Source organism: Paenibacillus terrisolis (genome assembly GCF_056171975.1).
On record NZ_JBKFGG010000006.1, the window covers coordinates 1 to 230,686 of the forward strand.

Annotated in this window: 219 protein-coding genes, 3 pseudogenes and 4 riboswitches (1 of these 226 cut by a window edge); of the genes and pseudogenes, 187 read left to right on the forward strand and 35 right to left on the reverse strand. The window is 51.4% G+C overall.

Features of this window, described 5'->3' with window-relative positions:
- The 72 genes and pseudogenes from ACI48K_RS07620 to dut form a co-directional block, all read left to right on the forward strand.
- Positions 1–736 (forward strand): annotated as a pseudogene (locus ACI48K_RS07620) (flagellar hook-length control protein FliK); the annotation flags it as partial.
- A complete protein-coding gene (locus ACI48K_RS07625; protein ID WP_475026982.1) occupies positions 733–1,038 on the forward strand; it encodes an EscU/YscU/HrcU family type III secretion system export apparatus switch protein in 306 nt (101 codons plus the stop codon). The pseudogene ACI48K_RS07620 and the gene ACI48K_RS07625, both read left to right, overlap by 4 nt.
- On the forward strand, positions 1,031–1,423 hold the full coding sequence (locus ACI48K_RS07630; RefSeq protein ID WP_475026983.1) for a YraN family protein: 393 nt from the start codon (positions 1,031–1,033) through the stop codon (positions 1,421–1,423). The genes ACI48K_RS07625 and ACI48K_RS07630 overlap by 8 nt, the downstream gene beginning before the upstream one ends.
- A 173-nt stretch (positions 1,424–1,596) precedes the next feature.
- Positions 1,597–3,186: a YifB family Mg chelatase-like AAA ATPase gene (locus ACI48K_RS07635; protein WP_475026984.1), complete on the forward strand. Its 1,590-nt coding sequence runs from the start codon at positions 1,597–1,599 to the stop codon at positions 3,184–3,186.
- A 445-nt stretch (positions 3,187–3,631) separates the two neighbouring features.
- On the forward strand, positions 3,632–4,792 hold the full coding sequence (sucC, locus tag ACI48K_RS07640) for an ADP-forming succinate--CoA ligase subunit beta (protein ID WP_475026985.1): 1,161 nt from the start codon (positions 3,632–3,634) through the stop codon (positions 4,790–4,792).
- Between the two features lie 38 nt (positions 4,793–4,830).
- On the forward strand, positions 4,831–5,760 hold the full coding sequence (gene sucD / locus ACI48K_RS07645) for a succinate--CoA ligase subunit alpha (RefSeq protein ID WP_475026987.1): 930 nt from the start codon (positions 4,831–4,833) through the stop codon (positions 5,758–5,760).
- Positions 5,761–5,869: 109 nt separating this feature from the next.
- Complete coding sequence (gene dprA, locus ACI48K_RS07650) at positions 5,870–6,958, forward strand: DNA-processing protein DprA (protein WP_475026988.1); 1,089 nt, start codon at positions 5,870–5,872, stop codon at positions 6,956–6,958.
- Positions 6,959–7,040: 82 nt separating this feature from the next.
- The gene (gene topA / locus ACI48K_RS07655) at positions 7,041–9,152 is read left to right on the forward strand and encodes a type I DNA topoisomerase (RefSeq protein WP_475026989.1); all 2,112 of its coding nucleotides are present in this window, start codon (positions 7,041–7,043) and stop codon (positions 9,150–9,152) included.
- Positions 9,153–9,173: 21 nt separating this feature from the next.
- The gene (gene trmFO / locus ACI48K_RS07660) at positions 9,174–10,520 is read left to right on the forward strand and encodes a methylenetetrahydrofolate--tRNA-(uracil(54)-C(5))-methyltransferase (FADH(2)-oxidizing) TrmFO (protein WP_475027299.1); all 1,347 of its coding nucleotides are present in this window, start codon (positions 9,174–9,176) and stop codon (positions 10,518–10,520) included.
- Positions 10,521–11,213: 693 nt separating this feature from the next.
- Positions 11,214–11,756 (forward strand): ATP-dependent protease subunit HslV, encoded by a 543-nt coding sequence (gene hslV, locus ACI48K_RS07665; protein ID WP_475026991.1) that lies wholly within the window; start codon positions 11,214–11,216, stop codon positions 11,754–11,756.
- Positions 11,757–11,814: 58 nt separating this feature from the next.
- A complete protein-coding gene (gene hslU, locus ACI48K_RS07670; RefSeq protein ID WP_475026992.1) occupies positions 11,815–13,221 on the forward strand; it encodes an ATP-dependent protease ATPase subunit HslU in 1,407 nt (468 codons plus the stop codon).
- Positions 13,222–13,603: 382 nt separating this feature from the next.
- Positions 13,604–14,011 (forward strand): flagellar basal body rod protein FlgB, encoded by a 408-nt coding sequence (gene flgB / locus ACI48K_RS07675; protein ID WP_475026993.1) that lies wholly within the window; start codon positions 13,604–13,606, stop codon positions 14,009–14,011.
- A 6-nt stretch (positions 14,012–14,017) separates the two neighbouring features.
- Positions 14,018–14,467: a flagellar basal body rod protein FlgC gene (gene flgC / locus ACI48K_RS07680; protein WP_475026994.1), complete on the forward strand. Its 450-nt coding sequence runs from the start codon at positions 14,018–14,020 to the stop codon at positions 14,465–14,467.
- A gap of 70 nt (positions 14,468–14,537) precedes the next feature.
- The gene (fliE, locus tag ACI48K_RS07685; RefSeq protein WP_475027300.1) at positions 14,538–14,810 is read left to right on the forward strand and encodes a flagellar hook-basal body complex protein FliE; all 273 of its coding nucleotides are present in this window, start codon (positions 14,538–14,540) and stop codon (positions 14,808–14,810) included.
- 31 nt (positions 14,811–14,841) lie between these two features.
- Positions 14,842–16,431, forward strand: coding sequence for a flagellar basal-body MS-ring/collar protein FliF (gene fliF / locus ACI48K_RS07690; RefSeq protein WP_475026995.1), 1,590 nt, complete (start codon positions 14,842–14,844; stop codon positions 16,429–16,431).
- Between the two features lie 11 nt (positions 16,432–16,442).
- Complete coding sequence (fliG, locus tag ACI48K_RS07695; protein ID WP_475026996.1) at positions 16,443–17,459, forward strand: flagellar motor switch protein FliG; 1,017 nt, start codon at positions 16,443–16,445, stop codon at positions 17,457–17,459.
- Positions 17,452–18,309 (forward strand): FliH/SctL family protein, encoded by an 858-nt coding sequence (locus ACI48K_RS07700; RefSeq protein ID WP_475026997.1) that lies wholly within the window; start codon positions 17,452–17,454, stop codon positions 18,307–18,309. The genes fliG and ACI48K_RS07700 overlap by 8 nt, the downstream gene beginning before the upstream one ends.
- Positions 18,293–19,609 (forward strand): flagellar protein export ATPase FliI, encoded by a 1,317-nt coding sequence (gene fliI / locus ACI48K_RS07705; protein WP_475026998.1) that lies wholly within the window; start codon positions 18,293–18,295, stop codon positions 19,607–19,609. Before ACI48K_RS07700 ends, fliI begins: the two co-directional genes overlap by 17 nt.
- A 10-nt stretch (positions 19,610–19,619) precedes the next feature.
- Complete coding sequence (gene fliJ / locus ACI48K_RS07710) at positions 19,620–20,063, forward strand: flagellar export protein FliJ (RefSeq protein ID WP_475026999.1); 444 nt, start codon at positions 19,620–19,622, stop codon at positions 20,061–20,063.
- 45 nt (positions 20,064–20,108) lie between these two features.
- Positions 20,109–21,041, forward strand: coding sequence for a MotE family protein (locus tag ACI48K_RS07715; protein WP_475027000.1), 933 nt, complete (start codon positions 20,109–20,111; stop codon positions 21,039–21,041).
- Positions 21,042–21,074: 33 nt separating this feature from the next.
- Complete coding sequence (locus ACI48K_RS07720) at positions 21,075–22,475, forward strand: flagellar hook-length control protein FliK (protein WP_475027001.1); 1,401 nt, start codon at positions 21,075–21,077, stop codon at positions 22,473–22,475.
- A gap of 20 nt (positions 22,476–22,495) precedes the next feature.
- Positions 22,496–23,017, forward strand: coding sequence for a flagellar hook assembly protein FlgD (locus ACI48K_RS07725; RefSeq protein ID WP_475027003.1), 522 nt, complete (start codon positions 22,496–22,498; stop codon positions 23,015–23,017).
- Positions 23,014–23,397, forward strand: coding sequence for a TIGR02530 family flagellar biosynthesis protein (locus ACI48K_RS07730; RefSeq protein WP_475027005.1), 384 nt, complete (start codon positions 23,014–23,016; stop codon positions 23,395–23,397). The genes ACI48K_RS07725 and ACI48K_RS07730 overlap by 4 nt, the downstream gene beginning before the upstream one ends.
- A gap of 90 nt (positions 23,398–23,487) precedes the next feature.
- Entirely contained in the window at positions 23,488–24,306 is an 819-nt protein-coding gene (gene flgG / locus ACI48K_RS07735; RefSeq protein ID WP_475027006.1) for a flagellar basal body rod protein FlgG, read from the forward strand.
- Positions 24,307–24,377: 71 nt separating this feature from the next.
- Entirely contained in the window at positions 24,378–24,596 is a 219-nt protein-coding gene (locus ACI48K_RS07740; RefSeq protein WP_475027008.1) for a flagellar FlbD family protein, read from the forward strand.
- A gap of 2 nt (positions 24,597–24,598) precedes the next feature.
- Positions 24,599–25,072, forward strand: a complete 474-nt coding sequence (locus tag ACI48K_RS07745; protein WP_475027009.1) for a flagellar basal body-associated FliL family protein — start codon at positions 24,599–24,601, stop codon at positions 25,070–25,072.
- 40 nt (positions 25,073–25,112) lie between these two features.
- Positions 25,113–26,111 carry a flagellar motor switch protein FliM gene (fliM, locus tag ACI48K_RS07750; RefSeq protein ID WP_475027010.1) on the forward strand — a complete coding sequence of 333 codons (999 nt, stop codon included), beginning with the start codon at positions 25,113–25,115 and terminating at the stop codon, positions 26,109–26,111.
- On the forward strand, positions 26,101–27,312 hold the full coding sequence (fliY, locus tag ACI48K_RS07755; protein WP_475027011.1) for a flagellar motor switch phosphatase FliY: 1,212 nt from the start codon (positions 26,101–26,103) through the stop codon (positions 27,310–27,312). The genes fliM and fliY overlap by 11 nt, the downstream gene beginning before the upstream one ends.
- Before the next feature lie 27 nt (positions 27,313–27,339).
- Positions 27,340–27,705, forward strand: coding sequence for a response regulator (locus tag ACI48K_RS07760; RefSeq protein ID WP_475027012.1), 366 nt, complete (start codon positions 27,340–27,342; stop codon positions 27,703–27,705).
- Positions 27,706–27,714: 9 nt separating this feature from the next.
- A complete protein-coding gene (locus tag ACI48K_RS07765; RefSeq protein ID WP_475027013.1) occupies positions 27,715–28,251 on the forward strand; it encodes a flagellar biosynthetic protein FliO in 537 nt (178 codons plus the stop codon).
- Positions 28,248–29,018, forward strand: coding sequence for a flagellar type III secretion system pore protein FliP (gene fliP / locus ACI48K_RS07770; protein WP_475027014.1), 771 nt, complete (start codon positions 28,248–28,250; stop codon positions 29,016–29,018). Before ACI48K_RS07765 ends, fliP begins: the two co-directional genes overlap by 4 nt.
- 17 nt (positions 29,019–29,035) lie before the next feature.
- Positions 29,036–29,305, forward strand: coding sequence for a flagellar biosynthesis protein FliQ (fliQ, locus tag ACI48K_RS07775; protein ID WP_475027015.1), 270 nt, complete (start codon positions 29,036–29,038; stop codon positions 29,303–29,305).
- A gap of 12 nt (positions 29,306–29,317) precedes the next feature.
- A complete protein-coding gene (fliR, locus tag ACI48K_RS07780) occupies positions 29,318–30,106 on the forward strand; it encodes a flagellar biosynthetic protein FliR (RefSeq protein ID WP_475027016.1) in 789 nt (262 codons plus the stop codon).
- A gap of 18 nt (positions 30,107–30,124) precedes the next feature.
- On the forward strand, positions 30,125–31,213 hold the full coding sequence (gene flhB / locus ACI48K_RS07785) for a flagellar biosynthesis protein FlhB (RefSeq protein ID WP_475027017.1): 1,089 nt from the start codon (positions 30,125–30,127) through the stop codon (positions 31,211–31,213).
- 24 nt (positions 31,214–31,237) lie between these two features.
- Positions 31,238–33,274 carry a flagellar biosynthesis protein FlhA gene (gene flhA / locus ACI48K_RS07790; RefSeq protein ID WP_475027019.1) on the forward strand — a complete coding sequence of 679 codons (2,037 nt, stop codon included), beginning with the start codon at positions 31,238–31,240 and terminating at the stop codon, positions 33,272–33,274.
- Positions 33,271–34,656, forward strand: coding sequence for a flagellar biosynthesis protein FlhF (gene flhF / locus ACI48K_RS07795; RefSeq protein WP_475027020.1), 1,386 nt, complete (start codon positions 33,271–33,273; stop codon positions 34,654–34,656). The genes flhA and flhF overlap by 4 nt, the downstream gene beginning before the upstream one ends.
- On the forward strand, positions 34,653–35,540 hold the full coding sequence (locus tag ACI48K_RS07800; RefSeq protein WP_475027021.1) for a MinD/ParA family protein: 888 nt from the start codon (positions 34,653–34,655) through the stop codon (positions 35,538–35,540). Before flhF ends, ACI48K_RS07800 begins: the two co-directional genes overlap by 4 nt.
- Positions 35,541–35,572: 32 nt before the next feature.
- Positions 35,573–37,000, forward strand: a complete 1,428-nt coding sequence (locus tag ACI48K_RS07805) for a protein-glutamate methylesterase/protein-glutamine glutaminase (protein WP_475027022.1) — start codon at positions 35,573–35,575, stop codon at positions 36,998–37,000.
- Between the two features lie 28 nt (positions 37,001–37,028).
- Positions 37,029–39,119, forward strand: coding sequence for a chemotaxis protein CheA (locus ACI48K_RS07810; RefSeq protein WP_475027023.1), 2,091 nt, complete (start codon positions 37,029–37,031; stop codon positions 39,117–39,119).
- Positions 39,120–39,178: 59 nt separating this feature from the next.
- A complete protein-coding gene (locus ACI48K_RS07815) occupies positions 39,179–39,640 on the forward strand; it encodes a chemotaxis protein CheW (RefSeq protein ID WP_475027024.1) in 462 nt (153 codons plus the stop codon).
- 36 nt (positions 39,641–39,676) lie between these two features.
- The gene (locus ACI48K_RS07820; RefSeq protein ID WP_475027301.1) at positions 39,677–40,270 is read left to right on the forward strand and encodes a chemotaxis protein CheC; all 594 of its coding nucleotides are present in this window, start codon (positions 39,677–39,679) and stop codon (positions 40,268–40,270) included.
- Positions 40,263–40,760, forward strand: coding sequence for a chemotaxis protein CheD (locus ACI48K_RS07825; RefSeq protein WP_475027025.1), 498 nt, complete (start codon positions 40,263–40,265; stop codon positions 40,758–40,760). The genes ACI48K_RS07820 and ACI48K_RS07825 overlap by 8 nt, the downstream gene beginning before the upstream one ends.
- Positions 40,761–40,762: 2 nt before the next feature.
- The gene (locus ACI48K_RS07830) at positions 40,763–41,185 is read left to right on the forward strand and encodes a hypothetical protein (protein WP_475027026.1); all 423 of its coding nucleotides are present in this window, start codon (positions 40,763–40,765) and stop codon (positions 41,183–41,185) included.
- A gap of 15 nt (positions 41,186–41,200) precedes the next feature.
- On the forward strand, positions 41,201–41,989 hold the full coding sequence (locus ACI48K_RS07835; protein WP_475027027.1) for a FliA/WhiG family RNA polymerase sigma factor: 789 nt from the start codon (positions 41,201–41,203) through the stop codon (positions 41,987–41,989).
- 57 nt (positions 41,990–42,046) lie between these two features.
- The gene (locus ACI48K_RS07840; RefSeq protein ID WP_475027028.1) at positions 42,047–43,456 is read left to right on the forward strand and encodes a DUF342 domain-containing protein; all 1,410 of its coding nucleotides are present in this window, start codon (positions 42,047–42,049) and stop codon (positions 43,454–43,456) included.
- Positions 43,457–43,521: 65 nt separating this feature from the next.
- Positions 43,522–43,848, forward strand: a complete 327-nt coding sequence (locus ACI48K_RS07845) for a hypothetical protein (protein ID WP_475027029.1) — start codon at positions 43,522–43,524, stop codon at positions 43,846–43,848.
- A 50-nt stretch (positions 43,849–43,898) separates the two neighbouring features.
- Positions 43,899–44,510 (forward strand): hypothetical protein, encoded by a 612-nt coding sequence (locus tag ACI48K_RS07850; RefSeq protein WP_475027030.1) that lies wholly within the window; start codon positions 43,899–43,901, stop codon positions 44,508–44,510.
- Complete coding sequence (locus ACI48K_RS07855; RefSeq protein WP_475027031.1) at positions 44,507–45,124, forward strand: hypothetical protein; 618 nt, start codon at positions 44,507–44,509, stop codon at positions 45,122–45,124. Before ACI48K_RS07850 ends, ACI48K_RS07855 begins: the two co-directional genes overlap by 4 nt.
- Positions 45,125–45,358: 234 nt before the next feature.
- A complete protein-coding gene (rpsB, locus tag ACI48K_RS07860) occupies positions 45,359–46,057 on the forward strand; it encodes a 30S ribosomal protein S2 (RefSeq protein WP_475027032.1) in 699 nt (232 codons plus the stop codon).
- A gap of 139 nt (positions 46,058–46,196) precedes the next feature.
- Positions 46,197–46,847, forward strand: a complete 651-nt coding sequence (gene tsf / locus ACI48K_RS07865) for a translation elongation factor Ts (protein ID WP_475027033.1) — start codon at positions 46,197–46,199, stop codon at positions 46,845–46,847.
- Positions 46,848–46,947: 100 nt separating this feature from the next.
- Positions 46,948–47,676, forward strand: a complete 729-nt coding sequence (gene pyrH, locus ACI48K_RS07870; RefSeq protein WP_475027034.1) for a UMP kinase — start codon at positions 46,948–46,950, stop codon at positions 47,674–47,676.
- Positions 47,677–48,231, forward strand: coding sequence for a ribosome recycling factor (gene frr / locus ACI48K_RS07875; RefSeq protein WP_475027035.1), 555 nt, complete (start codon positions 47,677–47,679; stop codon positions 48,229–48,231).
- A 71-nt stretch (positions 48,232–48,302) separates the two neighbouring features.
- On the forward strand, positions 48,303–49,070 hold the full coding sequence (locus ACI48K_RS07880) for an isoprenyl transferase (protein WP_475027036.1): 768 nt from the start codon (positions 48,303–48,305) through the stop codon (positions 49,068–49,070).
- Positions 49,071–49,091: 21 nt separating this feature from the next.
- On the forward strand, positions 49,092–49,892 hold the full coding sequence (locus ACI48K_RS07885; protein WP_475027037.1) for a phosphatidate cytidylyltransferase: 801 nt from the start codon (positions 49,092–49,094) through the stop codon (positions 49,890–49,892).
- Positions 49,893–49,991: 99 nt separating this feature from the next.
- Positions 49,992–51,131 (forward strand): 1-deoxy-D-xylulose-5-phosphate reductoisomerase, encoded by a 1,140-nt coding sequence (locus ACI48K_RS07890; RefSeq protein WP_475027038.1) that lies wholly within the window; start codon positions 49,992–49,994, stop codon positions 51,129–51,131.
- Positions 51,132–51,248: 117 nt separating this feature from the next.
- The gene (rseP, locus tag ACI48K_RS07895; protein ID WP_475027039.1) at positions 51,249–52,523 is read left to right on the forward strand and encodes an RIP metalloprotease RseP; all 1,275 of its coding nucleotides are present in this window, start codon (positions 51,249–51,251) and stop codon (positions 52,521–52,523) included.
- Between the two features lie 74 nt (positions 52,524–52,597).
- Positions 52,598–54,049: a proline--tRNA ligase gene (gene proS / locus ACI48K_RS07900; protein WP_475027040.1), complete on the forward strand. Its 1,452-nt coding sequence runs from the start codon at positions 52,598–52,600 to the stop codon at positions 54,047–54,049.
- 224 nt (positions 54,050–54,273) lie between these two features.
- The gene (locus ACI48K_RS07905; protein WP_475027041.1) at positions 54,274–58,590 is read left to right on the forward strand and encodes a PolC-type DNA polymerase III; all 4,317 of its coding nucleotides are present in this window, start codon (positions 54,274–54,276) and stop codon (positions 58,588–58,590) included.
- Positions 58,591–58,756: 166 nt separating this feature from the next.
- Positions 58,757–59,218 carry a ribosome maturation factor RimP gene (gene rimP, locus ACI48K_RS07910; protein ID WP_475027042.1) on the forward strand — a complete coding sequence of 154 codons (462 nt, stop codon included), beginning with the start codon at positions 58,757–58,759 and terminating at the stop codon, positions 59,216–59,218.
- Between the two features lie 56 nt (positions 59,219–59,274).
- Positions 59,275–60,372 carry a transcription termination factor NusA gene (gene nusA, locus ACI48K_RS07915; protein WP_475027043.1) on the forward strand — a complete coding sequence of 366 codons (1,098 nt, stop codon included), beginning with the start codon at positions 59,275–59,277 and terminating at the stop codon, positions 60,370–60,372.
- A gap of 18 nt (positions 60,373–60,390) precedes the next feature.
- Positions 60,391–60,714: an RNase P modulator RnpM gene (rnpM, locus tag ACI48K_RS07920; protein WP_475027044.1), complete on the forward strand. Its 324-nt coding sequence runs from the start codon at positions 60,391–60,393 to the stop codon at positions 60,712–60,714.
- Positions 60,707–61,030: a L7Ae/L30e/S12e/Gadd45 family ribosomal protein gene (locus ACI48K_RS07925; protein ID WP_475027045.1), complete on the forward strand. Its 324-nt coding sequence runs from the start codon at positions 60,707–60,709 to the stop codon at positions 61,028–61,030. The genes rnpM and ACI48K_RS07925 overlap by 8 nt, the downstream gene beginning before the upstream one ends.
- Positions 61,023–63,719, forward strand: a complete 2,697-nt coding sequence (gene infB / locus ACI48K_RS07930) for a translation initiation factor IF-2 (RefSeq protein WP_475027046.1) — start codon at positions 61,023–61,025, stop codon at positions 63,717–63,719. The genes ACI48K_RS07925 and infB overlap by 8 nt, the downstream gene beginning before the upstream one ends.
- A 15-nt stretch (positions 63,720–63,734) precedes the next feature.
- Positions 63,735–64,088: a 30S ribosome-binding factor RbfA gene (gene rbfA / locus ACI48K_RS07935; RefSeq protein ID WP_475027047.1), complete on the forward strand. Its 354-nt coding sequence runs from the start codon at positions 63,735–63,737 to the stop codon at positions 64,086–64,088.
- Between the two features lie 18 nt (positions 64,089–64,106).
- Positions 64,107–65,084 (forward strand): DHH family phosphoesterase, encoded by a 978-nt coding sequence (locus tag ACI48K_RS07940; RefSeq protein ID WP_475027048.1) that lies wholly within the window; start codon positions 64,107–64,109, stop codon positions 65,082–65,084.
- Complete coding sequence (gene truB, locus ACI48K_RS07945; protein WP_475027049.1) at positions 65,081–66,001, forward strand: tRNA pseudouridine(55) synthase TruB; 921 nt, start codon at positions 65,081–65,083, stop codon at positions 65,999–66,001. The genes ACI48K_RS07940 and truB overlap by 4 nt, the downstream gene beginning before the upstream one ends.
- Positions 66,002–66,050: 49 nt before the next feature.
- A complete protein-coding gene (locus ACI48K_RS07950) occupies positions 66,051–66,998 on the forward strand; it encodes a bifunctional riboflavin kinase/FAD synthetase (RefSeq protein ID WP_475027050.1) in 948 nt (315 codons plus the stop codon).
- A 170-nt stretch (positions 66,999–67,168) separates the two neighbouring features.
- Positions 67,169–67,438: a 30S ribosomal protein S15 gene (rpsO, locus tag ACI48K_RS07955; RefSeq protein WP_475027051.1), complete on the forward strand. Its 270-nt coding sequence runs from the start codon at positions 67,169–67,171 to the stop codon at positions 67,436–67,438.
- A gap of 285 nt (positions 67,439–67,723) precedes the next feature.
- Positions 67,724–69,829 (forward strand): polyribonucleotide nucleotidyltransferase, encoded by a 2,106-nt coding sequence (gene pnp / locus ACI48K_RS07960; protein WP_475027052.1) that lies wholly within the window; start codon positions 67,724–67,726, stop codon positions 69,827–69,829.
- Between the two features lie 162 nt (positions 69,830–69,991).
- Positions 69,992–70,975 (forward strand): polysaccharide deacetylase family protein, encoded by a 984-nt coding sequence (locus ACI48K_RS07965; RefSeq protein WP_475027053.1) that lies wholly within the window; start codon positions 69,992–69,994, stop codon positions 70,973–70,975.
- 121 nt (positions 70,976–71,096) lie between these two features.
- Complete coding sequence (locus ACI48K_RS07970) at positions 71,097–72,350, forward strand: M16 family metallopeptidase (protein WP_475027054.1); 1,254 nt, start codon at positions 71,097–71,099, stop codon at positions 72,348–72,350.
- The gene (dut, locus tag ACI48K_RS07975) at positions 72,334–72,789 is read left to right on the forward strand and encodes a dUTP diphosphatase (protein WP_475027055.1); all 456 of its coding nucleotides are present in this window, start codon (positions 72,334–72,336) and stop codon (positions 72,787–72,789) included. The genes ACI48K_RS07970 and dut overlap by 17 nt, the downstream gene beginning before the upstream one ends.
- Before the next feature lie 66 nt (positions 72,790–72,855).
- Here the strand turns inward: dut and ACI48K_RS07980 are convergent, their stop codons facing one another.
- Positions 72,856–74,295, reverse strand: a complete 1,440-nt coding sequence (locus tag ACI48K_RS07980) for a S41 family peptidase (RefSeq protein WP_475027056.1) — start codon at positions 74,293–74,295, stop codon at positions 72,856–72,858.
- A gap of 160 nt (positions 74,296–74,455) precedes the next feature.
- On the opposite strand from ACI48K_RS07980, the gene dpsA reads away from it, so the two are divergent.
- From dpsA to pduL, 29 genes are all read left to right on the forward strand, one after another.
- Positions 74,456–75,355, forward strand: coding sequence for a dipicolinate synthase subunit DpsA (gene dpsA, locus ACI48K_RS07985; protein WP_475027057.1), 900 nt, complete (start codon positions 74,456–74,458; stop codon positions 75,353–75,355).
- The gene (locus tag ACI48K_RS07990) at positions 75,352–75,942 is read left to right on the forward strand and encodes a dipicolinate synthase subunit B (RefSeq protein ID WP_475027058.1); all 591 of its coding nucleotides are present in this window, start codon (positions 75,352–75,354) and stop codon (positions 75,940–75,942) included. Before dpsA ends, ACI48K_RS07990 begins: the two co-directional genes overlap by 4 nt.
- A 71-nt stretch (positions 75,943–76,013) precedes the next feature.
- Positions 76,014–77,048, forward strand: a complete 1,035-nt coding sequence (locus ACI48K_RS07995; RefSeq protein ID WP_475027059.1) for an aspartate-semialdehyde dehydrogenase — start codon at positions 76,014–76,016, stop codon at positions 77,046–77,048.
- Between the two features lie 84 nt (positions 77,049–77,132).
- Positions 77,133–78,353, forward strand: coding sequence for an aspartate kinase (gene dapG / locus ACI48K_RS08000; RefSeq protein WP_475027060.1), 1,221 nt, complete (start codon positions 77,133–77,135; stop codon positions 78,351–78,353).
- A 90-nt stretch (positions 78,354–78,443) separates the two neighbouring features.
- Positions 78,444–79,307, forward strand: a complete 864-nt coding sequence (gene dapA, locus ACI48K_RS08005; protein WP_475027061.1) for a 4-hydroxy-tetrahydrodipicolinate synthase — start codon at positions 78,444–78,446, stop codon at positions 79,305–79,307.
- A gap of 383 nt (positions 79,308–79,690) precedes the next feature.
- Entirely contained in the window at positions 79,691–81,370 is a 1,680-nt protein-coding gene (locus ACI48K_RS08010) for a ribonuclease J (RefSeq protein WP_475027062.1), read from the forward strand.
- Positions 81,371–81,624: 254 nt separating this feature from the next.
- Positions 81,625–82,350: a ClpP family protease gene (locus tag ACI48K_RS08015; protein ID WP_475027302.1), complete on the forward strand. Its 726-nt coding sequence runs from the start codon at positions 81,625–81,627 to the stop codon at positions 82,348–82,350.
- On the forward strand, positions 82,347–82,577 hold the full coding sequence (locus ACI48K_RS08020; RefSeq protein WP_475027063.1) for a YlzJ-like family protein: 231 nt from the start codon (positions 82,347–82,349) through the stop codon (positions 82,575–82,577). Before ACI48K_RS08015 ends, ACI48K_RS08020 begins: the two co-directional genes overlap by 4 nt.
- 75 nt (positions 82,578–82,652) lie before the next feature.
- Positions 82,653–85,307, forward strand: coding sequence for an FtsK/SpoIIIE family DNA translocase (locus tag ACI48K_RS08025; RefSeq protein WP_475027064.1), 2,655 nt, complete (start codon positions 82,653–82,655; stop codon positions 85,305–85,307).
- Between the two features lie 253 nt (positions 85,308–85,560).
- Positions 85,561–86,385, forward strand: a complete 825-nt coding sequence (sleB, locus tag ACI48K_RS08030; RefSeq protein ID WP_475027065.1) for a spore cortex-lytic enzyme — start codon at positions 85,561–85,563, stop codon at positions 86,383–86,385.
- Between the two features lie 141 nt (positions 86,386–86,526).
- Positions 86,527–87,807, forward strand: coding sequence for an EF-P 5-aminopentanol modification-associated protein YfmF (yfmF, locus tag ACI48K_RS08035; protein WP_475027066.1), 1,281 nt, complete (start codon positions 86,527–86,529; stop codon positions 87,805–87,807).
- 3 nt (positions 87,808–87,810) lie between these two features.
- Entirely contained in the window at positions 87,811–89,091 is a 1,281-nt protein-coding gene (gene yfmH, locus ACI48K_RS08040; RefSeq protein ID WP_475027067.1) for an EF-P 5-aminopentanol modification-associated protein YfmH, read from the forward strand.
- Positions 89,092–89,859 carry an elongation factor P 5-aminopentanone reductase gene (ymfI, locus tag ACI48K_RS08045; protein WP_475027068.1) on the forward strand — a complete coding sequence of 256 codons (768 nt, stop codon included), beginning with the start codon at positions 89,092–89,094 and terminating at the stop codon, positions 89,857–89,859.
- A gap of 124 nt (positions 89,860–89,983) precedes the next feature.
- Positions 89,984–90,238: a DUF3243 domain-containing protein gene (locus tag ACI48K_RS08050; RefSeq protein ID WP_475027069.1), complete on the forward strand. Its 255-nt coding sequence runs from the start codon at positions 89,984–89,986 to the stop codon at positions 90,236–90,238.
- A gap of 209 nt (positions 90,239–90,447) precedes the next feature.
- Positions 90,448–91,215 carry a DUF3388 domain-containing protein gene (locus ACI48K_RS08055; protein WP_475027070.1) on the forward strand — a complete coding sequence of 256 codons (768 nt, stop codon included), beginning with the start codon at positions 90,448–90,450 and terminating at the stop codon, positions 91,213–91,215.
- 112 nt (positions 91,216–91,327) lie between these two features.
- Positions 91,328–92,362, forward strand: a complete 1,035-nt coding sequence (locus tag ACI48K_RS08060) for a RodZ domain-containing protein (RefSeq protein WP_475027303.1) — start codon at positions 91,328–91,330, stop codon at positions 92,360–92,362.
- 159 nt (positions 92,363–92,521) lie between these two features.
- On the forward strand, positions 92,522–93,013 hold the full coding sequence (locus ACI48K_RS08065; RefSeq protein ID WP_475027071.1) for a YajQ family cyclic di-GMP-binding protein: 492 nt from the start codon (positions 92,522–92,524) through the stop codon (positions 93,011–93,013).
- Positions 93,014–93,154: 141 nt separating this feature from the next.
- Positions 93,155–94,483, forward strand: a complete 1,329-nt coding sequence (rimO, locus tag ACI48K_RS08070; protein WP_475027072.1) for a 30S ribosomal protein S12 methylthiotransferase RimO — start codon at positions 93,155–93,157, stop codon at positions 94,481–94,483.
- Entirely contained in the window at positions 94,480–95,067 is a 588-nt protein-coding gene (pgsA, locus tag ACI48K_RS08075; RefSeq protein WP_475027073.1) for a CDP-diacylglycerol--glycerol-3-phosphate 3-phosphatidyltransferase, read from the forward strand. Before rimO ends, pgsA begins: the two co-directional genes overlap by 4 nt.
- A 50-nt stretch (positions 95,068–95,117) precedes the next feature.
- Positions 95,118–96,380, forward strand: coding sequence for a competence/damage-inducible protein A (locus ACI48K_RS08080; RefSeq protein ID WP_475027074.1), 1,263 nt, complete (start codon positions 95,118–95,120; stop codon positions 96,378–96,380).
- Between the two features lie 2,657 nt (positions 96,381–99,037).
- A complete protein-coding gene (gene recA, locus ACI48K_RS08085) occupies positions 99,038–100,099 on the forward strand; it encodes a recombinase RecA (protein ID WP_475027075.1) in 1,062 nt (353 codons plus the stop codon).
- A gap of 103 nt (positions 100,100–100,202) precedes the next feature.
- A complete protein-coding gene (locus ACI48K_RS08090; RefSeq protein WP_475027076.1) occupies positions 100,203–101,045 on the forward strand; it encodes a regulatory protein RecX in 843 nt (280 codons plus the stop codon).
- Positions 101,046–101,353: 308 nt separating this feature from the next.
- Positions 101,354–102,895 carry a ribonuclease Y gene (rny, locus tag ACI48K_RS08095; protein ID WP_475027077.1) on the forward strand — a complete coding sequence of 514 codons (1,542 nt, stop codon included), beginning with the start codon at positions 101,354–101,356 and terminating at the stop codon, positions 102,893–102,895.
- 92 nt (positions 102,896–102,987) lie between these two features.
- Positions 102,988–103,782, forward strand: a complete 795-nt coding sequence (locus tag ACI48K_RS08100) for a TIGR00282 family metallophosphoesterase (protein WP_475027304.1) — start codon at positions 102,988–102,990, stop codon at positions 103,780–103,782.
- A gap of 215 nt (positions 103,783–103,997) precedes the next feature.
- Positions 103,998–104,258, forward strand: coding sequence for a stage V sporulation protein S (locus ACI48K_RS08105; RefSeq protein ID WP_006286829.1), 261 nt, complete (start codon positions 103,998–104,000; stop codon positions 104,256–104,258).
- 87 nt (positions 104,259–104,345) lie between these two features.
- A complete protein-coding gene (locus ACI48K_RS08110; RefSeq protein WP_475027078.1) occupies positions 104,346–105,302 on the forward strand; it encodes a dipeptidase in 957 nt (318 codons plus the stop codon).
- Between the two features lie 225 nt (positions 105,303–105,527).
- Complete coding sequence (locus ACI48K_RS08115; protein WP_475027079.1) at positions 105,528–107,303, forward strand: 2-oxoacid:acceptor oxidoreductase subunit alpha; 1,776 nt, start codon at positions 105,528–105,530, stop codon at positions 107,301–107,303.
- Positions 107,290–108,156 (forward strand): 2-oxoacid:ferredoxin oxidoreductase subunit beta, encoded by an 867-nt coding sequence (locus ACI48K_RS08120; protein WP_475027080.1) that lies wholly within the window; start codon positions 107,290–107,292, stop codon positions 108,154–108,156. Before ACI48K_RS08115 ends, ACI48K_RS08120 begins: the two co-directional genes overlap by 14 nt.
- Positions 108,157–108,276: 120 nt before the next feature.
- A complete protein-coding gene (pduL, locus tag ACI48K_RS08125) occupies positions 108,277–108,849 on the forward strand; it encodes a phosphate propanoyltransferase (protein WP_475027081.1) in 573 nt (190 codons plus the stop codon).
- 89 nt (positions 108,850–108,938) lie between these two features.
- Here the strand turns inward: pduL and spoVAD are convergent, their stop codons facing one another.
- The 3 genes from spoVAD to ACI48K_RS08140 form a co-directional block, all read right to left on the reverse strand.
- Entirely contained in the window at positions 108,939–109,943 is a 1,005-nt protein-coding gene (spoVAD, locus tag ACI48K_RS08130; protein WP_475027082.1) for a stage V sporulation protein AD, read from the reverse strand.
- A gap of 1 nt (position 109,944) precedes the next feature.
- Positions 109,945–110,430, reverse strand: a complete 486-nt coding sequence (gene spoVAC, locus ACI48K_RS08135; protein ID WP_475027083.1) for a stage V sporulation protein AC — start codon at positions 110,428–110,430, stop codon at positions 109,945–109,947.
- Positions 110,431–110,507: 77 nt separating this feature from the next.
- Entirely contained in the window at positions 110,508–111,368 is an 861-nt protein-coding gene (locus ACI48K_RS08140) for a DUF421 domain-containing protein (RefSeq protein ID WP_475027084.1), read from the reverse strand.
- Between the two features lie 186 nt (positions 111,369–111,554).
- Here ACI48K_RS08140 and ACI48K_RS08145 point away from each other — a divergent pair, with 186 nt between their 5' ends.
- The 7 genes from ACI48K_RS08145 to ACI48K_RS08175 all read left to right on the forward strand — a co-directional run bounded on the left by ACI48K_RS08145 (position 111,555) and on the right by ACI48K_RS08175 (position 117,462).
- Positions 111,555–111,761 (forward strand): DUF1657 domain-containing protein, encoded by a 207-nt coding sequence (locus ACI48K_RS08145; RefSeq protein WP_475027085.1) that lies wholly within the window; start codon positions 111,555–111,557, stop codon positions 111,759–111,761.
- A 185-nt stretch (positions 111,762–111,946) separates the two neighbouring features.
- Entirely contained in the window at positions 111,947–113,503 is a 1,557-nt protein-coding gene (gene miaB, locus ACI48K_RS08150; protein WP_475027086.1) for a tRNA (N6-isopentenyl adenosine(37)-C2)-methylthiotransferase MiaB, read from the forward strand.
- A gap of 47 nt (positions 113,504–113,550) precedes the next feature.
- On the forward strand, positions 113,551–114,000 hold the full coding sequence (locus ACI48K_RS08155; RefSeq protein ID WP_475027087.1) for a YlbF/YmcA family competence regulator: 450 nt from the start codon (positions 113,551–113,553) through the stop codon (positions 113,998–114,000).
- A 113-nt stretch (positions 114,001–114,113) separates the two neighbouring features.
- Positions 114,114–114,509: a PaaI family thioesterase gene (locus ACI48K_RS08160; RefSeq protein WP_475027088.1), complete on the forward strand. Its 396-nt coding sequence runs from the start codon at positions 114,114–114,116 to the stop codon at positions 114,507–114,509.
- Between the two features lie 90 nt (positions 114,510–114,599).
- A complete protein-coding gene (locus ACI48K_RS08165; RefSeq protein WP_475027089.1) occupies positions 114,600–115,379 on the forward strand; it encodes an NUDIX domain-containing protein in 780 nt (259 codons plus the stop codon).
- Positions 115,380–115,452: 73 nt separating this feature from the next.
- Positions 115,453–116,001, forward strand: coding sequence for a cysteine hydrolase family protein (locus tag ACI48K_RS08170; protein WP_475027090.1), 549 nt, complete (start codon positions 115,453–115,455; stop codon positions 115,999–116,001).
- 6 nt (positions 116,002–116,007) lie between these two features.
- Entirely contained in the window at positions 116,008–117,462 is a 1,455-nt protein-coding gene (locus tag ACI48K_RS08175) for a nicotinate phosphoribosyltransferase (protein WP_475027091.1), read from the forward strand.
- Between the two features lie 195 nt (positions 117,463–117,657).
- Here ACI48K_RS08175 and ACI48K_RS08180 read toward each other — a convergent pair whose 3' ends face one another.
- Positions 117,658–118,263: a TetR/AcrR family transcriptional regulator gene (locus tag ACI48K_RS08180; RefSeq protein WP_475027092.1), complete on the reverse strand. Its 606-nt coding sequence runs from the start codon at positions 118,261–118,263 to the stop codon at positions 117,658–117,660.
- Between the two features lie 315 nt (positions 118,264–118,578).
- On the opposite strand from ACI48K_RS08180, the gene ACI48K_RS08185 reads away from it, so the two are divergent.
- From ACI48K_RS08185 to ACI48K_RS08195, 3 genes are all read left to right on the forward strand, one after another.
- Positions 118,579–120,075, forward strand: coding sequence for an MDR family MFS transporter (locus ACI48K_RS08185; protein ID WP_475027093.1), 1,497 nt, complete (start codon positions 118,579–118,581; stop codon positions 120,073–120,075).
- Positions 120,076–120,320: 245 nt separating this feature from the next.
- The gene (locus tag ACI48K_RS08190) at positions 120,321–120,689 is read left to right on the forward strand and encodes a hypothetical protein (protein ID WP_475027094.1); all 369 of its coding nucleotides are present in this window, start codon (positions 120,321–120,323) and stop codon (positions 120,687–120,689) included.
- A gap of 158 nt (positions 120,690–120,847) precedes the next feature.
- Positions 120,848–121,921 carry a Gfo/Idh/MocA family protein gene (locus ACI48K_RS08195; protein WP_475027095.1) on the forward strand — a complete coding sequence of 358 codons (1,074 nt, stop codon included), beginning with the start codon at positions 120,848–120,850 and terminating at the stop codon, positions 121,919–121,921.
- Positions 121,922–121,990: 69 nt separating this feature from the next.
- Here the strand turns inward: ACI48K_RS08195 and ACI48K_RS08200 are convergent, their stop codons facing one another.
- On the reverse strand, positions 121,991–123,169 hold the full coding sequence (locus tag ACI48K_RS08200; protein ID WP_475027096.1) for an iron-containing alcohol dehydrogenase: 1,179 nt from the start codon (positions 123,167–123,169) through the stop codon (positions 121,991–121,993).
- Between the two features lie 141 nt (positions 123,170–123,310).
- On the opposite strand from ACI48K_RS08200, the gene ACI48K_RS08205 reads away from it, so the two are divergent.
- Positions 123,311–123,718, forward strand: coding sequence for a winged helix-turn-helix transcriptional regulator (locus tag ACI48K_RS08205; RefSeq protein WP_475027097.1), 408 nt, complete (start codon positions 123,311–123,313; stop codon positions 123,716–123,718).
- 22 nt (positions 123,719–123,740) lie between these two features.
- Here ACI48K_RS08205 and ACI48K_RS08210 read toward each other — a convergent pair whose 3' ends face one another.
- Positions 123,741–124,640 (reverse strand): SDR family oxidoreductase, encoded by a 900-nt coding sequence (locus ACI48K_RS08210; protein ID WP_475027098.1) that lies wholly within the window; start codon positions 124,638–124,640, stop codon positions 123,741–123,743.
- Between the two features lie 321 nt (positions 124,641–124,961).
- On the opposite strand from ACI48K_RS08210, the gene ACI48K_RS08215 reads away from it, so the two are divergent.
- The 4 genes from ACI48K_RS08215 to ACI48K_RS08230 all read left to right on the forward strand — a co-directional run bounded on the left by ACI48K_RS08215 (position 124,962) and on the right by ACI48K_RS08230 (position 129,937).
- Positions 124,962–125,969, forward strand: coding sequence for a 2-oxoacid:acceptor oxidoreductase family protein (locus ACI48K_RS08215; protein WP_475027099.1), 1,008 nt, complete (start codon positions 124,962–124,964; stop codon positions 125,967–125,969).
- A 23-nt stretch (positions 125,970–125,992) separates the two neighbouring features.
- The gene (locus ACI48K_RS08220; protein ID WP_475027100.1) at positions 125,993–128,299 is read left to right on the forward strand and encodes a thiamine pyrophosphate-dependent enzyme; all 2,307 of its coding nucleotides are present in this window, start codon (positions 125,993–125,995) and stop codon (positions 128,297–128,299) included.
- A 26-nt stretch (positions 128,300–128,325) separates the two neighbouring features.
- Complete coding sequence (locus ACI48K_RS08225) at positions 128,326–129,324, forward strand: acrylyl-CoA reductase family protein (protein ID WP_475027101.1); 999 nt, start codon at positions 128,326–128,328, stop codon at positions 129,322–129,324.
- 88 nt (positions 129,325–129,412) lie between these two features.
- On the forward strand, positions 129,413–129,937 hold the full coding sequence (locus tag ACI48K_RS08230; RefSeq protein ID WP_475027102.1) for a hypothetical protein: 525 nt from the start codon (positions 129,413–129,415) through the stop codon (positions 129,935–129,937).
- A 96-nt stretch (positions 129,938–130,033) separates the two neighbouring features.
- On the opposite strand, the gene ACI48K_RS08235 is transcribed toward ACI48K_RS08230, so the two are convergent.
- Positions 130,034–130,546 carry a MogA/MoaB family molybdenum cofactor biosynthesis protein gene (locus tag ACI48K_RS08235; RefSeq protein WP_475027103.1) on the reverse strand — a complete coding sequence of 171 codons (513 nt, stop codon included), beginning with the start codon at positions 130,544–130,546 and terminating at the stop codon, positions 130,034–130,036.
- 155 nt (positions 130,547–130,701) lie between these two features.
- On the opposite strand from ACI48K_RS08235, the gene ACI48K_RS08240 reads away from it, so the two are divergent.
- From ACI48K_RS08240 to ACI48K_RS08250, 3 genes are all read left to right on the forward strand, one after another.
- Positions 130,702–132,009 (forward strand): CobW family GTP-binding protein, encoded by a 1,308-nt coding sequence (locus tag ACI48K_RS08240; protein WP_475027104.1) that lies wholly within the window; start codon positions 130,702–130,704, stop codon positions 132,007–132,009.
- Between the two features lie 715 nt (positions 132,010–132,724).
- A complete protein-coding gene (locus ACI48K_RS08245) occupies positions 132,725–134,632 on the forward strand; it encodes an OPT family oligopeptide transporter (protein ID WP_475027105.1) in 1,908 nt (635 codons plus the stop codon).
- Between the two features lie 3 nt (positions 134,633–134,635).
- The gene (locus ACI48K_RS08250) at positions 134,636–135,070 is read left to right on the forward strand and encodes a PqqD family protein (protein WP_475027106.1); all 435 of its coding nucleotides are present in this window, start codon (positions 134,636–134,638) and stop codon (positions 135,068–135,070) included.
- A 55-nt stretch (positions 135,071–135,125) separates the two neighbouring features.
- On the opposite strand, the gene ACI48K_RS08255 is transcribed toward ACI48K_RS08250, so the two are convergent.
- Together ACI48K_RS08255 and ACI48K_RS08260 are read right to left on the reverse strand one after the other, a co-directional pair.
- Positions 135,126–137,198, reverse strand: coding sequence for an ABC transporter ATP-binding protein (locus ACI48K_RS08255; RefSeq protein WP_475027107.1), 2,073 nt, complete (start codon positions 137,196–137,198; stop codon positions 135,126–135,128).
- Between the two features lie 3 nt (positions 137,199–137,201).
- Positions 137,202–138,959 carry an ABC transporter ATP-binding protein gene (locus tag ACI48K_RS08260; protein WP_475027108.1) on the reverse strand — a complete coding sequence of 586 codons (1,758 nt, stop codon included), beginning with the start codon at positions 138,957–138,959 and terminating at the stop codon, positions 137,202–137,204.
- Positions 138,960–139,495: 536 nt separating this feature from the next.
- On the opposite strand from ACI48K_RS08260, the gene ACI48K_RS08265 reads away from it, so the two are divergent.
- On the forward strand, positions 139,496–139,795 hold the full coding sequence (locus ACI48K_RS08265; RefSeq protein ID WP_475027109.1) for a HesB/YadR/YfhF family protein: 300 nt from the start codon (positions 139,496–139,498) through the stop codon (positions 139,793–139,795).
- 102 nt (positions 139,796–139,897) lie between these two features.
- Here ACI48K_RS08265 and ACI48K_RS08270 read toward each other — a convergent pair whose 3' ends face one another.
- Positions 139,898–140,401, reverse strand: a complete 504-nt coding sequence (locus tag ACI48K_RS08270) for an ADP-heptose synthase (protein ID WP_475027110.1) — start codon at positions 140,399–140,401, stop codon at positions 139,898–139,900.
- A 142-nt stretch (positions 140,402–140,543) separates the two neighbouring features.
- Here ACI48K_RS08270 and ACI48K_RS08275 point away from each other — a divergent pair, with 142 nt between their 5' ends.
- Positions 140,544–140,732 carry a hypothetical protein gene (locus ACI48K_RS08275; RefSeq protein WP_475027111.1) on the forward strand — a complete coding sequence of 63 codons (189 nt, stop codon included), beginning with the start codon at positions 140,544–140,546 and terminating at the stop codon, positions 140,730–140,732.
- Between the two features lie 322 nt (positions 140,733–141,054).
- Here ACI48K_RS08275 and ACI48K_RS08280 read toward each other — a convergent pair whose 3' ends face one another.
- Both ACI48K_RS08280 and ACI48K_RS08285 read right to left on the reverse strand, forming a co-directional pair.
- Positions 141,055–141,507, reverse strand: coding sequence for a DUF441 domain-containing protein (locus ACI48K_RS08280; protein WP_475027112.1), 453 nt, complete (start codon positions 141,505–141,507; stop codon positions 141,055–141,057).
- A gap of 34 nt (positions 141,508–141,541) precedes the next feature.
- Positions 141,542–142,531: a YpdA family putative bacillithiol disulfide reductase gene (locus tag ACI48K_RS08285; RefSeq protein ID WP_475027113.1), complete on the reverse strand. Its 990-nt coding sequence runs from the start codon at positions 142,529–142,531 to the stop codon at positions 141,542–141,544.
- Positions 142,532–142,768: 237 nt separating this feature from the next.
- Between ACI48K_RS08285 and ACI48K_RS08290 the strand changes: the two genes are divergently transcribed.
- Positions 142,769–143,254: a DUF3939 domain-containing protein gene (locus tag ACI48K_RS08290; RefSeq protein WP_475027114.1), complete on the forward strand. Its 486-nt coding sequence runs from the start codon at positions 142,769–142,771 to the stop codon at positions 143,252–143,254.
- Between the two features lie 132 nt (positions 143,255–143,386).
- On the opposite strand, the gene ACI48K_RS08295 is transcribed toward ACI48K_RS08290, so the two are convergent.
- Entirely contained in the window at positions 143,387–143,731 is a 345-nt protein-coding gene (locus tag ACI48K_RS08295; protein ID WP_475027115.1) for a hypothetical protein, read from the reverse strand.
- 204 nt (positions 143,732–143,935) lie between these two features.
- Here ACI48K_RS08295 and ACI48K_RS08300 point away from each other — a divergent pair, with 204 nt between their 5' ends.
- Both ACI48K_RS08300 and rsgA read left to right on the forward strand, forming a co-directional pair.
- On the forward strand, positions 143,936–144,637 hold the full coding sequence (locus ACI48K_RS08300; RefSeq protein ID WP_475027116.1) for an HAD family hydrolase: 702 nt from the start codon (positions 143,936–143,938) through the stop codon (positions 144,635–144,637).
- A 366-nt stretch (positions 144,638–145,003) separates the two neighbouring features.
- Complete coding sequence (gene rsgA / locus ACI48K_RS08305) at positions 145,004–146,113, forward strand: ribosome small subunit-dependent GTPase A (protein WP_475027117.1); 1,110 nt, start codon at positions 145,004–145,006, stop codon at positions 146,111–146,113.
- Positions 146,114–146,119: 6 nt separating this feature from the next.
- On the opposite strand, the gene ACI48K_RS08310 is transcribed toward rsgA, so the two are convergent.
- Positions 146,120–146,908, reverse strand: coding sequence for an alpha/beta hydrolase (locus ACI48K_RS08310; protein ID WP_475027118.1), 789 nt, complete (start codon positions 146,906–146,908; stop codon positions 146,120–146,122).
- Between the two features lie 195 nt (positions 146,909–147,103).
- Here ACI48K_RS08310 and ACI48K_RS08315 point away from each other — a divergent pair, with 195 nt between their 5' ends.
- Positions 147,104–148,324, forward strand: coding sequence for an MFS transporter (locus ACI48K_RS08315; RefSeq protein ID WP_475027119.1), 1,221 nt, complete (start codon positions 147,104–147,106; stop codon positions 148,322–148,324).
- An 81-nt stretch (positions 148,325–148,405) separates the two neighbouring features.
- On the opposite strand, the gene ACI48K_RS08320 is transcribed toward ACI48K_RS08315, so the two are convergent.
- Positions 148,406–148,645: a hypothetical protein gene (locus ACI48K_RS08320; protein WP_475027305.1), complete on the reverse strand. Its 240-nt coding sequence runs from the start codon at positions 148,643–148,645 to the stop codon at positions 148,406–148,408.
- Between the two features lie 328 nt (positions 148,646–148,973).
- On the opposite strand from ACI48K_RS08320, the gene ACI48K_RS08325 reads away from it, so the two are divergent.
- The 6 genes from ACI48K_RS08325 (at position 148,974) to ACI48K_RS08350 (ending at position 153,148) form a co-directional block, all read left to right on the forward strand.
- Entirely contained in the window at positions 148,974–149,729 is a 756-nt protein-coding gene (locus ACI48K_RS08325; RefSeq protein ID WP_475027120.1) for a hypothetical protein, read from the forward strand.
- Positions 149,730–149,869: 140 nt separating this feature from the next.
- Complete coding sequence (locus tag ACI48K_RS08330; RefSeq protein ID WP_475027121.1) at positions 149,870–150,256, forward strand: GntR family transcriptional regulator; 387 nt, start codon at positions 149,870–149,872, stop codon at positions 150,254–150,256.
- The gene (locus tag ACI48K_RS08335; RefSeq protein ID WP_475027122.1) at positions 150,253–151,119 is read left to right on the forward strand and encodes an ABC transporter ATP-binding protein; all 867 of its coding nucleotides are present in this window, start codon (positions 150,253–150,255) and stop codon (positions 151,117–151,119) included. The genes ACI48K_RS08330 and ACI48K_RS08335 overlap by 4 nt, the downstream gene beginning before the upstream one ends.
- Positions 151,112–151,750, forward strand: a complete 639-nt coding sequence (locus tag ACI48K_RS08340; RefSeq protein WP_475027123.1) for an ABC-2 transporter permease — start codon at positions 151,112–151,114, stop codon at positions 151,748–151,750. Before ACI48K_RS08335 ends, ACI48K_RS08340 begins: the two co-directional genes overlap by 8 nt.
- Positions 151,751–151,854: 104 nt before the next feature.
- Complete coding sequence (locus tag ACI48K_RS08345; RefSeq protein WP_475027124.1) at positions 151,855–152,658, forward strand: SDR family oxidoreductase; 804 nt, start codon at positions 151,855–151,857, stop codon at positions 152,656–152,658.
- A 124-nt stretch (positions 152,659–152,782) separates the two neighbouring features.
- Positions 152,783–153,148, forward strand: a complete 366-nt coding sequence (locus ACI48K_RS08350) for a DnaJ family domain-containing protein (RefSeq protein WP_475027125.1) — start codon at positions 152,783–152,785, stop codon at positions 153,146–153,148.
- A gap of 39 nt (positions 153,149–153,187) precedes the next feature.
- On the opposite strand, the gene gluQRS is transcribed toward ACI48K_RS08350, so the two are convergent.
- Positions 153,188–154,153 carry a tRNA glutamyl-Q(34) synthetase GluQRS gene (gluQRS, locus tag ACI48K_RS08355; protein WP_475027126.1) on the reverse strand — a complete coding sequence of 322 codons (966 nt, stop codon included), beginning with the start codon at positions 154,151–154,153 and terminating at the stop codon, positions 153,188–153,190.
- 83 nt (positions 154,154–154,236) lie between these two features.
- Entirely contained in the window at positions 154,237–155,571 is a 1,335-nt protein-coding gene (locus ACI48K_RS08360; protein WP_475027127.1) for a hemolysin family protein, read from the reverse strand.
- A 98-nt stretch (positions 155,572–155,669) separates the two neighbouring features.
- Between ACI48K_RS08360 and hrpB the strand changes: the two genes are divergently transcribed.
- From hrpB to ACI48K_RS08450, 18 genes are all read left to right on the forward strand, one after another.
- Positions 155,670–158,183 carry an ATP-dependent helicase HrpB gene (gene hrpB / locus ACI48K_RS08365; protein WP_475027128.1) on the forward strand — a complete coding sequence of 838 codons (2,514 nt, stop codon included), beginning with the start codon at positions 155,670–155,672 and terminating at the stop codon, positions 158,181–158,183.
- 376 nt (positions 158,184–158,559) lie between these two features.
- On the forward strand, positions 158,560–160,653 hold the full coding sequence (locus tag ACI48K_RS08370; protein ID WP_475027306.1) for a glycosyl hydrolase family 18 protein: 2,094 nt from the start codon (positions 158,560–158,562) through the stop codon (positions 160,651–160,653).
- Between the two features lie 390 nt (positions 160,654–161,043).
- Positions 161,044–161,544 (forward strand): PTS sugar transporter subunit IIA, encoded by a 501-nt coding sequence (locus ACI48K_RS08375; RefSeq protein ID WP_475027129.1) that lies wholly within the window; start codon positions 161,044–161,046, stop codon positions 161,542–161,544.
- Between the two features lie 32 nt (positions 161,545–161,576).
- Complete coding sequence (nagE, locus tag ACI48K_RS08380; RefSeq protein WP_475027307.1) at positions 161,577–163,040, forward strand: N-acetylglucosamine-specific PTS transporter subunit IIBC; 1,464 nt, start codon at positions 161,577–161,579, stop codon at positions 163,038–163,040.
- Positions 163,041–163,222: 182 nt separating this feature from the next.
- Positions 163,223–163,420: riboswitch (cobalamin riboswitch) on the forward strand.
- Positions 163,421–163,557: 137 nt separating this feature from the next.
- Positions 163,558–165,861 (forward strand): 5-methyltetrahydropteroyltriglutamate--homocysteine S-methyltransferase, encoded by a 2,304-nt coding sequence (metE, locus tag ACI48K_RS08385; protein ID WP_475027130.1) that lies wholly within the window; start codon positions 163,558–163,560, stop codon positions 165,859–165,861.
- Positions 165,862–165,966: 105 nt separating this feature from the next.
- Positions 165,967–166,593 (forward strand): FMN-dependent NADH-azoreductase, encoded by a 627-nt coding sequence (locus tag ACI48K_RS08390; protein ID WP_475027131.1) that lies wholly within the window; start codon positions 165,967–165,969, stop codon positions 166,591–166,593.
- A gap of 587 nt (positions 166,594–167,180) precedes the next feature.
- Positions 167,181–167,891: an MgtC/SapB family protein gene (locus ACI48K_RS08395; RefSeq protein ID WP_475027132.1), complete on the forward strand. Its 711-nt coding sequence runs from the start codon at positions 167,181–167,183 to the stop codon at positions 167,889–167,891.
- Positions 167,892–167,996: 105 nt separating this feature from the next.
- Positions 167,997–169,817, forward strand: a complete 1,821-nt coding sequence (locus ACI48K_RS08400; RefSeq protein WP_475027133.1) for an ABC transporter ATP-binding protein — start codon at positions 167,997–167,999, stop codon at positions 169,815–169,817.
- The gene (locus ACI48K_RS08405; protein WP_475027134.1) at positions 169,810–170,490 is read left to right on the forward strand and encodes a response regulator transcription factor; all 681 of its coding nucleotides are present in this window, start codon (positions 169,810–169,812) and stop codon (positions 170,488–170,490) included. Before ACI48K_RS08400 ends, ACI48K_RS08405 begins: the two co-directional genes overlap by 8 nt.
- Positions 170,487–171,548: a sensor histidine kinase gene (locus tag ACI48K_RS08410; RefSeq protein WP_475027135.1), complete on the forward strand. Its 1,062-nt coding sequence runs from the start codon at positions 170,487–170,489 to the stop codon at positions 171,546–171,548. The genes ACI48K_RS08405 and ACI48K_RS08410 overlap by 4 nt, the downstream gene beginning before the upstream one ends.
- A 127-nt stretch (positions 171,549–171,675) precedes the next feature.
- On the forward strand, positions 171,676–172,374 hold the full coding sequence (locus ACI48K_RS08415; RefSeq protein WP_475027136.1) for a response regulator transcription factor: 699 nt from the start codon (positions 171,676–171,678) through the stop codon (positions 172,372–172,374).
- Positions 172,364–173,455 (forward strand): sensor histidine kinase, encoded by a 1,092-nt coding sequence (locus tag ACI48K_RS08420; protein ID WP_475027137.1) that lies wholly within the window; start codon positions 172,364–172,366, stop codon positions 173,453–173,455. The genes ACI48K_RS08415 and ACI48K_RS08420 overlap by 11 nt, the downstream gene beginning before the upstream one ends.
- Positions 173,456–173,688: 233 nt before the next feature.
- Complete coding sequence (locus tag ACI48K_RS08425; RefSeq protein ID WP_475027138.1) at positions 173,689–174,186, forward strand: RNA polymerase sigma factor; 498 nt, start codon at positions 173,689–173,691, stop codon at positions 174,184–174,186.
- Positions 174,187–174,358: 172 nt separating this feature from the next.
- Positions 174,359–175,579: an MFS transporter gene (locus ACI48K_RS08430; protein ID WP_475027139.1), complete on the forward strand. Its 1,221-nt coding sequence runs from the start codon at positions 174,359–174,361 to the stop codon at positions 175,577–175,579.
- Between the two features lie 212 nt (positions 175,580–175,791).
- Positions 175,792–176,592, forward strand: coding sequence for a DUF817 domain-containing protein (locus ACI48K_RS08435; RefSeq protein WP_475027140.1), 801 nt, complete (start codon positions 175,792–175,794; stop codon positions 176,590–176,592).
- An 18-nt stretch (positions 176,593–176,610) separates the two neighbouring features.
- Positions 176,611–177,012, forward strand: a complete 402-nt coding sequence (locus ACI48K_RS08440; protein ID WP_475027141.1) for a hypothetical protein — start codon at positions 176,611–176,613, stop codon at positions 177,010–177,012.
- Between the two features lie 33 nt (positions 177,013–177,045).
- Positions 177,046–177,930, forward strand: a complete 885-nt coding sequence (locus tag ACI48K_RS08445) for a Rossmann-fold NAD(P)-binding domain-containing protein (RefSeq protein ID WP_475027142.1) — start codon at positions 177,046–177,048, stop codon at positions 177,928–177,930.
- A 16-nt stretch (positions 177,931–177,946) separates the two neighbouring features.
- Positions 177,947–178,696 carry an SDR family NAD(P)-dependent oxidoreductase gene (locus ACI48K_RS08450; RefSeq protein ID WP_475027143.1) on the forward strand — a complete coding sequence of 250 codons (750 nt, stop codon included), beginning with the start codon at positions 177,947–177,949 and terminating at the stop codon, positions 178,694–178,696.
- Between the two features lie 258 nt (positions 178,697–178,954).
- Here ACI48K_RS08450 and ACI48K_RS08455 read toward each other — a convergent pair whose 3' ends face one another.
- Together ACI48K_RS08455 and chrA are read right to left on the reverse strand one after the other, a co-directional pair.
- Entirely contained in the window at positions 178,955–179,320 is a 366-nt protein-coding gene (locus tag ACI48K_RS08455) for a hypothetical protein (RefSeq protein ID WP_475027144.1), read from the reverse strand.
- A 62-nt stretch (positions 179,321–179,382) separates the two neighbouring features.
- On the reverse strand, positions 179,383–180,555 hold the full coding sequence (gene chrA, locus ACI48K_RS08460; protein ID WP_475027308.1) for a chromate efflux transporter: 1,173 nt from the start codon (positions 180,553–180,555) through the stop codon (positions 179,383–179,385).
- Positions 180,556–180,825: 270 nt separating this feature from the next.
- On the opposite strand from chrA, the gene ACI48K_RS08465 reads away from it, so the two are divergent.
- The 5 genes from ACI48K_RS08465 to ACI48K_RS08485 all read left to right on the forward strand — a co-directional run bounded on the left by ACI48K_RS08465 (position 180,826) and on the right by ACI48K_RS08485 (position 184,951).
- Complete coding sequence (locus ACI48K_RS08465; protein ID WP_475027145.1) at positions 180,826–181,461, forward strand: TetR/AcrR family transcriptional regulator; 636 nt, start codon at positions 180,826–180,828, stop codon at positions 181,459–181,461.
- Positions 181,462–181,495: 34 nt separating this feature from the next.
- Entirely contained in the window at positions 181,496–182,377 is an 882-nt protein-coding gene (locus ACI48K_RS08470) for an ABC transporter ATP-binding protein (protein ID WP_475027146.1), read from the forward strand.
- Between the two features lie 6 nt (positions 182,378–182,383).
- Positions 182,384–183,187 carry an ABC transporter permease subunit gene (locus ACI48K_RS08475; RefSeq protein ID WP_475027147.1) on the forward strand — a complete coding sequence of 268 codons (804 nt, stop codon included), beginning with the start codon at positions 182,384–182,386 and terminating at the stop codon, positions 183,185–183,187.
- A gap of 38 nt (positions 183,188–183,225) precedes the next feature.
- Positions 183,226–184,020 carry an ABC transporter permease subunit gene (locus ACI48K_RS08480; protein ID WP_475027148.1) on the forward strand — a complete coding sequence of 265 codons (795 nt, stop codon included), beginning with the start codon at positions 183,226–183,228 and terminating at the stop codon, positions 184,018–184,020.
- 130 nt (positions 184,021–184,150) lie between these two features.
- Entirely contained in the window at positions 184,151–184,951 is an 801-nt protein-coding gene (locus ACI48K_RS08485; protein WP_475027149.1) for a TIM barrel protein, read from the forward strand.
- Here ACI48K_RS08485 and ACI48K_RS08490 read toward each other — a convergent pair.
- A complete protein-coding gene (locus tag ACI48K_RS08490) occupies positions 184,943–185,683 on the reverse strand; it encodes a M50 family metallopeptidase (RefSeq protein ID WP_475027150.1) in 741 nt (246 codons plus the stop codon). The genes ACI48K_RS08485 and ACI48K_RS08490 overlap by 9 nt on opposite strands.
- A 187-nt stretch (positions 185,684–185,870) precedes the next feature.
- Between ACI48K_RS08490 and ACI48K_RS08495 the strand changes: the two genes are divergently transcribed.
- Together ACI48K_RS08495 and ACI48K_RS08500 are read left to right on the forward strand one after the other, a co-directional pair.
- Positions 185,871–186,800, forward strand: coding sequence for a Gfo/Idh/MocA family protein (locus ACI48K_RS08495; protein WP_475027151.1), 930 nt, complete (start codon positions 185,871–185,873; stop codon positions 186,798–186,800).
- Between the two features lie 50 nt (positions 186,801–186,850).
- Positions 186,851–187,780 carry a hypothetical protein gene (locus ACI48K_RS08500; protein WP_475027152.1) on the forward strand — a complete coding sequence of 310 codons (930 nt, stop codon included), beginning with the start codon at positions 186,851–186,853 and terminating at the stop codon, positions 187,778–187,780.
- Between the two features lie 132 nt (positions 187,781–187,912).
- Here ACI48K_RS08500 and ACI48K_RS08505 read toward each other — a convergent pair whose 3' ends face one another.
- A complete protein-coding gene (locus tag ACI48K_RS08505; protein ID WP_475027153.1) occupies positions 187,913–189,151 on the reverse strand; it encodes a multidrug effflux MFS transporter in 1,239 nt (412 codons plus the stop codon).
- Positions 189,152–189,353: 202 nt separating this feature from the next.
- Here ACI48K_RS08505 and ACI48K_RS08510 point away from each other — a divergent pair, with 202 nt between their 5' ends.
- From ACI48K_RS08510 to ACI48K_RS08545, 8 genes are all read left to right on the forward strand, one after another.
- The gene (locus ACI48K_RS08510) at positions 189,354–191,057 is read left to right on the forward strand and encodes a glycoside hydrolase family 13 protein (protein ID WP_475027154.1); all 1,704 of its coding nucleotides are present in this window, start codon (positions 189,354–189,356) and stop codon (positions 191,055–191,057) included.
- Between the two features lie 79 nt (positions 191,058–191,136).
- Entirely contained in the window at positions 191,137–192,066 is a 930-nt protein-coding gene (locus tag ACI48K_RS08515) for a DUF7916 family protein (RefSeq protein WP_475027155.1), read from the forward strand.
- Between the two features lie 5 nt (positions 192,067–192,071).
- Positions 192,072–192,578, forward strand: coding sequence for a metallophosphoesterase family protein (locus ACI48K_RS08520; protein ID WP_475027156.1), 507 nt, complete (start codon positions 192,072–192,074; stop codon positions 192,576–192,578).
- Between the two features lie 243 nt (positions 192,579–192,821).
- On the forward strand, positions 192,822–193,166 hold the full coding sequence (locus ACI48K_RS08525; protein WP_475027157.1) for an antibiotic biosynthesis monooxygenase family protein: 345 nt from the start codon (positions 192,822–192,824) through the stop codon (positions 193,164–193,166).
- Positions 193,144–193,617 (forward strand): DinB family protein, encoded by a 474-nt coding sequence (locus ACI48K_RS08530; protein WP_475027158.1) that lies wholly within the window; start codon positions 193,144–193,146, stop codon positions 193,615–193,617. Before ACI48K_RS08525 ends, ACI48K_RS08530 begins: the two co-directional genes overlap by 23 nt.
- A gap of 12 nt (positions 193,618–193,629) precedes the next feature.
- Positions 193,630–194,133, forward strand: coding sequence for an N-acetyltransferase family protein (locus tag ACI48K_RS08535; RefSeq protein ID WP_475027160.1), 504 nt, complete (start codon positions 193,630–193,632; stop codon positions 194,131–194,133).
- Positions 194,134–194,165: 32 nt separating this feature from the next.
- Positions 194,166–194,774, forward strand: coding sequence for a TVP38/TMEM64 family protein (locus ACI48K_RS08540; RefSeq protein WP_475027161.1), 609 nt, complete (start codon positions 194,166–194,168; stop codon positions 194,772–194,774).
- A gap of 80 nt (positions 194,775–194,854) precedes the next feature.
- Positions 194,855–196,084, forward strand: coding sequence for an MFS transporter (locus ACI48K_RS08545; protein ID WP_475027162.1), 1,230 nt, complete (start codon positions 194,855–194,857; stop codon positions 196,082–196,084).
- A 444-nt stretch (positions 196,085–196,528) separates the two neighbouring features.
- Here ACI48K_RS08545 and ACI48K_RS08550 read toward each other — a convergent pair whose 3' ends face one another.
- Complete coding sequence (locus ACI48K_RS08550) at positions 196,529–197,230, reverse strand: metal-dependent hydrolase (protein WP_475027163.1); 702 nt, start codon at positions 197,228–197,230, stop codon at positions 196,529–196,531.
- Between the two features lie 181 nt (positions 197,231–197,411).
- Between ACI48K_RS08550 and ACI48K_RS08555 the strand changes: the two genes are divergently transcribed.
- The 4 genes from ACI48K_RS08555 (at position 197,412) to rpoD (ending at position 199,912) form a co-directional block, all read left to right on the forward strand.
- Positions 197,412–197,837, forward strand: a complete 426-nt coding sequence (locus tag ACI48K_RS08555; RefSeq protein ID WP_475027164.1) for a VOC family protein — start codon at positions 197,412–197,414, stop codon at positions 197,835–197,837.
- Between the two features lie 117 nt (positions 197,838–197,954).
- Positions 197,955–198,110, forward strand: a complete 156-nt coding sequence (locus tag ACI48K_RS08560) for a hypothetical protein (protein ID WP_475027165.1) — start codon at positions 197,955–197,957, stop codon at positions 198,108–198,110.
- Between the two features lie 20 nt (positions 198,111–198,130).
- Positions 198,131–198,769 carry a DsbA family oxidoreductase gene (locus ACI48K_RS08565; RefSeq protein WP_475027166.1) on the forward strand — a complete coding sequence of 213 codons (639 nt, stop codon included), beginning with the start codon at positions 198,131–198,133 and terminating at the stop codon, positions 198,767–198,769.
- Positions 198,770–199,018: 249 nt separating this feature from the next.
- On the forward strand, positions 199,019–199,912 hold the full coding sequence (gene rpoD, locus ACI48K_RS08570; RefSeq protein ID WP_475027167.1) for an RNA polymerase sigma factor RpoD: 894 nt from the start codon (positions 199,019–199,021) through the stop codon (positions 199,910–199,912).
- Positions 199,913–199,964: 52 nt separating this feature from the next.
- Here rpoD and ACI48K_RS08575 read toward each other — a convergent pair whose 3' ends face one another.
- From ACI48K_RS08575 to ACI48K_RS08590, 4 genes are all read right to left on the reverse strand, one after another.
- Entirely contained in the window at positions 199,965–201,065 is a 1,101-nt protein-coding gene (locus ACI48K_RS08575) for a hypothetical protein (protein WP_475027168.1), read from the reverse strand.
- Positions 201,066–201,155: 90 nt separating this feature from the next.
- Positions 201,156–201,521 carry a fluoride efflux transporter CrcB gene (gene crcB, locus ACI48K_RS08580; protein WP_475027169.1) on the reverse strand — a complete coding sequence of 122 codons (366 nt, stop codon included), beginning with the start codon at positions 201,519–201,521 and terminating at the stop codon, positions 201,156–201,158.
- Positions 201,518–201,904, reverse strand: coding sequence for a fluoride efflux transporter FluC (locus ACI48K_RS08585; RefSeq protein WP_475027170.1), 387 nt, complete (start codon positions 201,902–201,904; stop codon positions 201,518–201,520). The genes crcB and ACI48K_RS08585 overlap by 4 nt, the downstream gene beginning before the upstream one ends.
- A gap of 42 nt (positions 201,905–201,946) precedes the next feature.
- Positions 201,947–202,006, reverse strand: a riboswitch (Fluoride riboswitch).
- A gap of 99 nt (positions 202,007–202,105) precedes the next feature.
- Positions 202,106–202,519, reverse strand: a complete 414-nt coding sequence (locus tag ACI48K_RS08590; protein ID WP_475027171.1) for a DUF4183 domain-containing protein — start codon at positions 202,517–202,519, stop codon at positions 202,106–202,108.
- A gap of 496 nt (positions 202,520–203,015) precedes the next feature.
- On the opposite strand from ACI48K_RS08590, the gene ACI48K_RS08595 reads away from it, so the two are divergent.
- Together ACI48K_RS08595 and ACI48K_RS08600 are read left to right on the forward strand one after the other, a co-directional pair.
- Positions 203,016–204,095 (forward strand): DUF4183 domain-containing protein, encoded by a 1,080-nt coding sequence (locus tag ACI48K_RS08595; RefSeq protein ID WP_475027172.1) that lies wholly within the window; start codon positions 203,016–203,018, stop codon positions 204,093–204,095.
- Between the two features lie 147 nt (positions 204,096–204,242).
- Positions 204,243–205,127 (forward strand): radical SAM/SPASM domain-containing protein, encoded by an 885-nt coding sequence (locus tag ACI48K_RS08600; RefSeq protein ID WP_475027173.1) that lies wholly within the window; start codon positions 204,243–204,245, stop codon positions 205,125–205,127.
- A gap of 167 nt (positions 205,128–205,294) precedes the next feature.
- Here ACI48K_RS08600 and ACI48K_RS08605 read toward each other — a convergent pair whose 3' ends face one another.
- The 3 genes from ACI48K_RS08605 to namA form a co-directional block, all read right to left on the reverse strand.
- On the reverse strand, positions 205,295–206,134 hold the full coding sequence (locus ACI48K_RS08605) for a 1,4-dihydroxy-6-naphthoate synthase (RefSeq protein WP_475027174.1): 840 nt from the start codon (positions 206,132–206,134) through the stop codon (positions 205,295–205,297).
- Positions 206,131–206,838 (reverse strand): futalosine hydrolase, encoded by a 708-nt coding sequence (locus ACI48K_RS08610; protein WP_475027175.1) that lies wholly within the window; start codon positions 206,836–206,838, stop codon positions 206,131–206,133. Before ACI48K_RS08610 ends, ACI48K_RS08605 begins: the two co-directional genes overlap by 4 nt.
- Before the next feature lie 126 nt (positions 206,839–206,964).
- Complete coding sequence (gene namA / locus ACI48K_RS08615) at positions 206,965–207,972, reverse strand: NADPH dehydrogenase NamA (RefSeq protein ID WP_475027176.1); 1,008 nt, start codon at positions 207,970–207,972, stop codon at positions 206,965–206,967.
- Between the two features lie 289 nt (positions 207,973–208,261).
- On the opposite strand from namA, the gene ACI48K_RS08620 reads away from it, so the two are divergent.
- The gene (locus ACI48K_RS08620; RefSeq protein WP_475027177.1) at positions 208,262–208,858 is read left to right on the forward strand and encodes a nitroreductase family protein; all 597 of its coding nucleotides are present in this window, start codon (positions 208,262–208,264) and stop codon (positions 208,856–208,858) included.
- A 54-nt stretch (positions 208,859–208,912) separates the two neighbouring features.
- Here the strand turns inward: ACI48K_RS08620 and ACI48K_RS08625 are convergent, their stop codons facing one another.
- Positions 208,913–210,718, reverse strand: coding sequence for an ABC transporter substrate-binding protein (locus ACI48K_RS08625; protein WP_475027178.1), 1,806 nt, complete (start codon positions 210,716–210,718; stop codon positions 208,913–208,915).
- 240 nt (positions 210,719–210,958) lie between these two features.
- Here ACI48K_RS08625 and ACI48K_RS08630 point away from each other — a divergent pair, with 240 nt between their 5' ends.
- Positions 210,959–211,153: a hypothetical protein gene (locus tag ACI48K_RS08630; RefSeq protein ID WP_475027179.1), complete on the forward strand. Its 195-nt coding sequence runs from the start codon at positions 210,959–210,961 to the stop codon at positions 211,151–211,153.
- A 637-nt stretch (positions 211,154–211,790) separates the two neighbouring features.
- Positions 211,791–212,864, forward strand: coding sequence for a glycosyltransferase family 4 protein (locus ACI48K_RS08635; protein WP_475027180.1), 1,074 nt, complete (start codon positions 211,791–211,793; stop codon positions 212,862–212,864).
- Positions 212,865–212,919: 55 nt separating this feature from the next.
- Here ACI48K_RS08635 and ACI48K_RS08640 read toward each other — a convergent pair whose 3' ends face one another.
- Both ACI48K_RS08640 and ACI48K_RS08645 read right to left on the reverse strand, forming a co-directional pair.
- Positions 212,920–213,696, reverse strand: coding sequence for a YheC/YheD family protein (locus ACI48K_RS08640; RefSeq protein ID WP_475027181.1), 777 nt, complete (start codon positions 213,694–213,696; stop codon positions 212,920–212,922).
- Between the two features lie 244 nt (positions 213,697–213,940).
- Entirely contained in the window at positions 213,941–214,111 is a 171-nt protein-coding gene (locus ACI48K_RS08645) for a hypothetical protein (RefSeq protein ID WP_475027182.1), read from the reverse strand.
- A gap of 372 nt (positions 214,112–214,483) precedes the next feature.
- Between ACI48K_RS08645 and ACI48K_RS08650 the strand changes: the two are divergent.
- From ACI48K_RS08650 to ACI48K_RS08665, 4 genes and pseudogenes are all read left to right on the forward strand, one after another.
- Positions 214,484–215,638 (forward strand): annotated as a pseudogene (locus tag ACI48K_RS08650) (family 8 glycosyl hydrolase); the annotation flags it as partial.
- A 54-nt stretch (positions 215,639–215,692) separates the two neighbouring features.
- Complete coding sequence (locus ACI48K_RS08655) at positions 215,693–216,112, forward strand: hypothetical protein (protein ID WP_475027309.1); 420 nt, start codon at positions 215,693–215,695, stop codon at positions 216,110–216,112.
- Between the two features lie 226 nt (positions 216,113–216,338).
- A pseudogene (locus tag ACI48K_RS08660) lies at positions 216,339–217,598 on the forward strand (family 8 glycosyl hydrolase); the annotation flags it as partial.
- A 27-nt stretch (positions 217,599–217,625) separates the two neighbouring features.
- Positions 217,626–218,024, forward strand: a complete 399-nt coding sequence (locus ACI48K_RS08665) for a discoidin domain-containing protein (RefSeq protein WP_475027310.1) — start codon at positions 217,626–217,628, stop codon at positions 218,022–218,024.
- Between the two features lie 73 nt (positions 218,025–218,097).
- Here ACI48K_RS08665 and ACI48K_RS08670 read toward each other — a convergent pair whose 3' ends face one another.
- The gene (locus tag ACI48K_RS08670; protein ID WP_475027183.1) at positions 218,098–221,430 is read right to left on the reverse strand and encodes a DEAD/DEAH box helicase; all 3,333 of its coding nucleotides are present in this window, start codon (positions 221,428–221,430) and stop codon (positions 218,098–218,100) included.
- A 257-nt stretch (positions 221,431–221,687) separates the two neighbouring features.
- Between ACI48K_RS08670 and ACI48K_RS08675 the strand changes: the two genes are divergently transcribed.
- Positions 221,688–222,347, forward strand: coding sequence for an FHA domain-containing protein (locus ACI48K_RS08675; protein WP_475027184.1), 660 nt, complete (start codon positions 221,688–221,690; stop codon positions 222,345–222,347).
- A 49-nt stretch (positions 222,348–222,396) separates the two neighbouring features.
- Positions 222,397–223,374: a glycerophosphodiester phosphodiesterase family protein gene (locus ACI48K_RS08680; protein ID WP_475027311.1), complete on the forward strand. Its 978-nt coding sequence runs from the start codon at positions 222,397–222,399 to the stop codon at positions 223,372–223,374.
- A gap of 121 nt (positions 223,375–223,495) precedes the next feature.
- On the opposite strand, the gene ACI48K_RS08685 is transcribed toward ACI48K_RS08680, so the two are convergent.
- Positions 223,496–224,293 (reverse strand): hypothetical protein, encoded by a 798-nt coding sequence (locus ACI48K_RS08685; RefSeq protein ID WP_475027185.1) that lies wholly within the window; start codon positions 224,291–224,293, stop codon positions 223,496–223,498.
- Between the two features lie 83 nt (positions 224,294–224,376).
- Between ACI48K_RS08685 and ACI48K_RS08690 the strand changes: the two genes are divergently transcribed.
- The 8 genes from ACI48K_RS08690 to ACI48K_RS08725 all read left to right on the forward strand — a co-directional run.
- On the forward strand, positions 224,377–224,946 hold the full coding sequence (locus ACI48K_RS08690) for a hypothetical protein (protein WP_475027186.1): 570 nt from the start codon (positions 224,377–224,379) through the stop codon (positions 224,944–224,946).
- A riboswitch (cyclic di-AMP (ydaO/yuaA leader) is annotated at positions 224,944–225,139 on the forward strand. It overlaps the preceding gene by 3 nt.
- Before the next feature lie 103 nt (positions 225,140–225,242).
- Positions 225,243–225,422, forward strand: a riboswitch (cyclic di-AMP (ydaO/yuaA leader).
- A gap of 121 nt (positions 225,423–225,543) precedes the next feature.
- On the forward strand, positions 225,544–225,942 hold the full coding sequence (locus ACI48K_RS08695) for a hypothetical protein (protein ID WP_475027187.1): 399 nt from the start codon (positions 225,544–225,546) through the stop codon (positions 225,940–225,942).
- 28 nt (positions 225,943–225,970) lie between these two features.
- On the forward strand, positions 225,971–226,078 hold the full coding sequence (locus tag ACI48K_RS08700; protein ID WP_475027188.1) for a signal peptide protein: 108 nt from the start codon (positions 225,971–225,973) through the stop codon (positions 226,076–226,078).
- Positions 226,075–226,155 carry a K(+)-transporting ATPase subunit F gene (kdpF, locus tag ACI48K_RS08705; protein WP_475027312.1) on the forward strand — a complete coding sequence of 27 codons (81 nt, stop codon included), beginning with the start codon at positions 226,075–226,077 and terminating at the stop codon, positions 226,153–226,155. The genes ACI48K_RS08700 and kdpF overlap by 4 nt, the downstream gene beginning before the upstream one ends.
- 29 nt (positions 226,156–226,184) lie before the next feature.
- On the forward strand, positions 226,185–227,855 hold the full coding sequence (gene kdpA / locus ACI48K_RS08710; RefSeq protein WP_475027313.1) for a potassium-transporting ATPase subunit KdpA: 1,671 nt from the start codon (positions 226,185–226,187) through the stop codon (positions 227,853–227,855).
- A gap of 30 nt (positions 227,856–227,885) precedes the next feature.
- Entirely contained in the window at positions 227,886–229,913 is a 2,028-nt protein-coding gene (gene kdpB, locus ACI48K_RS08715) for a potassium-transporting ATPase subunit KdpB (RefSeq protein ID WP_475027189.1), read from the forward strand.
- Between the two features lie 25 nt (positions 229,914–229,938).
- A complete protein-coding gene (gene kdpC / locus ACI48K_RS08720) occupies positions 229,939–230,511 on the forward strand; it encodes a potassium-transporting ATPase subunit KdpC (RefSeq protein WP_475027314.1) in 573 nt (190 codons plus the stop codon).
- Positions 230,512–230,596: 85 nt separating this feature from the next.
- Positions 230,597–230,686: the 5' end (the start) of a universal stress protein gene (locus tag ACI48K_RS08725; protein ID WP_475027190.1), read on the forward strand. 2,244 nt of this gene lie beyond the right edge of the window; only the first 90 of its 2,334 coding nucleotides appear in the window; it begins with the start codon at positions 230,597–230,599; the stop codon falls past the right edge of the window.

Genomic DNA, 230,686 nt, shown 5'->3' on the forward strand with positions numbered 1-230,686 from the left:
CGGCGGTGGGCCTGTGGCCGCGCCGGAGAACGCGCCCGCGCAGCGCGCGGCAGGCGCGGGCGGCGAGGCAGCCGGCGGCGCAGCGGCGCCGGCCGGCAAAGCAGCGGCAGCGCATGCGGACGCCGCTGCCGCGAGTCTTCGTCCGGGGCTGCTGGACGGCAGCCTGGACGCCAAAAGCGTGTCGCCGCACGACACGCTGAAGGGGCTGCTGCTGCAGGCGGCCGCAGCGGATGACTTGCCTGCGCCGCTGCGGGAGGCGGCGCGGCAGCTCGTGCAGCAGCTGACAGGGCAGCAGTTGCTGCTCAATACCGACCGCACCGCGCCATTTGCGCAGGTTACGATGTTCCTGCCGTTTATCGGCTCGGACGGCGGCCAAACGGCTGCCGTGCACATCGAATCCCGGCGCGGCCGAAAAGGTCAACTTGATCCCGCTAATTGTCGGCTATGGTTTGACCTGCAAATGAAGGCATTGGGACAAATTATGGTGGATGTTCAGGTAGCGGATAAAAAAGTTCTGCTGAAAATATACAGCGAACAGGAAACGACCGGGGTTTTTCTGGAATCAAGGCAGGACGAGATCAGTGAGGCCCTCGCAACAGCGGGTTACCGGCTACTGTCGATGAAAGCGGAGCCGTTGATCCCGGCGGATAACGCCGAGAACAGCGATTCGTTGGATTTCAGCGTACCGCTATCGTATGCGCCAAGTGTGTATAAAGGGGTGGATTACCGCGTATGAGTGAGCAGTCAAACGAGCCTTCGCGCGCTTTCAAGAAAGCGGTAGCGCTGAAATACGACCCTGCTCAGAGCGAAGCCCCGGTTGTGGCAGCTAAAGGGAGCGGCCATCTCGCCGAACGCATTTTGGAAACGGCCAGAGAGCATGGAATCCCCGTACAGGAAGATGCTGCGCTGGTTGAAGTACTGTCCAAGCTGGATCTGGATCAGCAGATTCCATCGGAATTGTACACTTTAGTCGCAGAAATTCTCAGCTTTATTTACCGTTCCGATAAGCTTGCGGAAAGAGGGCTGCCCCGTGAATGATGAAAAATTTAATAAAACGCGTGGAGACGGGCGTAAAGAGTTGGGCCGCAAAGGGGAACAGGCCGCGTGCGATTATCTCGCGACGAGAGGGTACCGGGTGCTGGAACGAAATTGGCGCTGCCGTTCGGGAGAAATCGACCTGATCGTCTTGCATGAGAACACGCTCATTATCGTTGAAGTACGCAGCCGCAGCCGTCAGGCGGCGGCTTTCGGCACGCCGGCCGAATCGATTACGCCCCGTAAAATCAGACAGGTCCGCGAGACTGCGGCCATCTATCTTCACCGAACGGGAAAATCGGCTTTACCCGTTCGTTTCGATGTGGTCGCCGTAACATTCGGACCTGACGAAGCGATGAGTATCGAGCATATTATAGCGGCGTTCTGAATTGAGCTTGACATTTTATAACTCGTCTCCTAAAATACGGATATATATCGAGTACTAACATAGAATTGATAGGCAAAATAATAAGAAAGACAAAAAGGAAGCACCTTTTTTCCAAACTATGGATCAACGTCATCATGCGGGATCCGACTAACTGGAAAAGGGTGTATTTTATTATGTACGGAAAATTGTACAGCTCGTGTCTCTACGGCATTGACGGGGTTTTAATCGAAGTCGAGGTGGATCTGGCAAACGGGATTCCCCAGACAAGCATCGTTGGTTTGCCGGATTCGGCCGTTCGCGAAGCCGTTGAGCGGGTTAGAGCGGCTATCAAGAACTGCGGATATTCGTTTCCGCTTCAGCGGGTAACTATTAATCTTGCGCCCGCCGATCTGCGCAAAGAAGGGACCGCTTTTGATTTGGCGATTGCGCTCGCCCTGCTCGCAGCCAGCGGCCAGGTAATTTTGCCTGACGAGGACCGGATGCTGATCATCGGAGAGCTGTCGCTTGATGGATCTTTGCGCCCTGTTCCCGGCGTGCTCTCGATGGTCGATTTGGCCCGGAAAGCGGGGTTTACCTCGGTACTGTTGCCCAAAGGCAACGCGGAAGAGGCCTTGCTGCTGGAAGGTATCCGGGTTTACGGTTTAAACCATCTGGACGAACTTGCCCCCGAGAATCAAGCCGCCCCCGAACCGGATTCCCCTCTTCAATTGCAGTCTTTGGCTCACTTGGAGCTAAACAATACCGGAACCTCCGACGAGGCGTTTTTTTCTTCGGCAGAGGTGCTTGAGAATTACAGCGACGTGCTTGGCCAGCGCCAGATCAAACGCGCGCTCACGATCGCGGCCGCCGGATTCCATAATATTTTACTCATGGGGCCGCCCGGAACCGGAAAAACGATGCTCATCCGCAGGCTTCCTTCCATCCTGCCTCCGCTGACTCAGGAGGAGTCGCTGGAAGTGACCAAAATTTACAGCTCCGCCGGAAAACTGAAAGACTCTGAACGTACCCTGATCGCAAGGCGCCCTTTTCGCGCGCCGCATCATACGATTTCGGCAGGAGGCCTGATTGGCGGAGGAGGAATTCCGAAGCCGGGAGAGGTCAGCCTTGCTCACCATGGAGTATTGTTTCTCGATGAACTTCCGGAGTTTTCCAGAAATGTGCTTGAAGTACTCCGCCAACCGCTTGAGGAACAAAAAGTGACAATCAGCCGCTCTCGTGCGGCTTTTACATTCCCAGCAGGTTTCTTGCTGGCAGGTTCAATGAATCCGTGCCCCTGTGGATTTCTTGGCTCTTCCCCTCCGCTTCCCCGCTGTACCTGCAGCCCTTGGAAAATCGCGCAGTACCGCGAGAAAATCTCGGGACCGCTGCTCGACCGGATTGACATGCATGTCGAGGTTTCGCGCCCGGCGGGCTGGCAGAGTGATGCGCAGCCGCTTAGTTCGGAAGAGATGCGGGAGCAGGTTAGGAGTGCCGAACAGATTCAGCAGAAGCGCTACGCGGGGCTTGCAATAAGCCGCAATAGCGAACTGAGGGAAAGTTTACTCCGCAAATATGCGGGTATCGGAAGGGATGCTGGTGAATTGCTCGAATCCTCTTTTGAGGCGCTTGGACTTAGCATGCGGGCGCATGATCGGATCGTAAAATTGGCACGGACGATTGCCGATTTGGAGGGGAGTTCCGAAATCAAAGCGCGGCATGTCGCCGAGGCGATTCAATATCGGCAGTTGGACCGGAGGTTCCAGGATTTAGGGGAGAGCTTCTGATGTTATTTGTATAGAACTTTTAAATCACTTACATAAATCGATTTTCAGTAAAATAGGTCACATGACAGGATGAATTTTGAATTTGTCGAAAAAGCACGAAAACCCATCTCATTTTGAGAACTTTTTCACAAAATACACAATAAGCCATTGTTGATATGGATATTTGGAATTCCCAGAGCTGACGTAACATAGGCAAAATGTAAGCGATTCATATTTTCAGAGCAGTTGTTTCATGGATTACTGCTCATTCATCGCATTTTGAGATTGAAATGATATAAAAAAGTTGTGTATAAATCATGAACTTTTTAAGGAAAGCGTTTTAAAATAGTGTTACAATAATCTGGGTTTTATGTGTAATGAGCGAAAAATTTGTGCGAGTTTCAAATAGCCGAAAGGCGATTTTGAACAGCCTCTAACATCACCAGTTGATAGGAGGATTTTACGTATGAATATCCATGAATATCAGGGAAAAGAAGTTTTGAAGCAGTATGGGGTTGCCGTTCCGGAAGGGCGAGTGGCGTTTACGGTTGAAGAAGCCGTAGAAGCCGCCGTTTCGCTCGGGAGTCCTGTCGTGGTCGTTAAAGCGCAAATTCATGCCGGAGGCCGGGGGAAAGCCGGGGGCGTCAAAGTTGCGAAAAATCTGGATGAAGTGCGGAACTATGCCGGTGAGATTCTCGGCAAAGTGCTCGTGACGCACCAGACCGGGCCGGAAGGCAAAGAGGTCAAGCGTCTTTTGATCGAACAGGGCTGCGATATTAAGAAAGAGTATTACGTTGGCGTCGTAGTGGACCGGGGGACCGGCCGCGTTGTCATCATGGCTTCCGAAGAGGGCGGAACAGAGATTGAAGAGGTTGCTGCAGAGGCACCGGAGAAAATCTTCAAGGAAGTCATCGACCCTGCGCTGGGGCTGCAAGCTTATCAAGCGCGCCGGCTCGCTTTTGCCATCAACATTCCGAAAGAACTCGTCAATAAAGCGGCTCAATTTATGATGGCCTTATACGAAGCTTTTGTGGACAAAGATTGCTCCATCGCCGAGATTAACCCGCTCGTCGTTACCGGCGACGGAAACGTCATGGCTTTGGACGCCAAGCTGAACTTCGACTCCAATGCGCTGTTCCGCCATAAGGATATTTTGGCCCTTCGCGACCTTGAAGAAGAGGACGGAAAAGAAATCGAAGCCTCGAAATTCGATCTGAGCTATATCGCCCTGGACGGCAACATCGGCTGCATGGTCAACGGAGCCGGTCTTGCGATGGCCACGATGGACATCATCAAGTATTACGGAGGCGATCCGGCCAATTTCCTCGATGTAGGGGGCGGCGCTACGGCGGAGAAAGTGACCGAGGCGTTCAAAATCATTTTGTCGGATGCCAAAGTGAAAGGGATCTTCGTCAATATTTTTGGCGGTATCATGAAATGCGACGTTATCGCTTCGGGGATCGTTGAGGCGGCACAGCAGGTCGGCCTCGATCGTCCCCTGGTCGTGCGGCTTGAGGGAACCAACGTCGAGCTTGGCAAGCGGATTTTGGCAGCTTCGGGATTGGCCATCATTTCCGCGGATTCGATGGCGGACGGCGCGCAAAAAATTGTTGCCCTCGTTTCGTAATCCGGCAATTACCTAATCCATAAGGGGAGGCTCGAAATATGAGTATTTTGGTCGATAAAAATACAAAGGTCATCACCCAGGGGATTACAGGGAAGACCGCCCTGTTTCATGCCAAAGGCGCCCTGGATTACGGCACGCAGATGGTCGGGGGAACTTCTCCGGGCAAAGGCGGAACATCGGTGAACATTGCGCTCGAAAACGGAAAAACGGTAAGTCTGCCTGTTTTTAATACTGTGCAGGAAGCCAAAGAAGCCACCGGGGCTACGGCGAGCGTGATCTATGTGCCGCCGGCGTTTGCGGCAGATTCCATTCTTGAGGCGGTCGAAGCGGAATTAGACCTTGTCATCTGCATCACGGAAGGTATTCCTGTGCTGGATATGGTAAAGGTAAAACGTTATATGGAAGGCAAAAAGACAGTATTGATCGGGCCGAATTGCCCTGGCGTCATTACTCCGGGAGAGTGCAAGATCGGCATTATGCCGGGATATATTCATTTGTCCGGGCACGTCGGCGTCGTTTCCCGCAGCGGCACGCTTACCTATGAAGCGGTACATCAGCTAACGACACGCGGCATCGGCCAATCCTCGGCCGTCGGTATCGGGGGAGACCCCGTCAAGGGATCGGAATTTATCGATATTTTGCGCCGCTTCAACGACGATGACGATACGCACGCCGTAATCATGATCGGTGAAATCGGCGGGACCGCAGAGGAAGAGGCGGCAGAGTGGATTCGCGAGAATATGACGAAACCGGTTGTCGGCTTTATCGGCGGTGTAACGGCTCCTCCGGGCAAACGGATGGGGCATGCGGGCGCCATTATTTCCGGAGGAAAGGGAACGGCCAAAGAAAAGATTGCCAAATTGGAGGCCTGCGGCATCAAAGTGGCTCCAACGCCTGCGGAAATGGGAGCGACTCTGGTTCAGGTGCTTGAGGACAGAGGCATTTTGAATTTGTGCACGACGCACTAATACTTATAACCATCGTAAAGGTAAGCAACCTTCTTAGCCATGAACGGCAAATGGCGGAAGGTTGCTTTTTGCGGTTACGGCTCATTTTTTGGGAGTGGAGGGAAAGGATATGGAGAAGAGAGACATTTTGATTGGATTGCATGAGAGTTCCGGATTGGGTTGGAAGAGAATCAAGAATATTTTGGATTACGATGGGATGTGGGAAGATGCGCCTCTATTTTCCACGGCGGACTGGCTAGCCAGGGGGCTGGACTCTGAGCTGGCCCTGGAGATGTCCGAGCGGTATACCGAAAGCTGGATGGAGGAGCGATTTCATCTTGCCGCTCAAAAAGGCATTCGCACGATCACGTATTTTGACGAAGAATACCCGATATTATTGAAGGAAACGGCGCGGCCGCCTTGGGTGCTGTACGCTCTTGGCGATACGAGCTTGTTGTCGTCCCTGTCGGTTGCCATGGTAGGTACGCGGATACCGACGGCTTATGGCCGTAAAGTTGGAACGATGCTGAGCGAAGAATTAAGCGCCCATGGCATTGCAGTGGTAAGCGGGCTTGCGCGCGGTATTGACGGCGTCTGCCACGAAGCCGCGCTGAACAGTGGAGGAACTACGATCGCCGTACTCGGAACCGCAATCGATGTCGCTTATCCTCTCGAGCACAGCTCGTTATATAGGAGTATCGCGGAGCGGGGCCTCATCGTTTCCGAATACTCGATCGGTACGCCGGGTCATCCCGGGCTATTTCCCCAGCGAAACCGGATTATCGCCGGTTTGAGCCGGGGGACCGTAGTGGTGGAAGCGGATGCGCGCAGCGGATCCCTCATCACGGCGGACCTCGCGCTGGAAGCGAATCGGGACGTGTTTGCGGTGCCGGGTCCCATCACCTCGCCAAAGAGCAGAGGTACGCTTGCATTGCTTCGGCAAGGCGCCAAAATCGTGACGGAAGCCAAGGATATTTTGGAAGAGTACGAGGTCGGCTTATCTTCCGTCAAATCACCTGTCCCGCAAGCTCCTAAGGGAAACGAGTTGACAGAAGAGGAGTGGCGCATATACCATATGTTGGAGCAGGGCATCACGAGTTTTGATGATTTATTGTTTCGGACAAACTGGGATTTTGGACTTTTACATTCAGTTCTGTTATCTTTAATCATGAAAAAAACGGCGGTCCAACTGCCCGGTTCCGTTTTTCAACTAATATAGTCCATTCCTATCCGTGAGTGTCAACTTAATATATGACTATATGAGAATGAAGTTTTGCATTGTTCGAGAGGAGGATGAACCTGTGGCGGATTCACTCGTCATCGTGGAATCGCCTGCCAAGGCGAAAACGATTGGCAAATACTTAGGCAGTAAATACATCGTGAAAGCCTCAATGGGTCATGTTCGCGATTTGCCCAAGAGCCAAATTGGGGTTGAAGTGGAAAACGACTTCAGTCCAAAGTATATTACGATCCGTGGGAAGGGTTCAGTACTGAAAGAATTGAAGGATGCCAGTAAGAAAGTCAAGAAAATCTATCTGGCAGCCGACCCCGATCGTGAAGGAGAAGCGATTGCTTGGCATCTGGCCCACGTTCTGGACGTAGATCAGACGGAAACATGCCGCGTCGTGTTTAACGAAATTACGAAGCAAGCGGTAAAAGACGCGTTTAAAACCCCGCGCAAAATCAATATGGATCTGGTCAACGCCCAGCAAGCACGGCGTATTTTGGACCGGCTCGTGGGGTACAAAATCAGCCCGCTTTTATGGAAGAAGGTCAAGAAAGGCTTGTCGGCCGGACGCGTTCAGTCGGTTGCCGTTAAGATCATTTTGGACCGGGAAAATGAAATTTCCGCTTTCGTGCCGGAGGAGTATTGGAGCATTACGGCGAGGCTAAGAACGGGGGACACTTCGTTTGAAGCCAAGTTCCATAAGCTGAACGGCGAAAGACTGGAACTCTCTAACGAAGAACAAGTTAAAGCTATTTTAAAATCGATCGAACAAGCTGAATTTCGCGTTTCGGACGTTAAAGAGAAGGAACGCCTCCGCCATCCGGCGGCTCCGTTTACGACAAGTTCGCTGCAGCAGGAAGCGGCCCGCAAGTTGAATTTCCGCGCCGCCAAAACAATGTCGGTTGCCCAGCAGCTGTACGAGGGCGTCGATCTCGGGAAGGAAGGCACCGTCGGTCTGATCACTTACATGCGTACGGACTCGACGCGGATCGCTTCTTCGGCTCAGGAAGAGGCCAAAGAGTATATCGTGTCCAAATTCGGCGACTCCTTTGCGCCGGAAACGCCGCGCCAATATTCCAAAAAGGCTGCGGGGGCACAGGATGCGCATGAAGCGATTCGTCCGACCTCCGTGCTGCGCGATCCGGAATCCGTCAAGGAGTTTACGAGCCGCGATCAATACCGTCTGTATAAGCTGGTTTGGGACCGGTTTATGGCGAGCCAAATGTCGTCCGCGGTACTGGATACTTTATCCGTCGATATCGCTGCGGGGGATACCATTTTCCGCGCGGTTGGCTCCAAGATCCGTTTCCAAGGATTCATGAAGGTGTATGTGGAAGGCAATGACGACGGAAGCGTTGCGGACGACGAAAAATTCCTGCCGCCGTTAAACGCGGGGGATGTGGTAAAAAACGAAGAAATCGATCCCAAACAGCATTTCACGCAGCCGCCTCCGCGCTACACGGAAGCCCGGCTAGTGAAAACGCTTGAGGAACTTGGGATTGGCCGTCCAAGCACATATGCCCCTACGCTCGAAACGATCCAGAAACGCGGTTACGTCGCGCTTGAGGAGAAGAAGTTCATGCCGACCGAGCTCGGCGAACTGATCATTGAGCAAATGGAGCAATTTTTCCCGGAAATCCTCGATGTAGAATTTACCGCCCACATGGAAGAAGATCTTGACCATGTTGAGGAAGGCTCGGAGGATTGGGTTCGGGTCCTGGGCGATTTTTATGAGTCGTTTGAGAAACGGCTTGTCGTCGCCGAGGAGGAAATGAAGGAAATCGAAATCGAAGACGAGGTCTCCGATGAAATATGCGAAAAATGCGGCCGGCCGATGGTGTATAAGCTGGGGCGGTTTGGGAAGTTTCTGGCCTGCTCCGGTTTCCCGGAATGCCGGAACACGAAACCGATTGTCAAAGATATCGGCGTAACTTGCCCGAAATGCAAAGAAGGACACGTCGTCGAACGTCGCAGCAAAAAAGGAAGAGTCTTTTACGGCTGCGACCGGTATCCGGAATGCGATTTCGTATCCTGGGATAAGCCGTCGCCAAAGCCTTGCCCGAAATGCGGATCGCTTCTTGTGGAGAAGCGCAACAAACAAGGCGGAAAGCTTCAGTGTACCGCTTGCGATTATGTCGAAGCGATCGAGGAAAACGACGACGCGTTTGACGCGATTGAAGAATGATCGTCACCATAGAGATAATGCATACAGCTTTTAGGGGGGATACAATTGGCAGAATCGAATAGTGTTACCGTCATAGGAGCGGGTCTGGCGGGCAGCGAAGCAGCCTGGCAGCTTGCAAGCCGCGGTATCCCCGTGACCTTGTACGAAATGCGTCCGGTCGTCAAGACGCCGGCGCATCATACGGATAAATTTGCCGAATTGGTATGCAGTAATTCGCTGCGGGCGAACGGCCTAACCAACGCGGTGGGCGTCCTGAAGGAAGAGATGCGGATGCTGAACTCTCTTGTCCTCGGCGCGGCGGACCGCAACGCGGTGCCGGCTGGCGGGGCGCTTGCGGTGGACCGCGACGGCTTCTCAGGAGAAATTACGCGGACGCTTCATGAACACCCGATGGTGGAAGTGATCAACGAAGAGATCAAGGAGATTCCAAGCGATGGCATCGTCGTCATTGCGACGGGCCCGCTAACGTCTCCGGCTTTATCCGAACAAGTTGCGCGTTTGACCGGAGAGGACTACTTCTACTTTTACGATGCCGCTGCTCCGATTGTGGAGAAGGATTCGATCGACATGAACAAGGTCTACCTTGCTTCCCGCTATGACAAGGGCGAAGCGGCATATCTTAACTGTCCGATGAACGAAGAGGAATTTGATGCTTTCTACGACGCATTGATCAACGCCGAAGTAGCGCAGCTCAAGGGATTTGAAAAAGAAGTCTATTTCGAAGGCTGCATGCCAATCGAGATCATGATGCAACGCGGCAAACAGACAGCCCTGTTCGGACCAATGAAGCCGGTTGGCTTGATAAATCCTCATACAGGCACTTTGCCTTATGCTGTCGTTCAGCTTCGTCAGGACAACGCGGCGGGAACGCTGTACAATCTGGTCGGCTTCCAGACCCACCTCAAATGGGGCGAGCAAAAACGCGTCTTTTCCATGATTCCGGGCCTGGAAAACGCCGAATTCGTCCGTTACGGCGTGATGCACCGCAACACGTTCATCAACTCGCCGAAGCTTCTCGGCCCGACGTATCAATTGAGGTCGCGGCCGCAGCTCTTTTTCGCCGGACAAATGACCGGTGTCGAAGGCTACGTCGAATCCGCCGCTTCCGGCTTGATCGCGGGCATCAATGCCGCCCGGGCCGCGGCCGGCCAGGAGGGGATCGTTTTCCCCGAGGACACTACGCTCGGCAGTATGGCCAACTATATTACGACTGCGGACTTCGAGCATTTTCAGCCGATGAACGCCAACTTCGGACTGTTTCCGAAGCTTGACACCCGCTACCGCAAAAAAGCGGAGAAAAACGAGGCGCTCGCAAACCGCGCCCTACAAAGCTTAAAAGCATTCATGACAAAAGAACGGTTGGTCTAACCACCGTTTTTTTTGCATCCTTCAGGATAAAAAGGTAATCTGTTAAGTACAGTGAGTCATACCATAGAACTAGCGTATGAACAGGTGCAATCCCCAGTTGCTTTAAGCACGCAACCCAAGCGCATTCCCGAAGGGAACAGCGATAGGAGCGCCTGTGTGACTCCCCCGTTAGGCAAGGGTGTAACCAGGTAACCCGGGAACTCCCAAAGTAAGACGTACCCCGAAGGGGAGAAAAGCGTTCCACGCACATAGTCCAAGCGCATTCCCGAAGGGAACAGCGATAGGAGCGCCTGAGTGACTCCTCCGTCATTCAAAGGTATAACCAGGTAACCCGGGAACTCCCAAAATAGGACGTACCCCGAAGGGGAGAAAAGCGTTCCACGCACATAGTCCAAGCGCGCATTCCCGAAGGGAACAGCGTTAGGAGCGCCAGAGTCGCTCCCTCGTCAGTCAAAGGTATAACCAGGTAACCCGGGAGCTCGCAAAGTAAGACGTACCCCAAAGGGGAGAAAAGCGATCCAAGCACATAGTCCAAGCGCATTCCCGAAGGGAACAGCGTCAGGAGCGCCTCTACTACTCCAACGTTATCCCAGTTTGCGGGAGTCCAGAGGGCTGCAAGCCCTTGGGGCCCTCCCTTACGGTAAGGGAGGGTTTGGGAGGGTTGAGAATAACACTTGAAAGGAAGTCGAACCCATGATTCCTACTTTTCACGCCACTACCATTTGCGCCGTTCGTCATAACGGAAAGGGAGCGATCGCCGGTGACGGGCAAGTCACTTTCGGCGAAAGCGTTGTTATGAAGCAAACCGCAAAAAAAGTCCGCCGATTATACCGTGGTCAAGTGTTGGCCGGTTTTGCCGGTTCAGTGGCGGACGCTATTACGCTTTTTGAGAAATTTGAAGGCAAGCTGGAAGAACATCACGGAAATCTGCAAAGAGCGGCTGTAGAACTTGCCAAAGATTGGCGTCAGGATCGGGTATTGCGCAAGCTTGAGGCTCTTTTGATCGTGATGGATAAATCGGGGATGCTGCTAATTTCCGGCGGAGGCGAAATTATCGAGCCGGACGATGACGTACTTGCGATCGGCTCCGGCGGTAACTTCGCCCTTTCGGCAGCCCGCGCGCTGAAGCGGCATGCGGGGCAAATGGAGGCCAAAGATATCGTGCGGGAGTCGCTGCAGATCGCTTCGGAAATTTGCGTGTACACCAACAGCAATATTATTGTCGAAGAGCTTTGATGCGGCCGCGATTACAAGGACACAGAGGAAAGTGAATTATTTTCGGGAGGGACGTATCATGTCAAACGCAAATTTAACACCCAGACAAATTGTTGCCGAACTGGATAAATATATCGTGGGTCAAAAGCAGGCCAAAAAATCCGTTGCCGTTGCCTTGCGTAATCGTTATCGGCGAAGCCTCTTAAACGACGAAGTGCAGGACGAAATTGTGCCGAAAAACATACTTATGATCGGCCCGACCGGCGTGGGCAAGACGGAAATTGCGCGCCGTTTGGCCAAACTCGTGGGAGCGCCTTTTATCAAAGTGGAGGCCACCAAGTTCACCGAGGTGGGTTATGTTGGAAGAGACGTTGAGTCCATGGTCCGGGACTTGATTGAAACGGCTATCCGCACAGTGAAGCTGGAACGTACCGAGAAAGTGAAGGACAAAGCGGAAGATCTGGCGAACGAACGGCTCGTCCAAATTCTTGTTCCTTCCGAAAACAAGTCGAAAAACGGACGAAATCCGTTTGAAATGCTGTTCGGGGGCGGTAATCAAAACGGCTCCTCCGACCCTTCAGATCCTAGCGAGGAGGACGGCGGAATCACCGAACGTCGCCGGCAAGTCCGCTTCAAACTGCTGGCCGGCCAATTGGAGAATGATATTGTCGAAGTAGAAGTGGAGGACACAACTCCGACCATGATGGATATGTTCGCGGGTCAAGGCAATGATCAGCTTGGCATGAACATGCAGGAGATGTTCGGCAATTTGCTGCCAAGGCGTACAAAGAAACGCAAGCTGTCCGTCAAGGAAGCGCGCAAGGTATTGACTCAGGAAGAAGCCGCCAAGCTCATCGATCAGGACGATTTGATTCAAGAAGCGGTGACACGGGCGGAGCAGACCGGGATTATCTTTATCGACGAAATCGATAAAGTGGCCAGCCGGGGGCAAGGTTCCGGTCCGGATGTATCCCGCGAAGGGGTGCAGCGTGATATTTTGCCCATTGTAGAAGGTTCGACAGTAATGACGAAATATGGCCCGATTAAAACCGACTACATTTTGTTTATTGCCGCAGGTGCTTTTCACATTGCGAAGCCTTCCGATCTGATTCCCGAGCTGCAAGGCCGGTTTCCGATCCGGGTCGAACTCAGCAGCTTGTCGCTTGATGATTTCGTTTCGATTCTAACCGAGCCTCAAAATGCCCTGACCAAGCAATATATTGAATTGCTGCGAACTGAAGATGTTGAAATCGAGTTTTCAAAAGAAGCTATTCAGGAAATCGCCCGAATCGCTGCCACCGTCAATACCAATACGGAGAACATCGGGGCGCGCAGGCTTCACACTATATTGGAGAAGCTGCTTGAAGATTTGTCCTTTGAAGCGCCAGAGCTTACTCTGGATAAAATGGTGATTACTCCGGAATACGTTCGTGAAAAGCTGGGGGACATTGCGCAGGATCGGGATCTGAGTCAGTTTATTTTATAAAGTCTGATGAAATAGCTGGAAGTTTCACCAAAGACCGTAAGTCCCATTTTATTGGGTACGGTCTTTTTTATTTCGTTTTTTGACAAAATTCTTGATTTGCTGTGATCTAATTATACCCATTTAGCGCATGGTATATAGTAAAATCTACATATAGAAGAAAGAAATACGTAAAAAAATGTAAAGATAGGGCTTTTTTCTTATTGTAATAATGTCGAATCTCCATGAAACTTAGGATATATGGCATTAGGTCATTTTTTTTGACAATAGGACATAAGAAAGATTAGAAAATCCAAGATTTTGTCGAAAGAAAAAGGAATTAAAAAAAGATTGTTGAAATAAAGACAAAGAAACATTTTTCATGAATTTTCAAGGAGGCGTGTCAATGCAGTTGTTAAATGGGGTAGGGTTCAACCGACTTGAAACGGCAATTCAGGCCGCCGATCTTCGGCAGGGGGTTGTTTCCAATAATATTGCCAATAATGACACCCCCTATTTCAAGCGATCGGATGTATCCTTCGAGACATTATTGCAAAACGAAATGAACGGAGACATGCCTGAATTACAGGGCCGAAGAACGAATTCTAGGCATTTTGTTATAGGTCCGTCGTCCGGAGTCCCACAGCCTAAAGTCACAACGGATCAATCGACAGCGATGAACAACAACCAGAATAACGTGGACATCGACAGTGAAATGAGTTTGCTAGCGGAAAACCAGCTTCGGTACAACGCTTATGTCGAACAAATGAACTATTTGATCAAAATGAAACGAACCGCTGTTGAAGGGAGATAGTGAACGATGAATATCAATAACAGCTTCAGTGTCAGTTCTTCCGCTCTTACCGCACAACGTCTTAGAATGGACGTTATTTCTTCGAACATTGCTAATGCGGATACCACTAGAGCTTCCGTAGTAGACGGAAAGGCGGTCCCATATCGGCGGAAGACCGTTGTTATGACCCCGAAACAAGTGAATTTTGACAATGCCTTAAACGCAGCCATGGGTAATGAGCCAAGCAGCCAAGGCGTGAAAATAACGAAAATTGAAGATGATCCGGCTCCTTTTAAGCCTGTTTATAACCCGACAAACCCTGATGCGGACAGTGAAGGCTATGTATATATGCCGAATGTGGATATTCTGAAGGAAATGGTGGATATGATGTCGGCTTCCCGATCCTATGAAGCTAACGTGACGGCGTTTAATGCCAGCAAAGCTATGTTTACCAAAGCACTGCAGATAGGAAAATAGATAGAATATCACAGTACTTAGAGGAGTGTTGACGTTGATCGAAAATGTGAATCTTAATCCTGTCAAAACTATGGAAGGGGCTGTGCAATTAAGTAAACCGCAATCTGCCACCCCGGCGGAGTCCATCAAGGAATTTGGTTCTTATCTCACTGACGCTTTGAACGGGGTAGCTGCGCTTGAGACTAATGCCGGGCAAGTGAACAATCAATTTATTCTCGGTAAAGTGAATGCCGATCAAATGATGATTACCTCGGAACAAGCCTTGTTAAGTTTGCAATTGACTACGCAGGTTCGCAATAAAGTGATAGAAGCTTATCAAGAGATTATGCGTACGCAAATTTAATGACTCTACATGTTTCGGATGAGGTGACATTGTGAATGAGAGAATCACTCAGTATCTGGGCCGATTGACCGGTTACTGGAATCAATTCAGCAGAAAGCAGAAAACGCTACTGATATCAACGGCTGCCTTCATCATTTTAGCCATTGTATTGCTAACGATCCAGTTTTCCAAAACGGAATATGATGTGGCTTTTACTAATCTGGATTCAACGGACGCAGCAGGTATTATCAGTTATTTGGAGTCCGGGGGCATTCCGTATAAATTGGGATCGGATGGAACTACAATTTCCGTTCCAAGTAAAGAAGCAGCGCGCGTAAAAGTGGACATTGGTTCGCAAGGTATCGTCCAAAACGGGTCGATTGGCCTTGAATCTTTTAATGAGGGCTCTTCGCTTGTTGGGATGACGGATAACGAGTTCAATGTTAAATACAAAAATGCCCTTAACGGGGAAGTCGAACAGCTGCTGAAACGGATGCAAGGCGTCAATGATGCGAAGGTGTTGATTAATCTTCCGGATAAAAACGTATTTGCCAGTCCGGACGAGCAGGAAAAGGCTTCGGCATCCATTGTCGTAAAGTTCAAACCGGGATACCGCCCCAACCAGGAGGCCATTGACGGACTTTTTAATCTCGTAAAAACGTCTGTCCCTAATCTTCCGGTGGAAAATATCTCGCTGTCTTCCAGCGACGACACGATTTTGCTCCCGTCGGGACAAGAAGGCGGCGTCGGCGGTTCACTCTCGAGTGCCGTGCAAGAAAATATGGCTTTGCAGAAAAAGTTTGAAAGTGACGTTAGTCAGAGCGTCAAACAATTTCTGTCTAGGCTGACCGGACCGGACAAGATTGAAGTGCTCGTAGCTTCGAAGCTGAATTTCGATCAGGTTAGTGAAAAGGATAATCTCGTTACGCCGGTGGATACCGAAAATATGCAGGGGATTGCTATCAGCGCCCAAAAAATCCAAAAAAGCTATACAGGACAAGGGACTCCGGATAGCGGGGTGCCTGGGACGGGCCAGACGGATGTGAGTAACTACCCTTCGACGCAAACCACTGGGGGATCAACTTCCGATGAATCTTCATCAACGATCAATTACGAGGTTAACCGAATCACTAAAGATATCGTTGCCAGTCCATACGTTATAAAAGATTTAACCATTAATGTTGCCGTTGAACCGCCAGCCGGGGAACAAACTTTGGATGTGACCACACAAGGGGCAATCGAAAATATACTTACTAATATTGTTCGATCATACTTAGCGGATTCCGGAACGACCTATACAGATACGGATCTGCAGAAAAAGGTTGCCGTGTTCTCGCAACCGTTCCACACGGAGGATCAACCATCCAATGGGCTGACTCTTTCGAATCCTCTGGTCTGGGGCGTTGGCGCAGCCGCGTTGCTCGCTTTGGCCGGGGTTGGGTTTTTATTGTTCCGCCGCCGCCGGAATAACCAAGAAGAAGGGGAAGAGGAGATTTCAATGCCGCTTACTCCTGAGTTCCCATCGATCAACTTGGATACGGTCACGAATGAAAACCAAGTGCGCAAACAACTGGAAACACTTGCTAAGAAGAAGCCGGATGAATTCGTCAACTTGCTTCGTACTTGGCTGGCTGACGAATAGAGGTGAACGCATTGTCGAAAACAAATGCTCAAGTTTTAAGCGGGAAACAAAAAGCGGCTATATTGTTGATTACTTTAGGTCCGGAAGTTTCGGCCCAGATATTTAAGCACTTGAGGGACGAAGAGATTGAACAGCTCACGCTTGAAATCGCCAATGTCCGCAAAGTCGATAACGCAGAAAAAGAAATGATTATGGCGGAATTCCACCAGATTTGCCTGGCTCAGGAGTATATCACGCAAGGTGGCATTAATTACGCCAAGGAAATTTTGGAGAAGGCTCTTGGCCAATCCAAAGCGTTTGACATTATTAATCGCCTGACTGCAACGCTGCAAGTAAGACCGTTTGATTTCGCCCGCAAGGCCGATCCGAATCAAATTCTCAACTTTATACAAAACGAGAACGCACAAACGATCGCTCTCGTCTTATCGTATCTGCAGTTTGAACAAGCGGCGGCTATTCTCTCTTCGCTCCCTCAGGAGAAGCAAGCGGAAGTAGCGAGAAGAATCGCCATGATGGACAGCACTTCGCCGGAAGTTATTTCCCAGGTGGAACGAGTGCTGGAACAGAAACTATCCGCTACCGTAACTCAGGACTATACCAGCGCGGGCGGTATCGAGTCGATCGTTCAGATTTTGAATGGCGTCGACCGAGGCACGGAACGAACGATTTTGGACGCACTGGAGATTCAGGATCCCGAGCTTGCCGAAGAAATCAAGAAGCGTATGTTCGTTTTCGAGGATATCGTCAATATCGACAACCGTTCCATTCAGCGGATTATCCGCGACATCGAAAATGCAGACCTCCAGCTTGCGCTTAAAGTGGCGAGCGAAGAGGTACGCGAGGCCGTATTCCGCAATATGTCGAAACGCATGTCGGAAACCTTTAAGGAAGAAATGGAATTTATGGGTCCCGTACGGTTGCGTGATGTGGAAGAAGCTCAAACACGCATCGTAGCTACGATCCGCAGACTGGAAGAAGCCGGTGAAATCATCATAGCCCGCGGCGGAGGAGATGACATCATTGTCTAATTTGATTAAGGTGTCCCAGTATGTTCCGTTGGACATTCTCAAGCAGCTCAACTTAGCCAAGACGCATGTTACTTCTGAAGATTCATCAATAGAAAATGGGACCGCTTCGGAAGCTGGCGAAGTCATCTCGCAGGACGATGTCGCCGCTGAGGAATCGAGGCGGCAAATGCTTAGCGACGCGAAGGATTTCGCCGAACGCCAGGTGAGGGAGGCTTCCGAACAGGCCGAACGTTTGCTGGCGGAGGCAAGAGAACAAATCGAGCAGTGGTGGCAGGAGCGGCGTGAACAAGATGAGCATATGGTTGAAGCAATCAAATCGGAGGGCTTCAATCAAGGCTTTGAAGAGGGAAAGGTTCAAGCCGAACGTTCCATGCAAGCCCAAATTGAAGAAATGATGGGAGAAGCGGCAACCGTATTGGAGCAGGCTTATCTTGAGAAGGAAAGGATCATCCAGGAAGCTGAGCCGTTTCTCGTTGACCTGAGCTGCGCTATAGCGGAGAAGGTTATCGATAAACAGCTTGATATTGATCAGGAATACACGCTAGAGCTGATCAGGAAAAGCTTGGCTCGAAAACGGGAACAAGGCGTTTTGACGTTGTGCGTATCTCCTTCTCAGTTTGCTTTTGTGCAGGCCGCCAGAGAAGAACTCAGTTTAGCAATAGATTCCCAGGCAGAACTGCAAATCTTGCCCGATACGACCGTCAAGGATCGCGGCTGCGTAATCCGCTCCGCTTTTGGCAGTGTGGACGCCAGAATCGATACCCAGTTGTCGGAGATCAAAAAAGAACTGTTGCGGATTTCGCTGCAGGCCGAGGAACGGGGGCAATTGGGTGATGAGTATGAACGTTGAGAGGTATATCGATCATCTTAGACAAATTGACCCCGTAAGAATCAATGGCAAGGTTACACAGGTCATCGGATTGATGGTGGAATCCGAAGGCCCGGACGCCAGCATTGGAGACGTCTGTTACATATATCCCAGCAAAGCGTCTAACCCTCTTCAAGCTGAGGTTGTCGGTTTCCGCGACAATAAAGTGCTGCTGATGCCACTTGGCGAACTGCAGTCCATTGGACCGGGTTGCGATGTTGTTGGGACCGGAAAGCCGCTTACCGTTCAAGTCGGATCGGAGCTTCTCGGTAAAGTGCTCGACGGCTTGGGTCAGCCTTTGGACGGAGCGATGCTTCCGTCTCGAATGGGACATTACTCAACATACAACAAACCGATGAATCCGCTCAATCGTCCTCGGGTGGCTGAGCCTATCAGTATCGGAGTCAGGGCCATTGACGGCCTTTTAACGATCGGGAAAGGGCAGCGGGTCGGCATTTTTGCGGGTTCCGGGGTCGGAAAAAGTACCCTCATGGGCATGATCGCCCGAAATACGTCGGCGGACGTGAACGTCATCGCCTTGGTTGGGGAACGTGGCCGCGAAGTGCTTGACTTTATTGAGCGGGATCTTGGCCCGGAAGGCTTGGAGCGCTCCGTCGTAATCGTGGCTACTTCCGATCAGCCCGCTCTGATTCGGATGAAGGGAGCGCTTATAGCGACGACAATTGCCGAATATTTTCGCGATCGCGGACTTAACGTCATGCTGATGATGGACTCGGTTACCCGTTATGCTATGGCGCTGCGCGAAGTTGGGCTTGCAGTCGGAGAGCCTCCGGCGATGCGCGGGTATACCCCTTCGGTATTTGCGGCGCTTCCGAAGCTGATGGAAAGAGCGGGGACTGGACCGACCGGCTCCATTACCGCTTTTTACACCGTGCTCGTTGATGGCGACGACATGAATGAGCCGATTGCCGATGCGGTGAGAGGGATTTTGGATGGACATATCGTACTCAATCGGAATATCGCGAACAAAGGGCATTTTCCGGCGATCGACATTTTGGCAAGTATCAGCCGGGTTATGAAGGACATTGTTCAGGACGATCAAATCGAAGCCGCTGAAAATTTGAAAAGACTGCTGGCTGTATACAAGGACTCTGAAGATTTGATCAATATCGGAGCATATCAGCAGGGCTCCAACGCAGATATTGATGAAGCCATTAGCTATATTCAAAGAATTTGGGATTTTTCAAAGCAGAAAGTCAATGAAAAAGTAACGTTATCCGAAGTACAACAACGCTTGATTTCAGAATTTTCAAGGGGATGAACTTTAAAGGATGAAGTTTCGTTACGTTTACCAAAAAGTCGTTGATTTAAAAACAAACGAAAAAACCCAGGCCGAATGGATGCTCTCTGACGCGGTTGGTCAGCTGCAAGCGGAGCAGCGTTCACTGGAGCAATTGTTCGAAGAACGAAGCGGCACGGCGTTTGCAATCCAAAACGAGATGGAAAACAAGGCATCGATGATCAAACTGCAGGAACTCCAACGGTATGCGGATTATTTGGAGCAATGCATTATGCGGAAAACCGGAGAAGTTCGGCAGGCTGAAATGAACGTTGAGAAAAAGAAAACGATTCTGAACGGCAAGGTGCTTGACGAAAAAGTGTGGCTTAAAGCCAAAGAGAAAGCGAAGGACAAGTTCACGCACGAGATGCTTGTCCGGGAACAAAACGAGCTTGACGAGATGGCCACAGTCCGATTTGTTATGAGGGCCCGGTAATCCGAGCCAACTGAAGATTATTGGAACATGGAAGGAGGGATACCGATGGCACAAACTGGACTAGAGGAAGATTTTGAGGAATCGGGTGGCGGTTTCTCGCGGTTTCTCTTCTTTATAACTCCCATTCTGTTCACGGTAGTCCTGCTTGGGGTGCTGCTTGCGCTGTTTAATATCAATTTCCGCAACACGCTGATCAATCTGGGAAATCAAATCCCGATTGTCAAAAACTTTGTTCCCGATCCGGAAGTTCCCGGAACCGTGAATCCCACCATAGCGGAGGAGAAAAAACAGGAGGAAAGCACCGACGCCACCGTCAAACAGCTTAAAGATCAAGTGGCGAAACAGGAAGCGGACCTCAAGTCGGCAAATCAGCAGGCGACGGATCAAGCAAACAAAGTGAAAGAACTGCAAGATCAACTTACTGCCGCACAGGACAAGAAGGCGGAAGAAGAACAGGCCGCAAGTGACGAGAACTATCAGAAAGAAGTCAAAAAGCTGGCTCAGATGTACGCTGACATGAGCCCGGGAAAAGCGGCGGCGATTTTTGACAAGCTGACCACGGACGAAACGCTGGAAATGCTCAGTTCGATGAATAACGAAAGCAAAGTAGCGATTCTTGAAAAAATGGATCCGCAAAAAGCGGCCGATATCTCTATCAGGCTTAAAGATATCAAGTCCTCGGACGATTTGGCGATCGCGGCTTTGCAATCCAGACTCAAGAAAGACGCGACGGACCAAGCGGCGGGCGCAAAAAACGCCTCCGGCCTGGATGACACTCAGCTTGCCCAGACGTTTGCCAGCATGACTGCCGATTCCGCGGCGACGCTCCTTTTGCAGACTTACAAAATCAGTCCGGATAAGGCTCTGAAAATTTTGAAATCGGTGGATGACTCCACCCGTTCGAAAATTTTGGCTTCCATGACGAATGCGGACTCGCAGCTGACGTCCAAAATCTTGAATCTGCTCGTAACCAAATAAGTAGTACCAGGAACTTGAAAGGAGGTGAAAAAAATGACACAAACGGTAACTAATCTTTCTGGAGGAACTGCCGCAGGCGGACTTTGGTACGGATCAACCGGCAAAACGGATTCCGAACAGGCTTCGCTGCAGTCTTTTAATCAGACGCTTCTTGCCATGCTTGGAGCGAATGGGGCAACGTCGCAGGAAGGACAAATCCCGGCGCAATTGCTCAATTTGGTCGGAGCGCTTCCGCAGGAAGCGGCGGGAGATTCCCAAACGGCTCAAGACGGTTCACTGATGGCTGTAATTGAAGGTTTGCTGAAGCAACTGGACAAGCTGGATGATGCGCTTCAACAGGATCCGTCACTTCTGACCGTATTGCAGGGTTGGCTGCTTAACGTGCAAAACTTGATTCAGCCCGATCAAACCCCAACGGCTGAGGAAGGTTCGACAATGGGCAGTTTGCCGGTTTTGGCACAACATCCACAAACGATGCGCTTTGCCGTGCAGGACGCTCTTGTGCAGTTGCTTACGACAGCCGCCGGACAACAGAAAGCAGCCGGTATGCCTTCAGGCCAAACGGGAGTCCTATTGGAATCCTTGCAAAGTCTGCTATCCAATTTGCCTGACGTTGACGCCAAGGGGACCAATGCGACAAATTCCAATTCTGCCGTAAACCAGCAAAATTGGGCTTCTGCAGCCTTCGATCCAAGTTCTTCGGTAAGCGATAAAGCAAATGCAGATGCAAATGCGGATTCGCAGAAATCGGGAAGTTCTCAATTGCCTCAGGTTGTTCTGAAAAGTGACAACCATAGCAGTGGTAAGGCTAACCCGACGACGGCCTCGTTTGTATTGGCGGATAGCGACCTGAAGTCTGAGGATTCCGATCTGCAGCCGGGAAGCATCGTTACAGCAGGTCAACTTGCAATGAGGGATAATGGCGTAGCTCCATTAAAATTGGCGGCTCCACCCGTTCCTGTAGAAAACTTTGCCAAGGAAATGAGCGGTTTTCTGGTAAGCAAGCTTGAAGTTGTAAATTTGCACGGCGTATCCGAGGCGAAAATCTCGCTTTACCCTGAACATTTGGGTCAAGTGGACGTGAAAATTACGATGCAAGGCGGTCAATTGGTTGCTCAATTCGTAACGGAGCATGCATTTGCCAAGGAATCGTTGGAACAGCAAATGGCGCAGCTCAGATCGGCGCTGCAACAGCAAGGCCTTCAAGTTAGCAAGCTGGAAGTAACACAAAACACGTCATTGTCTTCGCACATGTACCAGGACGGCCGTCAACCGGGTAATGGTTCGGGGCAGCAGCAGAACGGGAAGCGTCGTGAAGTGGCGAATGAAGAAACGTCAGCGATCCATGACTTGAATGAAGAATGGAACGATTGGATTTCTGAAGTCAGAGCGAAGGAACAAAGCTACGGCAGTTCTTTTGTCGCTAAAGCCTAGGAAGAAGGGAGGTAATCCGAATGGCCGATATAGGAGTGCCTAATTTGATGTGGCCGAACTACTCGAAGAACAATGTTGAACAAGCCGCAAAGAAAAGCACTGAAATGGGGAAGGACGATTTCCTGAAATTGATGATCGCTCAAATGCAATATCAAGATCCGATGTCTCCGATGGATAACTCGCAGATGGTTGCTCAAATGGCCCAGTTCACGTCCGTAGAACAACTGGCCAATATTAACAGCCAATTGACATCCATGAGCCAGTCTCTGGGAAACGAGTCCGGCTTGATCGGCAAATTGGTCACTTGGAATGGCGAAACCCAAACGGGGAACTACGATGTTTCCACAGGGCAGCCTGAAGTGATAACGACAAGAGAAAGCGGAATTGTCGATTCCATTATCGTGCGAGACGGTGTTCACTACGTGAAGGTCGGGGATAAAGAAGTCAAAATTTCCGATATTCAGCAGGTGGAAGATGCGCCGGAATCGCAGGATGACCCAACTTCCGGGACGGATGAATCGGCGGAAGCGGGTGGATCATGAACCCTCCATTAAAGATTGGACAACTGTATCCCGGACGGATGCAGCTGAACCCTTTACCGCGATCGAAAAATACCCAAACGGGGGCAAGCCAGGGAACAAGCTTCAAGGACATGCTGCAGGATCGTCTCCTGCACTTCAGCAATCATGCGGTTAAGCGGCTTGAACAGCGCGGAATCGAATTGAAGCCCGAACAGCTTCGCCAGATTGAATCCGCGATTGACAGTGCTGCCGCCAAAGGGGCAAAGGACTCGCTGATTTTGATGAAAGACATGGCCTTGATCGTTAATGTAAACAACCGAACGGTTGTGACGGCTATGGATGGAAGCAGCATGAAAGATAACGTGTTTACGCAGATCGATAGTGCCGTCATTATTTCCTAAAATGGCTGGACCGGTTACGGAAAGCCATGAATGCCGCGGATCGACAGAAGCGGCGTCAAGCTTATTTTGAAATGGGAGGATTGAGAAGGAATGTTAAGATCTATGTATTCAGGCGTAGCCGGCATGCGCGGTTTCCAAACGAAACTTGACGTCATCGGCAACAACATTGCAAATGTCAATACAGTTGGTTTCAAAGCGGGACGCGTAATGTTTAAAGACATTATGAGCCAAACCGTTTCCGGAGTAACTCCTCCTGCAGAGGGGGAAACCGCTGGCGTAAATGCCAAGCAAATCGGTCTTGGCGTTCAGATCGGTTCCATCGATACTCTTCACACCGGCGGCAGCGCCATGACAACGAACAACCCGCTGGATTTGCGGATTGACGGAGACGGTTTTTTTCTCGTGAAATTAAACGCTGATCAGGAGGTTCCTTTCCTGACTCGCGCGGGCGATTTTCATCTTGATGCTGCCCGTCAACTTGTAACGTCGGACGGTTTGCTCGTTGTTGACTCCGGCGGCGCTCCGATTCAGCTTGGAGAAGATGTTACCGCATTTTCGATCGCTCAGGATGGAACTATCATTCAGCAATTGAATACCGGCGAAACTGAAGCGGGCGCGCAACTTGGAATCGGAAAGGTGGTTAACCCTGAAGGTTTGGAGAAAATTGGAGGCAATCTATATCGGATGACCCTAAATGCCAATCCCGAAGGCGAATTGACGCCAACCACCGCGAACAATACGGAAGATGGCACAGGTGCTGTTATTTCCGGGCAGCTTGAAATGTCCAACGTCGATCTTACGGGAGAATTTACAGAAATGATCATAGCTCAGCGCGGTTTCCAAGCGAACTCGCGGATCATTACCACTTCCGATGAAGTGCTGCAAGAAGTCGTTAATTTGAAACGTTAAGTTTAACGGTAGCGGAGAGGGCTTGTCCCTCTCCCTGCCAACGATGTCCGTTACTTTATAGGAGGGGTGTCATGATTTCTGTAACGCGTTTAAACGGTGCGCAAATGTGGCTGAACGCCATTATGATTGAAACCGTGGAGGAAACACCGGATACATACGTCACCCTGGTAACGGGCAAGCGTATTATCGTGCTGGAGAAGGCGGCCGAGGTGATCGAGATGATCAAGCAGTATTACATAGAAATCGGCATCCACGCAGCAACCATAAAAGTGCAACAAACGGAGGAATAGTCATGAAAAAAATGGTGCCTTGGCTTATTACGATTTTGTTGGCGATTACTCTCATCGTACTGGCCTTCTTCCTGCTGCTGAATCAACTCAACAAACCCGCACCAGGCAGCGAGATAAAAGAAGCCGTACAGAATGTGACCCAACCCGAAAGTTTATCGGCGGATGAGCTGGTGAAAGTAACTTCTACCATCGACGACATCAAGACGAATCTGTCTGATCCGAACTACGTGGTGGTCATGGATTTCGCCTTTCAGCTCGACAAAGCGGCTTCGAAAGAAGATTTTGATAAGATCAAGGATTTCAAGATAAAGCCGATCATTATCAAAACGCTTGCCGACACGAAACCGGAAGAGCTCACGGGTGCCAGAGGCAAAGACAATTTAAGCTCCAAGCTGCTCAACCTGCTTAACAAAGCGCTCCCGGATGGGAAATTGATTCAAATCGATATTACCGACTTTATTATGACGACCATTTAGAAATATCGATCGAAACTATTCTTCGAAGGGGGTGAGATGTTTGGTAGATGTGTTATCACAGAACGAGATAGACGCTCTGCTTGCCGCGTTGTCATCGGGTGAAATGGACGCCGAGGAACTGAAGAAGGAAGAAACGCAAAGAAAGATCCGCGCCTATGACTTTAAACGGGCGGTGAGATTTTCCAAAGATCATATCCGAAGCTTGACCCGGATTCATGAGAACTTTGCCCGTTATCTCACAACCTATTTTTCGGCGCAGTTAAGAACTTTTGTACAGATCAGCGTAGTACAGGTAGAGCAGCTCCCTTACGATGAGTTTATCCGCTCTATTCCCAAGATGACGATTCTGAATATTTTTGAGGCGGAGCCGCTGGAAGGGAGAATGGTGCTGGAGGTCCACCCCAACGTAGCCTTTGCCATGTTGGACAGGCTGCTCGGAGGACTTGGAGCGGCACCGTCCAAAATCGGCTCGCTCACGGAAATCGAAACGATTATTATGGAGCGCATATTCAGCCGAGCATTTGAAAGCTTGCAGGAGGCCTGGAAAACCATCGTGGACATCAATCCTCGAATGGAGGCCCTGGAAACCAACCCTCAGTTTATGCAAATCGTTTCTCCCAATGAGACGATTGCGCTTATTTCGCTGAGCACCAAAATTGGTGACACTTCGGGGATGATCAATTTGTGTATACCGCACGTCGTCATCGAGCCGATCATGCCCAAGCTTTCCGTTCACCACTGGTTCGTTTCCCAGAAAAAATCCCGGATTCCGGAAGAAGTTGATGCGCTTCGAAACCGGGTCAACAAAGCAAAATTGCCGATTGTTGCCGAGCTAGGAGAATCGCAAATCACCATTCGTGAATTTTTGGGATTATCCGCGGGGGATGTGATCTCTTTGAACAAACCCGTTGATGAGGGATTGCAGATCCGGATCGGCGACAGATTGAAGTATATCGGCAGCCCGGGTACGCTCAAAGATCGCGTCGCCGTACAAATTGATGAAATTGTCAGCGAAGGAGTTGAGGAACTTGACGAGTAAAGATTATTTGTCCCAAGAGGAAATTGACGCTCTGCTGAAGCAGGCCAATCTTGAAACGGCGTCCGAGCCGACGGTTGATGATGTGTTGACCCCATTAGAACAGGACGCACTGGGAGAGATCGGCAACATTACTTTTGGCAGCGCGGCTACGGCGCTTTCAACGCTCCTGAACAAAAAGGTGGATATTACGACTCCCAAAGTATCCGTCATTACGCGTTCCCAATTTGAAGCCGAGTTTCCGAAACCGCATGTAGCCATTCACGTCCAATACGTGGACGGATTCGAAGGAATGAACTCCCTCGTTATTAAAACGAGAGATGCCCAGGTTATCGCCGACTTGATGCTAGGCGGTGAAGGCAATCCGGCTGAAGAAGAACTGAATGAAATTCATATCAGCGCCGTTCAGGAAGCGATGAATCAAATGATGGGCTCCTCGGCTACGTCGATGTCGACCATCTTTAACCGCTTTGTAAATATCTCGCCTCCAGGCATTGATATTTTGAACATGACTGAGGGGCATGGGCTTGGCAGTCTTCCCGCCTCGGATCCTTTGATCAAAATCTCTTTTCGTCTGACGATCGGAGATTTGATAGATTCTACGATTATGCAGCTGTTAACAGTAAAGTTTGCCAAGGAAATGGTTGATAGCCTGATTCATGGCTCTACGTCCGATTCCGTAGCCATGGAGAGTGCAGCAACCGCCGCGCCGTCTGCGCCGCCGGTGAAGGAAACTCCGGCACCCGCTTATCAACAGCCGCCGATGCAACAGCCTCCGATGATGCAGCCGCCAATGATGCAGCCTCAGCCGGGATATCCGTATCCACCGCAGGAGCAAGTTTACAGCGAACCTCATCATTATGGAGGGATGCCTGGACGGAATCTGAATGTACAGCCGGTACAATTTGCTAACTTGGGAAATCCGTCGTTTGGGCAGGTTGACGAAAATAATTTAAACTTACTGATGGACATTCCCCTTAAAGTCACCGTAGAATTAGGAAGGACCCAAAAGCAGATTAAAGATATCTTGGAACTTTCCCAGGGGTCGATTATCGAATTGGATAAGCTGGCTGGTGAGCCTGTGGATATTCTCGTTAACAACAAATTGATCGCCAAGGGCGAGGTTGTCGTCATTGACGAGAATTTTGGCGTTCGCGTAACGGATATAGTAAGCCAATGGGACCGCATTCAAAAATTACAATAGTAGAAGTTTAGGGAGGATTTTAAATCAATGGCAAACCGAATTCTAATCGTAGACGACGCAGCATTTATGAGAATGATGATCCGCGATATTTTGACAAAAAACGGGTTTGAGGTTGTTGGAGAAGCTCAAGATGGTGCGCAAGCGATCGAAAAATTCAAAGAGTTGCATCCGGATCTCATTACCATGGATATTACGATGCCGGAAATGGACGGCATTGCAGCATTAAAAGAGATCAAAACGCTGGATCCGAACGCCAGAGTCATTATGTGCTCGGCCATGGGCCAACAGGCGATGGTTATTGATGCCATTCAAGCGGGAGCCAAGGACTTCATCGTGAAGCCGTTCCAATCCGATCGGGTTATCGAAGCGATCAACAAAACGCTGGGAATATAGGCCTGGATTATGAATTTAAGTCAGCCGGACCCCCAGCTTAACGGGGATTACAATCTTTGGGGCAATTTAATCACGGTCATCGTTGTTCTTGCCATTATTGTTGTTTTGATTGTCGTGCTGATCCGATTCCTTGGCAGAAGAAATCGGTTTATGACCCAAAGCCGGTCAATTCGTACGCTGGGAGCTATCGGGCTAGGGCCAAGCAAGTCGCTGCAGGTGATCGAAATCGGGGATTGCATCTATTTGGTTGGCGTCGGTGAAGACATTTCCCTGGTAGATAAGATTAGCGATCCGACAGAAGTTGCGGTTTTGCAGCAGGCATTTGAAGAGGAAGGGACGGAATTCGCCGGGTTTGGAAAAGTAATGACTGGTCTCATCTCCCGGTTCAGAAAAGAGCCTCCGCAAGAAGAGGAAGAACTGGAAGGGACCTCATTCCATGAGGTATTCCAATCGCATCTGCAGAAAATGCCAAGCCGCAAATCGCAGATGGAGGAGTTGCTGCAGGACCAGGAAGAACAATCCGAAGATCGGCATAAAAATTCATGAAGAAAAAAGTCATTCTTGCCAGCTTACTGCTGATGTTATGGAGCGTGCTCATGGTCTCCATCGCTTCTGCCGAACCGGCAGACCCTCAGTTGAACCCAATCCCGAATATCAACGTTCAGATTGGGGATTCGGGCGGGCAACCAAGTACCAGCTCTTTATCGATTATATTATTGATTACGGTACTTAGTTTAGCGCCGGCGATCCTTGTATTAATGACTAGCTTTACTAGAATTGTCATTGTGCTGGGGTTTGTGCGTACTTCGCTTGGAACGCAGCAGATGCCTCCCAATCAGGTACTGATCGGTTTAGCGCTGTTTTTAACGCTTTTTGTGATGAGTCCGACGCTTTCCACGATCAATCAGGTGGCTCTTCAGCCTTACATAAAAGGCGAGATTACTCAGACTGAAGCTTTGGACAAAGCGGCTGTCCCGATGAAGAAATTCATGTATTCACATACTCGTCCGAAGGATCTCCAGCTGTTTATGGGTTATACGAAAATGGAGAAACCAAAGACCTATGAGGATATTCCTATTTCGGTCATGGTGCCGGCATTTGCAATCAGTGAACTTAAAACGGCATTCCAGATGGGCTTTATGATCTTCATACCTTTTCTGATTATCGATATCGTCGTTTCAAGCGTGTTGATGGCGATGGGGATGATGATGCTGCCGCCGGTGATGATTTCGCTTCCGTTCAAAATATTGCTGTTTGTGCTTGTTGATGGCTGGTACTTAATCGTCAAGTCGTTGCTGGTCAGTTTTAATTAATTCTAGGGGGACGGTTTATGAGTTCGGAATTTATTATCGGATTAGCCGGACAGGCCGTTTACACCGTTCTGAAGGTTAGCGCGCCAATGTTGGTCATCGGGCTTGTTGTCGGTTTGCTGGTGAGCATTTTTCAGGCAACGACGCAGATTCAGGAGCAAACGCTCGCCTTCATTCCAAAAATCGTGGCCGTGCTGGTCGCCTTGCTGTTGTTTGGACCGTGGATTCTTACAACGCTGGTGGATTTTACCTACGGGATATTAAACAATCTCTCTAGTTATATCGGTTAGGCTGAAACGATTATGGAGATATTATTGCAAGGATTTTCCATTTTTTTGCTTATTTTTTGTCGAATTACCGCTTTTTTTGTAGTTTCACCTATCTTTTCAACTCGAACGGTTCCTGGTTCCTATAAGATAGGTCTTTCGGCGATGATCGCCTTTATCGTTCTGCTGATTCAGGGAACAAACCAGACCATACCTATGGATCTGGGGTATGTGTTGTACATTTTTCGCGAAATTCTGATTGGATTATTGATGGGCTATGTGGCTTACCTGATGTTTTCCGTCATTCAGATGGCCGGCTCATTTATCGATATCCAGATCGGATTCGGAATTGCGAATGTCATCGATCCGATGACTGGGGCATCAGCTCCGGTACTGGGGAACTTCAAATATTTGATTGCCACTTTGCTGTTTCTCAGCATGAACGGACATCATTATTTGATCGACGGAATCATTCGCAGCTATGACTGGGTTCCGCTTTCCAACCAATTGTTCCAAAAGATTTATGACGGAAATTTGACCGAGTTTTTGCTACGAACATTCAGCCAGTCATTCCTGCTGGCCTTTCAAATGTCGGCGCCGCTCGTTATCGCCTTGTTCTTGACAGACGTAGCAATGGGTTTTTTGGCCCGCACGGCCCCCCAATTCAATATTTTCGTGATTGGCATCCCGTTGAAGATTATAGTAGGGCTTTTTGTACTGCTTCTTCTGGTTCCGGGATTCGTGATCGCGTTTCAGTCTTTGTTCGAAGTGCTGTTTACATCGCTGCGCGATCTCCTGGGTACGATTGGGGCTAGACCGACATAGGATGGGGGATCTTTACCGATGAAGTTCCGGTATCAACTCGACCTGCAGCTATTCGCCGGCGAGAAAACGGAAAGCGCCACGCCGAAAAAAAGAGAAGAAGCCCGTAAAAAGGGACAGGTTGCCAAAAGCCAGGAAGTTCCCGGAGCGATGATTCTCTTGGCCTCATTTCTTTGTCTATCGGCCTTTGGCGGGTATATGAGAGATCATCTGGTCTACCTTTTTTCCGATGTTTTTCTTCACCGTCTATCGATGGATGTGACGAAGGAAAATGTGATGACGATGCTGGGAAACTATGCCATACAGATTTTGCTGCTGTTGGCTCCTATCTTTCTGGTTGTAGTCGTTGTGGCAGTGATAGCGAACTATGCGCAGGTCGGCTTCATGATGACGGGCGAGCCGCTCAAAATGAAGCTGAGCAAGATGGATCCGATTAAGGGATTTAAAAACATTTTCTCAACGCGTTCTCTCGTAGAGTTTTTGAAGTCCCTCTTGAAATTGGTGATTATCGGATATCTTGTCTATTCGACAATTTGGGGCACTCGAGGAAACCTAGCCTCGCTAGGCCGCGTAACCCCTGAAGACGCTTTTTACTTTGCCGCTCAGCTCACGATGAATCTGGGGTTTAAGATCGGAGCCGCTTTGTTGGTTCTGGCGGTTTTGGATTATCTGTACCAAAGATTCGAATACGAAAAAAGTCTGAGAATGTCGAAGCAGGATATCAAAGACGAATATAAAAAGATGGAAGGCGATCCGCTTATCAAAGGCAAAATCCGGGAGCGGCAGCGGCGCATGGCGCTGCAGCGGATGATGCAGGAAGTGCCGAAAGCCGATGTCGTCATCACCAACCCGACGCATTTTGCCGTGGCTTTGAAATATGACGGATCGCAAATGGATGCGCCTCAAGTTGTGGCCAAAGGGCAGGACTATGTGGCCCTTCGAATCCGGGAGATCGCGAAGGAGAACGGCGTTATGACGATGGAAAATAAGCCGCTCGCTCGCGCACTGTTCCAAAGAGCGGAAATAGGAGATACCATTCCGGCGGATTTGTTTCAGGCCGTGGCCGAGGTGCTGGCTTATGTATACAGAATCAGAGGTAAAGCGAAATAAAGCGGGGATCGGAGGAGAACAACATTGAAGAAGTTTAAAGACTTATTAATCCTTGTGGGCATAATCGGCATTGTTCTGTTAATGATTGTCCCGATCCCGACATGGCTGCTGGATATTCTTCTCATATTAAATATATCGATTGCTCTTATGATTCTGCTCGTTGCGATGAATACGAAAGAGGCCTTGCAGTTCTCTATTTTCCCGGCGATGCTGCTGGTTACAACTTTGTTCCGACTCGCGCTTAACGTTTCCACCACCAAATTGATTCTGGGACAGGCCAAAGCCGGTGACGTTGTCGCAACGTTCGGCTCCTGGGTTTCTCAAGGGGAACCTGTCGTCGGCTTTGTCGTCTTCCTGATCCTGGTGGTCGTGCAATTTATCGTTATCACTAAAGGTTCGGAACGCGTGGCGGAAGTTGCCGCCCGCTTCACTTTGGACGCGATGCCGGGTAAACAGATGAGTATCGATGCCGACCTGAATGCCGGTCTTATCAACGAGCAGCAGGCCAGAGAACGCCGCAGCAAAATCGAACGTGAAGCTGACTTTTACGGCGCGATGGACGGTGCGAGTAAATTCGTCAAAGGCGATGCGATCGCGAGTATCATCATCCTGCTAATCAACCTGATCGGCGGTTTCATCATCGGAATGTCCATTCACGGAATGCCTTTTCAGGAAGCCTTGTCGACCTATTCGATTCTGACCATCGGGGACGGCCTTGTCAGCCAGATTCCTGCTTTGCTTATCTCGACAGCGGCAGGCCTTATCGTAACAAGAGCATCCTCCGAAGGAAACTTGGCCGAGGATATTACAAGCCAACTTTTTACCTATCCAAAGCTGATTTATGTAGTAGCCGGTACGATTACGCTCTTGGGACTTTTTACTCCAATCGGACCATGGACCACATTGCCTTTTGCGGGATTGATGGTTTTTGCTGCCAGAAGAATGCAGAACAATATGAACTTGAAACAAATTGCCCAAGAGCAGCAGGAGGAGGAACAACAAATCGAGGAGGTCCGAAGTCCCGAAAGTGTCATCAATCTGCTGCAGGTCGACCCGATCGAATTCGAATTCGGCTATGGTCTGATCCCGCTGGCGGATACCGGCCAGGGCGGGGATTTGCTGGACCGAATTATCATGATCAGGCGCCAATGCGCTTTAGAAATGGGGCTTGTCGTTCCCGTCATCCGAATTCGCGACAATATTCAACTAAAACCGAATGAATATGTCATCAAAATTAAAGGAAATGTCGTTGGCAGTGGTGAATTATTACTTAATCATTATTTGGCCATGAGTCCGGGGATGGAGGACGAATCCATTACGGGCATAGAGACCCGGGAACCGGCATTTGGGCTTCCGGCCCTTTGGATTGATGAAGGGACTAAAGACCGGGCCGAATTGTCAGGATATACCGTTGTTGATCCACCGTCCGTGGTAGCAACGCATTTAACGGAATTGATTAAGAAACATGCTCACGAGCTGCTGGGACGGCAGGAAACCAAAGCTTTGGTCGATAATCTGAAAGAAAATTATACTGTTCTTGTCGATGAGTTGATCCCTTCGGTGCTTACCATCGGGGATGTTCAGAAAGTGCTGGCCAAACTGCTCCGAGAGAAAATATCCATCCGTGACATGGTTACCATCTTTGAGACTTTGGCGGATTACGGGACCTATACCAAGGATCCGGACGTACTGACGGAATACGTCAGACAGGCGCTCTCAAGGCAAATTACGCAGCAATTTACCCAACAGGGAGAGACGATGCGGGTCATCACGGTTGGACCGAACCTGGAGAAGAAGATCGCCGAAAGCGTTCAACAGACGGAACAGGGCAGTTACTTGGCGCTGGATCCGGTATCGACGCAAACGGTATTTCAAAAGCTGTCGGAACAGATCAATCGGCTCGTGCAAACGGGACAGCAGCCGATCTTACTTACTTCTCCAACGATCCGCATGTATTTACGCCAGGTTCTCGAACGGAGCATGCAGGATATACCGGTATTGTCCTATAGCGAGCTGGAGCCAAATGTTGAAATTCAAAGTGTCGGGGTGGTGAACTTATGAGGGTGAAACGGTATATCGTCGACACAATGCCAGATGCCATGCAAAAGATACGGGGAGAGCTTGGTGCGGATGCGGTTATTTTAAGTACCAAAGAAATGAAAATCGGCGGGTTTCTGGGTATGTTCCAGAAGAAGAAAATCGAAGTTATCGCCGCCTCCGAAGGTAATGAGTCGGCGCCGAAGTCCAAGCCTGCACCGGCTCGGCCCAGCTATCCCGCCCAAGCGCCGGTGGCCAGGCAGTCCGTTCCTGAGGCTTATCGCAAATCGGCTCAAATGTCGAATGCTTCTGCGGTGGGACTCCAAGACAAGCCCGAAACCAATGATAGAGAAACTGCTCTGCAAGCTTCACGAGAGTTCGCTTCGGCGCTGGTAGCGGCGGCTTCCGCCGAAACCACGGCGGAGGCAGAGCGTGAGACTAAGCCCCAGCATATTCGCGAGAATCCCACGGCCGCTGCAGTTCAACCGGCGAGTTCGCGGAAGTCAGCGCCGTTAACGCAGGAAGACAAGGAAGAACGCTTGCTTGAAGAAATCAGGCAAATGAAAATGTGGATAAGCCAGCTCGCCAAGGAGCAAGGCGACCGCCGCGAGTTGCCCGAGGTCCTGATGTCGTTGAAGAAACAGCTGTCTGTTCAGGAACTGTCTCCGGAATTGTATGAACCTTGGATCGAACAAGCGTACGCGGAATGGGTTGAATCGAACAAGTCGCTGAGCGAAGCGGAAATGACCGGGATTGTCCGTAATGCGCTTAAAGATTTTCTAAGCGGCCGGCTGAGCGTAGGAATCGAAGAATCCATAAAGATTGTTTATATTGCCGGGCCTACCGGCGTCGGCAAGACAACCACCATCGCCAAGCTGGCTGCGGATCAGATTTTCCGAATGCGCAAGAAAGTCGGATTAATTACGGCGGATACGTACCGGATCTCAGCGATCGAGCAGTTACGGACGTACGCCTCCATTTTGAATGTACCGCTGGAGGTAGTTCAATCGCCAGGCGACGTTCAAAGAGCGATGCAGCGTCTGAATCACTGCGATTTGATCCTAATGGATACGGCGGGACGCAATTATCTGAACGAATTGTTTGTCGCGGAACTTCAGAGCCTGCTGCTTCCGTCGGAGGAGAGCGAGACGTATCTGGTCCTAAGCTTGACTTCCAAAACCCAGGACATGAAAAGAATCGCCGAGCATTTCAACAAATACGGCCTCGATAAACTGATCTTCACCAAGCTTGACGAAACGGAAAGCGTAGGCCCTATCTATAACCTGTTGAACGAGTATCCATTTAAAGTGTCCTATATCACGAACGGGCAAAATGTACCGGATGATCTCCTTCAGGCGGATCAAGGAATGTTGATTGATGCGCTGTTAGGAGACAAAAGGCCATGAGTGATCAAGCTCAAGCATTGAGACAGTTGGTTTCGTCGCGAGATGGTACCTCTCAATCCCAGGCGAGAAACAGTTCCGCCAAGATCTTGACGGTTAGCAGCGGGAAGGGCGGAGTGGGCAAGTCGAATTTCACTCTGAATTTTGCCCTGGCTCTCAAAGCGTTAGGCAAGAAAGTATTGCTGTTTGACGCGGACATTGGCATGGCGAACATCGACGTGCTGATGGGCGTTAGGCCGCAATACAGCCTTTATCATCTTTTGAAAGGTGAGAAAGATATTTCCGAAATTATTGAATTAGGAAGCCATGCCTTGCCCTTTATTGCGGGAGGTTCGGGACTGGCGGATTTGTTCTCTCTCTCGGAATCCGATTTGGACTACTTCACTTCTCAGATCGATAGTATCTCCGCAGAGATGGATTACATTATTTTTGATACCGGAGCGGGTTTATCCAAAGAAACGCTTAAATTCATAGGTGCGGCTGACGAATGTCTGGTTGTCACCACTCCGGAACCCACTTCCATTACGGATGCATATGCCTTGATTAAAGTAGTGCATGGAATGGAGCAGGAGGTAACGTTTCGTCTTATTGTCAATCGTGTAACCGGCGAAAATGAAGCCCGTCTGGTTGCCGACAAAATCTCACTGGTCGCAAGGCGTTTCCTGGATATGGAAATTCCCATGCTGGGGTATTTAAGCGACGATGCGCATGTGATACAGGCGGTAAAAAAACAGGTTCCTTTCTCTATAGCTTTTCCAGGTTGTTCGGCAGCGCGAGATATTGAGCGGCTGGCTATGACTTATATGGATGTTCCACAGTTTAAGCCAAGGGAAACTTTATCAGGAATCAAGGGATTTATGCACAAGTGGTTGAAGCTATCGAAATGATTCTGCAATGAAGGAACAGGAGTGGAACGACGATGCCCTATCGAGTTATGGTAGTCGACGATTCGGCGTTTATGCGAAAAATCGTATCTGATCTGATCGAAATGGATCCGGCTTTTCAGGTTCAGGGAACAGCCAAAAACGGGCGGGAGGCCACCGAGCAAATTGCCCGGCTTGCACCCGATTTGGTGACCATGGATGTCGAAATGCCGGAGATGAATGGACTGGAAGCGCTAAAAGTCATTATGGATAAAAATCCTCTGCCGGTGATCATGCTGTCAGGCATCAATGAACAGGGGATGAAAGAGACCATCATGGCTCTGGAACTTGGCGCTTTCGACTTCATCCGCAAGCCCTCGGCTTCGACCAGCTCTCACGATATCGAACAAGTCGGGAAGCAGCTTCACGAACAAATGCGTGTAGCTATGCTTACCCAGGAAAGAAAAAAAGCCAGAGAGATGGCGCTTGCCTCCAAAGAGGCAGAACCAGCCCCGCCTGTGGCTCAAAAGGAATCTCCTACCGTACCCGTGAAACGGCCGGAATCGCCCCCTGATAAGAGCCGGGTCATCAACCGGGCACCAGAAAGCGGAGTTCCGGGCGGTTTAAAGCCGGGAAAACCGCAAAGCACTCTTGCGAAGAAACCGGCGGGGAAGTTGGTTACGGATGTTCCGCAGACGCCGGGAGTCGCCAAGCTTTCACCCAAAGACGGGGCAAGTCGCGCCAAAGCGGATTCCGCAGAAGCAAGAGGCGGCGCTGCGGCAGGGAAGAATTCTGTTCTTAAGCCGAAGCAGTCTGCAGCAGTTCCTTCCGTTCCATTGACCGATGGTCAGGAGAAGGCAAAAGACAGCTCGGCGAGAGACCGGCCATTCCGGGGCAGCAAAACGGAATTTTCCGACTTGGTCGCTATCGGGACATCTACAGGCGGCCCCAAAGCGTTAAAGGCTGTTTTGGAGAAAATTCCCGGTTCTTTTCCGGCTCCGATCGTGATCGTTCAGCACATGCCGCCGAATTTCACGAAATCGCTGGCCCAGCGGCTGAATAGTTTGAGCCCGCTGCAAGTGGTGGAAGCAGAAGACGGGATGGTCCTGCAGCGCGGGACAGCGTACATTGCTCCCGGAGGTCATCACTTGAATGTTGTTTCCGGTCCCGATGGAGATTACAGAGTCCGCCTTACCGACCATGAGCCTCGAAATGGTCATAAGCCTTCGGTGGATGTGATGTATGAGTCGATTCTTCCGCTTCAGTCGTTGAGGCGGCATATTGTACTCCTGACGGGGATGGGCAGTGACGGGGCGAAAGTCATGAAGCGGCTTTATGACGCGGGTGTGACTTCCACCATTGCCGAGAGTGAAGAAACATGTGTCGTGTACGGAATGCCGCGCTCGGCAGTAGAGTTGAAATGCGTCAGTCATATTTTACCGCTGCATGAAATTGGCCCTAAGCTTGTACAAATTGTGAAATAACGGAATCTCTTGGAGGAGGTGCCTCACCATGGACATGAACCAATATTTATCCATGTTTATCGATGAGTCGAATGATCATTTGCAGTCATTAAACGAAAATATGCTGGAACTGGAGAACAACCCCGACGATCTCAGCATCGTCCAGGTTATTTTTCGGTCCGCGCATACGCTTAAAGGGATGGCGGCCACGATGGGCTACGAAGACTTGTCATCCTTGACGCATCAAATGGAAAACGTTCTTGATCTGGTTCGCAATGAGAAGCTGAAAATGCAGGAGTTTATTTTTGACACCTTGTTCCGGAGCTTGGACGCACTCCAATCGATGGTTCAGGACATTACGCAAGGCGGAGACGGCAAAGAGGACGTCAGTTCCATTGTCGCCGATCTGCAATCTATTGTCCGAGGTGATTTCGGCCAGGGAAAAAAAGAAGCGGCGGCCCCGGCGGCAGGCGGTTCCAAGGCCGATTCAGGAACGTCGGCCATTCAATTGGATGAGTATCAATATTCGGTGCTTGAGCAATCGATCGCCGAAGGACATAAAGTGTTGTACGTTGAAGTGGCGGTGCGCGAAGATTGCCAGTTAAAGGCGGCCCGCGCTTATCTTGTTTTCGATTTGCTTGAACGCTATGGTGAAATCGTCAAATCCTATCCATCGGTACAAGACATTGAACAAGAGAAATTCGACCGCAGTTTTTCGCTATATTACATAACTCAAAAAGAGGCAACCGAGATCCGGAACATGATCTTGAATCTCTCGGAAATCGAGTCGGCGCAGGTTGCGCCGCTTGACCATGAGACACTGGCTCAGTTGACCTCAGGATCGAAGGAAGCCGCGGCAGCTTCCGCTCCTGCCGAAACTGCATCGACGCAGGCACCTGCGGCTAATTCGGAGCTCGCAGCTGCCTCCAAAAAACCGGCACAAGCCGCGGAAAGCAAAAACGGAGCCCATGGAAATGCTGCACCGGTTCCTTCTAGAACCATTCGGGTCGATATCGACCGGTTGGATGTACTGATGAACCTGCTGAGCGAGCTGTTGATCGACCGTTCCCGTTTGGAACAGCTGGCCGGTGAAGTTAAACGCACCGATCTGACCGAAACGGTAGAGCATATGAGCCGGGTTGGCAGTGATTTGCAAAATATTGTCCTCAAGCTGCGGATGGTTCCGATCGATACCGTATTCAACCGCTTCCCGCGGATGGTTCGAGATTTGGCCAAGTCGCTGGATAAGAAAATCGATCTCGTGATCGTCGGCGCCGAAACGGAGTTGGATCGCACAGTCATCGATGAAATCGGCGATCCGCTTGTGCATTTACTGCGGAATGCCGTTGACCATGGCGTTGAAGCTACGGCCGAACGGATTGCCGCCGGCAAGCCGGAGACCGGAACTGTTCAACTGCGCGCTTTCCACAGCGGTAACCATGTATTCATTGAAATCGAAGATGACGGACATGGTATTGACCGCCAGAAAATTTTGCAAAAGGCGATTAAAAACGGAGTCGTTAAAGAAAGCGAAACGGCTTCCATGACCGATGAACAGGTTTACATGCTGCTATTCGCTCCTGGCTTCAGTACGGCTGAGGTCATCTCGGACATTTCCGGTCGTGGAGTGGGGCTGGATGTCGTCAAAACGAAGATCGAATCGCTTAGCGGCGTTGTAGCTGTAACATCCAAGCTTGGACAAGGCACGAAGTTTTCGGTACAGCTTCCGCTAACCTTGTCGATCATTGCGGCAATGCTGTTCAAGGTGGGGTCGGAGAAATATGCGATTCCTTTATCGTCCATTGTCGAAACCGGCCTGATCAAGCGGGATCAAATCCGCGAGGTTCATGGCTATACCATGATCCCTTACAGAGATTCGCATATTCCTCTGATGTCGCTGGCGCACTTGTTTGCGGTTCCGGATTTTGATGAAAGCAAGGAAGAAGAAACCGAAATCGTCGTTATTCGCAAGGGTGACCGGATCGCTGCTCTGACGGTTGAGGATTTCATCGGCCAAAGCGAAATCGTCATCAAAAACCTGGGCAAATACCTGCCTTCGATTCAAGGGGTTGCGGGGGCTACCATCCTTGGTGACGGACAGGTTGCACTTATCGTCGATCCAAACGCATTCATTAAATAATAGATTCGTCTCGAAGCTATCCCGGCCCGAGCGGGCCGGAATCACAAGGAGGGTTTACCATGGGAGAGGAAATTAAGACAATCGTATTTAAGTTAGGGTCTGAGGAATACGGCATTGAAGTGGACAAGGTTCAAACGATCGAACGGATGATGCCGATCACCCGGGTTCCCAAAACGTATGCCTTTGTAAAGGGAGTTATTAATCTTCGCGGTGTAGTTATTCCTGTCATCGATTTGCGTGGCCGCTTTGGATTGCCGGAATCGGAATTTACGGATCAAACCCGGATTATCATCGTTTCGGCGAACGAAATGGAAGTAGGCTTCATCGTTGATTCGGCCAATGATGTAATTGACTTGAACTCCGATCTCATCGATACGCCGCCGGATGTCGTAGGCGGGGTTAAAGCCAAATATTTGCATGGAGTTGCCAAAGTTTCGGAGGAGCGCCTTCTCGTGATGCTCAATCTGTCCGAGGTACTGAATCGAAGTGAAATCATTCAATTGGAAAGCCTAGAGGGTTAAATCGTGGATTTGTTCAAAGAGCTGGAAGAATTCAAAATGGATATTTTAAAGGAAGTCGGCAACATCGGCGCCGGTAACGCAGCAACGGCTTTGTCCAAATTGCTCGACAAGCCGATTGATATGGCTGTTCCTAAAGTTCAGATGATGCCGTTCGAGGCGGTCGCAGACCGCGTCGGCGGCGCTGAAAACATCGTACTCGCCATTTTCTTCCGGGTCGAAGGGGATGCACCGGGAAATTTGTTCTTTATTCTAAGCCCGGAAGCTGCAAAAAAGCTGCTGCACCGTTTGGCCGGGCTAAGTGTGGAGAGCGAAGAAGGCTTCTCCGAGATGGAATGGTCCGCTTTATCGGAAATAGGGAATATTTTGGCGGGATCGTACTTGTCTTCGCTCGCCGACTTCACTTCCCTTTCGATGTCGCCTACCGTTCCCGCGATTGCGCTTGATATGGCGGGAGCTATACTTAGTTATGGTCTTTTGCAGTTCGGAGAAATGGGGGATTCCGCCCTGCTGATCGATACAACGTTTATTGAAGGACACCATGAGGTGGAAGGACAATTTTTCCTCATTCCCGATCCGGAATCGTTCTCCAAAATTTTCGCGGCACTAGGAGTATCGACCGATCATGATTGACGAGCAACGGGTAGTAAAGGTTGGCATGGCCGAGTTGAATGTGATTACTCAGCAGGGATTGATTCGCACAACTGGGCTGGGCTCTTGTGTGGGACTGACGCTTTTTGATCCACAATTGAAAGTGGCAGGTCTTGCTCATGTCATGCTTCCTTCCTCGGAGATCGCTCGAGAAGGAAACTTGAATATCGCCAAATATGCCGATACTGCTGTTCCGGCACTGTTTCAGAAGATGATTTCCATCGGCGCTTCTCCCGGGCGCATGGTTGCCAAGATGGCTGGAGGCTCGCAAATGTTCTCGTTCGCGGGAACCGGGGATTCGATGCGCATCGGTCCCAGAAATGTAGAGTCATGCAAAATTCAACTGTCCGAATTAGGCATTCCGTTGCTGGCGGAGGATACCGGAGGAAACTACGGTCGAACGATCGAACTTGATAATGAGACAGGTATTTTGTTTATACGAAGCGTACAAATGGGTGTAAAGGAATTGTAGCTATGACAGGAAAATTGCGATATTACTTGTTATTGGGCTTTATCGGTTTTCTGATCTCTTTTGCTGTGTCGGCCGGGAACAATTTGTTCATGACGAGCTTGATTCGTGGTCTTATCGCATTTGCCGTCTGGTTTGTGCTCGCTTATGCTGCAAATTGGATGTTTTCGTTCCTGAAGGAGCTGCCGGATGGCACTGCAAACCACGATCAGGCGTCTTCCTCTATAGAGCCGGGTAAAGGCGGCAGTCTTGATATTATAACTCCGGATGAAAGCGAGGAGTTAAACGACCTGCTTAAACAGCCTCCTGGAAATCAGGCGACAGCACAAGATTTTGCACCTTTAAATCCGCCTAAATTAGTAAAAACATCTGACGACAAGGATCCTGCAGAACTGGCTAAGGTCGTTCGTCACCTGACAGAACAATAAGGAAGGTGAAGACAATTGATCGAGCAGAAGACATCCACACTAAATCACGTTGACCTTTGGGAGATGTGGAAGGAAGACGGCGACTTGGAGGCAAAGAAGCAGCTTATTGAAAAGTATCTCCATATCGTAGATTATGTTTCGGGACGCTTGGCCGTTGGCCTTCCCAGAAACGTTTCCAAAGATGATCTGTCCAGCAATGGAGTGATGGGCTTAATCGATGCGGTCGAGAAATTCGACTATAAGCGCGGTTTGCAGTTTGAAACCTATGCATCGTGGAGAGTCAGAGGGGCAATCCTCGACGGTCTGCGGCAGGGGGACTGGGTTCCACGTTCGGTTAGAGAAAAGGCCAAGAAAATTGAAGAGGGCTATCAGCAGTTGGAGCAGCAATATCTTCGTTCGGTCACGGATTTGGAGATGAGCGCCTACTTGCAAATCAGTGAAAAAGAGTTTCAGAGCATGCTGCAGGAAGTAGCTGTCATGACGCTTTGTTCTCTGGAAGATCCGATTCGGGAAGAGGAGGCGGAGACTCGTTTAACACTTCTCGTTGACGAAAAGGCAAAAAACCCGGATTATAAAGTCAGAGAGTTTTATTTGCGAGATTCGCTGACTAAAGGTATCGAGAAGCTGACCGAAAAAGAGCGGACAGTGGTTTCTTTACTATATTATGAGGACTTATCGTTAAGCGAAATCGCAGAGGTAATGTCGTTGTCGCCCTCTCGAATCTCGCAGCTTCATTCAAAAGCGATATTGAGGCTTAGGGGAAGCCTTGAGAAGCAGCGGGATTTGCTGATGCAGGAAGACTAGTAAGATTAAGAAAATTGGGGTCCAAGTTTATGCATGGACGGAAGGAGGAAGGACGTAGTGGAGTTTATGGGTGATTTAGGACAAATCCTAAGTGTGACACTAAACGACGACAAGACGGTAGCTTATCTGCAGTTCTTGAAGAAGGAAGAGGATTTTTCATGCACGGCGGATGCGCTTCATCGGTTTCTCCAAAGCGAGGGATTGAAATACGGAATTCAAGAAGACATCATTGAACGCTTTGTTGCGAATCCGAAAGAGTATTACTTTAGCAAAACGCCGATTGCAATAGGAAACGAGCCCGTTCACGGGGAAAACGGGATGATCCGCTATGCTATTCCACTGGATGATGACAATCGACACAAACCAATGGAGTCCGAAGACGGTAAAGTCGATTACAAAGACGTCACTCGGCTAAACAACGTTCTTAAAGGTCAGATTATTGCTGAGCTTGTACCTCCTGTACCCGGCCGTCCCGGTATAGCGGTAACCGGCGAACAAATCCCATGTAAGGATGGGAAAGAAGCCAAATTTAAAATTGGGAAAAATGTTGTGCTCAATCCCGAGCAGACGGCCTTATACGCTGCTATCGACGGTCTTGTGGCACGTACGGATAAAGGGAAATTGAACGTATTCCCGGTCTATGAAGTCAACGGGGATGTCGATTACAGTATAGGAAATATCGATTTTGTAGGGACTGTTGTGATCCGCGGAAATGTACTGACTGGGTTTAGAGTTAGTGCGTCCGGGGATATTCGCATTGTTGGCGGGGTTGAAGGCGCCGAATTGTTCGCGGAAGGATCCATTGAAATCAGCGGAGGGATTATCGGTTACAATAAAGGACTTGTTAAAGCCGGAAGACAAGTCAAAAGTTCATTTATTCAGGATGGAAACGTGCAGGCGGGAGAAGACGTAGTCGTTTCTCAAAGCATTATGCATTCCAATATTCGGGCGGGCAGAGATGTTATTTGCAACGGTCCAAAGGGATTGATTGTTGGAGGAAATATTCAAGCGGGGGAAAGAGTCACGGCACGAGTCATCGGCAATCCGATGTCAACGACTACTTCAATCGAAGTAGGCGCGTTACCGGAGCTTCGCAACGAATTGCAAGAGCTTCGCCAGCAGGTAAAGGATCAACTGGCTAACATGGACAAAACTGAAAAAGCGCTTACACTTCTTGATCAGCTGGCTTCTTTAGGAAAATTGACGCCTGATAAAATCGCGTTGAGATCAAAGCTCAGCATGACCAAAAAGTCAAACATACAAGAACTGAACGATATGAAAGAACGCATGTTGGTCATCGAAAGAGAGCTGGAGGATACAGGTAAAGCTCGCGTAGACGTATTGAAGATGATTTACGGCGGATCCAAAATCGTGATTGGCCGGTATACGAAATATATCAAAGAACCGATTTCAAGAATGTCCTTCTATTATAGTGAAGGAGATATTTCCATGTCGGCTTATATCTAGTATTTCAAAGAAGATGATTGCACTCGGCTTTGGCAAAAATCTTGTTCTAGATTGAGGTGATCCCGATGGATATGAAATCCGTAGAATTGCAAATCGCGGTCCCGCGTACCAGCGATGCGGGACGTGTTCAACATGATCAGCAGCAGCGCCCCCTTATCGATCAGGCTTTGCTGTCGGGGCAAACCATAAAAGAGAGTGAGCATGAGCGTCAGCGCAGTGCCGGCATCGACGAGAGCGCTCATAACACGACAGTAAGGCGAGAGGGCAATGGCTCCTCGCAACAAGAACGGAATCAGGATGAGCCTCATTCCGAAGAAAGGCTTGTTGAACCGGTCAAGGAACACATGGCGGAGCATCCGTATAAAGGAAAGCACATCGATCTGTCCCTATAGCGGGAAATCAAACATAATTAAACAGCACAAAGGTGAGGATAACATTGTCATTGGGAGATCCCTGGGTTTATATTGTTCTGCTGGGTGCGGTCGCATTGGTATATGCGCTGATGCTTCCGTCGCGAAAGCAGGCTTCCGGACCAAGCCCGGATGCAAGCAGTGAACTGGAAGCGACGCTGGAACAATATATGTCGGAAATCGAAAGAGAAAATGGAGAACTGATCACTCTGGTATCGGAGATGAAGCAGGACTTTAATTCAAAACAGCTGGCCCAGCAGGAACAAATTGTCGAGCTACGCCAGCGTTTGGGGGATGTGGAGTTCTCCGCCCGGCAGAGCGAGTCTCTTTTCTCCGGTTTACATGCCGCTTCACAAGAAGCAATCGATCCGATACAGATTGATCATGAACCGCAACAACTGGAAGAAGATCCGGCGATTCAGGAACCTTCAGACCCGGCTTCGGATTTGAATGAAATTCCGGCTATCGTCTCTGAGCCGGTAAATATGCCTCAGGTCAAGGAGCATGTTCGTGACCGTTATCCCGAGCTGTTTGAATTGTATTCCCAAGGGAAATCGATTGATATGATCGCCAAATCAATCGGCCTTCAGCGCGGAGAAGTACAGTTAATCCTCCAGTTATCCAAAAAGGAGGAATCCGAGTGATCAAGAATCGTAACTTCATGCTGGGCCTTGGTCTCGGACTCATTTTCGGCGCGCTGCTTCTTCAATTGATGATGGTTGGTCAGGGAGAAACCGGGAAACTTGTTACCAAGGAAGAGGTTCAACAGGCGGCGAGCCAGTTGAATCTTAAAGTTGTTGAGAAAGATCAGGAGATGTATACTGCGGAAGAGTGGAAGGCCAAAGAAGCGGAAATTGGGGAAAACGGCGCGCTGGATCAAGATGCGGCTCAAGCGCCGGTTCAGCCCTCGAAGCCAACCGCTCCGAGCAATCCAGAAACCTCGGATAAATCCGCTTCCGATTCGGGAAAGGATCAAACGGCGGGAACGGTGGAGCAACCCAAGACAGACACACCGAAATCGCCGGAGTCCCCGGATAATGTTGTCGTAAAGTACAGCATTTCCAACGGTACAACGCTGACCGGCGTTGCTGAAGGATTGGCGAAGGCCGGCGTGATCAAGGACAAGGATGCTTTTCTCAAGGAAGCCAAATCGAAGAAAATCAATTATACGGTTAGAGCCGGAACATATTCATTCCAAATAGGGGAAGATTATTCCTCGATTATTTCTAAAATATCTTTAAAAGACTCATCAAAATAGGAAAAAGATACGCGGCCGCCCGATTATGGACGGCTTTTCTATTTGATCTCAAAAGCGAATTGTATTGGTTGCATCCCCATTTTACTTATGGTATAGTAATTGACGGTGTTATAACGCACGCAGGATGATTTCGCGAGGGGTGCTCTCTTCTTGATTAAAGAGAAAAGAGTCTTGGCGGGAGATGATTCTTGCGGAGGAAGCATCACAAAAACCAAACTTAGGAGGTGCGTGAAGATGGCAGTAATCTCCATGAAACAACTGCTTGAAGCAGGCGTTCACTTCGGTCACCAGACTCGTCGCTGGAACCCGAAAATGGATCGTTATATCTTCACAGAAAGAAACGGCATTTACATTATCGACCTGCAAAAAACGGTCAAGAAAGTCGAAGAAGCTTACAATTTCGTTAAAAGCGTAGCTGAAGAGAATGGTACCATTCTTTTCGTAGGCACGAAAAAACAAGCTCAAGACTCCGTGAAGGAAGAGGCTGAACGCGCTGGTCAATTCTACATTAACCAACGCTGGCTCGGCGGCACGCTGACCAACTTCCAAACGATTCAAAAACGGATCGACCGTTTGAAACAGCTGGAAACTTGGGAAGAAGACGGCACTTTCTCCGTTCTGCCTAAGAAAGAAGTTATTTTGCTTCGCAAGGAAAAAGAACGTCTTGAAAAATTCTTGGGCGGCATCAAGAACATGAAGGGCTTGCCAAGCGCTCTGTTCATCATCGATCCGCGCAAAGAGCGCATTGCGGTTGCTGAAGCACGCAAATTGGGTATCCCAATCGTTGGTATCGTTGATACGAACTGCGATCCGGATGAAATCGACTACGTCATTCCCGGTAACGACGACGCAATCCGCGCGGTTAAACTCTTGACCGGCAAAATGGCTGACGCTGTTATCGAAGCGAACCAAGGCGAACAAACAACTGCTTAATCTGCCTTGCGCTTAACCAAACGATAAATTAAATCAAAAAGGGTGGTTGGCAGGTGTAAACCTCTCACTGCCCTTTTTTTAAAGTAAATGCAACTGATGACCTAATAGGTCCTATAACAATTTTGGAGGGAATTTGAACATGGCTGTTGATGCAAAATCGGTCAAAGAACTACGGGAAAAAACGGGCGCAGGTATGCTCGACTGCAAAAAAGCGCTGGAAGAAGCGAACGGCGATCTGACCAAAGCGGCTGAACTGCTTCGCGAAAAAGGCTTGGCGGCCAGTGCAAGCAAAGCCGGTCGTATTGCTTCTGAAGGTGTTGTTGAGTCGTATATTCATGCTGGGGGCCGTATCGGCGTTCTGGTAGAAATCAACTGCGAAACCGACTTCGTAGCAATTACGGATCAATTTAAAACATTTGCCCGCGACATCGCAATGCACATTGCTGCCATGAGCCCTCGCTATGTGCGCCGTGAAGAAGTTCCGCAAGAAGCAATCGAGAAGGAAAAAGAGATTTTGAAGGCTCAAGCCTTGAACGAAGGCAAACCTGAAAAAATCGTCGAAAAAATGGTTGAAGGCCGCATCGGCAAATACTATGAAGAATTCTGCTTGATGGAACAAGCATTCGTTAAAGATCCGGACAAAACGATCTCTCAACTGCTGAACGAAAAGATCAGCACTATTGGAGAAAATATCTCCATCCGCCGCTTTGTTCGCTATGAACTTGGCGAAGGTTTGGAAAAGAAAGTGGACAACTTCGTCGAAGAAGTTATGTCCCAAGTGAATAAATAAGCTTCAACCCCTAATTGAACGTTACGAAAGTTGGAACACGCCGTGTTCCTTCTTTTTTAACCTAAGAGTCTTATGAAAGATTCATTGTGGAGGTATACATTTGAAACAGCCAGTGTTTAAACGTATTGTCTTAAAGGTAAGCGGAGAGTCGCTGGCCGGTCAAAACGGCTATGGAATCGATGCGGATACCATTTCCTCCATCGCGCAGCAGGTGAAAGAAGTGGTTGAGCTTGGCGTTCAAGTGGCCATCGTCTGCGGGGGGGGCAACATCTGGCGGGGAATCGCCGGAAGCGCCAAAGGCATTGACCGTGCAACCGCGGACTACATGGGAATGCTTGCTACGGTGATGAACTCGCTTGCCCTGCAAGATGCGCTGGAGCAAATCGAAGTTCCGACCCGAGTGCAAACGTCGATCGCGATGCAGCAAATTGCCGAGCCTTACATACGGCGGCGGGCGATTCGGCATTTGGAGAAGGGGCGGGTCGTCATTTTCGCAGCCGGAACAGGCAATCCGTTTTTCTCCACGGATACCACGGCGGCTTTACGTGCCGCTGAAATCGAAGCCGAAGTGATCCTGATGGCGAAGAACAAAGTAGATGGCGTGTACTCTGCCGATCCGTTTGTGGATCCGAATGCGGTGAAGTATGAAACGCTCACCTATTTGGAAGTGCTGAACAAGAATTTGGGCGTCATGGACTCCACAGCATCTTCGCTTTGCATGGATAACAACATTCCGCTCATCGTGTTTGCTATCACGGAACAAGGGAACATTAAGCGCGTCGTTCTCGGTGAGAAAATCGGAACGATCGTCAAAGGGAGTGTAGACTAAATGCCACAATCGGTTAAGAAACATGCCGAGGAGCGCATGGATAAAGCCATCCAGGCCCTGAAGAGAGATCTTGCCACTCTTCGCGCCGGCAGAGCGACTCCTTCGCTGCTCGATCGGATTCAAGTGGAATATTACGGTGCGCCGACGCCGGTAAATCAGCTTGCCAACATCAACACGCCGGATTCCCGGACATTGATGATTCAGCCTTGGGACAAATCGTCTTTGTCCGATATCGAAAAGGCCATCCTAAAGTCGGATTTGGGCCTGACTCCGGCCAATGACGGAGTGGCGATTCGCCTGGTGATTCCTGCCTTGACGGAAGAAAGACGCGTCGAACTCGTAAAAATGACCAAGAAATTCGGCGAGGAGGCGAAAGTCGCCATCCGCAACATTCGCCGCGATGCCAACGACGACATCAAGAAGTTGGAAAAAACCGATATTTCGGAAGATGAATCTCATCGGCATCAAGAGGATATTCAAAAAACGACGGATAAATTTATCGCTGAAGTGGATAAGGTCCTCGTTGCGAAAGAAAAAGAGATCATGGAAGTATAAGAGACAACCATCGGCCCCTCCTATTACGGTGGGGTTTTGTCTCTTTTTCATCATCGGCTGGAGGAAAAGAAATGATCAAGTTATTTCAATCCTGGCGAAAAAAAGAAAATAGCAAAAAGCCTGTCAAGTTATCGGAGGACAATATCCCGGAGCATGTCGCTATCATTATGGACGGCAACGGGCGTTGGGCCAAAAAGCTCGGTTTGCCGCGCGCGGTTGGCCATCGGAACGGAATGAAAGCCGTAAAGAGGGCGACGATTGCTGCCGATGATTTGGGAGTTCGTATTTTGACGCTGTATGCTTTTTCAACGGAAAATTGGAAACGGCCCAAGGATGAAGTCGATTACCTGATGTCGCTTCCCCGGGAATTTTTGGCTTTGGAGCTTGAGGAACTGATCGAAAAAAATGTTCAGGTCCGTATGATGGGTTATACAAAGGAACTTCCCCAGCATACGATCGCAGCCATGGAGGAGGCGATCGCGAGAACCAAGGATAACACCGGACTTATTTTAAACTTTGCCTTGAATTACGGAGGCCGCCGGGAAATTGCCGAAAGCGTGCGGGAAATTGCGCGGGCGGTGGAAGCCGGGGAGCTTGCTCTTGAGGATATTACGGAGGATACGGTGCAATCCAGATTGCTGTCGGCGGGGTTGCCTGAGCCTGATCTCTTGATCCGAACCAGCGGAGAGCTGCGGTTAAGTAACTTCATGCTTTGGCAAACGGCTTACAGCGAGCTCTGGTTCCCCGAAGTGTATTGGCCTGAGTTCGGTGAAAAGCATATGATCGAGGCGGTCGCTGAATATCAGCGGAGATCTCGGCGGTACGGCGGGTTATCCTAGCTGGATGGAAGGTGTGTAGATTTGAAACAGCGCTTGATAACGGGAATTATCGCCGGGGGCTTATTTTTGGGAGTTTGCCTGATCGGCGGATTATCATATCATATTTTGATCTTGCTGATGGCTTTGATCGGTTATTACGAATTTGTGCGGATGACCAAGCAGCCCGCTTTTGGAGGCACCGCCTTATTGGGTTATTTGGGGGTCGCGTATTTGGCCTTCCCTTGGAAATTACTTGGTATCGTAATGCCGCTAAATACACTCGCGGTTCTTTGGATTCTGCTTCTATTGCTGCTGACCGTGACGGTCGTTACCAAAAATGAGGTGCCGATCGGACAGGCCGCTATGTTGTTTCTGGGGGCCGTCTATATCGGGATCGGCTTCTCCTCGATTGCCGAAACGCGGAATACTCCGGACGGTCACGGGTTATTCTGGACTTTCTTGATGCTGGCCGCCATTTGGAGCAGCGATGCCGGGGCGTATTTTACAGGCCGCCGATTCGGCCGGAATAAACTCTGGCCTGCAATCAGTCCGAACAAAACGGTGGAGGGCGCCATCGGCGGTATTGTTCTGGCGGTTGCGGCCGCGGTTATTTTTGCAGTTGCTTCCGGCGGGCTTTTGACGATCGGACGAGCTGTTGTTCTGGGCATTTCGGCCGCAGTGGTTGGGCAGATGGGCGACCTCATCCAGTCGGCCTACAAACGTATATACGGAATAAAAGATTCAGGCACGCTGCTGCCCGGACATGGCGGAATATTGGATCGCTGCGATAGCTGGATTATGGTGTTTCCATTCATACATATCCTCATGCTGCTACCAATGTAAGTTAAACAAGAAAAGTATCTTGGCTAGAGTGAGAAATGTTCTGGAAGAAACGTCGGAAGGACATTTCACACGGTAGCCTAATAAGACTCGAGGTGCGAGATGAAAAAGATAGCCATCATCGGCTCGACCGGCTCGATTGGTACCCAAACGCTGGACGTGGTGCGCGAGCATCCAGAGCATTTTCAAGTGGAGGGGGTGGCTGCCGGAGCGAATCTGGAATTGTTCGCGCAGCAGGTGAACGCATTCCGGCCGAAAAAAGCTTCGGTCGCCACGAAAGAGCTGGCGGATCGTCTTCGGCCGCAGTTGCCGCAAGGCGTAGAGCTCTTTTACGGAGAGCAAGGCCTTATCGAAGTGGCGGCGGGCACGGATGCGAATACCGTTCTCACCGCCATTGTCGGCAGCGCCGGGTTGCCGGCGACGCTTGCGGCAATTGAAGCCGGAAAACACATCGCTTTGGCAAACAAGGAAACCTTGGTCACAGCCGGGCATCTGGTTACGGCACTGGCACGCCGGAAGGGCGTCTCCCTGCTGCCGGTCGACAGCGAGCACTCGGCAATTTTTCAATGTCTGAACGGAGAAAACATCGACGAAGTACGGCAGATTACATTGACGGCTTCGGGCGGTTCATTCCGCGATTTGACCCGGGATCAGTTGCAAAACGTTACCGCAGCCGATGCGCTAAAGCATCCCAATTGGTCGATGGGGGCCAAAATCACGATCGACTCGGCTACCATGGTCAATAAAGGCCTGGAAGTGATCGAAGCCCACTGGCTGTTTGATCTTCCCTATGAACAAATCGGCGTGCTGCTGCACCCGGAAAGCATTATCCACTCTTTTGTGGAATATCGCGACGGAAGCGTGATCGCCCAGCTTGGGACCCCGGACATGCGGACCCCGATTCAATACGCGCTTTCCTATCCGCAGAGATGGTCGACCGACCGGAAAAGACTGTCGCTCGCCGAGGTTGGCAAGCTGCATTTTCGGGAGATGGATCTCGAACGCTTCCCGTGTTTAAGACTTGCCTACGAATGTGGTAAAATAGGGGGGACAGCTACTAGCGTTTTCAATGCCGCTAACGAAGTCGCCGTCGCCCGCTTTTTGAATGGAAGCATTCCGTTTCTGCATATCGAGACAATCCTTGAAACGGTGTTGTCCAGGCATGATGTCCAGCCGAATCCGGATCTGGAAGTTCTTCGGTCCGTTGATCGCTGGGCCCGGGACTTGGCTAAATCCATCTAGGGCGTATAAATTTTCCTCTAAAAGTACGGCGGCGGTATTCTCTTGTGCCTGATCGGAGAATAATGTTAATCTAGAAGGACGTTGGACGATCCGTGGCCAAAAGGAGGATGCTTACGATTGGAACTGCTTAAGATTATATTTTTGACGGTGCTTATGTTTTTTGTCATCGTCACTGTTCATGAATGGGGACATTATTTCTTTGCCAAACGCGCGGGCATTTTGGTCCGGGAGTTTGCAATTGGATTTGGACCGAAGCTGTTTTCTTATAAAAGGGATGAAACCCGGTTCACACTGCGGCTGCTGCCTTTTGGCGGTTATGCCCGAATGGCCGGGGAAGATCCGGAACTGGTTCAAATCGCCGTCGGACAAACTGTGGCGCTTCGCTTGGAAGGAGACACGGTTCGCCGGATTTATCTGGATCGACTCGACAGCCGCAAGAATGTAATTCGTGGCGAAGTGCAGCAGGTTGATTTGGAGGATGATTTGACGATCCGTCTGGATGTTGACGGCGAAGGGATTGCTTATCCGGTACACCCTCGGGCTGAGCTGGTCACCAAAGGCAAGGAAACGCAAATTGCGCCGAGAGACCGTCAGTATGGGAGCAAGACAGTCGGGCAGCGGGCTTTGTCCATTTTTGCCGGACCGCTCATGAACTTTGTGCTGGCTTTCGTGCTGTTTGCGCTTCACGTCCAAATGGCGGGCATCCCTCTGGAGAATCCCACCCATCTGGAAATCGGCGAAGTGATGAAAGGCATGCCGGCCGAGCAAGCCGGGCTTCAAGCGGGGGATATCGTCGAGTCGATCAACGGGACTCCGGTAGGTACCGATGCTAATAAGATGATCGAGATGATTCAGGCTTCGAAAAATAAAGCGATGGACTGGAAAGTGAAACGCGGTGATCAAAGCCTCTCCATTTCCATCACGCCAAAAGGCGCGGAGAACGAAGCCGGCAAAGTCGGCAGCTCCATCGTGACGTTTTTCCCGACCCGCAGTGCCTCCTTTGGGGAGACGTTTAAGGTAGCCGGGGACGACATGGTGAATACCACGAGGCTGATTTTCCAAGGCTTTCAGCAGCTTGTGAATCGCTTCTCGATGGATGATCTCGGCGGGCCGGTGCGTACGTTTGAAGTAACGGGCCAAATCGCTAAGCAGGGGATTACCCAGTTGACTCAATGGACGGCCATTCTGAGCCTGTACTTGGGGATATTCAATTTATTCCCGATTCCGGCGCTGGACGGAAGCCGTTTGATCTTCCTGGGAGTCGAGGCGCTGCGAGGCAAACCGATTGATCCAAACCGGGAAGGCATGGTGCATTTTATCGGCTTTGCGATGCTATTCCTGCTGATGATCGCGGTAACCTACAATGACATTCTGCGCTTGATTCGGGGTTGACCTTTAGAAGGACCGCGAGCACGCGCTTTACATGTTAAACTTGTGTTTTTGATAACGGGAGGACAAGGGTTCATATGGCAAATGAGGAGAAACAATTTGTAACTGAAATTACTCCACAGGGAGAAGATTTTTCCCGGTGGTATATCGATGTCATTAAAAAAGCGGACTTGATGGATTATTCCCCGGTGCGCGGATGTATCGTCTTCAAACCGGACGGTTATGAAATCTGGGAGCATATCCAGGCGGAGCTGGACCGGCGCTTTAAGGAAACGGGCCATCGCAACGCTTACTTCCCTTTGTTTATCCCGGAGAGCTTTTTCCAAAAGGAAAAAGAACACGTGGAAGGCTTCAATCCCGAGCTGCCATGGGTGACAGAAGCCGGTGGAGAGAAGCTGGAAGAACGGCTTGCTATTCGTCCGACTTCGGAAACCATGATCGGGCATATGTACGAAAAATGGATTCAATCATACCGGGATTTGCCGGTTCTGATCAACCAATGGGCCAATGTGGTGCGTTGGGAGAAAAGAACGCTGCCTTTCCTGCGGACCAGCGAATTTCTGTGGCAGGAAGGCCATACGGCCCATGAAAACGAGCAGGAAGCGCGCGAAGAAACGATGCGCATGCTGGAAGTTTATCGTGATTTCGTCGAGAACTACTTGGCAATTCCGGTGATTGAAGGACAAAAAACGCCGTCCGAGAAATTTGCCGGCGCAGTAGATACGTATTCCATTGAGGCTATGATGAAAGACGGACGCGCGGTACAAGCGGGGACATCGCATTATCTCGGCACGAATTTCGCCACCGCGTTTGATATTCAATATTTGAACCGCGACAATGTGCGCGAATATGTACACACCACTTCTTGGGGCGTCAGCACGCGTCTGATCGGTTCGCTGATCATGGTGCATGGCGACGATCGCGGTTTAGCTTTGCCGCCGAAGGTTGCACCGAAGCAGGTCATGATTATTCCGATCGGTCCGCCGAAAACGCGGGATGCGGTTGTAGGAAGAGCGGACGAACTGTTTGCGGAGCTGAAGAAGGCCGGCGTTCGCGTAGGCATCGACGACCGCGCGGACGTGCGCCCGGGCTGGAAGTTTAACGAATACGAAATGCGCGGCGTGCCGGTTCGTCTTGAAATCGGACCTCGCGATATGGAGAACGGCGTCTGCGTGCTCGTGTCGCGGATCAGCGGCGAGAAGAAAGTCATCCCGCAGGATCAGCTTGTGGAAGAGGTTAAAGCGATGCTGGAGCAGGTTCATAATGAAATGTACGAACGCGCCAAATCGTTCCGCGAAGAACATTTCTATTCTGTGGATTCACTCGACGAAATGAAAGCGAGCATCGAGGAAAAACGCGGGTTTACCTTGGCAGGCTGGTGCGGCTCGGAAGCTTGCGAACGCCATGTCAAAGATGAAACCGGGGCAACGAGCCGGAATATTCCGTTCAACCCGCAAGTGCACAAGAAAACATGCCTCGTGTGCGGGGAAGAAGCCAAACATACCGTCGTTTTTGCCAGGGCTTATTAAAAATTAGGCTGCAACTCATAAATTTGGTGTATGATCTTATTAGAGGATAAACACAAAAAAAGAGGGCTTCCGGCATCGGGCGCCGACAGGTTCAGCGTCTGTCGGATCTTGCGTCTGGAGCCCTTTTGATTTTTTGCGTCTTTATTCCTTGAATTCTACCAAATGTGATTTAATAGAAACATATTAAGTTGCTATTGCTGCATCTTTAGATTGGGGAGGAAGATATGACCGACACTCAGGAGAAGAGAAAACGGCTTGAGCTGCTGATGAAGCAGGCGGAAGTACCTGCCTCATTAATAGATCCTTATTTTCTCGACGGTTGGATTGATCAAGTCGAAGTAAGCCGAACCAACCGGGATTGGAAAATCTCGATCCGCAAACCATCGCTTGTTCCCGCGCAGGCGTATCGTACGTTCTGCTTGCGAATCAGGGAGCGTATGGAACACATTGCCCATATTGCTTTCGAATTTCATTACGGTAGCGATGTATCGGGTAGTGAGATCGTAACGGAATACTGGAAGCTATTCCTGGAGTGGGTTCAGCGGGAAATCCCGTCCGTCAACGGCTGGATGGCCAGAGCGGGCTTTGAGGTCGAGAATGACTTGGTTACCGTTACATTAGGGGATCAAGTGGCGCTGGAACTGGCGCGAAAGAAAAATATCGACCGGGCGATCACCGCTTTTTACGAGACTTACTTTGCCCTGAATCTACGGGTTAAGCTGCAAACCGGGGAAAACAGCACCGAAGCCTTTGAGGAGTTTCAGCAGCGCATCGTCGAGGAGGAACGCGAAGTTATCCAGCAAATGATGGAAAGCATGAGCGTGGAGGCTCCTCCAGAAGAGGTTGACGGGGAAGTAGTCAAGCTGCAAATCGGGTACGACATCAAGGAACAGCCGGTTCCGATTCAGCAAATCCAGGACGAAGAGAAGAAAATTACGATTCAGGGAACGATTTTTGGTCTGGATCGCAAGGAATTGCGCAACGGAAATACACTGTTTATGTTTTATCTGACCGACTTCTCCGACTCTCTTCAAATGAAGCTGTTCGCCAAAAATAAAGAGGATCTGAAAATTATGGGTCAGCTTGCCGACGGGAAATGGGTTAAAGCCCGCGGCAAAGTGGAGATGGACCGTTTCATGACGATTCCTGAACTAGTCATGATCCCGTCCGATCTGGTGGAAATCTCGCAGCCGGCGGGACGCAAAGATAATGCCGCGGAGAAGCGGGTCGAGTTCCATCTTCACACTACGATGAGCGCGATGGACGCGGTTACCCCGATTGCGGACTACGTGAAGATGGCCGCCAAATGGGGCCATAAAGCGATTGCCGTGACCGATCACGGCGGTGTACAGAGCTATCCGGATGCGGCAAAAGCGGCCAAAAAGAACGGCATCAAAATGATTTACGGCGTGGAAGCCAACGTGGTCAACGATAACGTGGCCGTTGTGCTAAACCCGCGCGAGGACGATTTGAAAACGGCGACCTACATCGTGTTCGATATAGAAACCACCGGTCTTTCGGTGACCCAGAACAAAATCATCGAAATCGCGGCGGTTAAAATTCAGGATGGTAAAGAGATTGACAGGTACGCTACTTTTGTAAACCCGCATGTGCGAATTCCTTACAATATTCAGCAACTGACGAATATAAACGACGATATGGTCAAGGACGCGCCGGATGTCGAGCCGGTGCTGCATGATTTCATCAAGTTTGCCGGGAAAGCAATCCTGGTGGCCCATAACGCCAGATTCGACGTTGGCTTCGTCAACGCCAAGCTGAAGGAGCTGGGCATTCCGGAGATGAACAATCCGGTGCTTGATACGCTCGAGCTTGCCCGGATGCTTTTTCCGACGCTGAAAAATCACCGTTTGAATACGCTGGCGGCTAAATATAAAGTTTCGCTCGAAAACCATCACCGGGCCATCGATGATACGCTAGCGCTTGCAGAAATTATGAATGGACTGCTGGAAGACGCCGCCAAGATCGAAGGCTTCACGAAGCTGAACCGGCTGAACGACAAGGTCGGCAAGGACTTATCCAACGCCCGTCCGTTCCACTGCGGCATTTACGCTTTAAATATGACCGGCAAGAAAAATTTGTTCAAGCTGGTTTCGCAGTCGCACACCGATTATTTCAAGCGAGTTCCCAGCATTCCGAAATCCAGGCTGGTTGAAATGCGGGAAGGCTTGCTCATCATTTCCGGATGCGAAAAAGGCGAGTTTTTCGAAACCGTCTTAAATAAATCGCTTGAAGAGGCGGAGGCGGTCGCCGAGTTCTACGACGTGCTGGAAATCCAGCCGTTAACGATGTATATGCATTTGGTGGAAAAGGGCTTGGTAGGCAGCGTGGAAGAACTGGAAACGGCGCTGCGCAAAATCGTGGAGATTGGAGCCAAGCTCGGCAAGCCCGTAATCGCCACCGGCAACGTGCATTATCTGGACCCGCGCGACAAGCTATTCCGCGATATTACGATCCACGGGATCACCGGTTTTAGTCCGCTTAAGGATATCCGCAAGCCGGACGCTCATCTCCGGACCACTGAGGAAATGCTGGAGGAGTTCGCTTTTCTGGGTAAAGAAAAAGCCCATGAAGTGGTCGTTACGAACACTTCCGAGCTTGCCGATTCCTTTGAAGTGCTTGAGCTGTTCCCGGACAAGCTGTATACGCCGATCATCGAAGGTGCGGATGAAGAAATTCGCGAAACCTGTTACAACACAGCGAAAACGATATACGGGGAAGAACTGCCGGAGGTTGTTGTCAAACGGCTGGAGAAAGAGCTTGAGCCAATTATCAAATACGGCTTCTCGGCCAACTATCTCATTTCCGAACGGCTCGTCAAAAAGTCGAATCAGGACGGTTATCTCGTTGGTTCCCGGGGTTCGGTAGGTTCCTCCGTCGTCGCCATGTTCCTTGGCATTTCCGAAGTAAACCCGCTCCCGGCGCATTACATATGCCACAATCCGGAATGCAAGTACAGCGAGTGGTTTTTGGACGGCAGCGTGCCGAGCGGGTTTGACCTTCCAAACAAAATCTGTCCGAAATGCGGCGAAATGCTCAAAGGGGAAGGACATGACATTCCTTTTGAAACATTCCTTGGATTTAAGGGAGACAAGGTGCCCGATATCGATTTGAACTTTTCCGGGGAATATCAGCCACAAGCACATAACTTTACGAAGGTGATGTTTGGCGAGAAGAACGTGTTCCGGGCCGGCACGATCGGTACGGTAGCGGAGAAAACCGCGTTCGGTTTCGCCAAAAAGTATGAGGAAGAGCATAATAAGCATTGGCGCGGAGCCGAGCTGAATCGGCTGGCCGCCGGCTGTACCGGAGTAAAGCGCAGTACTGGCCAGCATCCCGGCGGGATCGTCGTCGTGCCGGATTATATCGATGTAGAGGATATTACGCCGGTGCAGTACCCGGCCGACGACACGGAAGCGGAATGGAAGACAACGCACTTTGATTATCACGCCTTTGACTCCAACTTGCTGAAGCTCGATATTCTGGGCCATGATGATCCGACCATGATGCGGATGCTGCAGGATTTAACCGGACTCGATCCGACGACCATTCCGATGAACGACCCGAAGGTCATGAGCATGTTCAATTCTACCGAATCGCTGGGAGTTGCCCCGGAACAGATTCGGACTCCCGTGGCCACTTACGGCATCCCGGAAATGGGGACGAAATTCGTGCGGCAGATGCTGATCGAATCCCATCCGTCTTCGTTTGCCGACCTTTTGCAAATCTCCGGGCTGTCGCACGGTACCGGCGTATGGCTCGGCAACGCGCAGGATTTGATCAAAAACGGCACCTGCAACATTAAGACCGTTATCGGCTGCCGTGACGATATCATGTTATATCTGATTTATAAAGCGGGAATGGATGCCGGACTGGCCTTTAAAATTACGGAAAGCGTGCGGAAAGGCAAGGGCTTGACTCCGGAATGGATCGAAGAAATGAAGAAATGCAAAGTGCCTCAGTGGTACATCGATTCCTGCTTGAAGATTCAGTACATGTTCCCAAAAGCGCATGCTACGGCATATGTTATTTCTGCGGTACGTACCGCTTATTACAAGCTGTATCACCCGATCGAATATTATGCGACCTACTTCTCCGTACGCGGGGAAGAATTTGATATCGAGCTGTGCTGCCAGGGATACGAGGCCATTTACCGCAAAATCGAGGAAATCGAGCAAAAGGGCTTTCAGGCCCAGCCAAAGGAAAAAGCCAGTCTGCCGATTCTGGAAATGGCGCTGGAAATGACGGCTCGCGGGTTCCATTTCAAACCTATCGATTTGTACCGCTCGGATGCGACGCGCTTTACCGTCGACGGCGATTCGCTCATTCCGCCGTTTTCCGCGCTTGCGGGAATCGGCGATAACGCGGCGCGCAATATTGCGGCGGCCAAAGAGCAAGGCGAATTCCTCTCCATTGAGGATTTTCAGCAGAAATCCAAAGCAAGTAAAACGATCGTCGAACTGCTCGGAACGATGGGATGCTTCCGCGGTTTGCCGGAGAGCAACCAGCTTTCGTTGTTCTGACGGCTCGGAATGCGCCTAAGTAAAGGTCTCTTACTTGTCACTCCTACTGGACTATGTTATAATTTTTTTGGTAATCATGGAGATAGAACCGTTGTTTAAAGAGTGGGGAAACCCACTCTTTACTCTTTGGTATACAGGAATGAACCATTATGGAGGTAATGTAAGCTTGAGCACACCAAAGATCAAAGCGGCCGTCGAACAAATGGTCACGCCTTTTTTGGAGGAAAACGGCTTTGAACTGGTAGACGTGGAATACGTCAAGGAAGGAAGCAACTGGTTCCTTCGCGTATTCGTGGATAAAGACGGAGGCATCGATATCGATGACTGCGGCCGCATCAGCGAATACTTAAGCGAAAAGCTCGACGAGAATGATCCGATCCCTTCCGCTTATTTTCTGGAGGTTTCTTCTCCGGGAGCGGAGCGTCCGCTGAAAAAAGCGGAAGATGTCACAAAAGCCGTAGGCAAAGATGTGTTTGTCACTACATACGAACCGGTTGATGGCCTGAAAGAGTTTGAAGGCCGGCTTCTTTCCTTTGCGGGCGACGAATTGGTTGTCGAGGTCGGGAAGAAAAGCCACACGATTCCTTACGGCAAAGTAGCCAGCGCCAGATTGGCCATTATTTTCTAAAATGCAGCCGGATTCGAAATTGATAGGTAGATTATGAAAGGGGGAACTCGAGGCAAATGAGTATGGATTTTATCGATGCCTTGAATGAATTGGAGAGGGAAAAGGGAATCAGCAAAGATATTTTGTTTGAAGCGATCGAGGCTGCGCTGATTTCCAGCTACAAACGGAATTTCAATACTGCGCAAAATGTGCGTGTTGATATGAACCGCCAAACGGGAGCCATCAAAGTATATGCCCGCAAGCTTGTTGTGGAAGAAGTGCTTGATCCGCGCACGGAGATTTCGCTTCCGGCCGCCCGCGAGATTAATCCGAACTTCCAGCTTGACGACATCAGCGAAATCGAAGTGACGCCTCGCGACTTCGGACGCATTGCGGCGCAAACCGCCAAGCAGGTCGTGACGCAGCGTATCCGCGAAGCGGAGCGGGGTCTCATTTACAACGCTTTTGTGGAGAAGGAAGAAGACATCGTAACCGGGATCGTGCAGCGTCAGGATCTTCGCAACATTTACGTTGATCTTGGCAAAATCGAAGCGCATCTGCCGCTGAACGAGCTGATGCCAAACGAGAAATTCAAGCACGGCGACCGGATCAAGGCTTACATCACCAAAGTTGAAAATACGACGAAGGGTCCGCAAATTTTGCTGTCCCGCACACATCCGGGCCTTCTAAAGCGTCTGTTTGAGCTCGAAGTGCCGGAAATTTTTGACGGTGTGGTTGAGATTCGTTCCGTAGCGCGCGAAGCCGGCTTCCGCTCCAAAATCGCGGTATTTTCCCGCAACACGGAAGTGGATCCGGTAGGATCCTGCGTAGGACCGAAAGGAACCCGCGTACAGACGATCGTTAACGAGCTCCGCGGCGAGAAGATCGACATCGTCCGTTTTTCGGAGAGCGTCGAGGAATATGTCGCCAATGCCCTGAGCCCGTCCCGTGTGCTGGAGGTTCAGGTGTTCGAAGCTGAGAAAATGGCCCGCGTCATCGTTCCTGATTATCAGCTTTCCCTGGCGATCGGGATCAAGGGGCAAAACGCCCGTCTGGCGGCCAAATTGACCGGCTGGAAAATCGACATCAAGAGCGAGACTCAGGCGGAAGAGGAATTCGGCAGAGAAAGAACCGATCTGGGCGAATTGCCGCAAGATTCCGTTTCCGTAGATTAAAAACGGGGGGGATGATCGATGAAGCCTAGAAAAGTACCTTTGCGCAAATGCGTGGCTTGTCAGGAAATGATGCCCAAGAAGTCCCTGATCCGCATTGTGCGTTCCCCGGAAGGGGATGTTTCGATAGATCTGACCGGCAAGAAGTCGGGGCGCGGAGCGTATTTATGCGGCAAAGTTGCGTGCTTCAAGCTGGCTCATAAGAACCGGGCGCTCGACCGCGCGCTGAAAGCGCCGGTCGGCCCCGAGGTTTATGAGCAGCTTGCCCGCGATTTTCTGGCGGTTGAAGACGAATTCCTTGCCGCTCAGTCTCAGCCCGATGAGGACGAGGAAGCCGTTGAATAAGGCGCTATCCAATCTTGGGCTAGCTATGCGGGCCGGCAAGCTCGTCACCGGGGATGAAATCGTCATGAAGTCGATTCGGTCTTCGGAGGCCAAGCTGGTCATTGTCGCAAAAGATGCATCTGCCAATACTCACAAGAAATTCCGCGATAAATGCGGGACCTACAAGATACCTTTGATTATCGGGTTTGACCGGGAAGAGCTCGGATCCAGTGTGGGAAAACCGGAACGGGTCATTCTGGCGCTAACCGATCAAGGGTTTGCCGATATGATTCGAAAAGCGATCGTGAAAACGTCGGAGGTGGAGTATATTGAGTAAACAAGATAACAAAGATAAGCTCAGGGTGTACGAATATGCCAAGTCACTCAACATGAGCAGCAAAGAAATTATTACGATTCTTAAGCGTCTTAATATCCCGGTCAATAACCATATGAGCGTAATGGAGAACGACGCCGTATCGAGCGTCGAGCAATTCTTCAAGGATATTAAGAACAACGCCGCGGCGAAGCGGGAAAATACCGGACGCGCTGAAGCTACAGCCAAAACGTCGGCTTCGGTTTCCGCAGGAGGAAGCCATGCGCCGAAAACTCCGGCCGGAGAAGGAACCGGCCAGCGCGGAGGGCAAGTTCGTCAAGTTCAGGATCATAAACCGGGTCACAGCAGTAACAAAAATCAACAGGAAAAGCAGGTAAGCATGAATAATAGAACACAAAACATCCAAACTGTAACAACGGGCAGCTCCCAAGCTACCCAAGAAAGAACCAGTCGTCCAGCCAGTGGCAATCAGCAGCACTCCCGTCCGCAAGGACAAGGACATTCCCAAGGCGGTCCATCCGGACGTAGCTCTCAGCCACATCATAACCAAGGCGGAGGACAAAACCGCAATGAGTCGGCGGCTTCGCGTCCTCAATCGGGCGGCGCCAACCGCGGCCCGCAATCGAGCAGTCCAAGCCGCAGTCCGCAATCACAAGGCCGGACCAACTCCGGGGGAAATAGCAGCTTTGGAGGCAACTCCGGCGGAGGTTTTAGCGGCGGCAGAAGCCAAGGTCAAGGACAAGGCGGTCAGGGACAAGGTAGTCAGGGTCAAGGCCAGGACAGAAGACGAGGCGGCAACAACGGCAATAACCGCCCGAATCAAAGAAGTTTTGATGACAACAGATCAGGCAACTTCAGAAATAACCGCGGCGGCGGCAAAAACGGCCGTGGCGGAAAAGGCGGCTTCCAACAGCCTCCTCGCGAAAAAATCGACAACACACCGAAAAAAATTATCGTGCGCGGCACGATGACAGTTGGCGAAACGGCCAAACTGCTGCATAAAGACGCTTCCGAAGTCATCAAGAAGCTGATTTTGCTTGGCGTTATGGCAACAATCAATCAGGAGCTTGATATCGACACGATCCTGCTTTTAGCCGGAGATTTCGGTGTAGAAGTAGAAGTGAAAATTCCGGTAGAGGACGACCGCTTCGAAACGCTGGAAGAGGTTGATGATGAAGCAGATCTGTTGGATCGTCCGCCAGTCGTAACCATTATGGGTCACGTTGACCATGGTAAAACAACGCTTCTTGACGCGATTCGTTCCACGAATGTAACGGGCGGAGAAGCCGGCGGGATTACCCAGCATATCGGTGCTTATCAAGTTGAAATCAACGGGAAGAAGATCACCTTCCTGGATACGCCTGGCCATGAAGCGTTTACCGCCATGCGTGCTCGCGGAGCGCAGCTTACCGATATTACGATTATCGTGGTTGCAGCGGATGACGGTGTAATGCCGCAGACGGTTGAAGCCGTTAACCATGCCAAAGCGGCAGGTTTGCCAATTATCGTAGCTGTCAACAAAATTGACAAGCCGGGCTCTAATCCGGACAAAGTCAAACAGGAATTGACCGAATACGGACTCGTTCCGGAAGAATGGGGCGGCGACACGATTTTCGTCAATGTCTCTGCCAAACAAAAGATCGGCCTGGAAGGGCTGCTCGAAATGATTCTGCTGGTTGCAGAAGTGAACGAGTACAAAGCCAATCCGGACAAACGCGCTCGTGGCGCCGTTATTGAAGCCGAGCTCGACAAGAGCCGCGGACCAGTTGCCCGCATATTGGTGCAGCATGGTACGCTGAAAGTCGGCGACGCATTTGTCGCAGGCAACTGCTTCGGACGCGTTCGCGCCATGGTGAATGATAAAGGACGCCGTCTTAAAGAAGCCGGACCATCGACACCGGTTGAAATTACCGGTTTGACGGAAGTGCCGCAAGCCGGCGATCCGTTCATGGTCTTTGAAGATGAACGCAAAGCCCGTTCAATCGCTGACAAACGCGCAATTGCGCAGCGTCAAAGCGATCTTGGAGTCAATACGAGAGTTACGCTTGATGACTTGTTCCGCCACATTAAAGAAGGCGAAATCAAGGATTTGAACGTCATCATCAAAGCAGACGTGCAAGGTTCGGTGGAAGCACTTAAAGGTGCTTTGGAAAAAATCGAAGTCGAAGGCGTGCGCGTGAAAATTATTCACAGCGGTGCCGGAGCAATCACAGAATCCGACGTCATTCTTGCAGCGGCATCTAATGCCATTGTGATCGGTTTCAACGTTCGTCCGGATACACAAACAAAAGCGACTGCAGATCAAGAGAAAGTTGATATTCGCCTGCACCGGGTTATATATAACGCGATTGAAGAAATTGAACAGGCGATGAAAGGAATGCTTGATCCGGTTTATAAGGAAACCGTGATCGGTCATGCCGAAGTCCGCAATACGTTTAAAATCAGTAAAGTGGGCACGATCGCGGGTTGTATGGTTACCGACGGGAAAATTACCCGTTCTGCGGAAATGCGCTTGATCCGCGACGGTATCGTTATATTCGAAGGGAAGATCGATTCTCTGAAACGTTACAAAGACGACGCCAAGGAAGTTGCGCAAGGTTATGAATGCGGAATTACGCTTGATAACTATAACGACCTCAAAGAGGGCGACGTGATTGAAGCATTCATTATGGAAACCGTCGAACGGAAGTAAGGTGAGGTGGCATAAATGGCTAAAAATCGTACCGGCCGCGTAGGCGAACAAATTAAAAAGGAACTTAGCGTGCTCATCCAGACCGAACTCAAAGATCCGCGCATCGGATTTGTTACGGTGACCGGGGTCGATGTGACATCTGATTTGTCGCAGGCCAAAGTTTATTTAAGCGTATTTGGCGACGAAGAAAAGAAGAACGAATCGCTGAAAGGGCTGGAAAAAGCAAACGGCTTCCTCAGAACGGAGCTTGGTAAGCGAATTCAGCTTCGCCATACGCCGGAGCTGATTTTCAAAATCGACGAGTCCATCGCATACGGCAGCAGGATCGAGAAGCTGCTTGGCGATATTTCGCACGAGGATCAAAAATAGAATTTAAAGGAGACGGCAATGCAGACCAATGAACGGGAGTTCCGGCAGAGCGAGCAATTTTTGACGGAACATGATGATTTCCTGGTAGTGGCGCATGTACAGCCGGACGGAGATGCAGTCAGTTCCACCCTTGCGGTGGGCTGGCTTCTCTCATGTCTGGGTAAAAAATACGTAATGGTCAATGAAGGCTCCATTCCGAAACGTATGGCTTATTTATGGGAATCGGACCAAATCATCGATTTGTCGGCGCAACCGCTTGAGAAAAAATATAGCCATGTCATCTGCGTCGATTGTGCGGATTTCAAACGTGTCGGAAAAACCCGGGATTTTTTTGCGGACGACGTGCAAATTTTGAATATTGATCACCATCCGACAAATGATGGTTATGGCTTAGTGAATCTGATCGTGCCGACTGCCGCCGCGACGGCGGAAATTTTGTTCGATCTGATCGCGTACATGGGTTTGGAATTGAACCGGGAGGTGGCGACCGCAATCTATACCGGACTCCTTACGGATACCGGGGGATTTCGTTATGCCAACACCTCGCCGAAGGTCATGGCGACCGCGTCCAAATTGCTTGAATATGGAGTTGACGGTCCCGGACTTTCAGAACTGTTGCTGGAGCAAGTGACGCTGCCGCAGCTTCTTTTGCTGACCCGGGCTTTAAACGGACTGAAGATAACGGAGGACGGCAAGATCAGCTGGGTGTCGGTCACGGATGAGGATTTGAAAGCAACCGGCGCAATTCATGAAGATATGGAGGGGATCGTGAATTATCCCCGCAATATCCAAGGCGTGGAAGTTGGCCTTTTGTTCAAAGTGATCGATGAGACTGCCGTCAAAGTCAGCATGCGTTCCGCAGGAAATGTCGACGTTTCTTTGGTTTCCAAAAGCTTTGGCGGAGGCGGGCATGTTCGCGCGGCGGGGGCACGAGTGGAAGGGACCCTGGATGATGTGGTTGCCCGGGTTGTGGAGCAGGTGAACCAGCAGTTATGAATCATTCTTACGAAGGTATTTTGCCGATCCACAAGCCGGCAGGTTTTACTTCCCATGATGTGGTGGCGAAATGCCGCGGCATTCTTAAGATGAAGAGAATCGGTCATACCGGCACGCTGGATCCGGCCGTAACAGGGGTGCTGCCTTTGTGCTTAGGCCGCGCGACGCGCATGGTCGAGTATTTGCAGGAGCTTCCTAAAGAATACAACGCAACACTGGTGCTTGGAATCGCTACCGATACGGAGGATATGACCGGCACTGTAATTGAGAGCTTGGATCGTGTTTCCGTGACGGAGGAGACGGTGCAGGGCGTACTGGAACGTTTTATGGGCACGATCTCGCAAATTCCTCCGATGTATTCGGCGCTTAAGCAGGACGGCAAACGGTTGTACGAGCTGGCGAGAGAAGGCAAGACGGTGGAGCGCAAGCCGCGCGAAGTGACGATTCATGAGCTTGAATTAACCGGATTTGATCCGGAGGGTCCTCATCCGAAGCTGTCTTTTCGGGTGTTGTGCTCCAAAGGAACTTATATTCGTACTTTATGCGTTGATATCGGGCGGGCGCTTGGCGTTCCTGCGGTCATGGCGGAGCTGAAACGGACGATGTCCGCCGGGATGACGGAAGCGAACTGCCTGACGATGGAGGAAGTGGCGCAGCACGTTATGGACGGAACGCTAGAGTCCTGCCTGCTTCCCGTTGATAAAGCGGTAGAGCATTTGCCGGGACATATTGTCGCCGAAGAAAAGATGCAAGCGGCGCTCCAGGGACAGCGCCTGTCCTCCGACGCGGTACAGCCGCGCCCCGAGCTAGGGGCGACGATTCGACTGTACGGTCCGCAGCGGCAGTTTTTAGGGATTTTTCGCGTGGAGGAGCCTACAGGAGCGGTTAAGCCCGTTAAGGTATTCCTTCCTGAATGAAGAATAGAAGAATTGTGCCAATTCGAGTGGAATTGCAGGTGAGACAATCATGGAAACCATTACTTTATCCTATCCATTAACAGAACCATTTATTGCGCAGTATGCTAAGCCGCAGGTGCTTGCCATCGGGCAATTCGACGGTCTACACCTTGGGCACGCCAGCGTGATTGAGGCGGCGGTCAAGCTGGCCGCGCAGTCGGGTCTTCCGGCTTCGGTCATGACTTTCCATCCCCATCCGAAAGAAGTCATGAAAAAAGGCGACTATGAAGGATATCTGACTCCACCTCTTGTGAAAGAGCAAATTTTACGGAATATGGGGCTGGATTATGTATATATCGTAGAGTTTAATGACGCTTTTTCCCAAGTGAGTCCGGAGCATTTCGTATCCCGGATGCTCGTTCCCATGCAGGTACATACGGCGGTGGTCGGTTTTGATTTCCGTTACGGCTATAAAGGCGAAGGCGATGCCGGTATGCTGCGTGAATTAAGCGAGGATACGCTGGAGGTATGCACCGTGTCTCCGTTCCTGATCGGCGAAGAAAAAGTCAGCAGCTCGGGCATCCGCAAGGCGCTGCAGGAGGGCGATATCAATTTGGCCAACCGCTTCCTGGGGCGGCCTTATAACCTGAACGGAATCGTGATGCACGGCGAGAAACGGGGAAGATTGCTCGGGTTCCCGACGGCCAATCTTGAGTTAAGCGAGCATTTTGTGCATCCCATTACCGGCGTTTATGCCGTCAAAGCGGAGCACAAAGGAACCCGTTATTCCGGCGTGATGAATGTTGGCGTCAAGCCGACCTTTCACAGCGATGCTACGATCCCGACGTTTGAAATCCATCTGTTCGATTTCAGCGGCGACTTGTACGGCGAAGCCATGTCGGTTGAACTGATCGGCTTCATTCGCCGGGAGCGCAAATTCGGTTCCATGGACGAATTGATTGCGCAAATTTCCAAGGATGCCGAGACGGCCAAAAGTTTATTGCAAGACATCCGATAATCCGGACTAGCGGCATTTACTTTTATTCTTGAGTTATGGTATACTGTCTTACGTTGTCACAACGGAGGACCTTGGTTTTCCGCTTGTTGCCGCAATTAACCTTAGCTTGGTTGATCGGTCTCACCACCCGCAACGAGGCTAACGGCGATTTTGAAAAGGAGGTGAACAGGATGGCATTGACTCAAGAACGTAAACAACAATTGATTGAAGCGCACAAAACTCATGAATCCGACACCGGATCCCCAGAAGTGCAAATTGCTATCCTTACGGAGAACATCGTGAATTTGACGGACCACTTGCGCACGCACAAGAAGGACCATCATTCCCGTCGCGGTCTTCTGAAAATGGTTGGTCAACGTCGTAAATTGTTGGCTTACTTGAAGAACAAAGACGTGAAACGTTACTCCGCTTTGATCGAGAAACTCGGATTGCGTCGCTAATTCGGACATGTTTTACAGAAGCAGCCTGGTTGCCGCCGGATCGCAAGATTTGCGTTCGGCCGCGGCCGGGTTGCTTTTTAAAATACATATTCCGTTTTTCGATAACTGCAAACATCGTGATTATTGGGAGCTCCGTCAGGAGCTTTTGTTGTGAGCGGGACAAGTTCTCATTTCACCGGCACAACGGCTAAACCGCCGCCGGATGTTTTCTGCTTCTTATGAATTGATCAAAAGCAGGAAATAATGAACTCTGTACCGAACTTATTTGTGATAAGGAGGGATTTCATGGAGAATCATGTGAAAATGCAGTTGGGGGGAAGACCTCTAATTCTGGAAACCGGCCGTTTGGCCAAGCAGGCGAACGCGGCGGTAATGGTGCGTTATGGCGATACGGCCGTGCTGTGTACCATAACGGCGTCGCAGGAGCCCAAGGATCTGGACTTTTTTCCGCTGACCGTCAACTATGAAGAAAAGCTGTATGCCGTAGGTAAAATCCCCGGAGGGTTCATTAAGAGGGAAGGTCGTCCCAGCGAGAAAGCGATTCTTGCCAGCCGGTTGACCGACCGTCCGATTCGTCCGCTGTTTCCGGAAGGATTCCGCAATGACGTGCAAATCGTGAACCTTGTAATGAGCGTGGATCAGGACTGCGAGCCGGAAATCGCTGCCATGATCGGAACTTCCGCAGCACTCAGCATTTCGGACGTTCCTTTTAACGGACCGATTGGCGGGGTTGCCGTAGGCCGCATTAACGGGGAATTCATCATTAATCCGAATGTGGCTCAGCAGGAAATCAGCGACATCTATGTCGTTGTGGCCGGTACCAAAGACGCGATCATGATGGTAGAGGCCGAAGCTAACGAAGTGCCTGAAGAAGTTATGCTGGAAGCGATTATGTTCGGGCATGATGAAATCAAGAACATCGTCAATGTGATTGAAGAGCTCGTCAAAATCGCAGGCAAAGAAAAAATGGAAGTGAAGCTGCACAGCGTAAACGAAAACGTGAATCAGGAAGTTCGCGGTTTTGCCGCCGAACGTCTCGTGGAAGCCGTTAAAATCGCCGAGAAGCATGCTCGTCAGGATGCGATCGATGCAGTTAACGACGAAACCGTGGCTTATTTTGCGGAGAAGTACATAGAATCTCCCGAACTATTGGCCGACGTGAAAGAAGTGCTTCACGATATCGTCAAAGAAGAAGTGCGCCGCTTGATTACGCATGATAAAGTCCGTCCGGACGGCCGCATGCTGAACGAAATTCGTCCGATCGAATGCGATATCAATCTGCTGCCGCGTACACACGGCTCCGGCTTGTTTACTCGCGGTCAAACGCAGGCTCTCAGTATTTGTACGCTTGGCGCTTTGGGCGACGTGCAAATTTTGGACGGTATCGATCTGGAAGAGTCCAAACGGTTCATGCACCATTACAACTTCCCGCCGTTCAGCGTGGGCGAAGCTCGTCCGCTGCGCGCACCGGGACGCCGCGAAATCGGGCATGGAGCGCTCGGAGAACGGGCCCTTTCCAAAGTTATTCCGCCGGAAAGCGAATTCCCGTACACGATTCGCCTCGTATCCGAAGTGCTTGAATCGAACGGTTCCACTTCCCAAGCCAGCATTTGCGCCAGCACCCTGGCAATGATGGATGCGGGCGTGCCGATCAAAGCTCCGGTTGCGGGCGTGGCGATGGGTCTGATCAAAGACGGAGAACATGTATCCATTCTTACGGATATTCAAGGCATGGAAGACCATTTGGGCGACATGGACTTTAAAGTGGCGGGCACCTCGGAAGGCGTAACCGCGATTCAAATGGACATCAAGATCGACGGGATCGACCGCCAGATTTTGACCGATGCGCTGAAGCAAGCCCGTGAAGGCCGGATGTTCATCCTTTCGAAAATGCTGGAACGCATTCAAAAGCCGAAGGAACATCTGTCGCAGTATGCGCCTAAGATCCTCATCATGAACATCAATCCGGATAAAATCCGCGATGTCATCGGGGCCGGCGGCAAAATCATCAACAAGATCATCGAGGAAACCGGCGTGAAGATCGATATCGAACAAGACGGCCGCGTATTCATTGCCTCCGCCAATGAGGAAATGAACAACAAAGCACGCTCGATCATCGAAGGCATCGTCAAAGAAGTGGTGGTTGGCGAGATCTATGTCGGTACCGTAAAGCGGATCGAAAAATTCGGAGCATTTGTGGAAATTTTGCCGGGTAAAGACGGTTTGGTGCATATTTCCCAATTGTCGACCGAACGTGTCGGTAAAGTTGAGGACGTTGTAGCCATCGGCGATACGATCACCGTAAAGGTGACCGAAATCGACCAGCAAGGCCGCGTCAATCTTTCCCGCAAAGCGGTTCTGACCGCTGAAACGGAAAAATCCCCTTCCTAACATTTGCATAGAAATCGTGGTATGCGGGAAAAGAGACAGAATGAATCAATTCTGGCTCTTTTTTAATGCCTTCCTATTGCTCCTCCCGCTCCCGGCTTGCATAAATCGGGACTTGCCTACATATAAATGGGGACAAAGCCGGATTGAAGGGATGAGCGGTAAATGAGTCGGATGAAGTTCGCGGTAGTATCGGGTTGCATCCTCCTTGTCCTGGTACTGGGGCAATTTGCCGGTATCAGGGATTTTGTGAACGGCGGCGGAGGGAACCAGGGCGCTTTTGCTTTTAAGCTGTTCAAGGAAAGTGAACGGGACACCGCACTCCTTGCCAAAATTCGCGAGGAAGCGGCAAGTAAGCGGGTTGAACCGATTGACGCGACCGTAGACCGGGTGTGGAAGGCGATCCCGGGATATAACGGACTTGAAGTGGATATTGACGGTACGTACGCCAAAGCCCGGACCAGTACGCCCGGAACGGAAATCAATTATATCTATAAAGAGATCAAACCGAAGGTAGGTCTTGAGGATTTGGGGCCCTATCCTATATACAAGGGAAATCCCAATAAGCCTATGGTCGCGCTTATGATTAATGTGGCGTGGGGCAACGAATATATCGTTCCGATGCTGGACACTTTGGATGAGGCTAAAGTCAAAGCCACCTTTTTTCTCGACGGCAGCTGGCTAAGCAAAAATGCGGAGTTGGCAAAGGAAATTCAAAAAAGAGGCCACCAGATCGAGAATCACGCCTACTCTCATCCCAATATGAGCCAACTCGAAGCGAACCGTGCCCGGTTGGAAATCTCCAAAACGAAAGATCTGTTGAAGGAGAAGCTGGGCGTGGAGAACCGCTGGTTTGCGCCGCCTTCGGGGGATTTCAACGACCGGACAGTAAAGCTGGCTGCGGAGCAAGGCTTGAAAACGGTGCTGTGGACGCTTGATACGGTTGACTGGAGAAACCCGCCCGCTTCCTCCATCGTGACCAAAATCGCCGGAAAAGCGGAGCCGGGGTCATTGATTTTGATGCATCCGACGGCGTCTTCGCGGGACGCATTGAAGGGCATGATCCAAGCGATTCGCAGCAAAGGACTTGCGCTTGGAACCGTAGAAGAGACTTTGTCCTCCGACCGGGTTAACATCCCCAAGAGTTGAGAAGGGCTCCTTTTTTTGATACGATAGTGGGTGGCTCAGCTAATCAAAATGGAATCATATTCCTCGTCAATCCGCTGACGCAGTTTTTACTTATGACGCTAATCTTTTAGGAGGACCTTTCGTGAAGAGAACGCAGTTAAAAAACGGCCTCCGGGTGGTTATGGAGAAAATACCGACCTGCCGCTCGGTGTCGTTCGGCATATGGGTCAAAACGGGATCGCGCAATGAACGCCCCGAACTCGGCGGAATCTCGCATTTTATCGAACACATGCTGTTCAAGGGAACGGAACGATTCAGCGCCAAGGATATCGCCGAACAATTCGACGCGATCGGCGGCAACGTCAACGCGTTTACGTCCAAGGAGTATACTTGCTTCTACGCCAAGGTACTCGATGAGCACTTGCCGATCGCGGTTGATGTGCTCTCCGACATGTTTTTCCGTTCGCAATTTGACGGTGAGGAACTGCGGAAGGAAAAAAACGTGATTTTGGAAGAAATCTCGATGTACGAAGATACTCCGGACGATATGGTTCACGATCTGGTGTCTGCGGCAGCGTATGGCGATCATCCGCTAGCTTTTCCGATTTTGGGCACCGAAGGGCAGTTGCTTCCCATGGAACCGGATCATCTTCGCGCTTACATGGCCGAGAAATACACGATTGAAAACACGGTGATCAGCGTGGCCGGCAATATTGACGACGGCATTCTCGAACTGCTGGAGCGGTATTTCGGGGACTTCGCCAATCATGGACCGGCTGATACGCTCGCCGCGCCGTCCTTTCTCGGGGAACTCAAATTCCATAAGAAAAAAACGGAGCAGAACCATATCTGCTTGTCTTTTCCCGGGTTATCGGTGGGTGACGACAAGCAATATGCGATGGTGCTGCTTAACAATGCGCTCGGCGGGGGGATGAGCTCCCGGCTGTTTCAGGAAATCCGTGAAAAACGCGGACTTGCTTATTCGGTATATTCATACCATAGCTCCCACGCTGACAGCGGACTTTTTACCGTATATGCGGGCACGGCTCCGAAGCAAACGAAAGAAGTGCTGGATCTGACCAAAGAAATCCTGCATGAGGTCTCCCAAAAGGGGATCAGCGACAGCGAACTCCGCAAAGGCAAAGAGCAGTTGAAAGGCAGCTTGATCCTCAGCCTGGAGAGCACCAGCAGCCGCATGAACCGGCTCGGCAAAAACGAGCTGATGACCGGCCGCCATTTTACGCTGGATGAAATGATCGCCCGGATTGAAGCGGTGACGATGGACGACGTGAACGCCGTGATACGTGAAATGTTTAAGCAGCCTTTCTCGCTGGCTATGGTAGGGGCGTCCGATCGGGTTATATCGGGATTAAGGAGAGATGAACTTGTCATTTGAAGTGCAAATGAACCGTTTGGCGGGAAACGAAGACATCGAGCTTCCCCGCAAAATGTCGGAGCTGGCCTCCGGCTTTGATCTTTACGCTGCGGTCGCGGAGGAAGAGGTGCTGAGTCCGGGAGAGCGTAAGCTCATTCCGACGGGCATCGCCATTGCTATGCCAGGGGGGCTTGAAGCCCAAATTCGCCCACGCAGCGGCTTGGCATATAAACACGGCATCACCTGCCTGAATACTCCGGGAACCATCGACGCGGATTACCGCGGGGAAATCAAAGTACTGTTAATTAATTTGGGCCAGGAGCCGTTTGCCATCAAGCGCAATGAACGGATCGCGCAAATGGTGTTCCAAATTGTGCCGGAGGTTGAACTGGTTCAAGTGGACGAGCTGTCGGATACGGTGCGCGGCTCCGGGGGCTTCGGGCATACCGGGCGGAACTGATTGAGTAGAATTAATAAAAAAACCTGCAGAGCGTTGGCCAAATTCGGCACAACATCTGCAGGCTTTTTATTTGCCAGCAATGATATCCTTTAATTTGTCCATCTGCGGATCCCGATCATCCAAAATATCCTTAGACGCAGTATAAACGGGAATGTCGGGTTCAAGTGTTGTTTTGGCGTTAAGGCTGGTATCGGGGCGCGTAAACTGCTTATAGGACACATTGAAATTAAAACCGGAATGGGGGAGTCGAAATTCGAGGAGATCCCCGTACATTGACGGTTTGTTGCCGGTCGGCTCCCCTATAACCGTAGCCAGCTTGTTATCCTTTAAAGTAACGGCGAACATGTTTGCGGAACTGAATGTATTAGCCGAGGTCAAGACATATAAATCGCCTTTAAATAGAAGATTCATGGATGTGTGAGTTACTTTTGTTTTGACGGAAGGAAAATTTCGAATACCACTTTTTTGATTTACCCCATTTTGCTCGGAGATTTGAGGAGAAAACCGGACTAACATAGAGTAATCCTGGTATTCTTCGATATTCAGATAACTCATAAATTCATTGATAACGGCAGAATTCCCTCCTTCATTATTCCTGAGATCGATAGCGACATGCTGGATATTGTTTTCTTTAACGCGGGTAAAAAAAGTGTCAAGCGTTTCCGAATAAAGGCTGCCGGGTTCACACGTATTGATCCGGATCACTCCCAAAGAAAGAGCTTCGTCAAAGAGAAAGCTATAGGGCTCTCTCCCTGTTCCATAGGGAGTAAGCATACGACGGTCTGACAGTCTTCCGTTAAAAATCGGCACATCGAAACTCAGGACTCGGCCTTCTCTTTGAACTTTAAGGTCCACTTTCTTGTCATGCAAAACATTCAAATGATCCAGAAAGGCGGCGCCTGTAAGCATTGGTATCCCCATGACTTTTACCCAACTCTCATTTTCTGAGGAAATAACTTTGGATAATTCATCAAGCAGTTGCTCAGGTTTGAACCCGCCAAGCTCCAGCAATAAATCTCCTTTCTTGAAATCCGTCCCTGAACTCAAAAAGACCGGACCGTCTTTAGCCCAGAAAAGCGGCAGGTTCAAAGTTTGGAGGATTGTCGAAAACGGGCTGATCGAAGTGTGGGCGTCATGTACCGAGGTGACGATTGTATCAGCCACGAAATAGAACTTTTCCGGCTCCAAGGGCGTTTTCACCTGTTTGTAAGCATCGTCTATCGCAGCTTGCTGCTCCTTATTCCAGCCATTGACGAGGGCGGGATGAACTTCCGCAAGTGTTTTAACCAAATAATCAAGGTCATTCTTCATCTCCGTTGTGGTCAATAACTTGACGGATGCTTCCGCCGAGTTAGCTTCAGATTGCGTTGCCTTTACTTCCGTTAGCGACTCCTTAGGCGGGGAAGAATTATTCTTCGATGGGCTCAAGTCTGGGAAGAGAAAAATAAGGACTCCAAGCAGTGCGCCGGTGACAAAAATAACCGCAGTTCGTCTCGCTTTTTTCATAAACTCTCCCCTCCATATTTGTTATATCGTAGAAATTCGCTTTTTTCGTTTTCAATGACGTTCCTCACTTGCTTATGCTTGGGGTTGTGCTTTTCACCACTTCGTAGGCCGCGGCATAAGATGCTCTATACTGTGTTGCTTGGAAGGAGTGCCATCTTGAATGCTAACCGGCCTTACGATCGTATTCCTTGGTGGAGATGCCCGCCAGGTCGAGGTCATCAATAAATGCGTGGAACTGGACGCCACAGTAAGGATTGTAGGATTCGATCGGCTGGAGAATCCGATCTTGGGGGTATCCCAGGAATCGTTGACAACCAAGCTGCTGGCCGGCGCTGACGTCATCATTCTTCCGGTTATGGGCTGCGAGGATAACGGCGCCGTAAAGGCTCCTTTTTCCTCAGAAGATATTGTGGTAGGGAAGGACTTGTTCTCCGCTGTTCGCCAAAACGCCTTGGTTTATACGGGGGTGGCGAAAAGCTTCTTGAAGGCGATGAGCGAGGAATACGGCTTTAGACTAATCGAACTGCTGGAGCGCGACGATGTCGCCATTTACAATTCGATTCCGACGGCCGAAGGCGCCATCATGATGGCGATCCAAAATACCGATATCACGATCCACGGCTCGTCATGCATGGTGCTGGGGATCGGAAGAACGGGCTTCACGCTGGCGAATACGCTGCAGGGTTTGGGAGCGAAGGTTCAGGTAGGGGTGCGCAGGGAAGACGATATCGCAAGGGCGGTTCAGATGGGCTGGAAGCCTTTTGCGACAACGGATTTGGCCGTTTTTGCGGGGGGAGTTGACTTGATTTTTAATACGATTCCGACTATGATAGTCACAGCGCAAATCATCTCAAAATTACCCCGTACGGCGGTTATTATCGACCTTGCCTCGGCGCCTGGAGGAACCGATTTCAGGTTTGCCGAGAAGCGTGGAATCAAGGCGCTTTTGGCTCCCGGACTGCCTGGAATCGTCGCTCCCAAAACGGCTGGAATCATCATGGCAAAAACGATCAGCCGGTCGATTTTGGAAGAGTTCCAATTACGGGGGGATGAAGAGTGAATTGGCAGGGAAAAACGGTAGGATATGCCATTACGGGCTCGCATTGTACGTTTGCCGAAGTCATGCCGCAAATCCAGCGCTTCGTGGATGGGGGCGCGAAGGTCGTCCCAATCATTTCCCAATCGGTGATGATGACCGATACGAGATTCGGCAAGTCGGAAGATTGGCGGAAACAGTTGAAAGATATTACCGGGAATGATATCATTTCTACAATTGTTGAAGCAGAACCGCTTGGTCCAAGCAAGCTGCTTGACGTTTTGGTGATCGCTCCTTGCACGGGCACTTCAACGAGTAAATTGGCCAACGCGGTGACGGACAGTCCTGTTTTGATGGCTGCAAAAACGCAGCTTCGCAACAGCCGCCCGCTTGTCATTGCCGTGTCGACTAATGACGGATTGGGCTTTAATTTGGCGAATATCGCCAAGCTGATCGTGGCCAAAAACATTTATTTCGTTCCGTTCGGCCAAGACAATCCGGCCGGAAAACCGAATTCATTGGTCGCCAATATGGAATTGATCCCGGAAACCTGCTATGCCGCATTAGAAGGCAAGCAGCTGCAGCCGGTTATTATCGAACGTTTTCACTAATTTTGCCGCGAATCAGGAGATTCATTTCATTTACTATAAATCGTTATATTAGAGAAGGGGAGACGTGCCAGATGAACAAAACGAAGTTTAATGTCGCTGTTGTCGGAGCGACGGGAGCTGTTGGAGAGCAAATTATCGGACTATTGGAGAAAAGGAACTTTCCGATAGATAAGCTGAAGCTTTTGTCTTCGGCCCGTTCCGCAGGCACCGTCCTTCACTTTAAGGGACAGGAAATTACCGTTGAGGAAGCTGGCCCGGACAGCTTTGAGGGCATCGATATCGCGCTGTTCAGCGCGGGGGGAGATGTCAGCAAAGCCCTTGCTCCGCATGCGGTTCGCCATGGCGCCGTATGCATTGATAACACGAATGCGTTCCGGATGGATCCGAACACTCCGCTTGTCGTACCCGAAGTCAACGAGCATAAGATTGCCGAGCATCAAGGGATTATCGCTAATCCGAACTGCTCCACCATTCAAATGGTAGCCGCTCTGAAGCCGCTCTACGACCGATTTGGCATTTCACGGATCATTGTGTCTACCTATCAAGCGGTTTCCGGAGCCGGGGCTAAAGCGATTCAGGAATTAAAACGCCAGAGCAAGGAAGTCCTTGCAGGCAACGAGCTGACGCCGGAAATTTTGCCGGTAGGTTCGCTGCCGGTGAAGCACCAAATTGCCTTTAATGCGATTCCGCAAATCGATAAATTCCAGGATAACGGATATACCTTGGAAGAAATGAAAATGGTACGCGAGACGAAGAAGATTTTCGGCGACGACACGATCGACGTGACGGCGACTTGTGTACGGATTCCGGTCGTTTACGGCCACTCCGAATCGGTATACGTTGAACTTAAGCAGGACTATGATCTTGCCGAAGTAAGAGAATTGCTTGAAAACGCCCCGGGCGTTGTCGTCGTTGACGATCCTGCTTCTCAGGCCTATCCGCTCGCTGCAGATGCGGCCGGGAAAAATGAAGTATTTGTAGGCCGTTTACGTCGTGACCTGGGAAATGAACGCGGTCTGAACTTATGGATCGTTTCGGATAATCTGCTCAAAGGCGCAGCTTGGAACGCCGTACAAATCGCAGAGCTTATTGCGGCGAAAGGGTAACGGTATGCGTGAGGCATAACCGGACAGAAGAACAACGGGAAAGGCTGGCGCCTTGGCCCGGATACATTAATTGGAGGAATACCCATGCGCATTTTGGTGCAAAAGTTTGGCGGCACGTCTCTTTCGACCGGTGAAGCGAGAGAGCATGTCATTTCACATATTCGCCGGGAACTGGAAAACGGTTTCCGGCTCGTCGTTGTGGTTTCGGCCATGGGACGCAAAGGAGATCCGTACGCTACGGACACGCTCCTTGATTTGATTAACGAAGGCGACGGGAACCTGCCGGCGCGGGAACAGGATTTGCTCATGGCTTGCGGCGAAATCATATCCGCGGCTAAACTGTGCAGCTTACTTAAGGAGAAGTCCATTTCGTCCGTTGTCTTGACCGGCGCACAAGCCGGTTTTCGCACGGACAGCCAGTACGGCAATGCAAGAATTCTGGACATTGTTCCGTCAAGAGTAATTGAAGAACTGCAAAATAAAGACGTCGTCATCGTCACCGGCTTCCAGGGGCAAAACCAGAACGGAGACTTCACAACGTTGGGACGGGGCGGCAGCGACACGTCGGCGACGGCCTTGGGCGCTGCTTTACATGCCGAAATGGTCGATATTTACACGGATGTAAACGGCATCTTGACCGCCGACCCGCGGATCGTCGAAGACGCCAAACCGCTCGATTACGTAAGCTACGCCGAAATCTGCAACATGGCGCATCAGGGGGCGAAAGTCATTCATCCCCGGGCGGTGGAAATTGCGATGCAATCCGGAATTCCGGTTCGTGTTCGCTCTACCTTTTCCCAAGGAGAAGGAACGCTTGTCGCCAACCCGGAAGGGTTCAAAGACGTTCAAATCGGAATTGTGGATCGATATGTAACGGGTATCGCCTATGTAGCCAACGTAACGCAAATTCGCGTAGAATCCTCAGGCAAGGGCACGGACAACCTTCAACTGCGGGTGTTCAAGGCCATGGCCGATCATTCGATCAGCGTTGATTTTATTAATGTTACCCCTACGGGGGTAGGTTATACCGTTTTTGACAAAGATTCTTCCCAAGCAGAGTCTATTTTAAGATCGCTCGATCTCGAGCCTCAAATATTAAAAGGCTGTGCAAAGGTTTCCGTCATTGGCGGAGGAATCAATGGAGTTCCCGGAATTATGGCGAAAATTGTCGAAGCCTTGGCGGAGCAAAACATACAAATTCTGCAATCCGCCGACTCCAATACGACGATCTGGGTGCTTGTAAACAAGGAAGACATGGTCCATGCGCTTCGTGCATTGCATGCGAAATTTGAGCTAGGCCGCTAATTTGCTTGACAAGGACGTCAAACACCGGCGCCCTCGCCGCTGGCCATTGTTCGGACGCCAGCCGGTATATCGGAAGAGGAGTTGACGAAAGTGGATTTTGGAAGATTGCTTACAGCCATGGTAACGCCTTTCGATGAACAAGGAAACGTAGACTGGAACCGTACAGCCGGTCTAATCGATTATTTGATCGAAGAACAGAAGTCGGAAAGCCTTGTGGTTTGCGGGACAACGGGCGAATCACCTACTCTGAGCGACGACGAGAAATTAGAGTTGTTCAAGTTTGCGATAAGTCACGTGAACGGACGCGGCAAAGTGATCGCTGGTACCGGAAGCAACAACACGGCGCATTCGATCCACTTATCACGGGAAGCTGAAAAGCTTGGCGTGGATGCCTTGCTGCTTGTCGCGCCTTACTACAATAAGCCCAATCAAGAGGGGTTGTACCGTCATTTCGAAGCGATTGCGGCATCCGTAAAGCTGCCGGTGATGTTATACAACGTGCCCGGGCGGACGATGGTCAGCGTTAGTGCGGAAACAACTTTGCGGCTTGCGCAGATCCCGAATATTGTGGCCACCAAAGAATGCGCTCCGTTGGATCAGGTGGCACGGATTGTCTCGGAAGCTCCCGAGGGCTTCAGAGTTTATTCCGGCGAGGATGCCTCCGCTTTTCCGGCAATAACCGTTGGGGCTCACGGCGTTGTTAGCGTGGCAAGCCACATCGCAGGAAAGACGATGAGAGAGATGATCGATCTTTATTTGGAAGGGCATGTTTCGGAGGCGGCAAAGCTCCATCAAAAGCTGCTTCCTGTATTTAAGGGCTTGTTTGAATGTCCGAATCCGGTTGCGGTTAAATTCGCGCTGAACGAAACTGGCCATCCCGTGGGTTCCGTACGTTTGCCGCTCGTTCCGCCAAATGACAAGGAAGCGGAATTCATTCGGAGCTTGCTGGTTTAATTAGTCTCTAAGCGACGAAAGACATAACCATAAATGCACTGCTTTTCCACAAACCGATGCCTTGCTTAAGGCATCGGTTTTTTTGCTGTGGAGCAAGGTAACGTTAACCGGATGTAAAGTGACTGACTTGTTTTTTGTTAATTTAATCATGTATAATGAATTTAAGTGACTGGGTGCGGTGAATTTTTAAAAAAGAATGAATACAAGTAGCGGCTGAGTCGCCTTTGTGGAGGCGATTTCCCGTTCCTGCGGAAAACAAATAAATACAAACTGTATAGTTATGCCTATATTGGTATGTATTTCCAAGTGATAGCAGTGATCGGCGCCATTTCATTTTAAAAAAGTTATACGACGTCCAAAATAATTAGGAGGGTTAGATACACTTGTCGAAAAAAATTAATAATGAGAAACTGTCGATCTTTGCATTGGGCGGCGTCGCAGAAATCGGGAAGAACATGTATGTCGTTCAATATGCCAACGATATCGTTGTCATCGATTCCGGACTGAAATTCCCGGAAGAGGACATGCTTGGCATAGACATCGTCATTCCCGATATCACTTACTTGACGGAGAACCGTGATAAAGTAAGAGGTATCGTATTGACGCACGGCCATGAAGATCATATTGGCGGGTTACCTTACGTGCTCAAGAATCTGAATGTTCCGGTTTACGGAACGAAGCTGACTTTGGGCTTGGTCGAAAACAAGCTGAAGGAAGCGGGATTGCTTGGCGAAACCAAACGCGTGCTGATCAACGCCGATTCGGAAATCGCGCTCGGCACCACCATGAAAGCCACATTCTTCCGGACGAACCATAGCATTCCCGACTCCGTCGGGGTTTGCATCGAGACGCCGGAAGGGAATGTAGTCCATACCGGCGACTTCAAATTTGATCATACCCCAGTCAATGATCAATATGCGGATTTGCACCGGATGGGTGAAATCGGGCAAAAAGGCGTGCTTGCGCTTTTGTCCGATAGTACAAATGCGGAAAGAGCAGGCTTCACGCCATCGGAGAAAAACGTCGGCGTTGTGCTCAGCGATATTTTCCAAAAAGCTCAACAACGGGTGGTTGTTGCCACCTTTGCTTCGAATGTGCACCGGATTCAGCAGGTCATCGACGCCGCTTACACGACTGGGCGCAAGCTGACGATTATCGGGCGCAGTATGGTGAATGTGGTCACCATAGCTTCCGAGTTGGGATATCTTAACGTGCCGGACGGTATTTTGATCGAGCCGGAAGAAGTCAATAAAATGGCGGCTGACCGTGTTGTTATTTTGTGCACTGGCAGCCAGGGCGAGCCGATGTCCGCGCTTACTCGCATGGCTCGTTCCACGCACCGTAAAGTCGATATTTTGCCGGGCGATACCGTCATTATTGCGGCTACACCGGTTCCGGGCAATGAAAAATATGTGGGCCGGACGATCGACGAATTGTTCCGTTTGGGAGCGGAGGTCATTTACAGCGGATCCCACGCCGGTGTACACGTTTCCGGTCACGGCAGCCAGGAAGAATTGAAGCTGATGCTCAATTTGATGCGGCCCAAGTTCTTTATTCCGATTCACGGGGAATACCGGATGCTTCGCAAACATGCGCTGCTCGGGGAATCCGTTGGCGTAGATCCTGATAACATTTTTCTTATCGATATCGGCGAAATTGTGGAAATTCAGAATGGGGCTGCTCGTAAGGCGGGGAAAGTGCCCGCGGGCAACGTACTGATTGACGGTTTGGGAGTTGGAGATGTAGGAAACATCGTACTTCGCGACCGCAAACTGCTGTCCCAGGACGGAATCCTTGTCGTGGTAGTAACGCTGAGCAAGCAGGATGGCACCATTGTATCCGGGCCGGACATTATTTCCAGAGGTTTCGTGTATGTGCGGGAATCTGAAGGGTTGCTTGAAGAAGCCAATCGGATCGTTTCCAGTACGCTCGAAAGACTAATGAGCGAAAACGTCAACGAATGGGCTTCGCTCAAAACGAACGTTAAGGATGCGCTCGGCCGGTTCCTGTATGAACAAACACGCCGGAGACCGATGATCCTTCCAATCATCATGGAAGTATAAGAGCTGAACATAAATCGAATGAAATAACCTATTAAGGCACACAGTACGCCTCTTCTTTCGCCGATATTTGGACGTTATCGCGCGGGGAAGAGGCTTTTTTCATTTCTTGGTATAGGAGAAAGAAGGTTGTCGGCATACTAGTTGTTGCGAAAGTACGAAAGGCAAAACGACAACAACAGGCCGCCGAGGCCAGAAGGATGGCATAGATCATGAACAAGATACCTGGAGGTAAAAGCGCTTCAAGCCGGGAAGAAATGCAGCTGCCTCCCGCACAGCCGGACGAGGAGAAGAAAGAGATGGGCGTCACCGAAGCTATACAACAATTAGGACAAACCGCAGTGCCGACTCCCGGTGAATCCAACGTGTATTGCTTGACGATCATCGGCCAGATCGAAGGACATTTGGTATTGCCGCCGCAAAATAAAACGACGAAATACGAGCATGTCATACCGCAGTTGGTGGCGGCGGAGCAAAATCCGCATATCGAAGGGCTGCTTATCATTTTGAATACGGTTGGCGGAGACGTGGAAGCCGGTCTTGCCATCGCCGAGATGATCGCTTCTTTAACCAAACCGACGGTGACCGTTGTGATCGGAGGCGGCCATAGCATCGGGGTTCCGATCGCCGTTGCCTCCGACTATTCGCTGATCGCCGAGAGCGCTACGATGACAATCCATCCGATCCGAATGACCGGACTTGTCATCGGCGTGCCGCAGACCTTCGAATATATCGAAAAGATGCAGGAGCGCGTTGTTCGATTTGTGACCACGCATTCGCGAATCTCCGAAGAGATGTTCAAAGAACTTATGTTCAAAACCGGCGAACTTAACCGGGATATCGGCACGGCCGTCGGAGGCGGAGACGCGGTGAAATACGGGCTCATCGACGGAATCGGCGGAATCGGCGAAGGCTTGAGCCGGCTGAATCAGCTGATCGAATCCAGACGCGGCGCAGCTTCGTTAGGAGGAATGACCCAGTGACCCATTATACGATTTTGCCGGAGGAGGCGTATTGGGAGAACTTCGAGGCTCAGGTTTCGTATGAAGAAATCGAGCTTGGCGGCGTTCTGATGCAGGTCAGAATGGAGCCTGGCAACCGTGCGACCATCATGCGTCTTTTGCGCTGCTCGCTCGAGGATTATTTGAATCCATCTTTTCAACCGGGCCAGCAGGTCGCGTTTTTTCCCATCCTCATGAAGAAACTTTGAGGGTACAATTCGGACAGCCTATAGGTACCCCCCTGGCGAATATGGTATAATATTCATCTGGGGGGTGATCTTCGTTTGGCACGGAAACGGAAGAAGAAAAAGGCTGCTCTTGGCAGCATGCTGAAATATGAAATCTATGGGATCATCCTGATCACTTTGTCGATTATCGCCTTGTCCGGGGAGGCGGCCGTCGGAAGAACATTGTCCAAAATGTCGGCGCTTGTTCTCGGCAAGTTTTATTTCGTGATTCCTGTTATTGGCATCTACATAGGACTGGCCGTGATGATCAACCGCAAATGGCCGTCGAGATGGAATACAAGACGCACCGGCGTGCTGCTCGGGGTTCTGGCGCTGACGCTCATGAGCACGATTTCGGCCATGCAGCAGAAGCTGGTGCCGACGGTGCCTTTGACGGCCGGCCACATCATGTCGCAAATTCATCAAGATCTGCAGGGCGCGTTATTCCATCCCGCTGCCGAGGTCGGCAACGGCTTCAGTTTATTGGGACTTGATATCAGCGGCGGTTACGTCGGCGGGCTTGAGTTTGCCTTGCTGTACTCATTATTCGGCATGGCCGGAGCCAAGCTGATTATGATCGTTTTACTGGCCATCAGCTTTATGCTGGTAACCGGGTTATCTTATGTGGATTTGGTTCGTTTGTTTAGTTCCAAGCTTAGCGGGCTGGGTGAGCAGTTTGGCAAAAAAATGCGCATGCTCCGCCCTGTTCCGGTAATCAACAAATCCAAAAACGCCGCCAAGCCCGTATCTTCCGACAATTTGGCCGATGAGGAAGACGATGAAGAAGAACGGGCGCTGGAGCCGCGCAAGAAACCGGTATTTTTCCAATTGCTTGGCTTTAAAGGACGCAGTACGGAGGAAAATACAGCAAAACCCGCTCTATCACCGGAAGGTGAGGAGGACATGGAACATCGCGGCATGGAGGCTATTAATTGGAATGATTTGGACTATGCCGGCAGAAATAGCCAGGATGTTCATGATGCACTTGGCAGTGGCGTTTTGCATTCTTTATCTCATGAAGATAAAAAAGACGTTTCGGACACGGGGCCGATCATTCGCGATTTCTTTGATAATATTCAGCGGGAAGGTCTTTACCATGAAGACGAAGCGGACGGCGAGAGATTCGATGCCAACCCTCCCGCGGGGGAAGCCAACATCGCTGAGGGCATTCATGCACTGGACATCGATGATTCGGCGGATGACGAATCATCGGACCCGTTAGCCCAACTTCCGGAGGGCTCGGAAAGTTTGCAGACCGCTCCTCCTCCTGCGCCTAAACCGGCGCCAAAGCCGTACAAGCTGCCGCCGTTCCGTTTGCTCTCGAAGCCGGCCGGTTCCGGCAAATCGGGCGATCAAGCCGATTACATGCAGACGGCCCGCAAGCTGGAGGCGACGCTCGAGAGCTTTGGCGTAAGGGCCAAGGTGCTTGAAGTGGTGCGAGGCCCAGCGGTTACGCGCTATGAAATTCAGCCTGATATCGGCGTTAAGGTCAGCCGGATCGTGAATTTGACCGACGATATCGCGTTGGCGCTGGCAGCCAAAGATATCCGCATGGAAGCGCCTATTCCAGGTAAATCCGCCATCGGCATCGAAGTACCGAACAATGAGGTCTCGCTTGTTACTATGCGCGAAGTAATGGAGACGCCAACCTTCCAGGAAGCCGAATCCAAGCTGTCCATCGCATTTGGACGAGATATTTCCGGGCAGACGATCGTCGGTAACCTGGCGAAAATGCCCCATCTGCTCGTCGCTGGGGCAACCGGTTCCGGGAAATCGGTATGTATTAACGGCATCATTGCCAGCATTTTGTACAAAGCCAAACCGGATGAGGTCAAGTTCATGATGGTTGACCCGAAAATGGTCGAACTCAACGTTTATAATGGGATTCCTCATTTGCTCGCGCCGGTCGTTACCGATCCGAGAAGGGCTTCGCTGGCGCTGAAAAAGATCGTCGTCGAGATGGAAAAACGGTATGAGCTGTTTTCCAAATCGGGTGCGCGCAACGTAGAAGGTTATAACCTGCTGATGAAGGACAATCCGGACGCCATTCTTCCTTACATTGTCGTTATCGTGGACGAGCTCGCCGATTTGATGATGGTCGCCGCCAGCGACGTGGAGGATGCGATCGCCCGCCTAGCCCAGATGGCCCGCGCGGCCGGCATTCATCTGATCATCGCCACGCAGCGCCCTTCGGTTGACGTCATCACCGGGGTCATCAAAGCGAATATTCCTTCACGGATCGCTTTTGGCGTCTCCTCTCAGGTGGATTCGCGTACCATTCTCGACATGGCCGGGGCGGAAAAGCTGCTTGGCCGTGGAGATATGCTCTTCATGCCGATGGGCGCTTCGAAACCGGTTCGGGTACAGGGCGCCTTTATGAGCGATCAGGAAGTGGAAGCGATCGTGAATTATGTCCGTGAGCAAGGCCAAGCGGAATACGACGAAAGTCTCGTTCCGGAAATCGACGATGAAGTTCAGGAGCATGAAGAGGTGCTTGACGAGCTTTACGATCAGGCGGTGCAAATCGTTCTTGAGGCCAAGCAGGCCTCGGTATCGCTTCTTCAGCGGCGCATGCGCGTGGGGTATACCCGGGCGGCGCGACTGATCGATTCGATGGAGGCCAGAGGAATCGTCGGACCTTACGAAGGCAGCAAGCCGCGGGAAGTGCTTATGTCCATCGAACAATACAAAATGGGGAAAATCCCGTCGTAATAAACTTCGGGAAAGATGAATCAATAGCATTTTCCGCCAGATACGAAACACCAGAATTAAAGGAGCCAAGCCGAATCATACGGCTTGGCTCTTTTGTGTTTTATTATTCGCATCCTTTAGTTTCAGATTGGCCAAGCGTTCGCAAAACCGGGCCGTTTGTCTTACTTCTGCCGGTGCATAGGAAGGGACTTTGCTTGTCATACTAAAGTTACCCATCCATGTTAATCCTCTAAAGAAAGGTAGAGCTAAACGTATGAATTATAAAGCGAAAATTTGGTTTGCTGCCGGTTTAGTGCTGCTTTTGTTCGGAACCTTGTACGGAGCTTATTCGCTTCGGAGCCATTTTGGCGTAAACAACCAACACGACGAGGTCGCGCAGGAGGTAAAACCTGCGTTCAGCAATCAAGTCATCCAATATGGAGCTTTTGGCAAGGATGTTTACGAGCTTCAGGGCCGGTTGAAATACTTAGGCTTTTATAACGGGAAATTGGACAGCTATTTCGGGCCGAAAACGCAAGGATCCTTAAAATGGTTTCAATCGGAATTCGGTATGCCCCCGGACGGTCTCGCCGGAGCGAAAACCAAGCTCAAGCTGTATAATGCGACCACGGCTTGGCGTCCGGGTTCGGAATTGGCCGCGGGGAAACCATCCAGCGGGAAGACAACAAGCACCAAGCCCAAAACGGTATCGTCCGGGCTCGCCCCCTCCAACGCGATGGGTTTATCGGCGAATGATTTGAAGATTATGGCCAATGCCGTTTATGGGGAATCCAGAGGCGAGCCCTTTGAAGGCCAAGTAGCCGTTGCGGCCGTTATTTTGAACCGGGTGAAATCGCCCAGCTTTCCGAATACGGTATCAGGTGTGATTTTTCAGCCAGGGGCCTTCACGGCCGTCGCGGACGGACAAATTTGGCTGGAGCCTAACGCAACCGCCCGGAAGGCGGTACAGCAGGCGCTCAACGGCTGGGATCCAACCGGAGGATGCATTTATTATTTTAACCCGGCGACCGCAACTTCCAAATGGATTTGGTCCCGCCCTCAGGTTAAGACCATCGGCGAGCATATTTTCTGTATGTGAAAACCCGCATAGATCAAGGAGCAGCCGACTTGTCCAGCCGGTTGCTTCTTTACTTTAGATTGGTATAGAATGGAACTGAATTTCATATTGTAAAGTTTCATAAGAAGTGTAGTAAAAGTCTCTTGCAAAGGAGTTTTGGTCTTGAACAAGACGGTTTTTGAACGTGGCAATGTGGGCCATATCCGGATTCACGTGCTTCCTACAACCCGATTTAAAACATTTGCGGTTTCTTTATATGCCGGAATTCCGCTTCACGAGGATACGGTAAGCACTACGGCGCTGACCCCGTTTGTGATGCGTCGGGGAACGGAATCCTATCCCGAAACGACGACATTTCGCGAACAGCTTGAGGATCTGTACGGAGCCGGATTCGGATTTGATGTCTATAAACGGGGCAATTATCAGATTGTCCAGTTTCGCATGGATACCATTAACGATTCGTTTGTCCAGAGCAAAGAATCTTTACTGGGGAAGACGTTTTCTTTCCTTGGAGAAGTGGTTACTAAACCCGCCCTGGAAAATGGAGTTTTCCGGTCGTCTTACGTAAATACGGAACGCGAGGGCGTTCGCAAAAAACTTGAGGCGATCATAAACGATAAAATCCGTTATGCGGCTGAGCGCTGCACGGAAGAAATGTTCCGCGGCGATCCGTATCGGCTGCATTCGTTGGGACAACGGAGCGATCTGGACGGAATTACGCCGGAATCCCTTTATGCGGCATACCGGAATTGGCTGCAGCAGGCGAGCTTCGATTTATATGTTGCCGGGGATACGACGCTGGCGGAAGTTCAGGAGCTTGTGGAACGCGAGTTTCATTTGAACCGTACGGCGACGCCGGAATATGTTCCTGAACGCGGTGAATTCAACATTCGGGAAGTCCGCACGATTAAAGAAGAGCTTGACGTGAATCAAGGCAAGCTGAATCTCGGGCTTAGAACGCCGATTACGTATTCGGATGACCGTTACGCCTCGGTTTTACTGTATAACGGTATTTTGGGCAGCTATCCGCATTCTAAGCTGTTTATCAATGTGCGCGAGAAAGAAAGTTTGGCTTATTATGCCTCTTCCCGGTTCGACGGCCATAAAGGAATCATCGGCATTCAAGCGGGAATTGAAATCGAAAATTACGAGAAAGCGCTGAAGATCATCCAGGCGCAGCTTGCAAGTCTGCGCGGCGGCGAGATCAGCGAACTGGAGATGTCGCAGACGAAAGCGATGCTTCGCAACAGCCTGCTCGAAATTCAGGATTCCGCCTTTGAAATGATCTCCTATGATTTCAACCGGATTCTCTCCGGCAAAGATCGTCCTGCCGAAGAATTGCTGGCTCAAGTTGAACGCGTTACTCCAAGCGATGTGGTAGAAGCGGCGAATACGGTGGAACTGGATACGATTTACTTTTTAACAGGACAGAAGGAGGGGTAGTCCTTGGAAGCGATCACCTATGAAGCATTGAAAGAAACCTTGTATCACGAGACAATGGACAACGGACTTCAGGTCTATGTGCTCCCTAAACCGGGATTCCAGAAAACGTATGCTACATTTTCCACGAAATACGGTTCGATCGATAACCATTTCCGGGTAGAAGGAGAAGCAGAGATTTCGGTACCGGACGGAATCGCCCATTTTCTTGAGCACAAAATGTTTGAAGAGCCGCAAGGCGATATTTTCGCCACGTTTGCTTCCCAAGGCGCGTCCGCCAATGCGTTTACTAGCTTCGACCAAACGGTTTACCTGTTTTCGGCAACCGAAAATATTCAGGCTAATCTCGAAACGCTGATCAATTTTGTGCAGCATCCTTATTTTACGGATCAAAACGTGGATAAGGAAAAGGGAATTATCGGGCAAGAAATTGGCATGTACCGCGACAATCCGGACTGGAGAGTTTACTTCGGCCTGATCGAAGCATTGTATCAAGTGCACCCGGTTCGGATCGATATTGCCGGAACGGTGGAATCGATTGGGACGATTACAAAAGAAACGCTGTATACATGCTATAACGCTTTTTATCATCCGAGCAATATGCTGCTGTTTATCGTCGGCGGAGTTGACCCGGACGAGGTATTCCGATTGGTTCGGGACAATCAGGCGAACAAAACGTATGGGCCGCAAGGCGACATTGCCCGGTTGTTTCAGAACGAGCCAAGCGAAGTTGGCGAAAAACGGCGGGAGTCGAAGCTTCCGGTATCGCTGCCGAAATGCTTGTTTGGCTTCAAAGAGACGAAGCTCGGACTCACCGGCGAAGAACTGCTGCGCAGGGATCTGGCCACCAAGTTTGCGCTCGATTTGCTGCTTGGAAGCAGCACTAAGCTGTATCAGAAGCTATACGATATGGATCTGATCTCCGACAGCTTCGGCCATGAGTACAACAGCAACCCGAACTATGCATTTTCCGCGATCGGCGGGGATACCAGCGACCCGAACCGTTTGCTGGACATCATCAAGGAAGAGATCAACGCGGTGCTCGCTTCCGGATTCCGGGAAGAGGATTTTGAACGCACCCGCAAAAAGAAAATCGGCGGATTTTTGCGTATGCTGAACTCCCCCGAAAATATCGCCAATGAATTTACCCGCTACCGTTTCCGTGGCGGCGACCTGTTCGCCGTTCAGTCGATTTATGAATCGCTGACTCTGGAAGAAGTCAACAGCCGGCTCCGCGAGCATATCGATTGGAATCAAATGGCCGTATCGTTAGTGGTGAGCCCGTAAATGTCTATGGATCATGGGATGGGGAAAAATCTCGCGGATATGACCGTGCTGATAACCGGAGCAAGCCGGGGGATCGGCGCAGAAGTGGCGTTGCGTTTTGCTTCGGTCGGCATGAACGTGATCATTCATTATATGAAGTCGCATGAAGCGGCCAATGAAGTCGCCCGCAAATGTATGGATCTGGGAGCCAAAGTATATACGGTTACGGCGGATCTTCGAGACATGGAACAGATCAAGCGGATGAAGGAGCGGCTGCAAAGCCACGGCCTTCAGCCGGATATTTTAGTGAACAACGCGGGAATTTCCCATTACGGACTCCTTTCCGATTTAGAGGAAACCGAATGGGATGAAGTGATGAATGTCAATTTGAAAAGCGTTTTTCTCTGCACCCAGCTGTTTATGCCGGAGATGATCAGTCAGCGCTTTGGCCGTATCATTAATGTCTCCTCGGTTTGGGGAATTTCCGGCGGCTCCTGCGAGGTCGTCTACTCCGCAGCCAAAGGCGGGGTAAACGCTTTTACGAAAGCGCTGGCGAAAGAGCTGGCTCCGTCGGGTGTTACAGTCAACGCCGTAGCTCCCGGAGCTGTGAAGACCGACATGATGGGCGGTTTCGATGAGGATGAAATGCGGCAGCTTGAAGAGGAAATTCCTGCGGGACGTCTCGCCTCGCCGCAAGAAATCTCTTCGCTCGTTTATTTCCTGGCTTTGCCGGAATCGGGCTACATTACCGGACAGGTTATCAGTCCAAACGGCGGCTGGCTCACGTAACGCAGTGCTTAGGCATTTGGCAGAACCGGCATTTGTTAGGTTTTGGCGGTACGCATAAGGTTTCCGGAAAATACGCATATTACGACTGTTGATATTAAATCGTCAATCGAAGGAGGATTTAAGCATGTCAACAGCACTGAAAAATTTCGATAATTGGAAAAAGTTCCTGGGTGAACGCGTTAAACATGCCGAAAAAGCCGGTTTCAGCGATGAGGCTATCTCAAATCTTGCTTATGAAATCGGCGGATTTCTGGACGACAAGGTCGATCCCCAAAACGAATCGAACCGGACTCTGAAGGAAATTTGGGATGTGGGAACCGAGGAAGAACGAAGAACAATCGCTCGGCTCATGGTCAAGCTGGCGAAGAAAAACGCATAGTTTACATTGGAAAAGCTCCCGTAACCGGGAGCTTTTCCTCCATTTTTTGCTTTCCCTTGCCTTTCAAAAAATTTTTATATATCATAAAACAAGTACGAATTTATTTTTACACTTCCTTAGGAAGGGTTTCCAAAGTTTTCAAAAAAGGGAGCAGGAATTTAGGCCTATTTTGTCGAAAGTTGGCTATAGGGCATAAGAGGGTGTCTTCGATGGAACTTAAGCAATGGTACCTGGAATATAAAATACATAAAAATCGTCCGGGATTACTTGGCGACATCGCTTCCATGTTCGGTATGCTGGAAATCAACATATTGACGATTAACGGTGTAGAGGATATCACCCGGGGAATGCTTCTGGAAAGCGATGACGACGAGAAAATCGAACAGGTCAGCAAAATGCTCAGCAAAGTGGACAGCATTACGGTGACGGCACTGCGTTCGCCTCGTCTCGTTGATCTACTGGCGGTCCGGCATGGCCGCTATATCGACCGGGATTCGGATGATCGCAAAACCTTCCGATTTACCCGCGATGAGCTGGGAATATTGGTTGATTTTTTAGGCGAGGTTTTCAAAAAAGAAGGAAACCAGGTGATTGGTTTGCGCGGCATGCCTCGTGTAGGCAAAACGGAGTCAATCATCGCCGGAAGTGTCTGCGCCATGAAACGTTGGACTTTCGTGTCGTCTACGCTTCTGCGGCAAACAGTCCGGAGCCAGCTCTCCGAAGATGAGCTTAACCCGCATAACGTATTCATTATTGACGGAATTATCAGCACGCTGCGTTCCAATGAACGGCATCACCAACTGCTCCAGGAGTTGATGGCCATGCCGTCAACCAAAGTCATCGAACATCCCGATGTTTTTGTCAAAGAATCGGAATATACCTATGACAATTTTGACATAATTATAGAATTGCGTAACAATCCGGACGAGCAAATCGTTTATGATACGTTCACGACGATTTATACGGACGAACTGTAATCGGAATTCTTTATTCGTTCAATTTTGAATACGAGCCCTTTTGGCGCCTTCCGTTAGCGGAAGACGCATCACTATGAATATGAATCAAAAATCTAAAAGTTTGCAGGAGGTGATGGTCGTGTCGGATTTGGGCCAGCAGTTAAGGGAAGCCCGCCTTGCCAGAGGTTATTCGCTGGAAGATGTACAAGAGATGACAAAAATTCGCAAAAGATACTTGGAAGCCATCGAATCGGGTGATTATAAAGTTTTGCCAGGCAGTTTTTACGTACGGGCATTTATCAAAACCTATGCGGAAGCAGTTGGACTGGATGCGGACGAACTCTTGACGGAGCATCGGCAAAATGTGCCGACTGTCGCCCCTGAACCTACGATGGAGCCCGTTATGCAAAAACGGCGCAGCAGAACGCATACAGAGCGAAATTCGAGATGGCTGTCGACCACGTTGATGTGGTCTTTTGCTGTGTTGATCCTGGTTGTCATTTACTTGTATTTCACGCAGTGGGGCAAGTCCGACCAAACGGCGGAAAATAATCAACCCGATCCGACGCCGGTGACCCAAAACGAAAATAAACCGGGCAGCGGAAGTAATAATGCGGCCGGGAACGGAACGAACGCAGGAAATTCGGGCAACTCGGGCCAGACCGGCGATAATGCGGCCGACAACGGCCAATCCGGAAACGGAACGAACGGTGGAACGGATAATGCGGGTACCGACACGGATACAGGCACGGATTCGGGATTGCCTCAGTCCATTGTGATCGCTCCGGACGGCAAGTCTGGAAGTACCACTAAATTCAAGGTGCAAGGTGCTGGAGATACGCCTGTTGACGTCGTGATTACGGCATCCGGCAAGAGTTGGGTGGAAGTGCGTAAAGGAGATAAAAACGGAGAAAAGCTTTTCTTCGATAATACGAAAGATGGCGATGTATTGACCTATCCACTTGGACCGGAAGGAATCTATATTGTTTCGGGGAACTCCCAGTATACCTCCATTGCCGTAGGCGGCCAAACGGTCACCGACGGCAAAACGACGACTAAAATTTTACTGAATCTGGATACTGCCGGCACGGACGGCTCCGTGGATGGAAGTACGGGGAACGGAACGGATACGGGTGTAGATGGCGCCAACTCCGGTGACGGCCAATAAGAATACGCAAGATGATTCAAGGCATTATGGAACCTGAGAGGTTTTGTGATGCCTTTTTGCTTGCGCTAGGCGAAGGCTCGACTTTGCGAAAAATTTTACATATAATGAAGGAATATATTAGTAATATTTATATAGTTACGTCAGAAAGGAATGTGAATTATGGCTTCGGAAAGCTCATTCGATATGGTATCTAAAATGGATATGCAGGAATTGTCCAACGCGATTGACCAAACTGAGCGGGAGATTGCCAGCCGCTTCGATTTCAAGGGCAGCAAAAGCGAGCTCAAGGTTGAAAAGGACGTGCTTGTAATCTTGTCCGACGATGAATACAAGCTTAACGCTGTGATCGATATCCTGCAGTCCAAAATGATCAAAAGAGGATTGCCGATCAAAAACCTGGATTACGGAAAAATCGAACCGGCTTCTCTGGGAGCGGTGCGCCAGCGCATCAATCTGAAGCAGGGGATTGATCAGGAGAACGCCAAGAAAATCAACATACTGATCCGCGATTCCAAGCTGAAAGTCAAAAGCCAAATCCAAGGCGATCAAATTCGGGTAACCGGCAAAAGCAAGGATGAATTGCAAGAGGTTATGCAAATGATCCGTAAAGCCGACTTGACCGTCGACGTGCAGTTCACCAACTTCAAATAGACCGGCTTAAAGAGGTCTCCTGCAGCGCCGCATGGTGCATGTTGGGACCTTTTCGCATTTTTGACACTATGCCCTTCGGATATTATACTTGTAGAGAAAAAAATGGTAACTTGTGCTCGAACTTGATGGGGGAAATCGCACATGAATGAAAAAGTCAAAATCGTTACGCTGGGCTGCGAGAAAAATCTCGTCGATTCCGAAATGATGTCGGGTCTCATGGATCAGCGCGGCTATTCTTTGGTGGAACGGCAGGAAGATGCAACGGTCATTATCGTCAATACCTGCGGCTTCATCGATGCGGCCAAGGAGGAATCGGTCAATACGATCCTGGAGATGGCCGAACTGAAGGAAACGGGCAAGCTGAAGGCGCTGATCGTATCCGGCTGCCTGACGCAGCGTTATAAACAAGCACTGATGGATGAAATGCCGGAGATCGACGGAATCGTCGGAACGGGCGATTTTCACAACATCAACCAGATTGTCGATGAAGCGCTTAAAGGCAAAAAACCGGTCTATGTAGGCAATCCTGTCTTCAATTACGAAGAGGCTATGCCGCGCAAGCTGTCGACACCGCAGTATACGACCTATGTCAAAATCGCCGAAGGCTGCGACAACAACTGCACCTTCTGCAGCATTCCGATCATGCGCGGGAATTTCCGCAGCCGCTCGATCGAATCGGTTTTGGCTGAGGTGAAGCAGATGGCTGCCCAGGGTGTGAAGGAAATCAGCCTGATCGCTCAAGATTCCACGAACTACGGAACGGATTTGTACGGCGAATTCAAATTGGCCGAGCTAATGGATAAAGTGAGTCAGGTTGAAGGAATCGAATGGGTCCGTCTCCACTACGCCTATCCGGGATTTTTTACCGATGAACTAATTGAAGTGATGGCCGCGAATCCGAAAATTTGCAAATATGTGGACATGCCGCTGCAGCATAGCGAGGATTCCATCCTTAAAAGAATGCGCCGCCCGGGGCGAAACCGGGATATTCGCGAGCTGATCTCCAAAATCCGCGCCCGCATTCCGAACGTATCTCTGCGCACGTCGCTGATCGTCGGGTTCCCTGGGGAAACCGAGGAGGATTTTGAGCGCTTGTGCGATTTTGTCCGCGAAGTCAAATTTGACCGGCTGGGCGTTTTCACCTATTCAAAAGAGGAAGATACGCCCGCGTCCAGACTGCCCGACCAGGTGAATGAGGACGTCAAGGAATGGCGCGCCAATACGCTAATGGAAATTCAGCGCTCCGTTGCGAACGATAACAACGGCAGATTTATCGGACAAGTGTTGGATGTTCTGGTTGAGCGCGATGACGGCCGCAGCGATATCTACGTAGGGCGTTCGCAATTCGACGCTCCCGAGATCGACGGGGAAGTGTTTGTTACGAATTGTTCCGCCGCTATTGGCGAAATGACGAAAGTGCGAATTACGCATGCTTATGAATACGATTTGTCCGGGGAGGCTGTCTCGTGAATTTGCCCAATCGAATTACACTAACCCGTATTTTTATGATTCCGCTGATGGTGCTGTTTCTGCTGCTCCACGGCGGCTGGCTGTCCCATGAGCTTACGGCGGGCGCTTATTCGCTGCCGGTGAATCAGCTGATTGCTGCCATTTTATTTATTGTTGCGGCCAGCACGGACGGGATTGACGGTTATATCGCCCGCAAGTACAACCTGGTCACGAACCTCGGCAAGCTGCTGGACCCGTTAGCGGATAAGCTGCTCGTTGCCGCTGTGCTGATTGCACTGGTTGCGCTGGGCAAATGCGACGCATGGATCGCCGTCATTATCATCAGCCGGGAATTCGCCGTCACCGGTTTGCGCGAAGTGGCGCTGCTGGAAGGCTCCGTTATTGCGGCGAGCAAATGGGGCAAAGCCAAAACGATCACGCAGATCATTGCGATTTCGGCGCTGCTGCTGAACAATTTTCCGTTCGAGTGGCTGGGCATTCCGTTTGCCGATATCATGATCTGGATCGCCACGATCATCACGATCTATTCCGGCGTTGACTACTTTATTAAAAATAAAAGCGTGCTTTCTTTTTCCAAAGCTTAAGTTTGTTCATGCGGCTTGAGCCTAAGCTAAGCTGAAGGAGATGTGAGAGAATGAAAGCGGAAATCATCGCTGTCGGCACCGAGCTGCTGCTTGGACAAATCGTGAACTCCAACGCTCAATATTTGTCGCAGGAGCTGGCGGCTCTCGGCATTGACGTATATTTTCAAACTGTGGTCGGCGACAACATGAACCGGTTGGCCCAGGCGATCGAAACGGCTTCATCCCGGGCCGATGTGCTGATTTTTACGGGAGGCCTTGGACCAACGCAGGACGATTTGACCAAGGACGCGCTGGCGTCCGTGCTTGGACGAACCTTGCATATCGATCCGGACGCCATGGAGAATGTGGATCGCTTCTTTCAGGGGCGGGGCGTCCCGATGACGGAAAATAACCGGCGCCAGGCGCTCTCGATCGAGGGGGCAACGCCGCTGCCGAACGAAACCGGGCTGGCGGTGGGCAACGCTGTCTCGGCGAACGAGAAGTTTTATATCGTGCTGCCTGGTCCGCCGAAAGAAATGAAGCCGATGTTCGAAAATCAGGCGAAGCCGTGGATTCTGCGCCATGTGCTGACGGAGGAAATGCCGATTTTCTCCAAAATGTTGAAGTTCGCCGGTATCGGTGAATCCGCGCTGGAGACAAGCCTGCTTGATCTTATCAAAGAGCAGAGTGATCCGACCGTTGCGCCTTACGCCAAGGAGGGAGAGGTCACGATCCGGATTTCCACCAAGGCGAAAAGCGAAAGGGAGGCGCTGGTTAAGCTGGACGCGCTTCAAGCGGAGATCGCTTCCCGGCTCCCCGAGCATTTGTATGCCGATACGGACATACCGATCGAAAAGGTGATCGTCGACATGATGACTCGGCGGAGTCTGACGCTGAGCGCGGCTGAAAGCTGCACCGGCGGCCTGCTGATGGGCGCGATTACGTCGGTTCCTGGAAGCTCTGCCGTTTTTAGCGGCGGCATCGTGTGTTATTCCAACGCGATGAAAGAGAAGCTGTTGAACGTGCCGCACGAGCTGTTGGAGGGCCCCGATGCCCCCGGCGCCGTCAGTGCCGAAACGGCTCGTGTGCTTGCGGAGCAGGTGCGCGAGCTTTCGGACACGGACTTTGGCTTGTCCGTTACCGGCGTAGCCGGACCGGGCTTTTCCGAACGCAAGCCCGCGGGGCTCGTGTATATCGCCATTTCGCGCCGTGGCGGGGAAACTGCGGTTCACGAGCTGAACATCAAAGGCAACCGCGAAACCGTGCGGATCCGCACGGTCAAGACGTTGCTGTACCGTCTGTGGAGACAGCTTAAGGATCTGCCTGAGGCGTAACGCGGTATTGCGCGCGGGGAGCTTTTCCTGTTATAATTTGGATACGGAAGAACCGTAGCAAACTGTCCAGTTGTGCTGCGGTTCTTTTTTTTGTTTGGCGTTTTTTGAAGAGGGGGGATGTTGATAAAATTGCAGCTTGCTGTGAAGTTGGTGAATATTGGCCGCTCCGCACACCGTTTGATCTTACGATCGCTGTTGCAGCCGGATTATTTGATTTTATAAATTCCAATAGGGTAATAATCCGGCTGCAAAGGCGAACGCTGACGCTTCTTCAGATTCAAACGGCCCGCTGCGCTCTGTATTCACCGAAAACCGGCAATCTGCGCTATCTTCGATAACGCATCCCCCTTAAGGAGAACGCCAAACTTGATTTGCCCGCATGGGCAACTGCAGTTTGCACGGTTGGGGGAAGGGGCAGTGGCCCCTGCAGCTCCGGCTTTCGCGGGAGCTGCAGGGCTTGCCGCGGGTGAATTCAGGGGAGCCAAAGTGTGTCACAAGCCGAGGTCAAGCGCATTCCCGCAGGGAACAGCGAGCAGGATCGTCTGTGTAACTCCCTCGTTAGTAGCACTACCGGCAGGATTCCGAAGAAGAGGAAGGAATCCTGCCAAAGCAGGCCACCCGGGAGCACCCAAAAGTAAGACGTACCCCGGAGGGGAGAAAAGCGATCCATGCACGCCCCCAGCGCATTCCCGCAGGGAACAGCGAGCAGGAGCGCCTGTGTGTCTCCTCCGTTAGTGGAACTACCGGCAGGATTCCGAAGAAGAGGAAGCAATTCGCCAAAGCAGGCCACCCGGGAGCGCCAAAAGTAAGACGTACCCCGGAGGGGAGAAAAGCGATCCATGCACGCCCCCAGCGCATTCCCGCAGGGAACAGCGAGCAGGAGCACCTGTGCGCCTCCTCCGTTAGTTGAACTACCGGCAGAATTCCGAAGAAGAGGAAGCAATTCGCCAAAGCAGGCCACCCGGGAGCACCCAAAAGTAAGACGTACCCCGGAGGGGAGAAAAGCGATCCACGCACGTACCCAAGCGCATTCCCGCAGGGAACAGCGAGCAGGAGCACCTGTGCGTCTCCTCCGTTAGTGGAACTACCGGCAGGATTCCGAAGAAGAGGAAGCAATTCGCCATAACAGGTCACCCAGGAGCACCAAAAGTAAGACGTACCCCGGAGGGGAGAAAAGCGATCCACGCACGTACCCAAGCGCATTCCCGCAGGGAACAGCGAGCAGGAGCGCCTGTGTGCCTCCCCCGTTAGTAGCACTACCGGCAGGATTCCGAAGAAGAGGAAGCAATTCGCCATAACAGGTCACCCAGGAGCACCAAAAGTAAGACGTACCCCGGAGGGGAGAAAAGCGATCCATGCACGCCCCCAGCGCATTCCCGCAGGGAACAGCGAGCAGGAGCGCCTGTGTGTCTCCTCCGTTAGTGGAACTACCGGCAGGATTCCGAAGAAGAGGAAGCAATTCGCCAAAGCAGGCCACCCGGGAGCGCCAAAAGTAAGACGTACCCCGGAGGGGAGAAAAGCGATCCATGCACGCCCCCAGCGCATTCCCGCAGGGAACAGCGAGCAGGAGCGCCTGTGTGTCTCCTCCGTTAGTGGAACTACCGGCAGGATTCCGAAGAAGAGGAAGCAATTCGCCAAAGCAGGCCACCCGGGAGCGCCAAAAGTAAGACGTACCCCGGAGGGGAGAAAAGCGATCCATGCACGCCCCCAGCGCATTCCCGCAGGGAACAGCGAGCAGGAGCACCTGTGCGCCTCCTCCGTTAGTGGAACTACCGGCAGGATTCCGAAGAAGAGGAAGCAATTCGCCAAAACAGGTCACCCGGGAGCACCAAAAGTAAGACGTACCCCGGAGGGGAGAAAAGCGATCCATGCACGCCCCCAGCGCATTCCAGCAGGGAACAGCGAGCAGGAGCGCCTGTGTGCCTCCCCCGTTAGTGGAACTACCGGCAGGATTCCGAAGAAGAGGAAGCAATTCGCCAAAACAGGTCACCCGGGAGCACCAAAAGTAAGACGTACCCCGGAGGGGAGAAAAGCGAGCCACGCACGTACCCAAGCGCATTCCCTCAGGGAACAGCGAGCAGGAGCGCCTGTGCGCCTCCTCCGTTAGTGGAACTACCGGCAGGATTCCGAAGAAGAGGAAGCAATTCGCCAAAACAGGTCACCCGGGAGCACCAAAAGTAAGACGTACCCCGGAGGGGAGAAAAGCGATCCATGCACGCCCCCAGCGCATTCCAGCAGGGAACAGCGAGCAGGAGCGCCTGTGCGCCTCCTCCGTTAGTGGAACTACCGGCAGGATTCCGAAGAAGAGGAAGCAATTCGCCAAAACAGGTCACCCGGGAGCATCAAAAGTAAGACGTACCCCGGAGGGGAGAAAAGCGATCCACGCACGTACCCAAGCGCATTCCCGCAGGGAACAGCGAGCAGGAGCGCCTGTGTGCCTCCCCCGTTAGTCCAGTTTGCGGGAGTCCAGAGGGCTGCAAGCCCTTGGGGCCCTCCCTTACGGTAAGGGAGGGTTTGGGAGGGATGAGTCCCTGGTTTGGGAGGGTTGAGATAACGCGAATATATGTTCGAAAAAATGCTTGGCAAACATTCCAAAACACGGTACAATTAAAAAAGTTAGAAATCCGTTTTTTATCTCCGATAAGGATGTGAGCTGATTGTCAGATCGTAAAGCTGCGCTGGAAATGGCGCTTCGTCAAATAGAAAAACAATTCGGTAAAGGTTCCATTATGAAGCTGGGAGAATCCACGCATATGCAGGTAGAAGTCGTACCGAGCGGATCGATCGCCCTGGATATCGCGCTGGGTATCGGGGGATTTCCTCGGGGCCGGATTATTGAAGTGTACGGACCGGAATCTTCAGGTAAAACGACGGTAGCGCTGCACGCTATTGCGGAGGTTCAAAAAATCGGAGGACAAGCCGCCTTTATCGATGCCGAGCATGCGTTGGATCCATCGTATGCCAGCAAACTTGGCGTCAATATCGACGAATTGCTGTTGTCCCAGCCGGATACGGGCGAACAGGCGCTGGAAATCGCGGAAGCGCTGGTTCGCAGCGGTGCGGTGGACGTTATCGTCATCGACTCCGTTGCAGCGCTGGTGCCTAAAGCGGAAATCGAAGGCGAAATGGGGGATTCCCATGTGGGCTTGCAGGCGCGTCTGATGTCGCAAGCGTTGCGTAAATTGTCCGGCGCGATCAGCAAGTCCAAAACGATTGCGATTTTCATTAACCAATTGCGCGAAAAGGTAGGCGTGATGTTCGGAAATCCGGAGACGACTCCTGGTGGACGGGCTTTGAAGTTCTACTCCACGGTTCGCCTTGATGTTCGGCGTATAGAAACGATCAAGATGGGCAACGACATGGTAGGTAACCGTACGCGCATCAAGGTTGTGAAGAACAAGGTGGCTCCCCCGTTCAAACAAGCCGAAATCGACATTATGTATGGGGAAGGTATCTCCAAGGAAGGCAGTATTATCGATATCGGCGTTGAATTGGATATCGTGGACAAGAGCGGCGCGTGGTATTCCTATGCCGGGGACCGTTTGGGACAAGGGCGGGAGAATGCCAAGCAGTACTTGAAAGAGCACCCGGAAATCGCCGATGCGATTGAGAAGAAGATTCGCGAATCCAGCAATTTGACGACTTCCGTTGCTCCATCTTCCGCATCCGAGCTGGAAGAGGACGAGAAGGAAGAGCAGGCGCTTTTTGGGGATGAATAAATAGTTCACTTAACTTTCATTTCGATATGGATGAACCGGCGCTCTGACGCCTGGCGTGAGCCGGGGCAGAGCGCTTTTTGCTGAAAAGACAGGAGGAATCCGCGTGGATTATGGAAATGGCAAGCCGAGAGGGCGGCAGCAAGGCTCTTCGGCGGGACGAAACAACGGGGAGGAAATTATTGACATTTCGGATGAAGCTTTTTGGAGCCCGGCACCAAGAAGCGCGGATACGGACAAGGAAGCCTCCGAGCCGGAAAAGGACGGACTGTCTTCTTTTCCGGATGACGCGGATTTGACGATCACTTCGGTATCGCTGCTGAAGCGGCCCAAATTTCGGTACCGGATTTCCTTTGGGCCTTATACGCTGGAGGTTCACGAAGATGTCATGATCAAATACCGCATGATGAAGGGAGCAGTATTCACCAAAAGCGAGCTGGAGGAAATAGTGTCCGCCGACGAACGACAGCGGGGATATGCCGATGCGCTGCTGTATCTGAGCCGAAAGCCGCGAACCGCCTATGAAATTGCCGCCCGCTTGGGAGAAAAAGGCTGGGGTGAGGAAACGATTCATGCCGTTATCGAGAGGCTTACTGCCGAGGGCTTCATTGATGATGCCGCATACGCTCAGGAATGGGCCTCACAGCGGGTGAAGAATCGCGGAAAGGGAAAGATGTGGGTTCGCCATGAATTGCGTCAAAAGGGCGTTTCCAAGCCTCTGATCGAGGATGCGCTCGGTGAAGTCAGCGAGGATGACGAATTCGAAAGCGCGCTTGGACTGGGCGTAAAGAAGTGGCAGAGCACCTCGGGCGAACCGATGGACAAGAAACGAAAGACAGGCTCTTTTTTACAGCGGCGCGGGTATTCAGGATCTGTCGTTTCCCGTGTCATTCGCGAGTTGGCCCGCATGGAAGGAAGTCATTGGGAAGAAGAATGGGAGGAAGATTAGAGCATACAAGTAAGATACTTGTCAATTGCTTGACAATTTCTTTTGTCAAATAATAAAATGAACATGAGTCCATATAAAGGGGAGTTCATTTTTTCCTTCCAAATTAACGAACTCTTCCTTAAAGATTCTATTCGCCAGTCATGAAGGCCATTACGTCCCTATTACTTGGAACGGTCATGCTCATAGCATGGAAGCTGAACTGAATCGGCATGTAATGTATTCTTTGTATGATGATGAATGTGAAACGTAACTGACAACTGCAAACATCCCAAGGAATGCCTTGGAGGAAACAACGGGGAGGTGAACAGATGGATACAGTAATCTGGATCGTTCTCGTTGCAGCCGCTTTATTCTTTGGGTTCGTGATCGGATATTTTATTCGCAAGTCTCTTGCAGAAGCTAAAATTTCCAGTGCGGAACAAGCTGCAAGTCAAATCTTAGATAACGCGAAGAAGGACGCAGAAGCACTGAAAAAGGAAACGGTTTTGGAAGCCAAGGATGAAATCCACAAGCTCAGAACCGAAGCTGATAAAGACATTCGTGAACGTCGGAATGAAATTCAACGACAAGAAAGACGATTGTTGCAAAAGGAAGAGTCGCTGGATAAAAAATTGGAATCGCTGGAACGCAAAGAAGAGCAAGTGGCCGGCAAGGAGAAACGAATTGAGGAAACTCAACAACAAATCGATTTGATTTACAAAAACCAAGTTCAGGAATTGGAACGCATCTCGAATTTAAGTATGGAAGATGCGCGTGCCATCATTCTGAATAACGTAGAGCAAGAAGTTCGCCATGAAACGGCGCAGATGATCAAGGATATTGAACAGCAGGCGAAGGAAGAAGCGGACAAGAAATCGCGTGAAATCATTACGCTCGCTATTCAACGCTGCGCTGCCGATCACGTCGCGGAAACGACGGTTTCCGTGGTAACTCTGCCGAACGAGGAAATGAAGGGGCGGATTATCGGCCGCGAAGGCCGGAACATCCGGGCTCTGGAAACCTTGACCGGGATAGACCTGATTATCGACGATACGCCGGAAGCGGTGATTTTGTCGGGCTTTGACCCGATCCGTCGCGAAATCGCCCGCACTGCCCTCGAGAAATTGGTGGCTGACGGACGGATTCATCCGGCCCGGATTGAAGAAATGGTCGAAAAATCCCGCCGTGAAGTGGATGAACGGATTCGCGAGTACGGGGAACAAGCCACCTTCGAGGTGGGGGTACATGCACTGCATCCCGATTTGATCAAAATTTTGGGACGCCTCAAGTTCCGGACAAGCTACGGCCAAAACGTACTGAAGCATTCGATGGAAGTCGCTTATTTGGCCGGATTGATGGCCGGAGAATTGGGCGAGGATATCGCGCTCGCAAAACGTGCAGGTTTGCTGCATGATATCGGTAAAGCGCTTGATCATGAAGTGGAAGGATCTCATGTCGAAATCGGCGTAGAGCTGGCTAAGAAATACAAAGAACATCCTGTAGTTATCAACAGTATTGCGTCTCACCACGGGGATTGCGAAGCAACCTCTGTGATTGCGATGCTGGTTGGCGCAGCCGACGCTTTGTCGGCGGCAAGACCGGGAGCGCGCCGCGAAACGCTGGAAACGTATATCCGTCGTCTGGAGAAACTCGAGGAAATCTCCGAGTCGTTCGAAGGCGTCGAGAAATCGTTCGCCATTCAAGCGGGACGCGAGGTTCGCGTTATGGTGCAACCGGACAAAATCGATGATGCGGAAGCTTTCCGCTTGGCGCGGGATATTACGAAAACGATTGAAAATGAACTGGATTATCCGGGACATATCAAAGTTACCGTTATCCGCGAAACGCGGGCGGTTGAATACGCCAAGTAAAGGTTATGCTGAAAAGTGGCCCCTCGCGGGCCGCTTTTTCATTGCTCGTAAGGCCCGGTCTTTGCGAGGCACCGAATTGAGGAGGGAACACCATTAAAGTTTTATTTATTGGAGATATCGTCGGAAATACGGGGAGAAAGGCACTCAAAGAAACGCTGCCCCATCTAAAAACGAAATATCAGCCCCACATCATCATCGCAAACGGAGAAAACGCGGCGGCGGGACGGGGCATTAATGCCAATATAGCCAAGGAGTTTTTTGACCAAGGCATTCATGGGTTAACGATGGGCAATCATACGTGGGACAACAAGGAAATTTTTGATTTTATCGACGACGAGCCACGGATGGTGCGACCGGCTAATTTTCCGCCCGGAACTCCGGGGCAGGGATATACGGTCATCAAAGCGAACGGCAAGGAACTGGCCGTCGTCAATTTGATGGGCCGAACCTTTTTGCCGGCGATTGACGACCCGTTCCGCGCGGCGGACGAGATCATCGGCCGGCTGTCCAAGAAAAACAAATGCATTCTTGTGGATTTTCATGCGGAAGCGACCTCGGAAAAAATCGCAATGGGCTGGCATCTGGACGGCCGGGCTTCGATCGTGGTTGGCACGCACACTCATGTACAGAGCAATGACGACATCATTTTGCCGCAAGGAACCGCTTATATGACGGATGCCGGAATGGTAGGCTCCCGGGAAGGCGTGCTTGGCATGGAACGGGCCGCCGTTCTCCGTAAATTCACGACCCAGCTTCCGGTGCGGTTTCAGGTCTGTGAAGGGAAATGGCATTTCCACGCCGTTATGGTGGACTTGGACGACTCTACAGGACGGGCGAAGCGGATCCAGAAGATCCGTCTGCTGGAAGACGAATGGCAAATGGATTGATCAAAGGGATCTGCTAGGTTTATCGGGGAACAACAGCGATCGAAAGAACGTTTCACGCGACTGCCTTATGGGTGCAACCATGGGTATTATTATTCGGCTAGACATGGCGAGTCCCCCCAAAGTTCCCGCATGGGAAAAAGAAGGAATTATTTGAGCTCTCACGAATATCTTCTAAGTAGTGGAATCAAACGATTATTCCCAGGGAGGTACTAACCATGGAAGTATTAAAAGTTTCAGCAAAATCCAACCCCAACTCCGTTGCCGGCGCCCTAGCCGGTGTTCTGAGAGAACGTGGCGCTGCTGAACTTCAGGCCATTGGGGCAGGGGCTCTCAACCAAGCTATCAAAGCAGTGGCGATCGCCCGGGGATTTGTCGCGCCAAGCGGTGTCGATTTGATTTGCATTCCGGCGTTTACGGATATTGTAATTGACGGCGAGGATCGGACGGCAATTAAACTAATCGTAGAACCCAGATAAAAATACCCAATAGATAAAGCCTGTTTACTTAGGTAGACAGGTTTTTTTGTATTTGCCTATGAAAAATGAAAGAGGAGGGAGCCGCCGATGGCTATGGAAGTGATCGATTTGCATTGCGATGTTTTGTATAAAATGGCGCTGAACCCGAAGTTAGGCTTTGCGAAAAGCAGAAAATTGGATGTCTCGCTAAAACGCATGGAGCAAGGAAACGTCAAAATTCAGTGCTTTGCGATTTTTCTCTCCGATGGTCTGCTCGGAGAACCTAAAATGGAGCTGATTTTGGATCAGCTGGAGATCTTCGAGAAAAAGGTGGCGACGCAGGGGATAACCCTCATCCGGTCGGTGGAGGATCTGAATGCTTTAGAGGGGACGGAGCAGAGAGGCGGTTTGCTCTCGATCGAAGGATCGGACGGGCTTGAAGACGACCTTGGCAATCTGCGTTCTTGTTATGACCGGGGGGTACGTTTGCTCGGATTGACCTGGAATTACGCCAACTGGGCGGCGGACGGCATTTTGGAGTCGAGAAATCAAGGATTTACGCCGATGGGCAAAGAATTGGTCAAGACTTGCCACGAGTTGGGCATTATTCTAGACGTTTCCCATTTATCGCATAAAGGGTTTTGGGAGCTCGCCGAAATGGCCGAGACCGCAGGCAAACCCTTCATTGCTTCTCATTCCAATGCATATCACGTTTGTTCGCATGTCCGAAATTTGGACGACGATCAAATTGGGGCGATCGCAAAACTGGGCGGACGCATCGGCATCACCTTTGTTCCCTGGTTCGTCAAGGAGGGGGGCAAAGCGTCCGGCATGGATATTTTGCCGCATATCGAACGAATTTGCTCCCTTGGCGGGGAGAAAACGATCATGTTCGGTTCGGATTTCGACGGGATCGAATCGCATTTAAACGATTTGCGGCATGCCGGAGATTATGGCAAATGGGCGGATCTCCTCCTGAAACACTACCCTGAAGAGCTTGTCCGCGGATGGTTGTCCGGGCATGCAAGCTCATTCCTGCGGGCATGGCTCCCCTCAAGGAAGTAAGCGCTTTAATTAATCACGGAAATAGATTGAATTTATCGAAAACTACTATATGAAAAAAGGCTAGAAAACGCTTGCTTTTTACCGATCTGAGACATAAAATTGACATGACTCTGAAACAGAATGTTCACAAAATAGGAATTGATTGTGATTTCTTGCACGTCAACATTCTAGTTTGCACTAATTGATTCATTATCCAGTGCGATACGATTAAAGGGGTGGGCGATCTTGATTAGTCAATTGTCTTGGAAAATCGGTGGACAGCAAGGCGAAGGCGTTGAAAGTACGGATCGGATTTTTTCGACGGCTTTGAACCGATTGGGTTACTATTTGTACGGGTACCGGCATTTCTCTTCCCGTATCAAAGGCGGCCATACGAACAATAAAATCCGGATTAGTACCAAGCCGATTCGTGCGATTTCCGACGACTTGGACATTTTAGTCGCTTTTGACCAAGAAAGTATCGATTTGAATGCGCATGAATTGCGTGCGGGCGGGGTAATTGTGGCGGATGCCAAATTCGGACCGACCGTACCCGAAGGCGTAAACGCCCGGTTGTTTCCGGTTCCGATCACGAGCATTGCCGAGGAACTGGGAACTTCGCTGATGAAAAACATGGTTGCTTCCGGCGCCTCTTGGGCGCTGCTCGGGCTGCCGCTGGAAGTGTTTAATAAAGCGGTGGAAGAAGAATTTGGCCGTAAAGGCCCAGCTGTCGTCGAGAAAAACGTCGAAGCCGTTAAACGCGGAGCGGATTTCGTGTTGGAGCTTGCCGGCGGACCGCTGGAGGAATTCAAGCTGGAACCGGCGGACGGCAAGCAGAAGCTTTTCATGATCGGCAACGATGCGATCGGGCTTGGCGCCGTAGCCGCTGGCTGCCGTATTATGAGCGCATATCCGATCACTCCGGCTTCCGAAATCATGGAGTACTTGATCAAAAAGCTGCCAAAATTCGGCGGAACGGTCGTTCAGACCGAGGACGAAATCGCCGCCATCACGATGGCTATCGGCTCGAGTTACGCAGGTGTCCGCACGATGACGGCTTCGGCCGGTCCGGGGCTGTCGCTCATGATGGAAGCGATCGGTCTTGCGGGCATGACGGAAACGCCGGTCGTTATCGTCGATACCCAGCGCGGCGGTCCAAGCACAGGCTTGCCGACGAAACAGGAGCAAAGCGATATCAATGCGCTGATCTACGGGACGCACGGGGAAATTCCGAAGATCGTTTTGTCGCCGAGTTCGATCGAAGAGTGCTTCTATGACACGGTGCAGGCTTTTAATCTTGCCGAGAAATATCAGGTGCCGGTCATTTTGGCGACGGACCTGCAGCTTTCTCTGGGGAAACAATCCTGTGAGATGCTGAATTATGAACGGGTTACCATCGACCGCGGATATATCGTCAAAGACATTCCGGACCGTGAGGACGGCAGCCTGTTCAACCGTTATGGCGTGACGGACAACGGCATTTCGCCGAGGGTGCTGCCGGGCGAGAAGAACGGGATTCATCACGTCACCGGGGTTGAACACGATGAATCCGGCCGTCCTTCCGAAAGCACGGCCAATCGGAAGAAAATGATGGATAAGCGTCTTCGCAAGCTGGCGAAGCTGGAAATTGCCGATCCGATCCATCTCGATGCTCCTTATGCCGAGCCGGATCTCCTGATCGTCGGCATGGGTTCGACAGGGGGAACGATTGATCAGGCCCGCCGGAATCTGGAAGCCGAAGGCGTCAAGACCAACCATATGACGGTGCGGCTGCTGCATCCGTTCCCGGTGGAGGAAGTGCTTCCGCAGATCGCCAAAGCGAAAAAGGTGCTGGTGGTCGAGAACAATGCGACCGGACAGCTTGCTAATTTGATCAAGCTTAACATCGGATATCACGATAAAATCGTCAACATGCTGAAATACAACGGGAATCCGTTCCTTCCTTCGGAAGTATACGAAGACTGCAAAAAAGCGGCGGGGAACAAAGCGCAGGAGGAGTTGGTGAAACATGGCAACCTTTAAGGAGTTCCGCAACAACGTTAAACCTAACTGGTGTCCGGGGTGCGGCGATTTCTCCGTTCAGGCCGCGATCCAGCGCGCCGCGGCTAACGTCGGTCTTGAACCGGAGAATCTCGCGGTCATCTCCGGGATCGGCTGTTCCGGACGCATCTCCGGATACATCAACGCTTATGGCCTCCACGGCATTCACGGCCGGGCGCTTCCCATTGCACAGGGCGTGAAGCTGGCCAATCGGAACTTGACCGTTATTGCCTCCGGCGGCGACGGCGACGGTTTTGCGATCGGAATGGGCCATACCGTTCATGCTATTCGCCGGAACATCAACATCACGTATATCGTGATGGATAACCAGATTTACGGGCTGACGAAAGGGCAAACTTCCCCGCGCAGCGGGGAAGGATTCAAAACGAAGAGCACGCCTGAGGGATCCGTCGAATCGACGCTGTCCCCGCTGGAAATCGCTCTTGCATCCGGAGCGACTTTCGTTGCCCAATCGTTCTCCAGCGATCTGAAGCAGTTGACATCGCTGATCGAGCAGGGCATCCGGCACGAAGGGTTTTCGCTGATCAATGTGTTCAGTCCATGCGTAACCTTTAACAAAATCAATACGTACGACTGGTTCAAGGAAAACATCGTCAACCTGGAGACTATTCCGGATTACGATCCGGGAAATCGTGCGATGGCGATGACGAAACTAATGGAAACGGGCAGCATGATTACCGGACTTATCTATCAAAACAAAGAAAAGAAAAGCTATGAGAACCTTGTGCACGGATTCAAGGATGAGCCTCTGGTTCATCAGCCGCTCGATTTATCCGAAACCGAGTTTGACAATCTTGTTGCAGAATTCAAATAATGTGTCAAAAGACGTCCGATTTTTGCGGGCGTCTTTTCCTTTTTTCAAATAATAGGTGTATAATGGATAGCGATGTGAATCGTCATCGATATAGAGAACATACGAGGAGTGTTTGCAAAAATGAGCAAAACAGTGCCTGTCGGCGTATCAGCACGTCATATCCACCTTACTCAAGAGCATGTCGAAATTCTGTTTGGACAAGGCTATCAACTGACCGAGTTCAAACCGCTGTCCCAACCGGGTCAATTCGCGGCCAATGAACAAGTCGCCGTAATCGGTCCAAAAGGCCAATTCGATAAAGTCCGTATTTTGGGACCGGTCCGTCCCGCATCCCAAGTGGAAATTTCCCGCACCGATTCCTTCGCCATCGGCGTGAAAGCACCGGTTCGTGAATCGGGCAAAATCGACGGAACTCCAGGCGTTACCGTAAAAGGACCAGCCGGCGAAATCACGCTGGAAGAAGGCGTTATCGTTGCCGCCCGCCATATTCATTTCCATACTTCCGATGCCGAAAATTGGGGCATCAAGGACAAGCAGCTGCTGAAAGTCCGTCTTGGCGGAGAACGCGGTTTGGTGCTTGAAAACGTCATTGCGCGCGTTTCCGAAAACTTTGCGCTTGACATGCATATCGACACGGACGAAGCTAATGCTTCCGGCGCCAAAACCGGCGATACTGCGGAAATCGTGGAGTAAGCTAGCGTATATCCACCTTACTAAATCAAGAGGCGTCATCCAAGCAGAGTTTTCTGCTTCTGGAGGACGCCTCTTTTTGATGCGATTCTTTATGCTTCGATCGAAACGGCGTGAGCGATGCAGGGAATGCTTTCGCCTTGCTGGAAAGATAGCGGAGAGAGCAGCGCGCCGGTCGCTACCACGAGAATTCGTTTGAGCTCACCGCGGCGCATACGGTTCAGCAGATGCCCGTAGGTGACGACGGCAGAACAGGCGCACCCGCTGGCCCCGGCTTGAACCTGCTGTGTTTCATAGTTGTACATCATCATCCCGCAGTCTTTATAAGTGGTTTGATGGATCGGGATCTTGTGGCGGTCGAACAGATCGTTGGCGATTGCGTATCCGACCTTAGACAAGTCGCCGGTGACGATGAGGTCATAATGGGACGGATCGATTTCCAGGTCGCGGAAATGGGATTCGATCGTGTCGACCGCGGCCGGCGCCATCGCCGCACCCATGTTGAACGGGTCGGTGATGCCCATGTCGATGACCCGCCCGATTGTGGCGGATGTCACCTTGGGCCCCTCTCCGTCCAGTGAGACGACGGCAGAACCGGAGCCGGTGACGGTAAATTGGGCGGTCGGCGGCTTTTGCGAACCGTATTCGGTCGGATAGCGGAACTGCTTCTCCACGCTGGAGTTATGACTGCAGGTTCCGGCCAGCGCGTACTTCGCGCCCCCCGAATTAACGACAAAGGAAGCCAACGCGAGGCTCTCCATGGAGGTGGAGCAGGCGCCAAACATACCGATATAAGGGATGCTCAGCGTTCTGGCCGCGAAGCTGCTGCTGATGATCTGATTCATAAGGTCGCCGCCGAAATGGAACTGCACTTGTTCGTTCGTCAGCTTCGCATGCTCGATGGCCATGGAAGCCGATTCCTCGAGCAGGGTCTTTTCGGCCTTCTCCCAGCTGTCCTGGCCGATATACAAATCGCCGTGGATGATGTCAAAATCCTCGGCCAAAGGGCCTTGGCCCTCAAAGGGGCCAACGACCGTCGCCGTGCTGATGATTTTCGGCTTATTTTCAAACACCCAGCTTTGATGACCTTTCAGCATGTCAGTGCCCTCCCGCGTAGCCAGGGACGAAGATCGCGTAGATCAAGCCGATGATAAAAGCCGCCACCGTTCCGAAGACGATCACCGATCCGGCGAGTTGAAACATGCCTGCTCCGACGCCAAGCACCAGCCCTTCGGGGCGATGTTCAATGGCTGAGGAAGCCATGGAGTTGGCGAACCCCGTAACGGGTACGGCGCTTCCGGCTCCGGCCCATTGGGCGATTTTGTCGTATACTCCCATGCTCGTCAGAATGACCGAAATAATCACCAGTACGGCTACCGTCGGGTTGGAGGCTTCTTTTTCGCTCATTCCCGCGAAATGAATAAAGGATTGGCGAATGCATTCGCCCAGGAGACAGATAAGCCCGCCGGACAGAAAAGCCCTTAGGCAATTTACGCCAATCGGACGCTTCGGTTCCCGCGAACTGGCGAGCCGCTGATACTGCTGCTGGGCCGGAGACAGCTTCTGATTTTTTGCCTTGGCCATCGTTCTTCCCTCCTAAAAGTTTGGTGAGATGCCACGTTGATTTACTCCGAACAAAACTTGATCCGCTAGGTCCATGGCTATTGAATCAATAAAGGTCTGACCTCTTGAATCACCTGCTGCAGCTTGGCGGAGCAATCCCCGTACATGTTCTTGACGCGTAGTTCTTCCGACGAGAGTGCGAACATCTCGAGATCGGCTTCGCATTTTTTGAGCTCTGCAAGCAAAGAGGCTTTCTCCTGCGGCTCGGGCACCGCAATTTGATCGTCGTATAAATCGGCATAGAATTGTCCGTATCCGTCGACCTGCCCCAAATACACGTTGTCCAGGGATACACCGAGTTTTTTTAGCTCAGTATTCAGCCACTGCCGGTTCAAGCCCAGCGTTGCCAACGGTTCGTCCATGATTTCTCCGTCCATGATGACCGTCTGCGGCTCCGGCTCGGGAGAAACCTTGATCCCAAGATGGGAAGGGGTAATCGGCTGATATTCGTTTTTGAGCAGCGCGTTGATCGTTCCGTCCGGCTCCATCACGGCAAATTCAACCTCAGCCGTTTTAAAAATGCTCTTTTTGCGCAGCTGCTCCAGCAAATCTTCGTTAGTCAGCTTTTCTTTTTTTAAATTGTCTTCAAGAATTTTACCGTCTTTAATTAATATCGTGCTTTGACTGTCAAGCCAGTTCCTGGCTTTCTTACTCTTGAGCTGCAAATACTCAATCCCAATGGATACGAGAAACCACACTGCTACGGCAATTAGCCCAAGGTACCAGTCGGTATTAACGTCTAACGAAATATAAGCGGTTATGCTGCCAATGGTGATCCCCGTAACATACTCGAAGAACGTTAGCTGGGAAATTTGCCTCTTGCCCAGGAGCCGAGTCATGATAAACAAGACAACCACAGCGACTAATGTTCTTAGAACAACCTCCAACCATAACGGCATGCGTATGCTCCTTTCGGCCTCAACCATTTTACAGAAGACTCTTGAACTAACCAAATTATGTGCGGGGGGTTGTTTTTTTACTAATACAAAATAAGGAAAAACCGGAATTGTATGAATTGCAGTTCCGCTGGTGAAATTATGGTTCGTCCGAAAAACGATACTATGCAAAATAAAGGTGGTGACAAGATGACTGTAGCATCCCAAGTAAAAACGACACTGTCGTCGCTAAAAAGCGCCCAAGCCAGCCTGGAGCAATTTGCTCTGGAAACGCAAAATCAGCAAGCCAAAGATTTGTTTACGCAAGCCGCTCAGCAAACGCAGCAAATCGTCACCCAGGTGGAAAGCCGTGTGAGCGATTTGGAGAACGAAGAGCCTCAATACAAAGGCTTTTAATGAAGACATCCCATTAAAGTTTAATTGTGTAACCCGTTCGCCGAGAACGGGTTATTTTGCATGCGGTGGCCGGCCTTCGTCTGGATATCGACTGTGATCCATGTTATAATTTGATGTAATGCATTTTTTGCGACTGAGCTTTTATTAAGGGAAAACAGATAGATGGATGAAGGAGTGAGCCGGCAATGGCTAAGGACAATAAGGACTACTCCAAGTATTTTGACTTCTCCGATGCCCGGGTCATTTCTGAGGATGAGCGGGGGAAAAAAATCCGCATTCGCGGGCGGGATATTCAAATCCTGTCGGAACCGAATCATCGCATGGAGAAACGGCGCGGGAAAGAAGATATTCAGGTTCTATACGAAAATGCGGTGCCTGAAGAATTGCAAGGACTTGGCGAAGGGAAACATTATATCGTATATACGTTTGGCTGCCAGATGAACGAACATGATTCGGAAACGATCAAAGGGCTGTTGGAGCAGATGGGGTATCGCCCGACGGAGGATCGCGGGGAAGCGGACATCATTCTGCTCAACACTTGCGCCATCCGGGAGAACGCGGAGGATAAGGTGTTTGGCGAGCTGGGGCATTTGAAGGGCCTCAAAACGGAAAAACCGGGGCTGCTTCTCGGGGTTTGCGGCTGCATGTCCCAGGAGGAAGGCGTAGTCAACCGGATTTTGCAAAAGCACGGGTTCGTCGATATGATCTTCGGAACGCATAATATTCACCGGCTGCCTTACTTGATCCAAGAAGCTATGTTCAGCAAGGAATTGGTCGTTGAAGTGTGGTCCAAGGAAGGCGATATCGTCGAAAATTTGCCGAAGAAACGCGAAGGCATGCGGGCCTGGGTCAATATCATGTACGGCTGCGACAAGTTCTGCACGTACTGCATCGTACCGTTCACCCGGGGCAAGGAGCGAAGCCGCCGTCCGGAAGACGTCATTGCCGAAGTTCGGGAATTGGCGCGTCAAGGCTACAAAGAGATTACGCTGCTTGGACAAAACGTAAACGCCTACGGCAAGGATTTCACCGATATCGGGTATACGTTCGCCGATTTGATGGACGATATCCGGCAGATTGATATTCCGCGCGTTCGGTTCATGACCTCGCATCCGCGGGATTTTGACGATGCGCTGATCGATGTGCTGGCCAAAGGCGGCAACCTGGTCGAGCATATTCATCTGCCGGTGCAATCCGGCAGCAGCGAAGTGCTGAAACGAATGAGCCGTAAATATTCGCGCGAGCATTTCCTTGAACTCGCCTCCAAGATCAAGAAGAAGATTCCGAACGTGGTGCTGTCGACGGATATTATCGTCGGGTTCCCGGGCGAAACCGAGGAACAGTTCGAGGATACGTTGTCTCTGGTTCGGGAAGTGGGCTTTGATTTCGCCTATACGTTCATTTATTCTCCTCGCGAAGGAACTCCGGCGGCAACGATGGAGGATAACGTGCCGATGGAGGTCAAGAAGGTGCGGCTGCAGCGCTTGAACGACACAGTTAACGAGTTCAGCCGGAAGAGCAACGATGGGTTCAAAGGACAAATCGTAGAGGTGCTGGTGGAAGGCGAGAGCAAAAACAACGCCCATGTTCTGTCGGGACGTACGCGCAGCAATAAGCTTGTTCACTTCGAGGGGAGCGCGGACTTGATCGGCAGCTTCGTCAACGTGGAAATTACCGATCCGAAAACGTGGTATATTAAAGGGAGCATTGTATCCGATCCGGTAAGTCAGGCATCTTACTAAGCCGGCTGCCCGGTTGGGAAAATCAGATAATGAGGGGGCGTATCGTCTTGGCGCAGGATCATGATTATGCGAATGGCGGAATCCCGAAATTCGATTCCCGCGATTTGGTGATTCGTGAAGATATAATGACAAAGGCAAAGGAACTGGCCGAACTGATCGGAACCAGCGAAGAGGTCAAGCAGTTCCAAAAGGCCGAACAGCTGATTCAGCAGCATAAGCGGGTTCAAAGCCTAATCAGCCTCATCAAGAAAAAGCAGAAGGAAATCGTGGCTTTCGAGAGCTTTCAGAATCAGGCCATGGTGTCCAAGATCGAACAGGAAATTTCCGAGCTTCAGGATGAGCTTGACGGAATTCCGCTCGTAACGGAGTTCCAGCAAAGCCAAAGCGATATCAATTATTTGCTCCAACTCGTCGTTTCTGTCATTCGGGACACGGTTTCCGAAAAGGTCAACGTAGAGTCTGGCAATGAAACCGTAAGCTCCGGTTATGGGGATTAATCTAAAGTTATCGGTGCGGAGGTTTCATCCTCCGCATTTTTTTAAATATTTTAATAGTTTACAATATGAATTAATAAATAGAGACAGACATTACGGTTAGGAGACTCGGCATCTTGGATTGGGTAGAGGAAAGCATGCGCCGGGACGAGCAATCCTTTTGGGGACTGCTTGGACTTAAGGTTATTTCGGCGGAGAACAATCGGGTGGAACTTGGTCTTACGGCAGGCAGCCAGCATTTGAATTCAATGGGAATCGTCCATGGCGGCGTGTTGTCGTCGATGATGGATCAGGCGATGGGGACGCTCGTGGCGACCGTCAAAAATGGCCGCTTTGGCGTCACTACGCATTTAAATATCAATTATTTGAGTCCCATGAGGATAGGGGAACTTATCGTTGCGGCATTTCCGCTGCATGAGACTCATCGCACCATGACGCTGCAAGCCGAGGTTCGCAGCGAAGACGGCACGCTCGGCTGTATCGCGACGGGAACGTTTCGTCTCTCCCGTTAGCTTGGCATATATGGTTGGAAATATATACCTGGAATGCCGGCGCATCCAAGGATGGCTGGCGTTATCATATGACTGATGTGGTGATACGTGATGAGCAAAGAACAGGATCAGGACAAAAAGGTTAATGAAGTTAAGAAATATCGGACGCCGGACGGCATTCCGGCCGATATCGTCATGTTTACGTTAACCAGACAGGAGCGAAAAGCTTCGACGAAATCATTGCCGCGATTTGATTTGAAAGTGATGCTGATTCGCCGGCGCAGCTGGCCATTTGCGGGGGCGTGGGCGCTCCCGGGAGGTTTCTCCCAGGAGGATGAGTCGCTGTATGAAACGGCAAGCAGAGAGCTAAAAGAGGAGACCGGCGTCGACGGATCCCATTTGGAGTACCTTGGCGTTTACAGCACACCTGGCCGGGATCCGAGAGGCTGGATCATTTCGCATGCTTTTTTCGCGCTGGTGGAGGAATGGGTGCTGGAGAAGCGGCAGTCTGCGGACGATGCCCAGGAGGTTGGTTTATTTACGGTTCGGGAAGCGCTGGAAGAGCTGCAGCTGGCTTTTGACCACCGTGAAATTTTACAGGATGCCTACAAAAGAATTCAGCAGCAAATGCTGCATACGACCATTGCCAAGCAGTTTCTCCCCCCGCAGTTTACCTTGGGTGAACTGTACCAGGTGATTCAAACGGTCGTCCCGGATTTTGCCGAGCTTAATTTCATTCGCAAAATCACCTCGACTCGCAGCCGTCAGGGCATACTGGAGGAAGTGCGGGACGAGAACGGAAAGCCAATGCTGTCCAATCAGTATTCGCAGCGTCCCGCGCAGCTGTACCGGTTCACCGATTTTACGCCGCAGCTTTCGATTTACACGTAGATTGGATGTCAAATTGTACATACTTTATATATTGCTGAACACAGAGGCAAAAACAGGGGAGAGGTGACGCCATATGAAAGCCTTAATCGTCATTGATTATACAAAGGACTTTGTGGATGGGAATCTTCCGGTGGGGGAGCCGGCCATTGAAATTGAACCGGTCGTCTGCCGTTTGGCCGAAAGCTTCGTAGATAGCGGTGATTATGTGGTAATGGCGGTGGACCTGCATGAGCGGGAGGATGCCTGGCATCCGGAAACGAAGCTGTTTCCGCCCCACAATCTAAGGGGGACGGAGGGCAGACAGTTATACGGCAGACTGGCTGAGGTTTACCGCCGGCATGCGGACCGGATTCACTGGATGGACAAAACGAGATACAGCGCTTTTTGCGGTACGGATCTCGAACTGAAGCTGCGGGAACGCGGCATTACGGAAGTTCATCTGATCGGGGTATGCACGGATATCTGCGTGCTTCACACGGCCGTTGACGCGTATAATAAGGGGTTTGCCATTAAGGTTTATGAGGACGCGGTAGCGAGTTTCAATCCTCAGGGCCATATTTGGGCTTTGGAGCATTTCCGCGGAAGTTTGGGAGCTAACGTACTACACAGTCAGAAAGGATGAGAAACGATGCAAACGGCGAGTTTGGCGCTGCATACCGATAAATATCAGATCAATATGATCTATGCCCATTGGATGAACGGAACGCACCTTAGGAAAACGGTATTCGAGGCTTATTTCCGAAAGCTTCCGTTCGGGAACGGTTATGCGGTGTTTGCGGGACTCGAGCGGATTGTGGGTTACATCCAAGGCTTGCGTTTCACGGAAGAGGACCTGGTTTATCTGGCGAAGCAGGAAGAAAACTACAAGCCGGAATTTCTGGACTTGCTCCGCGATTTTCGCTTTAACGGGACGCTGCTTTCGATGCGGGAGGGAGCGCTTTGTTTTCCGAACGAACCGCTGCTCCGCGTTGAGGGCACGATTATGGAAACCCAGCTGGTGGAGACGGCGCTGCTTAATTTCATGAACTTTCAAACGCTGATTGCCACCAAAGCTTCCCGGATCAAACGGGTCGCCGAGCACGATGTGCTGCTGGAGTTTGGCACACGCCGGGCGCAGGAAGCGGACGCGGCGATCTGGGGAGCCCGGGCCACCTACGTAGCCGGCTTTGATGCGACTTCGAATCTGCTCGCCGGGGAGATTTTCGGCATTCCGACCAAAGGCACCCATGCGCATTCCTGGGTACAGATTTTCGACTCGGAGCAGGAGGCGTTCGAGCTGTACGCCAAAGCGATGCCGGATCAAGTGTCTCTCTTGGTTGATACTTTTGACACGCTGGAAAGCGGAGTTCCCAATGCCATCCTGACCGCCAAGAAGCTGGAAGCGGCGGGCAAACGCCTGAACAGCATTCGGCTGGACAGCGGGGATTTGGCGTATTTGTCGATTCAGGCACGCAAAATGCTCGATGAAGCGGGGCTCACCTATGTTAAGATTGTGGCCTCCAACGATCTCGACGAGAATACGATTTTCAACCTGAAAGCCCAAGGGGCAAAGATCGATATTTGGGGCGTCGGCACGCAGTTGATTACGGCGGCGGATCAGCCGGCGCTTGGTGGGGTATACAAGCTGGTGGAGCGGGAAAAAGACGGACAGATGCTGCCGACGATCAAAATTTCCGGCAATCCGGAGAAAGTGACTACTCCCGGTAAAAAGGATGTCTTGCGCATCGTTAACCTCGAAAGCGGCAAAGCCATGGCGGACTACATCTGTTTCCCTCACGAGCAGCAGGCCCGAACGGGAGGCAAGCTTCGCTTGTTCGATCCGATCCATCCGTATATCAAAAAATCTGTAAAGGATTACGACGCGATTTCCATGCTGCAGCCCGTCTTCGAGAACGGCGAGCTGGTATATGAGCTTCCGAGCCTTGATGAAATCAGGGCTTATCACCGGGAGCAGCTGAACCTGTTCTGGCCCGAATACTTGCGGAAGCTGAATCCGGAAATTTACCGCATCAGCCTCAGCCAGGAGGCTTGGGAGCTGAAGCAAAGAATGATCGAGGAATATGTGGGTCAGCATGAAGAATAAATAGGACCACAGCCATATCAAGGCTGCCACTGGCGATAACGCAGTGGCGGCCTTTTGATTTTTGCGCGGCGATTATTTCTCGGGAAAGCGCAAAAAGCGCTAAAAATCGGCTTGGCGGGCAGCTTGTTTTCGACAATAAAACGCCTCTCCCGCGTTGATTGAGGGAAGAGGCGTTTTTATACCGGGCCTGGGCGATTAGCGTTCATCGGCGGTTTTGGCAAAATAATGATCGAACAGTATGTCGATTTGCTTTTCTACAGGAACGAGGTCGGGAATGGAAATTTTCTTCTTGATATGCTGGTCCATAAAAATCGGGAAAAAGACGGCGGCATTCACCTGCAGCACCATAATATTGAGCACGTCCGGATCGGTTTCCCCCGTGATTTCTTCCAGGGTAGACCTGATTTTGGTGACGCCCAGTGTTTTCATAAACGTGTTGAACTCGATTTGCGACTCAAAGGAGATGTTGCCTTTGCCTAGCACTTCGCGCAACAGTCCGGGATATTTGAGAATGTAGCTCACATAATGGATCAAAAACGATCTGAGCCGCTCTTTGGGCGGCAGGGAGGTATCGTCCAGAATCAGAAACGCTTCGCGAAAAGAAGTTAACAGCGCTTTCAGGGATTCGTTGATCAATTTTTCCTTGGATCCGAAATAGTAGTTGACCAGCGCAAGATTAACGTTTGCCGACGCGGCGATCTTGCGCAAGGTGATATGATCGACGCCTTCGCTTTTTACAATTTCCAGCGTGGCGTTCAGAATATTTTGTTTGGTGTTGAGATTATCGGCGCAGTTGGCCATATTACCGCTCCTTTAACTTGCTGCGTTAAGCCTGAATCAACCTTATGTTAATTCATGTTTAAACTTTGTTTAATTTCAAAATAATACGCCCTGCCTTTCAATGTCAAGGTCAACCTTGCGCTTTTTGTTCCCACTTGACAAAATCGCCCGAAGCGGATAAATTTTAAATTAAACGTTGTTTAAAACGCTGTTTAAACCGGCGTGAGAACTATACTGTATAAGGCCCGCAGCGGGGGTGAAATGATAATAACAGGGCAATCTAATCTATAAAAAATAAAGAAAAATAAAAACAAAATTAGAAAGCAGCGTGAAATAATGCCTAATTCAAGAGTGGAGAGTACTGCCGCTTCCCATGAATTTTCGCTTAGATCTATTATAGCTCCGCTTCTCGCCATTATCGTCGGCATGATCATGGTTATTTTGGACAGTACGGTGGTCAATGTGGCGGTGCCGAAGCTAGTCGATTTTTTTAATACGGACCTGAAAACCGTGCAGTGGACCATTACCGGCTATACGCTGGCATTATCCGCCGTGATTCCCCTGGCGGGCTGGATGACCGATAAATTCGGATCAAAACGTATTTTTCTGATCACCATCACCTTCTTTACCTTGGGTTCGGCGTTATGCGCGCTTGCGCAAACTCCGGAGCAACTGATCGTATTCCGCGTTATTCAAGGCCTCGGCGGCGGGATGGTCTCCCCGATCGGGATGGCGATGGTCTTCAAGCTTGCCCCTCCGGAACGAAGAGGTTCGATTATGGGTGCGCTTGGCGTTCCGATGCTGATGGCTCCGGCCCTCGGACCCGTATTATCCGGCTGGCTGGTTGAATATGTGAGCTGGCATTGGATTTTCCTGATCAATCTGCCGATCGGCGTCATTGCTTTGATTCTCGGCATTCGTTATCTGCCTAAATCCGAACGGGGCGAAACGCCTCATCTGGATATTCTCGGCATGCTGTTGGCACCGATTGCCTTCGCCATGCTGACGTACGGGGTCAGCGAAGGAGGAACCAGCTGGACCTCGGCCAATACGATTACGGGATTAAGCGTCGGCGGCGCAGCATTGGTCATCTTTGTGATTGTAGAGTTTATGCAAAAGCAGCCGCTTCTGGAACTGCGGGTATTCCGTTCTTCCCATTTTACGCGCGGCATTATCCTGGCCTGGATCGCGCAGGTTGCGCTGTTCGGTTCGATGATTCTGACGCCGCTGTATTTGCAGCAGGTTAGAGGTTATACCGCTCTGGAAACCGGTTTGATCCTGCTGCCTCAGGCGCTGGCATCCGCGGTCTTTATGCCGATCAGCGGAAGATTGTTTGACCGGGTGGGCGCGCGTCCGCTGGCGTTTGTGGGGCTTGGGATCATTTCGACCGCTTTGTTCCTTCTTTCCAGAGTGACGGTGGATACTTCGCTTCCTATGATTGAGTTGTCGCTTGGCATGATGGGATGCGGCATGGGTCTGACCATGATGCCGGTCAATACGCATGTGCTGAATTCGGCGCCGCGTCATCTGGTGAGCCGGGTGACCCCGCTCACGACTGCCGCGCAGCAGGTCGTGGTTTCCTTCGCCGTCGCCGGTCTGACAGGTTATTTGACTTCCCGGATCACCAGCCATATGACGGGAATCGGCAAAACCGGCAACCCGCTTGTGGCCATGACCTCCGGATTCAACGACACGTATTTCCTGGCCGTGATTCTGGCCATCGTCGGCTTCGTCTTCACTTTGTTCCTGACGAAGCCCAAAAGACAACCCGAGCCAAGCGGCCAAAAGGAACCGGTCGCCAAGCCCGATCCGAGTGCAATGATCGGACATTGATTTTGGTTTGCGCAATAAGGGTGTGCCAAAAGTCATCTATGATGGCTTTTGGCACACCCTTTAATACTTAGCATAACAGCAAAGCAAGAAAAATCCTCCTGGCTCCCTGCCAGCTACCGGATCGACTTCGAGGATTTGCGTTAGAACAAATGGTTAGAACAAATGGTTAGAACAAGTTGTCCGGTCTGATCAAAGACGTCCCCACACGCCGCATCCCTCCGACACTTAAAATATAGCGGCCTTTAATGGCCTTATTTCCACTTGAGGACCTCATTCTGAACGAAATAGCGCCGTTTTATGGCCTTATTTTATCTGAAGAGCTTCTTTTTCCCTTGGTTCTGGACGTTTTGCCGAAAATAAGACCATTTTGCACCGCTATTTTCGGGAAAATGCGTTTTTGGATTGAAATAAGCCCATTTTATACCGCTATTCGAGAAATCGACCGAGAAATCGCGATTTTCCGTTTATTGTTGATTCCAGGCCAGGCCGACCCACACGCTGACTTGCACGCCGTGCATCAAGGGCAACCGAAGCTTACGGCGTTTTCGACTTCGAAACTTGCCCGGCACTTCCCGACGATTTGCTTAAAAAGCGGCAATAGACTCAATAGTTAAGTGAGCGGTTCGTCAAATGAGCTAATTTACTTTTGGCGCAGCCTCTTTACCTAACCATGATTTTCACCGGATTGCAATATGCGAACCTTTCCTAACAAGAGGCATTTCGCTATGATAAGAGAGGACAACAACATATTTTTCATATGGGGGAAACTTTCATGAGCCGGATTCAGTTTGGTATTATCGGTGGAGGCTGGAGAGCGGATTTTTTCCTGCGTATTGCAAAAGCGCTTCCAGACCGCTTCGAGGTCAGCCGGATGCTGATCAGAAACGAGGAAAAAGGGCGGACCTACGAAAAGCAATGGGGCGTGCCAACCGTCCGCACGTTGGATGAATTTCTTAAGGACTCGGATACCTTGTTTACGGTTCTGTCCGTAGCGAAGGGAGCCGTCACGGAATATATCGCGGAGTTGGCCGGACGAGGGATTCCCGTTCTTGCCGAAACTCCGCCGGCGACCGATGAAGAAAGCCTGATTCGATTGTATGAGCAAGTCGGACCGCACGCCAAAGTTCAGGTTGCCGAGCAGCTGCTGTTCCAGCCGCTGCATGCCGCCCGTATTGCGCTTGCCCGGTCGGGGAAGCTTGGCGACATCTCCCAGGTGCAGATGTCCGTAGCCCATGGGTACCATGGCATCAGCCTGATTCGGCAGTTGCTGGGACTCCGTTTTGAAGACGCTGTAATTCGCGGCGAACGGTTTGTTTCGCCTTTGATGGATGGACCAAGCCGGGCGGGAGATCCGGAGCGCGAAGCGCGGGTCGAATCGGTTCAGGAACTCGTAACGCTGCGTTTCGGCGATAAATCGGCAGTGTTCGATTTTACCGGGGATCAGTATTTCTCCTGGGTTCGTGGGGATCGGGTGCTTGTAAGGGGGCACAAAGGCGAAATCGCCAATGAGGAAGTCCGTTATTTAAAAGACTACCAAACGCCCGTGTTTACGACCTTGCGAAGAGTGGATACCGGTCATACCGGGAACCTGGAAGGTTATTTTCATCGGGGCATTCTTGCCGGCGACGAGTGGGTCTATGAAAATCCGTTTATGCCGGGCCGGCTAATGGATGATGAAATTGCGATTGCGACCAGCCTGGCCAAAATGGCGGCGTACGTGCAGGGCGGCCCTTCCTTTTACAGCCTGGCGGAAGCCTCGCAGGACCAGTACCTGGCCCTCCAAATGGCAAAAGCGATTGAGAGCGGCGTAACCGTCCATACGGAGAAGCAACCTTGGGCGAACTAGTTAATCTAGCAAAAGCCCCTCTCCCGTTGACGGACGTCTTCGGAGGAGAGGGGCCTAAAATCAAATCATTTATTTGTACGCACGGGTCATGATGGAAATGGTGTCTTCAAGGCTCAATTCAATAGGATCGACGGCGAACAATCCGCCCATGGTTTGATGCGCGTTTTCGGCGAGCATAGGAATTTCGTCTTTTTCGATGCCGAAGTCGGACATTTTCAGTTCCCGCACGCCGCAATCTTCTTGGAGCTTAACTAGGGCTTTCACGAAGGACAGCGGGCGTTCCTCTTCGGGAAGCGAGTCCACGTCGACGCCCATCGCTCTCGCCATCGCCGTGAAGCGATCAGGGACCTTGGCCGCGAAAAAGGTGTTGTACGATTCCGAGAGCATGATCAAGCCGGCGCCATGCGCAAGCTCCGGATAATGGGCGCTCAGGGCATGTTCCATGGAATGCTCGGAAGTACAGCTGGAGGTTGATTCCACGAAACCGGACAACGTATTGGCCAAAGCGACCTGCGTCCGGGCTTCGATATTGTTTCCGTCCTGGATGCACAGCGGTAAGTATTTGGCGACCAGCTCGATCGCTTTCAATGCAAACGCGTCGCTGATCGGTGTAGCGACCTTGGCGATGAAGCCTTCCGTGGAGTGGAAAAGCGCGTCAAAGCCTTGGTAGGCCGTGAGGTGCTTAGGCACGGTCAGCATTAATTCGGGGTCTACCACGGACAAGACAGGAAAAGTATAATCGTTGCCAAAGCCGATTTTTTCGTTGGTGGATTCTTTGGTGATTACGGTCCAAGGGTCGGCTTCCGTGCCGGTTCCGGCCGTTGTGGTGATGGCCACGATCGGCAGAGCGCCGTTTAGCACCGGCATGCCTTTACCGCTTCCGCCGTGGATGTAATCCCAATAATCGCCGGGGTTCTTCGCCATGACGGCAATGCTTTTCGCGGAATCGATGCTGCTGCCGCCGCCAAGGCCGATGACGAAGTCGCAGCCTTCCTGTTTGGCCAGCTCGGCCGCTTCCATCACATGCGAAAGCGTTGGATTTGGCAGAATTTTATCAAAAACAACGTGTCCGATGCCTTGATTATCGAGAATGCTCACCAGACGGTCGAGATAACCGTTTTGTCTCATGGATTTGCCGGAAGAGATGACGATAAGAGCTTTTTCGCCGGGCAGGGTTTCATTCGCCAGTTCGTTCAGTTTTCCCGGTCCGAACAAAATTTTGGTTGGCATATAGTAATTGAAACTCAAAAGTAATTCCTCCCTGGTTCATATAGATGTTTGTACAGAACTTCACATATAGCATAGCAAACTCATGCCGTCATGTGAAAGAGTGCACATTTTTGATAGATAGTTTCACAAAGGATACTTAGAGATGGAGGAAGCTCAAGCATGGAGAAGAAAATGGCAAAGGAAGCAGCCAGCGAAATTGAAGTGGCCTTTGGCGTCATCGGGGGCAAATGGAAGCCGATTATTCTCTGGTTCCTGGGCGAGCAGGGTATGCTCCGATTTGGACAGCTTCAGCATTTGATCCCGGACATCACGCACAAAATCCTGACCAAGCAGCTGCGGGAGCTCGAATCGGTCGGCTTGATCGAACGGAAAACGTACCCGCAAGTGCCGCCGAGAGTGGAATACACCATTACCGAACCGGGCCGCGAGGTGCTGCCGATTCTCGACATGATGTGCGATTGGGCCGACCGGAACCAGTTTTTCGGCTACAGCATCAAGTATAATTTGTGCGAGCTGACCTCGGATGACAATGCCGTGCTAAATGAACTGGAAGAAATCAAAGAATAGGAGCCGGTTACGAAAACCCCGGTCAATCGGTAATCATGGCTCCGCCGTTGACATGAATAACCTGGCCGGTCACGAAGCTGGAATCGTCCGAAGCGAGATAAACGTAAGCGGGAGCCAATTCAAAAGGCTGTCCGGCGCGCTGCATCGGCGTTTCCATGCCAAAGGTCTGGACATAGTCCGCGTCATAGCTGGAGACGATCAGAGGGGTCCAGATCGGGCCTGGAGCCACCGCATTGACACGGATGCAGCGGTCTATGAGCTGCAGGGCGAGCGAGCGCGTAAAGGAAACAATCGCACCTTTCGTAGAAGAGTAGTCCACAAGCAAAGGCGTTCCGCGATAGGCCGTAATCGAAGCGGTGCTGATAATGGCGCTGCCGGGTTTTAAATGGGGCAAGACCGCTTTGGTCATGTAAAAATGCGGGAAGATATTCGTTGCGTAGGTTTGGTGCAACTGCTCCGCTGTAATGTCCATGATGCTCTTTTGCGGGTATTGAACACCTTGGTTCAGGATCAGAACGTCAATTTTGCCAAAATGGTGTAGGGTGCGATCCACGACTTCTTTGGAGAAGGCTTCCTGCCGAAGATCGCCGGGAAGGAGCAGGCATCTGCGGCCAAGCTCTTCGATCCGGCATTTGGTCTCGTGCGCGTCCCTGTGCTCATATAAATAAGGAATGGCCAAATCGGCCCCTTCCTTGGCGAAAGCGATGGCCGTTGCTCTTCCGATGCCGCTGTCGCCGCCGGTAATGATGGCTACCTTGTCTTTAAGTTTTCCGCTTCCGACATAATGGGGATTTTCCGATATGGGTCTTGGCACCATCATGTATTCCAAGCCGGGCTGCTGAGGCTGGTGCTGCGCAGGGAAAGTATGCGGCTGAAGTTGAGTTTTCTTTTCCACACTGTAATAGGGATAACCGGGTATCATAACATAGCCTCCTGAGATATGAAATTTCAGGGTAGTATATTCGCGATTGATCTGGGCGGTGCGTCGTTAGGCGGTTTTCACGTGGGACTTTCCGTGTGTTGCGGAGAACCCGCGTTTTTTGTGCAATTGACTGGGAAAATGAAAGCTTTGAAAACGTCAGTTTGAGATTTTCTTTATGACTTTTGTTACATTCGTCACACCCCAGCTATGATAATTTTAATATTAAATAAGTCATATATTTTTGCGTGCGGGGAATTCCGCACTTATTTGCTTTTCTAGGCGTAATGTTCTCGCGAATACGCGAAGAAGGGAGTCAAACGCGTGGTACAATTGCCGAAATTGAACGAGCTAGGTTTTTTTGAAATCCGTTTGGAATCCATTGGGGGCCTTGGGGCCAACCTGGCGGGGAAAATGCTGGCGGAAGCCGGGGTGGAGGGCGCCGGATTGAACGGGGTCAGTTTCTCCTCCTACGGTTCGGAGAAAAAAGGTTCTCCGGTCAAGGCGCATATTCGTTTTTGTGATCTAGATACACCGATTCGCGATACGTCGCCGGTTGAACGGCCCCATATCGTCGCAATATTTCAGGAGGCCATGGCGAAGACGGTTAACGTTATCAGCGGCATTTATGAGGATAGCACCGTCCTGGTCAATTCGCGGAAAACTCCGCAGGAACTTAAGGAAAAGATGAAGCTGATCGGCGGCACGATTGCTGTGATTGACGCAACGGGAATCGCGCTGGACGAGAAGAACCGCGTCAATATGGCGATGCTGGGCGCTATGTTCCGCCTTTGCCCGTTCCTTGATCCCGAAACGATGAAGGATGTTATTCGCAAATCACTGGAGAAAAAATACCCGCAAACCGTTGCGCCCGCATTGACGACGTTTGATCGCGGATATCAGGAAGTCGTATTTGAGACCTTTGCTTTGCCGGAAGGGGTGTCCATGCCGGCTTTTGTACGCGCAGACACGCCGGTGCTCGGTTATGAAACCCAGCCAATCGGCGGACTTGTCATCAATCCGGGGAACAGCTTCCTGAAGGATCTCAGCATTTCGCGTTCCGGTATGCTGCCGTATTTCAAGGAAGAGTCCTGCATCCACTGTGCGCAATGCGACAGCGTGTGCCCGGACAACTGCTTTGTTTGGGAAGAGCTTCCCGACAAAAAAGGACGCCCGCAAATGTTCCTGAAAGGCATTGACTATCAATATTGTAAAGGTTGCCTGAAATGCATTCATGCCTGCCCGACGGACGCTTTGTCCGGAGAACGGGAGGAAGACGGATACGCGGAAGAACATCGCGTTCCGCATTTGTTCGATTTGGTAACCCGATAATACATGAGAGGTGGTATTGACAAATGGCGATCGATATAGAAAAAGAGCGCAGCACGGGAACCGTCGAGCAGCGCGTCGTATATGAGTCAGGCAACGAGATGGCGGCCTATGCCGCCCATCAGATCAATTATCATATCATGGGGTATTTTCCGATTTCCCCATCCACAGAGGTCGCGCAGTACCTCGACTTAATGAAGGCGAACGGACAGCACGACATTAAGCTGATCCCTTCCGACGGGGAACACAGCTCCGCCGGGATTTGCTATGGCGCCTCTACCGCAGGGGGACGGGTATTTAACGCCACCAGCGCACAAGGCTATCTTTATATGCTGGAGCAAATGCCGGTGCAATCCGGAACCCGGTTCCCGATGGTCATGAACCTGGTCTGCCGTTCGGTTTCGGGTCCGCTCGACATCCACGGCGATCACTCGGATTTGTATTACGCGCTGAACACCGGCTGGCCGATCCTGATGTGCCGCGATCCGCAGGCCGTATACGATATGAACATCATGGCGATCAAGCTGGCGGAAGATCCGGAAGTGCGTCTGCCTGTCATGGTGGCGTCCGACGGGTATTTCACTTCGCACCAAAAACGCCGCGTGCATACGTTCGCGAACAGCAAAGACGTGTTGAAATTCGTCGGGGAACATCCGCCGGAAGGATTCCCGCACACGCTGGATCGCAATAACCCGATTACGGTCGGGCCTTACATGAACGAACCTGACTATATTAACAATAAATATCAGCAGTCCGAAGCCATGTACAATGCCGAACGCGTATTCGAAAGAATCGCCGGCGAGTACAAAGAGCTGACCGGACGGGAATACCCAATGCTCGATTTGTATCGCATGGAGGATGCGGAAGTCGCCGTTTTCCTGATGAACTCGGCTTCCGAGATCATCAAGGACGTCGTTGACGATTTGCGCCGCCAAGGCATCAAGGCCGGATCGATCGCGCCGAACATGATTCGTCCGTTCCCGCAGAAGCAAATCGCCGAAGCGCTGAAAAACGTCAAAGCCATTACCGTCGGCGACCGCGGCGATTCCGTCGGCGCGCATGGCGGCAACATGGTAAATGAAATCAAAGCCGCATTGTTCACGTACGGAAACCATACGACTCAAGTCGTCAGCCGGATCTACGGCCTCGGCGGGAAAGAGTTCTATGCCGAAGACGGACATCATTTGTTCCAACTGGCGATTGACGCCGCCAAGAACAGCCGCGTAGAGGTTCCGTTCGATTATTACGGCCATACCCCTGGCGATAAGGAAAAAGCGCCGAAACGGGTAGTGAACCCGCTTAAATTCGAGGATTTGAAAACTGGCCTGATCACGGTGACCCGCAACGAGGAAACCGGCAAGCTAGGCGTGCGGATTCCTCCGCTTCGCGCATTGACGAAGAAACCGAGACGGATCGCTCCGGGACATGGGGCATGCCCGGGCTGCGGGATTTTCTCCGGACTGGAGCTGTTCTTCAAAGGCATCGAGGGCGATATCGTAGCATTGTTCCATACGGGCTGCGCCATGGTCGTAACGACCGGTTATCCGTATTCGTCCCATAAAGCGACGTATATTCATAACCTGTTCCAAAACGGGGCCGCTACGCTTTCCGGCGTCGTGGAAATGTTCTGGGAACGCAAACGCAGAGGCGAACTCGACGAATTTGGACTGAAAGAAGATTTCACGTTCGTCATGGTTACCGGCGACGGCGGGATGGATATCGGGATGGGCCCGGCCATCGGCGCTGCACTGCGCAATCATCGCATGATTATCGTGGAATACGATAACGAAGGCTACATGAACACGGGCGCCCAGCTGTCCTATTCGACGCCGCTCGGACACCGGACTTCTACATCCAACATCGGCAAGGTGCAAAAAGGGAAATCGTTCCAGCACAAGGATACTGCGCAAATTATGGCGGCTACCAACATCCCTTACGTATTCACTGGCAGCGAGGCTTATCCTCAGGATCTGGTGAAAAAAGCGGCCAAAGCGCAATATTATGCACAAAACGAAGGACTCGTTTATGGTAAAATATTGATTGCTTGCCCGCTGAACTGGATTTCTCCGGACGATCAAGGGACAAATATCGTGGACGCTGCCGTTAACTCCTGCTTCTTCCCGCTGTACGAAGTGGAGCATGGTCAAACGGCGATCACGTACAACCCGGAAGACAAAGGCAACCGCGTTCCGCTTACGGACTGGCTGAAAACAATGGGTAAAACCCGCCATTTAACGAAGCCTGAAAACGCGGAAGCACTTGCTGAGTTCGAACAAGAAGTGGAACGCCGCTGGAAGGTTCTGCAGGCCAAGCACGAGAATCCATACTTGTAATCCACCAGCATAGAGGGGGCTTCACCTTGCAAGATCGTTTCCGGGCTTTTCGCGTGCATCAAGATGAATCGGGATTTCGGACAGGGGTTGAAACGGTTGGCCTTTCCGATCTTCCCGAAGGCGAAGTCACGATAGAGGTACATTACTCCAGCGTTAATTATAAGGATGGACTTGCGAGCATACCGGACGGTAAAATCGTCAAAAATTATCCGTTTATACCGGGGATCGATTTGGCCGGCGAGGTGCTTGCGTCCACGGATGATCGGTTCCAGCCCGGAGATGAGGTGCTCTGCACCGGTTACGGTCTCGGCGTTTCGCATGAGGGCGGGTATGCTGAGGTGGCCCGGGTGCCGGCCGATTGGCTGGTTCCCTTGCCGCAGGGCTTGACGGCTCTGGAAGCGATGGCGATCGGCACCGCCGGATTTACGGCGGCGTTATCCGTCAAGCGCCTGCTGGACAACGGGCTTACGCCCGAGCAAGGTCCCGTGCTGGTCACGGGGGCAACCGGCGGCGTAGGCAGCACGGCTGTGGCGATCCTTGGCCAGCTAGGCTTTCAAGTAACGGCGGGCACCGGGAAAGCCGAAGAGCGGGAGAAGCTAATCCGTATCGGCGCTTCCGAGGTCGTGTCTCGGGAAGAAATCATTCAAGGCTCGAAGGGAGCGCTTGGGAAGGAACGCTGGGCCGCCGTCGTCGATCCGGTTGGCGGACCTTTTACCGCGGAGCTTCTAAAAACGGTCAAATATGGCGGCTCCATTGCCGTATCGGGTCTCACGGCAGGCGGGAAGGTGGATACCACGGTTTTCCCGTTTATTTTGCGGGGAGTGAATTTGCTGGGCATCGATTCCGTTATTTGCCCGATGCCGCTCCGTTTGCAAATATGGGGGCTTTTGGCCGGGGAATGGAAACCAAACCGAGTGCTTGAAGATGCCGTAACGGTATTTGCGCTTGAGGAACTGCCGGGAGCGCTGTCTGCCGTACTGGCGGGCAAAGCGGTTGGCCGTCAAGTCGTTTCCGTACGGGGATAAGACGGGTTCCTGGTATAATTTGGGTAAAGATGAGCAACCTAGAAACCATCAGGTAGCATGAAGCCTTTGCATAAAGGATGGATGACCTATGAGATGGTGGAAGGTTGGGGTTGGCGCGGCACTCGCCGCAGTGATGGCATTTCAGGCTGGGTGCGGCGGTGGAATGCAAAAAATGGCCAAAGACGAAGTGGATAAATACGGAATGAAAAGCTACCGGCAGGGTGTGGAGCGGCAAAAATTCAGCGGAACGACACTGAACGCTTCGCTGCTGCAGGCGCTTCAAGCGGATTCGGCTCAGCAGGGCATCCGCTTGACGCACGAGACGTATGCCGAGAGCCTCGATGGCAACATCACCTACAGTTATTTCATTAATGGAGATGCCCGGCATTTTATCTTGGTGCATGTGTACCCTACGGAAGAGGATAGAATTCGGGAAATGAATGAAATTTACGGTTCTTCAGGGGCGCAAGGCGTTTCGGCCGGTGGTGATACTTCCGTTATGTCAAGCCGGGGAAAAGTGGCTCTGGTTTACGCCTCCAGCGGTCAGAACAAAGATCGGTACGGCAAGGTCATGAAGCAGGTCTTTGACGGACTGCTGGAGCGTATGGAATGAAATGGCACAAGTGAGGATAACCCATTAACCAACTTCTTATCCTTGATGCAGTTCATGGATAAGAGGTTGGTTTTTGTTTGTGGAACTTTGTGAAATTTATCGCTTGTAGATTTCGCGCATGACATGCCGCAGCTCGGGAATAATGATCCGCTCCATAGCTAACTTGACGGCCCCTTGCGAGCCGGGCATGGAGAAAATCGCTTTGTTGCTGATGGTGCCCGCAATCGCCCGGCTCAGAATCGCCGCCGAACCGATATCCTCGGTAAAACTGAGATACCGGAAAATTTCGCCGAATCCGGGCATTTCTTTGTTAAGCAGGCTTCGTACGGCTTCGTACGTCGTATCCCTTGGAGCAATACCCGTGCCGCCGCTTAGCAGTACGGCTTCGATGCCGCGATCGGAAGCCGCTTCACGAAGAAGCTGACGAATTCCGTCATAGTCGTCTTTGACAATAGCATAACGCACAACGCTGTAGCCGTTTTGCCGGAGCAGCTCTTGAATCAACTGGCCGCTGGTATCGGTTTCGGCCGTTCTCGTATCGGATACCGTTACTACGAAGCAGGCAACCTGTTTTGGAGCTTCACTGCGATGCTCATCTACGGATCTCATGAATATCGATATCATCCTTTCATGCTGATGTGTCCGTAACTATTTTACCACTTCTCGGAGAAAACGGCTTTTCCGGAAAACGGGTTGCATGTCCAGGCAGCTTAGTGTAAACTTTGCATTCGTTAAGAGAGGTATCGGGAACGGAGGAAACGAACATGGAGACAATGACGCCGGTGTATATTTTATCCGGATTTTTGGGGAGCGGCAAAACAACGCTGCTGCAGCGCATGCTTGGCTATTGGCAGGAGGAGGGGCTCCGTCCTGCGGTGATCATGAACGAGATCGGGGACGTAAATCTCGACGGGATGCTGGTTTCCGGCGAAGTGCCGATGGCCGAAATGATCGGCGGCTGTATTTGCTGCACGATCCGTGGGGATCTTGCTCTGCAGATGTCGGAGCTGATTTCGCAGGAGCGGCCCGATCTGGTCGTGATTGAAGCGACCGGTGCCGGCAATCCGCTGGAAATTTTCGACGCCGTCGCAGAGGTGGCGCTCTACTTGAAGCTCGACATTAAACCGATGATCACGGTCGTGGACTCGGCGCATCTGGCCGATTTGTACACTTCCCAGAAAGGGAAGACTTATCGGCTTATGCTGGAGCAAATCCGCTGCGGCTCGATTTTAATCATGAACAAAATTGATTTGCTGGGAACTGAGCGAGAGCGGGAAATCGCCGAGTTCCTGCGGAGGACCAATCCGTATGCGCGTATAGTTAAGACCGTAAAGTGCGAGGTCGACCTCCCGGACCTGTTGAATGCCCCGGCGGGCCATCTGCAGGCGGCAATCGGTGCAGTGGACGTCGGGCAGAACGGATTTGTACCTGTTTGGCAATTTGGCGAAAATGATGAGCAGCCGCACAATGATCATCGACGTGAAGATGAGTATCGACACGAAGATGAGTATGAACACGATCATGATAAATACGAGCGAGAACATAATCATAAACACGACCGCGATCAAGACGGGGATTACCGCCAAGGTTACACTCACGATGAAAATGACGATTATTTTCACGAGAATGACCACAAACATGAGCATGATCTCGGGCATGAAGACGGCCATCACCATGAACACAATCATGAACACAATCATGAACACAATCATGAACACAATCACGATCACGATCACGATCACTCGCACGAGCACGGACATGCTCATACTCATGCATCGCACGAGCACGTTACGGTGTATACGCATTATTTTAATGGGCCTGTGGACAGTCAGCAGTTCGAGCAATTTATCGCCGATTTGCCGCGGGAAATTTACCGGGGAAAAGGGATTTTGCGCTTTACCGATACAGCCAGCCGATTCTTGTTCCAATACGCCTACCGAGAGCCCGATTATCTCAAAATCGACCCGCAAGGGAACGTGCCGGATGTTGCGGTTTTTATCGGCGAACACTTCGACAAAAACCTTGTCGCCGAACGATTAGCGGAGCTAGAGCGTAACGCAAACGAGAAGTAAGAGCAAGTAAGAGCAAGTAAGAGCAAGTAAGAGCAAGTAAGAGCAAGTAAGAGCAAGTAAGAGCAAGTAAGAGCAAGTAAGAGCGTTAGGAACGGAATAATAGTTGATACTAAAAAAATAGCCATAGCCAGAATAGCAGAAATAGCGGCGATATCAACCTCTTTGGCAATAAAAGCAGGTCACTAACATCAAATGGAATAGCTAGCGTTAGTGGCATGAAATAACGCCCCCAATTACCGTAATTTCACCCGTTTCGGTCGATTTCGATATAATAGGGGAATTTTTTGGCCCTATTTTGGCTGAAAACTGAAAAAAGTCGACTTATTCGGCTCACTCAGGAAAAATAAGGGCATATTTCACCCTTATTTCGCGGCTTAGGGAGAAAAGCAGTAGAATAGGGCCATTTTGTACCGCTATTTACGAAAATAAAGCGGCGCATGGCGGAAAAAGAAGCAGTGCGCGCATGGTATGACTGTTTTAATGAGCCTCGTAGGGGTATTGCATGAGCGAGTTTGCGGCGTTACAAGAAATAACTGCGGGAATTATTCTGGAAGCAGTGGAGGACAACACTTTGAGACTTCCGCTGAAGAACACTCCCCTGCAGTTGCTAATGAAGAGACCGCCCATCCGGCGGCGCTTTTCATAAAATTCGGTTATTGAGCACCCGTTTCGGGTATTCTATAAGTGCTTTTTTCATAATAAGGGAGAGATTATCATGGATGGAAATCAGAAAGGTTCCTCGAAGTTCGTGCCTTATGTCTCGGCTTCGCGTTCGCTGCCTGAGCTGACGGTAGTCGCCGTCGTGCTGGGCGTTATTCTGGCGGTCGTGTTCGCGGCGGCCAACGCTTACTTGGGCCTTAAGATCGGACTTACCGTAAGCGCTTCGATTCCGGCGGCGGTCATTTCGCTGGCGGTGCTTCGCGGCGTTTTCCGGCGCAAGTCGATTCTGGAGAACAATATCGTGCAGACGATGACGACGGCAGGTGAAGCCGTGGCGGCGGGAGCGATTTTTACGCTGCCGGCTTTGTATATGTGGAACTTGAATCCCAGCCAGCAAATGGTGAGCTTTATCGTTCTGGTCGGCGGCTTTCTGGGCGTGGCGATGATGGTGCCGCTGCGGCGGATGCTGATCGTCAATGAACATGAAACGCTGCCGTATCCGGAAGGCACGGCTTGCGCCGAAGTGCTCGTTTCCGGCGAAACGGGCGGAAGAAGCGCCAAAATGGTTTCGCTCGGGTTTGTTGTCGGCGGGGTCGTAAAGGCGCTTGGAGACGGATTCATGTTCTTCAAGACAGAGATCGAAACGAATATTTCCAAATTTAAAAATACCGTTATCGGAATGGACACTTATCCGGCCTTGCTGGGTGTTGGCTATATCATCGGACCGCGTATCGCCGGCCAGATGATGGCGGGCGGGATTTTGGCCTGGCTCGTGTTAATCCCGATGATCAGCTTTTTCGGTTCCGGATCGGTTGGAGCGCTCGCGCCTTCCGCCACACCGATTTCGCAGCTTGACGCCTGGGGAGTTTGGGGCGATTACATACGATATATCGGGGCCGGAGCCGTGGCGGCGGGCGGTTTGATCACGCTCGTCAAAACGCTGCCAATGCTTTACAGCTCGCTGAGCGCGACGCTGAAGTCGCTGTCCAAACGTACGAATACGAAGGTGACGCTCGACCGCACGAACCGCGATATTCCTGCTATGTATGTCTTTTTGCTCATCGCCGTGCTTATTTTCTTGCTCGCTTTTGATCCGATTACCAAAGTGGGCATTATCGGCGCGATCGCCATCGCTTTATTTGGGTTTCTGTTCGTTACCGTGGCTTCGCGGATTGTAGGCCTAGTCGGGAGCTCATCGTCTCCGGTGTCGGGGATGACGATCGCGACTTTGCTTATCGTCACTTTCCTGTACAAGCTGACGGGGATGTCGGGAACGACCGGCATGGTCACCTCGTTAACGGTTGGTGCGATTGTTTGCGTGGCCCTGGCCGTCGCGGGCGATATTTCGCAGGACCTGAAAACCGGTTATCTTGTCGGAGGTACGCCGTGGAAACAGCAAGTGGCCATGATGATCGGAGTTCTGGTTTCGGGCCTCGTAATCGGCTTTATTCTGAACGTGCTGAATACCACGTACGGCCTTGGCTCCGAGCAGCTTCCCGCTCCGAAAGCCGTATTGATGCGTTTGATCGTTGAAGGAATCATGTCGGGCAATCTGCCCTGGGACCTGATTTTTATTGGTGCAGCCGCTGCCGTCGTGTTTGAATTCCTCGGACTCAATTCACTGACGGTAGCCGTCGGCATCTACCTGCCGGTGCATATCAGCACGCCGATTATGGTGGGCGGTCTGGTGCGTTGGGTGGTAGGCTTTTTCTCCCGGAAAAACGAATCCCTGCTTAAAAGCCGGGTGGAAACAGGCACGCTGCTGGCTTCAGGCCTCATCGCCGGAGAATCGCTCATCGGCGTCGTCATCGCTATTCTCATTTGGGCGGGCGTGAAGATCCCTGGCACAGTTGCTGTGACGAGCAACTTGCTGCCGCTCCTGATCTTCCTGGCAGTAACCCTCCTGCTGGCTTACATTTCTTTGCGCAGCAAAAACGGCGCTGCCAAAGAAAGCGGGAAGTAAAGCATGGACACGAAAATCGAAATCAATAAGTTACGTTCCAAGGCCAAGGGCGGGAGGGGAGTCCGGCGAAATCGGAAAAAAAGCTCCGCGAATCCGGCCGAAGCGCTAAACCTGCTGGAGATGATCCCCAAACTTCGCCCGCATTTGGGCACGAAGCAAGCGGAAAACGGAAAAGTAACGGTGCTCATCCCTCGAACGCGCTGGCTTGAGCGGCAGTCGGTTCGCTTTTTGGGACAGCCGGCCGTAATCCAGGTGCATTTGGACGAGCTTGGAAGCGAGGTGGTCGGCCGCTGCGGCGGGACCATGACGGTAGCGGAAATTGCCGAAGCGATTAAGGCCAAATTCGGTGAAGCCGCCGAGCCTCTGCTGCCCCGGCTAAGCAAGTTTATCGAGATTATGGAAGCCAACGATTGGCTGGATTGGGTAAGCTCCAAATAAAATAAAAAACTCCGAAAAGCACGAAGCTTTCGGAGTTTTTTATTTAAAACCGGGCTTAACTTGGATTCGCGACTGGCACCACCGCTTGCGGGCCTGCTCCGGCCGCGGCCGGAAGCTCGCTGGAACCAAGCTGCAGCCGGTACATTTGATAGTACCGTCCGCCGAGCGCAAGCAGTTCGTCATGTGTGCCCCGTTCGACGATTTCGCCGCGATGCAGCACGAGAATCTGATCGGCGCTGCGGATCGTAGAGAGACGATGGGCGATGATGAACGTAGTCCGGCCGCGCTTCAGCACCTCAAGTGCGGATTGGATCAGCGCTTCCGTTTCGGTATCAATGTTGGCCGTAGCTTCGTCAAGAATCAGGATGGCCGGATCAAAAGCAAGCGCGCGCGCAAACGATATTAGCTGACGCTCGCCGGCGGATAACGTACTGCCCTTTTCCACGACCGGTTCATCAAGTCCTTTCGGCAAATGCGCAAGGATCTTGGTAGCCCCAACGTCTTCGAGCGCTTTGGCGATCGTTTCGCGGGAGATTCGTTCGTCTCCCAAGCTGACGTTGGAAGCAATCGTTCCCGTGAATAGGTACGGATCCTGCAACACGATTCCCATATGCTGGCGGATCCACTGCTTCGGCAGTCCTGTGACCGGCTGGCCGTCGATGGTGATCGTTCCTTTTTGCGGATCGTAGAACCGGAACAGGAGATTGATGATCGAGCTTTTGCCGGAGCCGGTGTGCCCGACCAGCGCCACTGTCTGGCCCTGCTTCGCTTCGAACGAAATATTTTTCAGCACATAATCGCGCTTGTAAGCGAAGGAAACGTCCTTGAATTCCACGTTTCCTTTGTAACGCGGTATCGATCCGTCGGTGACCGGTTCTCCCGGTTCGTCCATCAGCGTGAATACCCGGCCGGCGGACACCATCGAGGAATCAAGCGCTGCCAGTTGGTTCACCATACCGGTGATTGGCTGGAACAAACGGCCAAGCACGTCAACGAAGGCATACAACACGCCGAGAGAAATGATACCTGCGCCGTTCAGCTGCGCGGAGCCGAAATACCAGAGCACGACGGCGAAAGAGAAGGAACGAATGACGTTGACCAGGTTATGCGACGTAAAAGCATTCAGATTCAGCATCTTGTTCTGATGCTCCATGTAATCGTCGTTCAGGTTTTCGAACTCCTCTTTGGTTTGCGCCTCGCGGCGGAATATCCGGATGATGGACATCCCTTGGATCGATTCGTTGATGATCGCGTTGATTTCGCTGAGGCGCGACCGGATGATCGTATTATATTTCGTGGCGAATTTCCGGTACAACACGACCCACAGCCAGATGATCGGAATGACGAACAAGCAGATCAATCCCAACCGTACATCGAGTAAGAACAGAGCGGCGTATACTCCAATCATGTTGATGATCCCGGAGAAAAAGTTGGACAACACCGCGATAAACAAGTCTTTGACCGCTTCCGTATCGTTCGTCACCCGGGACACGACCTTCCCGGCCGGAAGGTTATCGAAAAAGTTGACCGGCAGACGCTGAATGTGGGCGTAGACGTCGATGCGCAGCTTTTGAATGACTTTGTTGGCCGAGGACTGCAGCCAGTAGGTTTTTCCGAATTCCATCACGATTGAAACCGCGAGGAAAACTAAGTACCAGCTGACGAGCGAGATGATGCCCGGAACTTCGGGTTTGTAAAAGGCGAACAGCCCGGAAGCGCTAAGCTTGATGGCTGGGTATTCGCTGACGGCGCCGCCTTGGGTTAGCGTCAGGACTCCGCTTTGGAAGCTGCGGTCGCCGGAAACGTCGGCCATCTTGCCTTCCACAAATACGAAGCTGCTGCCTACCTGCAGCACATGGGCTTCGTCGCCCTTGGTCTCGCCTTCCGCAAAGCGGTCCACCCGCTTGAAATGCCTTCCGTCATAGGAAACGGCGTCTTTGCCTGTGTCCGCAGTTTCGTAAAACGGCTTTTCGATTGCCAGCATATGGTCGTCGATCATCGAACGGGCGATGAAGGGACCTGCCAGTTCGGCGGCAACGCCGATCGCCAGCATAACGAGAGCCAGAATGAATGTATTTTTCGCCGTAAGGGCGTATTTGAATAATGATTTACCCGTTTGGGTGTGCATAGCTTAGGACACCTCCCCGTCGGACAGGTTCGATTCCACCTGCTGACGTTCGTATTGTTCGCGGTACCAGCCGCCTTTAGCGAGCAGCGTTTCATGAGCGCCTTGTTCGATGATGCGGCCCTTCTCCAGTACGATGATCCAGTCGGCATGTTCAATGGCGGACAGCCGGTGCGTGGAGATGAGCGTCGTTTTGCCGGAGCGTTTGCTCCGGATATTGTCGATGATGCGGGCTTCGGTCCGCGCATCCACGGCGGAGAGGGCGTCATCGAGGATCAGAATGTCCGGATCCGAAATGAATGCTCTCGCCAGCGACACGCGCTGCTTTTGGCCGCCGGAAAGGGCGACGCCTTTTTCACCGACCAGCGTATCCAGTCCGTCGGACAACGTCCCGAGATCCTGGTCGAAAGCGGCCGTCCGGATCGCTTCCATGATAACTTCATCCGGCGCATCTGTGAGGCCAAACTGAATGTTCTGGCGCACCGTTTTCGAGAACAGGATTTGTTCCTGCGGCACATAACCGGTCCAGCCGTGCAGCTGGTTTAGCGCGATTTGCCCGATCGGCACGCCGGTAATCAGGATCTCGCCGCTGCCGGATGGATATTCGTGGAGCAGCTGTTTTAGGAGCGTCGATTTGCCGCTGCCGGTCCGGCCTACGATGCCAAGCGTTTCGCCTCGCCGAATCGTCAGGTCAACATGCTCCAGATTGTTGACGGTTGAAGCCGGATAACGGAAGGTCACGTCTTTGAACTCGATGGATTCGGGCGTTTCCACGTGAACGGGATCCGGTACATCTTCAACGTCCGGTTTAACATTTAAGGTTTCGTTGACGCGGTCGAGCGAAGCTCCGCCGCGTTGCATAATGTTAATCAGCTCGCCAATCGCAAACATCGGCCAAATCATCATCCCCAGGTACATGTTGAAAGATACGAGATCCCCCAGGGTCAATTCATTGTGAAATACAAGATATATGCCGTATGTGAGGCCGATAGCGTAGCTGAGACCCACGCAAAGCCGGATCGTAGGCTCAAAATAAGCATCCACTTTGGCGACGGCCAGATTTTTCTGATACACATCGTTCGTGATGGTCTCAAAGCGTTTTTCGTCATGACGTTCCTGTACATAGGCGCGGATCACGCGGATCCCGGCCACGGACTCCAGAACCTGGTCGTTCATGTCCCCGAATGCGTCCTGCGCAAGCGTGTAACGCTCGTGAATGATGCGTCCGTAAATTTTCATCGCCAGCGCGATGAAAGGAAGAGGAATGATGGCGGCCAGCGTCAGCTTCCAGCTGATTAACGTACTCATGGCGATGAAGATCACCGACAAATAGGCGGTGGAATCCGTCAGCGTCAGCATACCGAACCCGGCGGTCTGCGCCACGGAGCGCAGGTCGTTGGTCGCACGGGCCATCAGGTCCCCGGTGCGGCTCCGTTCGAAGAACGGCGGCGTCATCCGCAGCAGATGGCTCATGAACCGGGAGCGCAGCAGGCGCTCCACGAGGTTCGATCCGCCGAACAAGGCATGCATCCATATGTACGTGATGAAGTAGATAAAGAGCAGAACGCCGATGATGGACAAAATATATTGGGTTAGCGAATTCCAGGTTACGGTGCCGGTTACAATTTCGTCGATTGCGCTGCCGAGCAGCTTTGGCGGGGCCAATTCCACGATCCCCGCGAGGATGAGCAGGACAAGGCCGATGAGATATCGCCTTTTTTCCCTTTGGAAAAACCAGCCCAAATTTTTAAGAACTGAAAACATATCGTGGTTTCCTCCTTGATCTCTGTCTAGGATTTGCTTTTCATGCTTTTAAATTTCATTTTCTTAGTGTCGTGCCTTCCGAAAAACCTCCACAGGGTCAAAAAACCGCAAAAAAGGCATATCGTCCGTAAACGATATGCCTTAAAGACCATAACATATGTCGCGTACGCTACTTGAAATCAAGTAACCTCCGCGAATGGTATTGCCGTGTTCCGTATCCGGGATACGGGGCGGTTCGTGCTTAAGCTTCAATCAAGCCTGCAGGGGTTACTCCGGTATTCGGTTGTGTGCGGTTCGCGCGTTTCAACGCGACAATTCGATTAAATTTGAACACCGTGATTCACCCTTTCTGAATGGATTTGGTAATTACTTGAAACCAGATCTCGTATGCTGCGATTTTATCATCGTATTTGTAAACGTGTCAAACCTTATTTTTGCAAAAGTCAAAAAACAGGCTGCGTTTTGCAAGAAAATACGGGGTTTGGCAATCTTAGGCGTAATGGACTAAAATAAAAAAGAGAGGAGGGGAAAGATACATGATCAACGTTACCCGTGAAGCTGCCCAGTGGTTTAAGCAAGAGCTTGGAATCGAGAATGGGCAGGCGGTCCGTTTCTTTGCCAGATATAGTTCCGGCGGCAAAATACATCCCGGATTTTCGCTCGGGATCGAGGTCGAAAAGCCGGAGCATCCCGGGCTTTCCTCCGAAGTGGATGGAATCACGTTCTTCATGGAAGATCGGGATTTATGGTATCTCGAAGGCTACAACCTTTTGGTCTCCTACGATTCGAGTATGGGGGATATAGAGTACGATTATGAGGCGGCATCGGCAAAATAAGCGGCTCGCCAGAAATGGAAAACGCGAATTAGCCCGCAATGACGCGAAAAAGGCCCGTCTTAGACGGGCCTTTTTTATATACCGGCAAAGCTTGCCCGGAGGTCAGGTAATGCTGTCCTCCATGGCAAATTCAAAGTCGCCGATATCAAAAACTTGAATCGGGACCTCCGCTTCGATAATCCGCCGAATCAGCTCCAGCTGATCCGTTAGAACAGGCGCGCTCTCCCGCTGCGCGGTGAGAACGATTTCCGTTTCGATCGGGTCCAGAAATTCACCGTACCGCTCGTTATCCACCGCGTTGATGACGGTCCAGGAAATATGCTCGCCAAACAGGATTGAAGGGCTTTTGGACCAGGGAACGGTTAAAGCCCGCTCCAATTTTTTGCGGTTAAGCGGCTCTTCCAGATATGAAATCAATTCCTTGATTTTATTTTTGACGTGCAGATCGTCCGCCGGGTCGTTCATGAGCGGTTCGGGGCTGTTCTGGAATTCATAAAGCTCCATGACGGTGGTGTAAGGTACAATATATTCTACAGGCGCACTGGGCACCAGCAATTCTCCGTATATCGCCACCATCACGGCTTCAATGACAAATCGGCGTGACATGGTTTATCCTCCTAAGACGGCGTGGTTCCTGCTGCTGTCATGTATTGACAAAGTTATATCATTATGGAGTATACCATATTTCGGTTAAAAATTCAGCTTTGGCGCGGAAAAACGGCTTTTGTCATCCGGGGAGGGGAGTGTTTTGGAAGAAAATAACGTGGAAAATGATGGATCGAAACCGCTTCCCAACAAGGTTTTGGAGAGAGTTGCGGAACAAGAGGGAGGGGGATGCAAAGTGCATTCCGTAACCCCTTTGAAAGGCATCAAGGGTAAACCGAAACTTCCGGCGATTTCTCAAATAGCGGTAAAAAATGGCCTTATTTCACTCTGAAACCGCATTTTTCTGAAAATAGCGGTGCAAAATGGTCTTATTTTCGACAAAACGTCCAAAACAGAGCGGAAAAGGAACTCTTCTGAGAAAATAAGGCCATAAAACGGCGCTATTCATTCAGAATGAGGTTACTCCAGTGAAAATAAAGCCCCCAAAAGCCGCTATTTTAAATGTCGGAGGGTGCGGTGTTTGGGGACGTCGTTGACCAGACAGACCATTTGTTCCGATGCCTATCTCGAAGTCAACCCGGTACCCGGCAGTCATTTGGCAGGGTTTTCTGCTCTGTTGTTATGCGTCTAGGACAACCGGTTCTCCCGACGCTTCAAAGCTTGCCGATCAGCAGCGAGAGAATCCCCGCGGCGATCAGAGGGCCGACGGGTACGCCCTTGAAAAAGGCGACGCCAAGCACGGTGCCGATGAGCAGCCCGGCGACAACCGTCGGCTGGTTCCCCATCAGCACCGCACCGCGGCCGCCAAGCCAGGCGACCAGCATGCCGACCCCGATGGCGAGGATCGACTTCCAGTTGAAGAAGGACGCCCATAGCGTCTGAATGGAGATTTTGCCGCTGGCGACAGGCGCCATGACGCCGATGGTCAGAATGATTATGCCCAGCGTCAGACCATATTTCTCCAGCAACGGAAAAGCGTATTGCATATGAAGCACCCGCAGCAGAAGCAGGACGATCATTGCTACGGTAATCGGCATATTGCTGCTGAAAATACCAAGCGCGGCCATCAATAACAACAGTAGTGCGGTAACATCGATCTGGTTCATACTTTCAAAACTCCTTCAGGCCGATCAAGCGGCCTTATTTTGCCGAAGCGCCGGAGAGAATGTGGCTTGCGATCAGCTTGCCGTGACCCCGGCCGGTTTCGATAAATACCTCGTTGGCGTCCCGTCCCGAAGCGATGACTCCGGCCACATACAGACCGGGAACATTGGTCTCCATCGTTTCCGGATTAAAAACCGGCTTCTCCATGTCGCCGGCCATTTCAACGCCGGAGGCCAGCATCAGCTTGCGATCGGGACGAAATCCGGTCAATGCCAACACGAAATCGTTCGGCAGAACTAACGTTTCTCCGTCGCTCAGCGAATCGACCCGGATCTGCGAGGGCTGGATCTCGACGACACGCGAGGTCAACACAAGTCTGATTCTCCCTTTAGCTACGAGACTTTCAAAAACGGGCCGAACCCAAGGCTTAATATTGCCGGATAAATCCTCGCCCCGATACACGACGGTGACTTCCGCATTGACGCGTACCAGCTCCAGCGCGGCGTCAACCGCGGAGTTGCTTCCGCCGATAATCGCGACTTTCATTCCGGTATAAGGATGGGCTTCGCGGAAATAGTGGGTTACTTTGTCCGTATTTTCCCCCGGAATGCCCAAAATATTGGGGTGATCAAAGTATCCGGTGGAAATAACCGCATGACGCGCTTGACGCTCCTTCAATTCACCGCCCCGCATAACGCTGCGAACGACAAAGGAGCCATCCGGCTTACGCTTCACATCCGTGGCTTCTTCATACGCGGAGACAGGAACGGAGTACAATTCGCTCACCTTGCGGTAATAGGCCAGCGCTTCGTGGCGATAGGGTTTATCGTATGGTGTGGAAAAAGGAACTCCGCCAATTTCCAGCATCTCGGGCGTACTGAAAAACTGCATATGGGTAGGGTAGGTGTAAATCGAGTGTACCAGGCAATTTTTCTCCAGTACGAGCACCTTAAGCCCGGCGCGAAGGCATTCGATAGCGGCCGATAGTCCGCAGGGACCCGCTCCGATAATGATGACGTCCAGCATAGAAGTCCTCCTGTAGGCAATTCATCTCGATTATGTCTCAACATAAAAACCATTATCATCCTACAGCAAATGCCGATAATTTGCCAGACTTAGGCAGAAATCGCTTCAGGAATGACCACTTATGGCAATCCTATGACAATTCAGTTTTTAAGGGTTCAAATTCAAGATTTTAGAGTACACTGATATTGAAAGCGCTTGCCTAAAATTTTAAAAAAAGATTTCATGGAGGTGCCGATCATGCTGTCATGGTTTAATAGAAACCGCAAAACGGATCGTGTCGGATCCCCATCTGCCGTTGAAGTTTCTGCCGTTGAAGTTTCGTTGGATGAAGTTAAACGTGCTTTGCTGCAATTTGAAAAGGAAATGCCCGATGGAGTTAATCGGATAGCGCTGATGCAGTCAGACGGAAGCATAGACATGAATCGGTTGTCGCGTTATTTCGGAGGGATTACCGGACAAAAATTCTATGTGTCCCGGGAAACCTTTGAAGTATTTTCCGAGGAGGACCGCGAAATTCCTTACTTCCTTGATAGAGTTCAAGCCGCTGTGGACAATTACGTAGACGAAAAAGGAAAGCTTCCGGTCTTGAAGCATTCCAAGCATTACGAGGTTGATTTCCGGCTGCTGCTGAATGAACACTATCTTAGCGAACTCCCTCCTTTTCCGCTGTATGTCACGGACCAGGAGTTCATGCTGACCCATCGTCCAAAACAGGTGCAATAACTCCACTTTCACCAATAGAATATACCTTCAAATAGGCGCGAACCGGTTGCGGTTTTGCGCCTTTTCTAATCAAAGAAACCGTTCTCCCTGCCGGGAACCCGGTTTCTTTGCCGTATATCTTTTGAATCGGGATTACTTGTTTGCCGCTTCACTTTTGATGTAATCGAGTTGGCTTTGGCCCAAATCGGCTTGATAATTGAAAACGGCTCCGGAATATTTATCGATGCCGACCGAATCCGTCTGTCCGTTGACCAATTGGACCAGTACCTGGATCAAGCTGGAATCATAGCCCATGGTTTCGACATCCTCTATGGCAGCGCCTTTTGTAAGGTCGTTGGCGGAAAGAAAGTCCTTGGCATTTTGCACGGCGCTTTCCATCGAAATGCTGTCAGTCGAAGAGGCGGAAGGGTCAAATTGCGAGCTTTTCGCAAAGTCCAGGATTTCGACAATCGCGCCGGTTTCCGCATTAACAGTCACGGTGAGTAGGGCTTCCCGGGCTTTTTCCACGGAAGCGGGATCTGCCGGATCCATCGGAAAGTTGTAAGTTACAACCCAATAAGGGTTTTTGAATTCCGGCGTATACGCCATTTTATTGTAAAAAAGTTGTAAACGGCGGTTTTTCGGGTTGACAGTTCCGTTTACAATAAAGAGAGACAGATGGGAAAGCGGGGGAGCCGTATTTTGAAGCTTAAGGCGGTACTTTTTGATTTGGATAATACACTGATGGATAGAGATCATACGTTCAAAGGCTTTGCGGAACAATTGGCGAAAGAATGCCTGGTGCCTATGAAGGCTGAAGACAGCGGCAAGATTGTTGCGTACATGATTGAAAGCGATAAGGATGGATACCGGCCGAAGGAAGGCTTTTTTGCGGAATTGATCGAGGCATTGCCTTGGAAGCAGCGGCCGACCATGGATGCGTTAAAAGCTTATTACGACCGGAATTACATGACTCATGCCAAAGCGATGGATTATTCCTTTGAAGCGGTGGAGGCCTGCCGCGTCATGGGACTTCGGCTCGGGATCATCACTAACGGAATCAGCCGTTTGCAGCACGGTAAAATCGATTCTCTGAAGCTCCGCGGGCATTTCGACGAAATCGTCATCTCGGAAGAGGCCGGCATTAAAAAACCGGATCCGCGGATTTATCGATTGGCGTTGGAACGGCTTGGCGCAGGGCCGGATGAAACGGTCATCGTCGGAGATCATCCCTGCAATGATATTTGGGGGGCCGCGCAAGTCGGCATTCATGGAATTTGGCTGCGCCGTAAGCATCCTTGGGATGAGGAACTCGAAGGCGGCAAGCCTTGGCGAACGATTTCGGAGCTGAACGAGGTGGCGGATCTGCTGCCTTTTTTCGAAGAGGTGGAAGTGAAGGCTTGACAAATTCCGCCCTGTTCGCATATGATGTAACCAAAATTTGTTGAAGGAGGCCAGTAATCATGAGTGGAAAACAAACGACGTTTTTTTACACAAATCCATCATATGTTTACGGTCTCTTTGCCGGATCTGAGTTTGTTCGTACCGCCTGACGTTTATTCTTCGGGGGGACGGACAGTTTCAAATGAAATCAATTCCGCCGCGGTACCGTATTCGTCCAGCGGTTTTTTGCTGTCTTTGGGGGGAAATGGCCCGCCTGGAGGACGGCAAAAAGATAGCCGAAGATATCTAACGAGCGCTGGACACGTTGTCCGGCGTTTTTTTGTTTTTTTAATCAATCAGCAGCACTAACCAAGGGAGGATTTTCGATTGAGTTTAAATTTGAATGATCATTTGCAGCAGCTGGGATGGAACAACGGCCGGGAAGCCGATTTGAAGAAGCTGGGCCTGGAACGGGTGTGGCCGGGCAGAATTACCGCCGATCACGGGCAGAAATACCGTATCGTTACGACACGGGGAGAAGGCTGGGCCGAGATGACCGGCCGTTTGCAGTACGATTTGGGCGAGCGGAGCGAATATCCGGCCGTCGGGGACTGGGTAGCGGTGCGTTTTCTGGCGGAAGACGGGCCAGACGGAGTTATTCACGGCGTGCTTCCCCGAAGCAGCCGGATTTCGAGACGCGCGGCGGGATCGGTGCCGATGGAACAAATTGTGGCGGCGAACGTGGATTTGCTGTTTTTGGTCAACGCTTTGAACCACGATTTTAATATCCGGCGTCTGGAGCGTTATTTAATCATGGCTTGGAACAGCGGGGCTTCTCCCGTAATCGTACTCAGCAAGGCGGATATTTGCGAGGATCCGGAGCGGTATTTGATGGAGACCAGCGATGCGGCGCCGGGAGTGCCGGTGATCGTCGTGAGCGCATTGGAGAATCGGGGCAAAGAGGAAATCGACGCCCTGCTGAAGCCCGGCGTGACAATAGCTTTGACGGGTTCTTCCGGCTCCGGGAAATCGACAATCGTCAACTGGATGGCCGGACATGAACTGCAGCGCACGCAGACGATCCGCGAGGATGACAGCCGGGGGCGGCATACGACCACACACCGGGAATTGTTTGTCCTGCCGCAAGGCGCCGTCATGATTGATACGCCCGGGATGCGGGAGCTCCAGCTCTGGGACGATGACGAAGGCGGCTGGTCCGAAGCGTTCGGCGACATCACGGAGCTCGCGCAGAACTGCCGGTTTTCCGATTGCCGCCATGAGCGGGAGGCTGGCTGCGCGGTCAGGGAAGCCATCGCAAGCGGCCAGCTCGACCGCAAAAGGCTGGACAATTACCGCCGTACCGAGCGGGAGCTCAAATACCAGGCCTCCAAGGAGCGATCAAGACAACGCACCGTCAAATCCGCCGCCGTCTCCAAAAGCAGCGCGCCGCGCGGCAAAGGCGAGCAGCGGAGAAGGTATGAGACTGAGTGGGAGTAGGAACGGTTACTTTCTTAGCGGAAGCCACTTCAGGACGTCCTGGATTTTGGTGTCCCAGTAGCCCCATTCATGAGTACCCGGACCCTCGTCATAGGTTAAGCTGACGCCGCTGCGCTCGCAGGCCTTACGGAAGACCTGATTGTCTTCGTACAGGAAATCCTCGGTTCCGCAGCATTGGTACAGATTCGGCGCAGGAGCTCCGCTTTTTCCGACGGTTTCCAGCAGCGTAAGCAGGTCGTTGTCCGTTCCGCCGGGGCCGTTTTCCCCGAAAATTCGCTGGAACAAGGCAATGGCTTCCCGGTCTCCCAGTATATCCTCGTCAGCCCGGCGTCCCATGTTGAGCGCACCCGACAGGCTGGCCGCGGCGCTGAACATTTCCGGCTTGCGGAGAGCCAGCTTGAAGGCGCCGTAGCCGCCCATGGACAATCCGGCGACGAAATTGTCCTCGCGCCGCTCGGAGAGAGGGAAGAAGGAACGGCAAACTTCCGGCAGCTCTTCGCTGATAAACGTCCAATAGCGGTTGCCTTGGACCATATCGGTATAGAAGCTTAGGTCCGCTTGGGGCATAACGACAGCCAGCCCCATCCCGGAAACATAGCGCTCGATCGAGGTGCGCCGCAGCCAAATCGTATTGTCGTCCGACATGCCGTGCAGCAGATAGAGAGTAGGGTACGGTCCTTTTTGAAGGCTTCCGGCCATCCCGATCTGCGAACGGGCGGGTTCGGGCAAAATGACGGTCATGGATGTGCTGAGTCCAAGCACCTCTGAAAAGAAATGACATTGGATAAGTGCCATAAAAAACAACTCCTTTGTATTTAAATGGGTGTGGAACGGTTATGTAAGTTAAGAAGATCCTTGAATATTATAACCTAATTGCGGTGAACAGTGGCGTTCCTAAATATTTCAAATCCTTTTTTGCGGGAAAGTGCTACAATAAAAGAATGGGTTTGAAATTCCAGGGCACAAAAGAGACAACATGGGGGTGTAAATATGGAATTCCCCTGGAAAAGAAATCTGTATGTGCTGTGGATCGGGGTGTTTTTCTGCAGTACGGCCTATTCGATGGTCATTCCGTTCATGTCCTTGTTCATCGGGCAGGATCTTGGCGTAAAGAGCCATTTGACCATTTGGTCCGGAGTCGCTTTCGGCATCACATTTTTGTCGGGAGCGCTGATCGCTCCTTATTGGGGATCGCTATCGGACAAATATGGACGTAAGCCGATGCTGCTTCGGTCGGCTTTTTCGCTGTGCGTGGTTTATTTTCTGAACTCCTTCGTTCAGGATCCGTACCAGCTGATCGCGGTTCGTATTTTGACGGGACTTCTGGCCGGTTATGTTCCATCCGCGATCGCGCTGGTAGCGACAAATACACCGGAGAAAAACGTCGGCTTCTCGCTTGGAATCATGTCGACGGCGGGGGCGGCCGGCAGCATTATCGGGCCGATGGTCGGCGGCTCGCTGAGCAAGTTTATCGGGTACCGGGAATCGTTCATGGCCGCGGGAACGGTTGTGCTGCTGTCCGCCGTGATTGCCTGGATCTTTGTCAAGGAAGAGAATTTTGACCGGAACAAGGAACGTTCCCATGTCCTCGACGATCTGAAGCAGGCTTCAGCCAACGGTCCGCTCATGAGCCAGCTCGTCACCGTGCTTATCGTGACGGCGTCCGTCATGGTGCTTGAACCTCTGCTGTCTTTGTACGTGCTGGATCTTGGGGCTTCGGCCGACAATGCTTCGTTCAGTTCGGGAATCATTTTCTCGGCCGTCGGGATCAGTACTGTCATTGCGGCGCCGATATGGGGGAAAATCGGGGAAAAGATCGGGTATCGCAACACGCTGATGATTGGACTTATCGGCGGAGGGATCGGAAATGTTTTGCAGATCTTTTTCCACAGTTTGTTCGGCTTTGGGACCTTGCGTTTCGTGTACGGCTTTTTCTTTGCCGCCGTCTTTCCGGCGCTTAACGCGTTGATCGTCAAGGCGACCGACCCGGGATTCCGGGGAAGAGCGTTCAGCTTGAATCAGTCCGCCGGCCAGCTCGGCAATATGGTCGGGCCGATTACCGGCGGCGTGCTTGGCGGCTGGGTATCGATTCCTTATGTTTTCCTGATGAACGGGGCGCTGCTATCCATCACGGCGGCGACGCTTTGGTTCAAGTCGGGGATCGCCGGCAGTCGATCGGCGCAAAGGAAGGAATCCAAAACGGGCGTATAACTAAAATGCGCTAAAAAAGAGGCTCGGAAGGCGGCAGTAATCACTGCCGCCCTCTGAGCCCTTTTGTTGTGCCATATAAGATTAATAGAGTGAAAGTGCCAGAGAGTCGAACTCACTTTTGCTGTGAAGAATCGCTTCGGACCCGTCAATCTCAATGCTGATTAGCGAATTTAAACATTTTTTCAAGGCTTGCTTGCCATTATAGAATTTGTATTCAAGCGCACTGGTCAACAGTTTCAAGGTGCGCTGAATAGGCTGCTTGCTGTCGGTGCTAAAGTAAACAGGCACAAGGTTGTTTTGAAAATTAATCAGGATCTTCATCATAATCACCCCTATACAGTGGTCTCATAGTATACATATTAAAGTAGAAATCTTAAAAAAAGATTAAGAAAAGATTATAAATGCATAAATGTTTGATTACAGGTATTTTTCAAAGAACGGCAAAGTTTGCTGGCCTATTTATCAGTAATACGAAATGCCGATTAAAAAAGTTTCATAGAGTTTTGAAGAGTTTTGGAAAATGAGCTTCAGAACCTATTTTCGTGGGTATAATGTAATAGATTACCATAAATTGCCGCGCAAGAAGACAAGGATAAATGTTATGATGGGGTGAAAATCCGATGAACTTGGAACTTGCGGAGGTGGGTAAATGTCTTATACGGACGCCTCTCATCGGGAGGATATAACACTGGATTCAAAAGATTTGATCCAATTGGCCGGATATCTTGGAATTGAAGAGGCCGAAGCGATGGATAGCCTTAAATCGGGTTTTTCGCTAGGAAGTCAAGGGGACGAGAAAAGCGTTCTTCTGGGCGCACTGATGCGGTTTACCCCCGTTTCGCCTGCGGGCAAAACCTGCTGGCTCAGGTACCGCACAGAAACGGAAAACGTTGAAGAATATTGGCATCTGACGGGAGAACAGCTAATCATGCTGGAACGAGCCCGGGAGGAAGTTTTCCTGCATCATGAATACAAGTCTGAAGAGCTAGGGCCGATATGCGAGGCGGCAACTTCCAGAATGATGTGGAATACGAGCACGCCTAGCGAGCTTCCGGCACTGATGATGTCGAGGCGGCAATTTGAAGAAATCGTCCGGAAATCGAGTGACTGGAGCCTGGATGAGACCATCGTCGAGCTCTCTAAAATCACGGATGATATCGAGGGCGGGATCGCATTGGCCAAATGCTTGAAAACCCGTATTGCGTATGGGGATATCCGTTTTTATGCTTGGAACGGAACAGATTGGGACAGGCAAAAAGCCCAGTTTGTCATCAACGGCCATATGAATTGGCTCCTGCGCTTCAGTACCCGGGATGACGAAGACTGGATGATCGCCACTCCAATGCCGAAAGAAAAATTTGAAGGAATCCTGTTTGGCTGGTTTTTTGAGCAGCCCGATATATAGAGCGCGTATAGACAGCCGTCCGAGAAATTCGGACGGTTTTTCTTTGCCGAAAAAAGAGGACTTGAATATTCAAGTTTTGGTGTGTATATTGTATATATACATTAACATCAAAGAGTACATCGTTGAAAAGAAGGTGAACCATGAATATATTGCTTTCCCATTCCTCGGGGGAACCGATTTATTTACAGATCGTTAGGCAGATCCGGGGCGGTATTTTGCAAGGTGATTTGCTTCCGGGCACGGCGCTGCCTTCGATCCGCCAGCTTGCCAAGGATTTGCAAATCAGCGTCATCACCACCAAGCGCGCCTATAACGAGCTGGAACAGGAAGGGCTTATCGACTCGGTGGTGGGCAAGGGTTCCTTTGTTTCCGGAGGAAACAAGGAATTTATCCGGGAGCAGCGGCTTCGGATGCTGGAGGGCAAAATCCGGGAGCTGCTGGAGGATAGCCAAAGCATTCCCGTAAGCACGGAGGAATTACTGGAGTGGATCAAGCTGATCGATAGCGAAGGAGGACTAAAGCAATGAATGCGATTGAAGTCAAAGGTTTATCTAAAACATACGGGAACTATTCCATGTCGGACGTTACCTTTCAGGTTCCCAAAGGGTATATGACCGGATTGATCGGTCCCAACGGCGCCGGCAAAAGCACGATCATCAAAGCGATCATGAGCATGGTGGTGCCGGACTACGGAAGCATTAACGTATTGGGGCAGAAGGCGGGAGTCGTCAACGGAGCATATAAACAAGACGTTGGATACATCTCCGACGAGAATATTTTCTACGAATACTTGTCTATGGAGCAGATGAAACGGATCATTGCCCCTTTTTATTCCCGATGGGACGAAATCGCCTTTAATCAGTACATGGATCTATTCGAGCTTCCGAAACGCAAAAAAATCAGGGACTGCTCCAAAGGAATGAAAATGAAGTATTCGATCGCCTTGGCGATGGCGCATCATCCTTCTCTGTTGATCATGGATGAACCGACGTCCGGTCTAGATCCGGTTTTCCGCCGCGAGCTGCTTGATATGCTCGGCGAGTATATTTTAAACGAAGAAAATACGATCCTGTTCTCCTCCCACTTGACGACTGATCTTGACCGGGTAGCGGATTACATCGCTTTTTTGAACCGGGGGCGCCTCGTGTTTAATGACAGCAAGGACGAAATCCTCGACCGTTATTTGCTGGTTAAAGGCGGAACGGAGCTGCTGGACACCGATATCCGCCGTGAGCTGATCGGGATTAGAGAAACCGGAGTCGGGTTTGAAGGGTTGACCAACGACCGTAAAATGGCTCTTTCGTTGTTTGGGGACAAGGCTTTGTACGAGAAGCCTTCGCTGGAAGACATTATGTACTATACGGTCAAAGGGGGAAAACAAATTGCGTAATGTAGCTTATTTGGTTCGCAAGGATTTTTTGCTGATGTACCGGTATTTGTGGTTTATCGTCATCTATGCCTTTGTCTTCTCGGGTTTTGTCCAAACATCGACCAACACGGCATTATACGGCATGATTCCTTCGTTGATGTTAATCTTTGTGTTTAATGTCGACATGCGGCTTCCCAATCAGCAGTTTCTGGTTACGCTGCCTGTCCGCCGCAGCTTTCTGGTATTTTCCAAGTATGCTTCGGCGATTATGGTGATCCTGCTTGCATTTCTGTTCTGCATGCTGATGGATGCCGGGGTGAATTTGGCGGATGGCGCACCGGTCCAGTGGAATTGGCCGGCGATCTTGACGATGCTGCTGGGGGTAGCATTATTCATGTTTATTTATGTGCCGTTTTATTTCTTGCTGGGTCATAAAGGCGCCCAATATCTCAATATCCTAATGATGGTTATGATTATGATTGTGAACGGCATTGTAGCCGATATCATCCAAAATGATACGGCCGTCTGGTTTCTAGGGCAGGTCGATACGCATCAAATAGCCTCGGGGATTTTGGGCGTTGGTCTGTTTTTGCTTGCCGGAATCAGTTCGTATGTGATCTCGATTTCGATTTTTAACAGACGCGATTTATAAGTTCGCGCGGAGCCCGTGACTAAACCGCCCCCCTTTTGGGGTACTCTTGAGAAAGACAGGCAGGCTCAACCATATGTCTTAATTCAAAAAGAGGAGCGTGGGAGATGATGCCCATTAATCGTACCGTTCGATTCGAGGGGAAAACGGCGGTTGTGACCGGGGCGGGCTCCGGCATCGGCAAAGCGGCGGCGGTCAAGCTGGCCAGCGAAGGGGCCAAGGTGGCTCTTTTTGATTTATTGGATGAACGAACGCAAAACGCCGAGCGGGAGATCAATGAAGCTTATCCTGGCGCGGCGCGTTCTTTTGACGTGGATATTTCCGACCCGGACCGGGTGGAGCAAGCCGTGCGGGAAGCCGCGGACCATTTCGGCGGCATCGATATCGTATTTGCGAACGCCGGCATCAACGGAAAATTGGCGCCGGTGGATAAAATGAGCTTTGAAGACTGGCAAAAAACGTTGGGCATTAATTTGAACGGGACGTTCCTCACCGTTAAGCATACGGTTCCTTACCTTAAACAGCGGGGCGGAGGCAGCATCATTATTACCAGTTCCATTAACGGAAATGATCGTTTTTCGGGTTTCGGCATGTCAGCCTACAGTACGACTAAGGCGGGACAAGCAGCTTTTGCCAAAATGACCGCTCTGGAGCTGGCCAAATACAAAATTCGCGTCAACGCGATTTGTCCCGGAGCGATTGACACCAATATCGAGGCCTCTACCGAAGTGAGCGAGGAGCTTAAGGAAATCGTTATACCGGTGGAATATCCGGAAGGCGACAAACCGCTGGCGCACGCCCCGGGACAACCCGAGGACGTAGCCGAACTTGTCGCGTTCCTCGCCTCAGAGGAGTCGAAGCACATCACCGGCGCGCGAATCGTTATCGATGGGGCGGAATCACTGCTGTAGGGCAGCAAATGAAGATCATTAAGCCGGCAAAACACGCTCTTATTTGAAAGGGCGTGTTTTGTGCCGTCAGCCGCCGATCGTGATAAAATGGAAGGAGAGTTTACTGACAAAAGGAGGGACCGGCATGTTGTCCTGGTTAGCCGAGCAGAAAATTGCCGAGGCCATGTCGCGCGGGGAGTTTGATGATCTGCCCGGAAAGGGGCGTCCGATTCAGGTCGAGGATCTATCGGGTGTGCCCGAGGAACTGCGCATGGCATATAAGGTCATGAAAAATGCGGGGTACGTTCCCGAGGAAATCAGCCTACGCGGCGAATGCTTGCGGTTAAGCGATCTGATCGCCGCTTGCGAGAGTGAGCCGGAGAAGCAGCAACTGCGGAGACGTCTGACCGAACAGCAGCTGCGTCTGAATATGTTGGCGGATCAGCGCGGTCTTGGCGGGAGCGCGGCGTTCCGGCAATATGAGGACGCCATCCGTCGCAAGCTCTTATGAATATAACTTGAAAGCGCAAAAGCTGCTTCATTCCTGCTTTTACAGGGAAGGAAGCAGCTTTTTGACCATTTCGGCGGTCAATATAAACGGTTCTTTCGAGATGCGAGGCAGCGAGAAGCCTTCAATCAGGTCCTGGGCGCGCAGTGCTTCGGGCCGATCGGTCAGGCCGCTGATATGGGCCAGCCAGCCGATGACGGTTTCCGGCTTCGTTCCGGCGGCGCGCAGCGCGGAGATGCCCGGATCGCCGTGCCGTTTGGCGAGCCGCCGCCCATCTTCGCCGAGCAGCAGCGGGGCATGGGCGAACGAGGGCGGCGTTTGTCCCAGCGCGGCGTACAGGTGGAGCTGACGCGGCGTGGAGTCGAGCAGATCGTCGCCGCGCAGCACGTCGGTGATGCCCATGGCGGCATCGTCGGCCGTAACGGCGAGCTGGTACGAGAACAGCCCGTCCGCCCGGCGAACGACGAAGTCCCCTCCTGCACCCGGCGGGAAATGCTGCGATCCGGCAATGCCGTCGGCAAAGGAAACGGGCTCTTCGCCAATCGCAAAACGAAGCGAAGGCGATTTGACCGCGGCTTTGGCTTGCCGCTCGGATTCGCTCAAATGCCGACAGGTGCCGGCGTAAGGCGCCCCCTCCGACGAAAGGCCGTGCGGGGCTCCGGCCACCGCAAGCAGCTCGGCGCGGCTGCAAAAGCAAGGGTAGAGCCTGCCGCTCTCCCACAGCTTGTCAAGCGCCTTCTCGTAAAGCTCAATACGGGAACTCTGCCAGTACGGCCCGCAGTCTCCGCCGACTTCCGGTCCCTCGTCCCAATCAAGTCCAAGCCAGTGCAGGTCCTCCATCATTCTCTTCGCGACGTCCGTCCGGGATCGCTGGACATCGATATCCTCGATTCGCAGCACAAAAACCCCGGAGACTGCGCGAATCTGCAGCCAGGACAGCAGGGCGATTTTGGCGTTGCCCAAATGCATGTCGCCCGAAGGAGTCGGCGCAAAACGTCCGCGTCTCACAAGCATCCCTTCCCCTCGAAGATTTAGCGGAGCTTCATTCCAATTCATCCGCCCTGATGAAGCTCAGAACGCGGACAAGTATATCAAACGGAATCGTTTCGTTCAAGCGCATCCGTCTCGTTTTTCTTTTCGATCTCGACTTTGCGGATCCGGCTATCCTCCCTTTCCAGTACCGTAAAAGCATAGTCTCCGTATTCAAGGCGTTTGCCTTCTTCAATATCCATGTCCCGGCCGTACACCCAGCCGCCGATCGTGTCCGTTTCTTCGTCTTGCAACTCGGTCAGAAGGAGATCGTTAATCTGGGAAATCGATACTTTGCCGTCCACAATGAGATGATTCTCCGCGATTTCCGTAATTTCCTGCTCCTCCTCCAGATCGAACTCATCCCGGATGTCGCCGACGATTTCTTCCAAAATGTCCTCGATGGTCACCATCCCGGAGGTTCCTCCGTATTCATCGATCAGGATGGCGATGTGCGAACGCTCCATTTGCATTTTGGCGAGCAGATCGGGGAGCGGAAGGCTCTCGGAAACGGTCATCACCGGTCTGACCAGCGCCGACAAAGGGACGTCCGCCTGCTCCTCGGAGAGAAGGAACAGCGCCTTCGTATTGATCATGCCTATAATATCGTCCTTGTTGTCGCGTATGACCGGGAACCTCGTGTACTGTTCGCTCCTGATAATCTGCAAATTTTCTTCTTTGGTGTTATGAACACTTAGGCACACCATATCGGTCCGCGGCACCATAATGTCTTTGGACAGCATCTCGTCAAAGGCAAAAATTCGATTGACGAAGCTGTATTCGCTGTTGTTGATATGGCCGCTCTCCAGGCTTTCGCTGAGCAGTTCCTGAATTTCCTCCTTGCTGTGGGCTTCGTCCCATTCCGAGGGGGGGGCCATGCCAAGCATCGTCACAATCCCCTTCGAGGAGCGGTTAAGCAGCCAGACGAGAGGATACAGGATCGAACTGAACCATAGCAGCGGGCGGGAAGCCGCCAAAGCAAACGCCTCGCCCCGTCGGGCGGCCAGCATGCGGGGAACCAGCTCGCCCAGCACGACGTGGAGATAAGTGATCAGCAGAAAAGCGATCAGGAACGACAAAAAGGAGATGACCGTCCCCGAGATCTGCCATAAAGCAAACCACGGCGAGAAGATGCTGCGGACCGTAGGCTGGCCGAGCCAGCCAAGCGTCAGGGAGGTCATCGTGATCCCGAGTTGGCAGGAGGAAACTACCCAATCCGTTCGGTCCATCAATTTTTTTAACGCAGCCGCGTTTTTGCGCCCTTCGCGAATCAGAGCATCCACCCGGCTGTGGCGCAAGCCGCGAATCGAGAACTCCGTAATGACGAACAAAGCGGTGACCGCCACCAGGACGACGACCATCAGCAGCTTAAAAAGCGCGGTTCCGTCGATATTCATCGTTTGGTTGCTCCTTTGACTGGGGAATGGACTCGAAAGTGTGGTAAAATCTCAACAAGAATCCCGATTGAACTAGTGTAACCCGTAAGGAGAGAAAGATGACAAAACTGCCGATCGATGACGTAATTCCCGCGCTAAAAGATGAGCTTAAAACTGCCGGAGCCGCAATTCTGCTGGCCGAACCCGGAGCGGGAAAGACGACCCGAACCCCGCTCGAGCTGCTAAACGAACCCTGGCTGCAGGGACAAAATATCATTCTGCTCGAGCCCAGACGTTTGGCCGCAAGGTCGGCGGCCGTCTACATGGCGAAGCAGCTCGGCGAAAGAGCCGGAGAAACCGTCGGCTACCGAATGAGGACGGAAAGCAAGGTTTCGGCCCGGACCCGGATCACCGTGGTTACCGAGGGAATCCTGACACGGATGCTGCAGAGCGATCCGGCGCTAATGGGAACGGGACTCGTGATTTTCGACGAGTTTCATGAGAGGAGTCTGCACGCCGACCTCGGATTAGCTCTTGCCTGGCAAAGCAGGCAGCTGCTGAGAGAGGATCTGCGGCTGCTGATCATGTCCGCGACTCTTGACGCCGGACCGATTGCTAAGCTGCTTGGCGGAGCGCCGGTTATTCGCAGCGAAGGGCGCATTTATCCCGTTGAAACCCGATACTTGGAGGGACCGCCAAAAGGGAGCATGGAGGAAACGGCCGCCGGGGCGGTACTCCGCGCATTGACTGCTCATGACGGCAGCTTGCTCGTGTTTCTGCCGGGAGCCGGGGAGATTCGCCGCGTCTACCGGCTGCTCGCGGGAAAACTGCCGGCCGACGCGCTCCTTGCGCCGCTGTATGGAGCTTTGCCGCAGGAGGAGCAGCAGCGAGCGATTGAACCGGCGTCGCCGGGGAAGCGCAAGGTCGTGCTCGCCACATCGATCGCGGAGTCCAGCTTGACCGTGTCCGGCGTGACGGTTGTGATCGATAGCGGCCTGCGACGGACGGCATTGTTCTCGCCGCGGACCGGCATGAGCCGGCTGGCGACGACCCGCGCAGCGCGCGATTCGGCCGACCAGCGGCGCGGGCGGGCCGGGCGAACGGCGCCGGGCGTGTGTTATCGCCTCTGGAGCGAAGCCGAGGATCGCCTGCTGATCGAACGCACGCCGCCGGAGATGCTCGAGGCGGATCTGACGCCGCTCGCGCTGCAAATCGCGGCGTGGGGCGCCGCGTCGCCGTCCGAGCTGGACTGGCTCGACGCGCCTCCCGCGGCGCCCTACGGGCAAGCCGTCCAGCTCCTGCGGGAGCTGGACGCGCTTGACGCGGCCGGCCGCATCACCGCTCGCGGCCGCGACATGGCTGCGCTGGGCCTGCACCCGCGGCTTGCGCATATGCTGCTGCGCGCGCGGGAGCTGGGCCTCGGCCGGCCGGCTTGCCTGCTGGCTGCGCTGCTGGAGGAACGCGACCTGCTCAGGGGAGCGGCCGCGGACAGCGATTTGCGCAGCCGTCTTGCGCTGCTGCAAGCCGCAGCTCGCCAAGGCGCCGCCGACGCCGAACTGCAGCGCGTGCTGGCGGTCAGCCGGCAGTGGGAGCGCGAGCTCCTTGCCTCCGGCCAGCCGCCGGAAGCGGCCGCAAGCCACTCCCCGTCCGAACTGGCTGTCGAAGCGGAGCGGCATTGCGGCCTGCTGATTTCCTTCGCGTATCCGGACCGTATCGCGATCCGCCGACCGGACGGCCGGTACTTGCTGCGCAGCGGCAGGGGCGCTGCGCTTGCCGCAATGCAGCATCTCAGCGCCGCGCCTTTTCTGTCCGTTGCCGATGTTGACGACGAAGGGGCGGAAGGACGGATTTTGTTGGCTGCGCCGCTGGAGGAATCCGAGCTTTACGCTTATTACAAGGATGAAATGAAAGAAGAAAAAACGGCGGTCTGGGATGAAGAATCCGGGACGGTGAAAGCCCGGGTCCGCCTTAGCCTGGGAGCCATCGCGCTTAAAGATCACCCCGATCCGCAGCCGACTCCGGAGCAAATGTCCCGGGCGGTCATCCATGCCGTTACCGAACGGGGGACCTCGATTTTGCCCTGGAACTCCAAAGCGCGTCAACTACAGGAGCGGATAGAGTTCATGCACCGGATCGATCCGAGCTGGCCGGACGTTTCGGATGGGACGCTCGCCGCGGAAGCGGGGGAGTGGCTTGCTCCATACGTCGCCGGATTTCGTAAACGGTCCGATCTGCAATCCTTATCCCTGTTCTCCATTCTGGAAAACAGGCTTGGCTGGCAGCGGACTCAGGAATTAAACGCCGAAGCTCCGACCCATCTGCTGGTCCCCAGCGGCTCGCGGATTCAGGTGCATTACGACGGACCCGGAGCTCCTTATGCGGCCGTGCGTCTGCAGGAAACGTTCGGGATGATGGAAACGCCGCGAATCGGATACGGCAGAATTCCGCTGACCATGCACCTGCTGTCCCCGGCCGGAAGACCCGTTCAGGTGACCTCCGATTTACGCAGCTTTTGGGAGAATACGTATTTCGAAGTGAAAAAAGATTTGAAAGGGCGGTATCCCAAGCATTACTGGCCTGATGATCCTCTTGAGGCGACGGCTACGCGAAAAGTCCGTCCCGATAAGAAGTAGCTCTATTTCGATCAACCTAATTTCATAAAACGAACCCTTCCAAAAGAGTGCCGCGATGAAATGTCGCAGCGCTCTTTTTTATTTTTCGCGAAGAATCGATTCTATTTTGGCCGTCTCAAATAATAGGATTTTATCCTTTATTAACCATTATTAATATGTTTTAATGAAATTGAAATAGATTTGCTAGAGTTGGATGGTGTCGGATTTCTTGCGTAAAAGGGATCTGCATGCCGTATGGAGGTGAGGAGCGCCTAACGAAAATGAAAGATTCATAGGAAGGAGACTTGCTTATATCTCGTTGTTTTCACGATCGTTTCGGACTTTTTGGCTTTGAACAGTTCAACTTCATGGGAGAAAAAAAGGAGGAATTTGTATGATGAAAGCAACCCCAAATATCCGTCTTCTCAAAAATGTGCGCTGGTTTACTATGGTAAGCTTGGCTTTAGCAATGCTGCTTCCAAGCGGAATCGTTTCTCCTTCCACAGCGGAAGCCGCGGATAACTACAAAATCGTCGCTTATTATCCTTCCTGGGGAGCTTATGAGCGAAACTTCAACGTGACGGACATCGATGCCTCGAAAGTTACGCATATCAACTACGCTTTTGCAGACATTGCCTGGAACGGCCGGCACGGCAATCCCGATCCGACGGGACCCAATCCGGTTACCTGGCCGACCCAGGACGAAAACAGCCAAACGATCAACGTACCGAATGGCACCATTGTGCTTGGGGATCCCTGGATTGACACAGGGAAAAGATTTGCAGGGGATACGTGGGATCAGCCGTACGCGGGCAACATCAATCAGCTAAATAAATTGAAACAGGTCAATCCGCAGCTTAAAACACTGATTTCCGTAGGCGGGTGGACCTGGTCTAACCGCTTTAGCGATGTGGCGGCGAGCCAAGTAACCCGTGAAACCTTCGCTAATTCGGCGGTCGATTTCCTGCGCAAGTTCAATTTTGACGGCATTGACCTTGATTGGGAATATCCGGTTGCAGGCGGGCTTGCCGGCAACAGCTATCGCCCGGAGGACAAGCAAAACTATACGAAGCTGCTTCAGGAGATCCGCAATAAGCTGGATGCCGCGGGCGCCGTCGACGGCAAGCGTTATTTGCTTACCATCGCTTCGGGGGCATCCTCTGCCTTTGTCAGCAATACGGAGCTCGGAAATATCGCGAGCATCGTCGATTGGATCAACATCATGACTTATGATTTCAACGGCGGCTGGCAGCAAATTTCAGCTCACAATGCGCCGCTTTATTTCGATCCGGCCGCTCTGAATGCGGGAGTACCCGGCGCCGATACCTTCAACGTGGACTCGGCTGTGCAGGGCCATTTGAATGCCGGCGTTCCGGCGAGCAAGCTTGTACTTGGCGTTCCGTTTTACGGACGGGGCTGGGACGGCGTGAATGCTGCCGGCAACGGGCAATACCAAATCGGAACGGGCGCCTCCCAAATTGGAACATGGGAAGCCGGCTCCTTTGACTTCTATGACCTGGAAGCCAAATACATCAACAAAAACGGGTATACGCGTTATTGGAACGATACCGCCAAAGTCCCATACTTGTATAACCCTACGGCAAAACGGTTTATCAGCTACGACGATCCGGAATCCATCGGGTACAAAACCGCCTATCTCAAGAGCAAGGGCCTTGCTGGCGCGATGTTCTGGGAGCTGAGCGGCGACCGGAACAAGACGCTGCAAACCAAACTTCGCAGCGATCTTGGCGGTGGCGTGACGCCTCCCCCGGTTGATAATCAGGCGCCTTCCATTCCGGCAGGGTTAACGGCTTCGGCGAAAACCTCGACTACTGTTACATTAACCTGGCAGCCGTCCACCGATAATGTCGGGGTGACGGGCTACGATGTGTATAACGGCAATACTAAAACGGCAAGCGTGTCGGGTACGACGGTCACGATTACCGGTCTCGCCCCGTCAACTCCATATGCGTTTGCCGTAGCCGCTAAAGATGCTGCGGGCAACGTCTCGGCTCGCAGCGCAGCGTATACTGTAACAACGGAGCCGGTTAATACAACGCCGGACACTGCAGCGCCAACCGCGCCGGCGAATTTGACGGCGACCGCCAAAACTTCGACCAGCGTTACCTTGAGCTGGAGCGCTTCCAGTGACAATGTCGGGGTCACCGGCTATGAAGTGTATAACGGATCAACTCTGGCTGCGACAGTCACGGGAACAACGGCGACCATCAACAACCTGGCGGCCAGCACTTCTTATGTGTTTACGGTGAAAGCGAAAGATGCGGCGGGGAATGTCTCGCCGGCCAGCGGCCCGCTGTCGGTAACAACCAATCCGGCGGGAACCGGAGTAACGGAGTGGGCTCCGTACACGTCGTACACCGTGAATCAATTGGTAACCTATCAGGGAATCACTTACAAAGTATTGCAGTCTCACACCTCCTTGCCGGGATGGGAACCGCCGATTGTCCCGGCTCTGTTTCAGGCCCAATGAACGATTTTTTGAACATGGTGATCTCCTAAATATAGGAAGTTAGTCATAGTAATTGAGTTAACGCTTTCATTTTTCTATTGACGAGACAAGAAACCTGAATTATTATAGTCACATAACCTAAGAATGTTCGAATATGGCGTGTTACCGTTATTATGATGGGCATGAGCCAAGGAAAGTTGACCTAATTGTATAGGCCTCCTTTTCTTGGCTCTTTTTTATGCTTACATCCAGGGTTACATTTTCCTCGGATCCCTTTGTTTTCCTGGATTTTGCTCGAGTTGAGACTAAAATGTAATCGCTATAACTTTCCGGCGTCACAAGTTAACGTTTTTTAGGTATAGTTCCGCTAAGAGTGTTCTATTATAGAGAGTAAGAATAGGAGGATTCAAAATGTTTTCAAAATGGAGAAAAAAAACCGCTGAGAGTAAAGTCGTGGAGATTTTTGCGCCTGTTTCGGGAGAGGCTGTTCCGCTTGCCGCCGTTCCGGACGAGGCTTTTGCGGGCGGCCACATGGGACAGGGGATCGCCATTAAACCATCCGAAGGTAAGCTGATCGCTCCTTTTGACGGGACAGTAGTTCATGTTATCAAAACCAACCATGCCGTAATGCTTGAGCATTCGTCAGGCCTGCAATTTTTGTTCCATATCGGGATCAATACGGTATCCCTTAAAGGAGAAGGCTATACATCCCATGTTCAGGTTGGGGAGGTGGTTAAAGCCGGAAAACTGTTGATCGAGTTCGATATCGATAAGATCGAGAGTGCAGGTTATCCCGTCATTACACCAATCATAGTAACAAACGCCAACGAAGTGACCGGCAGCTTGGAGACTTTCACCGGACCTGTGACTGCAGGCAGCAGCGTCATTTTGAAGGCGGTTCTAAAATCATAACAATATAATATTGAAAGGATGATTTTTGCATGATTCTGGCAAAATTGCAAAAGCTAGGAAAATCGTTGATGCTTCCTGTCGCGACACTTCCGGCGGCAAGTATTTTGCAAAGCTTCGGGCTGCTCAACTATGAAAAGGACATCCCTTTGGGATCGGTAGTGGGCGGTGCTCTGAACACTTACTTCGCTCCGTTTCTGAACGCCGCCGCGGGAGCCATTTTTGGCAACCTGGCGCTGATTTTTGCAATCGGGGTGGCTATCGGATTCGCGGGAGATGCCGTTGCGGGGTTGTCCGCACTTATCGCTTATCAAGTTTTGGTGAAGGTGCTGGCAACTGTACCGGCCGCGTTCTCCTGGATTCCAGACGACGCCGTTCTCGACATGGGCGTGCTCGGCGGTATTTTCGCAGGTTTGTGGTCCGCTTATCTCTATAACAAGTTTCACAAGATCAAACTTCCGGATTGGCTCGGTTTCTTCGCCGGCAAACGTTTCGTGCCGATTATTACCGCAGCCAGCACGATGGTGCTTACCGTATTCGTCGGTATGATCTGGAGCCCGATTCAAGACGTTATCAGTCAGTTCGGTAACTGGGTGGTTGGACTCGGCGCCATCGGATCGCTCGTATTCGGTATCGCCAACCGCCTCTTGATTCCAATCGGTTTGCATCACGTTATCAATACGATCGCCTGGTTCCAAATCGGCGACTTTACGAATGCCGCAGGGCAAGTGGTACACGGGGACCTCAACCGTTTCTTTGCCGGAGACAAAACGGCGGGGATGTTCATGACCGGTTTCTTCCCAATCATGATGTTCGCATTGCCTGGCGCCGCACTTGCGTTTATCCATACCGCAAAACCGGAAAAACGCAAAATGGTGGCTGGCATTTTCATCGGTTCCGCGCTGGCCGCATTCCTGACAGGGATTACCGAACCGCTTGAATTCTCATTTATGTTCGTTGCACCGCTTCTTTATGTCGTGCATGCGATTTTGACAGGGATTGCCGGTTACATTATGTACATTCTGGATGTCAAGCTGGGCTTCGGGTTCTCCGCAGGTTTGATTGATTACCTCGTGAACATGAAGCTGTCGACGAACGCGTGGATCCTGATTCCGGTCGGTCTCGTATTCTTCGTCGTGTACTATCTGCTGTTCCGGATCATCATCAAGGCGTTCAACCTCAAAACGCCGGGCCGTTCCGACGATCCGAACGAATTCGAAATTGAAACAGGCGCTCCTGCTCAAGCCGCAACTGGTGGCGCAGCCGACAGCAGAGCCGCAAAAATTCTGACGCAAATCGGCGGACCAAGCAACATCGAATCCGTGGATGCGTGCATTACCCGCCTTCGCCTCATCGTCAAGGACGACAAAATCGTAAATGACGGGGCGCTTAAAGCACTTGGCGCATCCGGCGTCATGAGACTCGGCAAAGGCGCAGTCCAAGTCGTATTCGGGCCTCAATCCGAAGCGATCAAAGACGAAATCCTAAAATTGCTGTAGGGTAACACACACGATATCAAAAGAGTCAGCAGGGCGGAGCTTCCATCCGCCCTGCTTATTTATGTTTACGTTTCAAAACCAAAATGGTTTCATGCTCAAGGAAGAAGTTGTAAGGAAATTAATCCGATGCGTTTTATGTTGTATAATCGGAAATTATGCAGTAACATGTATCTATATTCGAACTGAATATGAGGGGAATAGGTGCTTCATCCGTTTGGGTTGAAGCTTAAAAGGGAAGTCCGGTGTAGCGCCGGCGCGGTCCCGCCACTGTAACAGGGGAATCGGAGCAATCATGCCACTGACGAGTTTGACTTGTCGGGAAGGCCGTCTTCCGGTACCGATCCTGAAGCCAGGAGACCTGCCTATTTCGACAGCACTGCTGTACCTACGGGAGATAGGGAGGTGTTAAAGATGTGTACCGTCGAATTCCGGATCGAGGGCTCTCTTTAGCTGCGCCGTGCAGGCTTGCTGAAGGGGGCTTTTTTGTTTTACACAACAAACAAGGGAGGAAGAGAAATTGAGACAAATTACAAGCGGCAACACGGGGTATCCGAGAATTGGCAAACAGCGGGAATGGAAAAAGAGCATCGAGGCTTACTGGGCCGGAAAAATCACCGAAGCACAGCTGCATGAGCAGTTGACGGCCATTCGCCTGGATCATTTGCGGCTGCAGCAGGATAAAGGAATCGATGTCATTCCGGTTGGCGATTTCACGTATTACGATCATGTGCTGGATACAGCCACGATGTTCGGGCTGATTCCTGAACGGTTCGGTTGGGCGGAGGGGACGTTGCCGCTCAAAACTTATTACGCGATTGCCAGGGGAAATGACACGGCGACAGCCAGCAAAATGACCAAATGGTTTAATACGAACTACCACTATATCGTCCCCGAGCTTAGGGATTTAGAGCCTCGACTGACTGTAAACCGCCCGCTGGCGGCCTATCTTGAGGCCAAAGAACAGCTCGGGATCGAAGGAAGACCGGTTCTGCTCGGTTTGTTTACTTTTTTGAAATTGTCCAAAGGTTTTACGAATGCGGAATGGGGAGGATGGATAGCCAAGCTGCTGCCTTTGTACGTCAACGTCCTTCAGGATTTAAAAGCAGCGGGAGCCGCTTGGGTACAAATCGATGAGCCGGCCGCAGTGATTTCCTTAACGGAGGAGGATCTCCGCCATCTTCGGCAAATCTATGAAACCATTGCCGAGCAGGTCCCCGGACTGTCGATCATGCTGAATACTTTCTTCGAATCGGTTGCAAATTATGAAGAGTTCGTCAGCTTGCCGGTGAGCGGGTTTGGACTCGATTTGGTGCATGGCAAGGAAAGAAACCTTGAGTCTCTGCGCCGTTATGGCTTCCCGAAAGGCAAAACATTAGGGGCGGGGCTGATCGACGGCAGAAACATTTGGCGAACGGATCTGGATCAGGCCCGTCAGTTACTGGACGAAATCCTGGATCTGGCCGGCAACCCGGCGGTGATCATTCAGCCTTCCTGCAGCTTGCTCCACGTGCCGGTCAACGCCAGCCCAGAGACAAAACTTGACCCGGCGCTGCTGGAGTCGCTCTCTTTTGCCGAACAAAAGCTCGATGAAGTGATCGCCTTAGGTCAAGCCGCATCGAGAGGCGTTACGCCTGAATTGTTCGCGAATAACCGCACGGCATTGCGAAGTCTTGCCGAAGCTCCGGCCAGAAATCGCGATCACGTTCGAAAAGCTGTGGAGAAAGCCATAGCGGAATTTCCGCACAGAAACAGCGAGTTTGGCGAGCGGCGGGGGAAACAGGAAGCAAAATGGAATTTGCCGTTTTTGCCGACGACGACAATCGGCAGTTTTCCGCAAACGGCCGAGGTTCGCGCGGCCCGGCAGAAATGGCGGAAGAAAGAATGGTCCGAGGAGCGGTATGACGAGTTCATCCGGGCCGAAATTCGCAAATGGATTCAAATCCAGGAGGAAATCGGACTGGACGTGCTGGTACACGGCGAGTTTGAAAGAACGGATATGGTGGAATTTTTTGGCGAGAAACTCCCGGGATTTGCGTTTACGCAAGGCGGATGGGTGCAGTCCTACGGCACGCGCTGCGTGAAACCGCCGGTCATCTACGGAGACGTCGAGTTCGACCAACCGATGACTGTGAAGGAGACGACCTTTGCGCAATCGCTCACCGACAAACCGGTGAAGGGAATGCTGACCGGGCCGATTACGATTTTGAACTGGTCTTTCGTTCGCAGCGATCTTTCGCGGGAGCAGGTTGCCTATCAGATCGCGCTTGCGCTACGCAAAGAGATCGAAGCCCTGGAACAAGCCGGCATCGAAATGATTCAGGTGGATGAACCGGCCATGCGTGAAGGATTGCCGCTAAAACGGGAGGATTGGGCCCGTTATCTTGAGTGGACGGTAAAAGCTTTCCGTATCAGCACTTCCACAGTTCGGGATACGACCCAAATTCATACGCATATGTGTTACAGCGAATTTGACGATATTATCAATGAGATTGAAGCGCTCGACGCGGACGTGATTTCCATTGAAACTTCACGTAGCCACGGGGAATTGGTGCATACCTTTGAAAAACACGACTATCCGCTTGGCATCGGCCTTGGGGTTTACGATATTCACAGCCCTCGGGTTCCTTCCGATCTGGAGATGATCTCGATGATTGAACGGGCGCTGCAGGTCCTGGATCCCAAGCTGTTCTGGATCAATCCCGATTGCGGCTTAAAGACGCGGGGGCAGGAGGAAACGATTGCTTCCTTGAAGCAGATGGTTTCGGCCGCCGATTATTTCCGCAAGGTTTACCGCCAGGAGGGGCATGAAAATAATCTGTAATTGACAAGATTATAGTTCATCGTATACTATAATTAAAAAATGTACGGTTTAATTTTTAATAACTGTACTAAATAAAGAAACTAACTTTTTGGAGGGAAACTATCGATGTCGCATGTTTTGTTTATCAAGGCCAACAACCGTCCGGTTGAGCAATCCGTTACAGTAAAGCTGTATGAAAGCTTTTTGAAATCTTACAAAGAAACACATCCGGAAGATCAAGTTACCGAGCTTAACGTATTTGAAGCTGAGCTTCCTTATTACGACAATGATTTCTTGAACGGCTTGTACAAAGTAGGACAAGGATTTCCTACAACTCCGGAAGAACAAAAAGCCGCTGATCTCGCCAATACGTATCTGGACCAATTTTTGAACGCCGATAAAGTCGTGTTTGCATTCCCGCTGTGGAACTTCACGATTCCGGCGCAATTGTTGACTTATCTCTTCTACTTGAATCAAGCCGGCAAAACATTCAAATATACCGAGCAAGGTCCGGTGGGCCTCGTAGGCGACAAAAAGATCGCTTTGCTGCAAGCTCGCGGCGGGGTTTACTCTGAAGGTCCTATGTCCTCGGTTGAAATGTCTCTGAACCTCGTGAAAACCACGCTTGGCTTCTGGGGCGTTGCTAATCCGGAAACCGTTGTTGTCGAAGGACACAACCAATTCCCGGACCGCGCCGAAGAAATCATCGCCGACGGCGTGAAACGCGCTGCCGATCTCGCAGCGAAATTCTAAAGGACGGCTTTCTTCATCAAGTTTCGAAACAAAAAGGCTATCTCCAGTATGTCTGGGGATAGCCTTTTTCCATTAATGGTCTCTGCCGATTGAGCACGCGAAGCGTGGGTTTAATGGCTAGTACCTCGTCAACTCAAAATAGACTCTTCATGTCACTTTTCAACGACGGAACCACTCTAACTGGAAATTCTCCTGTTAATTGACTCCTTATTGAATCTGTTCGAACACGAACTGGAAATCCTCCAGCTAAATCAAAGATTTAGGCCGTAGACTTCCTCGTTTGCCGAAATTAGTAGGAGCATTTCCAGTTAAACTGCCGAAAATCCTTATTTTTCCTAAATTAGCAGGAGCTTTTCCCTTTATTAGATCGCAAATAAGCTGACTTCGAGTTCCAGACTGGTGTTCTCCGGTTCATCGAGCGCCAATAAAGTTGGGTTCGATCAGGACTATGGGGTTATGTTGACGTTTCGGTTTGTAAAAATTATAATACGTGAAAAATTTGATTTTTCAGGGCGAAACATATCCGTTTGCGATAAGCTGTAGAATACAATTATACTCACTTTATATGACTGAAGGGGAAATGCAGCATGGGGTTGGAAACGGAAATGCTTTTTAAACTTTTTTTGGCGCTGTTGTTTGGGCTATTTATCGGGATCGACCGTCAACTCAAACAAAAGCCGCTTGGCATAAAAACCAGCATGGTCATTTGTATCGCGAGCTGTCTGGTCACGATCGTTTCGATCGAGGCTTACCGCAAGTTTTCTCCGGGGCATCCGAATATGGATCCGATGCGGCTGGCCGCGCAAATTGTGAGCGGCATCGGTTTTCTGGGGGCCGGAGCGATTCTGCGCCGCAGCAACGAAGGGATCTCAGGGCTGACCTCCGCAGCGATGATTTGGGCGGCGTCGGGGATTGGCATCGCAATCGGCTCCGGGTTTTACTTGGAGGCGGCGTTTGCCGTCGTACTGTTGATCATTTCGGTGAATTTCGTCCCCCATTTGATCAAATGGGTGGGACTTTACAGGCTGAACCAGCGCGATGTTTCGGTCAAAATCGTCATGGAAGACCAGGGGAACGTAACGAAGCTGATTCACACCATTGAATGCATGGATGCGAGAGGTCCCGCGTTCAAACGCAATACGCACCGAATTCGCCGGCTTAAAATCAAGGATCTTGAGGAAGGACGCCAGCGTATCGACATGGTGATTTCCGCGACTGAGAACGAATACACGCCGGAAATCTATCACTTCCTGCGGAAGATCGATCATGTGCTTAGCGTTGAAGTGGAAAATTTATAGCGCTGTTTCGTCGTTTAAATTCAGTTTATAATAGGGCCTTATTCTTTTCCTATACCCGATTGAAGGGGCGCTTCCGAGAGAAGACAGGAGAAGGGAAGAAACCAAATGAGCGAGTTCATTCAAGTTAAAAAAATGAAAAAGGATAGAACCGGCGGCGGAACAAAGTCTTTTTTTCGCCTGATCCGGGAAACCAAACCTTCGCTGCCGCTGCTGACGGCAGCTATTTTACTGAGCGTTATATCGACCTTGGTTGGTCTTGTTATTCCGATGTTTACCAAAAACCTGGTAGACGGGTTTTCGCTGTCGTCGATCAGCGGCAGGCAAATTGCCATGATTGGCGGCGCGTTTATTGGTATGTCGGTTGCTTCGGGAGTATCGATATATTTACTGAATTACCTCGGACAAAAGACGGTAGCCAGTCTTAGAGACCGACTGTGGAAGAAGCTGTTGAAGCTGCCGGTTGCATATTATGACAACAATCGTACCGGTGAGTCGGTCAGCCGGATGACAAACGATACGGGGATCATCAAAACGCTGATTTCCGAACATGTGGCGAGCTTTTTCAGCGGCATTATTTCAATTGCGGGCTCAGTGGCCGTGTTGTTTTACCTCAATTGGAAAATGACGCTGGTGATGTTTACCGTCATTCCGTTGGCGGCAGCCATTCTCGTGCCGTTGGGCCGCAAAATGTATAAAATTTCGCTTGGAATGCAGGATGAAACGGCTTCGTTTACGGCCATCTTGGGCCAAGTGCTGTCGGAAATCCGGCTCGTCAAATCTTCCAATGCGGAGCGGATTGAATATGGGAACGGGAGCACCGCAATCGGCAACTTGCTGAAGTTCGGCATCCGGGAGGGCAAGGTCATGGCCTGGATCACCCCGTTTACTTCCTTCATCATGCTGATGCTGCTTGTCGTGGTCATCGGATACGGCGGACTGCAGGTTTCGAACGGGGGACTGACTGCGGGCGAGTTGGTCGCGTTCATTCTTTATTTGATTCAAATTGTGATGCCGATGACGCAGCTGACCACGTTCTTCACCCAACTGCAAAAAGCCAAAGGTGCTACAGAGCGACTGATGGATACTTTGGATGCGGACGAAGAGCCTTTTGATTCCGGCAAAGCAGTGACCGAACCTAATCAGCCGTTAACGATCGATGAGCTGTCTTTCGGGTATAAGCCGGACGAGCCGATTCTGCAAGGGATCAGCTTCCGGATGGAACCCGGCACCGTGACGGCGCTGGTAGGACCAAGCGGAGGCGGCAAAACGACGCTTTTTTCCATGATCGAACGATTTTACCTGCCTAAAGAAGGACAAATTCGGCTTGGCAACGAACCCATCGAATCCTTCTCCCTGCGCTCCTGGCGGGGACTGATCGGCTATGTATCCCAGGAAAGTCCGATCATCGCCGGGACGATTCGCGAAAATATCTGTTACGGCATCGAGCGGGACATCAATGACGCCGAACTGGCGCGGGTAGTGAAAATGGCTTACGCCGACGGATTTATCGCCGAGCTGCCAAACGGCTTTGATACGGATGTGGGCGAACGTGGCGTGAAACTGTCCGGCGGACAGCGGCAGCGGATTGCCATTGCCAGGGCGCTTCTGCGCGATCCGAAAATTCTCATGCTTGACGAAGCTACCTCAAGCCTTGACAGCCGCTCGGAAATCGTGGTGCAAAAGGCGCTCAAGAACTTGATGGAGGGCCGGACGACGATCGTGATTGCGCACCGGCTGTCGACCGTCGTTGGAGCGGATCAGCTTATTTTTATCGAAAAAGGAAAGGTAACGGGCCGCGGCTCTCACGAGGAACTGCTGCGGGAGCATGACATGTACCGGGAATTTGCGTCTTCGCAGCTGCAGATCTCCGGACCGGAGGAGAATATGGACGGAAAGCTGCCGGAAGGAACGGTAATCTATGGCTAAAATACTCGTAGTGGATGATGATTTTAATATCCGCGAGCTGGTTAAGCTTTTTTTGGAAGAAGCGGGGATCGAAGAAGTGCTGGAAGCCGGGGATGGGCGGGAGGCCTTGTCCGTGGTAGAAACCGAAAAAGTGGATATGGTGATTCTCGACATCATGATGCCGAATATGGACGGATGGGAGCTGTGCCGCGAGCTGCGTAAAACTTACGACATGCCGCTGCTTATGCTGACGGCCAAAGGGGAGACGAAGCAGGTGGTCAAGGGCTTTGAACTGGGCACTGACGATTATTTGGTCAAACCTTTCGAACCGGCGGAATTGATTGCCCGGGTAAAGGCGCTGATGAAACGGTATCAGGTGTCCATCTCTCAAATCGTCGCAGTCGGCGGGCTGCGCATGAACCGCAGAACGTTTGAGGCAGAGGCGGCGGGGACGAGTTTTACGCTGCCGCTCAAAGAATTCGAGCTTCTGTTCAAACTCGGCAGCAATGCCGGGAGAACTTTGACGCGCGAGCAGCTGATCGAGGATATTTGGGGATACGATTTTGAAGGGAACGAGCGGACCATTGACGTCCATATCAACCGTCTCCGCGAACGTTTTCCCGAGGAGCAGTTTGGCTTCAAAATTCGCACGATACGAGGGCTGGGCTACCGTTTGGAGGTGGGCTGCGGTTGAAAAGGTGGAAGAAAATCCGGCATGTTCTCATTAACATTGTCGAGTTTATCACTGTGTTTTTGTACATGGTCCTGTGTTGGACGGCGGCTTATTATGCTTCAGCCGCTATATACCGCAAATGGGGAAATCCGTTTTCCACCTACTTCGCCGGGGCCATTAACGTGGTTGTCGGTGTGTTTTTGTTTGGTTTTTCGATGTTGGTCCTCTCCTCGTTTTTTCGTTCCAAGCAATTGGCCATGCTGAACTCCATCGTTGAGGCCATGCGCCAGATTGCCAAAGGGAACTTCAATGTCAAAATCGAGGGCTTCGAAAATCGACGGGAATTTGAAACGATTGTCCGCAGCATCAACGAAATGGCCAATGAATTGGGACAGATGGAAACGATGCGCCAGGATTTTATCTCCAATGTGTCGCATGAAATCCAGTCTCCGCTGACTTCAATCCGAGGTTTTGCCAGAGCGCTGCGCAAGCCGGATTTGTCCTCCGAGAAAAGGAACCACTATTTGGAGATCATTGAAGGAGAGAGCCGGAGATTATCGCAGATGAGCGACAATCTGCTGAAATTATCGGCTTTGGAGACGGATCGCAAAAGCTTGCAGACCGGCCGGTTTCGTCTGGATCGTCAGCTTCAGGCCGTCGTTTTGGCCAGCGAGCCTCAGTGGCTCGCCAAAGGGATCCAGATCAATCTGGAGCTGGCTGAGACGGAGGTGGAAGCGGTCGAGGATTTGCTCAGCCAGGTATGGGTGAATCTGCTGCATAACAGCATCAAGTTTACCCCGGAAAACGGAGAGATTCGTTTGTCGCTGCAACCCGGCGATGATGGAGTGAACGTGAGAATCGAGGATAACGGGATCGGGATTGCGGGGACGGATCAGACCCGTATTTTCGAACGGTTCTATAAGGCGGACAAATCGCGCAACCGCAGCGGCGGCGGCAGCGGCCTGGGACTTTCGATCGTGAAGAAAATCGTGGATATCCATCATGGGAATATTGCCGTTCATTCCGAGCTGGGACAGGGAACGCAGTTCACCGTCACGATTCCGTATGAGTGGAAATGAAAAATATGGATCATATTGGTTACGGTTCGTAATCGTTTTTTAACCTTTTATTCGTTAACTGGCGGCAAGGGCATGGTATGATAATACTGATTGTCAATCCAGTTCGAAATAAAGGATGAAACTTATTATGAGCAAACAAATTCTGATAGTTGACGATGACGATAAAATTGCCAAGCTGATCGAAATCTATCTGGTCAACGAGGGTTATGACGTCTTGAAAGCGGAGGATGGTCTGCTTGCTCTTGAAATGATGGATCGCGAGGAGATCGATTTGGTTATTCTCGACGTCATGATGCCGGGTTTGGACGGTATTTCGGTTTGTATGAAAATACGCGAAACCAAGACAACTCCGATTATGATGCTTAGCGCCAGGGACGGAGACATGGATAAAATTACGGGCCTCATGACCGGGGCGGACGACTATATGGTCAAGCCGTTTAATCCGCTGGAGCTTGTCGCCAGAGTGAAATCCCTGCTGAGAAGGTCATCTTACGCCGTTCAGCAGCAAGCTGCCGGCACGCAAGAGCATATTATCAAAATCTCTTCCCTGCAAGTTGATAAAGAGACCCATTCCGCCACGATCGAGGGGCGTCCCTTAAAGCTGACGCCGATCGAATTCGGCATTTTGTATTTGCTGGCGAGTCACCCCGGACGGGTGTTTGGCTCGGAAGAGATTTTTGAAATGATTTGGAAGGATAAATATTTCGAAAGCAACAATTCCGTAACCGTGCATATCAGCCGGCTGCGCGACAAGCTGGAAAAAGAAATGGATGGGGAGAAGCTGATCCGGACGGTATGGGGGGTCGGCTATAAAATTGAAAGCTAGCCTGCGGTTTCTGTCATGGCTGTTTTGGACCATCGTCACATCCTTAATCGCGCTGCTGCTGTTGGTCCTGCTCGGTAAACTGTTTTTTGTCATGTATCCGAGCGTCACGTATTTAACGATCATTCAATGGATCAACCGGAACATCGGCTTCCCGGAGGCCTATTATCTTGTGGGCGTTCCGATCCTTCTGCTGTTCTCCCTTTATTTTTATCGCCGCGGTGTTCGGCGCAATGAGCACCGGTATTTGGAGTCCTTGATCGAGGAAGTTCATAAAATCGAGGAGGGAGCCATCCACAAAATCCCTGTCGAAAACGTAGGCCAACTCGGACAGCTGGCGACCGATATCAACCGCATGGTGGACAGGCTGATGACTTCGGTGGAAGAAGAGCGCCGCGCGGAACAGACCAAGAGCGAACTTATCACGAATGTATCGCATGATTTGCGTACGCCTCTGACCTCCATCACCGGATATTTGGGACTGATTGAGCAGGATCGTTACAGGGACGAGGTCGAACTGCGCTATTACGTCAACATGGCGTATGAGGAATCACTCCGTTTGCAGCAATTGCTTCAGGATTTGTTCGAGTTCACGCGTCTGCAAAATAAAGAGATGGAGCTGCAGCCCGCCAGGATCAATCTGGCGGAAATGCTGCATCAGATTCTGGCCCATTTCGGCTGGCAGCTGCATGAAAGCGGGATGGAGTCGAGAATTTTCGTCGAGCGTCCTCAGCTTTACGTACTGGCCGACGGGGACAAGCTGCGGCGAGTGTATGAGAACCTGATCACCAATGCGATCCGCTATGGGCATGACGGCAAATACCTGGATATCGTCGGACGGCTGAAGGGCGATGAAGTCGTAACCGAAGTCATCAATTACGGGGAACCGATCCCGGAAGCGGATTTGCCCCATTTGTTCGACCGTTTCTACCGCGTGGAGAAATCCCGTGCCAAGCATACCGGCGGCTCCGGCATCGGACTTGCGATTGCCAAGCACATCGTCGATTTGCATGGCGGGGAGATTTCGGTAGACAGCAATGAGTACCGGACAGCATTTAGCATACGGCTCAAGAGGGATATGTAAAGCGGCTGCTCCCAACTAATAAATATGTTATGGACTGATCCAAGCGGATGATTGCTGCATGGATCAGTCCTTTTTTGCTAAAGGTTAATGAAAAAGCAGCATTTTCTTAAGGAAAACTTAACAATTTCTTAGACGCGCCGCAAACTCTGGAATTCATAATTTAACTTAGAAATCATCCTGGATTTTTAAACAGACAGAGATTTAGCGAGTCAGGAAATTGGAGGACAACCCAGATGAATAAGCGAATGATGGATCAGCTATATCGTGACTATAACAGCGAAGTTTATAGATATTTATTTTATTTGTGCCGGAACCACCATACGGCGGAGGATCTGATGCAGGAAACGTTTTGCCGGGCCTGGCTGCATCTGAATGCGCTGGAAGGGAAAAAGGCCAAGGCTTGGCTGCTGCGCGTCGCGCATAACGCGTACATTGACAAGCTGCGCAAGGAAAGCCGGTCTTCGGCTTACGAAAATGAGTTTTTCTACCGTTATCCGAGCGAAGATACGCCGGAAAGCCGCTTTATCGGCGAAGAAAACAAGCAGGAGCTGTACGATCAGTTGTCCCTGCTGCCGCCCAATCAGCAGCACGCGGTGTTGTTGTATGACGTTCACGGATTCTCCTATCAGGAATCGGCGAATTTGATGGGCGTTGCCTTATCTCACTTTAAAATCATTTTGTACCGGGCGCGGCAAAAGCTGCGCAGCGAGAGGGACGGTCTCACCGGTTAGTAGCCAAAGTCCGATAGCCTGTATGGAGGAGCAGCTGTTTTCGAAAACGGCTGCCTTTTGCCGTTTCTTTCCTAGTCAACAGGAAGGATTTGGTGTAGGATAAAAACTGCCACAAAAGGCACCTCTATAGGAGTGATTATACTTACGCGAATTGGTATTGGAGAGAACGCCGATGAACCAGACAACCTTAGCCAAACCCGCTTCACCTGCCTTAACCGTTTATCCTATTCTATTCGCCATCAGCATCGTGCATCTGCTTAACGACACGATGCAATCGGCGATCCCGGCATTGTTTCCGGTGCTGCGCGAATCGTTAACGTTGACTTACGGCCAGATCGGATGGATCTCCTTTGCCATGAACATTACGGCCTCCGTCTTTCAGCCCTTGATCGGCTTGTATTCGGATGTCCGGCCAAGACCGTATATCCTGCCGCTTGGCGTGTGCTTCACGCTGATCGGTATCGTACTGCTCGCTTTTGCCCCGAGCTACGGCATGATCCTGCTTGCCGTCACTTCCGTCGGGTTGGGATCCTCGGTATTTCACCCCGAATCGTCGCGGGTAGCCTATTTGGCGGCGGGAACGCGCCGGGGACTGGCCCAGTCCATTTTCCAAGTGGGGGGGAATATCGGAGCTTCGCTGGGGCCGCTGATGTCGGCTTTGATTTTTATTCCGCTGGGACAGACCAGCGTCGTTTGGTTCGCTATCGCGGCGATTATCGCGATCGTCATCCAGTTTTTTGTCGCCCGGTGGTACGGGGCACAGGATGTAAAGCCGCGTCCGCAGCGCGTTGTCAAAAGCGGCGAAGCGGCGCGCCATCCGAAGCTCAGCCGACGCAAGGTCGGCGTTGCCATTACAATTCTTGTTCTGCTGCTGTTTTCCAAGAACGTATACTCCATCAGCATCTCCACGTTTTATTCGTTTTTCCTGATGGATCATTACGGAGTGCCCAAGAGTGATGCGCAGTGGTACGTATTCGCCTTTCTGGCGGCCGCAGCCGTCGGGACGTTTTTCGGCGGACCGATCGCGGATCGCTACGGGCGGCGCAACATTATCTGGATATCCATTCTCGGCACGGCCCCCTTTTCGTTGCTGCTGCCATATGCCAATCTGTTTTGGTCCGGGGTGCTGGTTGTCTTTGCAGGCTTTATCATGTCGTCGGCTTTCTCGATTATTGTCGTGTACGCGCAGGAGCTGCTGCCGGGAAAAGTGGGTTTGGTCTCCGGCTTATTCTTCGGCTTGTCCTTTGGACTTGGAGGCCTAGGCTCCGCGGTGCTGGGCAATTTCGCCGATCAGACGGGCATTTTGTTCATTATGCAGATTTGTTCCTTCCTGCCGCTCATCGGCCTTTTGACCGTTTTTCTGCCGAAGGACTCGGCGCTGAAGGAAGCTTAAGCATTACGTTGTCCGGGGCGATTCATCATCAAACAACTAACTGACGGCTTTCGTTCCGCGCTGGAATGAAGGCCGTTTTTGGCATGGCAAAATTGTTCTGACCCCGCCCCTCGTTTGTGGTAAAATTTGAGTGACTGCCGGGCTGTCGTTTATGGCATTTAACAGCATGATATTCAGCTGAATTTGCCCGGTTTCGTCCAGATGGAGGTCTCATGTCCAGAGTAAACGTTTTTCTTCGCGGACTGCTTCGGTTTGCTTGGCTTCAGTCGCTGTCCTGCATTTTTCCCGTCGTCATTTTCGGCGTGCTTGCGTTAACGAAATGGATTCATGTGCCCGGACTCCACAGGTACGATCTCATTTTGTTGATCTGTCTTTTGGCGCAGGCGGGGATGGTCGTCTTCAAGCTGGAAACGATCGACGAACTGAAGGTCATTTGCCTGTTTCACATCATCGGCCTGGGGCTCGAGCTGTTTAAAGTACATATGGGGTCTTGGTCCTATCCGGAAGAGGGCTGGACCAAAGTGTTCGGCGTGCCGCTGTACAGCGGCTTCATGTACGCCAGCGTAGCCAGCTACATTTGCCAGGCGTGGCGGAGGATGGATTTACGGATGGCAAACTGGCCTCGAGGCATTTATACGATAGCGGTCAGCGCGGCGGTTTATCTTAACTTTTTCACGCATCATTTTATCGGCGATTACCGCTGGTGGCTTACGGCACTGCTTGTCATCGTCTTTTTCAAAACCCGGGTTCATTTCCGGGTGGGGGAACATACGCTTAAAATGCCGCTAACCGTATCCTTTTTCCTGATCGGTTTTTTTATTTGGGTAGCGGAAAACATTTCGACGTTCCTCGGGGCATGGAGCTACCCGGACCAGGAACGCGCGTGGCGTCTCGTCCACCTCGGCAAAATCAGCTCCTGGTTTCTGCTCGTGGTGATTAGCGTCATCATCGTGGCGCAATTGAAGCATGTGAAAATGGGCCTGAACGCGGGCCCCAAGGATGAAATCGAATAACAGGGAGAGTTTATCGGGATGAAAAACAACTCAAGAGGGTACATTTATTATTTTTTCTGGATGGTGGGGGCGCTTTTGCTGATCTACTACGGCCACGAATTCAAAGTCATGATGCAGCATAAGACCGAAACATTGTATAAAATCGAGTATAGCTTTTTGGGGCAAATCATCTATGCCTTTGTCTTCGGGCTGTATTTGAGCCTGCTTAACGGTCTGCCAAACCGCAGAAAGTTTCATCGTCCGTTGTTCTCTTTTGTATTTCTGCCTTGCTTCCTGCTATTGATCTACCCGATACTGGTTATCTATGTCAAAGTGATCTATGTGCCGAGATATTTTGAGCTCGTCGGTCAGTCGGAGCAGTTTTTCCTGGGACTCATGACCGGCTTGACTTTGATGAAAAGCTTGTTTTCAAATAAATGATCTTTGATAAATCCACGGCTGGAGGCGAAAGATATGGGGAAAATATTGATTCTGGGCGGCACCCGGTATTTCGGCAAAAGATTGGCGGATTTGCTGGCGGAAGAAGGACAGTATGAGATTACGGTCGCTACCCGCGGATTGACAAAAGTCGAATTAAGCGGCTCCATTCGTCAGATGGTTGTGGACCGGAAAAATGAGGACGACCTGAAAAAAGCGGCCGAAAGCGGCCCTTGGGACATCGTATACGATAATATTTGTTATTCGCCGAATGAAGCGATGGCGGCTGTTCGCGCCTTTGAGGGACGGGCGGGCCGATATGTTCTGACCTCCACGTTGTCCGTTTATGGATTCGGGTCCGATCATATCGTGGAAGCCGATTTTGATCCTTATCGGTACGCTCTGCGGTCCGGCAATTCGGGGGACTTCGATTACGGTGAAGGCAAGCGCCTTGCCGAGGCGGCGTTTTTTCAGAAGGCTTCGTTCCCGGTCAGCGCCATGCGGATTCCGATTGTGCTCGGGCCTGACGATTATACACGCCGCCTGCATTTTCATGTGGAGCGCGTGCTGAAAGGCGTACCGATCGGCGTACCAAATCCGGAAGCGGCTATGTCGTTCATTTCTTCCGCCGAGGCGGCGTCGTTCCTGAAATGGCTGGGCACTTCTCCGATTACGGGGCCGGTGAATGCCTGTGCCAACGGAGAGATGACGGTAGGCGGAGTGATTCGACTGATTGAGGAGATCACCGGAAAACGCGCTGTTGTCCAGCCGGAAACGGAGCAGGACAATCAGTCTCCGTTTGGGATTCCGGCGTCCTGGGCGATGGAGAACGCAAAAGCGCGGGAGGCGGGGTATTCTTTTAAATCTCTGGAAGATTGGCTTCCGGGGTTGATCGCACAAATCGCGGCTGAATCCAAATAGGAGGCGAGATCGATATATGGGGTTTGAGCAGTTAACGGTTATCGTTACCGGCGCGGGGCAGGGAATTGGACGCGGCGTGGCCGAAGCTTATGCCAAAGAAGGTGCATCCGTGATTTTGGCGGAGATGAACCCGGAGGCCGGCGTTAAAGCCGCCGAAGAGCTGAAAGCCGCCGGATGGAAAGCAACGTTCATGCCTTGCGATGTCCGGAAGGAAGCGGAAATCGTCCGGTTGATGGCCGAAGCGGAGCGGAAATTCGGACATATCGATATTTTGATCAACAATGCGGGAGTGTCCCGTTTTAAATCCGTGTACGAGCTGACGGTCGACGAATGGGATGACGTGATCAACACCAATCTGCGCAGCTGTTTCCTCGCTTCCCGGGAAGCGGCGAGAACCATGAAACGGCAGGGCATCGGCGGGTCGATCGTAAACATATCGTCCACGCGTTCGATCATGTCCGAGCCGAACTCGGAGGCGTACGCGGCTTCGAAAGGCGGGATTTTGGCGGTTACGCATGCGCTGGCGCTTTCGCTCGGAGAGGACGGAATCCGCGTCAATTGCGTCAGTCCCGGCTGGATCGAAAACGGCGATTACAGCGCGTTGCGCGACATCGACCACGCGCAGCATCCGGCAGGCCGGGTCGGCCGTCCCGAGGATATCGCCAGAGCGTGCCTGTATTTGACGCATCCGGACAATTCGTTTGTGACCGGAGCGCATATTGTAGTCGACGGCGGTATGACCCGAAAAATGATTTACGAGCCCTGATGTCCCAGAGATCCCCAAAAATTAGAGGGTGTCCCCAAAGTCGTTTTAGATGACTTTGGGACACCCTCTAAAACTTATCATAACAACAGAGCAGAAAAACCTGCCAAACCGCTGCCAGTTACCGGATCGGCTTCGAGAATTGGATTTGCGTTGAGAACAGGTTGTCTGGTTTGGTCAACGACGTCCTCAAACACCGCATCCCTCGGCACTTAAAGGTCCTTTATGGCTTTATTTCCAATGGAAAGGCCTCATTGTGAACTAATAACGCCGTTTTATGGCCTTATTTCTGCAGAAGAGCTTCTTTTCGCCGTGGTTTTGAGCGTTTTGCCGAAAATAGAGCCATTTTGCACCGCTATTCTCTGGAAAATGCGGTTTCGGAGTGAAATAGGGCCATTTCATGCCGCTATTCGAGAAATCGTTCGAGATATTGGCTGTGCACCGCTCATTCTCGATGTCGAGCTCACTCCGGCTGACCGGACCGCCGGCAAGGGGCCGGCCCGTACGCGGACCTGCGCGCCGTGCATCAAGAGACAACCGAAGCTCACGGCGTTTTCGACCTCGAAACTTGCCGAAATAGAGCCCGGAGATCGGATGGCTTTCACTTTTGATCTCTTTTTCAGTCAAGTGAGCGGTTTCCCAAATGAGTCAATCTGCCTTTTGGGACAGCCGCTTTTTTTGTACTCATTTTATCCCAGCCATCCGAGCAACAGCCCTCCGGCGACTCCGGCCAATACGGTCGTCCAGGGAGGAAGCTTCCACACGGTGAGCATCATGAACAGAACCAGCGCGAGAATAAAGTCGCCGGATTCATGGACCGCGCCGGTCCAGATCGGGTTGTACAAGGCGGCCAGCAGGATGCCGACCACCGCGGCGTTAACGCCTTGCAGCATGCCTTGAATTCGCGGCTTCCTCCGCAGAATGTTCCAGAACGGCAGCACGCCCACAATGAGCAGGAACGCGGGGAGGAAGATCGCGAAGGTCGCGATGGCGGCTCCAGGGATGCCGTGAATCACGCTGCCGAGGTAAGAGGCAAAGGTGAATAACGGCCCCGGAACGCCTTGCGCGGCGCCGTACCCGGCGAGGAAATCGGCCTGGCTGACAAGGCCGCTCGGTACGACTTCGCTTTGCAGCAGCGGCAGAACGACATGGCCGCCGCCGAATACCAGCGAACCGGCCCGGTAGAAGCCGTCAAGCAGCTGCATTCCCCAGTTAGGCCAAACTCCGCGAAGGACCGGCAGAAGGATCAGAAGCCCAAAGTATAACCCTAAACAAAGTATGGCCGAGCCGCGGGCGACATTGATTTTAAAAGGACTATCCGCGGTTTCTTGAACATCCGTGGATGAACCTCTGTACAACCACAATCCCGCAAACGCGGCGGCAGCGATGATCGCGACCTGGCTAAAAGCATTCTGCCACAACAAGGTTCCGGCCGCCGCAAGCACGGCGAGCGCGGCTCTGCTCCGTCCGGACGCAAGCTTAACTCCCATGCTCCACACCGCCTGCGCCACAATCGCCACAGCCGTGAGTTCCAAGCCATGGAGCCAGCCCGCTCCTTCAAGATTGGCCTTCCCTTGCAGCAGCATTCCGAACAAGACTAACAGAATCACAGAAGGCATGGTAAAACCAAACCAGGCGGCAAGCGCTCCGGCAAAACCGGCACGGGATAAACCGATACCAATCCCCACCTGGCTGCTGGCCGGTCCGGGCAGAAATTGGCACAAGGCGACGAGGTCGGCATAACTTCGCTCATCCAACCATTTGCGGCGTTTAACGTATTCATGATGAAAATATCCCAGGTGCGCGATCGGCCCGCCAAATGAAGTGACTCCAAGCTTGGCGGAGACGAGCAGGACTTCCATGATTCGGCGCAAGCGGTTTGGTTGCGATGATGGATGCGCCTGGGTATCGGTGGTGCTGAGTGGATCGTTCAAAACGGCTTGCTCCTTTCCTTTGGCAACGTTCTATCGAAAAAATTATAATCCGAATCAGATTAGCACATCATTGTTAACGGAATGCAAAACGGGATGATAAACGGATTGAAAAAATACTATTGACCGAATCGGTTTATGGAGGTATGATCAAATCGACCGAATCGACCGAATCGGTTTATGGCGATCTGGAGGTGAAAAATGATGGAGAAATTTAATGCTCTGTCCGAGGAAAAACAAAACAATATCATCGATGCAGCCTTGATGTGCTTCGGCGCGAACGGTTACAAGAAAACATCCGCCAGTGACATTGCCGCGGCTGCCGAAATTTCCAAAGCGATGGTGTTTCATTATTTCGGGACCAAAAAGGCGCTCTATCTGTATTTGATCGAATACTCGGGCAATCTTGTCGTTAGCGAAATTGAAGACCAACTGGATCAGTCGGTGACCGACTTCTTTGACCGCATAAGGATGTCGGCGAATATCAAAATGGCCGTGATGAAAAAGCATCCGCCGATTCTTACCTTTTTAACAAGCGCATTTTTTGAAACGGATGATGAGGTGAGAAGCGACTTACAAGCTTATTTCGAGAAAAGCGACGATGTTAGAAACAGGATTTTGTTCAGCAGCATGGACGCATCGAAATTTAAAGAGGGCGCCGATGTCAAGCCGCTTATGAAAATGCTCTATTGGATGGGAGAAGGGTATGCCAGCCAGATGTCCATTCAAATGCAGATGTCGAAACTCGAGGAGATGGATTGGGACGAAATTTTTGGCGAGTTCTACGACTGCCTCGACATGCTTAAGAGGAATTTTTACAAAGAAGAGTATTTGTGATCCACGAGCGGATCAAAAATAGGAGGGTGTTCCCATGAGCGTCATTGAAATCAAAAATCTTACGAAGCATTACGGCAAGTCGAGAGGCATTACGGACGTCAACCTGAACGTCGAGCAGGGCGAAATTTTCGGTTTTATCGGGCCCAACGGCGCCGGTAAATCGACAACTATCCGGACATTGCTGGGACTCATCTACCCTACGAGCGGCAGCGCAACCATTTTCAGCAAGAGCTGCACCGAGTTTCCCGAAGTCCGCAAGGAGCTGGGTTATCTGCCCTCCGAAGTGTTCTATTACGACGGGATGCGGGTCATGGACCTGCTTAAGTACTCTGCGAGCTTCTATAAAAAAGACTGCACGAAACGGATCAAAGAGCTCGCCGAAATCATGGACCTCGACCTAAAAAAGAAAATCGACGATCTATCGTTCGGGAACAAGAAAAAGGTCGGTATCGTGCAGGGGCTGCTGCATGAACCCAAGCTGATCATCCTCGACGAACCGACCAGCGGCCTCGATCCGCTGATGCAGCAAAAATTCTTCGAACTGATCGCCGAGGAGAACCGCAAAGGTGCGACGGTGTTCTTTTCATCCCATATCCTGAGCGAAGTTCAAAAGATGTGCAGCCGTGTCGCCTTCATCAAGGAAGGCAAAATCATCAAGCTCGAAAAGATGAGCGCTCTGCAGGAGAACAGCTACAAAAAATTCAGCATCGAGGCCAAAAGCGCCATCGGCAAAGAGGCGTTCGAGCTGGGCGGCGTGAGCAATTTTGAGGTAAAGGGAAACAACGCCAGCTTTATATTCAAAGGAAACATCAATTCGATGATGAAGCGGATCGCCGAAATCGAACTGGCCAATATCTCCATTGAAGAGCCGGATCTTGAGGAAATCTTCATGCATTACTACGTGAAGGAGGACTAGAAGTCCATGAATATGTATGTGCATGAGCTAAAGTCTTTACGAAAATCCGCCCTGATTTGGACGCTTGTTATGATTGCGCTGGCGGCTTTATTCCTATCCATTTATCCCGGCATGGCAAGTGACATGGCCGATTTCAAAGAACTGCTCGGTGCGTATCCGCCGGCCGTAAGGGCGATGCTGGGCATTGATCTGGATCTGATCACCAGCGTGCTTGGATTTTATTCGATGGTATTCTCCTTTATCGTGCTTTGCGGCGCGATACAGGCCATGAATCTTGGGGTTTCCATTCTGTCCAAAGAATCGCGGGAGAGAACGGCCGATTTCTTGCTCGTCAAACCCGTTTCGCGGGCATCGATCGTGAGCGCGAAACTGCTGGCCGCGTTCACTGTGATTTTACTTACGAACGCCGTTTTTTATGTCGTGACGCTGTTGATTGCAAGCAGCGTAAAATCGGGGGATTTTAATGTCAAACTGTTTTTCATGATCAACCTGACGATTCTTTTTATCCAGCTGATTTTCGCGGCGATTGGGGTGGCAGTGTCGGTATTTTTCAAGAAGCTAAAGAATGTGCTGCCGATTTCGCTTGGCATTGTCATCGGACTATATATGATTGGAGCGCTGATCGCCACCGGCGATGACAAGGAAGCGGTCCGGCTGATTTCGCCTTTTCAATATTTCAACAACACGTACATCATTCAAAACGCCGGCTACGAATCGACTTATCTTGCGGCGGGCGCCGTGATTGTCGTGGTTGGGGTTGCGTTGAGCTACTTCGTGTACAGAAGAAAGGATATCCACGCCGTCAGTTGACTGAATGCGGTGTTTATGAGAGGTAAGGAGGGCTTACGATGAATATTTTTCAAAGAGAGCTGAAGGCGAACCGCAAGGCCTTGATCATCTGGAGCGTATGCATGTTCTTGCTGGTCGTGAGCGGCATGAGCAAATATACGGCGTATTCCGCCGGCGGGGCCAGCAACGAAATTTTTGACAAAATGCCGCATTCCATGAAGGCGCTGCTTGGAATCGGATCGTTTGACGTTACGCAAATGGCCGGCTTCTTCGCTTTTCTGTTTTTGTATATCGAACTGACAGTCGCCATCCACGCCGTTCTTTTGGGAAGCGGGATCATCGCCAAAGAAGAACGCGACAAAACGACCGAGTTTTTGATGGTAAAACCGGTGTCGCGGACAACCGTCGTCACTTCCAAGCTGCTGGCGGCGCTGTTTAATATCGTCGTGCTAAACGTGGTGTCGCTGTTATCCTCGATCATGATGGTTTCGGCTTACAATAAGGGCAAGGACATCACAGGAGAGATCGTTTTATTTCACGTTAGCATGCTGCTGGTTCAATTGATCTTTGTGACACTAGGCGCCCTGCTGGCGGCATTCATGAGAAACCCGAAGGGTTCGGGATCGCTGGCCACGGGAATCCTGCTCGGATCGTTCGTGATCGCCAAAATTACCGATCTGTCCGATCAACTGAATTTCCTGAATTTGCTGTCTCCGTTCAAATATTTCAGTTATACTGATTTAGTTGGCGGAAACGGACTCGATCTTGTGATCGCTAGCCTTTCGATTCTGCTTATCGCCGCTTTTTCGGTATCGGTTTATTACTTTTACCGGAAACGGGAGCTGAACGTCTGATCATTCTCATTTGTATGAAGCGGAAGATTGCACATGTTCATCCAAAGGGCCGGCTATGAAGCCGGCCTTTTTTTTCGTGTGCCCGGCGGGCAGGGCGATCAGGTACAATAGGATATGAGGTGATAATGAGATGAACTATATTCGATTGAAAACGAATTTGACGAACAAGGCGATTCAAGACAGATTGAAGTACAATCCGGAAATCATCGAACTTCATTTGGAGACAGCGGATCTTGCCGATCCCAAGCGGCTGCTTGAAGTTATCAAACTGCTGAAAGATCGCGGCATTAAAGTCTTCATGCACCATCCGGCCAAAATTAACGGCAAATTCCTGGATATTTTATCTTCGGATCCTGAAGTTCAAAGCTACTACCGGCAATCTTCAAGAGTACTTGCCGATATCTGCCATAGGGAAAAAATTCGTTGTATCATCCATGCCCATTACTTGGGAACCGAAAGTTCAATGCACGTTTCCGCCGATCAAACCAAAAGGATGAAAGACAGCATCGAAGAAATTCTGACTTTCGGTCGAGATATCTTTCTCTGGGAGGATACCATTGAGGGGTTATTTTCCTACAGCAATCCTCATCTGATCGATGAACTGATCGCACCGCTGCAGCTTCCTTTGAATATCGATGTATCGCATTCCTTTATCTCACTCCGTGGCGATAACCGCAAACTGAAGCATGTTTTGGAAAGAACGGCCCCTTTCGTTCGTTATTTTCATCTTGTCGATTCGTTTGGAATGAGCCACGACTCTTTACCGCTCGGGCTAGGAGCTATTGACTGGGAGATGGTTATTCCTTATACCGTAAACCATGATTTTATTTTCGAAATCGGTCTCTCAGGAGACCATACGGATTGCAGACCTATGGTAGAAAGCGCGGATTTTTATGCTGGCCTGTTTCGGAATCTGCAAGCATCACTTTAATCTTGATATCAAACCTGTCTTCTTCTTTTTAACGGCTAGCAGGCTGGCCTTTTTTTCGGCTTTTATGTTGTGATACCGATCTTTCCCAAACAACTGCAAAGCCCACATGGCACAGACCAAAGAAATTACCAGGAACAGCAGCGCCCACGCAACGGAAGGAACCATCGTGAGCCGTGCCAGATTGCTGGCATCTCCAGCTTCACTTGGATAGATGATGGATCGCAGCAGAAGGGTGACCGGCCCCATGACCGATTCCTCAAGACATAGAAATGCGAGCAGCATATAATAATAATTCCGAATCCGGCCGCCAATGAAATAAAAGAGCAAGTTCACCCCGATAAAAACGACCAGCCACCACAGTCCGTATCCCGTCCGTACAAAAAAGAGCAGCGTCACCAAAGCAAGCGCACTGATGAAAGTTAGCCCTGCCGCTTGTTTTTGTTTGTAATATACATAAAATGCGAAAACTGCGAATAAGGAAGCGAAGATGTATCCGGCAAGAGATACGGGGATAGGTTCCCAACCCGGGGACAGAGAGGAGTAGGTCACCCCACTGAGATCGGGATGAAGCTCGATGCTCAGCACTCGCCCGAATACCAGCAAGGTCATAACGGCGTGGCCAAGCTCATGAACCATCGTATCCAGCATCCGAAACCATCCTGAGAACGGAATCAACCTCGTCAGGAAAGCGGACCCCAGCAAAAACAGCAACACCTTAAGCCATTTATTCATGTTGGAGTAATCTCCTTCGGAAAAATAATGATTTGCTTTTCATTATAGGCGAGGTTAGAGTTGCAATCAAAAAGCGAACGGATTTTCGGTGAATGGTATAATGGAGTCGTGATTCGTTCTGGACGGGTTACGGGTAAATCATTGAAATCGTTTTTCATCAAAAAACGGTAACCAAGGAGGACGCATCATGCGTGTTGGAATTATCGGGCTGGGGGATATCGCCCAAAAAGCGTATTTGCCGGTCATTACGGAGAGAGAAAATACGGAGCTTGTGTTTTGCACCCGGAATCGGGAGACGCTAAGTCGGCTTTCGGTAAAATATCGGGTTCCGGAATCGGCGGACAGCGTGGAGCAGTTGATCGAATCCGGAATCGACGCGGCCTTTATACATAGCTCGACCGAGTCCCATGCGGGGATGGCCGAGCAGCTGATTCGCAGCGGGATTGCCGTTTACGTCGATAAGCCGATTGCTTATCATTACGAGGAGTCGAAACGGCTCACGGAATTGGCCGAACAGACAGGAGTTCCGCTGATGGTCGGCTTTAACCGCCGTTTTGCGCCGATGTATGCGTCGCTTAAAGAACAGCGCGATCTGCGGATCATTACGCTGCAAAAAAACCGGGCCGGGATGCCGGATTTTGCTCGTCGCTTTGTGCTGGACGACTTCATTCATGTCGTGGATACGATTCGTTTCCTGGCTCCGGGTGAAATTACGGATTCGCGTATTTCCACCTTTGTGCAGGACGAAAAGCTGTATCATGCCATGATTCAGCTTAATGGAGAAGGGTTTACCTGCACCGGAATCATGAACCGGGATTCGGGTGCGAACGATGAAATTCTCGACGTCATGAATCCGGGCAACAAGTGGGTGGTCGAGGGGGTAAACACGACAACGCATTTTGCCGGGGGAGAGGAACGGCACCTGAAGTTCAAGGATTGGGATCCGGTGCTGTACCGCAGGGGATTTGTGCAAATTATCGACCATTTTTTGACCGGCGTAGAGCAGAAGAAGTCTCTTAGGATTTCGCCGCAGGATGCCCTGGAGAGTCACCGGCTGTGCGAAATGATCGTCAAGCAAGCGGAAGAAAACGGCGCCTTGCCTTGGGATAAAAAATGACATGAAACTAATTCCTTCCAATCGCGTTTATATTAGCAGGAGGGACGGATATGTTTGAGGATTTGAACGAACGTTTGGCGGAATTGAAGGAGCGGGGGCGCAGTCAGGAAAAGTGGGAAAACCGCCTTGCGCTTTTTAAAGAAGAGCTCCCCGGCCTGGAGCGGGCAAAAACGGAAATGGGGCGGAAGCTGGCGGCGGAGGAGAAGGACGTTCAACGGCTGATGAGCACCTCACTCTCCGGGCTGCTTCACACCCTGCTTGGCAATAAGGCGGAGAAGCTGGATCAGGAACAGAGGGAGGTACTGGCCGCCAAGGTGAAATATGAAGAAGCCGACCGAGCGGTCAGAAATACGGAAGAGCAGATCGCTCAGTTGGAGCGGAAGCTGCGGGAGTTACGCGGCTGGGAGGCTGATTATGACAGGCTGTTCCATGCCAAAGAGAAGCAAATTTTAGATGGGAACCATGAGCTCATGGCTTTGGCAGAGCGGCAAGCGGAGCTGACGGTGGAAGAAAAAGAGCTGAACGAAGCTGTTCAAGCGGGGGAATCGGCCATGGCCGATTTGAATGCCGCCGAAGAGGATTTGCGGTCCGCCAAGAGCTGGGGAACCTATGACATGCTTGGCGGCGGGATGATTTCGACCCATATCAAGCACAACCGCATCGACGAGGCGATGGAGCATATTTATGCGGCAAAAAACAGTCTGAAGCGGTTCGAGCAAGAGCTTCGCGATGTAGGCGGCAGCCTGGGAGCGGGACTTGAAATTACCGGTTTGCTGAAGTTTGCGGATTACTTTTTCGACGACTTCTTTTCCGATTTGCTGGTGCAAGGGCGAATCCGCGATTCGTTGGATCAGGTCCGAAGCAAGCAAGAGGAGGTCGGCGATCTGCTCCGCGAACTCGAGGCAGCGAAGCGGAGGGTTACGGAGGAGCGGTTGCACGCAAACCGGCAGTACGTTGAAATCATTGAACAGTATAGGTAGGTAAAAAGGAAAGATGGGCAGTTTGAGATCTGCTCAGGCACTTAAATAATGTAAGCTGGCATCCCCTATAAGTAGAATTTTCTGCTTACGGGGGATTTTTATTTGATTGAATAAAAATTTCTTGCTCAAGTCTTATGCCGCTTGTTTTTTGCCGCTTTCCCGCCGTACCAGCAGCGCATAGCAAAGCACGGCGCCGAGATCTGCGGCGGTGATCACGATCCCCATCGGCACGGCATTATGGTCGCCGCCCAAGCCGACCAGCGGGGCTACCGCGGCGCCCAGAATGTAGGGCAGAAGGCCAAGCAGGGCGGAGGCGCTGCCGGCATTGCTGCCTTGGCTCTGCATGGCAAGCGTAAACGTAGACGTACCAACGATACCTACGCAGGAGACGACAAAGAATAACGGGATCAGCACGACGGCAATGCCGCCCCCCGTCAGGATTACGCCGAGCAGGACGACGGAAGCCACAGCCGCCAGAAGCAGTCCAAATCGCAGCAGGGCAATTTCCTTAATGCGTCCGGCCAGCCGCCCGGTCGTTTGACTGGCGATGATGATGCCAACGCCGTTCATGGCGAAGATCAGGCTGTACGTCTGCTCCGAAACATGGAAAATGTTTTGCAGCACAAAGGAGGAGCCGGAAATGTAACCGAACATCGCGGCGGTCACAAGGCCCTGGGACAAACAGTAGCCGATAAACAGCCGGTCGCGGACCAAACGCCGGAAGGTGCCGAATGTTTCCTGCAGCCCTCCGGATTGTCGGCGTTCCTTAGGCAGAGTCTCAGGCAATCCGAGCAAAACGGACAGCATCATCACGACGCCTACCAGGCTAAGCACCACGAACACGCCGCGCCAGGAGACGAAGTTCAGGAGCTGCCCGCCGAAGATCGGCGCCAGAATCGGCGCGGCGCCGTTAATCAGCATCAGTAGAGAGAAAAACTTCGTGAGCTCAGAGCCCGAGTACATATCGCGCACGACGGCGCGCGAAAGCACGATGCCGGCCGAACCGGCCAGACCCTGAATGAAGCGAAGCCCAATCAGCAGCCAGACCGACGGCGCGAATACGCAAAACAGTGAGCTCAAGCCGTAAATGGCAAGCGAGACGATCAGCGGCATGCGGCGCCCGCGAACATCGCTGAGCGGTCCGACAAACAGCTGGCCAAGCGCCAGGCCAAGCAAACAAGCTGTTAAGCTCAACTGAGCCATCGACGCACTGGTGTGCATGTCGATCGAAAGCTTCGGCAGTGCGGGTAAATACATATCCAGCGACAGCGGTCCAAATGCGGACAAGCTGCCCAAGATGAGCGCAGCCTGCAGTCGGTGGGTCCGCGTAGTAGGCGCGGAGGAAGAGGTTTTTTCGGTAGCTAAACTCATATATAAGTGCATCCTTTCATGAAATTCGGAAATTGCGGCATGCGGATAAACATGATTTGTCTATTATACTACAACGATACGGCGTGCCGGGGAGAAAGAAGCAAATTCAAATGATTTTTCGCCCTGGACTTATTGCTTTTGAAAAAGGGTGGAATAGTAGTAGTTGACGGTTCAAGGATTCTAGACGAACGGGAGGCCGAAAATGAACCCGAAATGGTGGAAGGAATGCGTCGTTTATCAAATTTATCCGATCAGCTTCAAAGACTCGAACGGGGACGGAGTCGGCGACCTGCGCGGCATCATTTCCAAGCTGGATTATTTGCGGGATTTGGGCGTCGACTGCGTTTGGATATGCCCGATCTACAAGTCGCCGGGACATGACAACGGCTACGATATCAGCGATTATTTCGGTATCATGCCGGAATTCGGGACGATGGCCGATTTTGACGAACTGCTCGAAGGTTTACATTCGCGTGGCATGAAGCTGATGATGGATCTGGTCCTGAATCATACCTCCGACGAGCATCCGTGGTTTCTCGAGTCCCGCGAGTCCAAATACAATTCAAAACGCGAATTTTACATATGGCGAAAAGGCAAAAACGGCGGGCCTCCGAACAACTGGGAATCTTATTTCAGCGGCTCCGTGTGGGAGTATGATTCGCTGACGGACGAATATTACTTGCATTTATATTCCACACATCAGCCCGATTTGAATTGGGAAAATCCCGAAGTCGTTGAAGAGATGCACAAGATGGTGGAGTGGTGGCTGAAAAAAGGCGTGGATGGCTTCCGCTTCGACGCCATTGCACATATCGCCAAAGCCGAAGGGCTGCCGGATGCGGACAATCCGAACCAATCGCCGACGGTCCGCGCCTATGAAATGTTTTCCAATCTGGAGAATGTTCACACCCTGCTGCAAAATTTATACGACCAGGTGTTGTATTCCCATGACATTATGACCGTAGGCGAAACCTCCGGACTTGGGCCGGAGGAAGCGCTCGATTATGTTGGGGACGGCCGCAGAGAGCTGAATATGACCTTCCAGTTTGAGCACATGTTTATTGACTCGGCTTCGGCGGGCAGCGGGAAATGGGACACCGTCCCCTGGAATTTGCCGGATCTGAAAGAAATCATGGGCTGCTGGCAAACTGTTCTGCATAACCGCGGTTGGAACGCCAACTACCTGTGCAATCATGACCAGCCGCGGGCGGTGTCGCGATTTGGCAACGACCGGGAATATCGTCTTCCTTCCGCCAAAATGCTGGCAACCTTCATTCACATGCTGGAGGGCACCCCCTATATTTATCAGGGGGAAGAGATCGGCATGACCAACGTCGTTTTTGACTCGATTGACCTTTACCGGGACGTGGAAACTCTGAATTACTATGAAGATAGACGCCAAAACGGCATCCCGGAGGCGAAAATCATGGAGGCCGTTCATCAAAAAAGCCGGGATAACGCCAGAACGCCGATGCAGTGGGACACGAGTCGGCAAGCGGGGTTTACAACCGGGGATCCATGGCTTCAGGTGAACCACAATTATTTGGAAATCAACGTGGAACAGGCGATAAATGACCCGGATTCCATATATCACTACTACAAAAAATTGATCGCTCTGCGTAAAAATCATAAAGTCATCGTCTATGGCGAATACGCTCTTCTGCTGCCGGAGCACCCGGAAATTTACGCGTTTACAAGAACGTTTGAGGAAACTCGGCTGCTGGTGATTTTGAACTTTTTGGGGCGGGAGCCTCTGTTTGAGCTGCCTCCGGAAATCGCGGCTGACAGGTTGGAACTGTTAATCGCCAATTACCAGCCGGTTGCCGACGAAGATATTACGCAAATTAAGCTTCGTCCCTATGAAGCCAGGGTATATTTATGCCCGCCGGGCGATACTCATCGATAAAAAACATGCATACGGAGTCTATCCGGCGTGCTAGACTGGAATAAAGGGATTCTTCCATTTCAATACAGGAGGTACGGGCATGAAAAGAATTTTGGATTGCCGGGCGTCGGATTTCCGGCAAATGGGCCGCGAGGCGCTGAAGGGAGCCATTTTAGCGGCGGAGGGCCGGACGGTCCTGGCCGAAACCGTCGTCATATCGCAGCCGCTGCTCCCGGAGATCACCAATGCGGAGCTTGCCAAAGCTTTTGGCGCGGACATGATTTTGCTTAATGTATTTGATGTGTTTCATCCCGTGGTGCGCGGAATCGTACCGTTCGATGTGTTTAATCCGGTCTTGACCGCGGATACGGATGTGAACCCCATCGCGGAGATTAAACGGCTGACGGGGCTTCCGGTAGGCATTAATCTCGAGCCGGTGGATCCTGCGGCAAGCGAGGTAGAAACCTTGAATCAGCTGCCGGAAGGACGCCGGGCAACCGCTCGTTCGCTCGCCAAAGCCCGGGAGCTTGGTTGCGATTTCGTCTGTCTGACCGGCAACCCGAAAACAGGTGTCACCCATGCCGCGATTCTGCAGACGATTTCACTGGCGCAGCAGGAGTTTGGCGGGCTGATTATTGCAGGAAAAATGCACGGCGCCGGAACCAGCGGCAGCGTCATTGATCAAGATGCGGCCATCCAGTTTGCCGATGCCGGGGCCGACGTTGTACTGCTACCCGCTCCCGGAACGGTGCCCGGCGTGCGGGAGGAAGAGCTTGCCGGCATCATCGCGGAGGTGAAAGCTCGCGGAGCGCTTGCCCTGTGCGCGATCGGCACAAGCCAGGAAGGCGCCGACGAGGAGACGGTCAAATTGATCGCGCTGAGCGCCAAACGAGCCGGGGCCGATCTTTTTCACATCGGTGACGCGGGATTTGCCGGCATGGCGGTACCGGAAAACATTCAGGCGCTTTCCGTGGCGATCCGCGGCCGCAGGCATACGTATATCCGTATGGCTGCGTCGCCATTGAGATAACGCCTATGCGCATCGGAGTGTTGTCGGATACGCATATGCCCAGACGCGGAGCGGCGCTTCCGCCTATTTTGGTTCAGCATTTCAAGAGCTGCGATTATATCATCCATCTCGGGGATTGGACGTCCATGGAGGTCTATGAGCAGCTGTCCGCTTTGGCGCACGTGGAGGGAGTGGCGGGCAACAACGATCCATCCGAAATCGTTCGGCGTTTCGGCTACGGCAAAATATTGACCCTTGGCCCCGCCAGGTTCGGACTTACACATGGACATCAGCCCGCTCCGCGCAGCAGCGCCAAGGAAAACGCACTGCGGATGTTTGCCGGAAAGCCGGTCGACGCTATTCTGTTCGGCCATTCTCACGTACCGCTGAAGGAACGCTCCGGCGGAGTCCTGCTGTTCAACCCCGGCTCACCGACCGATAAACGGCGCGAACCCCGATACAGCTTCGGACTCATCGACATCGGTCCGCAAGGAATAACCGCAAAGCATATTTTTATGGACAGCAAGAAATGAAGCGGGGCAGAGCAGAGACCATGCCCAGGTTCTAATCTTGCCAATGTAGCCTGCCGGCATTGTTTCGCTGAGCGGGCTTTTTTATGCGTCCATAAGTTGACCAAGTATATTGGCAAAAGAGGCGAATGAGAACATTTCACACGGCTGCCCCTATACGTTTAATCATTTGTTCAACTTATACAGCCCGATTCATAAAGCGAAAAGTCCGTGCTATAATCAGTTGAACGGAGGGGATGAATTGCGATGATACTTGAAGTGGCTCAATTGTACGTAAAACCCGGCAAAATCAACGAGTTTGAAAGCAATTTCCGCAAGGCCTCGAAGATTATCTCCAAGATGAACGGTTATATCGAACATGAGCTGCAAAAGTGTGTGGAAGTCGAAAACAAATACATCCTGCTAGTCAAATGGGATTCGATTACCGCCCACGAGGTCGGTTTCAAAAAGTCGCCGCAGTACGAGGAATGGAAAGCGCTGCTGCATCATTTTTACGATCCTTTTCCGACGGTGGAGCATTACGTTCGAATCAAACATGACGTCGCTATCGACGTAGAGGAGGAATACAATGATGGAACATATCATCTTTAATCAAGTTGATTTCGTGCGGAGCCAAACGCTGAAAGTCGCCCGTCGTTTGCCGGAAGAAACGGCCGTTCTTATTCCGGAGGGTTTCCGCAACCATATTTTGTGGAACCTGGGGCATCTGGGACTTGTTTCGGAAAGATTTGGATTTCATTTTGCCGGCTTGCCGATGGAGTTTCCCGAATCCTACAAAACCTTGTTCATCAGCGGGTCCTCGCCTCTGGAATGGAAGGAACCCGCGCCTGGACTAGCGGAAATCATCGAGTTTCTGGAGGAGCAGCCGAAACGCTTCCGGGCCGCTTTAACCGGGCGGCTGCTTGAAAAGCTCGATGAGCCGTTCACAACTTCCGCCGGTTACCAAATGGATACGCTGGGGCAATTCTTAAATTTTTCCACGTACCATGAAGGCATGCATTTCAGCGTGATCAAGCAGTATCAAAAAATTCTCAAGGGATAGTGAACATTACATATGAACTTTGACTACACGATTGAAGATGCGGTTATTGAGGATTTGCAGGCGATTGTTGATATTTACAATGAAACAATTGCCGGAAGAATGGTTACGGCCGATTTGGAGCCGATCACCTTCGATGACAGAGTAAAATGGTTTCACGAGCATTCTCCGAATTGCCGCCCGCTCTGGGTCATGAAATCCGGCGGACGCATTGTCGCTTGGCTGAGCTTTTCGTCTTTTTACGGCAGGCCGGCTTATCATGCCACAGTGGAAGTCAGCATTTATATTTCCGGTGAATACCGGTCGCGCGGCATCGGAAGCATTCTGATGGAAAAGGCCATTGCTTCCTGTCCGGAAATCGGGGTAAGCACGCTGCTTGGTTTCGTGTTTGACCATAATGAGCCCAGCAAAGCTCTGCTGCGAAAATTCGGGTTCGAAACATGGGCCCACCTGCCGAGAGTCGCTAATTTGGACGGCGTTGAGCGGGATCTGGTTATTTTGGGAAAACGGGTATCCTAACTACTACGTTATATCGAATGGGGAAAAAATCTTTGAGCGATTGGATTGAGAGCATCACGGCCTGGTTCTTGGAGGCGACACAGCTTGGCGGCTTTTCCATCCTGCTCATCACGGTGCCGTTAGCGATATTGCAGGGATTATTTGGCGTATTTCCGTTCGCCACCTTGGTCATGCTGCACATTTCGGCGCTGGGGATTGTAAACGGGCTGCTCGCCAGCTGGATCGCCGGAACCGCAGCCGGTATTGCGGTGTATTGGCTCTGCGGGTATTTATTCGCCGATTGGTTTAACCGCAGGTGGATGAGCCGGCTAAAAAAATATGAGAAGTGGCAAAATATGCTGGACCGGTATGGCGTGTGGGCGGTTATCTTTTTGCGGACCGTGCCGATTATGCCGAATAACCTGATATCCTTCATGTCCGCGCTTTCGCGCTTGAAGACGTCATCCTACCTCTGGTCCAACTTGATAGGAAACCTGTCGAGCATATGGCTGTTCGGTATTTTAAGCGCTCCGTTGGTGTTCCCCGGGGTGGACTTGCGTCTGCTTATCGCTTCTTACGGTCTGTTTCTGCTGGTTCTCGTTGCCGCTTTCGTCCTGCGAAGACGGCATATGGCGGGGAGGAATGGCGGGATGCCGGCCTGATTCGCATGCAAATATACGCTTTTTTTGTGGAAAGCTAATATAGAGAAAATCAAATTTGGCTTTAAGGGTGGGGTGCTGTAATGAATGCAGTCGAAACGGTATCGAAACCGAAACAGCGCAAACTGCTTGTCAGCGCCGGACTCAGCTGGATGTTCGACGCCATGGACGTCGGAATTATCTCGTTCGTCGCCGCCGCGCTTGCTGCGGAGTGGAGCTTGACTCCGCAGCAAACCGGCTTTTTTACCGCGATCAACTCCGTCGGCATGGCTTTCGGAGCGGCAATCGCCGGATATATGGCGGACAAGTTCGGGCGCAAGTCCATCCTGCTTTGGACGCTGTTGATCTTTTCCTTGGCCAGCGGCCTGTCTGCGGCGGCTACCGGTTTTGCCATGCTTTGCGTGCTGCGGTTTATCGCGGGCTTTGGGCTGGGTGGGGAACTTCCCGTTGCCTCGACGCTGGTCTCCGAATCCGTCGCCGCGAAGGAGCGGGGCAGGGCCGTTGTGCTGCTGGAAAGCTTCTGGGCGGCCGGCTGGATCGCTTCGGCGTTGATTTCCTATTTTGTCATTCCGAATTACGGCTGGCAGATGGCCTTTGTTATTGGCGCCATTCCGGCGGTCTATGCCCTGTATCTGCGCAAATCGATCCAGGATCCGGCCCGCTTTGTCAAGCAGTCCGGGGGGACTAAAGACAAACGCGTTTCTTTCCGCGAGCGTTTCACCGCCGTTTGGAGCGGCCGGCATCGCCGGGCCACGATCATGCTGTGGATTTTATGGTTTACCGTCGTTTTCTCGTATTACGGCATGTTTTTATGGCTGCCTCAGGTGATGACCTTGAAAGGCTTCAGCCTGGTCAAAAGCTTCGAATATGTCCTGATCATGACGCTCGCCCAGCTTCCGGGCTATTTCACGGCGGCTTATTTTATCGAAAAGTTCGGGCGTAAATTCGTGCTTGTTCTGTATTTGCTGCTGACGGCGGCAAGCGCGGCCTGGTTCGGAAACGCAACGTCGGCGGGCATGCTGATAGCCGCAGGCATCTGTTTATCCTTCTTTAACCTTGGCGCATGGGGAGCAATGTACGCGTATACCCCGGAGCTGTTTCCGACCAAAATCCGCTCAACCGGCGTAGGCTTCGCGGCTTCGTTCGGACGCATCGGCGGCATTATCGCCCCATATCTGGTGGGGATGCTGGTGGCGCGGCATGTGGCTATCGGCTCTATTTTCTGGATGTTTTTCGTAACGGTCGTTATCGGGGCGCTGGCAGTGTTATGGCTCGGCGTCGAAACCAAGGGTAAGGACCTGGCGGACGAGTAAAGCATGGGAAAGAGAAGGTGAAGGTGAGGTTCCCGAAATACGGTGAGCATGGCGGGGGGAACTTTGAAAGGGTTTTGAGGCGGTGGGGCTGTGTAGGGAAAACAGTTCCCATTGCTCGGCAGAAGCCTATTTTAGGGTACAAAAGGGCGCTATTGGGCCGATCTCCCTCGTTCTGCAAAAAATAGAGGAACGAAAGGGCGCTATTTTCTCAAAATGCCGGGAAACAGCTGTTTTTTGCATCGTTTGTCGGGAAATAAGGCCTTTTCGTCCCCTTATTGGTGAGCAGCACGCTGGAATCCGGGAAATAAGACCATAATGTACCGCTATTTTACAGCGGCTTTCTAGCTCTTGAATACCCTTGACCATAAAAGTACCATCAGCAGCAAGGCCCGTGCTTGTTTCGCCATTTTCGAAACGAGCGCGGGCCTTGTATGTTATGACGTTTTACTTGCCTAATAAGTCCTGAACGGAAAGACGGTCTCCCGGCTTCAGGGCGTAGCCCTGAATGCCTTTGCTGCGGAGTTCGGACACAAAAGCGTCCCCATCTTGCCGAATGAGATCAAATGTATTGTAATGCACAGGTACTACATGCTTGGCTCCGACCCATTCGGCGGCGGTCAACGCGTCTTCCGGCCCCATCGTAAAGAAATCGCCGATCGGCAGGAAAGCGAGGTCGATCGGTTTCGAGCTGCCGACCAGCTTCATATCGCTAAAGAGCGCGGTGTCTCCGGCATGATACAAAGTGATTCCGCCAAGGTCGAGCACCATCCCGGCCGATACGCCGAGATATACATTGGTCCCGTTCTCGAATACGGAGGAAGTGTGCAGGGCAGGGGTCCATTTCAGCTTGCCGAACGGAAAAGCATGGGAGCCGCCTAAATTCATACCTACGGTTTGCAGGCCTTTATGACCGAAATAGTTCGCCAGTTCCACAATGGCTACGATCGGCGCGCCGTTTTGTCTGGCAATCGTCTCCGCATCCCCGATATGATCGGAGTGGCCATGGGTGAGGAGAACATAATCCGCTTTGATGTCTTCGGCTTTGGCCGCTGCCACCGGGTTTCCGGTCAGAAAAGGGTCGATGATCAGCTTGTGCTCTCCCGTATCGATGAAAACGCAGGCATGGCCCAGAAAAGTTATCTTCATATCTTCACCTCAATTTGTAAAATGTTCCTCTACTCCTCCATTATAGCCCGCAATAATGGCCAAGTCACATCTCTCAAAGCCGGAAGCTTTTGGGATCGTACGTTTTTTGCCAATCGTTTAAAATTTTGATTATAATAAAAGATGGGAATAGAAAATTTGAATCCAGGAGCTGATTTATTCCATGACGCTGCAATTGGTACCTTATTTGGTGATGAATGGAAATGCGCAAGAAGCCGTTCAATTTTACGAGCATGCCTTGGATGCCAATCGGGTTATTTATCAGACTTTCGGCGAAATGCCGGAAAATCCCGATTTCCCGCTTCCTGCCGATGCGAAAGATCTGGTGGCTCACGCGATGTTAAGCATCGGAGACAGCAATTTAATGCTGTCGGACACGTTTCCCGGTCAGCCCTATCAAAGCGGCAATCAGGTGACGATTTGCATTTCGACGGATGATGCGAGCCAGGCCAAACGTTTTTTTGAAGCCCTTCAGCAAGGCGGCGAAGTGGAAATGCCTCTGCAGGAAACTTTTTTCAGCCCCGCTTACGGTACGTTGAAGGACAAGTTCGGCGTCGGCTTTCAAATCTTCACGGAGAATCGCGGCTAAGAACGTTTAGGTAAAATGGGGAATGCCGGAGCCAATTCCGGCATTTCTTTTTTATCTGGACTTTCTTTCGTTTGGAAATCCATACGATGGGTAACTTAATGGAAAGGAGGGATGGCATTGAAAATTATCATTACTCAAGGCGAAGCCGTAAAGAAAGGCATTTGGGCGGAAATCATGAATACATTTGGATTAAGCGAAGATGACGAGGTCTGGGAAAAGGAGGAATTTGTTTTAACGGAAGAACAGGCCAAGGAGATGGGATTGATTCGGTAATGGAGGAGGGATTTTTTAAGATGAAGGTGGAAATTTGGTCCGATTTCGGTTGTCCGTTTTGTTATATCGGCAAACGCCGGCTGGAGAAAGCGCTAAGCTCTTTCTCGCATCCTTCGGAAGTCGAACTCATCTTCCGCAGTTATGAGCTTGAACCGGGTGCGCCGAAAGATCCGGAGGCAAGCATTCACGATTTGCTGGCGGTCAAATACGGCTTAAGCTTGGATCAAGCGCGTGAATCCAACCAGAATGTGGCTGATCTGGCATTGGCGGAAGGACTGGTTTACCGCTTTGACACAATGATTCCCACGAATACGTTCGAGGCTCATCAATTGGCGCAATATGCCGCCGAACAAGGGAAGATGCAAGAAATGACCGAGCGTTTATACAAAGCTTATTTTACGGATTCATTACATATCGGAGACCGTGATACGCTGATCAGGCTGGCTGAGGAAAGCGGGCTGGACGGCCGTGAAGCCGGACGGGTGTTGGAAGAACGGGTATACGCCGATAAAGTGCATGGAGATGAACAGGAAGCGAGAGAAATGGGGATACGCGGCGTTCCATTTTATGTGCTCGAAGGAAAGTATGCCGTTTCCGGTGCCAAACCGCTCGAAACTTTTCATGAAGCACTGCAGCGGGCATGGGAAGACCGCGGGTAAAAAAACTGTCGGCAATAAAAAAGCCGATCCCAAAGGACCAGCGTGTCTGCTTTTTATTTAAAATAAAACTTGTATTATTAAATATTGTATGTTACAATGACGGATAGCCATAACACATGATTTCAGGTGTCCGGCGCAATTTTCTTAAATAATAGCATAATTCCGCCATTTTGTCAAATGGATATACAAAGGCTAGAGAAAAGAGAAACTTTTTCGTAATTTTCATTTATTAGGGTGGGGGTCTAAAAGATGACAGAGGATTTGAAGCATAATGAAGCAGAATACACCGACGACCTGACGCTGCCGCCAGGTATTAAAATTGACGACCCGGTACGCATGTACCTCAAAGAAATCGGACGTGTGCCTCTGTTGTCTGCTGAGGAAGAGATCGAGCTCGCGCGCCGGATCGAGAATGGCGATGAAGAGGCAAAGCGCCGGCTTGCCGAAGCCAATTTGCGGCTTGTTGTCAGCATTGCCCGCAGATATGTCGGACGCGGCATGGTCTTTTTGGATTTGATTCAGGAAGGTAATATGGGCCTAATCAAGGCCGTTGAGAAGTTTGATTATTCCAAAGGCTTTAAATTCAGCACCTATGCGACTTGGTGGATTCGTCAGGCGATTACGAGAGCCATTGCCGACCAGGCCAGAACGATTCGGATTCCGGTTCATATGGTGGAAACCATCAATAAACTGATTCGTATTTCGCGTCAACTGCTGCAGGAAATCGGCCGTGAACCGACGCCGGAAGAAATCGCCAAGGAAATGGAGCTTACGCCGGATAAAGTACGCGAAATCATGAAAATCGCTCAAGAGCCTGTTTCTCTGGAAACGCCGATCGGCGAGGAGAACGACTCCAACCTGGGCGATTTCATCGAGGATCAGGACGCCCCTGCCCCTGCGGAAGCGGCTGCTTACGAGCTTTTGAAGGAACAGCTGGAAGAAGTGCTGGATACCTTGACGGAGCGGGAAGAGAATGTGCTGCGCCTTCGTTTTGGCATGGATGACGGACGGACTCGTACGCTGGAAGAAGTGGGCAAGGAGTTTGGTGTAACCCGGGAACGGATTCGCCAAATCGAAGCCAAAGCGCTGCGGAAACTGAGACATCCAAGCCGCAGCAAACGGCTGAAGGATTTCATGGAGTAATTAGAATACGGAAAGCTCCCGAACTTAAAGTTCGGGAGCTTTTTTGCCGTTCTTAGCGGCCATGTCTTGGCTTGCGAGCCAAGCCTTTGACCGTTTTGATCTTGCTGAGTGTTTTTGACGATAAAGGTCTGACATACACATAATTTTTATCTTTTCCTCTTCGCGGCTGAAGGAGTGCCACTTTCGTCGGACGAGCAACCCGGGTTCCGAACACCTGATTCGCCCACTCAACCGGATAGGAAATCGAGAGAAGTCCGCCTTCCGAACCGGCATAATTGACGGCGGCCGCCAAGTTTCCGCGATTCGTGAGCCACACCGAACCGGAGTCTCCGGCAAGCGATACCGGCGTTTTGCCGCGAATGACGCTTTGATCTTTAAACGTGATCGTTCCGAGATTGCCGTAATCGCCATAATCGACCTGGATGTCCGTATGGATCGATTCGACGGTACCGGTGACGGCTCCGGTTGTGCGGCCGACTTTTTTTAACCGGTCGCCGACTTTGTAGGAACGGACCGAACCGGGCACGGTACCGAATACGGCATAGCTCGGTCTGAGCAAGCTGCTGCGCAGAGGCTTGGAGGTGGCGGCGTCCAAGTAATTGGGTTTTGTTTTGCTGAGCCGCACGAATCTGTCTATGCGGCCAATCCGGTCTTTTCCGCTTGATCCTCCGTCGGCCCCCCCGGGCTGAATCGTCTCAGAATAGCGATTCGTGTTGTTATTGACGAGGACATGGTTGTTGCTCAAAATGTATCTGCTGCTGCCGCCGGAACCGCCGCTGACGATCAGTCCGGCCGTACCGGATCCTCCGGTTGTGCCAACGCTGTATCCGGCGATCACCGGACGGATTCTTCTGCGGAATTGCCTCGCCTCTTGGGCAGCATTTTTCAGAAACCGCGTTGAGCGGACGACACGCACCGGTACGGAGCCGGTTTTGGTCGGGATGCGGCTAGGAATGGGGACCTTGCGAATACGGCTGTCTTTTTTTTTAAGAGCGGTTGATGACATCGCTTCAGAGTACACGATAAGGGCCGCGCCCTTTTTGGGCTTCGCGGGATCGTGCAGGCCGACGCCCACCCCGTGAATCCCTCTTCTTTTCAGCAATCTCCCGGCATAACGCTGTTTAAGCAAATAAGCTTTACGAAAGCTGGCCAATAGGAATCACCTTTTCCTGCTGATTTGCTTTATCTTATGCAGGATACGGGAAGGTGGCCCTCTTCGGCCAAGAATCGGGCGGGTTATCGTTTAGACGGCGATCCGATTCCCGATCCAGGCAAAAGCAATGCCCAAAACGACCGATGAAACGACATAGACGGCCGCACGGAATTTGTGTCCGTTCCCGATGAGCTGCGTCGTTTCGAAACCGAAGGTGGAGAAGGTTGTGTAGGCCCCGCAAAAGCCGGTTCCAAGCAGCAGCCAGCCCCAGTCGGGAAGACTATGCCGGGCATGGAGCGCGAATAATACGCCGAGAATGAAAGAACCGCTAATATTGATGATCCAGGTTCCCCATGGGAATTTGGCTCCCGCTTTGGCGGAAACCCATTTGCCCAGATAAAAGCGGCAAAGCGTTCCGATAATGCCGCCGAAACCAACAATGCCGATACTGATCATGCCGATTCCCCCGCTTTTTCAACTGATTTCCGACCAAGCGCCACACCGGCAAAAGCCATCAAAAGACCGCCGATGACACTGATCAGGATATATCCTGCAGCCGTGCCGGGATGACCCGTGAGCATGGCGTCGACGGATTGGACCGAAAACGTCGAAAACGTCGTAAACGCCCCCGTAAATCCGGTTCCGAGCCCTGTGCGAACCTCGGGGCGCATTTTCCCAGGGCCCGCAACGGTAAAAAACCATCCCAGGAACAAGGAGCCGGACAAATTGATCAGTACCGTAGCCCATTGAAAATGCCCTGCTGCCGGGATCCATTCGCCCACTTGATAACGAACGACAGCACCGAAAAACCCGCCGATGATAAGAGCAATAACATTCATGCTGCATCCTCCTCCGAAAAATAAACAGACTCCTACCAGTGGTTGCTGGTAGGAGTCATTAGCTTAAGAGCGGTTATGGCGAACTCCATCGCCTTATGCACATGGATACATTTTAGTAGATTCAGTGATTTCAGTCAATAAAATCATTATGTACCAAGAGCCGCGGACACATTCCGCAGCTCTTGACGAGGCTCCGAGAAATTAGGTGATAATCGTAATGGTCGGTGCCGAAATGGTTTGGGGTGTTGTGATATCGGATGTAACGTCCCCGAAGCTGCCGATTTCCAATTGGACGGGAACGCCAACCGATACATCGATAGTATCCAGCACCAAACTGGCTGTGGTCACGGTGGAGAGAGATTCCTGCTGGATGACGCCGTTGATATAAACGTTAAAATAATCGCTGCCCGTGAGCGCAGGGATAGCGACGATTGCGGTGTCCGAGTCATCTACGAAACTCGCTGCCGGAATCGTAATGTCGGTGGCGCCGATCATACCGGCGTCAATGGTGGCGAAATAACGGGTAACGGTAGGCGTGATCGTGGTGGTTACAACGCCGCCGGAAGCGACCGGTGCCGTGGACGTAGCCGTGTATACGGGTTTAACGACTGGCATGCGAAGTCACCTCCTTTTTTTAAATTTATCGAGAGACTCGATATACAACATATAATGATAAATCTCTGAAATGGAAACGGCGATTCTTCCAAGGCATATATTTATTGGACCTCCTGCCCACCCCTTCAGGATAGATGTCTATTCAACGGTAGACGATGGCACATATGATATCGAAGCGAGTTTCAAGCAGGAGTCGAAGGGCGAGGTGTGATTATGAATGAAGATCAGTAAAAAACCGCGGTTCATAAGCATCAGGAAAAGCCACGGCAAAAAGATACTCATGAAAAATGCAAGCCGAAAGGGAGAAAAAAAGCATTCCGAGCCGTCCTCTCTCCCGGTTGGCCGGCGTAAGCTGCCGGACTTGTGCGATTCATATTGGTATAGCGGCTGGGAACAAAAGAAACAAGACCGGTTTGAATTACCGCGACGGAGAGACGGTCGACAGAAAGAGTGTCCGAAGCGGCAAAATCGCATCAGGCGAGATGAGCAGATCCTCTTGAAAAAAAGGCGTCGTCATGGAGTTCAAGGCCCCGAGGGCCGGCGGGGTGCACAAGGGCCGACCGGCGAGCGGGGAGAGCAGGGGCTGCCGGGACAGCGGGGAGATTCCGGCCCTGCCGGACCAAGAGGTCCTGCGGGAGCGCTTGGTCCTTACGGCCCGGCAGGGATGCAAGGATTACCGGGTGTGCAGGGTCCTTTGGGGCCGGTGGGACCAAGAGGCGCGCCGGGAGAGCAGGGTCCAGCTGGGGTGGCCGGACCGGATGGACTGCCGGGAGAGCAAGGCCCACCTGGGGTGGCCGGACCGGATGGAGTGCCGGGAGAGCAGGGTCCAACTGGGGTGGCCGGCCCAGATGGACTGCCGGGAGAGCAGGGCTTACCTGGTGTGGCCGGCCCGGATGGACTGCCGGGAGAGCAGGGCTTACCTGGTGTGGCCGGCCCGGATGGACTGCCGGGAGAGCAGGGCTTACCTGGTGTGGCCGGCCCGGATGGACTGCCGGGAGAGCAAGGCCCACCTGGGGTGGCCGGACCGGATGGATTGCCGGGAGAGCAGGGTCCAGCTGGGGTGGCCGGACCAGATGGACTGCCGGGAGAGCAGGGCCCACCTGGGGTGGCCGGACCGGATGGATTGCCGGGAGAGCAGGGTTTACCTGGGGTGGCCGGACCGGATGGACTGCCGGGAGAGCAGGGCCCACCTGGGGTGGCCGGACCGGATGGACTGCCGGGAGAGCAAGGCCCACCGGGTCCCGAAGGTCCACCCGGCCCACCGGGACCGCCCGGCGGAACGGTTCTCGTGACTCCCGCGGTTTTCAGATACTTTTATTTTCCGCCTACGGATATCCAAGGAGTAGTTTCGGTCCCTGCCGCTGATTTTACGAATGACGCCGGGGGAACGGTGACCGGCTTTGACGGATTGGGAACCAGCTCCTATACGAATCTTTACATTAACGGACTTATGCAGGAAGGAAGCCTTTACGCGTTGGATACTCAGAACTTAACCATTAATCTTGGCCAGGATATGGTATTTGCCGGGGTGCCTATCGTTATCGAAATTGTTGAAATTACGGCGCAGGTCGTATAGCCCTCCAATAGTCGTTGCATTTTCGGCAGCTCAAAAAATTCAGTTGGGACTTTGCCTGATTTTGCGATAAGATAAAAAGAGAAGGTTATGACGGATGTCACAGTTACGTGGATCCATTCGCTATTACATCAGGCAAAGTAGGTACTTATGAAAAAATTCAAAAAGTTTTATATCGAAACGACGAGCATTTGCAATCTGGCCTGCAGCTTTTGTCCCCCGACGCAGCGCCAGGCAAGATTTATCCAAATCGCGGAGTTCGGTAAGATACTCGATGAGATCAAACCGCATACGGATTATATTTATTTTCACGTTAAAGGGGAGCCGCTGCTGCATCCCAAAATCGATCAACTGCTTGATATCAGCTACGAGAAGGGATTTCAGGTTAATATTACGACCAACGGCACCCTAATTCAAAAAGCGGCCTCCAAGCTGCTCGGCAAGCCGGCGCTGCGGCAGATGAACTTTTCGCTGCACAGCTTTGACGGTCATGAAGGCTCGACGGACCGTGAAGGGTACGTATCGAACATTCTGTCGTTTGTCCGCGAGGCTGTCTCGGTTTCGCAACTGCTCGTTTCTTTCCGTCTCTGGAATTTGACCAAAGATAATGAGACGAACCTGCAGCGAAGCCGCAACCGGAACACACTTGCCATGATTGAACAGGAATTTGGACTGGATTATCGTATAGAGGAGAAAGTGGCTCCCGGCAGCGGAATCAGGCTTGCGGAACGCGTTTATTTGAATCAGGACCACGAGTTCGATTGGCCTGATTTACAGGCGAAGGAGGATGACGGCAAAGGCTTCTGCCATGCCTTGCGCAACCAGGCGGGCGTCCTCGTGGACGGGACGGTTATTCCGTGCTGTTTGGATGGGGAGGGAATCATCAATTTGGGCAACGTGCATCAGACGCCTTTTTCGGAAATCATTCAGGGAGAACGAGCTAACCGGCTGTACGAGGGGTTCTCGCGCAGGGAGGCCGTAGAAGAGCTCTGCCGCAAGTGCGGTTACCGCCAGCGATTTGGCGGCGGAGCCTGATTTGTGGACATAGATCGGTTGGGATATCCGGTAGAGGAAAAATATGCAGCTGCTAAAAAGAGCCGAGTTCGGCTTTTTTTGCTTTTCGGGCAAGTTGAGCCAAATGACAGGGGGCCCTTTCGCAAAAGAGCCCCAAAAAATCGATTTTTATGAATGTTTGAATTGAATTATCTCAATTTGGCCGGGTCAATTTTTGGAACAAGCCCTTCCGCGGCCGCGCGGTCTAGCAGCGCGGTTACGGCCGCGTATCCGTCTTCGCCAAGGTCGGCGGTGTATGGGTTAACGTACAAATCGATGTGGGCCTCGGTCACCTCGGGTGACATTTCCTGCGCATGGTTCATGACATATTCGGCGGAAGCCTGCGGATGGGCCCAGGCATATTCGACCGATTCCCGCGTCCAGCGAGCCAGCGACTGCAAATCCAGAGAACGGCGGGCGATAATCGCGCCAAGCGGAATCGGCAGTCCGGTGTCGGCTTCCCACCAGCTTCCAAGATCTTGCAGCATATCAAGGCCGTAATTGCGATAGGTGAACCGCGCTTCGTGAATGACCAGGCCCGCATCGATGTCTCCGTGCTGCAGCGCCGGCATGATTTGGTCAAACGGCATGACGATAATCTCACCGACGCCGCCGGGAACGTTTTGAGCCGCCCACAGACGGAACAGCAGGTATGCGGTCGAGCGTTCGCTCGGAACCGCAACCCGGCGTCCCGATAGGGAGGCCGCTCCATCCGCGGCGTTCTTTCCGCCGCGGGTCAAAACGAGCGGGCCACAGCCGCGTCCCAGCGCGCCGCCGCAGGGCAGAAGGGCATACTCGTCCAGCACCCAGGGCAAAGCGGCATAAGAAATTTTCAGGACATCGGGGCCGTTTCCGGAAGCGGCCAGGCCGTTCGTAATATCGATGTCCGCATAAGTGACGTCAAGTTCCGGCGCTCCGGGAATAAGCCCGTGCACCCAGGCATGAAATACGAAAGTGTCGTTGGGGCATGGAGAAAAAGCGATTTTCATATCTTAAGCACCTCCGGTAATAATGAACAGCCGCGTTCCAAGGCCTGCAAAGCCTCTTCGATTTTCCAAAGCTCCCGTTGACGGGGACCGACCAGGTTCGAGACAGCCCGGATTTCCACAACGGAAACGCCAAATTGCTCCGCGGCCGCGGCGACGCCGTACCCTTCCATAGCTTCGGCCGCAGCGCCGGGTACCTGCTGTCCCAGCTTTTCTGCCGTAGCGGCCGTTCCGGTTACGGTGGACAGGGTGAGGACCGGACCGGATTGTGCCGGGATTCCCGCGGCGGCAATCCGGTCCTTCCAGCGGGAAGAGACTTCCGCGTCCGCAGAAATACGGGATTTTCCGAACCCAAGCTCGTCCACCGGCAAAAATCCTTCGGGCGTTTCCACGCCCAAATCGGCCGCGATGATTTCGCTGGCCAGGACGAGCGAGCATAAGCCCGCGGCTTCACGGAAGCCCCCGCCGATTCCGGCGCTGATGACGAGATCGTAGTTACCGCCGGCCAAATGCGACGCCGTAGAAGCCGCTGCAGCAGCCGGACCGACGCCGGCCAAATGAACCTCAAAGGCGTCATGGCCGCTTAACCCTCGCAATACGGCATCCCGCTCCGCGGCGACGGCTGTCATGATCAGTACGCGCTTCAACCGGGGAGAGCCGCCATTCACTTTGGCGGGAGAGGAAACTGTTTGATCTTGATTTATCATAAAAGGCCAACTCCTTAGCGAATTCCACTCCAAATTATATAGCTCTCCAAACGGAAAGGCCAGACCCGCTCGCTGCAAGCGGCCGGGTCCGGCCTTATTCAATGCATTAAAATGACCGCTCGGGAGTTAAGCACGTTTATACTGCGTAGGACGCTCCAACTCGGTTCCGAGCTCCTTGGCGGCTTCATGCGGCCAGTAGGGACTGCGGAGCAGGGCACGGGCAAGAAAAATAAGATCGGCGCGGTCGTTGCCGAGAATTTCTTCCGCTTGCACGCCTCCGCTGATAAGACCAACGGCACCTGTAGGGATGTCCGCCTGATGTTTGATTTGGTCGGACAGATTCACTTGGTAGCCGGGGAAAAGCGGAATGGAAGCAGGCACCAGTCCGCCCGAGCTGCAGTCGATCAAATCGACCCCTTGGGCTTTCAGCTTCCGCGCGTATTCGATGTATTGTTCCAGCGTATTGCCTTCCGGATCGTATTCATTGGCCGACAACCGGACAAAAACGGGACCGTCCCATTCTTTTTTTGCGGCGTCGACCACTTCGCTCAGCAAGCGGAATCGGTTATCCGCGCTTCCGCCATATTCATCCGTCCGGTGATTGCTGATCGGAGAAAGGAATTCATTGAGCAGGTAGCCGTGAGCGCCATGGATTTCGATGATGTCGAATCCCGCTTCCTTGGCGCGGCGGGCCGCTTGTCCAAACGCCTCAACGATACGCCGAATATCTTCGGCATCGGCAGCTTTGGGTGTTTTCATCCCCGGGAACGGAATCGCCGAAGGGGCAATGGTCGTTTCCTCCAGGTCGGCTTTCCGACCGGCATGGCCCAACTGGATGGCGGCTTTTGCGCCGTTTTGGTGAATGAGGCGAACCAGCTCTTTTAAGCCGGGAATAAATTCGTCGCTCCAAATGCCCAGATCTTTATAAGTAATCCGCCCTTCCGGAACTACGGCCGTGGCCTCAAGGACAATAAGCCCTGCGCCTCCGACGGCTCGCGTCGGATAATGAAGCAGATGCCAATCGTTGACTTTTCCGTCGTTGTTGGCGGAATACATGCACATCGGCGACATGACGATCCGGTTTTTTAAGGTAACGTCTTTAATGGTATACGGGGAAAACAGTCTGGTTTCCATGTGCTCACTCCTTCGTTTTTTTCTGTCACGTAATGCTCCGAAACTAATGGTAGTTCAATGGATATAAAGATGCAAGTACGCACAATTCTGTAGTATAGTATACATTTTTATACCGATACATTTACTTTAGTTTAATTTTTATCTTGCACTCCTTTTAAAGTTCATGTAATATATAAAATAAATCTGCTGAGATAATGTAAGTTAATGATGAATTGTTGGATTTAATTATTCCAATACTGGTTACATTAAACAGCGACTAATCACGTAATGAGAAAAAGGAGAGATCACCATGAGTGAATTTTTGAACGCGATTAAAAAAAGACGCACCATTTACGGAATCGGCAAAGAATCCGCCATTTCGGACGAACGGATCGAAGAGATCGTAAAGGAATCCGTGCTACATACGCCTTCCGCATTCAATTCCCAAAGCGCGCGTGTGGTTGTGCTGTTTAACGAACAGCATGATAAGTTGTGGAACCTGACAAAAGAGACGCTTAGAAAAATCGTTCCCGCCGACAGCTTTGCCTCCACCGATGAAAGAATCAACTCATTTAAAGCCGGCCATGGCACCGTTTTGTTCTTCGAGGATCAATCGGTAATTCAAGGGCTTCAAGAGCAATTTGCGGCTTATGCCGACAATTTTCCGATTTGGTCGAACCAATCCTCCGGGATGCTGCAGCTCGTGGTTTGGACGGCTTTGGAAGGCGAGGGCCTCGGCGCGTCGCTTCAGCACTATAACCCGCTGATTGACGAACAAGTCGGCGCGGAATGGAATATTCCGTCGAGCTGGAAATTGGTCGCCCAATTGCCGTTTGGCAATATCACCGCAGGAGCGGGCGAAAAACAGTTTGCCCCAGTCGATGACCGGCTTAAAGTGTTCAAATAAACAGTTATTGCCCAAAAAGCGTTCGGCATCTCTATGCCGGACGCTTTTTTGATGTTAAATGACTGTTGAGGGAGAAGTCAGCCAAATGTCCTTAAAGTCCATCCAGCCGTAATCGTTGACTGTCAGGCCGCGAACGGAAGGATGGACATAGGTGTTCATCTTGCGGTGAACTAGAAAAAGCACCTGAGCTTCTTCCTTAATCCGAAGTTCGATCTGCTGCAGCAGAACCCGGCGCTTCTCCGCCGATTCGGAAGCCCAGATTTCGCGTGCGATCTCCGACACCCATCCGGTAAAACTCGGCGGCATTTGGCTGTGAACGTAGCCGTCTTCCCGAAGAAAAGCTTCAAGCTCGCAAATTTCGTCTTCGACAAACACCAGCGTCATGAGATAGGCATCCGCTTCTTGGGTGATCTCCGATCTTTTCCCCATATCGGCTATTTCTTCATAACGGATTTCCACGGGAATGCCGAATTTCCCGCATTGATCCCGGAAACCTTCCGCATCCGCCCGATCCTGGAGTTTGGCGGTCAGGTGTATCGGAGCACCGCTATAACCGGATTCCTTCAACAGCAGCTTCGCCGCTTCCGGGTCATGCATGTGAATCCCGAGTTCGGTCTCTTCCGTCGGCAAAAAGCTGCTGGCCGGATACCCCGGTTTTCCGGTAGCCTCAATCAGACCCGGGCGATCAAGGATCAGATTGACGGCCTGGCGGAAAGACAAGGATTGCTGCGGCCCCGCCTTATTGCGATTCCAGGAAATCAGGGTGCATCCCTTGCAAAGGGTCTCGATCCGCGTCCAATCGCTTCCGGCATGGCTTGGCAAGCGGGAGTCGTTGCTGATCAGCTTTTCCCATTTGATTTTGGAAGCGTTCGGAATGTTTTCCGGCAAGAAGACCAGCTTCACGACATCCAAGTAGGCTCTTCCAAGAAAATAACGCTCATTCGCGTCGAGTTCCAAACGATTGTCGTTCCGGTGCGCAATCCGGAAAGGACCTGTCCCGCTTGGCTTCTCCCAATACTGCTGTTCCTCGCGGCCCCCAAAATCCTCGGGAAGAATTGAAGCGGAGGAAGAGCACAGCAAACGGGGAAGAAGCCAGTTCGGCTGAATCAGCGAGATTCGTACCGTTCTGGCGTCGAGCGCCTCAGCGCTGTCCATTGTATTCAGCAGCCAGCGATTGATGGACTCATCGCGGATACGGTTTAGAGTAAAGACAACGTCGTCTGCGGTCAGCTCCTTGCCGTGATGAAAGTAAACGCCTTTCCGGAGATGAAACGTCCATATCGTGGCGCTGTCGTTATGCTCCCAATAGTGGGCAAGCATAGGCTTCACTTGACCCGGCTTCGAGTCGTATTGAACGAGTCTGTCGAAGATCTGCCGGACCAGATGCGCGTCAAATCCGTAGATCAGCTCCGCCGGATCCAGCGTAACCGGCGGCTTATACACCGGAAGACTAAATACATCCTTCTGATTCGCTCCCACAGCTAATCGTTCCGCTCCGAACCGCTCATTTAGCCAATGGATAAATCTTTCCAGGACGGCTTTGTCCGCTTCATTTTGATGGAGGAATTCAAAGGCCGTTTTATATTCCCCTTTATAGGCCAACTGCTGCGCAAAGGCGAGGAGAAAAGCCTCCCGGCCCATCCTGAACTCCAGTCGCGAACGATTCCCGCGCCCGCGGCCGGGAAGCCAGCGGATCAAATTCTCTTCTTGCAGCTTGCGTATAATCAATTTGACGTTCCGCTCCGAGCAGTGAAACAGCGCCGCCAACTCGTCAAGGGCCACTTCGGCTTCTTTAGACTCCGTTTGATCGGGGCCGGAATAATGATTGAGCAATAGGACATAACGTTCCGCGGTCAGCAAGTGACCTCACCTCCAAAGCGGTTTGCGTTTTTGGGGAGCCTGCAATCCGTACAAGCCTGCCATTCCCCAAGCCCGCATAAGTTCTCACTTACCCCTAAATTCAATATTTGGCTGAGCGGCAGGTTAAAAGGGGAAGTGCTTTGGAGATAGTGTACACTTTTTCTTCCTGCTTTTAAAGCAGATAATGGTACCGAAGCCGGTTGGAGGAAAACGCTCAAGCCGATAGGGAGGCCACATCACATGATATACGACGAGTTTTATCGCATGGAACAGGAAGTAATCAGATTTCATCAAGCACAAGTCCAGGGCCGTCAAGCGGAGTTTAGTGATATCGTAAGCGCTGCGCCGAGTATCCGCAGAAGCAAACGGATCAAGCGAAGCCTTATGAAAGCGATGCAATCGGAAACGCCGGAACCGGAGAGCAATGAGTCGTAACGAAGCTGCAGGACAGATGCGGAAACCCCAAAGTACAGGATAACCAAGCAAACCAAGCAAACCAAGCAAACCCAGCAAACCCAGCAAACCCAGCAAATCCAGCAAACCCAACAAATCCAACAAATCCAGCAAATCCAGCGAAGCTCAAAACTGCAAAAGTGCATCTTTTTTTAGTCATTATCCCTCTTTGAGGTAACATTCCTGCAAAAGTGCAGGTTTTATCTGCCATTTCCCTAATATGTCACTCGAACAACCGAAAATTCCTGCATAATCGCAGGTTTTAACGTGCACATCGCCGCCGCATACCCAAAAACCTGTAATATTGCAGGAATTTATGGATGAGTTGGAAAAGTAGTTTAGAAGCAGTTCAAAAGCAATTCAAAAGCAATTCAAAAGTAAAAGACAGACGGTAAAATCCTAATGATTGCCCTTTACAGGAACCTTTCTAAGCTGCTCCGTTAAAGGTGCACTACCTCGAATAAATCTCCCGACAATGCCGTAATCGGCAGCTTTGAAAATCGGCGCTTCCGGGTGCTTTGAGCTTATTCCGGCATTAGCTTGGCATTAACCTATAGAGATGCTTTTTCCTCTCGCATATGCTAAAGAGATGTTTGGACATACGAGAGGGGAAGCAGATATGAAAATACTATTGGTAGCGCCGGAGCAGATTCCCGTTCCAGGAAACGGTTCGGTGGAAATCTGTATGCTGGCCATTGCCAAACAGCTTGCGGTTCGTCACAGCGTGGTTCTGGTCAGCCGGCGGAGCAAAAGCTTGCCGCCGATCAGCCGAATGGGAAGCTTAACGATCGTGCGGGTGGGAGATGGCGGGAAAAAATCCTATATCTCTGCGGTACTTCGGTATGTGAGTGGAAAAAGCTATGATTTGATCCAGGTGGATAATCGCCCCCATTATATGGCGAATATCAAAGCGATGTTTCCGCACACGCCGGTATCTTTATTCCTTCATTCACTGACCTTCGTACCGGCAGGATCGAAAGTCGACGCAAGCTTATCTCGAGCCGATCTGATTGTTGCCAACAGCGATTCTTTGAAAAAAAGCTTGTCAAAGCGTTTTCCGAAACGGGCCGGAAAAATTCACAAAGTGCATCTTGGCGTCGATACGGACCGCTTCAAGCCCGGAACCGGACGTAGGAGCACGGGAGAGTTTCGCGTGCTTTTTGTCGGACGGGTGATTCCGCGTAAAGGAGTGCCGGTTCTCATAAGGACCATGGCCCAGGTCCGCAAGCAATACGGCGGGGCGAAGCTTACCGTCGTTGGCGGGGGGAAGCCCGGCTACATGAAGACACTGAAGCGTCTCGCTAATCTGCACAAGGTGCCGGTTCGTTTTGCCGGCAAAGTGCCCCATCGTTCCATCCATCGGTTATACCGCCATGCCGACTGCTTTGTTTGTCCCTCCCAGAAACATGAAGCCTTCGGACTTGTCAATATTGAGGCTATGGCGTCCGGCCTTCCGGTTGTCGCCTCCGATATCGGCGGGATTAAAGAAATTGTTAAGCACAGCTCGAATGGCTATCTGGTAAACGCATATAAAAAACCCAGCGCACACGCCGAATGGATTTTAAAGCTTGCGGAAAATCCGGATGCGGCATCCCGGATGGCTAACCAGGCGAGAAGGGACGCGGTCGACCGGTTCGGGTGGAAGCAAACGGCCTCAAAGCTGCTCGATCTTTACAAGAAATTTATTTTATAAAACAGCAGCCCCCTTTCGGGCACATGCCTTACGCATGATTGAAAGGGGGCTGCTTTTATTTTTTGTCGAAGCGGCCGCTCAAGCGGGAGTATTTCAGCACGGTACGGTACATGCTTTTGTCTTTCAACAGTTTGAAAACAAACGGGTCAGGCATGCTGTTTACCTCAATGACCCAGGGGCGCAGGCGAGAATCCACCCCGACATCCACGCCGATTTCCCGAAAACCCGGGAACGTCTTCTGGAGATGAACCGCAATGTCCTCGCCTAATTTTTGCAGTTTAGCAATAAACGGCTTCATCTGCGCCTCTTTTAAATGCGGAGCTAACAGCTTTTCCGCCGCCATCGGTTGTCCTTCGCTGTGATAGTTGGTGACGATTTTTTTTGGATGAGCCAGTCTGCCGATGTAACCGGTTGTTTTCCAGATTTTTTGCGGCGAACGCTGTACCATCACCCGTAAATCAAAAGCCCTGTCTTTAAAGGTAAGCAAGTGAATTCCCTGCTGCACGAGGTAAGGACGCTTCAGCTTGCATTTTTGTATGGATTTATACAGCTCGTCGAACGTTGGGAAGGAGCTCGTTTTTTTCTCCAACCGGTATTGGTAGGAAGGCTGCCGTCCCGAAGCAATAATCTCGACTCGCATGACGCCGTTTCCGAAGGTGCCATTGACCGGTTTTACGTAAATCATTTTGTATTTCATCAGCATCTGATAAAAATTGTCCCGGCTAAACTGGCGGGTATCCGGGATGTATTCGCGCAGATCCTTGTTTTGCAATAAGGCTTTGGTTTTTTTCCACTTACTGCCCACATGGCGCGGATGCCGAGCTGGTTTCATATGCGCAAGTCCCCTTTAAGCATTTTGGGATTAGTGTATTCCGGCATGCGCCAAATGAAAGGGTACTTATCTATATGTCATGACAAAATTGTAGCGGCCTTCCCCTATTTTACTTCCCCCGCCGCGTGAGTTCGGATAATTCTTCCGGCGTGGCAGATCAGGATCGAGATACGGATCAGGAAGCGCAAAAAATCCGCATGGACGAGAATCCATGCGGATTTTACAGGTTATTAGCGTTTCGAGTTCAGTCGGTTTCCGTGTCAGCAACCGGCTTGGCGACCCATTCGTCGGCTTCGGGTTCGATGTCGACGCCGTTCTCCATCTTTTTTTTCTCCGCCAGGGAGTCTCCGGCTTCATCCACCTTATTGCGGAGTTTTGCTTCGTCTTGAGGCTGCTGTCCGTTCCGTTGATCCATGTTCATCCTCCTATTCTTACTTGGCAATTGGTGGTGCACTTTATTTAGGGTTGCCAGATCCGGACTATTGCAAACGTTAATCTATTTGTCAAAAACAGCGATTTATCTTTGTTGAATTTTGTAATAAAATACATTTGCAGGACTTTTATGTTATTTTAAGAAAATTAAACTAAACCAGCAAACAGGAGGGAGGGGCGCGGCAAGCAGTTTCTGGCAAAATTAACGGATGATCAAGAGGAGGGAAAGTTCATGTATCAAGTAAGGGGAATAACCGCGTCATCGGCAAAAAAACTTCAAAAGTTATGGCTTATTGCGCTTTGCGTCTTTATCTTTGCGGGAATGGGTTTGGCCGGATCCGGCAAAAGGGCATCCGCAGCGGGTGAATTGAAACCGTTCCCGCAGCAAGTGAGCTATCCTGGCGTAATCAAACCGAACCATGTGACCCAGGCTGCCATGAATCAATCGGTAGCTTCTTATTATGATTCTTGGAAGGCTTCCTACCTTAGAAATAATTTGTCTTCTTTACCGGGCGGATATTATATCAAAGGCGGCATTTCGGGAGATGCTGAGGGGTTCACCCCATTGGGTTCCTCCGAAGGGCAAGGTTACGGCATGATCATCACGGCTTTGATGGCTGGATACGACCCGAATGCCAAAACCATTTATGACGGATTGTTCAAAACTGCGCGCACTTATAAGAGTTCGATTAATTCCAATCTGATGGGCTGGGTTGTTGCGGATAGCCGGAATGCCCAAGGTCATTTTGACTCCGCGACCGACGGGGATATCGATATCGCTTATTCCCTTATTCTTGCCCATAATCAATGGGGATCGAACGGTGCGATCAACTATTTGGAAGAAGCCAAAAAGATGATCACGAGCGGAATCAAAACGAGTAACGTAACAAGCGGCTATCGTTTGAATTTGGGAGACTGGGACTCCAAAAGCGCGCTCAATACCCGTCCGTCCGATTGGATGCTCAGCGAACTGCGCGCTTTTTATGAAGTAACGGGCGACGACACCTGGAACCGCGTCATCGATAACCTTTATTCCGTCTATAATCAATTTATCGGCTCCTATTCCTCGAATACCGGGCTTATCTCCGACTTTGTCGTAGGCAATCCTCCGGCGCCGGCGCCGGAATGGTATTTGGACGAGGCCAAAGAGACCAACCAATACAACTACAATGCGTGCCGCGTTCCGCTGCGTATTATCATGGACTACGCTCTTTACGGGGATGCTCGCGGCAAAACCATTTCGGACAAGCTTGCTTCCTGGATTAAAGGCAAGACCGGCGGACAGCCCGCGCAAATCAAAAACGGGTATAAGTTAGACGGCACCGCTGTGGGGGACTATGCCACCGCAGTTTTTGTATCTCCTTTAGTTTCGGCCGGCGTGGCCAGCAGCAGCAATCAAGCCTGGGTTAACGCCGGGTGGGATTGGATGAAAAACAAAAAAGAGGATTATTTCAGCGATTCTTATAATTTAATGACCATGCTGTTCATTTCGGGCAACTGGTGGAAGCCGGGAAGCAGCGTCGTTACCCCTCCGACGGATCCTGATCCGGTTCCCACGAATCTCCTGACGAATCCCGGCTTTGAAACGGGAGACTTGACAGGCTGGACGGAATGGCATAACGGAGTGCTTGCGCAAAAAGCGGATACGGATTATCCGAAAGAAGGGAGCTATAAACTAACTTTCTGGGCCTCCACCAATTACCAGCAATTGACGTATCAAGCGAAGGCGGTGCCGAACGGCACCTATTCTGCCAGTGTGTGGGTGCGTTCCGGCGGGGGACAGAATGTTTTGCGGTTGTTTGCCAGAAACTTCGGCGCTGCGGAAATAGCCGTGGATATGGGAAGCGGCCCGATAACGGAGTACACGAAATATACGGTCGATAATATCCAGGTAACCAACGGCCAAGTGGAGATTGGCATTTGGACCGATGCCAACGCCAACAACTGGGCGGCATTCGATAATTTTGAGTTGGTAAAAAAATAAACCGGTCCGATTTATTCGATCGTTTGCTTTAATCCGGCAAAAGCCAAAAACAGCCGTTAGCTTTCATGGTTAACGGCTGTTTTTCTGTTTTACATAAATCCTTAAGGCTTCTGATAAACCCCCGGTTTATCTTTGAGCATGACTGTAATAAAATACAATTGAAGGACATCCTTGCTATTTCATATTCCTGCACCGTTAGTCGATTTGTACTTCTATACGAGGAGGAATGATTATGAAAAGGGTTCAAAGATACAGCTTGATCGCACTCTGCCTGATCACAATAACGGCCATGGGTTTCACCGTTCTGGGGCACAAGGTTTCCGCGGCCGGAGAATTGAAACCTTTTCCGCAGCAAGTGAGTTATCCGGGCGTCATCAAGCCCAGCAACGCTGCTCAGGATGCCCTCAATCAATCGGTCGCAAGCTATTATGATTACTGGAAAGCCGCTTATCTGAAGCAAAATTTGACTTCGCTGCCCGGGGGTTATTACGTCAAAGGCGATATTACGGGCGATCCGGACGGATTCACCGCATTAGGGTCTTCCGAGGGACAAGGCTACGGCATGATTATCACTGCCCTGATGGCCGGTTACGATCCCAATGCCCGGACGATTTACGACGGACTGTTCAAAACGGCGCGAGCCTATAAAAGCTCGATCAATTCCAATTTGATGGGTTGGGTCGTGGCGGACAGCAGCAAGGCCCAAGGACATTTCGATTCGGCCACCGACGGCGATATCGACATCGCGTACTCGCTGATATTGGCGCATAATCAGTGGGGATCGGGGGGAGCCGTCAATTATTTGGCGGAAGCGAAAAAAATGATTACGGACGGCATCAAGGCGAGCAACGTGACAACCGGCTACCGCCTGAATCTCGGCGATTGGGATGCCAAAGACGCGCTGAACACCCGCCCGTCGGATTGGATGCTCGCCGAACTCCGGGCGTTTTACGACGTGACCGGAGATGAGACTTGGATTCGTGTCATCGATAATTTATATTCCGTTTACAGCCAGTTTAGCGGCGCTTATTCTCCAAACACCGGGCTAATTTCGGATTTCGTGGTGGGCGATCCGCCTAAGCCGGCGCCCGAATGGTATCTGGACGAATTCAAAGAGACCAATCTGTATTCCTATAACGCCGGCCGCGTTCCGTTTCGCATCGTTATGGATTATGCTTTTTATGGAGATCCGCGGGGAAAGGTTATCGCCGATAAGCTGGCGTCATGGATTAAAGGAGGTACCGGGGGCATTCCGTCCAAAATTAAAAATGGTTACAAGCTGGATGGAACTCCTTTCGGAGACTATGCGACGGCGGTATTCGTTTCGCCCTTGATTTCGGCTGGGGCCGCGAATGGCGGCAATCAAGCCTGGGTCAACGCCGGCTGGGATTGGATGAAGAATCAGAAGGAAGATTATTTCAGCGACTCTTATAATCTGCTGAACATGCTGTTCCTTTCCGGCAATTGGTGGAAGCCCGAAGGTGATCCGGTTCCGCCGGCCGCGAACCTCGCTTTGAACAAGACGGCGACGGCAAGCTCGGTGGAGGGAGTCGGGTTTGAACCCGCCAAAGCATTTGACGGGAACCAAGTGTCGAGATGGGCGAGTCATGGAGGCAGCGACCCGGAATGGATTTATGTCGATCTTGGCTCTGTCGTGCCGGTCACGGGAGTCAAGCTGAAATGGGAAGATGCTTACGCCTCGCAATATAAAATCCAGATTTCCACGGATACGGGGACTCCGGAGCATTGGACGGACGTATTCGCAACTACGAGCGGCGACGGGGGCATTGACGAGGTTCCGTTATCGGGCCAACCCGCCAGATATGTAAGAATGTACGGAATACAAAGGGGAACGCAGTACGGCTATTCGCTATATGAATTTGAAGTCACGGGTCAGACCGCCGCACATTAAGTTCGGCTTGCTTGAAAAAAGATCGAGAGCCAAAGGCCTCGATCTTTTTTTTTGAACGATGGTGGTTTTTTCGTCAAATCATCAAAATTTCCCGAATTTCTTCTTCCGTGATGGCCGAAAGCGATTCCTGCCCCGGCTGGAGGATTTCCTCGATCAGGTTTTTCTTCTTCTGCTGGAGCTCGTACATTTTGTCCTCCACGGTTCCCTCAGCCACCAGGCGGATGACCTGAACGATATTTTTCTGTCCGATACGGTGCGCCCGGTCCGCAGCCTGCTGCTCGACGGCGGGATTCCACCACAGGTCATACAGAATGACGGTGTCCGCGCCGGTCAAATTGAGCCCGGTGCCTCCGGCTTTCAGCGAAATAAGGAACAGATCGCGTTCTCCTTCATTAAAACGGCTGCATAGCTCGACTCTTTCGGAGGCGGGCGTTTTCCCGTCGAGATAAAAGAAGGAGGCTCCTTGATAACCAAGCTCCCGACCGATCAGGCCCAGCATTTCCGTAAACTGCGAAAATACGAGCACACGTTTTCCCGCGCTCCGGCATTCTTCGAGCATTTCCATCAGCTGTTCGAATTTGGCGGAGCTTCCGGCATAGTCTTCAACAAACAGCGCAGGGTGGCAGCACAGCTGACGGAGCCGGGTCAGCCCGGCCAAAATGCGAATCCGGTTTTTTTGGAAGCCGTCTTCGTTCAGATGCTTTAGCGTTTCCTGCCGCAGCTTGGCCAGATAGGCGACGTACAGCTTTTTTTGTTCCGGCAGCAGCTCGGTTGCTTGCAGCGATTCGATTTTTTCCGGCAGCTCTTTAAGCACATCAGACTTCAGACGGCGCAGCAGGAACGGCCGAATCCGCTTGGCAATCGTCTCCGTGGACAATTCGTTAAACGCTCTGCGGTCCGTAAACAATTCCGGGAAAACCGCGTCAAAAATCGACCAGAGCTCCTCCAGCGAATTTTCGATCGGTGTTCCGGTGAGCGCAAAGCGGTGCCGCGCCTGAATGCTTTTTACGGCTTGGGCCGTTTGCGTGGCATAATTTTTGAAGCTTTGCGCTTCGTCCAGAATCAGCGTATGGAAAGACAGTTCGGCGAACTGATCGACATCCCGGCGCAGCAGTGGATAGGAGGTAATTACCACGTCCGCCGAAGAAGCCTCTTTGAGCGCGCGTACCCGTTCGGCTTTGGTACCATCGGCAATAACCGCCCGGATCTCGGGAGCGAATTTCTTGAGCTCGTTCCGCCAGTTATAGACCAGCGAGGCCGGTGACACGATCAGTGCCGGCAACTGGGAATTCCGGATCTCCGGCAGTACGGAGACCAAGAACGCAATGCTTTGCAGCGATTTTCCCAGCCCCATGTCATCGGCCAATATTCCGCCGAAGCCGTAACTTGCCAGCGTCTTGAACCACTGAAAGCCATAGGTTTGATAATCCCGTAAGATCGAAGCGATCCTTTCGGGAACCGGAAATTCGAGATTATCCGGATTTTGCAGGTTGTGAAGCAGCTGGCGGTAAGATTTCCCCAACTTGACGGCGCTTCCCGGATCATAAGTTTCCTTGAGATGAACGCCTCGGATCAGCGGCAGTTTAAGCTCAGGTCCTATTAGATCGGCCTTATGAATTCCGAGTTCGTTCATGAGCGCGATCATTTCCTGAAATTCGCTGCTTTCGAGCGGCATTAATGCGCCGTTTGGCAGCTTGTGATATCTGCGCTTTTCTTCCAATGACCGCAGCAGTCCGCGAATTTCCGATTCCGGAATTCCATTGATATCGAAACGGAAGTCCAGCCAGTTGGTCCGCTCGTTCAAGGTAACCGAAATTTTCGGCGGAGCGCTTACGGGGATAATTCTTGCCTTGACCGCCGAAGTCGCATAGACCTCCAATAATGGCTCTAGCTGAGGGATGACATGGTAAAGGAACTCGTATTCCGTCTCTTCGTCGTCGAGAAAATAACCGCTCTCGGTTTTGGCGAAAACGCCTTGATCCATCAGGTCTAAAATTTGCCGCTCACGATCGCCGTCCCTCATAATAATCCGGTCAGTGCCCCTTGCGGCATGGCTTCCTTCCAACGGATTGAAAACAATGTCACCGTATTGAAATTCCAGTCCGGCGAGCAGCTTGTCCCGCACCCGGTCCAAATACAGCCTGGCCTTGAGAGGAGTATGAAGCATACGCTCCGAAACCGCTTCGGCAATCTGCACATCGCCCAGCTTCATTAATCCGGGAACCACTTTTTCCACAAAGGGTTCAATTTGCTCCGGCGGCACCTGAATATGGCGTTTTCGGGAAGCCTCCAGCATATTTTTCAGCTCGCCCAAACGCTTGACCTGCTCGTAAGGCAGCTTTAACATCTTGCCGCCCGAGAGGATCACTCCATACGGCTCCATGATCGTCATCCGCTCAAGTCCGTGAACCACAAACCGGAATCCGTCGGCTTCCGCCTCCTCAAGCTCAAAACGGAGCGGAATCGGCTCTTCGGACACCGTGATCCCGGAAGTCGCATAACCGTCCTGCTCCAAATGCACGGACGGCGCCGCAAGCAGCAGAGGGAGCAGCTTATCCCAGAAAAACGGGGGGATCAGCAGCATTCGTTCGCCGCCGCCCCGCTGTTTATGCGACGCATGGGGAAAATGGCCCGATTCCTGGTACAACCGCTCGTTGCGGTTGATTTCGATGAGCATTTGAATAATCGCGTCATCGGCAGGAAGGAAATTATGCTGTTCCGGGTCATAGTTGAAATTCTTGGAGAAGAGGCAAGGTTCGCGGCGTTCCACTCGTTCGAGAAACTCGCCCGCATTTTTAACGACGTAAAGACGTTTGGCTCCCACTTTCATTTCCAGCCCAAACACGGTTTTCCGGTATCCCAAAAGATGCGGCTTCAACGTAAACTCAATCTCCAGCGGCGTTCTCAGATCGAACCGGCTGCCGCCGCGAGTGGAACGAAGGGAACGTTCGTCGAACAAGCCGATCACGTCCCGGGTCAGCCAAATATCCCGCGAAGAAATGCCGGCCGAACGGGGTTTGGAAAGGATCGACCGGGGGACAAGCTGCTCGTAATCCGCTTTGCCTCCGCTATCGGGCTGCAGCAAGGAAGAGTGGGAGCGAACCGGATCTTTGCCTCCTTGGAGCATATCGTGAACGCCAAGCAAAACCGCGGCAATATGCTTGCAGTAATTATTGAATGAGTAAAAGGCCGGGCAGTTGCATTCCGCATGAACGTCCCCGTTCCGGTCGATATGCACCTGAACCTGATAGCTGCCGGTTCCACGAACAGTTGCTTCATACTCTCCCGAGGCATGATCGATCCGCAGATATTCGACTTTTCCGGTTTTATAGTAAGCTTCTCCCCGCTCATAAGAGATTTGTCCGCATAGCAATTTTATGACCCGCTGGGTTAATTGAAAGCTCATTGTAGGGTTCCTTCCTGACAAAAACGATGGTTTCATCCGATATTTATTCTATACCAATGATAACAGAAAGCGGTGAGATTTGTAGAATCGGATTCAGGTTATGGGGAATATGGATGATTTTGGTCGTGAACATATCAGTCAATTATGAGTCTATTATCAGTCTTGTTGGCATTTAACTCCCCGGACAATTAAGATAAGATGATGAAGACCCAAAAAGGGAGGGAGCTCTACTGGAAACCTACGCTTGCCTTTATATTTTGCGGGGGGATCCGTTCCGGCCCGGAACTTGCGTCGATTTATGCGCCGATTTGACGGAGGTCGGCCGAACCTCTACGGACAATGCCCCGGATGTGGCATTTACCAATATTTTTATCTCCCGCAAGCATCTGGCGATTCGCAAAGAAGAGGAGCACGCCGTTGCTTACGACTTGGGGAGCCGGCACGGAACCGAGCTTAACGGAGTCAAAATGATTCCGCACGCTCCTTATGTGCTGGAAACCGATGATATCCTCAAGCTGGCCAGGGGGACAAGTGTGCTTCATTTTTCATATACTCTGGGCGAGCAAACGCTGGAATTTGAGCCGTTCGCCTTCGCTTCGCTGGCGGAAGAATCGATATCGGAGCGGGTAGCGATGAATTGGGAGAAACGGGAATGTTTTGTGGACGACATCAAAATATCGATGTCGGAAAAAGAATTTTTGCTGCTGAAGCTGCTGCACGATCATGCCAACCGCCTAGTGACGATCCGGGAAATCAAACAGACGGTTTGGCGGGACCGGAACCTTGGGGAAGACGGCGCGCCGGACGTAACGATCGACGAGCTCAGCGCGCTGATTTACCGTATCCGGAAAAAATACGGGAGAGATACCTTCCAGATCAATGCGATCCGGGGAAGCGGATATATTTTGGAAACCTGAGGGTGGTTATGGTACGGGGGGAACGGTTGTGAGACGGATAAAGGGATGGATGAAACGGAAGCGGTTTTGGCTCGTGCTCGGACTGATTGTTTTCGTATATTTGAATAATACTTCTTTATTGGCCGCGGAACGCGGCGGAGAGCCCAAGCTGCTGGCGCATCGCGGACTGGCGCAGACGTTTCCGATGGAAGGCGTTCAGAACGATACCTGTACTGCCCAGCGGATTTACGAGCCGGAGCATTCCTATTTGGAAAACACGCTGCCTTCTATGGAAGCGGCTTTTGCGGATGGAGCGGATATGGTGGAGTTCGACGTAAAGCTGACCAAAGACAGCCAGTTTGCCGTCTTTCACGATGCGACGCTGGATTGCCGCACGAATGCGCAGGGGACGACACTGGATTATACGATGGATGAGTTGAAGGCGCTTGATATCGGTTACGGGTACACGGCCGATCAAGGCAAATCTTATCCGTTTCGCGGCAAAGGCGTGGGGTTGATGCCTTCGCTGACGGATGTATTGACGCGCTTTCCGGACAAATCGTTCCTAATTCATATCAAGAGCGATAATCCCGATGAAGGCAGGCAACTGGCCGGCTATCTCGCCGAGGTGCCGGAGGAAGGCCGGAAACAACTGGCCGTTTATGGCGGGGATCAGCCGGTAGCCGCTGTGAAAGAGCAGCTTCCGGACATGCGGGTGATGTCCAAAGCCACGTTAAAGCAATGCTTGCTGTCTTACGAGGCTTCCGGCTGGACGGGTTATGTTCCGAATGCCTGCCGGAACACAGAACTGCACATCCCGGAAAAAATCGCGCCCTGGATTTGGGGCTGGCCCGATAAGTTCCTGAACCGGATGGACCGGGTAAATACCCGGGTGATCGTGGTGGGAGGCGATGGCAGCGAGTTTTCAAGTGGATTCGATACTGTCGCGGATCTTCGGCGCCTGCCGAAGGATTATTCCGGCTGGATATGGACCAACCGGATCGACCGGATCGGGAAAGCGCAGGCCAAAGTGCAGACCGGGGATTGAGCGATACAGGAGGGTGTCCCAGAAGTCATCTATGACGGCTTTTGGTACACCCTCTAATACTTATCATAACAGCAGAGCAGAAAAATCCTGCCAGATACCTGGTCGACTTTGAGGATTTGCGTTAGAACAGGTCAAACACCAACCCAAACACCAACCCAAACACCAACCCAAACACCAACCCAAACACCAACCCAAACACCAACCCAAACACCAACCCAAACACCAACCCAAACACCAACCCAAACACCAACCCAAACACCAACCCAAACACCAACCCAAACACCAACCCAAACACCAACCCAAACACCAACCCAAACACCAACCCAAACACCAACCCAAACACCAACCCAAACACCAACCCAAACACCAACCCAAACACCAACCCAAACACCAACCCAAACACCAACCCAAACACCAACCCAAACACCAACCCAAACACCAACCCAAACACCAACCCAAACACCAACCCAAACACCAACCCAAACACCAACCCAAACACCAACCCAAACACCAACCCAAACACCAACCCAAACACCAACCCAAACACCAACCCAAACACCAACCCAAACACCAACCCAAACACCAACCCAAACACCAACCCAAACACCAACCCAAACACCAACCCAAACACCAACCCAAACACCAACCCAAACACCAACCCAAACACCAACCCAAACACCAACCCAAACACCAACCCAAACACCAACCCAAACACCAACCCAAACACCAACCCAAACACCAACCCAAACACCAACCCAAACACCAACCCAAACACCAACCCAAACACCAACCCAAACACCAACCCAAACACCAACCCAAACACCAACCCAAACACCAACCCAAACACCAACCCAAACACCAACCCAAACACCAACCCAAACACCAACCCAAACACCAACCCAAACACCAACCCAAACACCAACCCAAACACCTCACCCGTCCGTCACTTCTTGAAATAGCGGCCTGTTATAGCCTTATTCCACTGAAGAGGCCTCATTCTGGATGAATAGCGCCATTTTATGGCCTTATTTATTCAGAAGAGCTCCTTTTCACTTGGTTTTGGCCGGTTTGCCGAAAATAGGGCCCTTTTGCACCGCTATTTTCAGGAAAATGCGGTCTCGGAGTGAAACAAGGCCATTTTGTACCGCTATTCGAGAAATCGCCGTTTGCCGTTTATTGTTGATTCCAGGCCAGGAAGGACCTGTTCAGCAAAAGGAAAGTTTGCCGGGACCGACTCAACTGCGCACGAGCAGCTCATCCTCGATGCCGGGCTCACTCCGGCTGACCGGAACGCCGGCAAAGCTGGCCCAACGCGGACCAGCGTGCTATGCATCAAGGGAAGCCGAAGCTTCCGGCATTTTCGACTTCGAATTTGCCGAAACCCAGCCCGGGGATCGGATGGATTTTGAGAAAAGTGAAGAAATACCGAATTCGGAAGAGTATTCGAGAGTTTTAGTGTGGTTCCCCACAGAAAAACGCCGGATTGGAGTAGTCATGCTTTTCGCATATTCTTTACAGGATAGCATGCCGAGAGTAAGATACGTTCATGAAATAACAATGATTACTATTTAAATTCAATCGCTGAATTTCCGAATAGGAAATCGGGGGAACCAAATGATGAGCGTAAGTCTGGTGTGGGAGCCGGACGAATGCGCATCCGGGGTGAATCCTTAAAGAAGAACGGCCATGGACCCTTCTTTGAGGTAGGGCGACTCTCACCGTCCGAATCCGGCAGCTAACCTCGAAAGCGAGGAACGGTTTATACCGCTCCGGAGAGAGGATGATGAAGCTTGTGATCGGAACAAGACCACAGGGCTCCTAAGCCTCTGTGGTTTTTTGCGTTTAAATTTGAAAAATTATAGTCATAATGAAAAAAATCGCTGAATCTTTCTGAAAACGAGAAAGAGCGGGGGAACCAATCGAAAGCCGCCAGGCGGCTTCCATGGGGTGAATCGCCGGGCATGGTTCGAGCAGCCTTTGTCCGGGGTAGGGCGACTCTTGCGTCCGAATCCGGCAGCTAACTTCGCAAGCGTCCAAAGAGAGTCCAAACATCTGTCGACTATAGACGCGTTTCATTAAACGTGCCTGAAGAAGCTGGCGACTTAGTTCTCTCTTTTCGCAGGGCTTCTTTTTTTGCGCCTTCGGCTACTAAATTGGAGGAGAATAATCATGAATCATGAGGAAGAATATATTCTGGTTTCTGCGCCTACGAAAGCGGGATTGGAATTTATTCGGACATTGCAAATCAAGAATCTGCCGTTTGCCGTATTGACCAACAATGAAAAAGAGAAGCGGCGGATGGATAAATTAGGCATAAAGCACATTATTAAAGTGGATACTAAAAAACATGATTCGTGGTTGATTCCCGATTTGCCAATTGGCCCTGTGTATCTATTTGAAAACAGTTTGCCGCTGTGCTGTTTGTATATTCAGATCTGCCAGTCCTGGACGAGAAAGCCGATCTATGTCATCGTCCACGGAACAAATTCCAGACTCGTCTACAAAGCGCTTGGAGCAGATTATGTTATTTATTCAAAAGGCGACAATGTTTCCTTTTTAATACCTTGAACACGCAAGAAGGGGAGGTACTACTGGAATGCTTGATGTGATTATGATCGGTTCGTTTGTGATTTTAACGGTATTTTGCCTCGGAATTGCGTCCTGGGCGAGCAGAGTGATTGATAAAGGAAGTGCGGAACAATGATTTGGGCTTTGGGGGTTATCGTTTTTTTGATGTTTGTGTATCTGCTGTATGTTTTATTGAATCCGGAGAAGTTTTAACTCAGTTGTCTTAGGAGGGTATGAAGGAAATGGTTGCCATTCTTTCCATTGGAGTCACGCTGCTACTCGCATTGCTTCTGGCTCGTCCGGCCGGATTGTATATGGCCAAAGTTTTCGATTATGAGAAGACGGGGCTGGATAAGTTTTTTGGCCCCATCGAAAAATTAATATACGCGATAGGCGGGATCCGACGGGAAAATCAGTCCTGGAAAAAATATGCCGCGTCGGTCCTGGTCAGCAACGGGGTTATGATCTTGCTGGTTTACCTTGTATTTCGGACGCAGTCCTATCTGCCGCTTAATCCAAGCGGAGTTCCGAACATAGAACCGACGCTCGCCTTTAATACGGCGATCAGCTTCATGACCAATACGAACCTGCAGCATTACAGCGGCGAAAGCGGATTATCGTATTTGTCGCAAATGATCGGGATTGTGTTCATGATGTTTGTGTCTCCAGCCACTTTGCTGGCTGCGGCAATCGCTTTTATCCGCGGACTCGCCGGCAAGCAGCTTGGTAATTTCTTTGTCGATTTGGTTCGTGCGCTTACTCGCATTCTGCTGCCGGTTGCGTTCGTGATGGCGCTTGTTTTTGTCGCCCTTGGCGTTCCGCAAACGCTGGAGCCTACGGCACTTGCCCATACGCTTCAAGGCGGCGATCAACTGATTGCCAGAGGTCCGGTCGCTTCATTGCTGTCGATTAAAATGTTCGGCACGAACGGCGGCGGGTTTCTGGGGGTCAACTCGGCACATCCGTTCGAAAATCCGGACGCGATCAGCAATTTGCTGCAAATTTTGCTCATGATGGTATTCGGTACAGCGATTCCGTTTACGTACGGGAAGATCGTCGGAAACGCCAAGCAGGGACGCGTGCTGTTCCTTTCCATGTCGCTGATGTTCATCATCATGCTGGTGATCTCGTTAACAGCCGAATACCATGGGAATCCGGTGCTGAACAGCTATGGCATCCAGCATGATCAGGGCAGCATGGAGGGCAAGGAGGTCCGCTTTGGCGTTGCGCAATCGTCTCTTTATTCAGTCGTGACAACCGCTGCCGAAACCGGGGCCGTGAACACGATGCATGACACGTTAACTCCGCTCGGCGGGTTTGTGGCGATATCCAATATGATGCTCAACACCGTTTTTGGCGGCGCGGGGGCAGGGTTCATGAACGTGCTGATGTACGCGATTATCGGCGTATTCCTGGCCGGTCTGATGGTCGGCCACACGCCGGAATTTTTAGGCAAAAAAATCGAAGGCAAGGAAATGAAGCTGGTTGCGCTCACGATGCTGATTCCTCCTTTCATTATTCTGGTGCCGACGGCATTAGCTCTGTGGTTATTTCCGGACACGATTTCAAATCCTGGCTTTCACGGTCTGACACAGGCGTTGTATGAATTTACTTCGTCCGCTTCGAACAACGGTTCCGGTTTTGAGGGACTCGGCGACAATACTCCATTTTGGAATATTTCCACCGGCATCGTGATGTTCCTGGGCCGTTTCTTCTCTGTCGTCACACTGCTGGCGGTAGCCGGATCGTTATTGGCCAAGAAGAAAGTCCCGGAATCTTCGGGAACGTTCCGTACGGACACGGGGTTATTTGGGGCAGTATTTATCGGGGCCGTCGTTCTTGTAGGAGCGCTCACGTTCTTCCCTGGGCTCGTGCTTGGACCGATAGCCGAACAGTTGACACTGCTGCCTTAAGCTTGAAAAGGAGATTGGAGGATCTTTGCCATGAGTCAAAAAAAATCCGCAATCAGCGGAGAAATTATACAAAACGCGATCAAAGAATCTTTTCTGAAGCTGGATCCTAGGGTCATGATTCGCAACCCGATCATGTTCGTCGTGGAGGTCGGTTTTGTCATCACCTTGATTTTGGCTTTTGCGCCCGGCACTTTCGGCGGAGATATTCCGGCCTGGTTTAACCTTACGGTTTCGCTAATCCTGCTGATCACAGTGCTGTTTGCAAACTTTGCCGAAGCATTGGCTGAGGGACGCGGCAAAGCGCAGGCCGATTCCCTGAAAAAGACGAAAAAAGAAATTACGGCCAACAAAATCAGCGGTACCGTCATTAAAAAAATTCCTTCCACCGAGCTGCGCAAAGGAGATATCGTCGTGGTGGCGCAGGGCGAGTTTATCCCCGGCGACGGCGAGGTGATTGAGGGCCTCGCCTCTGTCGACGAATCGGCGATTACCGGGGAATCCGCTCCGGTCATCAAGGAAGCGGGCGGCGACTTCAGTTCGGTTACGGGCGGCACGCGGGTCATCAGCGACCAAATCAAGGTTCGGATTTCGACCGATCCCGGCGAATCGTTTCTTGACCGGATGATCTCGCTCGTCGAAGGCGCAAAACGGCAAAAAACACCTAACGAAATCGCCCTGAGCACCGTGCTGATCAGTTTAACGCTCATCTTTCTCGTGGTCGTCGTGACGCTGCCGTTTTTCGGGAATTTTCTGAATGTCAATATCGAAGTCCCGATGCTTGTTGCTCTGCTGGTCTGCCTGATTCCGACGACGATCGGCGGCTTGCTCTCGGCGATCGGCATCGCCGGGATGGATCGGGTTACACAGTTCAACGTGCTGGCGATGTCGGGTAAAGCGGTCGAAGCGGCCGGGGATATCAATACGATTATTTTGGATAAAACGGGGACGATCACGTACGGAAACCGGATGGCCAGCGAATTTCTTCCCGTCGGCGGAGAGAGCGTAAATGACGCCGCCGAGTGGGCGGCCATCAGTTCGCTTAAAGATGAGACGCCGGAAGGCCGATCCGTCCTGGAGCTTATGAAAAAGGAAAACTATAGCTATAACCCCGCAGTGGGTGAGAACGGGGAGTTTGTGGAATTTAAAGCGGAAACGCGCATGAGCGGCATCGATCTGCAGGACGGACGCAAAGTCCGCAAAGGAGCGGTTGACGCCATCAAAAAATGGGTAACCGCGCAGGGCGGAAGCATCCCGTCTGACCTCGACGCGAACAGCGACCGGGTTGCTTCGGCGGGGGGAACGCCGCTGGCAATTGCCGTGGATAACCGCATTTACGGAATCATTTATTTAAAAGATACGGTAAAGCCGGGGATGCGCGAGCGCTTCGATCAAATGCGGCGGATGGGGATCAAAACGATCATGTGTACCGGGGATAACCCTTTGACCGCCGCAACGATTGCCCGCGAAGCGGGGGTTGACGATTTTATCGCCGAAAGCAAGCCGGAGGATAAAATCGCCGTCATCAAAAAGGAACAGGCCGAAGGCAAGCTGGTCGCCATGACCGGGGACGGAACGAACGATGCGCCGGCTTTGGCCCAGGCCGATGTAGGGATCGCCATGAACAGCGGTACGGTAGCGGCCAAGGAAGCGGCCAATATGGTTGACCTGGATTCCGATCCTTCCAAAATCATCGAAGTGGTAGCGATCGGCAAGCAACTGCTGATGACTCGCGGGGCGCTGACTACTTTCAGTATCGCAAACGATGTGGCCAAATATTTCGCGATTATTCCCGCGATGTTTATGATCGCCATCCCGCAGATGGATGTCATCAACATCATGAAGCTGGGCTCGCCGATGTCCGCGATTTTGTCGGCGCTTATTTTCAATGCGATTATCATTCCGCTGCTGATTCCGCTTGCAATGAAAGGGATTGCTTACAAGCCGGTCAGTTCGTCCCAGCTGCTTAGACAAAATTTGCTGGTTTATGGTTTGGGCGGGGTTATCGTCCCGTTTATAGGAATTAAGATTATCGACTTGATCGTTCACCTGTGGGTGTAAACCGAAGCGGAAAGGAATGAAGGGAATGCGGATTCTGACTTCTAGCATTCGAATAAGTCTAGTTTTTATGTTGCTATGCGGGCTCGTTTACAATTTGGCGGTGACCGGAATCGCTCAGGTCGTGATGCCAAAGCAAGCAAACGGCAGCCTCATTTATAATGAGAACCATGAAATCATCGGCTCGGAACTCATCGGACAGAACTTTACCGATCCGGGCTGGTTCCAGGGACGGGTATCCAGCATTGAGTATAAAGCGGAAGCGTCAGGGACTCCGAACTATGCTCCATCCAACCCGGATATGCTGGCCCGGGTTCAACAATCAATTAACGAGTGGAAGAAAAATAACCCAGACGTTCCGGTCAGCACGTTGCCGATCGATTTGATCACCAACTCGGGCTCAGGCCTTGATCCCGATATCAGCCCGGACGCAGCCAAAGCGCAAATTCCGCGCATCAGCGGTGTAACGGGGATTCCGGCGGATCAATTGGAAACGCTGGTCGAGGATCATACGAAAGGACGAGAAATTGGCTTCCTTGGCGAACCAACTGTCAACGTGCTGAAGCTGAATATCGATCTGCAAAAGCTAGCCGGTAAATAAGCATTGATAGACTCCCTGCTCTATAATAGTAGAGCGGGGAAGTTCTGTTTTTATCCGTTTATGCTTGATTGGGAGGATGGTTCTCGTGGAGAACTTTAAGCGCAAAACCCCGGAGGAAATTTTAGCTTCCATATATAAGCTCCATCGCGGCAGACTCAAAATTTACATCGGCGCG

What these genes read in the sequence shown, in the direction of transcription:
- ACI48K_RS08110 (WP_475027078.1), top strand. Translation starts at nt 104,346, where the DNA reads ATGGCTATGGAAGTGATCGATTTGCATTGCGATGTTTTGTATAAAATG.
- ACI48K_RS08555 (WP_475027164.1), top strand. Translation starts at nt 197,412, where the DNA reads ATGACGCTGCAATTGGTACCTTATTTGGTGATGAATGGAAATGCGCAA.
- ACI48K_RS08515 (WP_475027155.1), top strand. Translation starts at nt 191,137, where the DNA reads ATGAAAAGAATTTTGGATTGCCGGGCGTCGGATTTCCGGCAAATGGGC.
- ACI48K_RS08645 (WP_475027182.1), bottom strand. Translation starts at nt 214,111, where the DNA reads ATGGATCAACGGAACGGACAGCAGCCTCAAGACGAAGCAAAACTCCGC.
- ACI48K_RS08255 (WP_475027107.1), bottom strand. Translation starts at nt 137,198, where the DNA reads ATGCACACCCAAACGGGTAAATCATTATTCAAATACGCCCTTACGGCG.
- ACI48K_RS08605 (WP_475027174.1), bottom strand. Translation starts at nt 206,134, where the DNA reads ATGAAAATCGCTTTTTCTCCATGCCCCAACGACACTTTCGTATTTCAT.
- ACI48K_RS08325 (WP_475027120.1), top strand. Translation starts at nt 148,974, where the DNA reads ATGTCTTATACGGACGCCTCTCATCGGGAGGATATAACACTGGATTCA.
- ACI48K_RS08170 (WP_475027090.1), top strand. Translation starts at nt 115,453, where the DNA reads ATGAAAGCCTTAATCGTCATTGATTATACAAAGGACTTTGTGGATGGG.
- ACI48K_RS08425 (WP_475027138.1), top strand. Translation starts at nt 173,689, where the DNA reads ATGAATAAGCGAATGATGGATCAGCTATATCGTGACTATAACAGCGAA.
- ACI48K_RS08435 (WP_475027140.1), top strand. Translation starts at nt 175,792, where the DNA reads ATGTCCAGAGTAAACGTTTTTCTTCGCGGACTGCTTCGGTTTGCTTGG.
- ACI48K_RS08445 (WP_475027142.1), top strand. Translation starts at nt 177,046, where the DNA reads ATGGGGAAAATATTGATTCTGGGCGGCACCCGGTATTTCGGCAAAAGA.
- ACI48K_RS08475 (WP_475027147.1), top strand. Translation starts at nt 182,384, where the DNA reads ATGAATATGTATGTGCATGAGCTAAAGTCTTTACGAAAATCCGCCCTG.
- ACI48K_RS08055 (WP_475027070.1), top strand. Translation starts at nt 90,448, where the DNA reads ATGGAACTTAAGCAATGGTACCTGGAATATAAAATACATAAAAATCGT.
- ACI48K_RS08140 (WP_475027084.1), bottom strand. Translation starts at nt 111,368, where the DNA reads ATGCCGTTATGGTTGGAGGTTGTTCTAAGAACATTAGTCGCTGTGGTT.
- frr (WP_475027035.1), top strand. Translation starts at nt 47,677, where the DNA reads ATGCCACAATCGGTTAAGAAACATGCCGAGGAGCGCATGGATAAAGCC.
- sleB (WP_475027065.1), top strand. Translation starts at nt 85,561, where the DNA reads ATGAATTATAAAGCGAAAATTTGGTTTGCTGCCGGTTTAGTGCTGCTT.
- ACI48K_RS08695 (WP_475027187.1), top strand. Translation starts at nt 225,544, where the DNA reads ATGAATCATGAGGAAGAATATATTCTGGTTTCTGCGCCTACGAAAGCG.
- ACI48K_RS08600 (WP_475027173.1), top strand. Translation starts at nt 204,243, where the DNA reads ATGAAAAAATTCAAAAAGTTTTATATCGAAACGACGAGCATTTGCAAT.
- ACI48K_RS07635 (WP_475026984.1), top strand. Translation starts at nt 1,597, where the DNA reads ATGTACGGAAAATTGTACAGCTCGTGTCTCTACGGCATTGACGGGGTT.
- ACI48K_RS08105 (WP_006286829.1), top strand. Translation starts at nt 103,998, where the DNA reads ATGGAAGTATTAAAAGTTTCAGCAAAATCCAACCCCAACTCCGTTGCC.
- ACI48K_RS08250 (WP_475027106.1), top strand. Translation starts at nt 134,636, where the DNA reads ATGGACACGAAAATCGAAATCAATAAGTTACGTTCCAAGGCCAAGGGC.
- ACI48K_RS07905 (WP_475027041.1), top strand. Translation starts at nt 54,274, where the DNA reads ATGACCGACACTCAGGAGAAGAGAAAACGGCTTGAGCTGCTGATGAAG.
- ACI48K_RS08290 (WP_475027114.1), top strand. Translation starts at nt 142,769, where the DNA reads ATGCTGTCATGGTTTAATAGAAACCGCAAAACGGATCGTGTCGGATCC.
- ACI48K_RS08230 (WP_475027102.1), top strand. Translation starts at nt 129,413, where the DNA reads ATGAGATGGTGGAAGGTTGGGGTTGGCGCGGCACTCGCCGCAGTGATG.
- ACI48K_RS08080 (WP_475027074.1), top strand. Translation starts at nt 95,118, where the DNA reads ATGAAAGCGGAAATCATCGCTGTCGGCACCGAGCTGCTGCTTGGACAA.
- kdpC (WP_475027314.1), top strand. Translation starts at nt 229,939, where the DNA reads ATGCGGATTCTGACTTCTAGCATTCGAATAAGTCTAGTTTTTATGTTG.
- ACI48K_RS08510 (WP_475027154.1), top strand. Translation starts at nt 189,354, where the DNA reads ATGAACCCGAAATGGTGGAAGGAATGCGTCGTTTATCAAATTTATCCG.
- fliE (WP_475027300.1), top strand. Translation starts at nt 14,538, where the DNA reads ATGGAAGGGGCTGTGCAATTAAGTAAACCGCAATCTGCCACCCCGGCG.
- ACI48K_RS08240 (WP_475027104.1), top strand. Translation starts at nt 130,702, where the DNA reads ATGGAGACAATGACGCCGGTGTATATTTTATCCGGATTTTTGGGGAGC.
- ACI48K_RS07625 (WP_475026982.1), top strand. Translation starts at nt 733, where the DNA reads ATGAGTGAGCAGTCAAACGAGCCTTCGCGCGCTTTCAAGAAAGCGGTA.
- truB (WP_475027049.1), top strand. Translation starts at nt 65,081, where the DNA reads ATGAATCATTCTTACGAAGGTATTTTGCCGATCCACAAGCCGGCAGGT.
- fliI (WP_475026998.1), top strand. Translation starts at nt 18,293, where the DNA reads ATGAGTATGAACGTTGAGAGGTATATCGATCATCTTAGACAAATTGAC.
- ACI48K_RS08350 (WP_475027125.1), top strand. Translation starts at nt 152,783, where the DNA reads ATGTTGTCCTGGTTAGCCGAGCAGAAAATTGCCGAGGCCATGTCGCGC.
- ACI48K_RS08565 (WP_475027166.1), top strand. Translation starts at nt 198,131, where the DNA reads ATGAAGGTGGAAATTTGGTCCGATTTCGGTTGTCCGTTTTGTTATATC.
- flhF (WP_475027020.1), top strand. Translation starts at nt 33,271, where the DNA reads ATGAGGGTGAAACGGTATATCGTCGACACAATGCCAGATGCCATGCAA.
- ACI48K_RS08470 (WP_475027146.1), top strand. Translation starts at nt 181,496, where the DNA reads ATGAGCGTCATTGAAATCAAAAATCTTACGAAGCATTACGGCAAGTCG.
- ACI48K_RS08450 (WP_475027143.1), top strand. Translation starts at nt 177,947, where the DNA reads ATGGGGTTTGAGCAGTTAACGGTTATCGTTACCGGCGCGGGGCAGGGA.
- ACI48K_RS08610 (WP_475027175.1), bottom strand. Translation starts at nt 206,838, where the DNA reads ATGATAAATCAAGATCAAACAGTTTCCTCTCCCGCCAAAGTGAATGGC.
- ACI48K_RS07745 (WP_475027009.1), top strand. Translation starts at nt 24,599, where the DNA reads ATGAAAAAAATGGTGCCTTGGCTTATTACGATTTTGTTGGCGATTACT.
- ACI48K_RS08395 (WP_475027132.1), top strand. Translation starts at nt 167,181, where the DNA reads ATGGGGTTGGAAACGGAAATGCTTTTTAAACTTTTTTTGGCGCTGTTG.
- ACI48K_RS08270 (WP_475027110.1), bottom strand. Translation starts at nt 140,401, where the DNA reads ATGTCACGCCGATTTGTCATTGAAGCCGTGATGGTGGCGATATACGGA.
- ACI48K_RS08310 (WP_475027118.1), bottom strand. Translation starts at nt 146,908, where the DNA reads ATGGCACTTATCCAATGTCATTTCTTTTCAGAGGTGCTTGGACTCAGC.
- ACI48K_RS07725 (WP_475027003.1), top strand. Translation starts at nt 22,496, where the DNA reads ATGGCCGATATAGGAGTGCCTAATTTGATGTGGCCGAACTACTCGAAG.
- ACI48K_RS07890 (WP_475027038.1), top strand. Translation starts at nt 49,992, where the DNA reads ATGAAAAAGATAGCCATCATCGGCTCGACCGGCTCGATTGGTACCCAA.
- ACI48K_RS08210 (WP_475027098.1), bottom strand. Translation starts at nt 124,640, where the DNA reads ATGATACCCGGTTATCCCTATTACAGTGTGGAAAAGAAAACTCAACTT.
- ACI48K_RS07815 (WP_475027024.1), top strand. Translation starts at nt 39,179, where the DNA reads ATGGGAGAGGAAATTAAGACAATCGTATTTAAGTTAGGGTCTGAGGAA.
- ACI48K_RS08430 (WP_475027139.1), top strand. Translation starts at nt 174,359, where the DNA reads ATGAACCAGACAACCTTAGCCAAACCCGCTTCACCTGCCTTAACCGTT.
- namA (WP_475027176.1), bottom strand. Translation starts at nt 207,972, where the DNA reads ATGGAAACCAGACTGTTTTCCCCGTATACCATTAAAGACGTTACCTTA.
- ACI48K_RS08495 (WP_475027151.1), top strand. Translation starts at nt 185,871, where the DNA reads ATGCGTGTTGGAATTATCGGGCTGGGGGATATCGCCCAAAAAGCGTAT.
- ACI48K_RS08145 (WP_475027085.1), top strand. Translation starts at nt 111,555, where the DNA reads ATGACTGTAGCATCCCAAGTAAAAACGACACTGTCGTCGCTAAAAAGC.
- ACI48K_RS08400 (WP_475027133.1), top strand. Translation starts at nt 167,997, where the DNA reads ATGAGCGAGTTCATTCAAGTTAAAAAAATGAAAAAGGATAGAACCGGC.
- spoVAD (WP_475027082.1), bottom strand. Translation starts at nt 109,943, where the DNA reads ATGCTGAAAGGTCATCAAAGCTGGGTGTTTGAAAATAAGCCGAAAATC.
- flgG (WP_475027006.1), top strand. Translation starts at nt 23,488, where the DNA reads ATGTTAAGATCTATGTATTCAGGCGTAGCCGGCATGCGCGGTTTCCAA.
- rimO (WP_475027072.1), top strand. Translation starts at nt 93,155, where the DNA reads ATGAATGAAAAAGTCAAAATCGTTACGCTGGGCTGCGAGAAAAATCTC.
- ACI48K_RS08265 (WP_475027109.1), top strand. Translation starts at nt 139,496, where the DNA reads ATGATCAACGTTACCCGTGAAGCTGCCCAGTGGTTTAAGCAAGAGCTT.
- ACI48K_RS08440 (WP_475027141.1), top strand. Translation starts at nt 176,611, where the DNA reads ATGAAAAACAACTCAAGAGGGTACATTTATTATTTTTTCTGGATGGTG.
- sucC (WP_475026985.1), top strand. Translation starts at nt 3,632, where the DNA reads ATGAATATCCATGAATATCAGGGAAAAGAAGTTTTGAAGCAGTATGGG.
- dpsA (WP_475027057.1), top strand. Translation starts at nt 74,456, where the DNA reads ATGCTAACCGGCCTTACGATCGTATTCCTTGGTGGAGATGCCCGCCAG.
- ACI48K_RS08550 (WP_475027163.1), bottom strand. Translation starts at nt 197,230, where the DNA reads ATGAAGATAACTTTTCTGGGCCATGCCTGCGTTTTCATCGATACGGGA.
- ACI48K_RS07995 (WP_475027059.1), top strand. Translation starts at nt 76,014, where the DNA reads ATGAACAAAACGAAGTTTAATGTCGCTGTTGTCGGAGCGACGGGAGCT.
- ACI48K_RS07965 (WP_475027053.1), top strand. Translation starts at nt 69,992, where the DNA reads ATGAGTCGGATGAAGTTCGCGGTAGTATCGGGTTGCATCCTCCTTGTC.
- ACI48K_RS08320 (WP_475027305.1), bottom strand. Translation starts at nt 148,645, where the DNA reads ATGAAGATCCTGATTAATTTTCAAAACAACCTTGTGCCTGTTTACTTT.
- ACI48K_RS08220 (WP_475027100.1), top strand. Translation starts at nt 125,993, where the DNA reads ATGGCGATCGATATAGAAAAAGAGCGCAGCACGGGAACCGTCGAGCAG.
- ACI48K_RS07765 (WP_475027013.1), top strand. Translation starts at nt 27,715, where the DNA reads ATGAATTTAAGTCAGCCGGACCCCCAGCTTAACGGGGATTACAATCTT.
- ACI48K_RS08015 (WP_475027302.1), top strand. Translation starts at nt 81,625, where the DNA reads ATGCAGCTGCCTCCCGCACAGCCGGACGAGGAGAAGAAAGAGATGGGC.
- ACI48K_RS08630 (WP_475027179.1), top strand. Translation starts at nt 210,959, where the DNA reads ATGATATACGACGAGTTTTATCGCATGGAACAGGAAGTAATCAGATTT.
- ACI48K_RS08345 (WP_475027124.1), top strand. Translation starts at nt 151,855, where the DNA reads ATGATGCCCATTAATCGTACCGTTCGATTCGAGGGGAAAACGGCGGTT.
- sucD (WP_475026987.1), top strand. Translation starts at nt 4,831, where the DNA reads ATGAGTATTTTGGTCGATAAAAATACAAAGGTCATCACCCAGGGGATT.
- chrA (WP_475027308.1), bottom strand. Translation starts at nt 180,555, where the DNA reads ATGGAAGTCCTGCTCGTCTCCGCCAAGCTTGGAGTCACTTCATTTGGC.
- ACI48K_RS08205 (WP_475027097.1), top strand. Translation starts at nt 123,311, where the DNA reads ATGGAGAAGAAAATGGCAAAGGAAGCAGCCAGCGAAATTGAAGTGGCC.
- ACI48K_RS08245 (WP_475027105.1), top strand. Translation starts at nt 132,725, where the DNA reads ATGGATGGAAATCAGAAAGGTTCCTCGAAGTTCGTGCCTTATGTCTCG.
- ACI48K_RS08690 (WP_475027186.1), top strand. Translation starts at nt 224,377, where the DNA reads ATGAATAGCGCCATTTTATGGCCTTATTTATTCAGAAGAGCTCCTTTT.
- ACI48K_RS08360 (WP_475027127.1), bottom strand. Translation starts at nt 155,571, where the DNA reads ATGAATATCGACGGAACCGCGCTTTTTAAGCTGCTGATGGTCGTCGTC.
- pduL (WP_475027081.1), top strand. Translation starts at nt 108,277, where the DNA reads ATGAGCAAAACAGTGCCTGTCGGCGTATCAGCACGTCATATCCACCTT.
- ACI48K_RS08370 (WP_475027306.1), top strand. Translation starts at nt 158,560, where the DNA reads ATGAAAGCAACCCCAAATATCCGTCTTCTCAAAAATGTGCGCTGGTTT.
- ACI48K_RS07980 (WP_475027056.1), bottom strand. Translation starts at nt 74,295, where the DNA reads ATGAAAAAAGCGAGACGAACTGCGGTTATTTTTGTCACCGGCGCACTG.
- flhB (WP_475027017.1), top strand. Translation starts at nt 30,125, where the DNA reads ATGAAGTTCCGGTATCAACTCGACCTGCAGCTATTCGCCGGCGAGAAA.
- ACI48K_RS08165 (WP_475027089.1), top strand. Translation starts at nt 114,600, where the DNA reads ATGAGCAAAGAACAGGATCAGGACAAAAAGGTTAATGAAGTTAAGAAA.
- ACI48K_RS08285 (WP_475027113.1), bottom strand. Translation starts at nt 142,531, where the DNA reads ATGCTGGACGTCATCATTATCGGAGCGGGTCCCTGCGGACTATCGGCC.
- ACI48K_RS08315 (WP_475027119.1), top strand. Translation starts at nt 147,104, where the DNA reads ATGGAATTCCCCTGGAAAAGAAATCTGTATGTGCTGTGGATCGGGGTG.
- rpsB (WP_475027032.1), top strand. Translation starts at nt 45,359, where the DNA reads ATGGCAGTAATCTCCATGAAACAACTGCTTGAAGCAGGCGTTCACTTC.
- ACI48K_RS07825 (WP_475027025.1), top strand. Translation starts at nt 40,263, where the DNA reads ATGATTGACGAGCAACGGGTAGTAAAGGTTGGCATGGCCGAGTTGAAT.
- fliQ (WP_475027015.1), top strand. Translation starts at nt 29,036, where the DNA reads ATGAGTTCGGAATTTATTATCGGATTAGCCGGACAGGCCGTTTACACC.
- ACI48K_RS08530 (WP_475027158.1), top strand. Translation starts at nt 193,144, where the DNA reads ATGATGGAACATATCATCTTTAATCAAGTTGATTTCGTGCGGAGCCAA.
- ACI48K_RS08635 (WP_475027180.1), top strand. Translation starts at nt 211,791, where the DNA reads ATGAAAATACTATTGGTAGCGCCGGAGCAGATTCCCGTTCCAGGAAAC.
- ACI48K_RS08060 (WP_475027303.1), top strand. Translation starts at nt 91,328, where the DNA reads ATGGTCGTGTCGGATTTGGGCCAGCAGTTAAGGGAAGCCCGCCTTGCC.
- ACI48K_RS08195 (WP_475027095.1), top strand. Translation starts at nt 120,848, where the DNA reads ATGAGCCGGATTCAGTTTGGTATTATCGGTGGAGGCTGGAGAGCGGAT.
- ACI48K_RS08120 (WP_475027080.1), top strand. Translation starts at nt 107,290, where the DNA reads ATGGCAACCTTTAAGGAGTTCCGCAACAACGTTAAACCTAACTGGTGT.
- ACI48K_RS08330 (WP_475027121.1), top strand. Translation starts at nt 149,870, where the DNA reads ATGAATATATTGCTTTCCCATTCCTCGGGGGAACCGATTTATTTACAG.
- ACI48K_RS08390 (WP_475027131.1), top strand. Translation starts at nt 165,967, where the DNA reads ATGTCGCATGTTTTGTTTATCAAGGCCAACAACCGTCCGGTTGAGCAA.
- ACI48K_RS08235 (WP_475027103.1), bottom strand. Translation starts at nt 130,546, where the DNA reads ATGAGATCCGTAGATGAGCATCGCAGTGAAGCTCCAAAACAGGTTGCC.
- rpoD (WP_475027167.1), top strand. Translation starts at nt 199,019, where the DNA reads ATGACAGAGGATTTGAAGCATAATGAAGCAGAATACACCGACGACCTG.
- ACI48K_RS08620 (WP_475027177.1), top strand. Translation starts at nt 208,262, where the DNA reads ATGAGTGAATTTTTGAACGCGATTAAAAAAAGACGCACCATTTACGGA.
- ACI48K_RS08280 (WP_475027112.1), bottom strand. Translation starts at nt 141,507, where the DNA reads ATGAACCAGATCGATGTTACCGCACTACTGTTGTTATTGATGGCCGCG.
- ACI48K_RS07805 (WP_475027022.1), top strand. Translation starts at nt 35,573, where the DNA reads ATGCCCTATCGAGTTATGGTAGTCGACGATTCGGCGTTTATGCGAAAA.
- crcB (WP_475027169.1), bottom strand. Translation starts at nt 201,521, where the DNA reads ATGATCAGTATCGGCATTGTTGGTTTCGGCGGCATTATCGGAACGCTT.
- ACI48K_RS08525 (WP_475027157.1), top strand. Translation starts at nt 192,822, where the DNA reads ATGATACTTGAAGTGGCTCAATTGTACGTAAAACCCGGCAAAATCAAC.
- ACI48K_RS08050 (WP_475027069.1), top strand. Translation starts at nt 89,984, where the DNA reads ATGTCAACAGCACTGAAAAATTTCGATAATTGGAAAAAGTTCCTGGGT.
- ACI48K_RS08700 (WP_475027188.1), top strand. Translation starts at nt 225,971, where the DNA reads ATGCTTGATGTGATTATGATCGGTTCGTTTGTGATTTTAACGGTATTT.
- ACI48K_RS08545 (WP_475027162.1), top strand. Translation starts at nt 194,855, where the DNA reads ATGAATGCAGTCGAAACGGTATCGAAACCGAAACAGCGCAAACTGCTT.
- dut (WP_475027055.1), top strand. Translation starts at nt 72,334, where the DNA reads ATGAACTTGTCATTTGAAGTGCAAATGAACCGTTTGGCGGGAAACGAA.
- ACI48K_RS08260 (WP_475027108.1), bottom strand. Translation starts at nt 138,959, where the DNA reads ATGTTTTCAGTTCTTAAAAATTTGGGCTGGTTTTTCCAAAGGGAAAAA.
- flgB (WP_475026993.1), top strand. Translation starts at nt 13,604, where the DNA reads ATGCAGTTGTTAAATGGGGTAGGGTTCAACCGACTTGAAACGGCAATT.
- ACI48K_RS08065 (WP_475027071.1), top strand. Translation starts at nt 92,522, where the DNA reads ATGGCTTCGGAAAGCTCATTCGATATGGTATCTAAAATGGATATGCAG.
- ACI48K_RS07810 (WP_475027023.1), top strand. Translation starts at nt 37,029, where the DNA reads ATGGACATGAACCAATATTTATCCATGTTTATCGATGAGTCGAATGAT.
- ACI48K_RS07740 (WP_475027008.1), top strand. Translation starts at nt 24,378, where the DNA reads ATGATTTCTGTAACGCGTTTAAACGGTGCGCAAATGTGGCTGAACGCC.
- rpsO (WP_475027051.1), top strand. Translation starts at nt 67,169, where the DNA reads ATGGCATTGACTCAAGAACGTAAACAACAATTGATTGAAGCGCACAAA.
- rny (WP_475027077.1), top strand. Translation starts at nt 101,354, where the DNA reads ATGGATACAGTAATCTGGATCGTTCTCGTTGCAGCCGCTTTATTCTTT.
- ymfI (WP_475027068.1), top strand. Translation starts at nt 89,092, where the DNA reads ATGTCTATGGATCATGGGATGGGGAAAAATCTCGCGGATATGACCGTG.
- ACI48K_RS08485 (WP_475027149.1), top strand. Translation starts at nt 184,151, where the DNA reads ATGAACTATATTCGATTGAAAACGAATTTGACGAACAAGGCGATTCAA.
- kdpA (WP_475027313.1), top strand. Translation starts at nt 226,185, where the DNA reads ATGGTTGCCATTCTTTCCATTGGAGTCACGCTGCTACTCGCATTGCTT.
- kdpF (WP_475027312.1), top strand. Translation starts at nt 226,075, where the DNA reads ATGATTTGGGCTTTGGGGGTTATCGTTTTTTTGATGTTTGTGTATCTG.
- ACI48K_RS08405 (WP_475027134.1), top strand. Translation starts at nt 169,810, where the DNA reads ATGGCTAAAATACTCGTAGTGGATGATGATTTTAATATCCGCGAGCTG.
- ACI48K_RS08500 (WP_475027152.1), top strand. Translation starts at nt 186,851, where the DNA reads ATGTTTGAGGATTTGAACGAACGTTTGGCGGAATTGAAGGAGCGGGGG.
- ACI48K_RS08415 (WP_475027136.1), top strand. Translation starts at nt 171,676, where the DNA reads ATGAGCAAACAAATTCTGATAGTTGACGATGACGATAAAATTGCCAAG.
- ACI48K_RS07830 (WP_475027026.1), top strand. Translation starts at nt 40,763, where the DNA reads ATGACAGGAAAATTGCGATATTACTTGTTATTGGGCTTTATCGGTTTT.
- ACI48K_RS07800 (WP_475027021.1), top strand. Translation starts at nt 34,653, where the DNA reads ATGAGTGATCAAGCTCAAGCATTGAGACAGTTGGTTTCGTCGCGAGAT.
- tsf (WP_475027033.1), top strand. Translation starts at nt 46,197, where the DNA reads ATGGCTGTTGATGCAAAATCGGTCAAAGAACTACGGGAAAAAACGGGC.
- rnpM (WP_475027044.1), top strand. Translation starts at nt 60,391, where the DNA reads ATGAAGCCTAGAAAAGTACCTTTGCGCAAATGCGTGGCTTGTCAGGAA.
- ACI48K_RS08640 (WP_475027181.1), bottom strand. Translation starts at nt 213,696, where the DNA reads ATGAAACCAGCTCGGCATCCGCGCCATGTGGGCAGTAAGTGGAAAAAA.
- hslU (WP_475026992.1), top strand. Translation starts at nt 11,815, where the DNA reads ATGTCAAACGCAAATTTAACACCCAGACAAATTGTTGCCGAACTGGAT.
- ACI48K_RS08680 (WP_475027311.1), top strand. Translation starts at nt 222,397, where the DNA reads ATGAAACGGAAGCGGTTTTGGCTCGTGCTCGGACTGATTGTTTTCGTA.
- miaB (WP_475027086.1), top strand. Translation starts at nt 111,947, where the DNA reads ATGGCTAAGGACAATAAGGACTACTCCAAGTATTTTGACTTCTCCGAT.
- ACI48K_RS07845 (WP_475027029.1), top strand. Translation starts at nt 43,522, where the DNA reads ATGGATATGAAATCCGTAGAATTGCAAATCGCGGTCCCGCGTACCAGC.
- hslV (WP_475026991.1), top strand. Translation starts at nt 11,214, where the DNA reads ATGATTCCTACTTTTCACGCCACTACCATTTGCGCCGTTCGTCATAAC.
- flgC (WP_475026994.1), top strand. Translation starts at nt 14,018, where the DNA reads ATGAATATCAATAACAGCTTCAGTGTCAGTTCTTCCGCTCTTACCGCA.
- ACI48K_RS07950 (WP_475027050.1), top strand. Translation starts at nt 66,051, where the DNA reads ATGGAAACCATTACTTTATCCTATCCATTAACAGAACCATTTATTGCG.
- ACI48K_RS08185 (WP_475027093.1), top strand. Translation starts at nt 118,579, where the DNA reads ATGCCTAATTCAAGAGTGGAGAGTACTGCCGCTTCCCATGAATTTTCG.
- ACI48K_RS07820 (WP_475027301.1), top strand. Translation starts at nt 39,677, where the DNA reads ATGGATATTTTAAAGGAAGTCGGCAACATCGGCGCCGGTAACGCAGCA.
- fliP (WP_475027014.1), top strand. Translation starts at nt 28,248, where the DNA reads ATGAAGAAAAAAGTCATTCTTGCCAGCTTACTGCTGATGTTATGGAGC.
- dprA (WP_475026988.1), top strand. Translation starts at nt 5,870, where the DNA reads ATGGAGAAGAGAGACATTTTGATTGGATTGCATGAGAGTTCCGGATTG.
- dapG (WP_475027060.1), top strand. Translation starts at nt 77,133, where the DNA reads ATGCGCATTTTGGTGCAAAAGTTTGGCGGCACGTCTCTTTCGACCGGT.
- rbfA (WP_475027047.1), top strand. Translation starts at nt 63,735, where the DNA reads ATGGCTAAAAATCGTACCGGCCGCGTAGGCGAACAAATTAAAAAGGAA.
- ACI48K_RS08670 (WP_475027183.1), bottom strand. Translation starts at nt 221,430, where the DNA reads ATGAGCTTTCAATTAACCCAGCGGGTCATAAAATTGCTATGCGGACAA.
- ACI48K_RS08190 (WP_475027094.1), top strand. Translation starts at nt 120,321, where the DNA reads ATGGCCTTATTTCCACTTGAGGACCTCATTCTGAACGAAATAGCGCCG.
- ACI48K_RS08535 (WP_475027160.1), top strand. Translation starts at nt 193,630, where the DNA reads ATGAACTTTGACTACACGATTGAAGATGCGGTTATTGAGGATTTGCAG.
- fliJ (WP_475026999.1), top strand. Translation starts at nt 19,620, where the DNA reads ATGAAGTTTCGTTACGTTTACCAAAAAGTCGTTGATTTAAAAACAAAC.
- fliR (WP_475027016.1), top strand. Translation starts at nt 29,318, where the DNA reads ATGGAGATATTATTGCAAGGATTTTCCATTTTTTTGCTTATTTTTTGT.
- ACI48K_RS08585 (WP_475027170.1), bottom strand. Translation starts at nt 201,904, where the DNA reads ATGAATGTTATTGCTCTTATCATCGGCGGGTTTTTCGGTGCTGTCGTT.
- ACI48K_RS07880 (WP_475027036.1), top strand. Translation starts at nt 48,303, where the DNA reads ATGATCAAGTTATTTCAATCCTGGCGAAAAAAAGAAAATAGCAAAAAG.
- pnp (WP_475027052.1), top strand. Translation starts at nt 67,724, where the DNA reads ATGGAGAATCATGTGAAAATGCAGTTGGGGGGAAGACCTCTAATTCTG.
- ACI48K_RS08180 (WP_475027092.1), bottom strand. Translation starts at nt 118,263, where the DNA reads ATGGCCAACTGCGCCGATAATCTCAACACCAAACAAAATATTCTGAAC.
- nusA (WP_475027043.1), top strand. Translation starts at nt 59,275, where the DNA reads ATGAGTATGGATTTTATCGATGCCTTGAATGAATTGGAGAGGGAAAAG.
- ACI48K_RS08465 (WP_475027145.1), top strand. Translation starts at nt 180,826, where the DNA reads ATGATGGAGAAATTTAATGCTCTGTCCGAGGAAAAACAAAACAATATC.
- proS (WP_475027040.1), top strand. Translation starts at nt 52,598, where the DNA reads ATGGCAAATGAGGAGAAACAATTTGTAACTGAAATTACTCCACAGGGA.
- ACI48K_RS08175 (WP_475027091.1), top strand. Translation starts at nt 116,008, where the DNA reads ATGCAAACGGCGAGTTTGGCGCTGCATACCGATAAATATCAGATCAAT.
- ACI48K_RS07730 (WP_475027005.1), top strand. Translation starts at nt 23,014, where the DNA reads ATGAACCCTCCATTAAAGATTGGACAACTGTATCCCGGACGGATGCAG.
- ACI48K_RS07940 (WP_475027048.1), top strand. Translation starts at nt 64,107, where the DNA reads ATGCAGACCAATGAACGGGAGTTCCGGCAGAGCGAGCAATTTTTGACG.
- ACI48K_RS08375 (WP_475027129.1), top strand. Translation starts at nt 161,044, where the DNA reads ATGTTTTCAAAATGGAGAAAAAAAACCGCTGAGAGTAAAGTCGTGGAG.
- ACI48K_RS08520 (WP_475027156.1), top strand. Translation starts at nt 192,072, where the DNA reads ATGCGCATCGGAGTGTTGTCGGATACGCATATGCCCAGACGCGGAGCG.
- ACI48K_RS08490 (WP_475027150.1), bottom strand. Translation starts at nt 185,683, where the DNA reads ATGAATAAATGGCTTAAGGTGTTGCTGTTTTTGCTGGGGTCCGCTTTC.
- ACI48K_RS08590 (WP_475027171.1), bottom strand. Translation starts at nt 202,519, where the DNA reads ATGCCAGTCGTTAAACCCGTATACACGGCTACGTCCACGGCACCGGTC.
- spoVAC (WP_475027083.1), bottom strand. Translation starts at nt 110,430, where the DNA reads ATGGCCAAGGCAAAAAATCAGAAGCTGTCTCCGGCCCAGCAGCAGTAT.
- kdpB (WP_475027189.1), top strand. Translation starts at nt 227,886, where the DNA reads ATGAGTCAAAAAAAATCCGCAATCAGCGGAGAAATTATACAAAACGCG.
- ACI48K_RS07760 (WP_475027012.1), top strand. Translation starts at nt 27,340, where the DNA reads ATGGCAAACCGAATTCTAATCGTAGACGACGCAGCATTTATGAGAATG.
- ACI48K_RS08480 (WP_475027148.1), top strand. Translation starts at nt 183,226, where the DNA reads ATGAATATTTTTCAAAGAGAGCTGAAGGCGAACCGCAAGGCCTTGATC.
- ACI48K_RS08505 (WP_475027153.1), bottom strand. Translation starts at nt 189,151, where the DNA reads ATGAGTTTAGCTACCGAAAAAACCTCTTCCTCCGCGCCTACTACGCGG.
- ACI48K_RS07720 (WP_475027001.1), top strand. Translation starts at nt 21,075, where the DNA reads ATGACACAAACGGTAACTAATCTTTCTGGAGGAACTGCCGCAGGCGGA.
- hrpB (WP_475027128.1), top strand. Translation starts at nt 155,670, where the DNA reads ATGACAAAACTGCCGATCGATGACGTAATTCCCGCGCTAAAAGATGAG.
- ACI48K_RS07715 (WP_475027000.1), top strand. Translation starts at nt 20,109, where the DNA reads ATGGCACAAACTGGACTAGAGGAAGATTTTGAGGAATCGGGTGGCGGT.
- ACI48K_RS08335 (WP_475027122.1), top strand. Translation starts at nt 150,253, where the DNA reads ATGAATGCGATTGAAGTCAAAGGTTTATCTAAAACATACGGGAACTAT.